Origin of the sequence: Streptomyces sp. NBC_01537 (genome assembly GCF_045040445.1) — a bacterium.
Taxonomy (GTDB): Bacteria; Actinomycetota; Actinomycetes; order Streptomycetales; family Streptomycetaceae; genus Actinacidiphila.
Genome location: NZ_CP109392.1, coordinates 2211886 through 2442571, shown reverse-complemented (window position 1 = coordinate 2442571; position 230686 = coordinate 2211886). Strand labels below are relative to the sequence as shown.

The following is a 230686-nucleotide window of genomic DNA, read 5'->3' as shown; positions in this document are numbered from 1 at the left end:
AGGGCCGGGGCGAGGAGTTCGGGGGTGAGCTGCGGGGTGTCCATGCCGACCAGCAGCGCGGGCCCGTCGTCGTAGCGGGCGAAGGCCGCCGCGAGCCGTTCGTCGAGGCCGCCCGGCGCCTGCGGTACGACCTCGAAGCCGGGCGGCAGCCACGGCCCTCGCACGCCGTCGAGCACCAGCACCCGGCGGCGGGCCGGGGCACGCAGCACCGCGTCGAGGGTGTCGGCCAGCGCGGCTTCGGCGAGGGCGGCGGCCTGCCAGGGGGCGTACGGGGGCGTGAGTCGGGTCTTGACCCGGCCGGGCACCGGCTCCTTGGCGATGACCAGCAGGGTGACGGTGCCGTTCACCGGACGGCCCCTGCCGCGTCTGCGGGCCGGTGCGGCTGCGGGGGTCGCGCCGCCGGTTCCGCGAGTACCGCCCGCATGTCGCGCACCGCGTGCCAGGTGCCGCGCCAGGTGCCGGTGACCTTGGAGCGGCCGACGCGAGGCGTGTACGGGACGTCGAGCTCGCGGACCCGCCAGCCCGCGTCGGCGGCCCGGACCAGCATCTGCAGCGGGTAGCCGGAGCGCCGGTCGGTGAGGTCCAGGCCGAGCAGCGCCTCACGGCGGGCGGCGCGCATGGGGCCGAGGTCGTGCAGCCGCAGGCCGGTGCGACGGCGGATGAGACGGGCCAGCTCCAGGTTGGCCAGCCGCGCGTGCGGCGGCCAGGCACGGCGTACGGTTGGCCGCCGCCGTCCCAGTACGAGATCGGCGTCGCCGTCCAGCACCGGTCGGGCGACGGAGGGCAGCAGGCCCGGGTCGAGGGAGGCGTCGCAGTCGCAGAAGCACACCACGTCCGCCGTCGCGGCTAGCAGCCCCGCGTGGCAGGCCGCGCCGAAGCCCCGGCGCGGCTCGCGGACGACATAGGCACCGAGCGAGGCGGCCAGCTCCGCCGAGCCGTCGGTGGAACCGTTGTCGACCACGATCGCCCGCCAGCCGGGCGGGATGCGTTCCAGCACCCAGGGCAGGGCCGCGGCCTCGTCAAGGCACGGCAGCACGACATCGACGGGAGGTTTGACGGGAGCGTCGCCAGGAGGCGGAGAAGTCTCTGTCACCCCTCACACCCTACGAACACGAATGGGACATTTCGGGAATCCGATCCTTACGAAACGCGGACGTCCCCAGCGGCGTGCCGCCCCGGCGCATCCCCCGGTGCGAGACTCGACAACGTGAGCGCACCGATCGCAGCACCCGCGGGACCCACCGGACCCGCAGTCCCCAGGGCCCGCGTCCTGGTGGTGGACGACGACCCGACCGTCTCGGAGGTCGTCGCCACCTACCTGGACCGCGCCGGTTTCACCGTGGACCGGGCCGCCGACGGCCCCTCCGCCGTGGCCCGGGCCGCTGCCGTACGCCCCGACCTGGTCGTACTGGACCTGATGCTGCCCGGCATGGACGGCCTGGAGGTGTGCCGCCGCATCCGCCATGACCAGGGCCCGGTCCCCGTGGTCATGCTCACCGCCCGCGCCGACGAGGAGGACCGCATCCTCGGGCTGGAGGTGGGCGCCGACGACTACGTCACCAAGCCGTTCAGCCCGCGCGAACTCGTGCTGCGGGTGACCTCCGTGCTGCGCCGGGCCGGCGGCTCCGCCGAACCGGGGCCCGCCGCCGGGGCCTGGCTGCGCGCGGGCCCGCTCGCCGTGGACCGGGCGGCCCGCCGCGCCACCCTCGACGGCACCGAGCTCGCCCTGACCACACGCGAGTTCGATCTGCTCGCCTTCTTCCTCCGGCATCCCGGCCGGGTCATGGGCCGCGAGGAACTGATGAAGCGTGTGTGGTGCTGGGAGTTCGGTGATCTGTCGACCGTCACCGTCCATGTGCGGCGGCTGCGCGAGAAGGTCGAGGAGGACCCGGCCCGGCCCCGGCTGATCAGCACCGTCTGGGGCGCCGGCTACCGCTTCGACCCGCCCGGGGAATCCGCTGAAGCTGAAGGGCCGGAGGGCACCGACCATGCGTGACCTGCTGCTGATCCTCGCGTATGCCGCGCTCGGAGCCGTGGCCGCCGGGCTGCTCGGCGCGGGAGCCCTGTGGCTGCTGCGCAAACGCTCCGTCGCGGCCTCGCTCGCCGTCGTAGCGGCGGTCACCGTCGGGGCGATGCTCGCCGGGACGCTCTCGGTCGCCCGCGCGATGTTCCTGTCCAGCCACGACCTGGGCGTGGTGACGGCCGTGTGCGCCATAGCGGCGGTCATCTCCCTGGTCATGGCGTTGCTGCTCGGCCGCCGGGTGGTCGCGGGCAGCCGCGCCCTGACCGCCGCGACCCGGGCGTTCGGCGACAGCGACTCCTTTGCCGCCCCGCGCCACGCGCCCACCGCCGAACTCGCCGAGCTGGGCCGCGAACTCGCCGCCACCAGCGCCAAACTGACCGAGTCCCGGGAACGCGAACGGGCCCTGGAGACATCCCGCCGCGAACTGGTCGCCTGGATCTCCCACGACCTGCGCACCCCGCTGGCCGGACTGCGGGCCATGACCGAAGCGCTGGAGGACGGCGTCGCGGCCGACCCGGCGCGCTACTACACCCAGATCCGCGCCGAGGTGGAACGCCTGACCTCCATGGTCGGCGACCTCTTCGAACTCTCCCGCATCCAGGCCGGCGTCCTCGCCCTCACGCCCGCCCGCATGTCGGTGTACGACCTCGTGGGCGACGCCATCGCCGGCGCCGACGCACTCGCCCGGCAGCACGGCGTCTGCCTGATCGGCCAGGGCGTCGAACCGGTACCAGTGGAGGTGGACGGCCGGGAGATGACCCGCGTCCTGGCCAACCTCCTGGTCAACGCCATCCACCGCACACCCGCCGACGGCACCGTCGCGGTTGCCGCGCACCGCGAGGCCGACTCCGTCGTACTGTCCGTCACCGACGGCTGCGGCGGCATCCCGCCCGAGGAACTTCCCCGGGTCTTCGACACCGGCTGGCGCGGCACCGCCGCCCGCACACCCCCGGCAGGCGCCGGGCTCGGGCTGGCCATCGTCCGCGGCATCGTCGAGGCCCACCACGGCCACGCCGCCGTCCGCAACGTGCCGGGCGGCTGCCGCTTCGAAGTCCGCCTCCCCGTCGCCGTGTGACAGTCCCACGCCTCCGGTCGGTGCAAGCCTCACCATCAAGACCGTCAGCCGCCCCGAGGACTGCTCTGGATTCGTCGTGCTGCCCCACCGACCGACCGAGGCCCGGTCCCAGCCGGCCTCGACGGTGCCGCAGATGAAGCCGAACGCCGCTTGATCGTTCTCTGGGGTCGACCAGCCGGGAGCCTTCGGAACTGTTACCGCTGGAGTTCTTCTGCCACACGGCGGTACGCATCCTTGCGGTGTTGTTCTCGTGCCGCGCGCTCGGCGGGGTCGGGCGACCTCAACGCGCCGTTGGCAGGGTGGTAGGTGCTCACAACCTGGAAGCGTTCTTGATCGGCAATCTCGGGGTGCTTCCTCTCCAGTCGGCGCCAGGTGTCCTGCGCATCGACACCCTGAAGCAGTACGACTCGCAGATCCGGCAACAGTCCGAGAAGGCGCACCAGGGGATCGACACCAGCCTGCTGCTCGGAGGCGTTCGGCTTGCGGTTGATGTACCAGGGGTAGGCGTTCCACGGTGTGGTGTCCAGGGCGTCGATGCCGGCCTCGGCAAAGGCATGGCACTGGCGCTCAGCGGTCGGGTCGTCGTTCTCCACGCACAGGAAGCCCGAGCCGACGCCGTCTTGCGTCTTGGGGCCCGGATCGCGCAGCACGGACAGCACTCGCGCGTCGACGCCGCCGTGCCAGGGCGCGACATGCGGCATCCAGCCCCGGCCGTCCTGGTCTCGCAGGCCGTCGACCATCTCGTTGATCGCGCGGACGTGCGGTGCGTACCGGTTCTGCTCTTGTTCGACACGAAACTTCTCGTCCGCCATGCGCCGCACCATGGAATCCTCCATTGCCATCTCCACCCGAGTCAGGTCGACGCGTGGCGGCCAGTTCCTCACGGTAGAGGCCCTCACGATGCGGCATCGCTCCCAATATGGGCTGAAGTGCAGCCCGAGATGGCCACCACCGCAACGCCCTCGCGACACGGCGACTTCAGTTGCACGAGCACCATGCCGGGCATGACCTGCGGCGACGAGGTCGAAAAACAGACGCCTCAGCCCCGCAGCGGTGCGGTCGCGAACTCCGCCACCCCGTCGGTGAACCGGACCTCCGGCTTCCATCCCAGTTCGTCGCGCAGCCGCAGCGACGAGGCTGTGATGTGTCGGACGTCTCCGAGCCGGTATTCCCCCGTCGTCACCGGCGCCGGCCCGCCGCACGCGCGAGCCAGTTCGGCGGCCAGCTCGCCGACCGTGTGCGGCTCGCCGCTGCCCACGTTGTACGCCCGCAGAGTGCCTTCGGGGATGTCCTGCGCCCCGGACAGCGCCAGCGCGTTCGCCGCCGCGACATCCCGTACGTGCACGAAGTCCCGCCGCTGACCGCCGTCCTCGAACACCCGCGGCGCCTCCCCCCGTGCCAGCGCCGACCGGAACAGCGACGCCACCCCCGCGTACGGGGTGTCCCTGGGCATCCCGGGACCGTAGACATTGTGGTAGCGCAACGCCACCGCGCGCCCGCCCGTCGCCCGCGCCCAGGCTGCCGCCAGATGCTCCTGGGCCAGCTTGGTCGCCGCGTACACGTTGCGCGGATCGGCGGGCGCCTCCTCGTCGACCAGCCCCGGCGCCAGCGGCTCGCCGCACGCCGGGCACGGCGGCTCGAACCGCCCGGCGTCCAGCTCGGCCACCCGGCGCGGCCCCGGCCGCACGACCCCGTGCCGCGCGCACTCGTAGCGCCCCTCGCCGTACACCACCATCGACCCGGCGAGCACCAGCCGCCGCACCCCCGCCCGCGCCATCCCGGCCAGCAGCACCGCCGTACCGAGGTCGTTGCAGGCGACGTAGTCGGGCGCGTCGGCGAAGTCCTTCCCGAGCCCGACCATGGCGGCCTGATGACAGACCGCGTCCACGCCGCGCAGCGCCTCCTCCACTGCCGCCTGGTCCCGCACGTCGGCCTGCCGCCAGTCGGCGCCCTCCGGAACCGGCGGCGGCGTGCGGTGTGCGGCGGGCAGCAGGGCGTCCAGGACGCGTACGTCATGTCCCGCGCCTGTGAGAGCGGTGACGATCTGCGAGCCGATGAAGCCCGCTCCTCCAGTGACAAGTACCAGCATGAAGCCGACGTTACGGACCCGACCGGGCCCACGGGACCTCCCGCGCCCGGCCGTCAGCGGTCCGTAAGAAATCAGCCGGAAGCCGCATCCGTATCCGCCGCCCAGGCCAGCAGCCCGAACGCCACCGCGAAGCCCAGCATGGTGAACACACCCCGGGGCCAGAAGATATGGCTGTCGACGAACGACCAGCAGGCCGCGAACAGAATCACAGCCCCCGGAAGCACCCGCATGCCGTGGCGCGGGAACAGCACGGTGCAGGTGGCGAGGGCGGCGACGGCAAGGGCGTACACCCCGGCATGTCCCAGGGCATCGCCCCTCGCGAACAGCGGGTGCACCGCCGCGGTCGCCCCGTGCTCGGCAGCCGTACCTGCGGATATGCCCGCCACCGCATCGAGACCGGTGTAGTAGGCCGCGAAGACGAAGCACCCCACCCAGGCGACGACCGTCGCCGCGCCGGCGAGGTCGCGACGGGGCCGGCCCCACAGCGGCACCAGCAGACCCACCGTCAGCAAAGGGAAGACCGGCAGCAGCAGGATGTGGAGACCCGCCCAGTGAGCGGCCGTGGATCCATTGAGTGACTGGGGATGGACCAGACCGACCGCGGCAAGCAGCAGCGGCGGAACCATCACCAACGCGGTCGTACGTGAGGTGGACACCCGGCGATCGTATGAACGCGACCGCACCGGGAATGGGCCCGGACCGGCCACGTAAGCGGATCGTAAGGCGCCGCCCCGCGCGCCATCACACCGATCTGTCCCTATATGCGGGTAGACCGGTACCAGAGCATCACCGGAACCGGATTCCAGGAGCCCTCCATGGCCTCACCCGACCGCGACAACGACAACGGCTACCGCTACGACGACCTGAGCGCGCTCTACATCAACTGCACGCTCAAGCGCTCCCCCGAGGCCAGCAACACGGAGGGCCTGATCGACAAGAGCCGCGCCACGCTGGAGACCCAGGGCGTCACCACCGAGTTGGTTCGCGCCGTTGACCACGACATCGCGACCGGCGTGTGGCCGGACATGACCGAGCACGGCTGGTCGTCCGACGCTTGGCCGCAGCTGTACGAGAAGGTGATGGCCGCCGACATCCTCGTCCTGTGCGGGCCGATCTGGCTGGGCGACAACAGCTCGGTGATGAAGCAGGTCATCGAGCGGCTCTACGCCTGCTCCAGCCTGCTCAACGACCGGGGCCAGTACGCCTACTACGGCCGCGTCGGTGGTTGCCTGATCACCGGCAACGAGGACGGGGTCAAGCACTGCGCCATGAACGTCCTCTACAGCCTCCAGCACCTCGGCTACACCATCCCGCCCCAGGCCGACGCCGGCTGGATCGGCGAGGCCGGCCCCGGCCCCTCCTACCTCGACCCCGGATCAGGCGGCCCCGACAACGACTTCACCAACCGCAACACCGCCTTCATGACCTGGAACCTCATGCACCTGGCCGCCCTGATCAAGCAGGCCGGCGGCATCCCCGCCCACGGCAACCAGCGCTCCGCATGGGACGCCGGCTGCCGCGCCGACCTCCCCAACCCCGAACACCGCTGAACCCGTAACCCCGGCCCGGAGAGGGCCGTGCGGCCATCGCGCCGGGGGCGCGCCCGCTCGCATCGTGATCATCCGGTGGGCCCGGTGTCCTCCAGGTCCAGGGCCCGCTGGATGCGGCGCCGGGTCGTGTCGCTGACCGCGTTGGTCTCGTACAGCCGCTGCAGCCCGTGGGTCTGTACGCCGATGAGTGTGCGGCGCAGACCAGGACCGCGTCGGGCGGATTGCGGGAGGCCGCTGCGGCGAGGCGAACACCGTCCTGGCGCTCAGCCGTCCTCGTCCACCGGGCGCGTCCTTGATGGGGCCTTGATACCGACCAGCCGTACGCGCCTCGTCTGCGAAGACGTCCCGTGCCCAGCGTCTCGGGCGGTCGCCGCCCGGAAGCGCAAGCGACCGGTGATCACGTTGGTGTCGCGTCCCGCTTCCAGGCGACGCCGCGTCCCTGTCCACCCTGCGCACCCATGCAGCCGCGATCTACGACCACGGCGCGGGCCAGCTGGCGGAGACCTGCGCGCTTGCCGGGGTCGGTGACGTCGCAGGCCGCCCATGAAGGCGACCGCGCGCCTTCGAAGGCAGCGGGGTTGTGGCTGGGGCCGGGGCCTGGTGGTGGCTGCAGTCGGCGCGTGGGAAACCATGCAGCCCCATCTCGCGGGCTCATCCCGACAGTGGGTGGGCTGTGATCAGTCCGGTGAGGAACTCAGCGATCGTCGGCAGCCCTGGGCCAAGGGGCTTCGCAAGCAGGTCCGCTCACGCAACCCGCCGACAAGGCGGCGCAGTTTAGACCTTCGCCGCAGCACATTCAGGCCGATCACCAAAGTGCAAACTTTGCCCTGTGCAAAGGCTAGGGTTCCCGTGGCTCAGGAGCCCGCGACGCCGACGTATCAGGCGGCCCGAGTCCATGACTGACAGCCGGCAGACCCGCCCAACCGAAGGCAGCGGACATGGGAACCACGAAGCATACGGGCGACAGCCAGCCCCAACCCCACGCCTGCGTCGCCTGTGTCATTCACGGGCCGCCGCTGACCCGCCCGCAGTGGGACACGACCTCAGTACGGCCCCGCCGCCCCTCCACACCAGAGGAGTTCAACGATGCAAACCAGCCGCTACGCCGCCGGAACCGCGCTTGTGATCGGGGCGAGCGTTGTGACCGCAGCCGCGCTGCTCTATCCCGCGATGGTGGGACTGAAGACCGTGTCGGCAAGCTCCAGCACCCAGGCGGTGTCCACCCAGTTCGGCCCGCTGACCGCAGATGACCGGTCGTTCGTGGTCAAGGTCCGGCTCGCAGGCCTGTGGGAATTCCCCGCAGGACAGATGGGCGAGCAGAAGGGAACCACAGAAGCGGTCAAGACGGCGGGCGCGCACCTGATCAAGGGACACACCGACCTCGACACCACGGTTCGGGCGATCGCCCCGCAACTCGGGATCACCCTCCCCAACCAGCCGACGCCCCAGCAGCAGGGATTCCTGACCACGCTCTCGGCCACCAGCGGAACAGACTTCGACACCAAGTTCGCCAACATCCTGCGCCTGACCCATGGTCAGATCTTCACGGCCATCGCGAAGATACGGACCACCACCAAGAACACCCTCGTCCGGCAACTGGCCGACCAGGCCAACGACACCGTGCTCGACCACATCACGGTCATGGAGAAGACCGGCCTGGTCAATTTCGACCAGATCGTCATCGACGAGACCGCCAGCCCCACCATCAACCCCAACGACACCATCGCCCCGTCCCCGAACCCGGGCGACCCGACTCTCATCGTCACCCCGACCGCCACCGCCTCGCTGCCCCCGGCGACTTCGTACCCGTCGTCCTGAGACACAGTCAACGGATTCGAACCCAGACGCCCTTGGACGGGGTGCGGTGCTTGTCGGTGACGTAGAGCAGGTACCAGCCGGACGGGACGAGAGAGGAGTTCTCGGGGACGGTGACCGTGATGCTGTCCTTGCCGGGCTTGATGTCCAGGGCGACGGACCGCTGGTCCACGTCGGTGACGTGGGTGGCGGATCCGGGGTGGATCAGCCGGGCGGTGCGGATGCGCGAGGCGGATGCGGTCGTGAAGGTGGCGCTGCCGCCCCGGGCAACCTTGCTGGGCCCGCCGTGGATTTCGGGGCGGGTGGCGCCGTAGAGGTAGGGCGGGGTGTAGACCTCGACGCGCTGTTCGAAGACGCCCGGGGTGGTGTTGTCCTTGTCGCCGAAGAGCGAGTCGGAGCCGAAGACGGCGACCCGGCCGTCGGGCAGGAGCAGTGCCTCGGTGTGGTAGTTGCGTCCCACGGTGGGGGCGGCGGCGGGGGTGAAGGTGTTGGTCGCGGGGTTGTAGAACTGGGCCTTGAGGATGTTGCTGGCGCTGCGGCCGCGGTAGTCCCTGGAGCCGCCGGTGGTGAACACGGTGTCGTCCGGCATGATCACGCTGTTGAGGTAGCGGGTCGGCTCGGGCAGTTCGGGGCCGCTCGCGTAGTGCGGCTTGGCGTCCTTGAGGTTGGCGATGGCGGTGCGCGCGGTGGATTTCTTCGACTCACCGACGCCGCCTCCTCCGAGCACCATGACCTTCTGGTTCTGGGCCGGCGGCAGCAGGACCGATGAGGACGTCTCCAGGATGTCCGGGTCTCTCAGGCCGGGCACCTGGGTGAACCTGTTGGTCTTCAGGTCCCATACGCCGGGGACCCGACCGTCGTCGGCGGGTCCGTAGCCGGCGTTGGAGCCTGAGTAGAAGACCCGGTCGCCGCCCTGGAGGAGGAAGAGGGAGGGGTAGGTCGGGAAGTAGCGAGTCGGCGCCTTGGACCACTTCTTGGTCTCCGGGTCGAAGAGTTCGTTCTTGCCGGGGACGACCTGCCCGATGTCGTCCAGGCCGGAGACGGCGAGCACTTTGCCGTCGGCGAGGCTGACCAGTGTCGGATACCAGCGGGCCTCGCTCATCGGGTCGACCTTGACGTACTTCTCGGTCCACGGGTCGAACTCGTAGGCCTCGCGGATTCCCTGGAAGTCCTTCTTGTCCATGCCGAGCTTGTTGGCCAGCCCGTAGAAGTTGTCCCGGTCCTTGCCCTTCAGGCCCTTGATCTCGTACTGGGCGGAGGTGTTGGTGATCCCCTGCGTGCCGTCCTCGGGTGCCTCGACGTACACGCGGGCCTGGTTGGCGGTGACCGTGACCTTGCGGGTTTTCTTGTCCGCCCGCTTCTTCGCGGCCGGTACGCGGACGGGGAACTGGGCGACGTACTTCTTGCCGCCGGGCGAGACGAACACCGTGCCCTTGGGGAAGCTGCGGGCGTGGTCGGGGTCCTCGTTCTTGACCAGCATCGCGCCGCCCGCGCGTTTGACGTCGCCATTGAGGACCTCGTAGCGGGCGGTGCCGCCTGCGATCAGGAGCTTGCCGTCGGGCAGTTGGGTGTGGCCGGCGCAGAACATGTCCTTGGGGGTGGCGATCTTCCTGAAGGTGTTCTTGACCGGGTCCCATACGGTGCTCTTGAAGCTGCCGCCCTTGAAGAGCTTGATGTTGTTGCCGGACCCGGCGATCAGCAGCACTTTACCGGTGGGCAGCAGCGTGGCGTGGATCGAGTTGAGCTGGTACTCCGCCGGCAGGTCGACCACGTCCCAGTGGCCGTAGGCGGCTTTGTACCCAGGCCTGTTGATCTCGTAGGCGTGATACTTAGCCTCGGCGAAGCCGATCACCGCCGGCGCGTTGAGGCCTGCGAGCACCATGAACGCCACGGCGGCCTGCGCGGTGGTCCGCGACCTGCGGCTCGGGCGGTATCTCATCCTCCAGTCCCTTCCCCCGGATTGGATGGGCGGTCGGCCTGGCAGTGAGTAGCACTATCCTGACCCTGTGCAATATTTGCATAGTCGAATATCAATTTCACCCAGAATCGCCGTAATGCATCCGTCTTACGCAAACTGGGCGTCGCGGCGAACGGATGATCGAACGAAGGGAGGCTTCCCGCCATGCCCCGCAGGCTCAGGACCGTACCGGCACCCACCGGATTACGCCGCCGCTTGCTTCGCGCCCCCATCCAGCTCTTCCGCTGGCATCTGGGCTGGCTGTTCGGCGGCCGGATGCTGCTGCTCACCCACACCGCACGCGCCAGCGGGCAGCCTCGCCAGGTAGTGCTGGAGGTGACCGGGCGCGACCCGGGCACCGACGCGTACCACCTGGCCTCCGGCTTCGGCCCGGCGTCGCAGTGGTACCGCAACATCCAGCACACGCCGCAGGTCACCGTCCAGGTCGGGCGGCGCCGGATGAGCGCGGTCGCCCACACCCTCGCACCGGAGGAGTCGGGGCGACTCATGGCCGCGTACGCGCTGCGGCACCCCCAGGCCGCCCGGAAGCTGATGCGCCTGTGCGGGCTGGAGACCGACGGAAGCGCCGCTGACTACTACCTGATCGGCCGTGACCACATCCCGTTCATCGCGGTCATTCCGCAGTGGGTGTAGCTCTGGATACAGGAACTTGTTGATCAAGCTTCGAGTCTGAAGTTGTCCTGGTAGCGGGCTTGGTGGACGCGCCGGTGTTCCTGCTCGGCGTGGTAGGCGAAGTAGTCGTCGAGGTCGCCGTTGCTGTGCAGGGCGCAGAGTTTGAGCACGGCCTCGCCGCCGGCCAGGCCCCACCTTGATCCAGCGATATTGGGACGATCACCGACGAGATGTCTGCACGCACCCTCAAATGATCCCCGTCACGATCGGCCAGCCCTTGGCCGGTGCGGTGTCGTAGGCGAGGAACTCGCGCTTCGTGGTGAGGTGGTTGACGCGGGCCTCGGCTCCCTTGCGTTGTTCGGGGGTGAGCTCGGCCTCGTCGGCCTGGGTGATCTCGGCAGCGGTGTCCTGACTCCGGCCCTGGAGGATCAAGATGTGGATCCTCGTCTTGCGGCGTTTGGCCTCGGCGCGGATGACGTCGATCTGGTGCGGAGCCCCGTCGACCCTGGTAGAGGCCAGAGCACCGCGCCATATCCCTGCGCGGTGTCCTGTCGACTCCGAGCAGAGATAGGGGTGATGGGTGCTCGCGACCTGCGCCCCGGTACCCGACCTGACATGGGCCGGGACACCGGGCGCTGTGGAACTGTCGTCAGCGGACGTCGACGTAGTCACCGATGGAGGTTGTATTGAGGTACGAACTGGTTGCTGCGTAGGTCGCGCTCCAGGTGCCGTCCTGCTTGGCTGTGAACCTGGCGGTGAACTTGCCGTCCTTGCCGGTCGTCACGGTGTCCATGCTGGTGCCTTTCTTGGCGCCGGGGGCGCGGAAGTAGATGGTCACCTTCTGCCCGGACAGGCTCGTCCAGCTGGAGCCGTTCTGGCGCTGCAGCGTTCCCTTTACGGTCAGGGTGCCGTCCTTACGCACGGGCTCCGGCGAGGCATTGAAGCCCGTGAGCCGCACGGCCCACCGAACCGCCCGAGCCCATGCACAGCGCCGAGGCCAGCGCCTTGACCACGGCGACCTGCGGTGCGATACGGCCGCCGCGCAGCGCCACCGCGTACATCACCTCGGGTACCCCGTGGCCGCGCGCCTCCCTGGCGAAACGCTGCACCAGCGGGCCGTACAGCAGACCGCCCAGCGCGGGCGCGAGCAGCACGAACCAGGGCCCCAGCCACGGCACATGCGGGTTGCTCGCATGGCCGGCGGCGGAGTAGTCGGCGTGGCCGGAGAACAACCGGGTGAACGTCTGGATCAGCCACCTGAAGGCTATGGCACCCGCTCCGGCCCCGGCACCCACCACCAGCGCCAGGGCGATCACACCCCACTGCGTCCGGCCTGCGTGACGCATTCGCCCCGCGCTCACCACTTCACCCATCTTTGCATGGTGCAAAAATATCAAGCCGGGAGCCAATGTTCGACTGTGCAAAGATTGCATAAGGTTAAGGATGACGGAAGTGCCCCGGCGTCGGCGATGTCGGGGCCCGCTTGCCTTCGCTCGTAGAGCCCTGGATGACGACCTTGGGGGCAATGGGACCGTGTCCGGTCAGGCCGTGACGTGACAGGGACCGCACAGGTTGTTCATGACATGGAAGAGAGGGTGTACCAGACGCGTCTTGAACGGATCCTTGGAGTTCCGCTGGCCGAGAGTGCGGTGCGGCAGTGGCCGCAGAGTGGCGAACTCATCCGCGGCAGAGCCCACATCGCGGAGGTGGAGTCCCATTTCGTCGGTCTGAGGCTCGGTGTGGGCAGGCGGCACGTCTGCGGCGACACCCTCGTCGTGGAGTGGAGCACCGATTACGGCGACGGCCGGGTGTATCGGAACGTCTCCGTTGCTGAGCTGGTGGCAGGGCAGGCCGTCCGGGTGACCGACTACTGGGGCGAGCCGTTCACGCCGCCGCAGTGGCGGCAGCCACTGTCCGAGCAGCTGGAGATGCCGGGCAACGGTATCTGGCCGACCGCCGACACCCTCACTCAGGACTGACGGGGCGGGCGCCTTCTGAGACCCTTGACGGCAATCGCGGATTGAGCCGATCCACCTGGGCTCGGCCGTGTCCTCAATACCAACCGCACACAACGGCCGGGGCTTGGGCAACGGCATCGGGGCGAAGCCTCAGCAGGCTCCTGGATCACCAGCCCAGGTTCAGCGGCGCGCCATCGGCGACCGAGGGCTCTTCCCCCGCCTCGGTGAAAGTCTGCAACGCCTCGATGAGGTGGCGCCGCTGGCCCACCGGCATCGCCTCGACGATGCGGGCGATCTCGGATCTGCGCCGGTCGGTGACCTCGCGCACCGCGCGTCGGCCGGGCTCGGTAAGCGAGATCACACTGGTTCGCCGGTCGGTGGGAGACGCGCCACGGGCCACCATGTTCACCGCCACCAGGCGGTCGATCATCCGCATGGCCGTGGAAGGCTGCACACTCAGCTCCGCGGCCAGCTGCGACAGGTTCATCGCCCCCCGCGTGTCGAGCACCACCAGCATCCGGAACTGCGGCAGCGTCAGCGCCTCCTCCACCGCGCCCAGGGACCGGGCGGACACCGCCACCAGCAGTCGGGATGCGGTCAGCAGGGCATTGACCATCGCCTCGGCATCGGACTCAAAGGCTGGCGAAGGGATCGGCATACGCCCTTTCTAACAGTCCGAGCCCCCTCGTCGGCGAACAGTGCCCCAAACCGTCCGCTGAAGCAGTTCGTTGTCTCACCCGTTGGGTGCGGTCCGGGTACAGGCGGCCTTGACGTCCTCCCAGCGGGCTGCCTGCGCGGGGGTGAGGGTGCCGCGCAGCTCCGCGAGTTTGAGGAGGTTGGCCTCGGCGGCCGAGGTGAGGGTCTGGGCCTCGGTGCGGTAGTGGTCGTCGATGAGGGCGTCGAGTTCGGCGTCGTTCATGACGGGGACGATGCGTTCGGTCAGCTTGTTCATGTCGCGGTAGGAGCCCTGGAGCCGGAAGCGCGGTTCGGTGCGGGAGGCGTCGGCCTGGGCGGCGGAGGCGATGTAGGCGCGGTTGACGGCCAAGAGGGTGTGCCGGACGTGCAGGAGCTTGGTAAGGACGGCGATGATCCGGTCGAACTCGGCCGGCGGGCAGGGACGGCTGAGTTGGTCGGCGCGTACCGAGTCGTCGCCTTGGGCGCGGCGCAGCAGGAGTTCGACGTCGGTGCGGTCGCGGACGGCGAGGGGGGCCAGGACGGGGTTGGAGGTGAGGGCGTTCTCGATGAAGCTGAGGGCGAAGAGGTCCTCGCGTCCGGTGAGGACGTCGCCGAGGTTCCAGACGTCGGCGCGGTTGGCGAGCATGTCGGGGATGCGGAAGAGGGCGCCGGACTCGGTGTAGGGGTTGCCGGACATGGCGACGGCGAAGCGCTTGCCGCGCAGGTCGTAGGGGCCGAGGCGGCGCGTGGCGTCGCAGAGTGGGATGAAGCGCTGCAGTAGTTCGGGGGAGACGTGCTGGATGTCGTCGAGGTAGAGCAGGACGTTGTTGGCGGCGGCGAGAGCGAAGTGGATCTTCTTGATCTCGGGGTGGTCGTCGTCGAGTGAGGTGACGGAGCTGCCGAGGGCGGGGCCGCTGACCTTGACCAGGAGCAGGCCGAGGCGGTCGGCGACGTATTCGACCAGGGTGGTCTTGCCGTAGCCGGGCGGGGAGATCAGCAGCAGGAGTCCGGAGTTGTCGGTGCGCTTGGCGTCGCCTGCCGCGCCAAGTTGCTTGGCGAGGTTGTCGCCGATGAGGGGTAGGTAGACCTCGTCGAGGAGACGGTTGCGTACGAAGGCGGTCAGGGGCGCGGGGCGGAGGTCCTCCAGGCGCAGGCGTGTGCGTTCCCGGGCCAGCAGGCCGGTGCGCAGGCGCTGGTAGGCGCGGTAGCCCGGGATGCGGTCGGTGCGGAAGACAGCGGTGCGGGCGAGGAGTTCGTCAAGGCGGAGGTGGAGGGTGCGGCCGTGCAGGCGGGGGTGGTCGCCCAGCAGTCCTTCGACGGTGGCGGTGAGGTCGGCCGGGCAGTGGCGGCGGGGGAGGCGGTCGCACAGCTGGAGGGCGACCGCCTCGGCCAGGTCACCCTCGGTCGCCTGCTCACCGGAGGCGGTGAGGAAGGAGCCGAGCCAGGCTTCGGCGAGCTGATGGCGGGCGGGGAGGGCGGCGAGGTCGTCGGGGAGGGCGGCCAGGCCCGCGTCGAGGCCGTCCCCGTCTACGGCGGTACGGAACTTCTCCAGCAGGGTGCGGGCGGTGGAACTGGTGATGAAGGCGACCGGCTGCCGGGCGAGTTCTTCGAAGAGGTACTCGCCCGCAAGGCCGGTGCCCGTCGAGGGAAGGCCCACGGCATCCAGGAACGTGGCGACGGCCAGGGCGAGTTCGCGTTGCAGGACGGCCACCGCCGGGGCGAGACCGAAGGCGGCGCGGGCCCGGCCCAGCGAGACGGCCCGCGCGGACCACGACATACGGGTCGCCCCGTCGCAGCCGTACGTCCACAGCAGTTGGGCGGCGGCGCGAGCAGGGGCCGGGTAGCGCAGCAAACCCGCTTCGGCGCGCAGCCGCAGCAGCGCGGTGAGGATCGCGGTGGCGTCGCGGTCGTGGATGCCGCGCTCGTAGCCCTCGTCGTAGCGGGACTCGGCGGCCACGCGGACGATGTCGAGCAGGCGGTCCTCGGCAGCGGCCTCGTACAGGCCGTCCAGCGGTTCGGTCCCGGCCAGCAGCGAGGCGGCCAGGTATTCGGCGCGGTAGACCTCGGGCGTCTCGGAGACAAGGCGCTGGTCCCAGTACGTGCGGGTGGCCTCGAACTGCGGGTCGCGGACGGGAGAGCGGTAGTCGGTGCCGGTCAGGGCGAAGGCCATCGTCCCCTGGTACGGGATGAGGGTGAGCTCGGCCCGCTGAGTGGTGACGGCGAAACGGTGACGGCCCAGGCGGATGGTGGTGCCGCCGTCACTGCCGTCGTACAGGTCGGCACGGTCGCGCAGGGCGCGGGCTGCGCGCTGACGGGCGGCCTTGAGCCGGCCGGCCAGTTCCTCGGCCCGGACCGGGTCACCGAGGTCACGCAGCTCGTCGGCGACCTGGCGGACCTTGGTGACCATGGGGTCGGAGGCGAAGTAGGTGTTGATCTCGTCCAGGGAGGCGAGGGAGGCCAGTCGGCGATGGACGCTGTCCAGGATGCGGGCGGCGGAGTCCGCGAGGCGGTCGGCGCGGCGGGCGCGCTCGTCGAGCAGGGTCTGCTTGCGGGCGGAGAAGGCGTCGTGGATCCCGGCACGCCGGTTGTCGAGCTCGGTGGTGAAGTCCTGGTGCTCGCCGAAGCGGGTCTGAAGGTTCTCGATCCTCAGGAGGAGCCGGCCGAGCTGGTCCTCACAGTCGTCCGGGGTGGCGAGGGCGGCCAGCGCGGCGGTGAGCGCCTGGCCCAGCAGCGCGGACTCGGCGGCGAACTCGGCGCGCCCTTCCCGGCCGAGCAGTTCCTTCCGGCTGGCGGCGAGGGTGGCGCGGGCCCGGTTGACGTCGGCGAGGACCGCGCCGATCCGCTCCAGGACGGAGGTGCGGACGACGGGGTCGGCGATGTCGAGTGCGGTCACGACCTCGGTGACCGTGCGCAGGCCCTCGGTCAGCTCGCCCAGTCGCTCGGCGACGGGGGCGGCCTCGGCGGTGGTGGCGATGGCCTCGGCCTGGTCGGCGAGCCGTGCCACGTCCTGGTGGTGGCTGGTGAAGGCGTCGTCGCGGGCCAGGAAGGCCACTGCGCGGTGGGCGGCTGCGGCCAGGTCGTCGGCGAGGCCGGTGGCCAGAGCGTCGATGCGGTCGGTGTCGGCGTGGCGCATTTCGCGCAGCGACTCCACCTGGCCTTGCGCCTGGCGGAGTTCGGTCAGGTGCCGCACCCAGGCGTCGGCGCTCGCCAGGGTCTCGCCCCGGCCGAGGCGTACCAGTGAGGTGATCCGTGCGGCGGCTTCGTCCAGCGCCTGGGCGGCCTGCGCGGTGAGCGCGGTGACCGTCTCGAACTCCTCCAGCACCTGCCCGGCCGTGGCGCGGACCTGGGCGAGTGGCTCGTGCAGGCCGCCGAGTCCGGGCTCGGGCAGCCAGTGGTGGCGGTCGGTGATCCGCTCGCAGGCGGCGGTGATCGCCTCGTACACCGCGGCCGTCGGGGTCATGTCCCGGGCTGCGCGGGCGGCCGACAGGCAGTCGGCGATGCCGCGCACCAGGTCGGCGTTGCCGACCCGCTCCAGCGGGCCGGTGCCGGCTGGCTGCGCGGCGGCGTAGGTGTCGGAGGCGTACGGGGTGTGCCAGACCTGGACCGGGTGGACGCGGGCCGGCTCGTCGCCCGAGGCTCGGAAGAGCACCAGGGTGCCGTCGTCGAAGAGCGCGTGGCCGTGGCAGGTCAGGGGGGTCGCGACCGCCTCACGGATGACGTTGTAGGACAGCAGCAGGGTGCGGCCCTCGGCGCGGGCGTGGAAGACGTAGAGCACGTCCTCGCCGTTCGGCGAGCGGACGACGCGCTCGAACTCCAGCCCGTCGGTGCCGGTGTCGAAGATCTTCACGGTGCCGGTGGCCAGGCAGTATCCGCCCGGGAAGATCACCCCCTGGTCGTCGGGCAGGCGCAGGCAGGCCTGCCCGATGCCGTCCAGGCGGACCACGGAACCCGTGCGGGTGTTGAAGACCAGGTGCCGCCAAGCCGTCTCGTTGTACGGGCGGATCCGCAGCAGGATCAGCGCCCCGGCGCGGGCGTACGAGACCTCGGCGTCGGCCAGCGACTGAAGGGGCTCGTCGACGGGCTCGCAGTGGATTCCCTCGCCGGTCTCGGTGGTGTCCTCGACCTTGACGGTGAGCGTGCCTGCGACCGTCGAGACGAAGACCTCGCCGCCGATCGAGATGTGCGGGTGCCGGCCCAGGACGTGGTCGTCGCGGGTGGTGTCCGTCCAGGTGACGTCGTACGCGGGCGGAAGGACATGCTCGCGCTCGCCGCGTGCGTCGAGATAGCCGGGGGTGCCGTCGGCGGCGATCCTCCAGCGCAGCACCCGGATGTCGGCCAGGTCCGGGCCGGTCTGGAACACCGCCAGCAGCATGCCATTCAGGAGCCTCAGCTGCAGCAGGCGGGCGTCGCGGTAGTAGCGGTACAGCTCGGCGAAGTCCTGCTGGAAGCGCGGGTCGTCCAGCAGCCCGGGGACGGCGTCGGCGGGCAGGGCCTCGAAGCGGAAGGTGTCGCCGTCGCTGACGAAGCCGAGCACGGAGAGGACGTCGTCGACGCCGATCTGCGCGCGCGTCCCGGCATGGCCGAGGTTGTAGCCGAGGAGGAGCCGCCCGCCGATGGCGACGACGTCGCGCGGTACGCAGTCGCTGGTGGTGCGGAGGCGGTCGCTGCCGGCCAGCCGCAGCTCGTTGCCGCCGAAGACCTCCAGCCTGCGGGCGTTCAGGGACTGTGCCCGCTCGGCGAGTTCGCTCGCGGCTACGGCGAGCCGGGTGCGCAGCACATCGTACGTTCCGGCTTCCAGCCGCACGGGCTGCGGCTGCGGCTGCTCGGTGGCCATCGCGTTCTTGCTCCTCTGCTCCACGGTGGTGTTCTCCCGCGCCGTCAGGCGCGTACGGCTCCGTTGAGTGCGGCCAGCGGCGCGTCGGCGACGCCCAGTTGCCGGGCGGCGTCGAGCAGCTGCTGGAACTGGCCCGCCCGCTCCCCGCCGGAGGAGATGAGCTTCAGCAGTGCCGCCGACACCGTGAGGTCCCGCACGTCGGCGGCCTTCACCGAGCCCAGCAGCCCGGTCAGATCGTCCGTGAAGCTCGACTCGCCGCTCAGCCACGACCGGCCCAGCGCCTGGGCGGTGTCGGAGTTGGCGACGAAGGCGTCGGCGCTCTTGCCGTACGAGATCGCGCTCACGAGCCGGTCGAAGAAGACACTGTCGCCGCCGACGATGTCGATGGTGGCCTTCTCCAGCCCTGCGCCGACCAGCGCGGCCTGTGCCTCGGCGATCTGCCGCTGCATGTCGAGACCGGCGAGTCGGATGTCCTTCTCCGCCGCGAGCCGGAGCCGGTACTCCTCGTGGCCACGCGAGGCGTCGTCGAGCGCTGCCATCGCCGCGGCCTTCTCGGTCAGGCCCGCGGCCTCGGCCTTGAGCTTCTCGCCGATCTCGGTGGCGGCGGCGTGCGCCTTCTCCACCGCGACGACGGCCTCGGCCCGTCCGGTCTTCTCGATCGCCGCCGCTTCCTTCTCCCGTACCTGCACCGCCGCCAGCCCCTCGGCCGCGGCCTCGGCCTGCACACCCTCGGCGAGCCTGATCTTGGCCTGGGCGTCCAGTTCGGCGGCCTCCTTACGTGCCCCGGCCAGGGTGAGCGCCTCGCGGGCCTTGTGCTGGGCCGCGGCCTCCGCCGCCTCGGCAGCCTTGATGTCCTTGACCAGCTTCTCCTGGGCCTCGGCCTCGGCGTGGATGACGACCGCCTGGCGGTTCCGCTCGGCCTCCTCCACCACCCGCAGCCGCTTGATGCTCTCCTCCTGCTCCGCGACGGTGCGGTCCACCGCGATCCGCTCGCGGATGACGTCGGCGATCTCCCGCTTGCCGGCCTCCACCTCCTTGCCCGCGGCGATCCGCGACAGTTCGGTCTCCCGCTCCCGGCCGATGACCTCCAGCAGCCGGTCCTTCTCGATCCGCTCGTTCTCCACCGCGATCACCCGCTCGCGGTTCTTCTGCGCCACGGCGATCTCACGGGCCTGGTTCTCCCGCTGAATGCCCAGCTGCTCCTCGGTGCGCAGGAACGCGGACTGCGCGCCGAGCCGTTCCTCCTCCTGGACCTTGGCGGTGACGGCCTCCTCCTTCGCCCGCAGGGTCTCCACCTCACGCCGCTGCCTGATCTCGGCCTCCGCCTGCCGGCGCTCCAGCTCCAGGATGGTCTCGCGGGCGTCGACGTCCTGCCGCGTGATCTCCTTCTGCTCGGTGCGCTGGAACTCGTTGGTCCGAACGTGCTCGATCGCGGTCAGCTCGGTGATCTTCCGGATGCCCTGGGCGTCCAGGATGTTGGCCGCGTCCAGCTGCGACATCGGGGTCTGCTCAAGGAAGTCGATCGCGGCGTCGTCGAGGTGGTAGCCGTTGAGGTCCGTGCCGATGACGGAGATGATCCGGTCCCGGAACTCCTCGCGCTTGGTGTAGAGATCGACGAAGTCAAGCTGCTTGCCGACGGTCTTCAGCGCCTCGGAGAACTTCGCCGCGAAGAAGTCCTGGATCTCCTCCTGGCTGCTGGCCCGCTCGGTACCGATGGACTGGGCGACCTTGATGACGTCCTCGACGGTCTTGTTGACCCGTACGAAGAAGTTGATGTGGATGTCGGCCCGGATGTTGTCCCGGCAGATCAAACCCTCGCGGCCGGTGCGGCGGATCTCGATGGTCTTGACCGAGATGTCCATGTACTCGGCCTTGTGCAGCACGGGCAGGACGACCGCGCCGGTGAAGGTCACATCGACCCTCTTGGTCTTGGAGATGATCAGCGCCCTGCCCTGCTCCACCTTGCGGAACAGCCGGCTGACGATCAGGAGCAGACCGAACAGGATGAGCAGGACGACGGCGATGAGCACGCCGATTCCTATGGTGATGGCATCCATCAGCATTCCTTGAGGCGAAGGAGGCCGTGAACGGCCCCGGACAAGACGGTGGGTTGAGAGGGTTCAGCCAGCAGGGCGGTGCGGGTCGAGCGCCGCGTCGTAGGGCGTGACCCGGAAGAACTCACCGTCGGCGTCATAGTCGAAGATCAGAGCGCTGCTGCCGCTGGTGAGCTGCTCGTCGCGATAGGTGGCGCGCACCTGGACCACGGCTGTCGAGCCGTCGTCGGCGGTGACCTCGGCCTGGCCGAAGTCCGGGCCGACCCGGCCGGTGCGGATGACGCACACACGGCCGACGAAGTCCGTGCGCGAGGGCGGCCGTTCTCGTGCAATCAGGCGGCGCAGCGGCCTCAGCACGAGCCCGGTGGCGGCCCAGGCGCTCAGCAGCGCGCAGATCAGGACCGCTGTGCCGAGCAGTGCGCCGTCGGTCAGCACGGCACCGACGAGGCTGACGAACCAGGCGACGGCGATCAGCAGCGACAGCGTGACGGTTGCCGGGATCCCGCCCAGCCCCAGGCCGGACAGGAAGCCGGCGAACCCGCCGTCGTGCGCACTGGTACCGGCGTCGACGCCCTCTCCCCCGTGCCCCCCATGTCCCCCGTGGAGGGCGTCGACGTCCAGGCCACCGAGCAGTACTGTCCCCCAGTACCCGATGACCACCAGCAGCGCGAAGCTGAACAGGGCGGTCGGATAACCGAGCGCGGCATCCCCGAACGCGCGCATCTCCCCGCCCTCCCCCCGTGCTTCGCACCGTGGCGCCGTTGCCGGTGCCAGGAAGATGGTGGCAGCACGGGGCACCCGCGCACATTGCCGGATCCCGGCAATCTTTATGCCCTGTTGACGGCCTACTGACGGTGCAACCCTGCGCGCTACAGCGGCTGTTCGGGCCAGCCGAGCAGCCGGGCGCCCATCGCGGCGGTCTCCAGGGTGTAGCGGTGCAGGGCATCTGCGGGGTCGTAGCCGGTCAACGCCTTGATCCGGTCGAGTCGATAGGTGAGAGTCCGGACCCCCAGCCCGAGGCGCCGGGCCGCCTCGGCGTTGACGTATCCGGCCTCGGCGTGCACGGCGATGGTCTCCAGGAGCGGGCCGGCGCCGCCCCGTGACGCGCTGAGCGGGCCCAGCACGCTGCGTACGAGATCCGCCATGGCAGCCCGGTCACGCATCAGCACCGGAAAGACCAGCAGCTCCGCCGCGCGCAATACAGGGGGCTGCAGCCGCAGCCGGTCGGCGAAGTCCAGCGCGCTCAACGCCTCCTCGTACGACCGCACCACCCCGCCAGCGCCGGGATGCTCACGCCCCACCGCCACCCGACGGGCCACCGCATGGCCCGGCCCCGGCCGCAGAGCCAGCTCCGCGAAGGCGTCCAGAACCACGGCCTCGGTGCCCGGGGCGATGCACACCAGCCGGCCGTCCTTAGTGGCCAGCAGCACATCCCGCTCGCCGAACCGTCCGATCAACTCCCGCTCGATCCTGCGCACCACCGGGTGCAGATCGTCGTACGCCTCCATCCCACGGGCCACCGCCACCGCATGGTCCCGGGCCAGCCGCAACCCGAACCGCTCGGCCCGCTCGGACAGCAGCCCCAGGTCGCTGCGCCCGTACAGCAGGTCGTCGATGAACTCCCGCCGGGCCGCCTCCTCCTGCCGCGCCAGCAACCGCTGCGCCCGCCCATGCCCCTCGCCCAGCGCCGACACCGCCGCGGCCACCGCCGCCAGCACCGCATCCCCGACCCGGCCCGCGTCCCTGGCCCCGGTCACGCCAGTGACCCCGGGAAGCCCGCTCCAGCCGTCGCGGGCCGCCCCCAGATACAGCCCCACCAGCTCCGGCAGCCCGTACCCCGCCTCGGCTGCGCGCTCGCCCAGCACCCGCAGGGCGTCCAACTCCGCACGCCGCAACCGTCGCCCGGTCGCCGACACCTCGGCCAGCATCGCCGGATAGCCGTCCAGGAACCCCGGTGGTACGCCCCCCGCTGCCACGTTCATCCTCCACAGCACCTTGCCGCATCCCGGCTACGAAAACCTAAACAACGCTTCCAAAATCATCCCTGGCGGCAGAGCACCGTAGGGCGACCAGGATGGCGGAGCATGGAAGCATGTGCGCCCCCCTTGGGACGGAAGGTGTCAGCCGATGAGCAGTTCGGTGCGGATCGGGACGGTGCACGGGGTGGTGCTGCACGTCCACTGGAGCCTGCCGGTACTGCTGATGCTTGTCGTCTACGGGCTGGCCGGCGAGACATGGGCAGCAGCTGCGGCTCGGGGCGGGGCACCTGGGGCGTTCACAGTCTGGGCAACGGGGGCTGTTGTGCTGCTGCTCCTGGCGAGCCTGGTGATTCATGGGGCGGCGAACGTCCTTGCCGCCCGCAGCCGGGGTACCCGTGCGGTCCCTGACCTTGTGGGCGTTGGGCGGGGTGACCGGGGAGAACCGGCCCGCGAGCCCTCGTGCCGCGTTCGCGACGGCCGTCGGCGGCCCGCTGGCCGGGCTGCTGCTCGGCGGCACCGCGCTGGGCACCGCCGCCGCCACGGACCTGACGATCGCTGCGGAGGCCGCGGAATCGCCGTTGGCCCTGCTCGCCTGGCCGGGCGCGACGAACGTACTACTGGCAGTGTCCAACCTGCTGCCCGCCGCGCCCCTGGACGGCGGAAGGCTGCTGCAGGCCACGGTGTGGTGGAGGACGGGTGACCGGGAGCGCGCCCATGGGGCGGCAGGCCGCAGCGGGCAGGCGGTGGGCGTGCTGCTGGTCACGGGGAGCCTGGTGGTGGTCCTGGCCCAAGGAACCGCCGGTGTTCTGTGGCTGGGGCTGCTCGGCGTGTTCCTCTGGGCCACCGCCTTGGTCGAGAGGCGCCTTGCAGCGCTGCGGGGCGCTCTGCGTGGCGTTGTGGTGGCCGACATCATCACCGGCCCCGTGGTGACCTGCCCGGACTGGCTGACAGTCGGCCGCTTCCTGCACGAGTCGCCCGGGGCCGCGCACTCGGTGGTGCCCCTGCTGGACTTCGAGGGGCGGCCCAGCGGTGTGCTGCCGGTGCGGCGGGCGGCTCTGGTCGCGCCTGCCCTCAGGGGCACCATGCGTGTGCGTGAACTGGCGCTTCCGGCATCACGGTGCCTGCGGGCAAGACCCGACGAAGCGCTCGACGAGGTCATCGCCCGCGCCACGCCCACGACTGGGCTTCCGATCCTGGTCATGGACGGCGGCCGGGTCACCGGGGTGGTCACCGCAGCCGACCTCGGCGGCCTCCTTGACCAGCACGCGGCCCCGGCCGGGGCCGCACCGCCCGTTGACGGGAGGGGCTGATGCGCGGGCAGCACAGACTGGAAGAACGGCCCACACACATCGCCCGGCTTCCCGACGGGCCGGTCGAATACCGGCTGGAACAGCGAGGAGATGCCGCGGTGGTGGTATTTCACGGCGGCCACATGCGGGCCGGTCTGGCACTGGGCGAGGACGCCCTCGCCGAAGCAGGTTGCACCATCCTGGCCCCCGCGCCCCGGTTACGGCCGCACGCCGCTGCTCACCGGCACCTCAGCGGCCGGGTTCGCCGATGCCACGCGCGAACTGTGCGAGCACCTGGGCATCACCAAGCTGGCCGCCGTCGTGGGCACCTCGGGCGGCGGGCCCACCGCGGTGACGATGGCGGCACGACACCCCGACCTCGTCGACCGACTGATCCTGCAAAGTGCCGTGGGGTGGCTACCCTGGCCCGATCCGCGGACCCGTCGTGGCGCTCACGCGGTGTTCGCCGCGCCTGTCGAGCCCCTGACCTGGGCTGCCGTGAGGGCCCTTGTTCGTGCCGCCCCCGACAGGGGGCTGCGGCTGTTACTGGCTGCCCTGTCGACGCAGCCGGGGCGGGACGTCGTCGCGGCGCTCGGCCCCGAGGATCGCGCGAGGGTCATCGCCCTGTACCGCGTCATGAGGTCGGGGCGTGGGTTCCTCAACGACCTGCGCCCGGTCGCCGACCCCACCGCCGAGGTCACCCAGCCCACCCTCGTGGTCGCCACCAGAAAGGACGGCGCCGTATCGTTCGCCCACGCCCAGTCCCTGGTGGCCGCCATCGCGCACGCCCGGCTGGTCGAAAGCCGGGCCGACAGCCACTTGATCTGGTTCGGACCCGACTGGCCGGCCATTGCCGAGACGATCCGCGCGTTCCTCACTGCCGATGGGCCCCCGACGGCGTACCGGCGTCCGCCGATGCCTCTGCACTGACGGCCATGCCGGCCTGACGGGCAGGGACTCAGGCCAGGGCGAAGTAGCGCAGCCACAGGTACAGCGCTGCCAGGGCCACCGTGATCGCCGTGACGACGAGTCCGTATTTGGTGAACTCCCAGAAGGAGATGCGCTGGCGGTTGCGTTCGGCGATGCCCAGGACGACGACGTTGGCGGAGGCGCCGATGGCGGTGGCGTTGCCGCCGAGGTCGGCGCCCAGGGCCAGGGCCCACCACAGGACGTGGTGACCACCTGCCGCGCCTCCCATGTCCTTGACCAGGTCGGCGGTGATGGGCGCCATGGTGGCGACGTAGGGGATGTTGTCCACGATGCCGGACAGGGCGGCGGAGCCGAACAGCAGACCCATGGTGGCGCCGAGTTCATTGCCGCCCATGGCATCGGCGAGAGTCTTGGACAGGTCGCCGATGACACCGGTCTCGATCAGGGAGCCGACCATGATGAACAGCCCGGCGAAGAAGGCCAGGGTGGGCCACTCGACCTCCCTGAGCACCTCCGTCGTCTCCACCTTGGAGACGGCGATGAGCAGACCGGCACCGAGCAGGGCGACCACGCTGGGTTCGTAGTGCAGCACCGGGTGCAGCACGAAACCGGCTATCACCAGGGCCAGGACGGCCAGCCCCTGGTACAGCAGCCGGTGGTCGCGAATGGCCTCGCGCTCCTCCAACTCCATGATCTCGTCCGCGCGCTCCTCGTCGTAGACGAAGTCCCTGCGGAACATGATCCGGCAGATCACCACCAGCACGCCGGTCAGAACAACGGCGATCGGGGCGAGGTGCACCAGGAAGTCGTTGAAGGTCAGCCCGGCACGACTGGCGATGATGATGTTCGGGGGATCGCCGACGAGGGTGGCGGTACCGCCGATGTTGGAGGCGAAGACCTCGGCGATCAGGAACGGGGCCGCGCGCAGCCCGAGACGCTCACAGACCAGCAGGGTCACCGGGGCGACCAGCAGCACCGTGGTCACGTTGTCCAGCAACGCGGAGGCGACCGCGGTGATCACGATCAGCATGGCCATCACCCGGAACGGCTTGCCACGGGCCCGTTTCACCGACCAGATCGCCAGGTACTCGAAGACGCCGGTCTGCCGCAGCACACCGACGATCGCCATCATCCCCAGCAGCAGGAAGATGACGTTCCAGTCAACGCCGGCGTGCTCACTGTAGAAAGCTGCCTTGTCGTCGATGGCTCCGATCAGCAGCATCAGCCCGGCACCGCCCAGGGCGGCGGCGGTGCGGTGGATGCGTTCGGTGATGATCAGGACGTACGCGCCGGTGAAGACCGCGATCGCCGCCCAGCTGTGCCAGTCGCTCATGCCACTCCGAGAAGTTGTTCCAGCAGATGCGCGGCGGTGATCACCCCGAGCAGCTGGCCACCCGCCTTGTCCTTCTCCACCACCGCCACCAGCGGGCTGCGCTCCCGCGCCATCAGCGCGGCCACCTCCAGCGCGGTGTCGTCCGGGTCGGAGACCGGCGGGACCTGCCGCTCCCTGGGCAGGCAGTCGCGGACCGGGCGCCCGTCCAGGGCCCGGCACAGCCGGTCGGCGTGCTTCTCGTCGACCACCGCCGCCAGGGCCGGGTCTTCGAGTACGTAGTCGGGCACGAGCAGCTTCACCAGCCGGGAGGCGGGCAGGATCGCGTACGGCTTGCCGTCGTCGTCGATCACCATCACCCCGGGCAGCCGCCGCTCGGCCAGCAGCCGGGCGGCGTCCAGGGCATCGCTGTCCAGGGTCACCGACGGGTACTCCACTGCCAGGTCACGTGCGCGCATGGCCGGTCTCCTTCTCCGGGGCCGCCGCCGCAAGCGGGGCCCGCTCGTCGTCCTCGGCCTCATCATCGTCCGGAATGCCGACCAGGTCTTCGACGTCGAACATCCGGGCAATCGGCACATCGGTGCTGCTGTGCGCCACGATCGAGAAAGCGATGCACACCGCGATCAGCGTGTAGGCCTGCTCGCCGTGCGGGATCCCGGACTGCAGCACCAGCAACCCGTACACCACCGACGCGAAGCCCTTCGGCCCGAACCAGGCCGCCGTCAGCTTCTCCCGCCGGTCCAGGGTGCGGGCGCCGGCCAGCGAGAGCAGCAGCGACGCCGGCCGGATCAGCACGATCGCGAGCACCACCGCCACGTACCCGCCCACCGACAGGTCACCGAACAGACTCGGGGTCAGCAGCGCCCCGAACACCAGCAGCGCGGCGAACTTGGCCAGCTCCGCCAGCGCCTCGCCCAGCGGCTCGAAGGCCGCCTTCGACTCCGGCGACACCGAGGCCAGCACCGCACCCGCCGAGAACGCCGCCAGGTAGGGGTTGGCATGCGTGAGGTGGCAGGTCGCGTAAAGGATCACACCGACTGCCAGCGGCAGCAGCGGCTGCAGCTTCGGCTCCGCGCCCAGCAGCCGGAAGCGCACCAGCCCGGCGACGGCCAGCGGCAACACGACACCCAGCGCCAGCCCGCCGATCAGCTCCAGCGCGATCGCGCCGAGGTCCGACTCGGCAGTACCGGAGGTCGGGCCGGCCGCGGCGATCAGGATGAGGACGACCGGCAACGCGAGCCCGTCATTGATGCCACTTTCGACATTGAGCAATTGCCGCAGGCGGGCCGGCACTTCCTTGCGGCCCACGATCGCCGAGGCGAACACCGGGTCGGTCGGTGCCAGCACCGCGCCCACCAGGAACGACGTCGTCCAGTCCAGGCCGACCAGGAAGTGCGTGAGCAGTGCCATGCCGACGAACGCCAGCGGCATCCCCAGGCCCAGCGCCCGCGCCGGGTTGCGCCAAGCGCCACGCAGCGCGGAGAACGAGACATGCATGCCGTCGGTGAACAGGACCGCGAACAGTGCCAGATCAGCCGTGACCGCGACGATCTCGCTGTCCGGAGTGATGTGGACCAGGCCCAGGAAGCCGTCGCTGACCAGCGCGCCGCCGAGTAGGAAGAGAAGCGAGGTGGAAAGCACCGAGCGGGCCGCCAGCCCCGACAGCAGCACCGCGACCAGCAGCGCGGCACCGAAGACCGCAACGAGCACCATGGGAAACGCCCCCGATCGACGAAGAGATTGATCCCTTGTTCGCCGACCAGGCTTCCCGGCACTCCGCAAGGAACATTACCCGATCCATACGTGTCACATACAAGACTTTGACGCGGCCGTCGGGCGCTGATGGCCCGCTGGGTCACGAAACCGCTGCCGGTCTACTGGAGGCTGGGCGGCCGGGCCTCGTGCGGTGGCGCGGTGCTCTGCAGGAGGCGGGCGAGTCCGTGCCGGGTGGCGGCCAGTACGACGCGGTCCTCCGGCTGGAGCAGGTATCCGGGGTGGAGTTCCCAGGCCAGTTCGGGCTCACGGGGCAGGCCGCCGTGGTCGGGGTTGGCGGCCAGGTCCGGGCGACGGTGGTCGGGGTCGGCGAGGTCGAGGGCGAGGACCCGCCATTCGCCCGGGCAGAAGGCCTGCCCGATGGTGCGGCCTTCGAGTTCCGCGTGGCCGCGTACTTCCACGGCGGCGAAGAGCAACACCTGCCGCTCCACGGGTATAGCCCCCAGGATCTGGCGCCCCATCATCGCCCCCGCGAAGGCGGGGGCGACCAGGCTGGACACGCTGCGACTGCGAGTGGTGGCCTGGGGGTGGGAATCGCGCAACGCACGGTAGACGGTGACGGCGAAATCGTCGTCGAACAGCCGCATCACCACCCGCAGTTCGGGCCTGATCTCGCGAGCGTAGAGCGCGGCCTCCAGGTTGGTGCTGTCACTGCTGGTCAGTGCGAGCAGCGCCTGCGCCCGGCCGACTTTGGCGGCTTCGAGCACCCCTTCCTGGGTCACGTCGCCGATCACCACCGGCACCCGCCTGGCCCGCGCCTGCGCCACCCCCCGGGCCTGCGGGTCCTGCTCCACACACACCACGTCGACGCCCAGCTCGCACAGCCGGTCCAGCACCCGGCTGCCCACCTTGCCCAGCCCCAGCAGCACCACATGCCCCGACAACCTGCGCGGCGGCACCCGCAGCGCCGACGCCGTACGGAACGCCCCCAGCGTCTCCAGGACGACCGCGAACAGCACCGGCAGCAGCGCCATTCCGGTCACCCCGGACAGCAGCTGCAAGATCTGCCGACCCGGCGGATCGTCCACCGCCGGGTCGTTGATGTTCAGGACGTCCAGCACGGACAGATACCCGGCATGCACCAGCGGACCCCCGGTGACCTGCCAGGTCAGCACCGCCAGCAGCAACTGCACGGCGACCAGCCCCGCGATCGCGTACCGCAGATGCGGCGAGATCAGCTCCCGCAGCGGCAGCCCGCCGCGCATCCGGCGCAGCCGCCGCGCCGGCGGCCCCGGGCGGCGGGTGATCGCCTCCAGCACCACCCGGCCGTGCACCCCAGCCGCCTCCTGTACCGCGTCGTCGTCCGGCAGCAGCCGCGCACCGGCATCCTCACCGCGCGGCTCAGCCGCGGAATCCGACAGCAGCGCGAGCGTGCACAGCGCGGCCCGACCGGTCTCGTCGGCCTTGCTGCCCAGCGGCCGTTCGGCGGCCCGCAGTAGCAGCCCGTCGGCCTGCACCACCTTGCCGCTGCCCACCACGGCCGCGGCCACCAGCGCCGGAGCGGCCGTGTCCGCGTCGGACAACACGGTGGCCGACGCGTCGAGTTCGTACGGCCGAAGCCCCGGCGAACGCGTGGCAGCGGCACGCTCAAGCAACTCCTCCAGGTGTCTGCCGAGCTTGCGGTTGTACATCCGTACCACCAGCCGGACATCCGGATTCAGACGGCGGGCACGCAACGCCGCGTGGATATTGCTCTGGTCATCGCCGTACGCCAGCGCCAGCGCATGAGCGCCGACCACCCCCGCCTCCCGCAGCGCCACCTCGTCCGGCACCGGCGCCTGCATGACCACCACACCTTGTGGCCGCGTCAGCTCGGCGAACTCCGTCCCGCGCTCACCACGCGCCGCCGGCACCACCAGCGTGACCCGCTCGCCGTAGACCTGGGCCAGTTCGTACGCGAGGCGGTAGGCGAGGGCGTCATCGCCACAGACCACCATGTGCCCGGCAGGCACTGGACGGGGCTCTTGGTTCGGAAGGATCGACACCCCCGTACCATGCCCGATCCGCGGCGAGCGGCCTCCCGGATCGGTACGAAAAACAGCACCGCCCAGGCCGGGCAGACGTCCGTGAGGCCGCACGGGGGGGATGTCCGGCCTCACGGACTGCGGGCATAGTACATGCCGCAAATGCGAAGGATGCGGGCACATTCGCGAGTTCGGAGCCTCGTCGGCATCCCCGAGCCGAGTTCGCCGCCTGCGGCACTCCGGCGCGGCGGCCCCGGCCCGCGGCCTGCCCCAGCACCGGACAGGTAAGGTCACCAGAGGTGAGCCGGGAAGTCTGGTCGGCGCAGAGTTCGCCATGCCCAGGAGCCGCCCGATGCCACCACCTCCCCTTCACCACCGCCACCAGCCAGCCGGGCCCACGCGCCTGCCCCCGGCCCGTGTGATCGGTAACGCGTGACCGCCCCGCGCCGGAGCCTGCTGCCCATCGCCGCATGGCTCCTGCTGGCCGGCGCAGCGGCCCTGGCCGGAGTCCGGATCAGCCCGGCCTGGGGCAAACTGCTTTCCCTGATCGTCTGCGCGGGAGCGCTGCGGATAGCCTTTCGCGCCGCCTGGCTGATGGCCCGGCCCGTACACGCCGCCCGGGACCCGCAGCGGGCAGTGGTACGTCTACGCGGCGAGATCAACACCGAGAACGCCGAACGAATCACCCAGCGACTGCTGGCGGCGCTCAGCGACAGCCCCACCGTCCTTGAGATCGATCTGGCCGCAGTCAGCAGGATCACTCACCGGGGCACCCAGGCCTTCTTCGATGTAGTGCGCGCAGCCAAACCCATCGGGGTGCCCGTGGTGATCAGCAACGCCAACCCCCAGGTGCGAGCCGCGTTGCACGGCATAGGGCTGGACCACGTATTGCGGTACACCAACAGCGACTGAGCCCGAGCCATCGTGCATGCCGAACCCGGCCCTTGGCGTTCTTCACGAGATTCGGCAGTGCCTCTCGTGCCGCGCGGCCGGTGAACGAGAAGCCGATGGAGTCCAGGGACGCTTTCACTGTCCGTGTGGTTGGGCATCATCTGCCCGGCATCGAGTGCGCCGGGTACTGGGGTGTCCACGTAGCGCTGCAGGTGGGAAGGGACCCGGCCGATCCGGAGCCCGGTGACGCCGAGCGGGCGGTGTTCACGGCGCGGATACGGCTGCGCCGTGCGGAGGGCGAGCCGCCGGACTTCGCGGGACCGGCCGTCCATGGCCGTAAGGGTGCGCGGTTCCTGTATCTGACGTGGGGTGAGGTCGCAGATGACGGCGGTTTCACCATGTTCCGCCGCGCCAAGCTTCTTCTCGCCGATATCCCGGTGGCCGATCTGCTGAAGGCCGTGGCCTCCGGTGCGGCCGTGGAGACCGAGGTGTCACTGACGGGTACGGATGGGACTGCGGTGTGCGGCTCCGTCCGCCCGCCGCACGTGGGTTGGCGGCTGTCCACCGTCCCGCCCTACGGTGGCGTGCCGGGCAGCCAGCGCGTCAGGTAGGCGGTCAGGCCGGTCAGGTCGGTTCCGGCGCAGCCGTAGCCGATGTGGCCGTCCGGGCGGACCAGGTAGTGCGCTGCCTCGGGTCCGCGCAGGCCCAGCCGGCGCAGCGCCAGGCCGTCGGCATCGTGCAGATCCCCGGGCCCGCGGTCCCGCCTGAGCCGGTGCACGGTGACCCACCCAGGATGGCGGTCCGCCAACTCGGTGGGCGGACCGGTGGGCCAGGCGGGGGCGGGCCCGCACAAGAGCAGGTGGTAACCCGGAGCCGCGAGCGCGTCGTGCAGGGTGGCGGCGTCGCCGTCGATGCTCACCGGGGCGTCCGGAAGCCGGTCACCCGGCCTGGGCCCGTGCCGCGGCGGGCGGGAGCCTTCCGCTGATGCTGCGCTGCCCCGGTAGCGGACGCCCAGCTGCGAGACGGTACGGAATCCGTAGGCGCGGCCTGCCTTGGCCCGTAGTGCGAGTGGTACGAGGAAGGGGGCGAGCCGGGTACGGGCAAAGCGTACGAGGGGGTTGGTGGAGGTGCCGATGGTGAATGCCCGGTCGGTGAAGCGCAGTACCGCCCGTCCCACGGGCAGCCGCTCGGTCTCGTACGTGTCCAGCAGCTCTTCGCTGCCGGGGCCTGTCGTGACGAGAGCGAGTTTCCACCCGAGGTTGACCGCGTCCTGGATGCCGGTGTTCATGCCCTGGCCACCGGCCGGGCTGTGGATGTGGGCGGCGTCCCCGGCCAGGAACACCCGCCCGGCGCGGTAGTGGCGGGCTCCGCGGTTGTGCAGCCGGAAGTCGGTCATCCACACGGGATCACGCAGCCGCACGCGCCCAGCGGTGTAGACGTCGGCCAGCTGTTGCACCTCCGGAAGGGTGACCGGCCGCTCCACCGGCACCCGGTCGGAGGCGGGCCGCATGGCAAGCAGCCGCCAGGTCGCTGGGGCGCCGAGCGGGAAGAAGAGCAGCATGCCGCGCGGGGACAGGTAGGTGTGCACCCAGCCGGGCTCGATGCCGTCGGCCTCCAGATCTGCCAGCACGAACGTCTGCGGATAGGCCGCGCCCTCGAACGGGATCCCGACGGCCTTGCGCACCGTGCTGTGGGCGCCGTCGCAGCCGACCACATACCGGGCCCTGACGCGCTCCTCACGGCCGTCCCGGTCGCGCACCGTGCAGGTGACCGCGTCCTCGCCGTCGGCGAGGCCGACGAGTTCCGTGCCGCGCTCGACCCGCACGCCGCCTCGCGCGAGGTGGCCGTTGAGGATGCGTTCGGTCTCGGCCTGGGACAGGAACAGCAAGAACGGATACGCGGTGTCCTCGATACCGATGTCGAACAACCGCACCGGCACCGACCGGTCGCCCCGCCCGCCGAAGTGCATCCGCAGCCGCACCGCCCGGTTGCCGCACTCGACCATCTCATCCGCCACGCCGACAGCGGCAAGGACCTCAAGCGTGCGCGGCTGCACGGCCAGCGCCCGCGACTCACGCGCCCGGTCCAACCGGCGGTCCACCACCCGGAACCGCACCCCGTAACGCCTCAGCTGCGCCGCCAGCGCCAGCCCCGTAGGTCCGGCACCGACCACCAGCACATCCAGCACCGGGTCTCCATCGACAGCCACACCGGCAACGTACCCGCCGACGGCGGCACGCGGCCCTAAGCCGGACCGCAGCCACGCACGTCGTCAACCCAGCAGCGGCCCGAACCTCTCCCGGCCGAGCGCCTCCGCCTGGCCCTGCCCCAGCACCCTGCCCCGCGCTTCCGGGCACCGGCGGGCCCACTTCCAACGCAGAAGGCACTTTCCCGTTCCCCGGCCATGATCGGCCTACTGCCATACCAACACAAATAGAGCGATGGTGCCGCCGTAAAGTGCGGCAAGAGCGCCGAAGATTGACCCTATTTCCCATTTGATCCCGTTTATGAATTTGACCTGCATTGATGGTCTTCGTGGACCGCCGCTCATCCCCTTCCGTGAACCGGTGAAGCGGAGGCCCTCGGTTCGCACCTCGACTGGGTCCGGCTACGCGCGCACCCCCAACGCTCCACGAAGGGCTTCTGACCTGGGCGAATAGGCTTGCGGAAGAGACTTGTGCCAGTGCGCGGGGCGCCCAGCGGCTCGAAACGAGTCACGACCCACGACGCCGTGTGCGTTTTCACCCCGCCGCCGACGCATCGGCGCAGGTCACCGGTGATTCTCAGAAGGGAAGCGCTGTGAAGGCGGCTGATCCGCGTCACAGGTGCGTCATGATGACGAACGCCGTCGAAAAGCGCGTCACGTCGGGGCGCTGACCAGCCCAAAACTATCGAACAACTCGCTGGTCACGGACCATAAGGGTGCTGCTCGGCCCGAAAAGAGACACGGTCAAAGGACCGTGTGCGTTTTGGCATGCACAAAAAAACGCCGACCCGCATTTCTGCAGGTCAGCGCATTGTTCCGGAGTGCCCCCGGCAGGATTCGAACCTGCGCACACGGCTCCGGAGGAACCTCATCGAGGCGGACATGGAGACGATGCTGGGAGTGCGGTTCCTGGCCAGCGAGTACAGCACCGTTCCCGTCCAGGTCGGGCCTATCGACTCGCTCGGCATCGACGAAAACGGCGCGCTCCCTTCGGCACCGAGCACGTCGGCCTTGGGACCGCGGTCCGTCCCGAGCCAGTCCGCTCCCAAGCGCCCCTTCGTCCCGCGGCCGAGGAGCCCCACGGTCGCATCGACCGGGCGATGACGGAGTTGGCTGCAGCGGTCGACGAGGTCCTGCTCGGAGTCGGCGACGACATCACCGAGGTGCGGGTGCAAGCAGTACCGCGCCTACCTGCGGTTGCGGAACTTTGCCTGCGTAAGCCCGCCGCCGCAGAGGGCAAGCTCTTGTGTACCGCAAGGACGACACGAAGGAGGTCGTCCTCGTCTCTGGATTCACTCGAGACGTGACAGGGCTCGGCCGCCAGGGCACTGGCGGACTGGAAGTGATGAATGCAGACCGCTGTCGTGTGAAGTTATGGGTTGGCTTTGGGAGGGCTCCTTTCGACGTGGCGGTCAGGGCGTGGCGGTGGATCTCCAATGGTGCGGGCGATCCCCGGTTTCGCTAACCGGGGACCGTGTGCTAGATCGGCGGAGCCGTGACGGGAGGATGCCTCAGAGCGGGCGCCTTCTGCGGATGGGCAGGATGCTCAGGGCCATGACGGTGCCGTCGGCGTGGAATGAGATCGGGCCGTTCCATTTCCCGGCGGCATGGGCGTTGTGTCTTTTCGAGCGGAGTTCGTAGGCCGCTTGCCGGTACTCTTCCACGCGGCCGTTCTTGACGAGTTCGTACAGTTCCGGGGCTACGCCGGAGAATGCCTCGATGCGTGAGGTCCCCATGCGGAAGACGTTGTCCGTGCCGACGGCTTTCGTATCGCCGATCTCGATGTCCGCGTCGTCGACGCTCGATGTCGCGGCGAACGCGGGCACGTCGTAGTACTGTCGCCCTTGGCGTGCGGTGAGATACCGGGCTGTATATTTTCCTCCGCCCGAGAAGGCGGTCAGGCCGGCGGCTGCGGTACGGGCCAGGAGCTGACCGAACCAGGCGAGGTCGTCCTCGCCCACCTGGAAGCCGTCGACCGTCCGCGCCCGTCTCCCCTCGCGGGCCGGTATACGAATGGCGTTGGGGTAGGGGATTCCGGAATTGTCTTTGATCTCCTCATCGGCGTTTCCCGGGGCGCCAGGTGTACGGAGGGGGAGCAGAGCCACGCCGGGGGACTGCAGCACATTGACCACCACCCCGCCCTGGCCCATGAGTTCGGTGGACAGCATCAAACACGGCGTGGTGCTCCACGGTCCGATCTGCATGCCCTCGGTCAGTTCGGCTCCCTTGACCAGTTGCTGGATCGTGGTGCTGCGGGTTCGGCCGGTCCGCTTGCTCGGCTTCTGGTGGTTTCCCCGGCAGGCCACGAACGTGACGTTCGACGGCTCGCCGGGCTTCCATGCCTCGATGAGGTAGTCGGGCCGGGGCCGTGAGCCCTTGTTCCGTTGTGAGACGCTCAGGGGCCAGCCGGCTCGCAGTACCGTGTTCGTGTCCACGACCGACACGATGTGGTCGGGGTAGCGCTGCTGAACGAGGTGTTCTGCCACGGCGAGCCCGAAGCCGACGGCCAGCTCCCGGGCCTGCATGCCCTTGTACCAGCTCTCGGAGGAGCGGCCCTTGTCGGTGAGATCCATGGCGCCGACGCGATTGCCGTCCAGGGCCTCGCAGAACTTCAGGCTCAGCCAGTGTTCCGCCAGCCCGCGTCCCATTCCCTGGCCGGCCAGCACGTAGCCGCGCGCCACGGCGTGCAGCACCTGCCACGGCGTCAGATCGATGGACCGGCCGTGCTCGGCCAGCGCGACCGGCCGCAGGCCGGGCTTTCTGCGCACTGCTTCCTGGCCCTTCTCGCGGCGCCTCTTGTCGATGGCCGCCGCCGCGGAGTCCACGTGCGTGGCCAGTTCTGTCGTCGACCGGATGTGAACGATCGTCGAGCGGCTGAGTGCGTTCATGATCTGTCGCGCGGTTCTCGCCATGCATCCCCCCACGGTGTCCGCGTGCCCTGGCTGGCGAGAACGGTAGTTCGGAGTATCAGGGCGCATACAAGTGCGCATGGCCAGGCATGGACCACAACCGGCCACATCGGGACCGAATACGAGCAGGAGCCACGGAAGCCGTGCCGAACGTACGATGATCCGCACTCGTCAATACGGCGCCGCCCGAGTGCCCTCTTTTCGGGGGATGTTCGAGTGGATGTGCCGGGCAGTCATGTCCTCGCCGATCAGAAGGAGGCGGGCATGAACCCGAACGAGCATCACGACGGTGCCACACCGGACCCCGAACAGCCGGCGGACCAATCCCCGACACAGCCGCACAGCGGTGGACACCAGGGACGCGACAACACGGTCGCGGAGGGCCGGTGAGTTCGGCGCGGAGCTCGTGCGGGCCCTTCGCGCGGGCCTGGCCCAGGGGAACGGCGCTGCCCACGGGGCCCGGGGCCTGTCTCAGCTGAGCTGGTATGCCTTCGCGACCGAGTATGCGCGGGCGCACTGGCCGGGGCGGGCGGCGAAGACGCGGGACGAGGTCAGCGACGCGCTGACCTCGATCACCGTGGCGATGCTCTGCGAGCTTCCCGGCCGGCCGAAGGGACAGGTGCTGCGCCGTGCTCTGCGCCACTGGGCCTTTGCCGTTCCCGGGCCGGGCCAGGTGGAGATGCCGGCGGAGGACCGGCTGGTGCTGCAGTGGGTGGCGAAGGCGTCCCGGCCCCTGGTCGACCTGCACGATCCGGTCCTGGCGCGCGAGGTGCTGGAGTCGCTGCGCCGCAAGCTCGACGGGGGCGAGGCGGCGGTGGAGACGATGCGCCGCAAGCGCAAGGTGCTGGTGCACGCCCTCCACTACGCCGTCGAGCGGGGTGAACTGGGCAGTCATCCGCTGCACCGGGTCCGCTGGCGCGTGCCCAAGCCGGCGGTCGCGGTGGACCCGCGGGTGGTGGCCAACCCGCACCAGGCACGGGATCTGCTGAGCGCCGTCTCCTACGTGGGTGGATACCGCCGGGCTCGTGGCCGTCGGCTGGTCGGGTTCTTTGCCGGGATGTATTACGCGGGTCTGCGTCCGGAGGAGGCGGTCGCGGTGGCGCTGCCGGACTGCCGCCTGCCCCGAACCGGTTGGGGGCGGTTGATCCTGCACCGCACTCTGCCGCAGGCAGGAAGGAGATGGACCGACACCGGCCGGTACCACGACGAGCGCGGGCTGAAGAACCGCCCGCCGGGAGAAACGCGGGTGGTGCCACTGCCGCCGCATCTGGTGGCATTGTGGAGGGAGCACGTCGCCACGTTCGGTACGGCCGACGACGGGCGGATGTTCTTCACGGAACAGGGTCGGATCATCAGCTACACCACCTACCACCGGGTCTGGCACGAGACCCGCGATCTTGCCCTGCCACCCGCACTCACCAGCACCCCGCTCGCGAAGCGCCCGTATGACCTGCGGCACTCGGCCTTGTCCACGTGGCTGTGCGCGGGTGCTGACCCGGCGGAGGTCGCCCAGCGCGCCGGCAACAGCGTCGAGGTTCTGCTGAGCCGGTACGCGAAGTGTCTCTATGACCGGCAGTCCATCAACAACCAGCGCATCGAAGGGCTCCTCAGCGTCTACGACCGGCCGCCTGAGCCCGACCCGCAGGACGAGGCGTAGCTCATCCGGACATACGGTTCAGGATGTCAGCGTGCCCCCGACGGTCTGAAGGAAGTCGTTCTTCGGCTGGCGGCTGCGGTAGGTCGTGTCCCGTGGTGGGCAGACCCTCCTGCTCGGAGAGGCTGGACGGTTCCGTTGGGCGGGCGAGTTGCTCCGGCTAGGTCATGCAGGTGCGAGATGGGGCAGTCCGAGTGCTGTGGCAGCGTGCACCAGTTCCTTGTCGTAGGTGACGAAACCGTCCAGCTCTCGGTGCAGAGGGGCGGCTGTTGCCAGGTGAATGGCGTCGAGAGTGCCGAGTCTTTGCACCTCGAAGCCGGCGGCGCGGGCCAGGATGTCGTCACTGAGGACGATCTGGTCTGTCCCGGTGAGCGTATTTCCGACCAGGAATGGCACGCGCTGCCGGTCGACACCGGCTCGCCGGAAGGTGCGTGCGATCTCCACCCCGGCCAGCTGGGAGGTCACGAGGCGACCGTCGACGCCCAGCCCTGCCCGCCAACTGCGAAGCGCCTGCGTCTCTGCCTCCTGCTGTACGAACTTCAGCAGAGCGCAGGTGTCCAAGTAGTAGAGGCTCAACGGGTGCGCTCCCGGTCGCGCTCGGCGATCAGCGCATCCGACAGCGAGGGCAGCTCGGCCAGATCGGTGATCAACTCGGGCAGCGCACCCGGATTCACTGCACGACGCACCTGGCCGGTCGCCATCAGCTGGTCCAGGGCCGATGTGGGCTGTTCGGCGGGGGACATGCGGATGACAGGCTTGCCGTGCTCAGTGACGACGAGCGTCTCACCTGCGCGAACCCGCGCTGTGACTCTCGACGGATGGTGGTTCAGCTCTCCAAGCGGGATGGTCTCCATGCGATAAATGTACACAAAAAATGTCCACAACGGCCAGTGGGACGGAGACAGCTCTTCTGTGGCGGGATAGGACTGTGATGACGGTGGCCTGCCCGCGGCACGGCACCGTGAGGTTCTCCGGATCGGAAGTCAGGATCGTTGCCGGCCTGGGTGTCACGAGGGCGGTAGTGCTGAGCATGGCGTACTTGCGGTCCTGCAGCCCAGCGCCGGCGAGGAGAGCGGTCGCGTGGCGGGCGATCGGCTCGGTGACCGGTGCGACGACCAGGCGGGACAGCGGCCACTCCAGGGTGGCCACAGACGTGATCACTCGGAGATCGTCGGCGCGGGCCGGCGCGAGCCATTCCGTGACGGATCGGTCACGCGGCACGGCCTTGGCCAACACCTCACTGTCCAGGATCAGTGTGCCGCCGGGAACGGCGGGGGAGCGGTCACCCGGCGTCTGCCCCGTCTGTCTGCTGCTGTCGGGCCTGGTGGAGGTGGTCGCGCAGCGCCTGGATCTCCTCGTCCGTGACGGGACCGTGCTCGGCCTCGGCGACCTGGATGAACTCGTTTAGGTTGTCGCGTTCGATCTGACGTGCGACGGTGACGGCGTAGGCGGACAGGCCGGAGGGGCCGCTGCGGGCCTTGGCGGCTTCGGCGATGTCGCGCGGCATGGTGATCGAGTACATGCCGGTGGGCTCGCTCGCGCTACTCCTCCTGTTCGTCCTTCCACTGGGTGTCTTGCCGAGACTTGAGTTCCCCCGGCATCCAAGGCTACGAGCTGGGCTGACCACAATGGTTGTCCTGGAGGGCGCTCTCCCGCGGCCTGTTGGGCTGCTGTACGAACCGCCATAGCAGCACGTGCTCGCGCTGCTTGTAGTCCGGAGGCACCAGATTTTTGAACAGCCCCGGAGTCGGCTCGTGCCGTAGCGCCGTGACCCGATCACGCTGCGTGGCCAAAGGTGCGCGTCCTCCCGAGTTCCGTGGGGTCGCAGTCAGGTCGTGTTCAGGTGTGGCGTGGCAGCGTCGCGTGCCATGGCAACCAATATCGATGAACTCGGGGCCGTGCCCCGGAGCCGTCAGATGCTGAGCAAGGTTCCCGAAGTCACGCTGTACTTCTGGATCATCAAGATTCTGTGCACGACAGTGGGTGAGACCGCGGCGGATCTGCTGAACGAGAATCTCGGGCTCGGCCTGACCACCACCTCTCTGATCATGTCGGTGCTGCTGGTCGTCACTCTCGTCCTCCAGTTCCGGGCGAGGGCTTACGTGCCCGGGGTGTACTGGCTGGCGGTGGTTCTGATCAGCGTGGTCGGCACGCTGGTGAGCGACAACCTGACGGACAACCTCGGGGTTTCTCTGACGGTGACCACGCCCGTGTTCGCGGTGCTGCTCGCGGTGGCCTTCGCGGCCTGGTACGCGAGCGAGAGGACGCTGTCCATCCACAGCATCCGCACGGCCCGCCGCGAGGCCTTCTACTGGCTGGCCATCCTCTTCACGTTCGCCCTGGGCACCTCGGCCGGCGACCTCACGGCCGAGCGGCTCAATCTTGGCTACTGGGTGTCGGCGCTGCTGTTCGGCGCCCTGATCGCGGCGGTAACAGCGGCGCACTACTGGTTCCGGCTGGGTGCCGTCCTGGCGTTCTGGATCGCGTACGTCCTGACCCGCCCGTTCGGTGCCTCGATCGGCGACTACCTGTCCCAGGCGAAAGCGGACGGCGGACTGGGCCTGGGCACTGTCGGGACCAGCCTGCTGTTCCTGGTCACGATCCTCGCTCTGGTCACCTATCTGACCGTGACGCGCCGGGACGTGGCCGTCGTCGGGGAAGAGGACTGAGCCGCAGGCGCCTGTCTTGTGCCCCGGGCCGTCATCCGGCCGGGAGAGTCACCGTGAACGCGGCGCCGGCCTCGGCGCTTGCCAGTTCGATGTCGCCGCCGGCCGCCCGGGCCAGGCGGCGGGCCAGGGCGAGGCCGAGGCCGGCGCCGTCGTGCCCGTCCATGGGGTCGGCGCGGCGGCCGGGCTCGAAGAGGGCCACGCGGAAATCTTCGGGCACGCCGGGGCCGTCGTCGCGGACGGTCACCCGGACCAGGCCCGGCAGCTGGGTGGTCTCGACGGTGACCGTACGCGTGGCGTAGCGGCGGGCGTTGTCCAGCAGTGGCGTCAGGATGCGTTCGGCGACCGTGGCGGAGACCCCGGCGGTGGCGGAGTCGCCGCCTACGGTGAGGGTCGGCCCGTCGCGGCGGTGCTCGGCTGCTCGCCGGGCCAGGTCACGGGCCACCTCCCGCAGATCGCAGCGGCCGGGGGTGTGGCCGTTGCGGGTGCGGGCCTCGGACAGCAGGCTCTCGCAGATCCGCTGCATCCCGGCGGCCGATGCGGCGATGGCCTCGTGGGAGGCGCGCTGCTGGGCCGGGGTGCGGGGACGGGCGGTCAGCCAGTCGGTCTCGGCGGTGATGCGGGCCAGCGGGGTGCGCAGCTCGTGGGAGAGCTCGGCGGACTGCTGCTGTTCGTGCCGCAGGACGGCGGCCAGCCGGTCGAGGAGTTCGTCGAGGCTCGCGGCGAGTGAGGCCAGCTCGGCGGGCCGGGCCGCTGGCCCGAATCTTTCGGCGGCGCCTCGTTCGCTCCAGCGGGAGGCCTGGGCGCTCATTGCGGCGACCGGCCGCAGGGCCCGGCCGACGAGCGTACGGGTCACGAGATATATCCCGCCGAGGAGCAGCAGGCCGAGGCCGATCGACCCGGCCAGGGCGGTGTCGGCGGTGCTGCGGTAGGCGTCGAGGCCGACCGAGGCGACGACGGTGCCGATCTGCCTGCCGTGGTAGATGACCGGCAGAGCGTACAGCCGCGAGGCGTAAGGCTCGCCGGTCTGGGCGAAGGCGCGGCCGCGGCCCACGAGCCGGTCGGCCACCGTGTGGGGCTCCCCGGCGCTGGTGCCCTCAACCAGCTTGTGGCCCTGGTAGATCCAGACCCCCACGTCGAGGGCGCGGTCGTCGCTCGGCTCGTGCACCACCAGCACGCCGTCCGGCCGGGCCTCCACGGTGGCCGCCACCGCCGCGGCCCGGGTGCGCAGCAGATCGTCAGCCTGCTGGCGCAGCCTCGCCGCGAGCGCGATGTTGAACCCTGCAGTCAGGATCACCACCCACAAGGTGGTGGTGACCAGCGCGAGCAGCGCCAGACGGCCGCGCAGGGTGGCGGCTCGGGGAAAGCGAAGGAGGCGCCGTGTCATGCGAAGCGGTAACCCACGCCTCGTACGGTGTCGATACCGCGCGGGCTGTCCGCGTCACGCAGCTTGCGGCGCAGCCGGGCCAGGTACTGGTCGAGGGTGTTGTCGCTGACCTGGGCGCCATCCGGCCAGCCCGCCCGCAGCAGCTCACGCCTGCGCACCACCGCGCCGGGGGCGGCCATCAGGCAGGCCAGCAGCCGGAACTCGGTGGGCGTCAGCGCGACGGGCACGCCGCGGACCTCCAAGTGGTGCCGGACGGGGTCCAGCCGCAGCTCCTCGATCTCGACGGACGGCTCCCGCCCGGCACGGCGCAGGGCCGCACGCACCCGGGCCGCGAGTTCGGCCAGGTGGAAGGGCTTGGCCAGATAGTCGTCGCCGCCGGCGGAGAACCCGGAGAGCCGGTCGGTGATGTTGTCGCGGGCGGTGAGGAAGACCACCGGGGCGTCGATGCCGCAGGCGCGCATCGCCTGGCACACGTCCCGCCCGTCGGAGTCGGGCAGTCCGACATCCAGGACCACCGCGTCCACCCGGTCGCGCACCGCGCGCAGGGCGCCCGCGCCGTCGGCGGCGGTGAGCACCTCGAAGTGCTCCTCGCGCAGGCCACGGGCGAGGACGTCGCGGAGTCCGTGGTCGTCCTCGACGACCAGGACACGGTGGTTGGTCATCTGGCCAGTATCACCGGGTCTCCGGGTGGTCCCCCACCGCCCGGCCCGGGCGTTCAGGTTGCGTACAGGTTCCGCCGCCGACTCTGCTGCCCTCGCGCGGGGCGGGTTCTTGCCGCCTGCGTCAAAGGAACGGCAAAGCTGTGGTGAGAGAGGTCAACATGGGGCAAAGAGGCATGGGACGCACGAAGGATCCCGTGCCAGGGTTGCCACCCATGGCGACAGATCAGCTCCTCAACGACGGCCCCTCGGGCAGTGTCCGGCACGCGATGAGCAAGGTGCCGGAGGTCACGGTCTACTTCTGGATCATCAAGGTGCTCACCACGGGCATGGGCGAGACCGCCTCCGACTGGCTGGCCCATCTGCTCGGCCCGGTCCCGGCCGTCGGCCTCGGCGGGCTCGCTCTAGCGGCCTCGCTGGCCGTCCAGCTGTCCGCCCGCCGGTACGTGGCCTGGATCTACTGGACCGCCGTCGTCATGGTCAGCGTCTTCGGCACCATGGCCGCCGACATCCTGCACGTCGGGCTGGGCGTTCCGTACCTGATCTCCACCCCGTTCTTCCTGCTGGCCCTCGGCGTGGTCTTCGCCCTCTGGTACGGATGCGAGAAGACCCTGTCCATCCACAGCATCCACACCACTCGCCGCGAGGTCTTCTACTGGGCCACCGTGCTCGCGACCTTCGCCCTGGGCACCGCGGCCGGGGACCTGACCGCCACCACACTGGGCCTGGGCTACCTCGGCTCGGGCCTCATGTTCGCCGTCGTCATCGCCGTACCGGCCGTCGCCCATCGGCAGTTCGGGCTGGGCCCCATCGCGGCTTTCTGGTCCGCCTACATCGTGACCCGGCCGCTGGGCGCGTCGTTCGCCGACTGGATGGCGGTCTCCTCCGACCGCAGGGGCCTGGCATGGGGGCTCGGGCCGGTCACCCTGTACTGGACGATCGCGATCCTGGCCTTCGTCGGCTACCTCGCGGCGACCCGCAAGGACATCGCGTAGCGGCTTGGAGGCGCTGGCCTCCAGTTCGTGCCGTCCAGTGCGACGCGTCCCATCGTGACCATGCTGAGCTTGGTCACGAGGTGCAGGGACTGGGTGAACAGGCCGGCGAGCGCATCGAGGTGGCGGCGGCGGAACCGGGCGATCGAGCGGAAGTCGGAGGCCTGGCCGGCGGCAAGGAAGCGGAACGCTACGTCGTCGGCCAGGCGGCGCTCGTCGCGCGGGAGGAGCGGACGCCGGTGGTGTAGCCGTAGATCAGCAGCCGCACCATGAGCCGTGGGTCGGCTGGGCGCTGTCCCAGATGCTGGTCAAGGTCCTCGCCGGGGTCTTCGATCCACCGCCCTCCGTCATGGCGGTGCACTGGTCCTACTGGCCCTGACCGTCGCGGCGGCCGTCGTCGCCATCACCGCCGCCGCCCTGAACGCCGCCCGGCGTTCGTCCCGCCCGGCCTTCGAAGAACTCCGCGAGCTGTGAGGGCCCCGTGGACGGCCCCGGCCGGCGGACGGCCGACCTCCGGGGCCCGGCGTGACGCCCGGACCGAGCCCCGGTCGCTCTACGCTGCGGAACATGCGTAACGCGTCAGCCCAGGACCGGACCCGGATCCTCGTCATCGAGGACGACGCCATCGGACGCCACCTCGACACCGGCCTGCGCGGCAACGGCTACCGGTCCACCTGGTGCCGCACCGGGACCGGAGGGCTGGCCGAGGCCCGCGCCACCGAGCAGGACGCCGTGCTGCTCGACCTCGGACTGCCCGACACGGACGGGATCGACGTCGCCCGTACGCTGCGCGGCGAATTCCCCGATCTGCTGATCGTCATCCTCACCGCGCGCAGCCAGGAGATCGACATCGTCGCAGGCCTGGACGCCGGTGCGGACGACTATCTGGTCAAGCCCTTCAGCCTGACCGTGCTGCTGGCCCGGCTGCGCGCGCATCTGCGGCGCCGCCCGCAGGGGCCCGGCCACCACACGGAGGCGCCGATCCGGCTGGGCGACCTGACGGTGGACGCCAGTGCACGGCGCTGCCAGGTCGCCGGGACCGAGATCGCGCTGCGGCCCAAGGAGTACGCGCTGCTCGCCGTGCTCGCCCGCAACGCCGGTGCCGCCGTCTCCCGCGAGACGCTGATGGCCCAGGTCTGGGACGAGAACTGGTTCGGACCCACCAAGACCCTGGACGTCACGCTGGCCTCGCTGCGCCGCCGCCTGCACCAGGCCGTCGCCGACGCGCCGGGCACCCCGGTCGTGCCGGAGATCACGACCCTGCGCGGCCACGGCTACCGACTGGAACCGCTGCCGTCCGAGCCCCGCTGAGTCCGGCCGCCGAGCCCGGTCGCGGCCGTCGTCAGTCGTGCGGGTGCTCGCCCTGGGCGATCTCGATGGTGCTGTGCAGGGAGTCCGCGGCGCCGATGGCCGACGCGCCGGACAGCGCCAGGCAGGCCAGTAGCGCGGCGGCGACGAACCGGCAGGTCCCGGTCGTGCGCGGGGCGCTGTCCGGCGTACGGCCCAGCAGCGCCGCCACCCGGCGCGGCACCGGGCCCGCGGCGGCGGCGAGCGCGGCGAGGGGGCGCCGGGTGGCGGTGGCGGTACGTCCGGCCAGGGCGGCCCGGCCGATCGCCCGGCCCACGAGCCGACGGTCACCGACGGCCTCCACGGCAGCCTCGTCGGCGGCACGCTCCAGGGCGTAGCCCAGGGGCTCGCGCAGCGCGATGAGGGCCGGGTGGCACAGGGCGGCCAGCTCCGCGGCGCCGAGCAGGAGGTGGTGGCGGCCGCTCAGGTGGGCGCGTTCATGGGCGAACAGCGCCTCGCGCTCGTCCGGGTCCAGGGCGCCGAGCATGCCTGTGGTCACCACGATCCGGCCGGGCCGGCCAGGCCTGCCGGGCAGCGCGTACGCGTCGGGACGGCCGTCCTGGAGCACCACCAGCTCCGAGTCGCCGCCGTCCACCAGCAGCCTGGCCCGGCGCAGATCGGCGCGCAGGCGGTGCAGAGCGGCCACGACGGCGACGGCGCGCCAGGCGAGCAGCCCGGCGGCGGCCACCGAGATCGCGACGGCCACGGACGGCGGGCCCACCGTGAGCGGCTTGGTGAGTTCGCCGAGTGCGGCCACCACGGGCAGGTACGAGGCGCCGGGGACGACGAGCAGCAGCAGCGCGGCCACGCTGCCGGCGGCCAGGCCCACTGCCGTCGTGGTGAGCAGCCGTACAGCTCGGCCGGGTTCGAGCGCGGCGGCGACGCGGCGGGCGGCGGGGACGGCGAGGAAGGGGATGAGCAGCGGCAGCCACACGATGGGGGTCATCCGGTGCCCCCTTCCAGCAGGGTCCGGAGCAGTTGCTCGTCCTCGTCGGTGAGCTGGGAGACGAAGCGGGCCAGCACCGTGCTGCGGTCCTCGTCCTTCTCCAGCTCGGAGTGCATCCGGCGGGCCCTCAGTCCGGCGGCGTCCTCGGTGGGGGTGTAGGCGTAGCCGCGTCCGGCGCGGGTGCGGATGACCATGCCCTTGTCGTACAGGCGGGACAGGATCGTGGTCACGGTCGTCCGGGCGAGCAAGGCGGGGAGGGCCTTCTGGACCTGGGCGGGCGTCAGCGGTTCCCCGGCGGTCCACAAGGCCGCCAGGACGCTCGACTCCAGCTCTCCGGCCGGCCGCCGCTCAGCGCCTGCGTCGCTCAAGGAACGCTCCTTCCCCACCCTTCGTCTACAGTGATGTAGACCGTCTACTTCACTGTAGTCAGTCCAGCCGTCGCGCAGGACAGCCCTGCCAGACTAAACGGGAGCAGCACACATGGCCGTATCCGCGCTCGCGGTGATGCCGCAGGCCGTGAACATCCTGGACGCGGGATCCCTGCTGTCCGCGTTCGGCGCCCTGGGCATCGCGGTGGTGCTCTTCGCCGAGACCGGCCTGCTGATCGGATTCTTCCTGCCCGGCGACTCGCTGCTGTTCACTGCAGGACTGCTGTGCGTCTCCGGCAGCCATGGCGCGGTCCACCTCTCGTTGCCCCAGGTCCTCGTCGCCTCGGTGGTCGGTGCCCTGCTCGGGGCGCAGACCGGGTACTGGATCGGTCGGCGCGGCGGACGGGCCCTGCTGGCCCGCAGCCGCAGTCGCAAGCTCGGCGAGGGAGCCGCCCGCGCGGAGGAACTGCTCGACCGCTACGGCCACGCCAAGGCGATCGTGCTGGCGCGCTTCGTCCCGGTCGTACGCACCGTCCTCAACCCCCTGGCGGGCGCGCTGAACGTGCCCGCTCGCGTCTTCACCCTCTGGCAGGCGCTCGGCGGCACGGTCTGGACCGTCGGCCTGGTGCTGGGCGGCTATGCGCTGGGCTCGTCCATCCCCAACGTCGACCGCTACCTGCTGCCCCTCATCGCCCTGATCGTGATCATCTCGCTGATCCCGCTCGTCCTCGAAGTACGCCGGTCGCGCTCGCGCCGTGCTGCGTCCGAGGCGTCCGGGGCCGGTTCGCGCTGATGCTCCTCGCGTACGGCGGCAGCTCCGTCGACGGCGGTCTGTACCGGGCGGTCAATGGCCTGGCCGAGCGTTCACCCGCCTGGCTGGACTCCGCCGTCGCCTTCTTCTCCACGTACGGTCTCGCGCTCTTCGCGGCGCTCATGGTGGCCGCATGGTGGCGCGCCCGGGCCGCCGGTGCGCGCTCGCGCACCGCCATGGCGCTGGTCGCGCCGGTGGTGGTGGTCGTGGCCTTCCTCACCGACGACGCCCTCAAATCAGTGATCAGGGAACACCGGCCCTGCCAGACCCTGCACACGGTGACCCTGGAGGCCTGCCCGGCGCCGGGCGACTGGTCGTTCCCCAGCAATCACGCCGCCATCGCCGCCGCTGCAGCCGTGGCCGTCCTGTTCATCGACCGGAAGCTGGCCGCGATCGCGGTGCCCGCCGCGATCCTGATGGCCGTCTCCCGGGTGTGGGTCGGCGCCCACTACCCGCACGACGCCGCCATGGGCCTTTTGGTGGGCGGGGCCGTCGCCTGGCTGTTGATGACGGAGGCCCGGCGCGCCGTCCCGCTGGTGGAGCGGCTCAGTCAGACCCGGCTGCGCCCACTGGTGGCCCCGCGTTGAAGCGCCTCAAGCTGACCGTCCTGTCCGTGTGCGTTGTGCTCTTCACGCTTTTGGCCCTGACCCTGGTCCACCGTCACGGAGCGCCCTTCGCCCTCGACCGGACCACGCACGCCTGGTCGCTGCACCACCGCCCGGACCCGCTCAGGCACCTGGCCAGAGCTGTCACCGCCACCGGCACCGGGCCTGTTCCCTACCTGTGCGCCCTTGCGGCGGGATTCATCGCCGGCCACAGCCAGGGCATGCGCGGTCGCCTGTTGGGGGCCGCCGCCGCCTTGGGCTTCCTGGCAGCAGGCCAGGCGCTCCGCTACGGCGTCCTGCACGTCATCGCCCGCCCCCGCCCGCCCGTCGCGGACTGGGCCGCCCCTGCCTCCGGCTACGCCTTCCCCTCCGGTCACACCACCACCTCGGCACTCGCCGCAGGCTTGCTGGCCTGGGCCCTCCTGCGCACGCTGCGCCCCGCCCGGGCTCGCGTCGCCGTCGTCCTGCTGACCTGCTGGGCGCTCGCCGTCGGGGCGAGCCGCGTCTACCTCGGGGTGCACTGGGCAACCGACGTCCTCGGCGGCTGGCTGTTCGCCCTCACCCTCCTCGCCCTGGCCACCCTGCTGGCCCACCGCAAGGAGAACGCCCCGTATCCCGTGGCCCCCGTCGCCTGATTCGCGCACCCACGCCACCCCGTCGCGCCGGCAACACCGGCGTCACGGTCTGCGAGTCCCGACGAACAGGCGGTCCAGCGGATCCTCGCCGAAGAACTCGTGACCGGGGCGGATGCATGACCGGTGCGCTGACGACCGGGCCGCCGTCCCGTGCCTGCTGGAGCGGGAAATGGCGCCCTGGCTCAGTGGATGATCCGGTAGAGGTGTTCGGGGCGGCCGGTGGCCCCGTAGCGGAGTTCGAGCCGGACCATGCCCTCCCGTACGAGGTAGGAGAGGTACCGCTGGGCCGTGGCGCGGGAGACGCCGGTGAGTTCGGCGGCCTCGGCCGCCGACAGGGCGTCGGGGGCTGTGCGGAGGGTCTGGTGCAGCAGTGCGAGGGTTGGTGCGGAGTGACCCTTGGCCGGGATTCGGGGGACGGCGGGCGGCCGGGCGGCGCTGAAGAGGGCGTCCACGTCGGTCTGATCGGTCTGGGCCGCCCGGCCGAGAACGGCCATACGCTGCTGGAGCTTGCGGTAGGCCGTGAGTCGCTCGGCCAGGTCGGAGGAGCGGAATGGCTTGACCACGTATCCCACGGCGCCGAGCTTCATTGCGGTCCGTACCGACGTGATGTCGCGGTCAGCGGTGATCATGATGGCGTCGGGGCGGGCGCCACCCTCGTCCCCGCTGAGCTGTCGCAGCACCTCCAGGCCGCTGCCGTCCGGCAGGAAGATGTCGAGCAGCAGCAGATCCGGGTTGAGGGTGTGCACCGACTCCATCGCCTGCGCCACGGTGGCCGCCCGGCCGACCACCTCGTAGCCCTCGACCCGGGAGACGTAGTCGCAGTGGATGTGGCTGACGCGGAAGTCGTCGTCAACCACCAGGGTCCGGATCATCTGAGGTCACCTCCTGCCGGCGAGGCCGTCGTGAACTGTGCGTCTCGTGGTGCGGAAGTGGTGACCGGCCGTGGCAGTACGACGGTGAAGACCGCCCCTGGTCCGTCGCTGACCGTGACCGTACCGCCGTCACGCTGCACCAGCCGGTGGACGAGGGCCAGCCCCAGGCCGCGCCGGGCGGTGCCCCGGTCGGGCCGGGTCGACCAGCCGTCCTCGAAGATCGACTCGGCGGCGCCGGGCGGGATGCCGGGGCCGCTGTCTGCGACCCGCACCATCACCTGGTCGACGGCCTCGACCAGCGAGAGCCGCACCTCCCGGCCGCCCGAGGGGGTCGATCCGCCGACCGCCGCGTCGATCGCGTTGTCCAGCAGGTTGCCGATGACGGTCAGCAGCCGGGGCAGATGCGGCGGGTCCTCGCCGAGTGCGGAATCGTCGCTGAGCTCGATCCGTACCCCGCGCTCGGCGGCGACCGTGGTCTTGGCCACGATGAGCCCGACGAGCAGTGGGTTGCCGATCCGCTCGCGTACGGACTCGGTCAGCGCCTGGTCGGCGCCGGCCGATTCCACGGCGTACTCGTAGGCGGCGTCGTGGTCGCCGATGTCCAGCAGCCCGGCCACGGTGTGCATGCGGTTGGTGAACTCGTGCTGCTGGGCGCGCAGAGCGTCGGTCAGTCCGCGTACGGAGTCCAGTTCGCGCAGCAGCCCGATGAGCTCGGTGCGGTCCCGTACGGTGACCACCGCGCCCAGTTCACGGCCGTGCAGCGCCACCGGCATCCGGTTGACCACCAGGCAGTGGTCGTCGGTCAGCACGCTGAGGTCGGCGCCGGTAAGGGTGCCGTCCAGGGCGCGGCGCAGTCGCCCGTCGGGCAGCACCTCATCGAGCGTGCTGCCGAGCGCCGTGCCGAGGCCGAGCAGGTGGCGGGCCTCGTCGTTGACCACGCTGATCCTGCCGTCGGGGTCGAAGGCGATCACTCCCTCGCGGATGCCGTGAAGCATGGCCTCGCGGTCCTGGAGAAGTCCGGCGATCTCCTCCAGTTCCAGTCCGAAGGTCGACCGTTTCAGCCGCCTGGCCAGAAGGAACGCGGCCGCCGAGCCGAGCGTGGTGGCGATCGCGGCGTACAGGCCGAAGGTGGGCAGTTCGCGCAACAGTTCGCCGAGCACGTCGTGTTCCGGGATGCCCGCCGACACCTCGCCGACCAGCTTGCCCGTGGGCCCGTACAGCGGAGCCTTGCCGTTGGCGGACCGCCCGGTCGCGCCCTGGTCGGAGCCCACGTGCGGATGACCGTCCAGTACCACGATCGGATCGCCCACCGGCTCGCCGATCAGCTCCGGGTCAGGGTGCGAGTGGCGGATGCCGTGCAGGTCGATCACGACCACGTACGACGCCCCCGACGCCTTGCGGATCCGTTCGGCGACCGTCTGCACGATGTCGCCGCCACCGCCGTACTCCATGGCCTGCTGGATCTGCGGCTCGGCGGCGGTGGTCTGCGCGATGTCGAGTGCCCGCTGCTCGTAGGCACGGTCGATCTCGGCCCGCTGGGCGAACGCGAACAGCACGAAGCCGATGGCTCCGGTGAGGGCCAGGATGGCCAGCTGGCTGGCCAGGATCCGCGCGGAGAGCCTCCCCTTCCCGCCGCGGCCGATCCGGATACGCATGGGCATCACAGGTGCCTTCGCCCTTGTCGTGCTGCCGGGCCGGCCCCTTCGCCGTACCCGTGGTGGCGTGATTGTGCCCCACCAAGGACACTCTGCCCACCCCCCTGCCTGCTGAGCAGAACGAGCAGAACCCCTGCTAACCCGGCTAACGCGGGATACGTAGGAAACAGCGACGTAATACGGAGCGGCCTCTAGCGTCTGCCTTCCTCGAACTCCGAGGTCAGGAAGGAGACGGCCAGATGGCTTCGCGCAACGATGCCGCGATGAGCCCGGTCGCCGAGAAGGTCGGCCAGGACAGCGCACGAGTCGAGATTTCCGGGCTCACCAAACGTTTTCTGACTCCCGCGGGTGAGGTGTTCACGGCGCTGCGGGACGTTTCGTTCACCGTGGAGCCTGGCCAGTTCTGTGCGGTGGTGGGCCCGACCGGCTGCGGCAAGTCGACGACGCTGAGCATGGTGTCCGGTCTCGACCGGCCCAGCGAGGGCTCGGTCAAGGTCGGCGGCCGCGAGGTGGACGGCGTCGCCGACGGCGTCAGCTTCATGTTTCAGACCGACGCCCTGCTGCCCTGGAAAACCGTCCTGGGCAACGTGCTGATGGGCCCGGTCTTCCGCGGCGTCCCCAAGCAGAAAGCCCAGGCCTCGGCGCGCGACTGGCTGCGCCGGGTGGGCCTGACCGGTTTCGAGGACCGCTATCCGCACCAGCTCTCCGGCGGTATGCGCAAGCGCGTCGCGATGGCCGCGGCGCTGATCAACGAACCCAAGATCCTGATCATGGACGAGCCGTTCGGCGCCCTGGACGTGCAGACCAAGGCGATCATGTCGACCGAGTTGCTCGGCCTGTGGGAGCAGATCCGTCCCTCGGTCATCTTCATCACCCACGACCTCGACGAGGCTGTGGCGCTCGCCGACCGGGTCGTCGTCATGACGTCCGGCCCCGGGTCGGTCAAGGCGGTCTTCGACATCGACCTGCCGCGCCCGCGGGGCTCGGTCCAGGAGATCCGCTTCCAGCCCCGCTTCATCGAACTTCAGCACCAGATCTGGGACTCGCTGCGCGAGGAGGTGGAGCGCGCCTACGCCCGCACCGCAGGAGGTAAGGAATGAGCACGACGTCCACCGTTTCCGCCGCTCCGGTCGAGGACAGGGCGCCTGCCTCGACCGCGGCCGCCGCCAAGCGCGCCGCACGGCGCCACATCGCGTTGGTGTGGGCGGGGCGTATCGGCCTCGCTGTCTTCGTCATCGGCGGCTGGCAGGCGTTCACCACCTGGGGGATCGTCGACCCGTTCTTCTTCGGGCAGCCGTCCGGCATCGCCAAGCGGCTGGTCGACCTCTTCCAGCAGGGCACCGAGTTCGGGTCCTTCTACTCAAATATCTGGACCACGATCCAGGAGGCCCTCGTCGGCTTTGCCCTCGGGGCCGTCACCGGAGTGATCTTCGGCGTCGCGCTGGGCCAGAGCCGCCTGCTCGCCGAGGTGCTCGGCCCCTACATCAAGATGGTGAACGCGATCCCGCGTATCGTCCTCGGTTCGATCTTCATCGTCGCGTTCGGCGTCGGCGTGCTGCCGAAGATCCTGCTCGCCGCGGTGCTGGTGTTCTTCATCGTCTTCTTCAACGCCTTCCAGGGCGTCCGGGAAGTCGATGCCAACATTCTCGCCAACGCCACGGTGCTGGGCGCCTCGCAGATGCAGATCATCCGGCACGTCATCGTGCCGTCCGCGCTCACTTGGATCATCGCCAGCCTGCACAGCGCCTTCGGCTTCGCCATCGTCGGCGCGCTGGTGGGCGAGGTGCTCGGCGCGCAGAGCGGCCTCGGCCTGGTCATCAAGACCGCGCAGAACAACTTCGACCCCAACGGCGTGTTCGCCACGATGCTCGTCATCTCGGTCATCGTGCTCGGCGCCGAGTGGCTCATCAGCAAGCTCGAGCACCGGCTGCTCTCCTGGCGCCCGCCGTCCCCGTCCGAGGCGAACACCCTCTGACCCCGCCCTCCCCGTCTCATCTCTTCCACCCCTGTTCCGCCCCAGCAAAGGAATGTGGCCAGCCATGTCCAGACGAACCGCCGCCGTCGCCGCGTCCGTCCTCACCGTTCTCGCCCTCGGAGCAGCCAGCGCCTGCTCCAGCGACTCCAGCAGTTCCGCCCAGACCAGCGGCTCGGGCGGCACCCCGACCGTCAAGCTCATGGTCGGCGGCCTCGACAAGCAGATCTACCTGCCGTACCAGCTCGCCCAGAACCTCGGCTACTACAAGAAGTACGGCGTCAACGTCCAGTTGAGCACCGAGCAGGACGGCGGTGTCGGCGCAGAGGAGGCCATGGCCTCGGGGCAGGTGGACATGGCCGGCGCCTGGTACAACCACACGATCGAGTTCCAGGTGAAGGGCAAGGCGGTCGAGGACGTCGTCCAGCTGTCCGGCGCGCCGGGCGAGCGGGAGATGTGTACCGCGAAGAGCGGCGTCCACTCGGCCGCCGACTTCAAGGGCAAGACGCTCGGCGTCACCGACCTGGGTTCGGGCACGGACATCCTCACCCAGTTCCTGGCCGCGCAGAAGAACGTCAAGAACAAGGACTTCAGCCGGATCGCGGTCGGCGCGGGCTCCACCGCCGTAGCCGCGCTGCAGAACGGCAAGACCGCCTGTGTCATGACGACGCAGCCGACGGTCGCCGCGATCCAGAAGAAGGGCGTCGGTTCCTCGGCGATCGACCTGGCCACCACGGCGGGCGCCAAGGCCGCGATGGGCGGCGCCTGGCCGGCCGCGAGTGTCATCGCCCGTACCGACTGGGTGAACTCGCACAAGGAGGCGGTGCAGAAGGTCGTCGACGCGCTTGTCGCCACCATGCACTGGATCGACAGCCACAGCGCGGCCGACATCGCGAACAAGCTGCCAGCGTCGTTCGTGTCGAACCAGCTGGTGACCAAGGCCGACTACATCAACGCCCTGACCCAGGACAAGGGCCAGTTCCTCCCGGACGGCATCATGCCGGCCGGCGGCCCGAAGACCGTTCTGGCAACGTTGGAACTGGTCGGCCACGCGACCTCGTCGGTGAACCTCGGCACGACGTTCACCAATGACTTCGCCATCGAAGCCAACAAGACCGAGGGCTTCAAGACCACCACGACCCCGGCCGGGGCGAACGGCTGAGCCTGCCCCACGCACGGCGCCGCCCAGGTGACTTCCACCTGGGCGGCCCTGCATCGTGACCACCAGTCGAAGCGGCCTCCGAGACTTTGCCGCAGCGACTTGAGCAGCCCGGTTTCGCCCAGGCCGACGTCGTCGCCAGAAGGGCGTCGGCCTGACGGTCATTCCAGCAGGTGCCGCGTCATCGATCCTGGTTCGCGGCCGGCGGCGAGCCACGCGGTGGCTGCCGCGGCCACGGGGAGACCGAGGAGGGTGAGCGCGAGCGGGATGTACGGGACGCGGGTGAGGGGGCTGCGGTCATCGGCGTACGCCACGAGCAGGATCGCGTACGCCCCGGCGGTGCCCAGCAGGACTCCGGCCAGGGCCAGGAATCCGGCGGTGGCGGCCGTGAGGCTGCGGCGGATCGTGGTGGTCGCGCCTGTCGCGGTGAGGGTGCGCAGCTCGTCCGCGGCCTCGCCGCGGATCGTGCCGACCGTCATCGCCAGGACGCCGAGGGCGAGCACGGCGCCTCCTGCCACGGACGCCCAGCGCAGCGTGGCGAGGCCGTCCTGCCGGTCGCGGGCCTGGGTGACGAGGCCGTTGGCGGCTGCCAGGTCGCGGGCGGCGGTGAGCTGCGCTGCGGTGAGGTCGTGCGGGGCCTGTACGAACCAGCCGACGGTAATGGTGTGCCAGCCGAGCCGGTGCAGTGCGGCGGGGGTCAGGAACGCGTCGGGCACGGAGGTGTAGGCCGAGCCCTGGATGTGGCGGGTGCGGGCGACGAGGTCGCGCCGCGTGGTGCCCAGGAGTTCCAGCCGGGTCCGGAGCGGGGTGAGGACATCGGTGTCCGGGGCCGCCGTCGCCAGGTCGAAGCCGAAGTGGCGCGCGGTCTCGGGGGTGGCGACATACAGCGCGGAGCTGCGCCAGGTGTGCGGGCCGGTCTTGCGGCCGACCTCGACGACGGGCTGGCCTGCGCCGGTATCCACATCGCCGCGCCTGGACTGCGGTGCATCGGTGGCGTAGGCCATCGCGAGCGGCGTCGCGGTGGTGCCCAGGGCGTCGGCGTACTCGTCGACGGCGCCGCGCACCCGTACCAGTTCGGCGGCGCTGAGCCGCGGGATGACGGGCTCCTGCGAGCCGATGCGGATGAGCAGCTGGCTCGCCGCCAGGTTTCCCCGCTCGGCCGACACCTCGCTGGCCGCGGCCAGCACCGATACCGCTACAGGGATGCCGATCGCGAGGGTTATCGCCGCTAGCGCGGCGCCGGAGCGGGCCTGATAGCGGCCCAGGCCCCGCATCGCGAGCCGGGCGGTGAAGGGCATCCGGACGGCCGTCGCGGCCATAACCCGTACGAACAGCGGGCTGAGCAGCAGCAGACCGAGGACAAAGGCGACGATGCCCAGGGAGATCAGCAGCCCGTTGCTGCGGTGCGCCGCCGCCAGGCAGCCCAAGCCCGCGGTGAGCAGGACGAGCGCCGCCCATACGGACTGCCGGGCCGGCACCGGGCGGGGCGGCCGCGCCGACAGCGCCCGGGCGGCGGGAATACGGGCCACCGCACGGGCGGGCCACCACGCGGCTGCCGTGGGTGCCAGCACGGCGACGAGCGCGACGAGGACGAGCAGGGCCCAGGGCAGGGCCAGCCGGTCGATGCGGTGACCGGCGGCGTCTTCCATGTGCGGAGCCAGCGGCAGCCACGCCAGTACGCCGGCGAGCATGCCGGCCGCCACGGCGCACACGCCGGTCAGGGCACCGTGCGCGAGCAGAACGAGCCGCAGATGCCGGGTGGTCGCGCCGATCGAGGCCAGGATCCCGAGCTGCCGCAGTCGGCGCTGCGCGAGGACGGCGAAGCCGGCCGCGGCCACCAGCGAGACGAGCAGCAGCACCACGGTGGCCAGCGCGAACACGAAGGTGGTGATCGGCGCCTGGTCGAAGTCCTTGCGCTCCTGGACGAACTTGGGGCCGTCATCAGCCTGCCGGTAGGCGGAGAAGGCCTCGGGCGAGACGTCCGCGAGGACCACGGCCGAGGTCGCCGGACGGGCCGCGACCTGCGAACCGGGGGCGGCCAGCGCGAAGAGGTCGTCCAGCTTCTGCGGATTCTCCACCAGGCCGACGACGCTCAGCAGCCGGCCGCCGAGGGTGACCTGCGCACCCGGCCGGATGCGGAAGAGGTCCGCGGCGGACCGGGTCAGCGCGATCTCCGTACCGGCGGCGGGATAGCGCCCGCTGACCAGGCGCAGCATCGGCGATCCGTAACGGCCGTGCGGGTCCTGAGCGCGGACGTCCAGCGACCGCACCGAGCCGGGGATGGGTACGGCCCGGTGGCCGATGACCTCGGCCCGGCCCAACTTGGTCCGTGCGGCCGCCACCTGGGCCCGTATCTGCTGCGGGTCGGCGCCGTCGAGGCGCACGCGCTGCTGCGCGGAGCCGAAGGTACCGGCCGCGGAGGCAGGATAGGCGTGGGCAGCCGCGAGACCGCACACGGCTGCGGCCACCGTGAAGGCGACCAGGCAGACCAGCAGAAGCTGCTGGCGCCATTCGCGCAGCAGCAGCCGCCACGCCCAGCGCACCACGGCGCTGCGTGCGGGCAGACCGCCGTCCGGCCGCCGGTCCTGGGCCGGGGTGAGGGTCGTGGCGCTCACCGCCCCGTCTCCCTGGTGGAGGACAGGAGGCTGTCCGGGCCGTCGGAGGCGGGGCTGGTGTCGACGACCAGACCGTCCCGTACGAACACCACCCGGTCGGCCCAGGAGGCGAGTTGGGACTCATGGGTGACCAGCACCGCGGCCGCGCCCTCGCGGCAGGCGGACCGGATGAGGCGCATGACGCCCTCGCCGGTGTCGGAGTCAAGGGCGCCGGTGGGCTCATCGGCCAGCAGCAGCCGCCGCTCACCGACCAGAGCACGGGCGATGGCGACGCGTTGGCGCATGCCGCCGGAGAGTTCGTCGGGGAAGCTGCCCGCACGGTCGGCGAGCCCGAGCTCCTGGAGCGCGCGCATGCCCTCCTTGCGGGCCTGTTTCGCTTTCACGCCGTCGAGCTCGAGCGGCATGGTGATGTTCTCGACCGCGGTGAGCCCGGCCAGCAGGTTGAAGTCCTGGAAGACGTAGCCGATATGGCGGCGGCGCAGCCGGGCCCGGTCGTTGGGACTCAGGCCGGACAGCGGTGTGCCTTCGAAGAGCACCTCGCCGGCGGTGGGTTCCTCCAGGCTCCCGGCGATGGTGAGCAGGGTCGACTTGCCGGAGCCACTGGGGCCCATGACGGCCACCAGTTCACCCGCGTCAACGCGTAGATCGACGCCGTCCAGGGCGCGCACGGCAGCGGTCCCCGAGCCGTAGGTCATCGACACGTTGCGGAGCTCGAGCAGTGCGGTCATCGCGGGACTCCCGGGAGTTGGGCCGAGGGAACGGGGGCGTCGTCGTTGCCGTGTCCGGCGCGCAGCGCGTCGACGCCGTGGCGCTTCAGCCGCCCGTCCGCGGAGTCGAGCCAGCGGACCAGGGACTCCAGCCGAAAAAGCTGGGCATCAGCGACCAGGAGGAGCGACAGGTCGTCCGGCGCATCCTCTTTCAGCCGGGTGTACTGCCGCATCTGCGTGACCGTGTGCCGACGGTGCGCCTGGAGGATGTCCCGTACGTCGACGCCGGGCAGCCGGAGCGCCACCAACACCTTGATCACCAGCTCGTCACGAGGTGGCGCGTCAACGCCCGGAGGTGTGCGTAGCCACACGGCCAGTTCGTCCTTGCCGGACGCGGTGATCTGGTATCTCTTCTGGGGCCCGTCCGAGGTGTCACCGGGGTCCGACTCCACGAGCCCGTCGCGCTCGAGCCGCTGCATCGTCGTATACACCTGACCGGTGTTGAGCGGCCAGACGTCCCCGGTCCGGTCCTCGAACTCCTGCCGCAACTGCAACCCGTACTTGGGGCCTTCGCTGAGTAGTGCCAGCAGGGCGTGACGCACGCTCATAAAACCTCCAGCCTCACTATCTACTCAGTAGACTACTCGGTATACAGTCAGGAGGCCATGGTCGCGGAGGCATTCGATGACGGAACGACAGCAGGAAGCTGTTGCCGTTGATGACCGCATCCGCCGCAGTGGCTGCGGATCAGGTCGGCGGCGCCAACCCGCCGGGGGTTCCTTGTGTAGCGGTCGCCTGATGGATGATCACAGCAGATGATCACGGCCCGCAGCCTGCTGACTCACTCCGGCCGCAGCCAGGCCAGGGCCTCCCACCTGCGAATGCAGGATGGAAAGTACTCACTGGGATGAGCGGCTTCATGGAAGCTTCACGCGGCGAGCGGTACCCGCCTTATCGGGCCGGCGTTGTCTGGTGGGCATGCAGAGTTCCCTTCCGCCGCCGGCCGCCGCCGGTCACCGTGATCTGCGGCAGCTGATGATGGCTGCTCGCACCGCCTTCGCAATGGCCGACCCACGACACGACGGCCAGAGCCGGCCGTGACGGCACTCGCGATCGTTCTGGCCGTGGTGGACGCGTGCTGTTACGCGGCGGGCGCGCGGCTCCAGCACCAGGCTCTGCACCAGCCGACGCGCGGTGCCACCGCCGGACTGCGGCCGGCCGTCGTCCGGCAGCCGCGCTGGCTTGCCGGTCTGGCCCTGATGGCGTCCGGTGCAGCCTTGCACGTGACCGCTTTGCGGCTGGCTCCGGTGACGGTGGTGCAACCGCTGGGCGTCAGCGGCGTCGTGGTGGGCGTGCTGTGGGGGCTGCGGGCACGCCGTGCCCGGCTCGGCGCGGCCACGGGGCTCTCGCTGCTGGCGGTCGTCGCCGGGACGGGGGCTTTCGCGACGCTGGCCGCGCGGATCACCGTTGCCACCTCCGTCACGGCGACCGCCCAGCTGTGGGCCGGACTGCTGGTCCTGGCGATGGTGGCCGGCTGCGCGGGGCTGGCAGGGGCGCTGAGTGGCCGGCGGCGGTGTCTGGCGGCGGCCATCGGCGCGGGGAGCGCGTACGGCTGTATGTCGGTGCTGATCCGGGCGGCGGGCGAGGAGTTCACGACGTCCGGCGTGAGCCTGCTGTTGTGCGGCACGCTCGCCGCTCTGGCCCTCACGGTTCTCGCCGGCTTCTGGCTTGTCCAGAAGGCCCAGGCGTCCGGACCGCCGGAGGTCACGGTCGGCTGCCTGACCCTGGTCGACCCGTTCGTCGCCGTCGCGATCGGGATCGGTCTGCTCGGCGAGGCCCCCGGGCTCACCCCGGTCGCCGTGGTCGCCGGACTGGGCTGCTGGGCGCTGGCCCTGGTGGGCGTACTCCAGATCAGCCGTTCCACGCCTGCCCCACACCCACGAGCACCCGCACCACCGCGGGAGCAGGCCGTGCCGGACCCGCTCACCCGACGGCGGCACGACGTCGGTCGTACGCTGGACGCCTTCGACGACCTCTGCCTCCGGACCGCCGGACGCCCCGCAGCCGACCGGACCCCGACCCCGCACCTGAGACCGTAAGCGAGAGCGAGCACGATGAGTACGCAACGGGTTCTGGTCGTCGATGACGAGCCCAAGATCCGCATGACCGTGCGCGGCTATCTGGAGGCGGACGGGTTCGAGGTCCTGGAAGCCCCGGACGGACCCTCAGGCCTGCAGGCGGTCACCCGTGACCGGCCTGATCTGGTGGTGCTGGACGTGATGCTGCCCGGGCTGGACGGCTTTCAGGTACTGCGCCGGATCCGGCAGTCCAGCCAGGTTCCCGTGATCATGCTCACCGCCAGGGACGAGGAAGTGGACCGGCTCATCGGCTTCACCACCGGCAGCGACGACTACGTCACCAAGCCGTTCAGTCCGCGCGAGCTGGCACTGCGCGTCCGGGCCATCCTGCGGCGCGCCGAGAGCGGGCTCGGTACGGAGGAGAACGCGGCCGACGGCACTCTCCGCTTCTACGGCCTGGCCATCGATCCGGGCACCCGGACCGTCCTGGTCGACGGCGACCGGACGGCAGAACTATCCGCTCTCGACTTCGACCTGCTGATCGCCATGGCCCGCGCCCCCGGGCGGGTGTTCACCCGGCGCGGTCTGCTGGCCCAGGTGTGGGGCGAGGACTTCTTCGGTGACGAACGGGTGGTGGACGTGCACATCCGCACCCTGCGCCGCGCGCTGTGCGACGATGCCAACGCACCCCGGTTCGTGGGCACCGTGCGCAACGTCGGCTACCGGTTCGTCGGCCGTGACCAACCGCGCGACCCAAGGACGTGAGGCCCATGTGGCGGGCCAGGCTGCGCCGGCTCCACGCCCGCCTGTCGCTGCGCACCCGGCTGGTCCTTTCCCATGTCATGGTCGTAGTCGTGGCGGTCGGGGCGATGTCGGGCACCAGGGAACTGATGGACGGCCCCGCCCACGACTACCTGGACCCCGACGCGATGGGCCTGTGGACTGGGGCCGCTGCGGCGGTCGTCGCGGCCGTCGTCATGTCCCGGTTCCTGGTGCGCCCGCTGGACACCGTGCGAGCCGCCACCCACCGGCTCGCCGAAGGCCGCTACGACCAGGTCCTCGACCTGCCCAGCGAACCGGGCCTTGCCGCGCTGGTCGGGGACGTCAACACACTGGCCGCCGCGCTCGCGGACACCGAGCGCCGCCGCGCCCGGCTGGTCTCCGAGATCGCCCACGAGATGAAGACCCCCATCACCATCCTGCGCGGTCAGATCGAGGGCATGGCCGACGGCATCTTCGTGCCGGACGACGCCATGTTCGCCTCCCTCACCGACGATCTGGACCGGCTGCGACGGCTGGCCGTCGACCTCTCCAGCCTGTCCCGGGTGGAGGAGGGCGCCTTCACCCTCCACCGCAAACCCTCGGACATCGCCGAACTGGCCCGGGCCACCGCCGAGCGGCTGCGTCCCCAGTACGACGATGAGCGGGTGACCCTCACCATCGCGGCGGACACCCCGGCCGTCGTCTCCTGCGACCCCGACCGCATCGCCCAGGTGCTGGTGAACCTGCTGGGCAACGCCCTGGCCGCGTGCAATCCCGGCGGCCACGTGTCGATCTCCGTCCGCGGCGACGCGGGCACAGACCCCGATGTGACACCTCACGTCCTCGTCCTGGTCACGGACGACGGCGTCGGCATCGCCCGCAATGACCTGAACCGAATCTTCAGCCGATTCGAACGCCTTGAGCGACCGGGCAGGCCCGCTCCGGCCGGTGGCAGCGGCATCGGCCTGACCATCGCCCGGGGTATCGCCCGCGCCCACGGAGGAGACGTCACCGCGTCATCGCCCGGACCGGGTCACGGCGCCACATTCACCCTGCGAATACCGACAGCCCCGAGGTGAGCGACGCGTGTCCCCGCCTCCGGTCACCCGGATGGCGGTGGCGGTACAGCGGGCTGACAGGGCTGCTTCACGCAAGCTTCACCCCGCGAGTGGCACCTGACTTATCCCACACCGATTGTCTGGCGTGCGACAACCCGTGAGCCGTGGCAAAGGTGGCTCCAGGCACCATGAGCCCGCGCCATGACCGACAAGGAATCCGACGTTGAACGAAACCGAAGTGCTCACCGAGCTGGATGTCGCCGACGCCGGCAGGTCCGTGATGAAGAAACTGCCGGAGGTGACCCTGGCTTTCTGGATCATGAAGACCGCCGCCACGACCCTCGGCGAGACAGCTGGTGACCTGTTCGCGCAGACCCTCAGGCTCGGCTACTTCATCACCACGATCCTGCTCTTCCTCATCTTCGTGGTCACCCTGGTCGTCCAGCTCAGGTCCCGGCGCTACAACCCCTTCTTCTACTGGACGGTCATCCTGTCCACCAGCATGGCCGGCACCACCATGTCCGACTTCATGAACCGCGACTCCAGCTATCTCTCCGACGGAGCCACGTCACTCGGATGGGGGCCACAAGGCCTGGGACTGGGATACCCCGTCGGTGCCGCGATCCTGATCTCGATCCTGATCGGCATTTTCGCCGTCTGGAAATACACGGGGATGACGTTCGTCATCCGCGACATCGTCACCTTCCGTGGGGAGGCGCTGTTCTGGTCGGCGATCCTCGTCTCCAACACGCTCGGCACCTCGATGGGCGACTTTCTGTCCGACAGTTCCGGACTCGGATACGCGGGCGGCGCCCTCCTGATCTCCGGACTGCTCGCCGTCCTGCTGGTCCTGATGCGGGTGCCCGCGGTGCCCAACGTCGTGCTGTTCTGGATCGGTTTCGTCCTCACCCGTCCGCTCGGGGCCACGGCCGGCGACTTCCTCACCAAGCCCGTCGCCAAGGGAGGCCTCGATCTCGGAACGGCCGGTTCCTCGGCCGTGCTCCTGCTGATCCTGGTCGGCCTGATGGGATACGCCCATCTGGCCGAGCGGAAGAAGACCCACTCGCGCCGGGCCTGAACACCTGACAGGACCCGGAGCCGTCCGGTGCGCCCCGGCCTGACGCGGCCGGGGCGCGGCGAAGCGGTCAGCGGACCGGCAGCGCGGTGGTGTGTTCCTCGCGCACGGCCTGCAGGGAGCGGGGGTTGAGGCCGAGCAGGCTCAGGATGGTCGGTGCGATCTGCTTGGTCTGGACGCTCGCGGAGTCGCGTACGCCGTCGGGGACGGAGGCGCCGGAGATGACGAGGGGGACGTCGAGGTCGTCGGAGTGGCCGCCGCCGTGCTCGGCGATCTTCTTGGTACCGCCGGTGTAGACGACGCCGTACTGCGCGACACCGAGAAGGTCCGGGACCCGGGCGTCGTCGGCCTTGACGTGGAAGTAGTCGGCGGCGGCCTTGCCGGCGTAGACCGTGCTGAGCCCGCTGCGGGTGTAGGCCTTGGGCGCGGCGTTGATGTCGGTGCCGGTGCCGTTCTGCGCGAGCAGGTACTTCTTGGCGAAGGCGGTGGCGGCCGCGGAGCGGTCGGAGAGCCAGAGCAGCATGGCGTCGTCGTCCACCGCGTGCGTCACCAGGTCGGCGGCGGCCGGGTGGAGCTTCTTCCAGGCGGCGTTGAGGCCGTCCAGCAGCGGGCCGTCGTCGACGCGGGTGAGCGCGGCGGGGTCGGTGGGCGACTGGCCGTGCTTGGCGGACAGGATGATCGTGGTGCTGCCGGACAGGTGCCGCTTGGCGATCTCGGCGGTCAGGGCGCCGATCTCGGTGTTGACGAAGTCCAGGTTCTTCACCAGCAGCGGGCCCGGGACGTTCTTGGCAGTGTAGCCACCGGTGAGGCCGTCGGAGGCGGGCAGCTTCTGCGCGGTGGAGACCAACTGGAAGTTGAGGCCGAAGATCGCCGGGGTGCCGACCTTGTGGGTGCGGCTGTGGTCGTAGCCGTCGATCTCGTTGAGGACGGCCTTCACCTTGTAGCCGTCGTACTGCTCGGTGGCCTGGTTGTCCTTGGTCCAGTCGTTGCCGGCGGCGTAGCCGAGGGCGTCGCTGTTGATCTCCGGGGTGAACAGGTCCTGGACGCCGGTGCCCGAGGGGCCGTTGAGGATCTCGTAGGCGGCGTGCTTGTCCGACCACGCGGTACGCAGACCCGCCTGGCGGGCCACCTCGAAGATCGTGTTCACCTTGAGGTAGGAGTGCGGGTACACCGGCTCGCAGGTCTTCGGGTCGACGGGCAGTTTGGACGCGTTGATCAGGCTCGCCGGGTGGCCCGTCATCGACAGGATGCTGTCCGGCAGGCCCGCGAGGCCCTGACCGGCGTCGATGGAGGCCTGGTTCTTGTCCAGGTCCTCCGTGAGGTCCACCTCGACACCGGGCTTGACGCCCTTGCAGTTGGTGGTTCCCGCCGGGAGCAGTGCGGCGTTGTAGGTGTCGTCGTAGTAGATGCCCGTGGTGCCGGGGCTGCCGCCGGTCGCCTGGGCGACCATGCCGGGGAAGGAGTCGGACGGCGTGGTGGTCCTGGCGTGGGTGTACTCCACACCGCTACCGGTCAGACGGGCCATCGCCGACTTCGGGTGCCGGACGATATACCAGGCCAGATCCGACTGGTGCAGCCCGTCGACAGAGATCAGCAGGACATGCCTGGCCGGAGCCCGGTGGTGGGAGGCGGCGAACGCGGAGGGCTGGGCGGCGGTCACGCCGGTCAGGACTCCGGCGGCGGCGAGGATGGCGGCGGGCCTGACGTAACGTCTGGACATCTGGTCTCTCCCGGGTGTTCGGGGCGGGTTGCGGGTGCCGGGCCCATCACAGTCGCGCCTTGTGTACCGGAAACGGCACATGTGTGAACGCACCCGGAATGACCGGTCGGGTCTTCACCAAGCAGGTCTGGTTTTCCCCAAGCAGGAGGGACGTCCGCAGCCCCCGGGCGAGCCGCAAAACTGCCGCCGGCGACCGCCCCGGCCGGACGAGGAGATGAGGGACGGCCCGTCCTGGCCCGGGACATCCGGTCGGAGGCGGGCGCACAGTTCACCTCGGCCCGGCCGAGGGGCGCGGAGGGTTGGGGTGCGGTGATGCTCGGCTGAGTATCGGCGGCAGACGCTGCCGAGGCCCCGAGCGCATCACCGCGGTGAACCCCCGGGGCTTCCCGCTACGCCCTGCCAGCGCGGCCCAGGCTTCTTGGTGGGCGAGGACCCCGTAGAACGGGTACCCGGCGACGCCGAGCGGGCGGTGTTCACTGCACGCATACGCATACGCATACGCCGGGCCGAGGGCGAGCCGTCGGACCTCGCTGGGCCGGCTGTCCACGGACGCAGCAGGTAGTGCTGGTGTTCCTGGCTGGGACGGTAGCGGAAGAGCCGTTCGCAGGCGGGGTCGCGGACGATGTCGGCGCGGCCGGCTTCGGAGAGCGCGGTGAGGGTGCGGTAGACGGTGCTGAGGCCGACGAGCTCGCCGGTGGAGAGCAGCCGGGCGTGGAGGGCCTGGGCGCCGCTCTGCACGACGTCGCTATGGCCGGGCGCGTCCGCCGCTCCCGCTACGAACACGCGGAACACCTGAGCCTGCAACAGGCTCAGCGCGATCTGGTGACCTCGTGTCACCGCTCAGAAAGCTGCGGGAGCTGTGACCGGGATGCGGGCAGTGGTGATGGTCATGGGCGTGCCGGTGACCGCGATCAGGAAGATGCGGGGGTGTTTGCCGCCGGGCAGTGTTCGGAAGCCGCCCGCTGGGCGCACGACGTAGGTGGCGGAGGCGTGTGGGGCAAGGAGGGCGGGCCCGGACGCGATGGTCCACCAGCCGGAGGCGCCCTGGCCGGTACGGCTGGCGAAGTGCGGGGTGAGCGCGGTGCCGGTGGTGTTGACGGCGCGGATCCTGATGGACGTGACACCACGGCGGGGCTGATCGGTGAACTTCGGTGTGAGGCTCATGTGCAGCGGTGGCGGGCTGGCGGCGGCGACGCCCGCGCACAGCACGGCCGGGGCGAGCAGTCCCATGGCGATGGCGGCTTTGGCGCGGCGGCCGGTCAGCGGGCGGGGCAGCCGGGGCTGCCAGGCGGTGGCGAGTGCGGTCGCGGGGACGGTGGCGGCGGCCGCGAGCCACAGCGGGGTCATCATCACGAAGTAGCCGTCCTGGGATCGGACGGCGACGTAGAAGGCCAGCCAGGGCAGGACTGTCAGGGCCGGGCCGAGCCGCCGGGCGAACAGCACGGTGGCGGCGAGCAGGCCGAGGAGCAGCAGGACGCTGCCGTAGGAGTAGTAGTCCAGGCGGCTGCTGCCGTCGGTGAAGTAGTACGAGATGCCCATCACGCCCTGGCCGTGCAGGATGCCCTTCTGTGTGATGGGCAGGAGTAGCCCGGTCAGCCAGTCGTGGGGGTTCTGGGCGGCGAAGTAGGCGTTGACGGCGGCCCAGGTCAGGGTGGCGGCGCCGGTGTAGCGGGCGAGTACGGCCAGGGCGGCCCGGGGTCCGAGTTCGCCGCGCCGGACGGCGTACAGGCCGATGAGCAGGAACGGGGTGAGGAACCAGGCGAGCTGCTGGGCGGCGCAAGCGGCGCCGAGGCACACCGCGCGCAGCACTCCGTCCCGCCCGAGCCGTCCCCTGGCTCCGGTCGCAGGCCACCGGACCACGACCGGAATCAGAAGAGCGAGGGCGACGACAGCCGGGTAGCCGTCGCGGGCGTAACCGGGCAGCACGCCGAAGCCCAGGCAGACAGCGGTGGCCGCCGACCGCCACGGCTGCGGGAGCAGGACCCACAGCGCGACCGAACCGGCGATCAGCGCGCCGGTGGTCACCATGGTGGCGGCTGCCGTCGAGTGCACGACGGCATGGACGGGGGCGGCGAGCAGGGCGTTCAGGGGCGGGTAGCCGTAGGTGTAGTCGGCGCCCCCCGACATGGTCTTGGTGATGCCGACTCTCGGCGTGCCGAACAGCCATGGCCAAGGCTGCCCGTAGATCGGGCGGCCGTGCAGGATCTCGTGCGCGGCCTGTGCGGTCAGTACACCCTCGTCGGTGCCGGCATGGTCCAGCCAGAAGCCGCAGACCACCAGCACGATCGCCAGCACCAGCACACCCGCGTCCACCCGGACCAGCGCACGCCGCCCCCGCACCGCGAGTGCCAGTACACCGCAGACCAGGATCCCGGCGTAACAGAGGGAGATGATCCCGGCGACCGCCGGCTGGGAGGCCATGGCATGGGTCCAGGCGGACCGGGTGCCGATGAACAGGCTGACCGTCGCGAGGACCGTCATCCCCCGGTGCAACTGCTGCGGGGCGGCCCCGGACATGCGGGCGCCGGGCAGTGCGACGGTGGGGGGCGCCGGACGTTGCAATATTCCTCCGCCGACGCCGGCGCGAGGGCCATCACCCATGGCGACCTGCTCCTTTCCGCACTCATTGCCCGGCAGACGCGCGGGGCAGGCAACCCGCAACTCAACTACTACATCTTGTAGAGGGAGATTGCGTCTGCGAGGTTCCACCGGCGGAAGGCCACATGCTCATGAGAAACGACACCGGCGCCGACCGCATCCTGGTCGTCGTCCCGACGTACAACGAAGCCGACGACATCACCGCCGTGACCAGCAGACTGCGGACCGCGGTGCCACAGGCCGACCTGCTGATCTGCGACGACAACAGCCCGGACGGCACCGGCAAGATCGCCGACGAACTCGCCGAGGCCGACGAGCGGGTCCATGTCCTGCACCGTCCCGGCAAGCAGGGCCTCGGGGCCGCCTACCTCGCGGGATTCCGCTGGGGCATCGACCGCGGGTACAACGTCCTGGTGGAGATGGACGCAGACGGCTCCCACCGCCCCGAGGAACTGCCCCGGCTGCTCACCGCCCTCGGCAAGGGCACCGACCTGGTCCTGGGTTCCCGATGGGTGACCGGCGGCCGGGTGGTGAACTGGCCGAAGTCCCGGGAATGGCTGTCACGGGGTGGCAGCCATTACTCCCGCCTGCTGCTGCGGTTGCCGGTGCGGGACGTGACCGGCGGCTTTCGCGCCTTCCGGGCGCGGACGCTGCAGAGCATCGGCCTGGACTGCGTCCGGTCGCAGGGCTACTGCTTCCAGGTGGACCTGCTGCGCCGGACGGTGGAGCAGGGTTTCACGGTCATGGAGGTGCCGATCACGTTCGTCGAGCGGGAGCACGGGGTCAGCAAGATGAGCCGTGCCATCGTGATCGAGGCGCTGTGGCGGGTCACGCTGTGGGGCCTGGGCTCGCGGCTGCGACGGCGACAAGCCAGGTGAAGCGGGGGTGCGGCGCGCGGCGGGAGACGAACAGCAGCCCGCCTTCGGTCTCCACCAACGAGCGGGCCCGCGCCAGGCCGATTCCGTGGGCCCCAGCCTCGGGCCGCCGGGTGAAAACATCCAGGTCCTCGGGTAGGCCGGAGCCCTCGTTCTCGATGTCCACGGCGAGCCCGGCGGCCGCATCCCTGGCCCGCACGGCCACGGTGCCCCGGCCGTGGGCGACCGCGTTGGCAAGCAGGACCTCCAGCACCTGCCGGGCCGCCCGCGACGAGCCGACCGCCGGGGGCAGGTCGTCATCGATGGCCAGCCGCAGCGGCCGGCCGGCGGCGGCGAACGTCCCCTGCCAGCGCCGCTCGGCATCGGCAAGCAGGGCGGTCAGGTCCAGCGGAGCCTGTTCCGGGACGTCGCGGGCGAGTGCCAGCAGGTCGTTCAGGGAGGTCTCCATGTCGTTCAGCGACTCCAGCGCCGAGCGCAGAGCGGTCTGCGGGCCGGTCGAGACGTCGGCGGCGAGCATGCTTTCCAACTCCAGACGGGTTCTGGTCACAGCCGTGCGCAACCGATGGAAGGCGTCCTGAAGGCCTGCTCCCGACGCAGCAGCCGGTCGAGGCGTGCGTCCGCGCGGTTGAGCGGGGATGGTCGACGGGTGCGGGCACCATCGGTGACATGATGGTCACTCAGTGGGCCGATCGGGTCTCGCCGCCAGCCGGATAGTTCGAGCTGTGGCGGGCACTGGCTCCGGTTCGGCGCAGGGGAAGCGAGTGGGGTTGGGGAGTTGGTGGGGTGCGGCAGGCAGGTGTGCTGGATGTCGGGTGTCATAGCGCGTTGCTCACGGTGGTGCGGTGGCGGCGGGCGGGTCTTTGGAGCCTGTGTTCTCCCACAAGGTGCGGCTGAGGCTGCACGAGGCACTCGACCGGAAGGGGCGTCTGGGCAGGTTCGGGGTGGAGAGCGTGCAGCGGGCGGTGGCCGAGGCGGTCGCCGCGATTCCGCAGCTGCGCCGATCCGAGTTCTTCCCGTTCGCGACGTCCGTCATCCGGGACGCTCCCAATCGCGATGACGTCATCGCGCGGGTGGCTCGGGCCACGGGCACCCGGCTGCGGGTGCTGACCGGTGAGGAGGAGGCCCGGCTGGCCTATGTGGCCGCCCGGCGGTGGGCGGGTCCGGTGCCCGGCCCGCTGCTGGTCCTGGACATCGGCGGCGGCACCGTGGAGATCGCCTCGGGCACCGGCGATCAGCCGCGCGTCGTGCGCTCCCTGCCGCTCGGCGCCCGCAGGATCACCCGGGACTGGCTGCCCGGCGGTACCGGCTCGTCCAAGCGGCGCCTGGCCGAGGTCCGGCGGCATCTGCGTCAGTCCCTGAGCGTGGGGCCCGGCGTGCCCCAGGCCGAGCCGGGTGGACGCGTGCTCGCCTGCTCCAAGACCTTCGAGCAGCTCGCACAGCTCGCCGGCGCTTCCGGGCGCAGGACACCGAGACTTCGGGGACAGCTGAGTCTGACCCGGCTGCGGGCCTCCATCGACCTGCTCGCCGACGCGCGCCCGCGCCGCGGTGCCGGGCTGCCGGGTATCTCCCGGCACCGCGCCGAGCAGTCCCTGGCCGGGGCCCTGATCGCCGAGAGCCTCATGACGGCGTGCGGGGTGGAGGTCGTCGAGATCTGCCCGTGGTCCACCCGGGAAGGACTGCTCCTCGAACGCCTCGGCGTCATCAGCCCCGCCCCGCACCGCCGCGCCGGCTGAGACCTGCGTGCGCAGGCCGGGTGGATCACGAGGGGCTGCCGGTAACGGCGATGTCGCCGGTGGCGGTCGTGGTCACGGTGTGGCCGGCCTGGCTCAGGATGGTCAGGAGGGCGGTGTGTATGGCGCTGCAGATGGCGTGGCGTTGGGCGAGGTCAGCGGAGTCCTGGTGTCCTTCATGCCGGGCCCGTTGGGCGCGGATCGTCAGCTCGGCTGCGGTGATCCAGGAGAGGGCGGTGCCCTCATCGAGGTCGTAGGTGATGAGCGGGCCACCGTGAGAGGCCACAGAGGCGTCGTCGACCGTGAATCCGGCGCGCGTCAGGGTCGCACGGACCTGTTCGGTCAGGTCCACGGGGTGTTCGACGGTGCCCATACGCCCGAGGCTAGCCTTCGCGCACCGTCACGCAGATCATGCCGGCCATGCTGGTGCGGTTGGCGCTGGCGCAGGAGTCCTGCAGGTCGGGTTCGAGCATGGATCCCCGCTGTTGACCGCAGGCCGGAGACGGTTCTCGGTCCGGACAGGGACCCCCCTACGGAGGTTGTCGGGCGTGGCCACGTTGCCTCCATGGGGCGGATGTTGTGCGGCTCAACGGCCTTCCTCGTCACGTGTGCCTCCACGTCGGCGTCGCGGCTGCGGTGACTTTCCGTAGGTCTTGTTCCACTGTGCCCGGTGCCGCTGGTCGCCCTGCCCGGCGCCGTTGACCGCGATCAGCGACGCCAGCGAGGCTCCGTTGTTCCATAGGCCGAGGTGGTCGCGGTGGATGGCGAGGATGTCGTTGTGTACGCAGAGATCCTCGGACTGGCGGCTGAAGCGGGTGGTGGTGACGAAGACGGCCAGGTCTGCTCCGAAGTGGGTTTTCGAGCCCAGGAGGTCGCGAACCTCGCGGGGAGCGATGGTGCTGCGTGGTGTGTAGCGCTTGCACTGGATGATCATCGTGCGGCCGTCCGGGAGGCGTCCGGTGACATCGGCCCCGTTGTCCCCGGCTCCGCCCGCCCGCTGGATGTCGGTGCAGCCGTCGCGTCGGCACAGGGCCGCGACCAGCTCTTCGAATTCGGTGCCGGACATTTGGTCCACCTCGGCGAGGCGCCGGTGGCCGGCCTGGATCGCGTCCTGCCGTCGCCATTGCCGGTCCCGGCCGCGCACCCGCCTGTCGGTACGCCACAGCCACCAGCTTCCGGTACCGAGGCCGCCGAGCACGCCGGCCCCGAGCAGGTACGGCCAGATGGCCGACCAGAACCCCACGAGCACGAGCAACAGCAGCGCGCCCCCACCAAGGAACACGCTCCAGCGCTTGCGGGCAGCTGATCGGCGTCCTCGCTTCTTGACCACGGCTTCCCCCTCCGTCGGCCCCCTGCCGAGGAGTGTGGACAGCGAAGTGGCCGCCGGGTAGACCGTCTCTTGGCCAAGGGCCTGAATCCAGCCGTTGACCTGGGCGAACGGAGCGGGTCTTGTCTCAGCGGTGGGAACCGCGAGGCCGACAGCTACATACGCGTCGAACTCCTTGCCGAGGTCCGAAAACAGCATCACCGCGTGGTCATCGCCACCGCCCCCAGCGGACGTGACCGTCGAGGGCCGCGCCAACAAGAGGGCTGCAGTTGGGTTGCCTTCAGTGGGGGCTGTCACGGCAGGGTCATCCTTGGTGCAGCCAGGTGCGGAACGTGGTTCAGTGCTCTCCGGAGAGAATTTCCTTCGCCTCGCGCAGGGCGTAGTAGACGAGGACGTAACCGGCGGCGGGGTCTGCCCACCACCAGCCGAGGGCGGTGTTGAGGACCAGGCCGAGAAGGACGGCTGCGGCGAGCAGTCCGTCGATGAGGGTGACTCGGCCTTCGGTGGTGAGGACCGGGTTGTTCAGCGCGGCGCCGGTGCGTGCTTTACCGGTGGCCAGGACGAACATCACGGCTGCGGTCACTGCGGTCCAGAGGATGCCCAGCGGCGAGTGCTCCGGGTGGAAGCCGGCGGCAAGGACAATCGTGGACTGCATCAGGAGGTAGAGGGCGAGCAGAGCGAAGCCGATGCCGATCAGCCGCAGTGCCCGGCGCTGACGACCCTCCCCGGAGCCGGACAGCTCCCAGATCACCACGGTGGAGGCGCCGATCTCGATCAGGGAGTCCAGGCCGAAGCCGGCCAGGGCCACCGAGCGGGCGGAGACGGCGGCGACGGCCAGCACCACGATGCCGATCACGTTCCAGCCGAGCGTGGCGTATTCGAGGGCGAAGCCACGGCGGAGCAGGGCTTTGGTGGCGGTGTCGTCGGAGGTCGTCACCAGGGGAGTTTCCCAGGCGCAGGTGCGGCCTCGGCTGTTGCCCCCGCTGCGGCGTACTGGGCACCGAAGCCATCCCCTTCGTGGTGCCAAGTGCTGTTGCCAAGTCCGGTTCTGGGATGCGGAATACCTCGCCGCGGCATGCGTCAGCGGCTGTGCGGTGCGTACATGATGACCGCGACTCCGGACAGGCAGATGAGGGCTCCGATGATGTCGAAGCGGTCGGGCCGGTAGCTGTCCATGACCATGCCCCAGGCGAGGGAGCCGGCGACGAAGACTCCTCCGTACGCGGCGAGGATGCGGCCGAATTCGGCGTCTGGCTGGAAGGTGGCGACGAAGCCGTAGATCCCGAGTGCGATCACTCCGGTGCCGATCCAGGCGATGCCTTTGTGTTCGCGGACGCCCTGCCAGACGAGCCAGGCGCCGCCGATCTCGAAGAGCGCGGCGAGCACGAACAGGGCGATGGAGCGGGTGACCGTCATGGCCGGGACGATATCGACACCGGCTCCTGGTCCTGGTCGGCGGGCTGGCTGTTGGTGCAGGTGCACGAAGAGGCGCTGGTGCCGCCTGCCGAGCAGGTGCAGTGGGCGGTCCGGCGGCGCAGCCACCACCAGCTGGCCACGGCGGCTGTCGCGAGTACGACGGCGAGGGCGGGCAGGCCCTTGGCGGTGGCGGTGGCGGTGCTGCCGAGGAGGCCAGCGGCGACGAGGACGGGAAGGAGGCAGCAGCCGATGCAGGCCAGGCCTGCCAGCCAGGCGAGGGCCTTCGGGGTGTGCCGGTGGGCGCGGTCAGCAGCAGGGTTGGGCATGGCGATTCTCCTGGGCGAGGTCGGTGAAGGGCAGCGGACAGGTCTGGCTGACGGCGCAGGCCGTGAGGTCGTCGCAGCCTGCGTCCATCGCGTCGACCAGCGCGGAGCGGATGGTGGTCAGGTCGGCGATGCGGGCGTCGATCTCGGCGAGCTTGTGAGCGGCGCGCAGCTGCAGTCCGGCCATCGGGCGCCCGTGCCGGTGGCGGCCGGTCTCCAGCAGCTCGGCGACCTCGTCCAGGGTGAAGCCGAGCCGCTGCGCGGCCTTGATCACGCGGATCACGGTGACCGCTTCTTCGGGGTAGAGGCGGTGGCCGCCGCTGGTGCGTTCCGGTTCGGCGAGCAGGCCGCGCCGCTCGTAGTAGCGCAGGGTCTGCAGGTTCACGCCGGCGGCGTCGGCGACCTGACCGCTGCGGAGCCCGGTGGTCACGGCTGGTTCTGCTGGGCTGCTTCGGCGCGGTCGGCCAGGGCTTCGAGGACCGCGGTCTGGGTGTCGGGTACGGAGATGTCCATCAACAGCTGGTCACGGGAGTCGCGAGTGAAGTCGAAGGTGAAGAACGAACAGCAGGCGGTCTCGCGTGCGGCGAGGTCGCGGGCACGCTCCTCGACCTCGGGGGCCGAGTCCAGGGTGAACTGGAGGCGGGTGGGTGCGAGCGGGTTCACGCTGCGGAGCGCGTCGGTGAACAGTGCGTCGAATTCAGCGGCTCGCAGCGGCTGCTCCGGGGCGGGCAGGGTGCAGGTGGTCGGTACCCAGGTCATGGCTGTGGTCCTGTTCGTCGGGCAGCGGTTTGGTGCCGGTGCCTGCCTCGACGGTAAACCTGTACCTGAGTACCGGATGCAAGCCCGGTCACGAGCCCGTGCACCACAAGCAGCTTGGTCAGGGTCAGTGGCGGGAGCTGACACCGAGCCCGAGCAGGGCCAGAAGCATCCAGGCGGTGAGGTAGGTGAAGGCGGCCGTCGGGGAGATGACGGTCCACAGGATGCCGGCGATGGCGCTGGCTGCGAGGTTGCCGAGGGACTGGACGGTGGCGAGCATGCCGAAGGCGGAGCCGCGCAGGTCCTTCGGGGCGAGAGCCGCGACGGCGGAGTGCTGGGCGGTCTCGACGGCGCCGATCCCGATGCCCGCCAGGAGGAAGGGGAGGGCCAGGAACGCGATGGCGGCGCTGTTGATTGTGAACAGGCCGTAGGCCAGGGCGAAGGCGGCGACGCCGGCGGCGAGGACCTGGATGGGGCCGCGGGTGCCGAGCCGGTCGGCGAGGCGTCCGGCGGGGACCGAGGCGAGGGTGGCGGCCAGGTTGTAGGCGGTGTAGAGGCCGAGGGCGATGGTGGTGGCGGTCTTTGTGCCGTGCCCGGGTGCGAGCAGGTCGGTGGCGCGCAGGATCAGCAGGGTGGCGGCGATGTTGCCGATCTCGAAGGCGGCGACGGCGGCCATGAGTTTGCCGAGGTCGCCCTGCAGGACGGGGCGGATGCGGATCTTGAGGGGGATCTTGTCGCGGCTGGTGGGCTTCGGGGTGTGTCGGATCGCGTAGATGATCGCGATGGCGGCCAGGAGGCCGGGGATGACCGACAGGCCGATCGCCCACTGGACGCCGAGCGCGGCGACCAGTCCCAGGGCGAGGAGTGGGCCGAAGATCGCGCCGAGGTTGTCCATCATCCGCTCGAAGCCGTAGGCCCGTCCGTAGGCCGCGGCAGGGACGATGTCCGCGAGCAGGGCGTTGCGGGCGGGAACGCGCAGGCCCCGGGCGGTCCAGGCGGTGGCCCGCAGGACGCCGACCTGCCAGACCGCGGTCGCTCCGGCGGTCGCGGCGCCGAGTACGGCGGTGGTCGCGTAGCCGCCGACGGCGACCTTGCGGCGGCGGGCCGGGTCGTCGGCCAGGACGCCGCCACCGAACCGGGCGGCACCGGCCAGCGCGTCGGAGACGCCCTCGATCACGCCCAGGGCGGCGGCAGGGGCGCCGAGGGTGGAGGTCAGCAGCGAGGGCAGCAGGGCGGTGGGGATCTCGTGGCCCACGTCGGCGAGGAAGCTGGCCGTGCCGATGCCCCGGACGCCCGGTGTGAGCCATCGCTCCTGTTCAGGGGTAGTCGGGTCGGCGAGGGGCGGGGGATTGGTCATGGCGGGCAGTCTGCCTGGTCGTCGGCCGGGCTGGCGAGTGTGCGATGCCATGACCGCCGGGCCCTGTGGTCGCGGGATCCGCGCGCGGATCCTGGACGGCGAGGCATGCTGGTGGCTATGCGAGCGGGTCGGTCGGGAGGTGTTCGGATGCCGCGCTGGGCCGGGTTGTTGGTGGTCGCCGGGGTGGTTGTGCTGACGGCGTGCAGCGGCTCGGTGGGCGGAGGGTCGTCAGTCGGCAGCGCGGGAGCGCCGTCGAAGGACCGCTCGTCGGGGCCTTCGGCCAGTGAGTCGGCGAGCGCGTCCGCAGGCCCGTCCACGAGTGCGCCCGCGAATCCGACCGGGGGGACCCCGTCCGGGTCGGTCACCGGGTCCTCGGCCCCGGCAAAGGGCTGCGCCGCCGGGCGCGCGGAGGTCACCGTCGCCCCCGGCGACGCGGTCGAACAGTGGTTGTGCGTACGGCCCGGGACAGTGGTGACGCTGACGCTGCGGCCGCGTACGGACGACCGGCGTTGGACGGCGGTGCACAGTTCCGCGCCTGTCCTGGTGCTGGCGTCCGGGTGGCGGGTCGACATGGACGGCACCGGGCACGCGTCGCTGCGGTGCGCGGCCGTCCGGGCCGGGGCAGCCGAGGTCACCGTGCTGGCGAAGGCTCCGGATGTGGCGGGCGCGGCCCGGGCTGCCTTCACGCTCCAGGTCAGTGTGGTTCCGTACGCGAAGGAGGGGTGACCCCGGAGCAGTGTCCGGGACCACCCCTCCTGATGGCGCGCGGCCTACTTGAGGCGGCTTACGCGGATCGTGTAGATGCCACGGCCGTGGGTGGCCGCGTAGAGGGTCTTGCCGTTGGGGCTGAGTTTCAGCTGGAGCACGGCGACCGCCGGGAGCGAGCCGACGCGCTGCCATTTCGTACGGCCCGGGGCCCGGTAGACGACGCCGAGGTCGGTGGCGACGGCGAGGCCGCCGTTCGCCGTGACGACCGCGGAGTTGGTGGGCACGTCGGGGAGGTTGGCCGAGATGTCGGTCCAGGTGGTGCCGCCGTCGGTGGATTCGAAGACGTGGCCGACGCCTGCGCCGGGGCCTTCGGTCCAGTGCCGGGAGAAGCCGTTGACGGTGAGGTAGACGTGGTCGGCGTTGTGGGGGTCGATGGCGAAGCCGCTGAGGTAGCGGTTGGGGACGGTGCCGGCCGCGCCGGTGGTGGGGAGGGTGATGTCGTGCCAGCCGGTGCCGTCCGTGTTGCCGACGGAGATGCCGCGGGTGAAGCCCTGGTTGTTGCAGGGGCCGCACCAGGCCGCGTAGACCTTGCCGCCGGAGGAGGCGACGGCGGTCGCGGTGTGGCCTTCGCCGAGGTCGTACGCGCTGGTCCACTCGTCGCCGCTGCGGATGGCGTAGCCGTGGGTCTGCACCCACACGTGACGGCCGCCGGCGATCCAGGTCGAGCTGCTCTTCATGTCCGCCGCGAGCGGGGCGATGAAGCGGGCCTCGCCGGTGGCGTTGTCGGCGGGGGCGACGGAGTAGGAGGTGATCGGTCCGGTGCCGTCGATCCAGGAGCCGTCGTTGACGGCGCAGTTCTGGGTGACCTGGACGGCGAGGTAGACGTACTCCTCGGCGATGTTGCAGCCGTTGGCCGGGTCGGTGAGGGTGTCGCCGCCGTCGCCGCCGAAGTTGGAGCCCATGATCTTGTCGTTGCTGCGCAGCTCGGACTGGCCGTTGTCCTGGAGGCCGCCGGTGATGGAGACACCGCCGTAGTCGAGATCCTTGCCGACGCCCACCGAGTAGTACTGGAGAGTGTCGATCGTGCCGTCGTTGAGCGAGGTCCAGTCGGTGGCGTGCCCCTCGGAGTCCTGTGAGCCGTTGACCGGACGCTTGTAGGCACCGCCGTCGTTGCCCACGTAGACGTAAGCCTTGCCGTGGTAGCTGCCGATGGCGACGCCGTGCTGGTCGGGGTGGCTGGTCTGGTTGCAGTCACCGGTCTGCTTGGTGGGGTCGATGCTCCAGCAGGAGAAGCCGAAGTTCCAGTACGGGCCCACGGCGGACCAGGTGCTGCCGCCGTCCTTGGTCTCGTAGACCTCCTCCAGGCCCGCGTACACATGCTCGGCGTCGGCCGGGTCGACGGTCAGGAACTGGTTGTACCAGGCCTGCACGCCGGGCATGTAGCCGCTGGAGGTCAGCGCCGATCCGTCGGCGGCCAGGCCCTGGTAGTCGGCGATCTGCGTCCACGGGCCGGTGGGGGAACCGGACTTGGAGACGTAGATGCCCTCCAGACCGCTGTCCGGGTTGGCCGCCATCTGCGCGGGCGACTGGTCGATGGCGTAGTAGCGCGAGCCGTCGGCGGAGCGGGCGAAGGTCACGTTGCCGACGTTGTCCGCGTCGGCCGGCAGATCGCCCAGGCCGCTGGTGATCCGCGTCCAGGTGCCGTTCACCTTGGTGTAGAAGCCGTTGTAGTCGTCACCGCTGCGCCAGCCGACCGCCAGGACCACCTTCGAGGGGTCCTTCGGGTCGATCGCGATGTCGTTGGCGATGTTCTTGTACGCGGCCGAGGCGTCGCTCGCCAGCGAACCGCCCGGCAGATAGTCCGGGTTGGGCGCGAACTCCAGCTTCCAGGCACCGCTGAGCTTCTTGCTGGAGTGGCTCCACACGCCCCTGCTGGTCGCCGCCCACACCTTGCCGCCGCCGAAGCGCAACTCGTGGATCGTGGTGCTCTCCAGCTCGTCACCGCCGACCCGGCTGCGGGAGGAGAACGTGCCGTGATGCGGGTCGGTCAGGATGTAGACCCCGCTGCCGAGGTACGCGTCCGCGTTGGTCGTGGCTTCGCCGGTGCCCAGCCACAGCCGCCCGCCGCCGTCGAGCGCGAGCGCTCCAGTGGACTGCGAGGGCAGCCCGTCGCTGATCGGTTTCCAGTGGCCGCCGCCGGTCCGGGACCGCCACACCCCGCCGCCCGCGCTGCCCGCGTAGACATAGCCGTCGTCGTCCGCGGCTATCGCCGCCAGGCGACCGGTGACATTGCCCATCCCGGCACTGGAGTTGGAGTCGTAGTCGCGGTAGCGCGAGTCGTCGGAGTTGTACGGCAGATCGGTGACGTTCCTCCAACTGCCACCGGTGCTCGGCAGACTGCCCAGGCTGCTCCAGGCGGCGCCATACGCACCCGGTGCCACGATGCCCGGCGAGGTGCGCGCCTCCGCGTACTGGTCGGCGCCCTCGGCTATCTCGTCGGCCTCGTTGCCGTCGTCGCCACCACTGTCCTGCGTCGTCGCCTTGGCGGTGACGCCGCCCACCGACTGCGCGCGCTGGTCCGCGAGTTGGGCGAGCGTTCGCGCCCCGAACGGGCTGCGGTCCGGGCCGGACGCGGCGCCTGCGGGTATCGCGACGAGCGCGGCGGATGTCGTGATGGCGCAGATCGTGAACCATCGTCTTCTACGGGTTGGTGCTGACACCAGGTCTCCAAAGCAGGTCGGTTGCTGCGGCGGGCCGGCCGATGCGGCCACCGAGCGGATCGGACAGCGCCTGGCCCGGATCGCCCTCGGTCGATCGCGGTCATCACGGTGCGCCCTCCGGGCCGCCCGGACTGGGCGATGCGAGCACGCGCCGCTGTGGGGGTAAGGGGCTGCTGGAGGCGTTACGCACGTTGCACATGTGTTCACGCGGATGCTGGCACGGACATGACGGGCCAACAAGGACCATCAGCAATCCCTAGGGAGGCGTAACCGAGAATTTATGATTCACGGCCAACCCACAGCGAAAACATAGGGATTGCCCTCTACTACCGAGACCAGAGCCGTCCATCCTCTTGCGCCGCCCTCCGGATGGCGGGCCGGCGCGGACAGCAGCGGCCACGCATCGCTGCGTGCGGTGCGTCAGAGTCGGCCCTGTCCGGGCGATCATGAACGGCCCCTTCGCCGCCTGGTACGGCACCTCGCCGCGTTGCCGAGAAGTCCACAGGAACCACCCTGCGGACGCCGCTCTCCCGACGCTGTTCGATGTGCGTGCCACACGCTGACGGAGCGGGGTTCGACGTCGCAGTCACCGACGCCGAGATGACCAGAAAAACACCAATTCATGATTGACATGGTCATGTCCGACTCGGGATAGTGGCGGTCGTCCTCACGCACGTCCTGCTCGATGTTCGGTTCGGCCGGTCCTCCCCGCCCCAACCCCGCGGACGTGTACGCGGCTTGCCCGGCCTCCACCGCACGGCACACCGATGCCGGACGTGTCCCGTCTCGGAAAGGGAACGGACCATGTCCCTGGCATCCATACTCCTGCGCCTGGCCAGACCCAGCCTGGTGACCGCGGCCCTGGCCGCCACCACGCTGGCCGTATCAGCCGGCACCGCCACCGCCGCACCCGCACTCACCCAGATCAGCGCCGATCCGTACACCAACTCCAGCAGCCAGCACGCCACCGAGGTCGAGCCCGACACCTTCTCCTACGGCTCCACCATCGTCTCCGCCTTCCAGGTCGGCCGGTTCACCGACGGCGGCTCCTCCAACATCGGCTTCACCACGTCCACCGACGGCGGCGCCACCTGGACCAAGGGATTCCTGCCAGGGATCACCACCTACGCGGGGGGCACCTACGCGCGGGTCAGCGACCCGTCGGTGGCCTACGACGCCAAGCACAACGTCTGGCTGATCTCCACCATCCCGATCACCTCGGCCATCGGTGTGCCCGCCGTCTTCACCAGCCGCTCCACCGACGGCGGCCTCACCTGGAGCAACCCCGTGACCACGGCGACCGGCTCCAGCCTGGACAAGAACTGGATCGCCTGCGACAACACCTCGACCAGCGCGTACTACGGCAACTGCTACACCGAGTACGACAACAACGGCGACGGCGACCGCCTGAAGATGACAACCTCCAGCGACGGCGGAGCCACCTGGGGCACGTCGAAGAACACCGGCAACAACGCCACCGGCCTCGGCGGCCAGCCCGTCATACAGCCCAACGGCACGGTGATCGTGCCCGCCTCCAATGCCTCGGAGACGTCGATCCTCGCCTTCAGGTCCACCAACGGCGGCAGTACCTGGACCTCGACCACCACCATCGCCACCGTCAGCTCATACACCGTGCACGGCTCCCTGCGCAGCGGCCCGCTGCCCTCGGCCGAGATCGACGCGGCGGGCAAGGTCTACGTGGTCTGGCAGGACTGCCGCTTTAGGGCCAGCGGGAGCTCCTGCACGTCCAACGACATCGTGATGTCCACGACCACCAACGGAACCACCTGGACGTCGGTGGTCCGCATCCCGATCGACGCCACGACCAGCACCGTCGACCACTTCATCCCCGGCCTCGCGGTCGATGCGGCGACCTCGGGCAGCACCGCACACCTGGCCCTGGCGTACTACTACCACCCGGTCGCCAACTGCACCGCGGCCACCTGCCAACTGGATGTCGGGTATGTCTCGTCCACCGACGGCGGCACCACCTGGACGGCCCCGACCCAGCTGGCAGGGCCGATGTCCCACTCCTGGCTGGCCGGCACCACGCAGGGGACCATGGTCGGCGACTACATCTCGACCTCCTTCTCCGGCGGAACCGCCCACCCCGTCTTCGCCGTGGCTTCCGCCCCCAGCGGATCGGTCTTCAACGAGGCTATGTACACACCCGCATCGGGCCTGGCCGTTGCGGCTGGCACCGCGGCCGTCACGACCGCCACCGCGCGGCAGAACACCTTCTCGGCCTACCTGGCCGCGATCAGCTACGCGCAGTGGCTGGCGGAAGGCGGCGGCGAGGACAGCCCCTGACAGCAGCCGTCGGGGCCTGTCCGGCACCGAACCGCCGGACAGGCCCCAACGGCCGCAGCCCCACGAAACGTGTGCACGCTCCTCGGTACACCCGCAACTCAACTGATCACTGAAGGACGTGCCGGCAGTGGTGATGGGCCGGCGCATGAACATCCTGGCCTGGAACCCGGCAGCGTGTGCCCTCTTCGGCGACTACGCCGCCCTGGACCCGGCCGAGCGCAACATCGCCCGGATCACTTTCCTCGACCCGGCGTCCCGGGAGCTGTACGCGGACTGGCCCTCCTGCGCCCGCGAGAACGTGGCCTACCTCCACCTGGAGGCAGGCCGGAACCACCCCGGCGACCCACGACTGGCACAGCTGATCGGGGAGCTGTCGATGAAGAGCGAGGACTTCCGCCGCTGGTGGGCAGAACACCCGGTCCAGGACAAGACCTCGGGCAGCAAGAGGTTCCACCACCCGGTAGTCGGCGACCTGGAACTAACCTACGAGACCCTGCGCGCCGCCGACGACCCCGACCAGGCACTGATCACCTACGCGGCCCAGCCGGACACCTCGTCCCACGACGCCCTCCACATACTGCTTGCGTGGACCGCCCCCACAGCCGCCGGCGCTCATCAATCGACCGATTTATAAGCAAGATCGGCTACTGTCGATTCGCAGCCGGATCATGCCCATAAGACCGTGTCAAAAAGTTGGCGTGCTCAAGAACTTCGGTATGCCCCCTTTTCTGTACGATCTGGCGGGCCAAGCTGTATTTCGCCGATATCCCGGGGACCGATTTGCTGAAGGCCGCGACCAGCAGCGGCGCCGTGGTGGCGGATCTGTCACGGACCGGTGCGGACGGGACTCCGCTGTGCGCCTCCGTCCACCCGCCGCGCGTGCTCTGGCAACTCGCTGAGTCCTAGCTGTATTGCCCTGTGAGGCTCCGGGCCTGCGCATACGCACCTGGGCGCCTACGACCAGCCACCCTCACCGGACCAGCAGCGCCAGGACCGAAACCCACGACGCCGTGTGCGTTTCACCCCTCCGTCGACGCATCGGCGCAGGTCGCAGGCGGTACCCACACGGACGGGATGTAAGGGCGGCCCATCCGCGTCACTGGTGCGTCACGACGACGAACACCGTCGTAAAACGCGTCACGTCGGGGCGTTGACCTGCGCAAAACCGTCGGACAACTCGCTGGTCACAGCCCAACAAGGCCCTGTTCGGCCCGAAAAGAGCAACGGTCAAAAGACCGTGTGCGTTTTGGCAGGTACAAGAAAGGCCCTGACCGGCATTCCTGCTGGTCAGAGCCTTGTTCCGGAGTGCCCCCGGCAGGATTCGAACCTGCGCACACGGCTCCGGAGGCCGTTGCTCTTTGCATCCTTCGGATGCCTGCAAAAAGAATCTGACTCCATGTCTACCAGAAGACGATGCAAGCTTAGCTGAAATTTCCTCGGAAGCCACCCCTATTTTGGTTCTGGCGGCAACCGATACGCGCTCTCCTGGAGGCAGTTCGCCGACGGCAGAGCAATTCGGGGCGGAGTGGACTGGAACCATCCGCCAGAGGCATGCCAACCTTGATCATGCCGGCGCGAGGGGCTGTTGGAGGTGTTGCAGGAGACACGGCCCGATACCTGCAGCACGACCGTCCGTCAAGGCATCGAAATACCGTCCTCCCATGCCTCTTGAAGTGTCTGATGGCGGCTTCGTGACTGCCCTTGAAGGCGATTCGGGCTTCGCCTCCGGCTTTTAGCACGCAATCCCCGGTTAGCGAAACCGGGGATTGTCCGGAGCATTGTGGGTGTTCGTTGGCTGCGATGCCGAGAACGCCTTGCCCTGCTGCAAGTGCATCCCCCAGTACGAGGAGTTTCCCCTATGTGTGCTGCCGTTGTTGATGAAAGGTTCCTGCTGTCGGACCAGCAGCGCGATGCCCTGCTGGACTGGATCGGTCAACGTCCCCAGAACGGACGCCCGATGCGCGCCTTCCTGTCATCCATCGCCTTCGCGGCGCTGAGGCCTCAGGAGGCACTCGCGCTGCGGGTTCGTGACGCGTATCTGCCCGACGAAGGCCCTGGCCACCTGGTGATTCACCCCCGCCGTCTCAGGGACGGGGACGATGAAGCGGAGGGCGCAGGTGGCCCGCGGGTTGTACCGGCATGCCCGGAGCTCGTCGAGGTCCTGAAGGCGGAGGTTGCCCGGCGTGGCCTTGGCCCTGATGATGCGATGTTCACCCGCGATGACGCGCAGCCGTTGTCCGGCGGGGTCTACAGGAGGGTATGGCATCAGGCGCGGGAGGTGGTCCTGGAGGCGCATGAGATCGACTCGCCACTCGGCAGTCGTGTCTCCAACCTCCGAGACGCCTGCATCACAAAGTGGTTGAGCGGGTACCGCACCATCTTCGAGGTCTTCGCTGTGGCTGAACGTGTTGACGTCAGCGCCCCCTCGCTCGCGCGGCGCTTCCCACACTGTTTCCAGCCGCCGGGTGAAGTTTGCAACGACCTCCTGGAAGCTGCCTTGGACGGCCAAGTTCACTGGGACCACCTGACCGAGGTCATGGCCCTTCCCGACTCGCTCAAGTCGTGATTCTCGCCCGCGCTCTGGCTGACGCCCAGAGCGCGGGCGCAGCCAGCTTGCCTTCCTTAGCCTCGGTCGGTCCCCACCACAACGACGTTGTCACGTGATGAACCTTGCGGGGAATCTCCCTGACACGGTCCCACTGCCCTGACATGGCTGGTCGACCTTCGTCCTGGACCGGCCGATGGCCCGGCTGCCGACTCGCCGGATGCCCATCTCACCCTCACCCTCACCCTCACCGTCATCGTGGAGGACCCGCCCATGCCTGCGCGCTTGCTGTCCATTCCCACGGTCGCCGCCGCTCTGGACGTAGACCGCCGAACCGTCTACCGCTTCATCGCTGCGGGGGAGCTGCCGGTCGTCGACCTGCGCACCGGATCGGGCCGCTCCCGTGTCCGTGTCCCTGCTGCTGGGCTCGAGGAGTTCATCAGCAGCAGGGCTGTGGCCCCGCCGACCCTCCGCCGCTGACCCCGCACCATCGGCCGTGCCCATACTCGAACAAGGAGCGATTCCACGTACCTGCGCAAACTACGGTCCGGCAAGTGGCAGGCGACCGTACGCAACCGGTCCGGAGACCGGTTCAGCGAGTCGTTCCCCCTCAAGGCACAGGCGCGTACCTGGGGCACCGAGATGGAGACCCAGTTCGCCCGCAGGGGCATGTGCGATCCGCGAGCCGGCGAAATGTCGTTTCGCGAGTGGCACGATCGGTGGTGGAACGCCCGCGTCGTCGAGCCCCACACTCTGCGGGGCGACGCCTCCAGCATCAAGAACCATGTCCTGCCCTACTGGGCTGACTGGGAGATGCGGGCTATCACCCGCATGGACGTGCAGAGCTGGGTCCGTTCCTTGATCGAGAAGGGCGCGGGGGCCGCCGCGATCAAGCGGGCCTACAACCTGACGTCCTCCGTGATGCGCGCGGCCGTCGACGACGACGTGATCGCGGTGACCCCATGCCGCAGCATCGACCTGCCCCAGATCGCGGTCAAACCACCGCAGTGGTTCACGCTCGATCAGGCGCAGAGCATCCTCGACGAACTCCCAGCCGCGTGGCGAGCCATGTGTCTGCTCGGCTTCTACACCGGGCTGCGGTGGGGCGAACTCGCCGGCCTCCACCGGCACCGCATAGACCAGCGCCGCTCTCGCTTGTTCGTCGTGGAGGTCAACACCAAGAGCGGCATCAAGGAGTACCCCAAGAGTTCCAAGAGCCGCCGCGAGGTCCCACTCCCACCCCACGTCCTGGAGGTCCTCGAGCGCCACGTCCACCGGCTCGAACGCGACGCAGTCGTCTTCACCACCATCACCAAGGGCCGAGCCGGACGTCGCCTCGATGACGGCAACTGGCGACGGCAGACCTGGTGGCCCGCCGTCGCGAGCGCCTACTGCTTCGACAGCGACGGCGAACAACACCTCGTCCCGCGCTATCCGCCCCACTCAATGCGCCACACCTGCGCCTCGTGGCTCGTCCAGAAGGGAGTCTCGCTCTACGAGGTCCAGCACCTCCTGGGCCACGAGAGCTTCCAGACCACCCAGCGATACGCGCACCTGCAACCGGACGCACACAAGGCCGTCCTCGGCGCCTGGGAACGTCTGGACGCTCCGCTGACCATCGCCGCGTAAACCATCCTTTGCCCTGTCCATCATGGACAGGGCAGAGGCGTTTACCCGATCACGCTTGCTGTGCGACCCCATGCTCCTTGGGCGGTGTCCAACGCCCCCCGCTGTCGAACTAATGGGGGTTCGTTGAAGAATCCCTCCAGGCAGCAGTGACGCACCCTTCCTCCCAGTGCCACCATTCCTTGGCCGCACCGTGTTCCAAGAGCTTCCGAATTCTCGGCAGATCCGCGTCCGGCGGAACATCCAACGCGATCATCCGGTACCGCTCGATCCCCTCACCCGTCGTGCCAAGCCGGTGAAAGACCTCCAGTACGCTCTGCCGGGCAGCAGCCGAGCCCCCGTCTTTCAGCACGATCAGCCGGATCGTGCAGTTCCCCGAAGCCCGGACCGTTTCCCCGCCCCAGCACACGCCCGCCTCGTCGACCTCCACCCGGATGACGTCCTCGCAGGCGACACCGCGCACGAACCAAGGGGTGTTGTCCAGCTGCACCGTCCCATCACCGAGATCCACCGCCCACAGGCTCTCGACACTCGCCGGCGGCCAGCCGTCCTCGTCCACGTCCATCCGGAAATGGACCTTCACATGGTCGAGGCTGATGTTCGTCACCACGCCATCATCCACGCCGCCCCGGCACTGCCCAAGACCATTACTCACTTGGGAAGCGATCACCCCGGCCCCACACGTCCCGGCCCGGCCCGGTCGGTCCTGGGACAGAGCCGGGCAGGATGAAGCGAGTTGCCCCTGTCCGGCGGGTCGTGACTCCTGCTGGGGTCCAGAGTCCCTGGCCTGGGGCTTCTCCCTCATTGGCGTGCTTGGCCAGCTTGTGACGTAAGTTCGGAGTTCCTGAAGCTTTCTCGTTTCGTCCGACCATTCTGTGACCTGGGCGAAGTCGAGGAGGCTCACGCTGACGGCGCTGACGGCGGGGGAGGACCTCAGCAGGGTTCTGGAGAACTCATGGGATGTCGCGCTGGGCGGCGAAACCGGTCCGCCAGGTCGGCCACTCGGGCTGCCAACCCCTGCTGCGAGCAAACCCATTGAGAGCGCCGCGTTCCCACTCCCGCCGACCCGTCACCGGGCCGGGTGCAGGCACGTCGAGGGCTTTGGCCAGGGCCGGAAGCCATTCGTGGGCGGGGGCTGGCTCGTCGTCCACGATGTTGACCGGTCCTCCTGGCCAGTCGAGCGCGGCTAGCGCCGCGCCGGCCGCGTCGGCGACGTGGACGAAGGAGCTCACCGTGTCGTTCACCACGGTGGTCCCCAGGAACCGTGCCGACCGGTCGCCGGCCAGGGCCGCCGCGAAAGCGCCGTCCGGTGCGTACCAGGTGCCGGTCCCGTACAGCAGGCCGTAGCGCAGCAGGACCGCTGTCTCCAACTCGGCCTACGTCTCCTCCAAGGCCCTGACGGCGGCCACCATCCGGGCCCGGGGCTGAGCGGCCGTGCTGTCGAGCGGTACCACCTCCTCGGCCGGGCCTTCGCCCGGCGCGTACGCCCAGGAAATCGACTGTGCGACGATCCGGCCGACCCCAGCCGCCTTCGCGGCCTCCACCAGGTTCCGGGTACCTTCTCGGCGCATTCGGCCGTTGGCGGCCCCGTCCGCGCCGGAGAGGTCGGTGAGCTGGTGGATCACTGCCTCCGGCGCTGCCGCGCAGACCGCGTGCCGCAGTCTCTCCCCATCGAGCGCGTCCGCCTGGACTCCCGTCGCTCCGAGGCTTCTGATCCGCTCGATCCCGGCCAGGGACCGTGAGGTCCCGGTGACCTCGTGCCCAGCCGAAACCAGCATCGGGACGAGCACACTGCCGACAGCGCCGGTGGCGCCAGCGACGAAGACACGCATGAAGGAACTCCAGTTCCAGAGTGGGCGGCGGTGTGAGCTCAGCCTAGATCGGAAGCGACCCAAGCCTCGTTGGCCGGCTGGCCTGCGGACGCTGCTTGGATCCTGCGGAGCAAGTCAGCCTGCCCCTCCGTTGACGTGTAGTTCACGCCCTCGGGCCTCACCTCGACGAGCTGCGGGCAGACCGCCAAGATAGGCCGGGCACGTCAGCCCGCTGCCCGTCGCGCTGCCCGAACTTGGTCACGGCGAGGTCGGCCTCGGTATAACCAGCCGCCCTGTCCTGCGTGGCCCGTCGAGGCTGGCGTGCATCTCGGCCGTGACGCTCGTTTGACGCTCCGGACGGTTGGCAGCCTGTCTACGCAGCGGAGAAACCCTGCCTGAGCTGCAGGTTCTCCCTATGCTGCCTCCTGTGACGTGATTTCGATGACCCACCACGTGGAGTGCGTGGCGGTCCTGGAGCCGGTGGCAAAGGGTGCCTGACCTGCAGGTTTAGGAGGTGTGCATTATATGCGTCGTGGGCGTTACTCCGGCATCGTGCGGATGCTCGACCTCACGCTCAGCGGCGACACGGCCGCCGCCCACGGCATGTTCCTCGTCGCGCCGGATGCAGTTCGGCCGTGGTCTGCACCCGATCGAGGCGCTGGCCTGAGCTGACGCGCCTCCCCGCGCGATCAGTGGTGGTGTCCACCGTGGTCGTGGGAGTCGTCACTGCTGTGCTCCTCATGATCACGGGCGTGCTCGTGGCTGCCGTGGCCGGTCTCGGGTGAGTCGTTCATCATGCGGAGCATGGCGGGGCCGCCGGTGCGGGCGAAGCGGATCAGCAGGGCGGCGGCCAGGAGGAGGAAGGCGATGTTGAGGAAGGTGGTGTAGTTCCAGGACACGCCTTCCATGGGGATTTTCGCGTCGGCCTGGTCGGGGATCAGCCCCAGGCCACCGAAGGTGAACTCCACGACGTAACCGGCGACCACCATGGCGGCGTAGAAGGTGCCCAGGAGGTAGAGGGCCATCCTGGTGCCGTAGTACTTCCGGTAGATGTTGAGGATCGGGAGGATCAGCAGGTCGGCGAAGATGAAGGCGACCACGCCGCCGAAGCTGATGCCGCCCTTCCACAGCACCACCGCCAGTGGCACGTTGCCGATCGAGCACACGAACGAGATGACCGCCACCAGCGGCCCGATCAGCGGCCCCCAGATCTTGGCCGCCAGCGGGTGGCCCGCGAAGAAGAACGTCTGCCAGAAGGACTCCGGGACCCAGGCCGCGATGGCCCCGGCGATCAGCAGGCCGAGAACGATGTCCCGCAGGATCGCGGCCCACTCCATGACGAAGACGTGCGCGACGGAAGTGAAGCCCTCTCCCGACAGCAGCCGCCGGGCGAAGGACCCCTGCCGCTGGACCGCCATGTCCATCGCCGCGTGCCCCTCCATGGATCCCGCTACGCCGCGCTCGGCCTGTGCCCGGGCCTCGTCCAGCAGCCGGCTGCGCAGAGTGAGACGGAACAGCAGCGCCAGCACCACGATCATGATCGGACCGCCGACGAATTCCGCGGCGGTGAACTGCCAGCCCATCAGCAGCGCCAGGATCACGCCGAGTTCGACGACCAGGTTGGTCGAGGCGATCTCGAAGGCCATGGCGGCGGTGAAGTTCGCGCCCTTGCGGAACAGCGAGCGGGCCAGCGCGACAGCGGCGTAGGAGCAGGACGAGGACGCAGCTCCCAGAGCGGAGGCGATCGCGAGCGTCCGGGACCGGTCGTCGCCCAGCAGCCGTACGATCGTCGACTTGCGCACCACGGCCTGGACCACGGCCGACAGCGCGAAGCCCAGGATCAGCGCCCAGGTGATCTCCCAGGTCATCGACCCGGCAATGGACAGTGCGTGCAATAAGGCGTGCATTTGGTTCGCCTTCCCCTATACGGCGGCGGGTTATACCGGCCGTACCGCTGTACGGCCGAACTGGGGGTCAGGCGCGCAGCATGCGGGCGATGGCCTGAGATGCCTCGGCGACCTTGTCCCCGGCCTCGTCTCCGTCGGCGGCAATCGCCTCGTGCACGAAGTGGCCCAGGTGATCGTCGAGCAGTTCGATCGCCCCACAGACTGCAGTGCCTTGGACGTGGCGGAGACCTGCGTGAGTACGTCGATGCAGTACCGGTCCGACTCCACCATGCGCTGCATGCCGCGGACCTGGCCTTCGACGCGGCGCAGCCTCTTGAGCACGTCGTCCTTGGTGTCGCTGTATCCGGGCTTCGCCTGCTCCATACCCCCTGAGGGTATCCCGTGCCTCAGGGCGCACAGCAGCAGGCCGCCTGGTGCGGTGACCGCCGGTGCCCGTGGGGGCTCGATGGTCAAATGCCCGGGAATGAGGCTGAGCAGCGCGCCCCCTGCGTACGTATGACTCCGTAGGGGCCCCGTCACCGCGGCAATCCGGAGGGAGTCCCCGGGTGCGCGGCTCCGCGTGGTCCCGAAAGGGATGAGACAGATGGAGACTGTCAAGATCCGGTGGGCCGCCGCACGGCTTGCGGCGCTCGCGGGCGGCGCCGTGATAGTACTCGCGGCGTGCTCCAGCGGAGGGAGCGGGAGCGCTCCGGCCACCACCTCCGGCATGAGCGGGCAGCCCAGGAGCACGGCGGTGACGGTCACCGAGACCGAGTACGCCCTGCAGCTGTCCCGGAGCTCCTTCACTCCGGGCAGGTACACCTTCACGGCCGACAACGCCGGGCATGTCGCCCACGCCCTGGCCGTCTCCGGCCCTGGTGTGGCGACGGCTCAGACCAAGGTCCTCTCGGGCGGCGGCAAGGCGGAGCTGACGGTCACGCTTCGGACGGGCAGCTACGAGCTGTGGTGCCCGGTGGATGGTCACAAGGGGCTCGGTATGGACGCCCACATCAAGGTCGGCGGGGCGGCGAGCCCCGCGCCGACGGGCAGCGACAGCGGTGGCGGTTCCGGCGGCGGCTACTGACCGGCGCCCGCGGCTGGGGGAAGCGCGGTGCCTGCGAAGGCGCAGTCCCAGGCCATGACCTCGGCGACAGCGGCCGGTCGAGTTGGCTCCGCGAAGAGCCGCGTCGATCGTAGGTGGCAACGGTGTGGTGCGCCGCTGCGGGTCTCGTAGTGGTGCCGGGCGCCGGGAACTTCGAGGATGCTCATGCGGGCGCTGCAGTCCGTTGCCAGATCACCGTCAGGTGGTCGCACCTGCCGATCCTTTCGAGGCGTCCGGCGACGAGATCCTGGATCCGCTGCAGGCTTTCCGCGTCGGTGGCTTCGGCGCGGAGCGTCAGCATGTCCGGGGCGGTCTGCACCTCGGTACCGCCGTGTTCCATGTGGCGGACGGGAATCTGGGAGACCTGGACCTGTCCGGCGTGGACTTCGCGTTCTACAACCAGTTCCCTTCCACTCTGACCTCCGGTAACCGGAAGGTCGGCCTGGTCGTGGACACGTCTGCCAGCGGCGCGCAGGCAGACGCCCTCAAGCGCATCCTGGCCGGCCAGTGGGTGGACCGTTTCGAGCAGCTCTCCCGGTTCTACGGCGAGTTCCACGACCACCGGGCATTCCGATGCCTTCGGACTGCGCTAGAACCCGTGTGTGGAGCCGTAGCAGGTTACGCACCTTCAACCCGACTCACATTCCACCCATGGACGGGACCGAGGCGCTGAGACCGGGGAGCAGCCAGTCCTGGAACAGGGCGAGCACGGCCAGGACGAGGAAGGCGACGCCGACCACTCGGCTGAGGAGCGGGCCCCGGGGCCACAGTTTCTCTACGAAGATCACCACGGCCAGGCCGGCCATTGCGGCGATGTTCATCACGCCGAGCGGGATCAGGACGACCATCAGCCCGGTGCAGCAGCCCACGCAGTACGCGCCGTGGTGGGCGCCCACCCGCAGGTCGCGGGCCGGCGGGCGGAAGCCCGCGTAGCGCATCAACTGGCCCATGGGGCTGCGGCAGTGGCGCAGGCAGACGTTCTTGAGTGGACCGAGCTGATAGAGGCCTGCGAGCAGGAAGGCGGTGAAGCCGATCCAGCGCCCCGCGGTGGGATGGTCGTCGACCAGACCGCCGGTGACGGCGAGGGCTGCGTAGGCGAGGAGCCCGAAGGCCGTCCAGGCGAGGAGATAGCCGCCCGCGAATCCCGTGGTGCGGGCCGCCCGGGTCCAGCCGGAGGACTGCCGGCCGATTCCCCGCGCCCAGGTGATGGCCACCGGGGCCATGGAGGGCAGCATCATGGCCGCCATCATGGTCACCCACAGCACCAGGAACAGCGGCAGCGCCATCCCCATCGTGCCGGGTTCCACACCCATCTCCCGGGCCTGCCCGATCGTGAGCACCCACGCCAGAGCCGCGATCACCACGACGAGGGACCAGGCAACCGCCAGATCACGCCTCGGCAGCAGGGCCCCGGCCTCTCCGGTCGGAGGGGCCGGCCGGGAAGGCGCGAGGCCGGAGATCCGGGTGTGCCGCATCAGCGTTCTCCTGGGGACACTTCCATGGGACCACTCCAACGCCCTTGACGCGACCCCGGCCGCGCCTCGCCGGGCGGCCTGGCCCGCGGGCGGTGGCGGGTGCACGATGGAGAGGGAGAACAGTGCGCCCGAGCGCTTCCCGGCGATATCCGCAGGCCTTGCCTCCGCACGAACGGCTTGCCACCTACCGCACGAGACCCGCCCGGCGCGGGGCTCGTGAGGAGGTTTGACGATGACCGGGACAACCGAGGCATCAACGACCATTCCGAGGTGGCACGTCGCCGGGGACTGGTTCGACACCTGCAAGTGCAACGTCCCCTGCCCGTGCTCCTTCGCGCAGCCGCCCACCTACGGGGACTGCGACGGTGTCCTGGCCTGGCACATCCGTGAGGGCGGCTACGGCGACGTTCCGCTGGACGGTCTCAATGTGCTGATGCTGGGCTCCTTCGTCGGCAATGTGTGGGCCGAGCACTCCGACGCGTACGGCGCCGTCTTCATCGACGAGCGCGCCGACGACGCGCAGCGCGCAGCCCTGCAGATGATCTTCGGCGGTCAGGCGGGCAGCTGGCCCGCCGAGATGGTCTCGATGTTCGGCCCCGAGATGCGGGGCATGGATTTCGCCCCCATCGAGATCAAGGTCGACGAGGACCTCGCCTCCTGGAGTGCAACCATCCCCGGCCGCGTCGAGGCACGCGCCGAGGCCCTCACCGGCCCGACAACGCCGGACGGCGCGCGCGTCCAGACAACCAACCTGCCCGGCTGCGAGACGGGCCCTGGCCAGCTCGCGACCTGGGGCCGGGCGACTGCCGACCGGGCCGACGCGTTCGGATTCCAGTGGAGCCGGGAGGGGCAGTCCAGCAAACACATCACCTTCGACTGGGCCGGACCGGAATAGACCCTGGCCGGCCTGAGCCAGGCCCTGCGGGCCTTCGCCCTCAACAGGACCGGTTCGATGCCGGTGCCGTACCACCTCGCATAAGGGTGGAGACCCCCTGATGCTGTCCGCGCACGAGAGGAAGCAGCTGGAGACGATCGAGGCCGCCCTGCAGGCCGACGATCCGGTCTGGAGCGATCAATTCGTCACCGGTCGTCCCAGGCGCCCGCGGGCGCTGCGCGCGGCACTGTGGAGTCCGGTCTTGGCCGTGTGGCCCGCACTGCTGGTTACGGGCATCGTGCTCGGCGTCACACCGCTGGTCATCGTCGCCGCGACGGTGCTCGCACTGAGCCCCGCGGCGGCAGTGCTGCTGATCCTGCACCAGCTGTGCCGGAAGGACTGACCGGGCACTTCCGCACCCACCTGGCGGCGCCAGCCGCACAGCGGACCCGCGCAAGGCCCGGCAGTGCCGCGGCGCCCGACGCGCGTACGGGGCCGACGCCGATCCGACGGGGCACAGGTCAGGCGCAGGCCCGTTGGCCGGGCCAGATTCCTGCGGCGGTGCGTACGGCGGGTGCGGCGGCCTCGGGATCGGGGTCGGTGACGGCCAGGCGGGCGTAGGGCGAGGGGCTGCGCAGCTCGACGCATATGACAGGCCCGCGGGCGCGGACGGCCGCGAAGTCCATTCCGCGGGGGTGCCGCCGGGTGCCGAGGGCGAACACGCCGGGGACCCAGGTGCCCCGGCCGCGTACGCCGCGCAGGGCACGCCACCAGTCGGGTTCGATGGTCACCTGCTCGACTGCGGACAGGGCCACGTGCACGTCGCGGCGCCGGGCCGCCGCCTTCTCCCACCACGGCAGGCGGACGATGAGGTCCCCGCCCTTGACCACCAGCCGCGCCATCGCTCCTCCACACCGTGCTCCGCCGCTCTCGCCGCGTTGTTCCGCCTCGCGGATGCCGCACCGGGACGCGGGATGTTGCCGTGGCCCGTCGGCGTGCGTTCTCGGCCGAGCGTCAGAGTTCCACCACCGGACAGGTCAGGGTGCGGTAGATGCCTTCGACCTGCTGGATCCGTGCCACCACCAGGCGGCCCAGGTCGTCTATCGCCGGGCTCTCGGCCTGCGCGATCACGTCGTACGGTCCGGTCACGGCCTCGGCCCGCAGCACACCCGGGATTGCGGATATCGCCTCAGCCACGTGGGCCGCTGTGCCCGCGTGGGTCTGGATCAGGACGTAGGCCTCGATCATGACGGACCTTCCAGCCTCCCGGCGTAGCCAGCGGGAGGCAACGCGATACTGCTGTGACCCCATCGTTGAGGCTCACGGCCTCGCAGGGTCTGGAGCTGGTGCGCCCACCGGTTCGCCGCCTCCGGCTGCCGCTGGAGCTGGATCGGGCTCACCGTTGCTGTTCCGTCAGTTCCTTGAAGTGCTCCAGGTCATCGCGTACGAGCCTTTCGATAGCGGTCGCCTGGGCGAAGCCCTTCGGACCGCCGAATGTCTCCTTGACGGTGTCCGGGTCGTACTCGATCCGAGCCTGGACCCGGGTGTGCCCCCGGTCGATGGGCAGTAGCGAGAAGGTGCCGGCCAGGTCGGGACCGCTCGTGGTCTGCCATGCCATGACGTTTTCCTTGGCGCGGTCGGTGATCTCGGCTTCGAACTGCCGGAGGCGGCCGCCCGTCTCGACGTCCAGGCTCGTCCGGATCCCGTCTTCCGACCGGGCGCCGCGCACGCCGTCGACGAAGCGGGGATAGGTCTCCATGCGATGAAGGCTGTCCCAGGCCACGTCCATCGGAACATCGATGTCGATCTGTTCTTCGAGAGTGCTCATCGGCCACCTCACAGCTCGGTTCGACGGCTCACGAGGTTCATGGCTTCAGCGTGCCCATGACTTCCCGCCGGGGACGGCGAGCTCGCGGCCACGATAGAAGCCTTCCCATTCCTCGACGATGTACGGGGCCGTGGCCTCACGCTGCCGGGCCTCCGGCCCGGAGGGCCCGCCAGGAGTCGCATGGCCCTCTCGAACTCCGCAACGCCCTCTTGGATCACCGTAGGTCTGTGGCTTCGTCTCCGGTTCTTCGGCGGTTTCCGGTCGTGGGGGCCGGTGACGGACCATGGAAGGAGGGCGGATGGCGGTCGGCTGCCCGTCGGCGGGTGAAGGCGATGAACGGTTCGGTACGGATCGGGAGTGTGCGCGGCGTGGCGTTGCGTACGCATTGGAGCGTGCCGCTGCTGATGCTGCTGTTCGCGTACGGCCTGGGCAGCCGGACGCTGCCCGCGTACGCGCCGGGCCGGGCGGCGGCGGTGTATGCGGTCGCGGGGGTGGTGGGCGGTCTGCTGTTGCTGGTGAGCCTGGTGGTGCATGAGGCGGCGCACGCTCTGACGGCCCGCAGAGCAGGGATCGCGGTGCGGGACATGACGCTGTGGGCGCTGGGCGGGATGACCCGGATGGACCGGCCGGCGACGGCTCGGGCGGCGTTCGCGGTTGCCGCCAGCGGGCCGCTGGCCAGTCTGGTGCTCGGCGGGGCCGGGCTGGGGGCGGCGGCGGGGGTGGAAGCGGCGGTGGGCTGGCGGATACCGGTCGCCGTGCTGGGGTGGCTGGGCGGGATGAACGTGCTGCTGGGCGTCTTCAATCTGCTGCCGGCCGCGCCGCTGGACGGTGGGCGGGTGCTGGAGGCTGCGATGTGGTGGCGTACCGGTGACCGGGACCGGGCCCAGCGGGCGGCCGGGCGCAGCGGACAGGTCATCGGCATGCTGCTGGTCGCGGTCGGGTGGCTGGCGCTCCTTCGCGGGGTGGGAGGCGGGCTGTGGCTGGCGGTCATCGGCCTGTTCGTCGCGGTCACCGCCGCTGCTGAACGGCGGCGTGCCGAGCTCGGCGCGGCCCTGCGGGGCGTACGGGTGGTCGAGGCGATGACGGCTCCGGTGGTCACCGGTCCGGACTGGCTGACGGTGGACCGTTTCCTGTCCGACGTGGCGGTGCACGCACGCCATTCGGTGCTGCCGCTGGTGGACTTCGAGGGCCGTCCCAGCGGCGTCGTACAACTGCGCCGGCTGGCCGCCGTATCGTCCGGGCGGCGGGAGACGCTGCGCGTACGGGACCTGGCGGCCCCCTTGTCGCGGTGCACCCTTGCCGCACCGGACGAACTGCTGGACGGCGTCCTGGACCGCCTCGGCTCCGGGGGCGGACTGCCCGTCCTGGTCATGGACGGCAGCCGGCTCGACGGGATCATCACCGCGCACGACATCGGCCGGCTCGCCCAGCAGCACAGCATGGCGGAACACTGACGCTCGCCCGGGGCCGCGGTAGCAGGGCACGGCGGCCTCACGGGCTGGACGCATCGTAAGACCCAAGACCGTGGCGCAGTCTCCACGTCCCATCGGCCGAAGGGATCGTCATCGTCCGTACGGGAGTTGACGATGGCCGGGAACGGGGAACTTGCGGATGCCCAGCGCCGGCACTGGCAGGAGACCTACCGTGCTCATCCGGGCATGTACGGGGACCAGCCCTCCGAGCCCGCGCTGCACGCGGCCACGGTCGATCCGGTGCCCGGCGACGCCGAGCAGGCGGCGCTGGCATCCGGTCCTGGGGAACGGCGGAACAGCCATCGGCACCCAGGAGTGATCGCGTAGGGCTGAGGGCCCTCAGCTGGTCTCGAAGGCCCGCCGCCGCACGCGTACGGTGGACGTAGGGCCGGACGGTTGCGCCGGTGCAGGTACTGCCGGCAGTCGCTGCGCCGACCGTCCGCCGCGATGCGGTGTTCCGCTCCCACAGAGGAGGGAAAGGCGATGCCCGAGCACAGGGTCGGCACACAGAAGGAATTCGAGGCAGCCCGTGAGGAGCTGCTCGCGGAGGAGAAGGAACTCACCCGACGCGGCGACGAGCTCGCGCGGAAGCGGAGGGAGCTCCCCTGGGTGCCGGTCGAGAAGGATTACAGCTTCGAGACCGCGGAGGGGACCAAGTCGCTCGCGGATCTCTTCGACGAGCGCGCGCAGCTGCTCATCTACCACTTCATGTTCGGCCCGCCGTACGAGGCCGGATGCCCGGTCTGCTCCTCGATCGCGGACAACCTCGACCCCAACGTGGTCCACCTCAAAGCCCGTGACGTGACGTTGGTCTGCTCCTCGCGGGCGCCGCTCGACAAGCTCCTTGCCTACAGGGAACGGATGGGCTGGAGCTTCGACTGGGTCTCCACCGTCGGCAGCGACTTCCACCGCGACCTCGGCTTCCTGCACACCGAGCAGGAACTGAGGCCGTTCCTGGAGGGCGGGATTCCGCCTACCGTGCGTCAGATGGCGGAGGCGTCCGGCACGGACGTGCCCGGGTATGTCACCGAGGGGCCCGGGCTGAGCTCGTACGTACTCTCGGACGGCACCGTCCACCGGACGTACGTCACCAGCGCGCGAGGCCTTGAGCCCGCCATGGCCTACTACGGTCTCCTCGACCGGACGCCGATGGGCCGCCACGAGGAAGGCGAGGAGACCCACTGGCTGCGCCGCCACGACGAGTACGGGAAGACCTGAGCGGGCGTCTTCTCGCGGTGTTCATCCTGCCGCGGTGAGGGTCATTCCTCGTCGAAGACCAGGTCCTCCGCCGGGTGGGTCATCCGCACCGTCTGGCCGTTGGTGACCTCGACCACCGCGTCGAGGCCGGTGGTGGAGTGGCCGGTGGACAGGATGAAGAAGCGGTCCTGGGCCTGGGCCAGGAATGCGGGGAACCCGGACAGCGAGGGATCGCCCAGGTGCAGGTAGTCCACCAGCCGCCGGAACAGCTTGGGCAGGATCACCACGTCGTCGGTGAGCGAGGACAGCCCGAAGATCTTCGCCCCGGTCGTGGTCACGTCGCTCGGCCACAGCCCCTTGGCAGGCTCTGCCGCCCGCGCCTCGTGGACGGCGGCGGTCAGCGCCGTACGCAGGTCGGCGAAGAGATTGCGGTAGTACGTGGGGTAGGCCAGTCCGGCGGCGAGCAGGTGGTGGTTGGCGGTGGTCTCCAGCAGGGGCACGTCGACGTGGATGCCGGTGCCGCCGGCGCCGGGCGGGCTGCCTCGGCCGGCCAGGGCGACGCAGCGGCCGTGGAGGTCGGCGCCGCGGGTGAGAACGAAGCCGGGCACGGTGTCCGGGATGGAGGTGGTGACGGTTTCGTTCGAGCTGCGCTGGATGCCGGAGAAGCCGAGCCAGTGGAGCAGTTCCTCGGCTGCGGCGTGGGCAAAGGGCAGTGGTTGGTGCTGCCGGGGGCCGGTGCGCGCGTAGTGCGTCTCCAGTGCGTCGATGGCGTCCAGCCGAAGTTGGGCGGTGCCGGCCGCGTTGCGTTTGACGGGGTGGGCTCCGCCGACGAGGTCCCATTGGGCCGGGTCGTCGGGGGTGAAGTGGATGGAGTCGCCGTCGGGTTGGGATCCCTTCACCCGGTACGAGCCCTTGATCAGCAGCATCGGCATGGTGACTCCCAGGGGAGGTGGAGACCCGTCGTTATGACGGTACGACCGTATGCGCACGCCTGCTATCGGGGGAACTGTCCGGCGGGCGGGTGTGGTGCGTGGCCAGTCGTAAATCCCCTACGTCAGAGCCGGCCGTTGCAGCAGGCGCAGGCCGTTGAGTCCGACGATGACGGTGGATCCCTCGTGGCCAAGGACGCCCAGTGGCAGCGGTAGGTGGCGGGCCAGGCCCCAGGTCACCAGGCCGGAGATGAACAGACCAGCCGTTTTGCGTCGATCAGGCTTCTGACCTGAAGGTTCGTGCGGGTCACGAGGGGCCGCTGGCGAAGGCGGTACCGCCGCTGAAGCCGAGGAGCAGCACGGGACGGCCGGGCGGTGTCCGGGTGTCGAGCCTCCGCGATGGGCGTGCGTACGTGCGGCGACGAGGCGGGCGACGGCCTGTTCCTGGGGTGTGAGGCGGGACAGATCCGGTGCGCCGCGGCTGGCGTTGAGTCCGCGCGGCGGCGCAGGGTCTGGCCGTAGGCCGGCAGACGCAGGCCGTCTACCTCTGACTCGTGGACGGTTCGACCTGTCGGGCCAGGTCGTGCAGGTGAACCGCGAGCTGGAGTCTCAGGGCGTTGTCCGGCTGCTGCCAGTCGTGCCCGAGCAGGCTGCCGATGCGCTCGATCCGTTTGAGGAGCGTGTTGGTGTGGATGTGCAGGGCGCGGGCGGTTCCGGCGAGGTTGCGGGAGTTGGCGAAGTACGCGGTGAGGGTGCGCAGGAGGTCGGTTCCGCGTTCGGTGTCGTGGGCGACGAGCTTGCCGAGGGAGTGGCCGAGGAACGCTTCGAGATCCTGGTCCCGGTCGGGATCGAAGAGGATCGTGTACATCGCGAGGCGCTCCGTGGTGGTGCCGCCGTCCTGCACTCCGATCCCGCGCAGCAGCCGGCAGCAGCGGCTCGCCAGGGTGACGCTGCTGCCGAATGGTTCCGCGCCGGGCGGGACGGGTGCGGCACAGACGAGGGCGGGGGCGTCGAGCACTCGTCCGAGGCGCTGGTGGACGCTTCTCGCGGCCTCTGCCGCGTCCTGGGTGTGGATCAGTGCGACGGGTACGCCGAGGTGCTCGCCGGCCAGGCCGTCGTACTCCTCCGCGAGGCCGTTCAGCAGGCGGGTGGTGTCGCCGAGCCGGTCGTCCGCCACGTCCGCCACCAGGACGGTGTCGAGCTGTGAGGGTTCGATGTGTCTGGCACGTGCGCGCAGAGCGAGCTCGGTGGAGAACGGGCGTGGGGCGGTGAGGAGTTGGGTGAGGAGCTCACCCCGTACGCGTTCTTCGGCCCGTACGACGGCGTCCTGGGTCAGGGTCAGCAGGGCCGTGGTCTGTGCGGCGCGTTCGAGGGTGCGAGCCTGGACGGGGTCCGGATCGCTGTGGCGGGACAGGACCAGGGCCCCCATGTGGGTCGCGCCGACGACGACCGCTGCCACGGTGTGGCGCAGCGTGTCGCCGCGGTCGACGGTGACGCAGCGTCCCGACTTCCGGCTCTCCTCGATGCCGTGGACGACCGCGGCGGCCATGCGTGGGGAGGCGGTGAGGGTGGCGCGCTCGCGGACCTTCGCCTCGTCCTCGTCGGCGGGCTGCCCGCGTGAGACGAGCACGCGCTGGGCGTGATCGAGGACGAGCACACCGCCGCCCAGGGTGTCCGCGACGAGGTCCGCGACGGCGCCGACGTCACCGCCGGCCAGCACCAGCCGGGTGAGCGCTTCATGGACGGCTCCGGCATCCTCGATCGTGGCGTACGCCGTTTCCAGGGCGCGCAGCGCACGCCGGCTCTCGTCGTACAGCCGGGCGTTCTCCACCGCCACCGCGGCGTGGTCCCCGAAGACGGTCAGCAGGGCGACGTCGTCCCGGACGAACGGGCGCTCCTCCCGGTTCGCCGCGATCAGCGTGCCGAGGAACCGGCCGCCGGCGATCAGCGGAACCCCGAGCATCGACACGATGCCCTCCGCCTCGATGGCGCTGTCGACGCCCGGATCGTGGACGATCTCGGCCGAGGCCAGGTAGTCGCTCTCCCAGTACGGGGCCCGCGTGGTGGCCACGCGCCCCGCGATGCCGATGTGGGCCGGCGCGTGCACCCGCTCGCCGAACCCGGGGGTCAGCGTGCCGGCCGTGGCGCGCACCCGCAGGTACGTCCCGTTCTCCTCCAGCACCGCCAGATACGCGATGTCGGTACCGATCAGGTCGTGGGCGTGCTCGACGACACTGGCCAGCGCCTCGTCCAGCCCCCGCAGGACGGTCAGGGAACGTGCCGTGGCATACAGGCTGGACAGCTCCCGCTCCCGGCGACGCTGGCGTTCGACCAGCTCCCGGACCCGAGCCGCGGGATAGGAGTCCTCCTGTTCCGACACCACCTCGGCGATGCCCGGCACAGGGCGGAAATCCTCGGCGTGATCATCTTCGGAGCGATCCATGAGACGTCCCAGGTCACGGTCCAGCAGTCCACAGGGTGTGTGAATCATACTCCCGGCAGGCGATCAGAGCGGAGGTTTCACACCTCTGCCCGGCCCTGATATCGCCGTACTGTTCCCGGTAACGAGCGGTTGGTCTCCCCGCTCGCGACCCCCGGCCGTCTCCCGGCCCTTCGGCTGCTCGGGAAGGATCGCCCAATGATCACAACAACCCACCCGACCGGCCCCGCCTGGGACAGCATCGCCCTTCCCGACCCCACGCTGCGGGAGCGGGTCGGCGAGGAGGAATGGGCGGTCCGGGTGGACCTGGCCGCCTGCTACCGGCTGATCGCCCGGTTCGGCTGGACGGACATGATCTACAACCACATCTCCGCCCGGGTACCCGGCAGCCACGACCGGTTCCTGATCAACGCGTTCGGCCTGCTCTACGAGGAGGTCTGCGCCTCGAATCTGGTCACGGTCGACCTGGCGGGCAACGTCCTGGACGGTCCCGGGACGGGCGCCAATCCGGCCGGCTTCATCATCCACTCCGCCGTCCACCAGGCCCGCCCCGAGGTGGCGTGCGTACTGCACACCCACAGCAAGGCCGGCTCCGCCGTGGCGGCACAGCCGCGCGGACTGCTCGACATCAGCCAGCACGCCATGCGGTTCCACGGCCGGCTGGCCTACCACGACTTCGGCGGCATCGTGCTGGACGCGAGCATGCGGGACAAGCTGGTCGGCGACCTCGGCGACAAGCGGGCGCTGATCCTGCGCAACCACGGGCTCCTCACCACCGGCGAGGACGTCCGCTCGGCGTTCGAGGACCTGTACTACCTCGAACTGGCCTGCCAGATCCAGATCGCCGCACAGGCCGGCGGCGCGGTCGTCGAATGCGACGAGCAGATCGCCGAGCACACCGCCCAGCAGTTCGACACCTCCAACGAGGCCTTCATCCACGGCCGCGACTGGGCCGCGCTGCGCCGGATGCTCGACCGCACCGATCCGTCGTACGCGCAGTGATCGAGGTGATCCGTCCGATGGGCGGCGAGCAGCTCACCGTGCGGTCGGTCCGGGCCCGCGCGGTCGACGTCCCCCTGGCCCGGCCGGTGCGGACGGCGGTCGGCGACGTTCCCACGGCGCCGCTCGTCCTGATCGACGTCGACACCCACGAGGGACCCCGGGGCCGGTCGTACATCTTCGGCTACACGGACCGGACGCTGGGCGCCCTGGTCAGGCTCATCACCGACATCGGGCCGGAACTCGCGGGCAAGCCCGTGGCCCCGGCGGAGCGCATGCGCGAGTTCGACCGGCGGTTCAGGCTCCTGGGGTGGCAGGGACTGGTGGGGATGGTTGTGGGCGGCCTCGACATGGCCCTGTGGGACGCCCTCGGCCAGGCGGCCGGGCTCCCCGTCGTCACCCTGCTGGGCGGCGAGCCGAGGCCCTTGCCCACCTACGACAGCTACGGCGTCGTCGACCCGGCCGAGGACGGTCCGGTCCTGGAGAAGGCGGTCGCCCGAGGATTCCGCGGCATCAAGATCAAGCTCGCCGGCCGGACAGCCGAGGACGACGTGACGGTCGTACGGGAGGTACGGAAGATCATCGGCCCCGACATCGCGCTGATGGCCGACTACAACCAGTCGCTCACCCCGACCGAGGCCCTGAGACGGATCAACCGGCTCGCCCCGTACGACCTGGCCTGGGTGGAGGAGCCGGTGCCCGCCGACGACCTCCACGGCCACGCCCGGATCCGCCGCGCCTCCCCGGTCCCCGTACAGACGGGTGAGAACTGGTGGTTCCCGCGCGGCATGGCGAACGCTGTCGCCGCCGGGGCCAGTGATCTCTGCATGCTGGACATCATGAAGATCGGCGGGGTGACCGGCTGGATCCAGGCCATGGGCCAGGCCGACGCGGCGTCCCTCCCGCTGTCCAGCCACCTCTTCCCGGAGGCGAGCGCCCACACCCTGGCCGTGACGCCGACGGCCCACTGGCTGGAGCACCTCGACTTCGCCGGACCCCTGCTGGCCGAGCCCGTACAACCGGTCGACGGCACGATCTCCGCGCGAGGGCCCGGGCTCGGCATCGCCTGGGACGAGGAGGCGGTGGCGCGCTTCAGCCTCTGACGGGCCCGCAGTTCCCGCAGTTCCCGCAGTTCCCGCAGTTCCCGCAGTTCCCGCAGTTCCCGCAGTTCCCGCAGTTCCCGCAGTTCCCGCAGTTCCTGCTGTTCCTGAGCCGGATCCTCACCCACCCGCACTGGAGGGACACCGCTCGCACATGCACACCTCATCGAATGGAGTACGAGACGTGTCTTCCGTAGTGCGCGTAGCGGCCGTACAAGCCGAGCCCAAGTGGCTGGACCTCGACGCCGGAGTGGCTCAGGCCGTGGACCTCATCGCCCAGGCCGCCGCCGGCGGGGCCGAACTGGTCGCCTTCCCCGAGGTGTTCCTGCCCGGCTACCCGTGGTGGATCTGGCTGGACTCCCCCCTCTCGGGAATGCAGTTCGTCCCCCGGTACGCGGAGAACTCCATGACCCGCGACGGAGAACACCTGGCCCGCATCGCCGCGGCCGCCGCCGAGCACCACATCTTCGTCGTCCTCGGCTTCGCCGAACGCACCATCACCGGCAGCCTCTACATGGCCCAGGCCCTCATCGACGACACCGGCCGCATCCTGTCCGTACGCCGCAAGCTCAAGCCGACCCACGCCGAGCGCACCGTCTACGGCGAGGGCGACGGCAGCGACATCCAGGTCCACGAGACCAGACTCGGCCGGCTGGGCGCGCTGAACTGCGCCGAGCACATGCAGCCGCTGACCAAGTACACGATGTTCAGCAAGGGCGAGCAGATCCACGTCGCCTCCTGGCCCAGCTTCTCCGTCTACCGGGGCATGGCGACGGCGCTCGGCCCCGAGGTCAACACCGCCGTAAGTCTGGTGTACGCCGTCGAGGGACAGACCTTCGTCCTCGCGCCATGCGCCACGGTCGGCCAGGCCGCGCAGGACCTGTTCTGCGACACCGACGCGAAGAAGGAACTGCTGCTGCAGGGCGGCGGATTCACCCGCATCTACGGCCCCGAGGGCACCGAACTGGCCAAGCCCCTGCCCGAGACCGAGGAGGGCATCCTCTATGCCGACCTCGACTTCGCCCTCCTCGCCATCGCCAAGAACGCCTACGATCCGGTCGGCCACTACTCCCGGCCGGACGTCTTCAGCCTCACGTTCAACCCGAACCCGACACATGCGGTCCAGCACGTGGGCCCGACCGGCGACGCCACTGCCTCGGGGCCCGGCACCGCCGCCGGCGAGCAGAAGGAATCCGGCGCGGACACGACCGTGCCGGACTGAGCACGGGAGGGCGGGACCCGGTGACCATCCCGCCTCCATCCCCTCTCACCCCCTGACGTGCGGTGGCTTCCCCAGCCGGGAGGGCCACCGCACCCGGGGCAGGCCACCGGCCTGCACCAGCGCATCCGCGATATCTGTTCTGTCTCCCAGAAAGGCATGACCCCATGAGCGCCAACGACCCCTTCGCCCGCCTCCCCGAGGCGGCGACGTTCACCGTCACGAGCACCACGCTGACCGACGGCGCCCCCCTGCCCGGCGAGCAGATGTCCGGCCTCTTCGGTGTCCCGGGCGGCAAGGACGTCTCCCCGCAGCTGTCGTGGAGCGGCGCCCCCGAGGGCACCAGGAGCTACGCCGTGACGATGTACGACCCGGACGCCCCGACCGGCTCCGGGTTCTGGCACTGGGCTGTGGCCGACATCCCCGCCGACATCACCGAACTGCCCGAGGACGCCGGCGACGACACCGGATCAGGCCTTCCCAAGGGCGCCTTCCAGGTGCCCAACGACGCCCGCACCGGGCGCTTCATCGGCGCGGCCCCGCCGGCAGGGCACGGCCCGCACCGCTACGTCTTCGTGGTGCACGCCCTTGACGTCGAGACCATCGGCATCCCGGCCGACGCCACCCCTGCGTTCCTCGGCTTCACCATGGCCCGCCACATCCTCGGCCGCGCGGTCCTGACCGCCACCGCCGAAACCCTCGCCTGACCACCGAGCCGGCTTGTCCAGAGGGAAGCCCGCACGACTGAGCCCTTGCGCGCCGTGTGGTGTCGAGGCCGGCCGCGGCAGGGCGGCGGATCCGGGGGTGGCCCTTCAGGCTGCCGAACCCGCTCGGGCCCACGTAGGAGTTGCCGGGGATGTCCTGGGTGGCGGCGAACAACGATGGCAGGGCACCGTGTTCGGCATCGTTGAACAGGAACCGCAGTGCGGCTGTCACCTTGCCGGCGGCGGAGTGCCCGGCCAGGTTCGTGGAGGCGATGCCGGGGTGGGCGATGACCGACCTGACCGGACTGCCCGACGCGGCGAGGCGCCGCTGCAGTTCGGTGGAGAACAGGACGAGGTTCAGCTTCGAGTCGTTGTACGCGTCCATGGCCTTGTAGGGCCGGTTCTGCCCGCCGAGGTCGTCCAGGTGCGGGCTGCCCAGCCGGTGCAGCTGCGAGGACACGGACACGACCCGGTCCGTGATGTGGGGCAGAAGCAGGTTCGTCAGAGCGAACGGCCCGAGGTAGTTGGTCGCCATCTGCGATTCGAACCCGTCGGCTGTGCGTGTCAGCGGCACGTCCATGACTCCCGCGTTGTTGATCAGGACGTCGATCCCGCCCGTCCACTCGGCCGCGAACCGCCGGACCGAGGCGAGGTCGGACACGTCCAGCTCGCGGACCTCGGTGCGTCCCGGGATCCGGTCGGCGGCTGTCCGGCCCTTGCTCACCGCCCGGACGGCCAGGACGACCTTCGCCCCCACGCGGGCCAGTTCCCGTGCGGTGATCAGGCCGATGCCGCCAGTCGATCCGGCCCGGCGGAGGGGAACAAGGCCCCGCTTGTCCACTGATCGACAGGGCATGGACAAAAACACGAGTGGCGATCACGCGGGTACGCGGCGGAGTGGGCGGTGGCCTGCGCCGCTGCCCCCGCGCGGGGCTTCGGTTCGGCGGTATGCGGGGTCTGCTTGGCGGACGGGATGAAGTGCGCCGCGATCAGCGCGGCAATGGCCAGCGCGGCGACCCGGCTCAGGTGGCCGTTCGTCGGCCTGCCGGGGGCGCGCCCGCCCGGTGCGCTCGATACGGCCGACTCCTTGTTCCGTCCTGGGCGGAACCATGCGCAGAGGACGAGCGGATAGACGAGATAGCCGAACCGGGTGGCAGGCATCAGGCACATGGCGAGGCCGAGTCCCAGGGCAAGCCGGTTCGCCGCCGCGGAAGCGGTGCGCGGCGGACGGACGAGCAGGGACACCGCCACGGCCGCGGCACCCGCCACCAGGGCGCCGAGGGCGAGGGCGAACCCTCCGGGGACGTAGGTGGCCAGCAGGTAGCCGGGCAGTGGGCTGGTCGCGGGGGAGTGGATGCCGCCCTCGCCGAGCGGGAAGAGGACCACGTGCCGGACGAAGGAGTGCGGGTCGGCCAGGGCCACGGGCACGACGGCGAGGGCGGCGGCCAGCAGGGAGGTGACGGCGGCACGCCCGGCGGCCCGGCGGCCGGCGGTGACCGCCTGCAGGGCCAGTCCGACCGGCAGCAGCGGCCAGGCGGTCCACTTCAGTGCCGCGGCGGCGCCCATGGCGAGGCCGGCCGCCGTCCCCGATCCGCCCCGCGCCGCCAGGGCAAGTCCCAGGCACATCAGGCCGATCACCGGCAGGTCGACACCGCCGACGGCGAGCGGCAGGGCGACGGCGGGGAAGCCTGCCAGCAGCAGTACGGCGTCCGCGGGCGGGGTCGGCCGCGTGCTCCCGCGAGCGCCTGCCGCGTGCCGGGCACGCGCGGCGTACCCGGCATGCCAGGCGGCGAACACCATGCTGATCAGAAAGGCCGCGCCGAACCAGAGCCGGGCATCCGCGAGCGGGGTGTCCCCGAACAGGGCACGCGGTATGCCGAACACCGCCATCCCGGGCAGGTACGGGTTGATGTCCTGCACGCCGACGGGGTGCGGGACATAAGGGCTGCCGGAGTCCAGCAGCAGCCTGCCGGAGCGCTCGACGACGCCGACCTCCGCCTGAGCGGCGCCCGCCGCGATCAGCAGCACCAACGGGACCAGCACCGCTCCGACAGCCGAGGCCGTCAGAGCCGCCCGGCTCCAGGCACGGCCCGACCGGCGGGCCTGCACCGCCGCCAAGGCATAGCCGAGGGCGGCGCACACGCCCCATACGCGGTGCGGGGTGAGCGACGTGGTCACGGCCAGCAGGAGTGCGAACACCGCACACGCCGGCCAGTAGCACCACTGGTAGCGGCCCCATCCCGCTTCCGCACCGGGGACCGGAATGGGCGCCGGCACCCGGACGGCAGGCCGGGCGATGACGGTTGCGCTGGATTGCATGAACGTACTCCTGCTGCCGGGGGAGATCCGGTTTCAATCTCCCGCCGGCGCAGGTGCCGCCACTTCGGCCGAACGGCCACCGTTCGCGGACCACGATCGCCGTTCCTCGGCCGGATGGCCGATCGGGGCCGCCCTTCACACCCCGGCGAGCTCCGCGAGCTTGGTGACGGTGTTCCAGTTGCGCGCGGTGGCCGTCAGCCCGAGCCGCTTCTCCCACAGGGCGTGCGAGAGCTTGGTCTTCTGGATGCCGTCCGGGCAGTGCACGTAGATCTCCCGCTCACCCGGCCGGAAGCTGTCCGGCGCGTATGCCGCCGGGTCCAGGTCCTTGAGCCTGCCGGGGTCCACCGGCCCCGAGAGGAAGGCCACCAGGAAACGCGCGGGGTCGATGCCCGCCATGTCGTACGGATTCCGGTCGATGACCCCGCGCAGCTCCGCGGCCTCGCACACGATGCAGGGCACGGTGAGCCCGAGCTCGCTCGTGATGCGGTCCCGCAGCTGCGTCGCGAGGCGCTCGGGCTCGGCCGGGGCGTGGTCGAAGAGCGCGTTGCCGCTCTGCAGATGCGTACGCACGGCGGCCGAGCCCATGCCGCCGAGGAGCTCGCGCAGCGCTTGCATGGGCAGCCTGTTGCTGACCCCGACATTGATGCCCCGCAGCAGTGCCACGTACGTCGTCGTCGCCATACGGGCACCGTAGCCCACCCCTGTCTCACCCCTCGTCGCGCAGCGCCCGGCCCAGAACGCCGGCCGGGTGCGGGACCTCGGCCTCGACGACGAACGCGGTGAGCCCGGTGCGGCCGGTCCAGGTCTCGTGCTCCTCCTTGGGGCTCCAGCAGGCGGCCTGGCCCGCGTGGATGCGGACGTGGCGGACGCCGGTGCTGCCGAAGGCGGTGAGTTCGATGCCGGATCCGGGTCCGGCGTCAACGATCTTCATGGGGTGATCCTGCCGGAGGTCGTCCATTCGGAGGATGGAGAACCGGTGAAACGGTTCGGCCGTCGAGGACGTCGATACGTTCACGGGCATGAGTGCGAAGAGTGAGCGTCCGATTGTCACCGAGCTGCGGCTGTCCGCCTTCAAGTCGCATCGCGGCGCGAGCTTCGCGCTGGGGCCGCTCACGCTGCTGGCGGGGCCGAGCGGGACCGGTAAGTCGAGTGTGCTGGAGGCCCTCGCGGCGCTGGGCCGCCTGGCGGGCGGTGAGGAGCTGGGCGAGGTGTTCACGGCGGAGCCCGGGGCCGGGATCGTACGGGGCGGGGTCGGAGCGTGCGTGCCGCACGGGGCGCATCCGGACGGGGAGGGACGGCGGGGGTTCCGGATCGGGTGCACGGCGGACGGGCCGGTGGGGCCGGTGCGGCTGGATGTCGCCGTACAGACGGAGCCGGAACTGCGCATCGTGGGGGAGCGGTTGACGGGCGCGGGGGAGACGCTGCTCACGACGGCGCTGCGCGACCCGGAGCGGCGTCAGGTGCAGGCCGCCTGGCATACGGCGGGGCTGGTGCCGGTGACCAGGGCGCCGCTGCCGGACGACCGGCTGGCCACGGCGCTGCTGCCGTTGCGCGTCGCGGGGACGACGGACGGTCAGCGGCTGGTGCTCGCGGCGGCCGAGCAGATCGTGGTGGCGCTGCGCGGGGTGTTCGGGGTGGAGCCGCGGCCGCACGGCATGCGCGTGCCGGTTCCGGTGAAGGACGGCATGCTGCGCAAGGGGTGCGACAACCTGTCGGCGGTGCTGCACCGCACCGAGGGCGAGTGCCGGACGCGGCACGCCGCCCTGGTGCGGGCGATGCGCGCGGTGTGCGCAGGGCCCGTCGAAGGGCTGACCACGGTGCGGTACGACACGGGCGTCCTGGCCGTGGTCGACCGGGGGCCGCTGGGGCTCGTCCCGGTGGACCGGCTGGGCGACGGCGAGCTGCGCTTCCTGGCGCTGGCGCTGGTGCTGCTCACCGGCCCCGGCGTGCTGGAGGTGGACACCAGCGGCGAGCTGCTGCCGGCCTTCCAGGCGCTGACCGTGCTCGCCGACGGTATCGACCTGGGCCTGGACCGGGCGCAGACCCGCGAACTGCTGGACCTGGCCGGACAGGCGGCGCGGCGCGGGCACATCCGGCTGCTGGGCACGGTGCATGACAGCACCGTCGCCGAGGGCATGGACGGGGTGTCGGTGGTCGAGTTCGGCCGCCCGGCGCGGGTGCCCGTTCAGGGTTCCGCGCAGGGCGCTGCGCAGGGTTCCGCGCAGGACGCCGTACAGGGCGAGGCGCGCGCTGTCGCAGCGATGCGGTAGACCTGGGCAGCGTGAGCGATGATCTGCAGGCCCTGCAGCGCAGGCTGGCCGCCTTCGCGGCGGCCCGCCGCTGGCAGCCGTACCACACGCCCAAGAACCTGGCCGCGGCGCTGAGCGTCGAGGCGTCCGAGCTGTTGGAGATCTTCCAGTGGCTGACGCCGGAGGAGGCGGCCGGGGTGATGGACGACGCCGGGACGGCGCACCGGGTCAAGGACGAGGTGGCGGATGTGCTGGCGTATCTGCTGCAGTTCTGCGAGGTGCTCGGGATCGATCCGCTGACGGCGCTCGCCGCCAAGATCGACCGCAATGAGCTGCGCTTTCCCGTGCCGGGGGACGGTGGCTGAGCAGCCCCGGCGCAGGTTATCCACAGGCTGGAAGAGACCCCTTCCTCTCGCGTACATGATCCGTCACCCTGAGTGATGACGGAGTTGTGAGGCGATGCGAGGGGGAAGTGGACCATGGACGCGGTACGGCTTGTCGAGAGCATGCGGCATGCGCTCAAAGGGGCCCGTGGGGAGCAGGAACTGCTCGCGGAGGCCTGGGAGGCGCAGGCTCTGGCGGAGGCGGTCGTCGGCCGGCTCCTGCCCGATGAGATGCGGCCCACCGGGCCACCGGGCCCGGGCCGGGCCGCGCCCCGACGCGCGGCGATGCTGACCGGGGTACGGGAGCCGGCGACGGCGCTGCGCGATCTGCGCGACCTGCTGTCGGAGCTGGGTGTGGTGCTGGTGTCCGCCGCCTGCTCGGTCGAGGACGAGTCGTTGTACTGGCAGTGCATCGAGGCCCTGGACGCGGCCGCGGACTCCAGAGACCACGTGTGCGCGCTCCTCCGCGACGCGGCGGCGGGCGGGGACCGGCAGCGGAGCGGCACATGAGCGCCCCGAGGGAGGGCCCCCGGGGCTGCCCGGGGGCTGCCGGGCGCGCCTTAGGGCCTGTCTTGTGGCTGCGGTCCATCTGCCGCTGGCGCGGCGTGGCCGTGGCGTCGCGTGCCCTGGCACCAGCGCTCGCGGCGTTGTCGTCGGTCGACAACGTCCCCCAGCTAGACGCTGGGAGGTGCCCCCACCGCGTTGCCTCCCTCCTCCGCCTTGCGATCACAGGCGCCGCAGAGACATCAGCCGCTGGCGCGGCGGGCCGCTCCTTCTCCCACGGAGATCCACAAGACAGGCCCTAAGCCCTGTCGTCCCAGGCCGCGGGGGCGGGGCCGGCGCCGCGGGCGGAGGACTGGAGATCGGCGTCGAGGCCGGCCAGGTCGGCGTTGAGGGCGGACATCAGCTCCTCCATCTGCTGCAGCAGACCCTTGGGCGCCGTGGCGGGCGGGTACGCCTCGCCTCCCTGCCCGGGCACGGTTTCCTGGGACATGTTGGCCTCCTCGGGCCCTGGCCCTCCCGGGGCGGAAGGGCGGTGACGCGTCATCGCCGCCGGCAGCGGACGCCGGCATGCGGGCCGGGCGGTCCGGCTCCGCCCGAGCCAACGACCACGCGCCTCACCGGTCACTGTGGATACATCCCGCTGAGGGGCGAGTTGGCAGATTTTCACCCCGCGGGGGCACCCCGTCGTGGCCACCGGGGTGCCAGGTTGACGATCACATTCCGCTCACTCCGGTGCAGGATGGGGGCATGGATCTTCGTATTTTCACCGAACCCCAGCAGGGGGCCACCTATGACGCGCTCCTCACGGTCGCCAAGGCCACCGAGGACCTCGGTTTCGATGCTTTCTTCCGTTCCGACCACTATCTGAGCATGGGCGGCGCGGACGGCCTGCCCGGGCCGACCGACGCCTGGATCACCCTTGCCGGGCTCGCCCGCGAGACCCGGCGGATCCGCCTCGGCACGCTGATGACCGCCGGCACCTTCCGGCTGCCGGGCGTGCTCGCCATCCAGGTCGCCCAGGTGGACCAGATGAGCGGCGGACGGGTCGAGCTGGGCCTCGGCGCGGGCTGGTACGAGGAGGAGCACACCGCGTACGGCATCCCCTTCCCGAAGGAGAAGTTCGCGCGGCTGGAGGAGCAGCTGGCAATCGTCACCGGACTGTGGTCGACGCCGGCCGGCCGGCGTTTCGACTTCGACGGCACGTACTACCAGCTCAAGGACTCGCCCGCGCTGCCCAAGCCGGTCCAGCCGAAGATCCCGGTGCTGATCGGCGGACACGGCGCCAAGCGGACCCCCGCGCTCGCCGCCCGCTACGCCGACGAGTTCAACATCCCGTTCGGCTCCGTCGAGGACTGCGCCCGGCAGTTCGGACGGGTCCGGGAGGCCGCCGACGCGTACGGCCGCAAGGCCGGCGACATCGTCTACTCCAACGCGCTCGTGGCCTGCGTCGGCAAGGACGACGCGGCGGTGGAGCGCCGGGCGGCGGCGATCGGCCGGGATGCCGACGAGCTCAAGGCCAACGGGCTCGCCGGCTCCCCGGCCCAGGTCGTGGACAAGATCGGCCGTTACGCGGAGCTGGGCGCCACCCGCTTCTATCTCCAGATTCTGGACCTGGACGACATCGAACACCTGGAACTGATTTCCTCGGAGGTTCAGTCGCAGCTCAACTGACCACGACGCGACTGAGCACGAACAGCAGCAAGGAGCACCCGCGATGCCCGCCCCCAAGACGCCGCTCGCCGAGGCCCTCGCCGAGGGCCCCGTCGTCCTCGACGGCGGTCTGTCCAACCAGCTCAACGACCAGGGCTGCGACCTGACCGACGAGCTCTGGTCCGCCAGACTGCTCGCCGACGCCCCCGAGCAGATCGAGGCCGCCCACGCGGCCTACGTCCGGGCGGGCGCGCGGGTGCTCATCACCTCCAGCTACCAGGCCACGTACGAGGGCTTCGGCAAGCGCGGCATCAGCCGCGAGGAGACCTCGGCGCTGCTCCGGCGCAGCGTCGAACTGGCCCGGCAGGCCGCCGGTGGGCGCACCGACGTCTGGGTCGCCGCGTCCGTCGGCCCGTACGGGGCGATGCTCGCGGACGGCAGTGAGTACCGCGGCCGGTACGGGCTGAGCGTCAAGGAGCTGGAGGCCTTCCACCGGCCCCGGATCGAGGCGCTGGCCGAGGCCGGACCCGATGTGCTGGCCCTGGAGACCGTCCCGGACACCGACGAGGCCGAGGCCCTGATGCGCGCGGTCGAGGGCATCGGCGTCCCGGTGTGGCTCACCTACACCATCGACGGCGACACCACCCGGGCCGGACAGCCGCTGGAGGAGGCCTTCGGGCTGGCCGCCGGCGCGGACAACGTCATCGCGGTCGGCGTCAACTGCTGCATACCGCAGGACGCCGACCGGGCCGTCGCCGTGGCCGCCGAGGCCTCCGGCAAGCCGGTCGCGGTCTACCCCAACAGCGGCGAGAACTGGGACGCCACGGCCCGGCACTGGCGCGGCGGCGCCACCTTCGACCCGGCGCGCGTGGGCCTGTGGGAGAAGGACGGCGCCCGGCTCATCGGCGGCTGCTGCCGCGTCGGGCCCCGGGAGATCGCCGAGCTGGCGGCCGTCCTGGGCCGCTGACCGGCTCGCTGATCAGCGGAAAAACCATGGGCACGAGCCGCGTCCGGGCACGATACTCGTACTCGTGTTCCTGACGATCTCCACCACCGGCACTGCGGAAGCCCCGGCCACCGACCTCGGCTTCCTCCTGCACAAGCACCCGGACAAGGCCCAGGCCTTCTCCACCTCCTACGGCGACGCGCACGTCTTCTACCCCGAGGCGTCCGCCGACCGTTGCACGGCCGCGCTGCTGCTGGAGGTCGATCCGGTCGCGCTGGTCCGCCGCGGCAAGGGCAAGGGCCGCGGTGGCGCCCCGGACGCGTCGCTCGCCCAGTATGTGAACGACCGGCCCTACGCCGCGTCCTCGCTGCTGGCCGTCGCGCTGCGGACGGTGTTCGCCAGCGCCCTGCGGGGCGTGTGCGACAAGCTGCCCGAGCGGGCCGCGAACCCCTTGCCGCTGCGGATCGAGGTGCCGGTGCTGCCCGCCCGGGGCGGCGAGCCGCTCGTGCGCCGGCTGTTCGAGCCGCTGGGCTGGACAGTGGTGGCCGAGCCGGTCGCGCTGGACGAGCGGTTCCCGGAATGGGGGGACTCGCGCTACGTACGGCTGGTGCTGGAGGGCGAGCTGCGGCTCGCGGACGCGCTGCGGCATCTCTACGTGCTGCTGCCGGTGCTGGATGACGCCAAGCACTACTGGGTGTCGCCCGACGAGGTCGACAAGCTGCTGAGAGCGGGCGACGGCTGGCTCGCCGGCCACCCCGAGCAGAAGCTGATCACCAGCCGCTACCTGGCCCGGCGCTGGTCGCTCACCCGGGAGGCGCTGGAGCGGCTGGAGCTGACCCGGCTCGCCGAGGCCGACGACACCGAGGCCGAGGAGATCGACAACGCGATCGACGAGCAGACCGACACCGACGAGAAGCCGGTGCCGCTGGCCGCGCGGCGGCGCGAGGCGATCCTGGAGGCGCTGCGCGCAGCCGGGGCGAGCCGGGTGCTCGACCTGGGTTGCGGGCAGGGGCAGTTGGTCGGCGCACTGCTGAAGGACGTGCGCTTCACCGAGATCGTCGGCGTCGACGTGTCGGTGCGGGCACTCAACGAGGCCGCGCGGCGGCTGCGCCTGGAGCGGTTGGGGGAGCGGCAGAGCACCCGCGTCACCCTGCTCCAGGGCTCTCTCGCCTACACCGACGCCCGCCTCAAGGGCTACGACGCCGCCGTGCTGAGCGAGGTCATCGAGCACCTCGACCTGCCCCGGCTGCCCGCCCTGGAGTACGCGGTCTTCGGCGCCGCCCGCCCGGCGACGGTGATCGTGACCACGCCGAACGTCGAGTACAACGTCCGCTGGGAGACGCTGCCCGCCGGGCATGTGCGGCACGCCGACCACCGCTTCGAGTGGACCCGCGAGGAGTTCCGCGCGTGGGCCCATGAGGTGGCGGGGCGGCACGGCTACGGCGTGGAGTTCGCGCCCGTCGGACCCGAGGACCCCGAGGTCGGGCCGCCGACCCAGATGGCTGTGTTCACCCTGCTCACCTCGAAGACCACTACCCCGAAGACCACTACCGCGAAGGAGGCGGCAGCAGCATGACACTGACAAAGCGCACGCTTCCCGTGACCGACCTGTCCCTCGTGGTCCTGGTCGGCAGCACCGGCTCGGGCAAGTCCACCTTCGCCCGCAGGCACTTCAAGCCCACCGAGGTGATCTCCTCCGACTTCTGCCGGGGCCTGGTCGCCGACGACGAGAACGACCAGAGCGCCAGCGGGGACGCCTTCGACGTCCTGCACTACATCGCGGGCAAGCGGCTCGCCGCCGGCCGGCTCACCGTCGTCGACGCCACCAGCGTCCAGCCGGAGAGCCGCAAGCAGCTGGTCCAGCTCGCCCGCGAGCACGACGTGCTGCCCATCGCCATCGTCCTGGACGTGCCCGAGCAGGTGTGCGCCGAGCGCAACGCCGGCCGCGCCGACCGGGCGGACCTCCCGCGCCATGTCATCCAGCGGCAGCAGCGCGAGCTTCGCCGCTCCCTCAAGCACCTGGAGCGCGAGGGCTTCCGCAAGGTGCACCACCTGCGCGGCGTCGAGGAGATCGAGGCCGCCGAGGTCGTCCTGGAGCGCCGCTACAACGACCTGCGGCACCTCACCGGCCCGTTCGACATCATCGGCGACATCCACGGCTGCGCGTCCGAACTGGAGACCCTGCTCGGCAGGCTCGGCTACGCCGACGGTGTCCACCCGCAGGGCCGCACGGCCGTCTTCGTCGGCGACCTCGTCGACCGCGGCCCGGACAGCCCCGGCGTGCTGCGCCGCGTCATGGGCATGGTCGCCGCCGGCACCGCGCTGTGCGTACCGGGCAACCACGAGAACAAGCTGGGCCGCTGGCTCAGGGGCAAGCAGGTCCAGCACCGCCACGGGCTGGCCGAGACCATCGAGCAGTTCGAGAAGGAGGACGCCAAGGACCCGGCCTTCAAGGAGCAGGTACGGGAGTTCATCGAGGGACTGGTCAGCCACTACGTCCTCGACGCAGGCAAGCTGGTGGTCTGCCACGCCGGCCTGCCCGAGAAGTACCACGGCCGCACCTCCGGCCGGGTGCGCAGCTTCGCGCTCTACGGGGACACCACCGGCGAGACCGACGAGTACGGCCTGCCGGTGCGCTACCCGTGGGCCGAGGACTACCGGGGCCGCGCCGCCGTGGTCTACGGCCACACCCCGATCCCGTCCGCGACCTGGCTCAACAACACCATCTGCCTGGACACCGGCTGCGTGTTCGGCGGCAGGATGACCGCACTGCGCTGGCCCGAGCGCGAGCTCGTCGACGTACCGGCCGAGCAGGTCTGGTACGAGCCCGCCAAGCCGCTGACCACCGAGGCACCCGGCGGTCAGGACGGGCGGCCGCTCGACCTCGCCGACGTCACCGGCCGCCGGGTCGTGGAGACCACGCACCACGGCCGGGTCGCCGTCCGCGAGGAGAACGCGGCGGCCGCGCTGGAGGTCATGAGCCGCTTCGCCGTGGACCCGCGGCTGCTCGCGTACCTCCCGCCGACCATGTCGCCCTGCGCGACCTCGCAGCTCGACGGCTACCTGGAGCACCCGCGCGAGGCCTTCGCCGCCTACCGGGAGGACGGCATCCGCCAGGTCATCTGCGAGGAGAAGCACATGGGCTCCCGAGCGGTGGCCCTGGTCTGCCGTGACGAAGGGGCCGCCCGCGACCGCTTCGGCATCACCGCCGACGGCGTCACCGGCGCGCTCCACACCCGCACCGGCAGGCCGTTCTTCGACGCTCCGGCCGTCACCGAACAGGTCCTGGCCCGGCTGCGCGAGGCGATATCCGCCGCCGGTCTGTGGGACGAGTTGGAGACCGACTGGCTGCTGCTCGACGCCGAGCTGCTGCCCTGGTCGCTCAAGGCCTCGGGCCTGCTGCGCAAGCAGTACGCGGCCGTGGGCGCCGCGTCGGGCGCGGTCTTCCCCGGAGCGCTCGCCGCGCTCGAAGCCGCCGCCGCCCGTGGCACCGACGTGGACGGACTGCTCTCCCGCCAGCGCGAGCGGTCCGCCGACGCCGCCGCGTTCACGGACGCGTACCGCCGCTACTGCTGGACGACCGAAGGCCTGGACGGGGTGCGCCTCGCGCCCTTCCAGATCCTCGCCGCCCAGGGCCGCAGCCTCGCCGCGCTCCCGCACGACGAGCAGCTCGCGATCATCGACCGCCTCGTTGCGGCCGACCCCACCGGCCTGCTCCGGGAGACCGGTCGCCTGGTCGTCGACACCGCCGACGAGGCCTCGGTCGCCGCCGGCACCGACTGGTGGCTGGAGCTGACGAAGGCCGGCGGCGAGGGCATGGTGGTCAAGCCGCTCCAGGCGCTCGTGCGCAGCGAGTCCGGGCACCGGCTGGTCCAGCCGGGCATCAAGTGCCGCGGCCGGGAGTACCTGCGGATCATCTACGGTCCCGAGTACACCCGCCCCGACCACCTCGCCCGGCTGCGCTCCCGCGCTCTGGGGCACAAGCGCTCGCTCGCGCTCCGCGAGTACGCGCTCGGCCTGGAGGCGCTGGACCGGCTGGCGGCGGGCGAGCCGCTGTGGCGGGTGCACGAGGCGGTGTTCGCGGTGCTCGCCCTGGAGTCCGAGCCGGTGGACCCGAGGCTGTGATCCGTGTGTGATCAGGGTGTGATCCGCGGCATGTGATCAGCGGCGCTAGAACCGCCCCGGTCTGGGAAGGAGTCCTCCATGGGCTTCCATGTTGACTCCGAGGCCGGGCGGCTGCGCCGCGTCATCCTGCACCGGCCCGACCTCGAGCTGAAACGGCTCACGCCGTCGAACAAGGACGCGTTGCTCTTCGACGACGTGCTGTGGGTGCGGCGGGCGCGCGCGGAGCACGACGGCTTCGCCGACGTCCTGCGCGACCGCGGCGTGGAGGTGCACCTCTTCGGCGACCTGCTGCGCGAGACGCTGGCGCTGCCCAAGGCGCGGGCGATGGTCCTGGACCGGGTCTTCGACGAGAAGGAATACGGGCCGGTCGTCACCGACCACCTCCGCGAGGCCTTCGACGAGCTGTCCACCCCCGACCTGGTCGAGGCGCTGGTCGGCGGCATGACCAAGCGGGAGTTCCTGGAGCGGTTCGCCGAGCCGACCTCGGTCCGCTTCCACGTCATGGAGCCCGACGACTTCCTGCTCAACCCGCTGCCCAACCACCTCTTCACCCGGGACACCTCCGCCTGGGTCTACGACGGCGTCAGCATCAACGCGATGCGCTGGCCCGCCCGCTGGCACGAGACGATCCACTACGAGGCGGTCTACCAGCACCACCCGCTCTTCGAGCCGGGAGGCTTCCACGTCTGGTCGGAGGGCCAGGCCGCCTACCCGTCGACCATCGAGGGCGGCGACGTCCTCGTCATCGGCAACGGCGCCGTCCTGATCGGCATGAGCGAACGGACCACCCCGCAGGCCGTGGAGATGCTCGCCCAGCGGCTGTTCACGGCCGGCTCGGCCCGCAGCATCGTCGCGCTCGACATGCCCAAGCGGCGGGCCTTCATGCACCTGGACACCGTCATGACGATGATCGACGGCGACACCTTCACCCAGTACGCCGGCCTCGGCATGCTCCGCTCGTACACCATCGAACCCGGCGCCGGAGAGCGGGACCTGAAGGTCACCGACCATCCGCCGGAGCACATGCACCGGGCCATCGCGGCCGCGCTGGGGCTCGACGACATCCGTGTCCTGACCGCGACCCAGGACGTGCACGCGGCGGAGCGCGAACAGTGGGACGACGGCTGCAATGTGCTCGCCCTGGAGCCCGGGGTCGTGCTCGCCTACGAGCGCAATGTCACCACGAACACCTTCCTGCGCAAGCGCGGCATCGAGGTCATAGAGATCCCCGGGAGCGAGCTCGGGCGGGGGCGCGGCGGGCCGCGCTGCATGAGCTGCCCGATCGAAAGGGATGCCGTGACGGGGTGAACGCCGGCCGCCGGGGCGTCAGGGGCGTCCGCAAAGGCATCCGCATAAGGATGCGACCTGTCGTATAGACTTCCAGGGTAATGTCATACGACCGCGACCTAGGAGCCCCCATGGCCAGCGACCTCAAGGGCCGCCACTTCCTCAAGGAGCTGGACTTCACTCCCGAGGAGTTCCGCCACCTCCTGGAGCTGGCCGCCGAGCTCAAGGCCGCCAAGCGCGCGGGCGCCGAGGTGCAGCGGCTGCGCGGCCGGAACATCGCGCTGATCTTCGAGAAGACCTCCACCCGGACCCGCTGCTCCTTCGAGGTCGCGGCAGCGGACCAGGGCGCCTCCACCACGTACCTCGACCCCTCCGGCTCGCAGATCGGGCACAAGGAGTCGGTCAAGGACACCGCCCGCGTCCTCGGCCGCATGTACGACGGCATCGAGTACCGGGGCACCGGGCAGCACGTCGTCGAGGAACTGGCGGCATACGCGGGCGTGCCCGTCTGGAACGGCCTCACCGACGAATGGCACCCCACCCAGATGCTGGCCGATGTGCTCACCATGGCCGAGCACAGCGCCAAGCCGCTGCCCGAGATCGCCTACGCCTACCTCGGTGACGCCCGCTACAACATGGGCAACTCGCTGCTGGTCACCGGCGCGCTGCTCGGCATGGACGTACGGATCGTCGCCCCGAAGCAGCTCTGGCCGGACGACACCGTCGTCGCGCAGGCGCGACACCTCGCCGAGAAAACCGGCGCGCGCGTGACGCTTACCGAGGACGTCGCGGACGGCGTGCGCGGCGCGGATTTCGTCCACACCGACGTCTGGGTCTCGATGGGCGAGCCCAAGGAGGTCTGGGACGAGCGGATCGCGCTGCTCGGCCCGTACGCCGTCACGACCGACGTGCTGGACGCCACCGGCAACCCGGACGTCAAGTTCATGCACTGCCTGCCCGCCTACCACGACCTGGGCACGAAGGTCGGCCAGGAGATCTACGAACGCCACGGCCTGACCTCCCTGGAGGTCACCGACGAGGTCTTCGAGTCACCGCGCTCCGTGGTCTTCGACCAGGCCGAGAACCGCATGCACACGATCAAGGCGATCCTGGTCGCGACGCTGGGCTGACGCCACGGCCCGGGACCCCAGGGCGCGGGCCTACGCGCAACTCTGAGTACTCCTACGGATGTGCGCCGCTGCTCGCCGGGTGACGATGCTGGTCGGACAAACACCGGGCGGAGCCCGGCAGATCAAGGAGCAAGCAGCGCGTGCTGACCGCCTTCGCCCGCACGGTCGTTCCGATCCTCGGCCGGCTGACCGTCACCACCGGCCCGGTCCGCACCATCGCGCCCGGCAGCATCGTCGCGCCCAACCACGCCGCCCTGGCGGATCCCGGGCTCGTCCTTGCCGCGCTGCGCAGCCTGGGTACCGAACCTGTCGTCCTCGCCGCCGCAGGCCTGTGGAGGATCCCCGTTCTCGGCCGCTGCCTCACCCGCGAGGGCCACATCCCGGTCCACCGGGGCAGCCGGCACGCGGCGGCGGCGCTGGACCTCGCGGCCGAGGCCATAGCCGCCGGCCGGGTCGTGGTGATCTACGCCGAGGGCCGCCTCCCCTTCCGCCGGGACTCCGGCGAAAGCGAACCCGGAACATTCCGCACCGGCCTGGCCCGGCTCGCGCTCGCCACCGGCGCCCCCGTCGTTCCTCTGGGCCATGCAGGCGCCCGCCGGATCATCTCCGGCGGACGGACCAAACAGATCGCAGGCGTCCTGACCGCTCCGCTGCGCCGCCCGGCCCTCCACGTCCACCTGGGCGAACCCATCCACCTCCACGGAGACATCACCACTGCCACCGCGTGCGCCCGCTCCGCAGTGCACCACGCCTGGCAGTACGCGGTCGGTCAACTGCGAACCGTCAAGGTGACGCCAGGAGATGTGCCCAGCCCCTGACCAAGAGCGCGGCGGGGCCCGCCGGTCAGCGCCGGTCAGATGTCGCGGAAGAGACCGGGTAACCCTGTGAGCTGCTGTGATGGGTGATGCCGGGGCGTTGACCTGTGTGAATGGCTTTCACGTGTTTCACGCTCGTGCCTGTTGATCCAGCCGGAAGTCCCAGAGGACTCTCACGCTCACCGCCCCCTTCCAGTCTGCCGGTGCGGGAAGCCGCGAACGGTCGTGCGCAGCAGGTTGTCGGGCTGAGTTCGTTTTGGATCTCGGCGTATGCCGAACGAACAACGATCGCCACCCGTCAAGTCGGCGCGGCCCTGGTTCGCCCGTGTCGGGGGATGTCTGGGCCGTGCGTGCGGGCAGTCATGCCTCTGTCGATCAAGAGGAGGCGGGCTGGTCACGGTTGCGCCGGCTTGGAGCAATGCGGCGTGGAGCCGTATGAGCGGTGCCTACGGGGGGCGACGGACAGGTGCACTGCCCCTTTGGGGCTGGCCAGGGGCAGCCTCGCCGCCACTGACCCCGGCACCGACCCCGGCGTCGGCGAGGCGGAGAGCGCCGACGGGGCCTGACCGAGCCGACAGGTATCACCTTTCGGGTAGGAGGAATCGGTCACGCTCTTCACCCGTGAGGTCCCGGGAGACACGGTCGCGCGCAAGGGCGAGGAGCGCGGTGGAGTCGGCGACCGGGTCCCACACCCGGGCCGTGCCGTCACCCGATGCCGTCACCAACGAGGTCCCGTCGGTGGACCAGGCGACTCCCTCGACCCAGGCGTCATGCCCGCGCAGCACGGCCAGTTCGATCCCCTGGCCCACTTCCCACACCCGTGCGGTGTGATCGTCGTAGGCGACGGCGAGCCGAGTGCCGCTGGGAGACCAGGCAAGATCCCGCACCACGTCCTCCTGCTCCTCCAAACGGCGCGACTCCCTCGCGTCGGGGAAGCTCCAGATCCGGACGGTACGGTCCCGTGACCCGGTCGCCAGCTGATCCCCGGCCGGCGACCAGCCGACCCCGGTGACGGCTTCGCTGTGTCCGCTGAGTATCGTGACCGCATGCCCGGCGGCGGCATCCCACACCCTTGCGGTCCCGTCATTGGACCCGCTGAGCAGGCAACGTCCGTCCGGCGACCACGTCAGCGCGCGCACCATGGCCGAGTGCCCGGAGAACACCGTCAGTTGCTCGCCGGAAAGGGCATCCCACACACGCACCATGTCGTCACGCCCGCAACTGGCGATCCTGGTGCCGTCCGGGCTGAACACGGCGCGCCGCACACCCCCCGGATGTCCGGACAGACGCAGGTTCTCGGTACCGCTGCGGGCGTCCCAGACCCGGACCGTACAGTCGTAGGACGCGGTCACCATGAGCGTCCCGTCGGGCGACCAACCGCATCCCCTCACCTCCCCCTCGTGCGGCAGCACCATGCTCTGGGCGCCGGTACGGGCGTCCCAGACCCGGGCGGTCGCGTCGCGCGAGCCGGTGACCAGGACGGCGCCGTTCGGCGACCACGAGGCGGTTCGCACCCAGCTCGTGTGACCGCGCAGCAGGAGACGTTCCGGGCTTGGCCGCGCGTCCCACAGCCGTATGCTCGCGTCCCTGGACGCGGTGGCCACCAACTGGTTGCCGGGGGACCAGGCGGCAGCCATCACCCAGTCCTTGTGCCCACGCAGGACAGGCCCGGCCTCACCGTCGTCGGCGTTCCACAACCGGACCGTCGTGTCCCGCGACGCGCTGGCGATGCGCTCTCCGTCCGGCGACCATGCCACCGAGGTGACAACGGACCGATGGCCGTGCAGCACCAGCCGCTGTTCCTGCCTCGCGCCATCCCACAGCCGGGCGGTCCGGTCCCTGGAGCCGGTCACCAGCCGGGTCCCGTCCGGTGACCAGTCCACGGAATCGACCCAGTCCCGATGCCCTGCGATCTCGGCCGGTTCACCGTCCAAGGCCTCTGCGGAAAGGTCCCACAGGCGTACCTTGCGGTCGCCGGAGGCGCTGGCCAGGCGAGCCGAGTCGGGGGAGAACCGGACGGACATCACCCAGTCCTGATGTCCGGTCAGCCGTGCCGTCGACTCTCCCGTCCGTGGATTCCATACCCGGATGGAACCGTCCCTCGAGCCGGTCGCCACCTTCCTCCCGTCCGGTGACCAGGCGACCGAGGTGAGCATGTGTTCATGGCCGTGCAGCACGGTCAGTTCCTCGCCCGTGGCGGCACGCCAGATGCGCGCGGTACCGTCCTGGGCGGCTGTGACGACCCGTTCACCGTCCGGAGACCATGCCGCCGCCTCCACGCGGTTGGTGTGTCCTCGGAGCACCTGCGTCTGCCCGCACCGCTCTGTGTCCCAGATCCGCGCGGTGTGATCATGGGAAGCCGACAGCAGCCGCTGCCCGTCCGGCGCCCATGCCACATCCCACACCCATCCGGTGTGACCGGTCAGCACGGCGCGTTGCCGCGACGCATCGAGCGTGGCATGCAGGGCGCGGAACGCGGCGGGGCGCGGGGCACAGTCCTCCACGGCGGCGATGGCGAGCAACAGAGCAAGTTCCGGGTCGACGTCGACGGTGAGGCGTGCCTGCTGCGCGACCGCGTCGGACAGCCGGTCCAGCCAGGCATTGTCGCTGCCTCGCGAGGTCTCCAGGAACTCGTGCGACAAGGGGCTGTCCGACCACAGATCAGGCTGTTCGTCCACCCAGCGCATCACGGCTCGCAGCCGCTCGTCACGCAGCAGGTAACTCCGTTCCCGGCCATTGCGGTCCCAGTCCAGCGCCCAGCGCTCCACCTGCGAACGCCGCCGCAGGTGATCAGCCCGTGCGCCCACGTCCTGGCGCAGCGGCGCCCAGTGCCGGAAAAGCGCCTCATGCGCCACATCCACCACCACCCCGCCGTCCTCGGGCCTGGTGGTGAGCAGCCGGGCCTCCACAAAGGCGTCCAGCACGTATTGGTCCGCCGGGTCGAATGCCTCACGTCGCACCCGTCGCCGGGTCGGCTCCGAACCGTCGAGGGTGACGAAGCGGGAGATCACATGTAGCACATCCGGCTCGGTGATCCCCCTGACCGCCAGTTCCGTGCAGACCTTCTCCGCCTGCCGGACAAGCGCGCCACCGACCCCGCCCAGCCGCTCGTAGTCCTCGTCCCGCACCACTCCTGAGTCCCGGACCCGCAGGAAGAGCTGCTGCAGGGTAAAGGCGAGCAGAGGCAGGGCGTCACCGTGACCGGTATCGTCCACGATCCGGGCCACCACCCCAGGGAGGAACCGCAGTCCGGCGAGTGCGGCCGGCTCCTCGATCACCTGGCTGAGCGCGTTCCTGCCAAGGACCCCCACGACGACCGGACGTTGCACGAGGGTGGCGAAGCGGGACGCGAGCAGTCCGGTGAGGAATTCCGAACGTAATGTCGCGACGACCCACAGCGCGGGATCGCTGTCGAGAGCGTCCTGGAGCAACGTCAGGAACTCCTCACGCGCCTGGGCGCCCGACTGGCTGAACACCTCCTCCAACTGATCCACCACCACCAGCACCGAGGCCGAAGTCCGCCGGCCATGGCGGGCACGCAGGTCCTGCACCAGCTGCGCCAGATGCGACGCACCCTCGACGCGCAGCCGTTGTTCCACCTGACGCGCCGCACGTATGCCGGTCATCCCGGACACGGTGGCGAGCGCCTGGGCGAGGCCCGCCACCGGATCCTCCCCAGGAGTGAAGGGCGGTACGACCAGCCACGGTGCGCGACGCCGGGACAGCGACGGGATCAGTCCACCTTGGACAAGCGAGGACTTGCCGCTGCCCGAAGGGCCGACGACAGTGACGAACGGCTGCCGGGACGCGCGCACAGCGGGGTGCAGCCGCTCGATCAGTTCACCCGTCTCGGCGCTCCGCCCGAAGAACACGGCAGCGTCCTCGTCGGTGAACGCCTCGAGACCGGGGTAAGGCGGCCGGTCGGCCGTCCATACCGGCCGCGCCGCCCCCTTTCCCTTGTCCTCCACAAGCGCCTGGGCGATCAACCCCGCGACAGACAGTACGAGTCCGGGCGCCACAGCGATCCACAATGAACTCGTTCCCGTGGCCAGAGCAGAGACCGCTGTGGCACCCGTCAGCACGATCACCGCTGCTGTCCAGCGCTTGAGGGAACTCCAGACACCACGCAGCCATCTCATCAACACGCCCCCCTTGGAATGAACTCGGGAAGAGTGTCCCCGCCGGACACGCGGACCGACACATGGAGCGCCCCCCGTATGCGCGCGGTCCTCAGCGGAAGTCAGTGATCCCTAGTGGTGCCGCCCGCCTGCTACCAAGACTGCGGAACTTCCTACTCGTCCTAGCGCTAGGAGGCGCATGTCTGCCGGTACGGAAGGGCGTGGACGTAGCGGGACCAGGCCGTGTGGTCGAGGCCGGATCCGGTGATCGCACAGGCATGTTCGGCCGCGTGGTTCTGCAGATCGATACCGGCGGTGAGGTCCCACAGAGCGGCACGCCTCTCGAAACTGACGGTGGCGAGGCTCGTCCCGTCCGGGGAGAACACGAGCCCGAACACTTGCTGGCCGGGCATCGACAGCGGAGCGGCGAGTCGGTGCGGGTTGGAGAGGTCGGTCACGTCCCAGAGGATGAGTGCGTTCGTCAGGTTCGTGGTTGCCAGGGTGCGGCTGTCGCTGGAGAAGGTCATGCCGAGCACCGCGACCGTCACGCTCAGGGCAGCCGTGTTGCCGTTGGGGTCGCTCGGACCGACCAACGGCTGACCGATCCGTACGGGCCTGGCCGGCCGGGAGACGTCCCACAGGGCGATCGTGCCGTCGGAACGACCGACGGCCAGCGTGCGGCCGTCCGGCGAGAACGCCGCTGACGTGACGTCGGCGGAGTCACCGGCCGGAAGCAGTCGCGGCCGCGCGGCGGGGTGCGTGGGGTCGGAGACGTCCCAGAGCGTCACCTCGGCGTCGGGGTCGTAGATGTTGCTGGTCGCGAGAGTGCGGCTGTCCGGGCTGAATTCCGCGACGAGGACGATGACGGCGGGCAGGTTCTTGGTCCGCAGCACCGGATGCGCTGGGTTGGACACATCCCAGAGCATCGATTTGTCGTTGTCGCCAGTGATCAGCATCCGGCCGTCTGGGGAGAACAGGGCAGGGCTACCGCTGCCCGGCAGAGCCGGTCCGCGCCGCACAGGATGCCTGATGTTCGAGATGTCCCACACGGTGGTCACGCCACGATCGAAGACGGCGAGGGTCCTACCATCCGACGAGAGTTCCCTGCCCTCCCCTGGCACACCTGTGTTCTCCTCGACCGGACGGGCCGGATCGGACATGTCCCACAGGACGACGGAGCCGTCCTTGGCACCACTGGCCAGCGCTCGTGCCCCGGCGCGGAACGCCAGCGATTGCGCCCCTGCGACGGACTTGCCGCGCGGGACGGGCTGGCCCGGGTCGGTGAGGTTCCAGAGCATGGCGGTACGGTCCCGGCTGCCCGTTGCCAGAGTGCGCCCGTCGGGGGAGAACGCCACCGACACCACGTAGTCGGTGTGACCGGTCAGCGGGGATCCTGATGTGACGGGACGGGCAGGGTGGGACAGGTCCCACAACACCGTGGTGCCGTCGTACCTGGCGGTGGCCGCGACATCCCCCTTGGGGGAGAACGCCAGTGAGGTGTTGTTTCCGGTCATCCGTCCCCCGAACCGCTTGGGCGCGGCCGGGCGGCTGACGTCCCAGAGCACGAAGGCGTTCTGGTTCTTGGACTTGGGGTCCTTGTCGCGTGTCGCCAGGAGATGGCGGCCGGGGGAGAACACGACGGGTGATCTCCCGGCGAGGGGAGATCCCAGACGGCGCGGCCGGGTCGGGGCGGCGACGTCCCAGAGCACCACGGAGTCGCCACTGCCCACGGCGAGCACCCGGCTGTCCGAGGAGAAAGCCACCGAGTCCACCCGGTGGGTCCCCGCGCTGAACGGCGCGCCGAGCGGGCTGATCCGGTCCGGACGGGAGACGTCCCACAGGGCGAACCGGTCGTTGTAGTTGGAACCGACGGCCAGGACCTTGCCGTCCGGTGAGTAGGCCACCGAACCGACATCCTCGTCCTTGATCGCCTCCCACGACGTGCGCAGTACAGGCTTCGCCGGATCGGACAGGTCCCATACGTCGACCTTCGAACCGTCGTCGTCGGCCGTGAGCAGCGAACGCCCGTCCGGAGAGAACGCCATCAGATCGGAGTCGGTGTCGTCCACGCGCACGCGCGAGCTCAGCCGACGCGGCGGAGCCGTCTCGGACAGGGACCACAAAGTGATCACAGTCGCCGGTGTGACGGACGTCGTGGCGGAAGGGGTGGGGGAAGGTCCACTGCCCGTTGCCTCAGAGATCGCGTTCGACGATTCGACGGGCAGTGGCTTGCTCGTCCGCACCGTACTGGCCGTGGCCAGGACCCTGCCGCGCGGAGAGAACGCCACCGCGTCGACCGAGTCGCTGAATGCCGAGGCGGTTCCCGCGTACCGGGTTCCGGTGAGGGTCTCGACCAGGCTGGCCCGTGTCTGGGAATCGGAGTGAATCCGCTCGGCGGCGATGCCGAGTTGCAGCGCGAGCCGCGGATCGGTGGCGCGTGCCGCCTCGGCCTGCGACACGAGCAGGCGGGCCGTCGCGACCTGCTGCTGCGTCTGCGCCGAGCGCCGCTGGACGAACGCGAAGCCGGTCAGGACGAGCGCCACCACCAGCAGCCCGGCCAGGACGGCGTTCAGGCGCCGGGTTCGGCGGACGGCGGCCTGCTGACTGCGGCGGCTCGCGGCGAGGAAGTCCGCCGTGGCGCTTGGCAGACGGCGCTGCCGGGTCCAGTCCAGGCCCTCGGCCAGATCGGTCCCGTGGAGCAGGTCGTCGGAGTGCCGGCGGACCGTCCAGCGGGCCCGCTGCTCGTCGGCGCGGTGCAGCCAGGTCTGGAAGCGTCTGTCCTGTTCCACCCAGTCGCGCAATTCCCCCCAGTCGCGCGCGAGCGTGTCATGGACGAGCTCGGCAACCACACCGGTGGGCGGCGGGCCGGGGTCGCGGGCCGCGGTGGTGATGATGCGGTGGCGGGTGAGTGACGCCAGGACCGCGTCGGTGACCTCCTCGGCGGGCTGCCGGTCGGAGGCCGCGTCTGAGGCGTCCGCCGCGAGCTCCCGGAGCACGTCGAGGGGCATCTGCTGGCGGGTGGCGGGGATGTGGCGGGCAGGGTCGGCAGGGCGTACCAGCGCGGTCAGTATGCGCCGGGCGGTTGGGCGGTGGCTCTCGGGCAGCTGGGTGATCGCGGCATTGCACCAGGTGGCCAGGGATCCGGTGATCTGCCCGATCCGCTCGTAGGCGGTGTGGGTGAGGCGGCCGTCCACGCGGCGCTCCCACAGCCGGTCCAGGGCGAGTTCCAGGGGCGCGAGCAGCGTGACCGGGGCTCTTCGGGCGGCGGCGCCCTGCGGGTCGGCGGCCAGGACGTCGGCGACGATGCGCTCCGCCAGGCCCTCCTCGAAACTCGCCCCGGCCTCGTGGGCGGGGCGGGCGACGATGGCCTGCAGCTCCTGCGGGCTCAGCGTGGCGGGGATGTTGACCAGGCCGGGAGTGACGGCCTCCAGCAACTCGGGAGCCTGGGCGGCCAGCTGAGGGTAGAAGTCGTCCCGCATCACCAGGGTCACGCTGACGGCCGTGTCGGAATCGATCACTGCCCTGACCGACTCCAGCGCCGAGGACGAGGGCTGAGTCAACGCCTCCTCGAACTGGTCGATCACCAGCACGATCCGCTCGCAGCCCTCAGCCGTGCCCGCCGCGGACCGACGTCGCACCGCGGCCACGAGTCCCTCGGTCGCGGCCCCGGGCAGACCGTGCCGCTCCAGCTCCACGCTCAGGTCCCGCCCCGGGCGCGGTACGAGCACGGTCGTCCATCGGTCGCTGCCAGGCAGCCGACCGTCACCGAGGGCCGGCAGCACACCCGCCTGGATCAGGGAGGACTTGCCCGACCCGGAGGGGCCGAGCAGCAACAAGCCTCGCTCGTGTCCGGCCAGAGCCGACAGCACGGCCTCCACCGCCCCGTCCCGCCCGTGGAACTCCGGGGCATGCTCAGCGGTAAAGGGCTCCAGACCCCGATACGGACTCGTCTCGTGTTCGATCAGCGCCGGCCACGCCTCGCGCAGGACCTGTGCGGGCGTGGCGTAGGCGATGCCCTGGCCCCGCAGATGGCCGTCCGGGGCCGTGATGGCGGTGATCATGCCGACCACCAGCCCCGTGACCTCGTCGACGACCGGACCGCCGCTGAACCCCTGGGTCAGATCGTTGGCCTCGGTCAGCTGCAACAGCCCGCCGCCACCGCCCTCCGTTCCGCTGCCCGGCAGCAGATCGCCGGCCGTCCCGTAGCCGAAGTGACCGCCCTGCGGGGCCTGGGCCGGAAAGCCGAAGGAGCGCACCCGATGCCCCCGACAGTCGGCCGCCGACCCCAGCGGCAGTGGCGACACCCCCACGGGGGCGCTCAGGCGGATGACGGCCACGTCGTTCGCGTCCGGGGCCCGCCACGGCTCGACCAGCACCTGCCCATCGGTGTGCGGCGCCCCCTCGGCGCGCGGAAAGGTCAGCCGCACACCGTCTCCGGGGCCGTTCCCGGCGGCCCGTACCACGTGCGCACAGGTGACCACCACGTCAGCGCCGATCAGGAAGCCCGCCCCGGCCACCTCGCCCTCGGCCGTCAGAATCTGCGCGGCAGCCGCCTGGACCCGATACGCCGGCCCGCGGTCGGCACGAGCGCCACCCTCGTTCGCCGGCATCACGCGCGCCCCGCGGGAGCGCCGACGAGCGGCTTCACCGTTCCCGGGCCCACGTCACGGTGACCCGCAGATGGCAGCCCGCCTCGGTCCGCGTGATCACTGCGCCGGCCTGGGCGGCGAGATCGACCCCGAACTCGATCTCGACCTCGTCCGGGCCCGCACGCCGCACCTGCTCCAGCGCCTCCCGGGCCATGTCAGTGACCGGGCCGAGTGCCTCCCGCAGACTCGACGGCAGCTCACGGACGGCCTCGCCGATCCGCCCGGCCTTCACCGGCCCGTCGGAGACCTCCGGTGCCTCGAAGAGGATCGAGCCCCCGCCCTCCATAGGAAGACGCGCAAAACTACGCATCCATCCCCCCTAGCCTGAAGCAGGCCTCATCGGGCCATTGACGATATCTGCCGATAAATTAGCGGACCGGACATGTCGGTGTCCCGGACTCAGAGGAGTGGAGCCGCTGCTTCTGGAACTGAGTCGAGTGCCGTTCACTCCCAGGCGCCTTCGCCGACGTCTTCTGGGTGGCCGCTTGCACTGGGCACGCTCCACTGATCAGTACTGCGCTCCTCAGCCTCGAGGCGAAGGCTGACGCAACCGATCCCAGCGCCTGCCCTGACGGAAGGCTGTCATTCGGGGTGTGCTGCCGTGGCGCAGCCGCTTTTCTCGCTGTCCGGAGCCTTTGTCGCCGATCCACCGTTCTGGCGTGCTGGGGCCCCGCACGGGTGTGGCGACTTCCGGGCCCCGGGCCGGGCATCCGGGCCGGGGCCCGGATGCCGAAGATCTTCTTCGCCACCTTCGAGCGGCACGATCACCCCGTACAGGTGACCTGTGACGACCAGGTCGCCTTCCGCAAAGCCAGGAACAGACGGTCGTCGCGGGGCCGCCCGAGTTGCTCGTGCACGACGCGCCGGCCTGGTCCTGGCAAATGGCACCGGCCTCCAAGGCTGCCTCGCCAGGTCGTGTCATGCCGTGGAACCCGCCGTTGGAGCATGACTGCCGTAATTTCCCGTGAACATCCAGAGGGCCGACGATCACCAAACGCCGCCGGAACCCATGAACAAACGCTGTCGGTTGAAAATGAACGAAGCCACCCCGCCGCCAACGTCCCCCGGGGCGGCGCGTCGTACGATGCGGATCACCACCAGCAGCGCGGGGACCACGGGAGTACACGTGACGGAGTGGACCGGCCGTACGGCGGTCGAGATCGCCGAGGCCGTACGACGCCGGGAGGTCACGCCGCGCCAGGTGGTCGAGGAGCACCTGGCGCGGATTCGGCGGCTCGACGGCCGGGTCGGGGCGTTCCGGACGGTGCTCGCCGAGGAGGCGCTGGCCGCGGCGGACGTCCTCGCCGGCCGGACTGATCTGGCGGATCTGCCGCTGGCCGGTGTCCCGGTCGCGGTCAAGGACAATGTGCCGGTGGCCGGGCAGGCGCTGCGCAACGGCAGCGCGGCCTCACCAGCCGCACCCGCCGCCGCCGATCACGAGACCGTACGGCGGCTGCAGGCCGCCGGGGCGGTGGTTCTCGGCATCACGCATGTCCCCGAGCTGTGCGTGTTCGGGACGACCGACGGCGAGCACGGGGCTACCCGCAACCCCTGGGATCTCTCGCGCAGTTCCGGAGGCTCGTCGGGCGGCAGTGCCGCCGCCGTCGCCGGCGCTCTGGCCCCGATCGCACTGGGGGCGGACGGCATGGGCTCCATCCGCATTCCGAGCGCGGCATGCGGGCTCGTCGGCCTCAAGCCCGGTGCGGGCGTGGTCCCGGCGCAGTTGGGTGAGACCGACTGGTACGGCATGGCCGAGAACGGCCCGATCGCCACGACCGTCGCCGACGCGCGGCTGATGTTCCAGGTACTCGCCGGTTCCGGGAAGCCCTCCCCCGACGCGCCGCCGTCCGCCCCGCTGCGCATCGCCCTGTCCACCCGCAGCCCCGTCCCGGGCTCCCCGGTGAGCCGAGCCTGGGCAGCAGCCGCCCGCGATGCCGCCCGGCTGCTGGAACAGGCCGGCCATCAAGTCACCACCGCCGATCCGTCCTACCCGCTGTGGCTGAGCGCCGCCGTCACCGCCCGCTGGACCGCCGGTACGGCCGCCGACGCCGCAGGTCTCGACGCCCGCCTGTTCGCCCCCCGCACCCGCCGCCACGCCGCGCTCGGCCGCTTCCTGGCCCGCACGTCACTGCTGCGCACCGACTACCGGGCCCGCCTGCGCGAGCGTCTCGCCCCGTTCTTCGAGCAGTACGACGTGCTGCTCACCCCTGCCCTGGCCCGTGACGTACCGGCCGCCAAGGCCTGGAGCCGGCGCGGCTGGGCGGTCAACGTGCTCACCAACAGCCGCTTCAGCCCCTTCACCCCGCCTTGGAACCTCGCCGCCTGGCCGGCTGCCGCCGTCCCCTTCGGTGCCCACCCGGGCAGCGGCCTGCCCCGTGCCGTACAGCTCGTGGCGCTGCCCGGCGGCGAGGAGCGCCTGCTGTCCGTGGCCGCCGACCTGGAGCGCCTGCATCCCTGGCCCCGGACCGCGCCGCTGGACTAGGGACTCAGGGCTGGTCGCCTGCCACTGTGGGGCCCGGCCCGCAGGTGGAGATAACGCCGAGCAGTGCACTGTCGGCCAAAGCAATGCCACAGTCAGCTGTTGGGCGCCAGGTGAACCCCACGCGGATCGTCGGAGCATCCGTCTCGGGGATGCCCGACCGAAGGCGGTGCTCCAGGAGGCCTAGTATCCAGCGCGTCCGGCCGGCTCATGGCCCTTGTGCTGCCGCTATGCCCACCTTCGGCATCTTGACGTGAAGCGGGCTGTTTCGACCCGTCGTCTTACGGGGTCCGGGATGCGATGCTGCATGCCAGATCGAACGGTTGGGGGGACTGTCGATGAGTGCGCAAGACGTCGTGGCCGTTTCCGTAGCGGTGCTGGTCCCCGTTGTGACCGCGGCTGCTGGAGTAGTGAGCCTGATGGTGCAGGACCGGCGGACGCGCCGGTCACTGGTGGGGCGCCGCCAACTGGCCTTCGAGGACGCGACTCGGCAGGTGGCCTTCGCCGCCGAATGGTGGAAGGCGAGGCAACTGATCGCCTCCACTCCGGAAACGCTCCAAGACGCGACCGCCATGGCGCAACGCTGGCTGGATCAGGCATCCGAGCAGGTGAACACAGCAGAGCGAGCCCGTGATCCGGTAGATCACGAAGGCGTTGAAGGAGTGCTTGGCGACGAATTTCAGCAGCCAGGCGATCGACGCGTAGGCGACCACGAAGGACACCAGCGTTCCCACGGCCAGCCAGCGGCGCCCGCGCCGGTGCCGAGGGCGTCCTTGAGTTCGTACAGGTCTGCGGCGGTGAGGGCGGGGATGCGGCCTGTGCCTGGACGATATCGACTTCGCCGGCGAAGTCGTCCATGTCCGGCGTCAGGTCAATGGTCAGGACGAAGCTCTGCTTCGCGCTTCCCAAGGGGCGCAAGGTGCGCGACGCGCCCCTGCCCACAAGTGTGGCCCGGGCCCTGCGGCAGCACTTGGAGCACGTGATCGTCCCTGGCCCGGTGGCTCGGGCACTCGGACCCCGGGTTCGCACTGCGGAAGTACGCGCACTTCCTGCCCCGTGCGGGCGCACGCGGCAGCGCCGCGATCGACGCGGTCTTCGAGTAGCCCGCGCTGGGCCGGGCGCAGCTCGGTGCTGACGCAAAGTCCAAAGTCCCAGAGAAGTCCCACGGGTGCCGTCGCACCCTCTCCAGACCCGTCTTCGTGCAGGTCAGAAAGGGTGCGGCGGCATTCGCCGGTCAGATGTCGCGGAAGGTCTCGATGCGCGCGCCGACCGAATTCAGCCGGTCCGCCAGGTCCTCGTAACCCCGGTTGATGACATAGACGTTGCGCAGCACGCTCGTCCCCTCCGCCGCCAGCATCGCCAGCAGCACGACCACCGCGGGCCGCAGCGCGGGCGGGCACATCATCTCGGCGGAGCGCCAGCGGGTCGGGCCCTCGACCAGGACGCGGTGCGGGTCGAGGAGCTTGACGTCGGCGCCGAGCCGGGTGAGCTCGGTGAGGTAGATGGCCCGGTTGTCGTAGACCCAGTCGTGGATGAGGGTCGAGCCCTGGGCGGTGGCGGCGATGGCCGCGAAGAAGGGCACGTTGTCGATGTTGAGGCCCGGGAAGGGCATCGGGTGGATCTTGTCGATGGGGGAGCGCAGCTTGGAGGGGCGCACGGTCAGATCGATCAGCCGGGTGCGGCCGTTGTCGGCCGGGTACTCGGGGGAGCGCTCGTGGTCCAGGCCCATCTCCTCCAGCACCGCGAGCTCGATCTCCAGGAACTCGACGGGGACGCGGCGGATGGTCAGCTCGGACTCGGTCACCACGGCGGCCGCGAGCAGGCTCATCGCCTCCACCGGGTCCTCCGACGGCGCGTAGTCCACATCGCGGTCGATGTACGGGACGCCGTGCACGGTCAGCGTCGTGGTGCCGATGCCCTCGACCTTCACCCCGAGCTGCTCCAGGTAGAAGCACAGGTCCTGGACCATGTAATTGGAGCTGGCGTTGCGGATGACGCTGACCCCGTCGTGCCGGGCGGCGGCCAGCAGCGCGTTCTCGGTGACCGTGTCCCCGCGCTCGGTCAGCACGATCGGCCGGGTCGGCGACACCTCGCCGCGCACCTGGGCGTGGTAGACGCCGGTGGTGGCGGTGACCTCGAGGCCGAAGTGGCGCAGGGCTGTCATGTGCGGCTGCACGGTGCGCGTGCCGAGGTCGCAGCCGCCCGCGTACGGCAGCCGGAAGCTGCTGGTGCGGTGCATCAGCGGGCCGAGGAACATGATGACGCTGCGCGTGCGGCGGGCCGCCTCGGTGTCCATGGAGTCCAGGTCCAGGGTGGCCGGCGGCACGATCTCCAGGTCGTTGCCGTCGTTGATCCAGCGCGCCCGGACCCCGATGCTGGCCAGCACCTCCAGGATCCGGTAGACCTCCTCGATCCGGGCGACCCTGCGCAGCGTCGTACGTCCCGCGTTGAGCAGCGATGCGCAGAGCAGGGCGACGCAGGCGTTCTTGCTGGTCTTGACATCGATGCTGCCGGACAGCCTGCGCCCGCCGACCACGCGCAGGTGCATGGGGCCCGCATAGCCCAGGGAGACGATCTCGCTGTCGAGCGCTTCACCGATTCGGGCGATCATCTCAAGGCTGATGTTCTGATTACCGCGTTCAATGCGGTTCACCGCGCTCTGGCTCGTGCCGAGCGCGTCCGCGAGCTGCGACTGGGTCCAGCCGCGGTGCTGGCGGGCGTCACGGATGAGTTTGCCGATACGGGCGAGGTAGTCGTCTCCCATGGGGCGAGACTATCTCACATATGAGATGTCAGCCCGCGCGGCTCGCGCAGCCCCCGCTCGAAGTCCAGGAGGTGACGCTTGCGGGCCAGCCCGCCGCCGTACCCGGTCAGGCTGCCGGTCGAGCCGACGACGCGATGGCACGGCACGATGATCCCCACCGGATTACGGCCGTTGGCCAGGCCGACCGCGCGGGAGGCGCCCGACTGCCCGAGGCGCTCGGCGAGTTGTCCGTAGGAGATCAGGCAGCCGTACGGGATCGCCTGGAGCTGCGCCCAGACGCGCCGCTGGAAGGGCGTGCCGTGCAGGGTGAGCGGAAGGGCGAATTCCGTCAACTCACCTGTGAAATAAGCCCCCAGCTGTTCGACGACCCGGCCGAAGACCGGCTGTGAGGGATCGCGCTCCCCGAAGGTCTCCTCGGGCGGGCGGTGGCGCTGCCCGGTCATGTACAGCCCGGCCAGGGCCCCGTCCTCGGCGACCAGGGTCAGCGGTCCGAGCGGGCTGTCGGTGACGGTGTGCGTGCGCATGTCTCAGTTTCCGTTCGTGGGAAGAAGGTTGATCGGGTGGTCGCCGGTCGCCCAGAGGTACTGGACGGCGTACGCGCGCCACGGCCGCCAGAGCGCGGCATGCGCGGTGAGCGCGGCCGGGGTCGCGGGCAGGCCCAACGTGCGGGCGGCGAGGCGGACGCCCAGATCGGAGGGGAGGAAGGCGTCCGGGTCACCCAGCGCGCGCATGGCGATCGACTCGACCGACCAGGGCCCGATGCCCGGCAGCGCGGCGAGCTGCTCCCGCGCCCGGTCCCAGTCGGCGCCCACGCCGAGGTCGATGCCGCCGTGCGCAAGGGCGGCCACCAGTCCGGTCAGCGTCGCGCGCCGGCTGCGCGGCATCGCGAGCGCCTCCGGATCGAGGGCGGCCAGCGCCTCCGGGGAGGGGAACAGGTGTGTCAGCCCGCCGTCCGGGTGCGTGTCCGGGTCCGTGATCGCCTCACCGTGGGCCTCGACCAGCCGCCCGGCCAGCGTGCGCGCCGCCGCCGTCGACACCTGCTGCCCCAGCACCACCCGTACGGCGAACTCCGCCCCGTCCACCGTGCGCGGCACCCGCCGCCCCGGGGCCTTGTCCACGTACGGCGCCAGCAGCGGGTCCGTACGCAGCTGGTCGTCCACCGCCACCGGGTCCGCGTCCAGGTCCAGCAGCCACCTGCAGCGGCTGATGGCCAGCGACAGGTCCCGCCAGTCCGTCAGCGACAGCCGGCACGCGATGTGGTCGGCCTCCGGCCGCAGGCTCACCACCCCGTGCCCGCGCGGCAGCCGCAGCGTCCGCCGGTACGCCCCGTCCCGCCACTCCTCAACCCCCGGGACGCCGGTCGCCGCCAGGTGCCCGAACAGGTTGTCCGGGCACAGCGGCGCCCGGTACGGCAGCCGCAGCGACAGCGACCCGGCCACCGGCGTCCGCGCCGCATGCGCATGCGGCGCGGGGCGGGCCCGTACGCGCAGCTCGCTCGGCGTCAGCGCGAAGACCTCCCGCACCGTGTCGTTGAACGTACGGATGCTGGCGAACCCCGCCGCGAAGGCCACATCCGACATCGCCAGGCCGCTCGTCTCGATCAGCAGCCGCGCCGTCTGCGCGCGCTGTGCCCGCGCCAGCGCCAGCGGCCCCGCCCCCAGCTCCGCCAGCAGCTGCCGCTCGATCTGCCGCGTGCTGTAGCCCAGCCGCGCCGCCAGCCCCGGCACCCCCTCCCGGTCCACCACCCCGTCGGCGATCAGCCGCATGGCCCGCGCCACCAGGTCCGCCCGCACATTCCACTCCGGCGACCCGGGGCTCGCGTCCGGACGGCAGCGCTTGCAGGCCCGGAAACCGGCCTGCTGGGCGGCGGCCGCGCTCGGGTAGAACGTCATGTTCTCCGGCTTCGGCGGCATCGCCGGGCAGCCGGGGCGGCAGTAGATCCGGGTGGTCAGCACGGCGGTGAAGAACCACCCGTCGAAGCGGGAGTCCTTGGCCTGCACGGCTCGTACGCAGCGCTCGAAGTCCTCATGCATGACATCCAGCATTCGCCCTGCGGGAGGCTGAGGCTAGCGAGAATCCGACATCGCCGTGCGCCGGCCTACGTGCCGGGTTCAGAACTCCGACGTGTCCAGCTCCAGGTCGAAGGGCGCCGGGAGCCGGACCGGCGTCCCGAAGGGGTGCGGGCCGTTCACCTTGGTGTAGCCGAGCTCGCCCGGATCTGCGTAGAGGGTGCAGGTCCGCTGCTGGCGGTCGACCACGAGATACAGCGGTGCGCCGTACTCGGCATAGCGGCGGCGCTTCACGATCCGGTCGGTGTCCCCGTTGGACTGGGACGTGACCTCCACGACCAGTAGGGTCTGATCCGGCAGCAGAGCGCCGTCGTCGTCCGCCAGCGCTTCAGGGACGACTGCGATATCCGGCAGATACCAGTTGGGACTCCCGGGGAGATCGAGATTGCCCGAGCCCGACAGGCAACCGAGCTTCTCCACCACCGGTTCGATCTGCTTACGGATCTTGGCGGCGGCTTTCTCGTGACCCCACGTAGGCGACACGTTTTCGATGACCCCCTCGACGATCTGCGCTCGATCGCCTTCGATGTGCTGGATCGCGTACTTCAGCGCGGTTTCGGGGTCGTCGACCGTGTACGAGCGGGCTCGCGCGCCCGAGTGGGGCTGTGTGCTCATCGGTCCTCCAACGGACATCGTGACAGCAGCATGACGACTGCCCTCTGTCTAACGCAATGACTGCCGAGCCGCCCCGGAACCTGCCCCCCATTCACCCGGACCGGTGATCACTCACGCGCGCCCCGCTGTCACACCTGCCCCCGCCCAAACGTCATTGCTGTGACGCAGTGACGCGACGGAGGATGCGACCCATGGACGACACCGAATTCCTGGCGGCCCGCTTCGAGGAGAAGCGGGCCCACCTGCGGGCAGTGGCCTACCGGATGCTCGGCTCGCTGAGCGAGGCGGACGATGCCGTGCAGGAGGCGTGGATCCGGCTCAGCCGTTCCGATACGAGCGAGGTCGAGAACCTGGGCGGGTGGCTGACGACGGTGACGGGGCGGGTGTGCCTGGACATGCTGCGGTCACGGCGGTCGCGGCGCGAGGAATTCGTGGGGACGCATGTGCCCGACCCGATCGTGGCGCGGATGGACGGGGAGGCGGCCGACCCGGAGCACGAGGTGCTGCTGGCGGACTCGGTGGGCCTGGCGCTGCTGGTCGTACTGGAGACGCTGCCGCCCGCCGAGCGGCTCGCCTTCGTGCTGCACGACATGTTCGCGGTGCCGTTCGACGAGATCGCCCCCATCGTGGGCCGCACCCCGACCGCGGCCCGCCAGCTCGCGAGCCGGGCGCGTCGGCGGGTACAGGGCGCGGCCACGGTGCCGGACGCGGATCTGGGCCGCCAGCGCGAGGTGGTCGACGCGTTCCTGGCCGCGTCGCGCGGCGGGGACTTCGAGGCGCTGGTCGCGGTACTGGACCCGGATGTCGTGCTGCGCGCGGACGCCGGGGCAGGGCTCGGGGCGGCGGTGTCGAAGGTGGTCCACGGCGCGGCGGCGGTGGCGGGGAACGCGCTGATGTTCCACCGGACGGCCCGGCTGGCGCGGCCGGCGCTGGTCAACGGGGCCGCGGGCCTCGTCACGGTCGAGAACGGCGTGCCGGTGGGGGTGATGGGCTTCACGATCCGCGACGGAAAGGTGGTCGCCATCGACATCCTCGCCGATCCGGTACGCCTCGCCCGGCTGGACCTGGCCGTCCTGGACGACTGACGTACGGCCCGTGCGGCCGGATCCGGAGGTGGCACGCTCGAACGGTGATCACGACGCGAGCGGCTGAGGCCGAGACACTTGCCGTGCAGGGCCTGGACTGGATGCTCGGACTGGCCCGCGACACCGGGGCCGGGGCCGGGACGTGGCCTGGGCGAGCACCCCTACCGATGAGGAGGCCGACCCACCCTCTACTCCGGCACCGCCGGCGTCGTGGTGGCGCTGCTCGAAGCGCAGCGGCACTTCGGCGACGACCGTTACGGCGACGCCGCCCTGCGCGGCGCCCGGTCCATAGCGGACGCCGTCGGGGAGTGGGAGCACGACTCGCTCTATCCCGGCCTGGCCGGGATGGCCTTCGCCCTGCGGGCGGTCCACCGCCACCTCGGCGACCCGGCCGCCGGTGCGGCCGCGGACCGAGCGCTGGAGTGGGTGCGCTCGCGCTTCGACGGCACGCGCTGGAACGACCACTTCGAGGTGATCGCCGGCAACGCCGGTATCGCGCTCGGCGCGCTGGCCTGCGGCGATGTCGACCTGGCCGTGCTCGCCGTGACGCCCTACCTGCGGACCGCGGGAGCGACCGTGGGCGGCGTCCACTGGGAGTTCCGGGTCGGAGCGCCCGCCCGTTTCCATCACGTCTCGCACGGCACGCTGGGCATCGCCTACGCGCTGGCCGCCGTCCGCCGGGCGGCGGACCGGTCAACTCCGGCCTGCCGCAACGGCTGCGGCCCGGCTTCTGGGACAACAGCGGCCGCTGCTGCGGCACCGCCGGGGTGCTGGCCATGGCCTGCGACCGCCACCAGGAGGGCGGCGACGGCCTGGACTTCGCGGAGGTGCTCGTCGAGGACCTGGCCGCCCGGGCGACCAGGGACGCCGACGGCGCCCGCTGGTCGAACACCGAGCACCGGGCGACCCCCAGCGAACCCGAACCCCGGACCGGCTGGGCCATGGGCAACGCGGGCATCGTCCGGGAACTGCTCCGGTTCGCCCGGGCGGGCACCGGACGCGACGCGGCCTACGCCGTCGCCTGGCCCGACCACGCCGATGCGGGGCATCCCGATGCAGGACGCAGCGCGCCCGGGGCATGACCGTTCGACGGTCATGTACTAGAGTTATCTCGACATCGAGATATCTGCCGGGGCGTACCGCTGCCGCAGTCCAGTAAGGCTAGCCTAACTTAGCCCTACCTTAGCGGATCGGCCAACAGGGCCGAGCGGCAGCATTGCGGTGGTACGCGGAATTCATGCAATGAAGGAGACTGTCGTGTCGGCGAACAGCTTCGACGCCCGCAGCACGCTGCAGGTGGGCGACGAGTCGTACGAGATCTTCAAGCTGGACAAGGTCGAGGGCTCCGAGCGCCTCCCTTACAGCCTGAAGGTGCTGCTGGAGAACCTGCTCCGTACCGAGGACGGCGCGAACATCACCGCCGACCACATCCGGGCGATCGGCGGCTGGGACTCCCAGGCGCAGCCGAGCCAGGAGATCCAGTTCACGCCGGCCCGCGTGATCATGCAGGACTTCACCGGTGTGCCCTGTGTCGTGGACCTCGCCACCATGCGTGAGGCCGTGAAGGAGCTGGGCGGCGACCCGGCGAAGATCAACCCCCTGGCACCGGCCGAGCTGGTCATCGACCACTCCGTCATCGCGGACAAGTTCGGCACGAACGACGCCTTCGCGCAGAACGTCGAGCTGGAGTACGGCCGCAACCGCGAGCGCTACCAGTTCCTGCGCTGGGGCCAGACCGCGTTCGACGAGTTCAAGGTCGTCCCGCCGGGCACCGGCATCGTCCACCAGGTCAACATCGAGCACCTGGCCCGCACCGTCATGGTCCGCAACGGCCAGGCGTACCCCGACACCCTGGTCGGCACCGACTCGCACACCACGATGGTCAACGGCCTGGGCGTGCTGGGCTGGGGCGTCGGCGGCATCGAGGCGGAGTCCGCGCTGCTCGGCCAGCCGGTGTCGATGCTGATCCCGCGCGTGGTCGGCTTCAAGCTGACCGGCGAGCTGCCGACCGGCACCACCGCCACCGACCTGGTCCTCACGATCACCGAGATGCTGCGCAAGCACGGCGTCGTCGGCAAGTTCGTCGAGTTCTACGGTGAGGGCGTCTCGGCGACCTCGCTCGCCAACCGCGCGACCATCGGCAACATGTCGCCGGAGTTCGGCTCGACCGCCGCGATCTTCCCGATCGACGCCGAGACGATCAGCTACCTCAAGCTCACCGGCCGCAGCGAGCAGCAGCTCGCGCTCGTCGAGGCGTACGCCAAGGCTCAGGGCCTGTGGCTGGACCCGGCCGCCGAGCCGGACTTCTCCGAGAAGCTGGAGCTGGACCTCTCCACGGTCGTCCCCTCCATCGCCGGCCCGAAGCGCCCGCAGGACCGCATCGTCCTGGCCAACGCCGCGCAGCAGTTCGCGCAGGACGTGCGCAACTACGTCGAGGACGACGACGAGGCGGGCAAGGAGTCCTTCCCGGCCTCCGACGCCCCCGCCGCGACCAACGGCGTGCCGACCCGCCCGACCACGGTCACGGCGCCCGACGGCTCGACGTACGTGATCGACCACGGCGCCGTCACGGTCGCCGCGATCACCTCCTGCACCAACACCTCGAACCCCTACGTCATGGTGGCCGCGGCCCTCGTGGCCAAGAAGGCCGTCGAGAAGGGCCTGACCCGCAAGCCGTGGGTCAAGACCACCCTGGCCCCGGGCTCGAAGGTCGTCACCGACTACTTCGACCGCGCCGGCCTCACCCCGTACCTCGACAAGCTCGGCTTCAACCTGGTCGGCTACGGCTGCACCACCTGCATCGGCAACTCCGGCCCGCTGCCGGAGGAGGTCTCCAAGGCGGTCAACGAGCACGACCTGGCCGTCACCTCGGTCCTGTCGGGCAACCGCAACTTCGAGGGCCGGATCAACCCCGACGTCAAGATGAACTACCTCGCCTCGCCGCCGCTGGTCGTCGCGTACGCCATCGCGGGCTCGATGAAGGTGGACATCACCAAGGACGCCCTCGGCACCGACCAGGACGGCAAGCCGGTCTACCTGGACGACCTCTGGCCGTCCGAGCAGGAGGTCAACGAGGTCGTCGCCTCCGCGATCGGCCAGGACATGTTCGGCGAGTCCTACAAGGACGTCTTCGCGGGTGACGCGCAGTGGCAGTCGCTGCCGATCCCGACCGGCGACACCTTCGAGTGGGACGCGCAGTCCACCTACGTCCGCAAGCCCCCGTACTTCGACGGCATGCAGGCCGACCCGAGCCCGGTCACCGACATCTCCGGCGCCCGTGTGCTCGCCAAGCTGGGCGACTCGGTCACCACCGACCACATCTCCCCGGCCGGCGCGATCAAGGCCGACACCCCGGCCGGCAAGTACCTCACCGAGCACGGCGTCGAGCGCCGTGACTTCAACAGCTACGGCTCCCGCCGCGGCAACCACGAGGTCATGATCCGCGGCACCTTCGCCAACATCCGGCTGCGCAACCAGGTCGCGCCCGGCACCGAGGGCGGCTTCACCCGCGACTTCACCAAGGACGGCGGCCCGGTCGCCTTCATCTACGACGCCTCGCAGAACTACCAGGCCGCCGGCATCCCGCTGGTCATCCTGGCCGGCAAGGAGTACGGCTCCGGCTCGTCGCGCGACTGGGCGGCCAAGGGCACCTCGCTGCTCGGCGTCAAGGCCGTCATCGCCGAGTCCTACGAGCGCATCCACCGCTCGAACCTCATCGGCATGGGCGTCCTGCCCCTGCAGTTCCCCGAGGGCACCTCGGCGGAGTCCCTGGGCCTGACCGGCGAGGAGACCTTCTCCTTCACCGGCGTCACCGTCCTCAACGACGGCACCACCCCCGCCACCGTCACCGTCACCACCGACACCGGTGTGGACTTCGACGCGGTCGTCCGCATCGACACCCCCGGCGAGGCGGACTACTACCGCAACGGCGGCATCCTGCAGTACGTGCTGCGCTCGCTCATCCGCAAGTAAATGGGATGATTCGGCCGGTCACGGGCCCGTACCCCTTTTCCGGGGTACGGGCCCGGTCCGGTTACGCGGGGGTCTCAACCAGGAAAAGGTGTCCGCCAAACGCGCGTATGACCTTGCTCACCTCACAGGAACTGGACTATACCTTTCTGGGTCCAGGCTAGGCCGAGCAAGGGATCCGAAATGAACTCCGCGAACCCTGTGAACCCTGATGTGAACCGGCGTGCTCTCATCAAGAGTGTGACGGCAGCGAGTCTGCTGGCGGTCCCGGCCGCGGGCCTGCTGAGCGCCTGCGCCTCCAGTGGCGGCGGCACCAGCACGGAGAAGACGGGGACGAAGACCAAGACCAATCCGTTCGGCGTCAACGATTCGGCCGGCCTGGACATCGTGATCTTCAAGGGCGGCTACGGCGATGCCTACGCCAAGTCGTTCGCGAAGCTCTACGAGTCCAAGCACAAGGGGTCGACGGCGGCCGTCTCCTCGACGCAGGACATCACCGGCAAACTCCAGCCGCGCTTCAACGCCGGCAACCCGCCCGATGTCATCGACGACTCGGGAGCCCAGCAGATCAAGCTGGACGTCCTGTACAAGAACGGCCAGCTGGCGGACCTCACCCCGCTGCTCGACGCCCCGTACATCGACGACCCCACCAAGAAGATCCGGGACGTGCTCCAGCCCGGCACCATCGAGACCGGCTCGTTCGCCGACGGCAAGATGCGCCAGCTGAGCTACATTTTCACCGTCTGGGGCTTCTGGTATTCCGGGAAGCTCTTCAAGGACAAGGGCTGGACCGAGCCCAAGACCTGGGCGGACTTCATGTCCCTGTCCGCGGAGATCAAGAAAGCGGGCATCGCCCCCTTCTGCCACCAGGGCAAATACCCCTATTACATCAATGTCGTCCTGATGGACCTGATCGCCAAGAACGGCGGCCTGGAATACGTCAAGCGGATCGACGCGCTCGACACCGCCGTCTGGGACGAGGCCCCCGCAAAGACGGCGGTCGACGCGCTCTACGAGATCGTCACCAAGGGCTATCTGCTGCCGGGCACCAACGGTCTGACGCACATCGAGTCGCAGACCGCCTGGAACGAGTACAAGGCCGCGTTCATCCCGTGCGGTGCCTGGCTGGAGAACGAGCAGCTGAAAGCCACTCCGTCGGACTTCGACATGAAGTTCATGCCGCTGCCGTCGCTGCCCGGCGACAAGCTGCCCTTCGAGGCCATCCGGGCCGGCGCGGGGGAGCCCTTCATCGTCCCGGAGAAGGCCAAGAACAAGGCCGGCGGCCTGGAATTCCTGCGGCTGATGCTGACCAAGGACGGCTCCAGCAGATTCGCGGCGGCGGCCAACTCCCTCACCGTCCTCAAGGACGGCGTCGGCTCGGACGTCAAACTGCGTCCGGGAACGGCCTCCACGGTGGTTGCGCTGAAGGCGGCGGGCAGCAACACCTTCAACTACAACTACCCCAACACCCACAGCCAGTTCGACACCGACATCGCCGACGCGAGCGCGGAGCTGATGGCCAAGCGCATCACCCCGGCGCAGTGGCTCCAGCGGGCCAAGACCGCCGCCGAGAAGGCCAAGAAGGCCTAGGGCTGTCCGGAGTCCGAGAGCCTGACCGAAGGAGAATGTCCGGCGCGGCGGGAGCGGCACTCCGCGCCGGGCGGTCGACCAGGAGGAAGCCATGCAGCACCGCAAGTACCCGTTCATCGCGGGATTCCTCGTCCTCCCGGTGGCTCTCTATCTGATCTTCGTGATCTGGCCGTACCTCCAGACCATCGGTTATTCGCTGACCGACTGGCAGGGCCAGTCCCAGACGATGAACTTCGTCGGGATCGACAACTACAAGGCGCTCTTGTCGGACGACGTCTTCATGACGGCGCTGACGCACAACCTCCTGCTGCTGCTCTTCCTGCCGGTGATCACCATCCTGCTCGCGCTGTTCTTCGCCTTCATGCTCAATGTGGGCGGGCGCGGAGCGGTCGGCGGCGTCCAGGGGGTACGCGGCTCCGCCCTGTACAAGGTGATCTTCTTCTTCCCCCAGGTGCTCTCGGTGGCGATCCTCATCGTGCTGTTCGGGGCGGTCTACCGCAGCGACGGGGCGGGTCTGCTCAACGGGGTCCTGATCAAGCTGCACCTGGTGAGCGCGGCCGACCCGGTCGAGTGGCTGAACGACCCGGACCTGGTGCTCTGGGCGCTGCTGGCGATCCAGATCTGGGCGGGCGTCGGCTTCTACCTGGTGCTCTTCTCAGCGGCGATGCAGTCCATCCCCAAGGACATCTACGAGGCCGCGCTGCTGGACGGCGCCGCCCGCGGGCAGACCTTCTTCAAGATCACCCTCCCGCTGCTGTGGGACAGCGTGCAGACCGCCTGGGTGTACATCTCGATCTTCGCGATGGACTTCTTCGCGCTGGTCGCCGGCCTGACCCAGGGGACCGCTTACGGAGGCGGGCCCGATCACCACAGCGAGGTCATGTCGACCTATCTGATGCGGAACTTCCAGGCCTTCGGCAAGAGCGGATACGCCTGTGCGATGGGCGTGGTGATCCTGCTGCTGACATTGATCCTCTCCGCGATCACGCTGCGGGTCTCCCGCCGTGACCGCATCGAGTTCTGAGCGGGGACGCGTGATGAGCACACCCATCAAGGAGGCCGGGGCAGACGCCGCGGCCAGGGTTCCGGTGCAGGGCGTCGCGGCGACACGGCGCGGCTCGGCGGACGGCGCACGGGGCGGTGGCGACGGCGTCCTCAATGTCTTCTCGCACGGTTTCCTCGCGCTGTGGGCGGTGATGATCGTGCTGCCGCTGGTCTGGATCGTCCTCGGCTCGTTCAAGACCGACGCCCAGATCGGCGGCAGTGCCTGGACGTGGCCCGCGCACTGGGGTTTCGACGCCTTCACCAGGGCCTGGGAGAAGGGGATCGGCGGCTTCTTCGTCAACACCCTGATCGTGATGGCCTTCTCGGTGCCGCTGACCATGCTGTTCGGCTCGATGGCCGCGTACGTGCTGGCCCGCTACGACTTCCCCGGGAACAGGTTCATCTACTTCCTGTTCGTCGGCGGCGCGATGTTCCCGGTGTACCTGGCGCTGGTGCCGCTGTTCTTCATGGTGCGCAACCTCGGGATGCTCAACACCTACCAGGGCCTGATCCTGGTCTACGTCGCGTACTCGCTGCCGTTCACCGTCTTCTTCATGCACTCCTTCTTCCGGACGCTGCCGACCGCCATCCACGAGGCCGCGGTGATCGACGGCGCCTCGCACAGCCGGGTGTTCTTCCAGGTGATGCTGCCGATGGCCAAGCCCGGTCTGCTGAGCGTCGGGATCTTCAACGTGCTGGGCCAGTGGAACCAGTACATCCTCCCGGTCACCCTGATGCAGCCGCAGAGCAGCACCGACCCGGACCGCTCGATGCTCGCCCAGGGGCTGGTGAACCTGGCGCTGACGCAGGGGTACGCGGGCGACAAGCCGGCGCTCTTCGCGGGCATGACGATCGCGATGCTCCCGGTGCTCGCGGTCTATCTCTCCTTCCAGCGCCAGGTGCAGTCGGGCCTCACGGCGGGCACCCTCAAGTAGTCACACATTCAACTTCTCACCGGAAGCACACCCTCCCGGCGGCCCCGCGGTACAGCGGGGCCGTCCTGTTGTTTTTGGCCGATTCCGATAACGGTGTGGCTCTCCCCCTTGACGGGATGCAAGCCCAAACGCTCAGCTTAGAGTTCACATGTTGTAGACGACGGGGTCTCACTGATGCGGTTCCGCCGTTACGTACCGGCAGGAGTGGGTCGTTGTGGAGACTCCGGGATCGCAGTCATCGCTGCACCGGGCCAATCTGGAACGGGTGGTCCGGGCCGTACGGCTGGCGGGATCGCTCACCCAGGCGGAGATCGCCCGGAGCACCGGGCTGTCGGCGGCCACCGTCTCCAATATCGTCCGGGAGTTGAAGGACAACGGCACGGTGGAGGTCACCCCGACCTCCTCGGGCGGCCGCCGGGCCCGCAGTGTGACGCTGTCCGGGGACGCCGGGATCGTGGTGGGGGTCGATTTCGGCCACTCCCATCTGCGGGTCGCGGTGGGCAATCTGGCCCACCAGGTGCTGGCCGAGCAGTCCGAGCCGATTGATGTCGACGCCTCCGCCTCGGAGGGCTTCGACCGGGCGGAACACCTGGTCGGAAGGCTGATCGAGTCCACCGGCGTGGACCCGGCGAAGGTGCTCGGGGTGGGCCTGGGCGTCCCCGGCCCGATCGACCTGGAGACCGGCACCCTGGGCTCGTCCGCGATCCTGCCGGGCTGGGCGGGCATCAACCCGCGCCAGGAGCTCGCGGAGCGGCTGCGGATGCCCGTCCAGGCGGACAACGACGCCAACCTGGGAGCGCTGGGGGAGCTGGTCTGGGGCGCGGGCCGGGGGGTCAAGGACCTCGCGTACATCAAGGTCGCCAGCGGTGTCGGCGCCGGCCTGGTGATCGACGGCCGGATCTACCGGGGCCCCGGCGGCACGGCCGGCGAGATCGGCCACATCACGCTCGACGAGGCCGGCCCGGTCTGCCGCTGCGGAAACCGGGGCTGCCTGGAGACCTTCACCGCCGCCCGCTATGTGCTGGGGCTGCTGCGCGCCAGCCACGGCTCCGACCTGACCATGCCGAGGATGGTTCAGCTGGCCCGCGAGGGCGATCCGGGCTGCCGCCGGGTGGTCGCCGACATCGGCCGGCACGTGGGCATGGGCGTCGCCAGCCTGTGCAATCTGCTCAATCCGAGCCGCGTCGTCCTCGGCGGCGACCTCGCTGAGGCCGGTGAGCTGGTGCTCGGCCCGATCAGGGAGTCCGTGGCCCGTTACGCCATCCCCAGCGCCGCCCGCCGGCTCGCGGTCGTCCCGGGCGCCCTCGGGGCCCGCGCGGAGGTTCTGGGCGCGCTGGCACTGGCCTTGAGCGAGGTGGGCGATTCACACCTTTTGGATGGTACTGTCCCCTCAGTCGCACCGGCCTTCACAGGGTGACGCTGCGTTCACCTAGATAACGAAACGCACCGTTGCCATCTCGTTAAGGATTTACTTCTTGACGACAAAGCTGCGGCCGAGTTGACTCACGTTCACCTCGGCCGCAGCGTTGCGGCCCTGTCAGGGAGGCAACCCCAAATGAACGCAATGATGCGTAGAGTCGTTATCGGCACCGCCGCGGTCTCGATGGCCCTTTCTGTGGCCGCCTGTGGCAAGGCCGGCGACGACTCCGGCAGCAGCAGCTCCGACAAGACCATCGGCCTGCTGCTCCCCGACAGCGTTACCGCCCGGTACGAGAAGTTCGACAAGCCCCTGTTCGAGGCCAAGGTCAAGGCGCTGTGCTCCGACTGTTCCGTCCAGTACGCGAACGCGGCGGGCGATGCGGCCAAGCAGGCGCAGCAGGTCAGCAACATGATCACCAAGGGCGTCAAGGTCATCGTGATCAGCGCCCAGGACTCCGCCGCGATCAAGTCCTCCATTCAGAAGGCAGTGGACAAGGGCATCAAGGTCGTCGCCTACGACCGTCTCGCCCAGGGCCCGGTCTCCGCGTACGTCTCCTTCGACAACGAGAAGGTCGGCCAGCTCCAGGGTGAGGCGCTGCTCACCGCGCTCGGCTCCAAGGCGACCACCGCCTCCAAGGTCGTCATGATCAACGGTGACGACGCCGACCCGAACGCCGCGCAGTTCAAGGCCGGCGCGCACAAGGCCCTCGACGGCAAGGTCACCATCGCCTACGAGCAGTCCGGTCTCTGGAAGGACACCGTCGCGGCCCAGAAGATGTCCGCCGCGATCACCCAGCTCGGCGCCAAGAACATCGCGGGCGTCTACGCCGCCAACGACGGCATGGCCGGCGGCATCGCCACGGTCCTCAAGGGCGCCGGCATCAGCGGCATCCCGCTGACCGGCCAGGACGCGGAGCTCGCGGGCATCCAGCGGATCGTCGCCGGTACCCAGTCCAGCACCGTCTACAAGGCCTACAAGCCGGAGGCCGACACGGCCGCCGAGCTCGCGGTGAACCTGCTCAACGGCAAGAGCATCGACTCGCTGACCACCACCACGCTGACCAGCGGCTCCGGTGACAAGGTCCCCTCGACGCTGCTGACCCCGGTGTCGGTCACCAAGGCCAACATCGCGGACACGGTCGTGAAGGACAAGCTGTGGAGCGTGGCTGACATCTGCACCACCGAGTTCGCCGCGGCCTGCAAGACCGCCGGTCTCCAGTAAGACCGGTAACCGGACCGCCCAGCGGTCCCGCGAAGCCTGTCCGACGCCCGCCCCACTTCACACCCCGCTGCCGGGGCGGGCGTCGGACGGAACCGTTGCCAAAGGCAGCGGATTCGCGCATGTTCATCTTGTAAACCTGTGCTTCTTGCACATCCCTCCGCGCCTGTCCCCAAGCGCGGCATCCCCGCCGGTCAGGCGGCGAAGGAGATGGTTCACGTGTCCGCTACGCCCGTGCTGGCGTTGCGCGGAGTCTCCAAGCGATTCGGTGCGGTACAGGCACTCACCGATGTCGAGCTGGAGGTCCATGCCGGAGAAGTAGTCGCCCTGGTCGGCGACAACGGGGCGGGAAAGTCCACCCTGGTCAAGACGATCGCGGGTGTGCACCCCATCGATGAGGGCGTCATCGAGTGGGAGGGCAACCCGGTCAGCATCAACAAGCCGCACGACGCCCAGGGACTCGGCGTCGCCACCGTCTACCAGGACCTCGCCCTGTGCGACAACCTCGACGTTGTCGGCAACCTCTACCTCGGACGCGAGCTGCTGCACCGCGGCGTCATCGACGAGGTGACGATGGAGAAGAACTCCCGGGAGCTGCTGAGCACGCTCTCCATCCGCATCCCGAGCGTACGCATCCCGATCGCGAGCCTGTCCGGCGGCCAGCGCCAGGTCGTCGCCATCGCCCGCGCCCTCATCGGCGAGCCGAAGGTCGTCATCCTCGACGAGCCCACCGCCGCCCTCGGCGTCGAGCAGACCGCGCAGGTCCTCGACCTGGTCGAGCGGCTGCGCGAGCGCAACCTGGGCGTCATCCTCATCAGCCACAACATGGCCGACGTCAAGGCGGTCGCGGACACCGTCGCCGTCCTGCGCCTGGGCAAGAACAACGGGTCCTTCCCGGTGAAGGACACCAGCCACGAAGAGATCATCGCCGCGATCACCGGTGCCACGGACAACGCCGTGACCCGTCGCGCGGGGCGCACCACGGAGGCGGCAAAGTGAGCGACATTTCCAAGACCGTGAAGCCCGACCCGGACCAGGGGCACCAGGACACCGTGGCGCCCGCCGACGACCCCACGGCCGCGGCGGTATCCGTCGTCGACCCGCGGCTGCTCGTCCGTGAGGAGGGGCTGAAGGGCTATATCACCGAGTTCAAGCGCAAGGTGAAGGGCGGTGAGCTGGGCTCGCTGCCGGTCTTCCTCGGCCTGATCGTCATCTGGACCATCTTCCAGCTCCAGAACGACCGTTTCCTCAGCGCGGACAACCTGTCCAACATCAGCTACTACCTCTCGGCCACCGGCATGCTCGCCATCGGCCTGGTGTTCGTGCTGCTGCTCGGGGAGATCGACCTGTCCGTCGGCTCGGTCAGCGGACTGGCGTCCACGGTGTTCGCCGTCTTCGTGGTCACCCACGGCATGAACGCCTGGCTGGCCCTGGTCCTGACCGTCATCACCGGCATCGGCATCGGCGCCCTGCAGGGCTGGTTCTTCGCCAGGATCGGGGTGCCCGCCTTCGTCGTGACCCTGGCCGGCTTCCTCGGCTGGAACGGCCTGATGCTGTGGTTGCTCGGTTCGAGCGGCACCATCAACATCCCGTCCGACAGCGGCCCGGTGTACCTCCTCGGCCAGAGCTCCTTCTTCATGGACCAGGCCGTCATCGGCGCCTACCTGCTGGCCGGTCTCGGCGTGGCCTCCCTGCTCGTCGGCTCGCTCATGGACCAGCGCCGCCGCAAGGCCGCCGGGGTGCCCTTCCGGCCCAGCAGCGAGATCGCGCTGCGGGTCGGCGCGCTCGCCGTGGCGTCCTTCGTGGCCGCGGCGGTGCTGAACAACTCCTCCGGCGTGTCCAACGCCCTGGTGATCTTCCTCGCGTCGCTGGTGATCGTGGACTTCGTGCTGCGGCGCACCACGTACGGCCGAAAGGTCTTCGCGGTCGGCGGCGGCATCGAGGCCGCCCGCCGCGCCGGCATCAGCGTGCCCATGGTCCGGATCACCGTGTTCGCCATCTCCGGCGGTTTCGCGGCGGTCGGCGGCATGTTCTTCGCCGGGCAGACCTCGAGCGCGTCGCTGACCTCCGGCGGCGGCAACATCCTGATGCTGGCCATCGCGGCCACGGTCATCGGCGGCACCAGCCTCTTCGGTGGCCGGGGCAGCGTCTGGTCGGCCCTGCTGGGCATGCTGGTCATCCAGTCCATCCAGACCGGCCTGGACCTGCTCAACATGAACACGTCCATCCAGTACATGATCACCGGCGCGGTCCTCCTCGGCGCCGTGGTCATCGACTCCGTCTCCCGCAAGAGCCAGAAGGCCGCCGGCCGGGCGTAACCCTGGCCGGACGGGCGGAAGCCGTCTCCTCGGGCGCCGGGCAGGAACGTATCTGCCCGGCGCCCGCGTTATTGGTCTTGTTCCGTTGGCGGACGCCGGACCGTGGCGGGCGAGGACCACAGACGGCCCGCAGCCGGAAGATCCGCGGCCCGGTACCGGGAATGATCGTTCCCGCTACCGGGCACGGGTGTGTGCGGGGGCCGGAACCCCAGCACTTAGACTCGGAAACTCGGGAAACCGGGAAAGCGACAGCAAGGAGGCACGGGTGGCGCTGCTGACCCGTATCAAGGCACCGCGCGACCTCGACCGGCTCAGCCCGGACCAGCTGGTGGAGCTGGCCGGGGAGATCCGTACCTTCCTTGTCGAGGAGGTCTCCAAGACCGGCGGCCATCTGGGCCCCAACCTCGGCGTGGTCGAGCTGACCATCGCCATGCACCGGGTCTTCGACTCGCCCCGGGACAAGGTGCTCTTCGACACCGGACACCAGTCCTACGTGCACAAGCTGCTCACCGGCCGTCAGGACTTCAGCAGGCTCAAGGGCAAGGGCGGCCTGTCCGGCTACCCCTCCCGGGCCGAGTCCGAGCACGACGTCATCGAGAACAGCCACGCCTCCACGGTCCTGGGCTGGGCCGACGGCCTCGCCAAGGCCAATGAGCTGCTCGGCAGACAGGACCACGTCGTCGCCGTCATCGGCGACGGGGCGCTGACCGGTGGCATGGCCTGGGAGGCGCTCAACAACATCGCCGCCGCAAAGGACCGCCCGCTCGTCATCGTCGTCAATGACAACGAGCGTTCCTACGCGCCCACGATCGGCGGCCTCGCCGACCACCTCGCGACGCTGCGCACCACCGACGGCTACGAGCAGTTCCTCACCCGTACGAAGGACCTGCTGGAGCGCACCCCGCTCATCGGCAAGCCGCTGTACGAGACGCTGCACGGCGCCAAGAAGGGCCTGAAGGACTTCATCGCCCCCCAGGGCATGTTCGAGGACCTCGGCCTGAAGTACGTCGGCCCGATCGACGGCCACGACATCGAGGCCCTGGAGTCCGCGCTCACCCGGGCGAAGCGATTCGGCGGCCCGGTGATCGTGCACTGCATCACCGAGAAGGGCCGCGGCTACATCCCGGCCGAGCAGGACGAGGCCGACCGCTTCCACGGCATCGGCCCGATCCACCCCGACACCGGCCTGCCGATCTCGGCCGGCGGCGCCGACTGGACCTCGGTCTTCGGCGAGGAGATGGTCAAGCTCGGCAAGGAGCGCAAGGACATCGTGGCGATCACCGCCGCCATGCTCCAGCCGGTCGGGCTCGACAAGTTCGCCAGGGCCTTCCCCGACCGGGTCTACGACGTCGGCATCGCCGAGCAGCACGCCGCCACCTCGGCGGCCGGGCTGGCCACCGGCGGGCTGCACCCGGTCTTCGCGGTCTACGCGACCTTCCTCAACCGGGCCTTCGACCAGGTCCTGATGGATGTCGCCCTGCACAAGTGCGGCGTCACCTTCGTCCTGGACCGGGCCGGCGTCACCGGCACCGACGGGGCCTCGCACAACGGCATGTGGGACATGTCCATCCTCCAGGTCGTCCCGGGCCTGCGGATCGCCGCCCCGCGCGACGCCGACCAGGTACGCGCCCAACTGCGCGAGGCCGTACAGGTCGAGGACGCGCCCACCGTCGTGCGCTACTCCAAGGGCGCGGTCGGCCCGGCCGTCAAGGCGGTCGGCACCGTCGGCGGCATGGACGTGCTGCGCGAGGCGGGCTCCGGGAGCCCTGACGTACTGCTGGTCTCGGTCGGCGCGCTGGCGCCGATGTGCCTGGAGATCGCCGGGCTGCTCGACGCCCAGGGCATCACCACCACCGTCGTCGACCCCCGCTGGGTCAAGCCGGTCGACGAGGCCCTGCCCGGCCTCGCCGCCCGCCACCGGGTCGTCGTCACCGTCGAGGACAACGGCCGCGTCGGCGGCGTCGGCTCCGCGATCTCGCAGGCCCTGCGCGACGCGGGCGTTGACGTGCCGCTGCGCGACTTCGGCATCCCGCAGCAGTTCCTCGACCACGCCTCCCGCAAGGAGATCATGGCCGAGATCGGGCTGACGGCCCCGGACATCGCACGCCAGGTCACAGGCCTGGTCTCGAAGCTGGACGGCCGGTACGAGGACGAGCCGGCCCGGGTCGCCGGAGAGTAGCCACGCTGCGGGGGATCACCTTTACGGGTGATCCCCCGCGCGCCGACCCTGTTCACCGGCACCGGCAAGTGCTGTGATGCGCCGGTGAACGTCAGAAGGAACAGCTTCTTCCGGACCAAATCCGTCGAACAGTCCATCGCGGACACCGAGGAGCCGGAGCACGCGCTCAAGAGATCGCTGTCCGCCCTCGACCTCACGGTCTTCGGTGTCGGTGTCATCATCGGCACCGGCATCTTCGTCCTCACCGGACAGGTCGCCAAGAACAACGCCGGCCCGGCGGTGGCTCTGGCCTTCGTTCTCTCCGGCATCGTGTGCGGCCTCGCGGCGCTGTGCTACGCCGAGTTCGCCTCCACCGTGCCGGTCGCCGGATCCGCGTACACCTTCTCGTTCGCGACGCTCGGCGAACTGCCCGCCTGGATCATCGGCTGGGACCTCATCCTCGAACTCGCCCTCGGCTGCGCGGTGGTGTCCGTCGGCTGGTCCGGCTACATCCGCTCTCTCATGGACAACGTCGGCTGGCACCTGCCCACCGCGCTGGCCGGCAGCACCGACACCGATACCCACTTCGACCTGCTGGCCTTCCTGCTGGTCCTGGTGCTCACCGCGATCCTGGTCGGAGGGGCGAAGCTGTCCGCCCGGGTCACCTCGGTCGTCGTGGCCATCAAGGTCACGGTGGTGCTCATCGTCATCGTCGTGGGCACCTTCTTCATCGTCGGCGACAACTACACGCCCTTCATCCCGGACGCCGTCCCGACCCCGGCCGCCGAATCGAACCTCAAGGCACCCCTGATCCAGTTGATCTTCGGCTACACCCCGACCGATTTCGGCGTGATGGGCATCTTCACCGCCGCCGCCGTGGTCTTCTTCGCGTACATCGGCTTCGACATCGTCGCGACCGCCGCCGAGGAGACCAAGAACCCCCAACGGGACGTCCCGCGCGGCATCCTCGGCTCGCTCGCCATCTGCACGGTGCTGTACGTGGCTGTGTCCGTGGTCGTCACGGGCATGGAGAAGTACAGCAAACTGTCCGTCGACGCCCCGCTCGCCGACGCCTTCAAGGACACCGGACACCCTTTCTGGGCAGGCCTGATCAGCTTCGGCGCGGCCATCGGGCTCACGGCCGTCTGCATGATCCTGCTGCTCGGCCAGACCCGGGTGTTCTTCGCCATGAGCCGGGACGGGCTGCTGCCGCGCTTCTTCTCCCGCGTGCATCCGCACTTCAGGACCCCCTACCGCTCAACGATGCTGCTCGGCGGCATCATCGCGCTCGTCGCGGGCTTCACCAGCATCTCCGAACTGGCCGAACTGGTGAATATCGGGACGCTCTTCGCGTTCATCGTCGTCGCGATCGGCGTGGTGATGCTCCGCCGCAGCCGCCCCGACCTGCCGCGTTCCTTCCGTACGCCCTTCGTTCCCTGGGTGCCGGCGCTGTCCGTGATGGCCACGCTGTGGCTGATGCTCAACCTGCCGGCCGAGACCTGGCTGCGGTTCCTGTTGTGGATGGTGCTCGGCTTCGTCATCTACTTCGCGTACGGGCACGGGCACAGCCGGATGCGTCAGCAAGACGTCGGGTAGGTTGACCCGTGTGCCGAGCCGCCGCCTTCCGCGTGTCACGCGCCTGACGATCCCCGCGTTCGCGGTGTGCGCGGCCCTGCTCCATCTGCCGTCCTTCGTACGGCCGGTCTGGAATCCGGACGAGGGCTTCCTCGCCACGCAGGCTCGGATACTCGCGGCCGGTGGCTCGCTCTACGGCGATGTCGTCGACCGCAAGCCGCCGTTGCTGCCCTGGCTCTACGAGGGCGCCTTCGCGCTCTTCGGCGACGGTTCCCTGTGGCCGCTGCGGGTGCTGGCGGTGCTCGCCCACGTCCTCACCGCCGCTCTGCTCGCCTCGATGGCCCGGCGCCGCTGGGGCGGACCATGGGGCGCCGTCGCGGGCTTCGGCTACCTGCTGCTCTCGATCGGGCTCGCCCCCGAGGACACCCAGGCCGCCAACTTCGAGGTCTTCACCCTGCCATGGACGGTCGCCGCCATGTGGTGCGCCGACCGTGCCCGCTGGGGCTGGGCCGGGCTGGCGGTGGCCGGCGCGGCGCTCACCAAGCAGACCGGGGCGGTGGTGCTGCTCCCGGTGGCCTGGATGCTGTGGCGCGCGTGGCGCGACGCGGGAGCGGAACGGGCGGTGCTCGTACGGCCCCGCGAGCCCCGCGAGCCACTGGCCGACTCCGACGCCGACGGAGGCGGCGGCTCCGCGGTCGCCGTACGGGTCGTCGCGGCGCCGCCGGCCGTGGTGGTGGGGACGCGGGACCGGTGGGCCTGGGCGTGGCTCGCCGGGGGAGCGGTGGTTCCGGTCGCCGCCGTGGCCCTGTCGGTCGGCGCGCGGCGGTTCGTGTTCTGGACGGTGACGGGCTCCGCGGCGTACATCTCCCCGCAGGGCGCCTGGCCGGCCGTGCTGGGCCGCGCGCTCGGCAACGTGGGCATCCTGGCGGCGGCGGGCGCAGGCCTCGTACTCCCGCTGCTCTACCTGGCCGCGCGCCGCCGCCGGTTCGCCGGGACCGAGCTGTGGGTGTGGCTCGCCGCCTCCGGGCTCGCCGTCGTCACCGGCTTCCAGTTCTACGGCCACTACTACCTGCAGCTCCTCCCGCCGCTGGTCCTTCTCGGCATCGCCGCGCTGCGCGGCCTCCCCCGCCTGTGGAAGCCCGCCGCCGCCTGGACGGCCCTGGCCTGCGGCGCCTTCCTCGCCTGGGGCTTCACCGTCCCCCGGACCGAGCTCGACCACTCCAAGGCCGTCGCCTCCGCCATCCGCGCCCACACCACGTCCTCCGACACCCTCCTCGTCTGGGGCATGCACCCCGAGCACTACTGGCTCTCCCGCCGCGCCCCTGCCTCCCGCTTCCTCACCGCCGGCTTCCTCACCAACTTCTCCGGCGGCCGCGGCGGCTCCTCCGCCCGCGTCGGCGAGGCCTACGCCGTCCCCGGCGCCTGGCGCACCTTCCGGCGCGAGATGGCCCGCCGCCCCGCCGACCTCATCGTCGACGACTCGCGCGGCGCGGCGTACGGGCCCGCGCACGTGCCGACGCTGCGCGCGATGCTGGCCAAGGACTACAAGCGGGTCGCGGCCGTCGACGGCGCGGTGCTCTACGCCCGCCGGACGCGCTGAGCTCGCCGCCCCCGGTCAACCGGCCGCGGGCCGCACCACCCTCGGGCCCGCGACGAGTGCGCCGTGCGCCGTCACCCGGGCCCGCAGCTCACGGTCGGCCGTGATGACCAGGCACCGCCGGCCGCCCGCGGCCCCGGCGTCCGCCGCCAGCTCGGCGATGAGGTCGTCCCCGCTGCCGGGGGCCGCCTCGACCCGTACGCCCGGGACCGGCGGCACGCCCCGCGCGGCGCCCTCGACGACCAGGACGAGGTCGAGCGGCGGCACGGCGGCCCAGCCGGGGACGCCCGGGGCGGTGGCGGGAAGGCCGAGCCCGGCAAGGGGGGCGAGGGCGTCGCGGAGCCGGACGGTGGCGCCGTGCCGGTCGCGCCACCAGCCGTCGGGGACGGATCCCACGGTGTTGGCGGCGTCGATGATCACCAGGGGGCGCGGATCGCTGTCGTTGTCCACGGCTGACACCCTGCCATGAACGGCCCTCGCCGACGGTGGTACAAAGACGCCGTAGGTCGAGGCACAGGCGTTGAACAAGGTGGCGGCACATGAGGAAGTCCAAGGCGAAGGCCCCCAAGGCACCGAAGGCACCGAAGGCGGGGCGCGGGAGCCGGTGGCGGCCGTACGCGGGGACGGTGGTGGCGCTGGTGGTCGTGTTCGGCGGGTCGGCGCTGATCGGGGCGCATGTGCGCGGCCAGAAGGCGACCGAGGTGAAGGTGCCGACGGGTGCGGTCGCGACCGACGGTTTCGGGCTGCCGGTGAAGCCGACGGTGCCCGTGGCGCTGACGGTGTACGAGGACCTGCGCAGCCCGCAGTCCAAGGCCTTCGCGCAGGAGTACGCGGCCGTCTTCACCGGCCTGCTGGCCACCGGGCAGGTGGAGATCGACTACCGGCTGGTGACGCAGTCGGACACCGACAACGGCGGACGCGGCGCGCTGACCGCGGCCAACGCGGCCGCGTGCGCGCAGGACCAGGGCAAGTTCGCCGAGTACGTCGACAAGCTGTGGGCGGTGCAGCCGGCGGACGTCACGGACGACGGGCTGAACAGCGAGACGCTGCTCAAGAAGGTCGGCACGGAAGTGAAGAAGCTCGACGCGGCGAAGTTCGTGCCCTGCGTACAGGGCGGCGACCACGACGGCTGGGTGCGCAAGTCGCAGCAGGCGTTCACGGCGGCCGGCTTCACGGCCGTCCCCGTGGTGCAGGTCAACGGCGAGACGCTGGCCGACCCCACCCCGGCGAAGCTCCGCACCCTCGTGAAGAGCGCTGTCGCGAAGGCCGAGTCGGACACCGCCACGGCGACCGCCACCGCGTCCGCCACGGCCAGTTCGTGACAGCGCGTCAATAGTGCCCGCACCGGGGCCATTCCGGGGGAAACCGGTATGATGTGGCCCGGCCCGCACCACTGTGTCCGCCAGGCGGCGGGACAGGGCGGAGGTGCGCTATGCGGTTGCGTAACAGGCTTGTCGCGGTGGTGGCCGGCGCGGCCCTCGCACTGACTGCGTGCAGCAGCGGCGGCGGTGGCGGTGGCGGGAACGACGACCGGTCGGCCGCCACCGACACCACCTGTGACGGCAAGCTCGCCAAGACGACCTACATAACGGCCTGGTTCCACGAGTCGGGCGCCGAGCGCGACACCCTCAGCAAGCAGGTCAAGGCGTTCAACGCGGCGCAGAGCGCGGTGCGGGTCAAGTTGATCCCGCTCCCGGAGGGCGACTACGCGCGGCAGATCAAGTCGGCCGCGGCGACGGGGAACCTGCCCGACGTCCTGGACTTCGACGGCCCGAACCTCTACAACTACGCCTGGTCCGGCAAGCTCAAGCCGATCGGCTCCTGCATCCCGAAGTCCCTCACCGCCGACCTGCTGCCCACCATCGCCCAACAGGGCACCTATGCCCGGCGGATGTGGGGCGTCGGCACCTACGACTCGGGCCTGGGCCTGTACGTACGCCGCTCCGCGCTCCGGAAGATCGGCGCCCGCATCCCCACCGGCCCCGCCGACGCCTGGACGGCCGCCGAGCTGACCGGCATCCTCGGCAAGCTCCGTACGGCGGGCTGGCAGCGGCCGCTGGACCTGCAGACGGCCTGGGCCAAGCCCGGCGACGAGTGGTTCACCTACGGATTCGCCCCCGCCATCCAGTCGGCGGGCGCCGACCTCATCGACCGCACCGACTACCGCACCGTGGACGGGGTCATGAACAGCCCGCAGGCCGTCGGGGCGCTGACCACGATGCAGGGCTGGGCCAAGGCCGGGCTGCTGGCCGCGAACGACGACAAGAACGCGTTCACCGAGGGCCACAGCCCGATCTCCTGGGTCGGCCACTGGGTCTACGACGAGTTCAGCAAGGCCTTCCCCGGCGACGTCACGATCGTGCCGCTGCCCGACTTCGGCCGGGGCACCGTCACCGGCATGGGCTCCTGGCAGTGGGGCATCACCGCCGACGCGACTGACGGGGACGCGGCCTGGCGCTTTCTGGCCTTCCTTCTCAAGCCCGCCGAGATCCACCGCATGACCCAGGCCAACGGCGCGATCCCGGCCACCAGGAGCGCGGTCGCGCTGTCCGGCAGGTACGCCGTGGGCGGCCCCGAGCACCTGTACATCGAGCAGCTGGAGGACGGCGCCGCCGTGCCACGCCCGCAGACCCCCGCCTACCCGGCGATCAGCAAGGCCTACTCCATCGCCTTCGCCTCGGTCATCCTCGACGGCCGCCCGGTCAAGTCGGCCCTGGACGCGGCCGTCCGCAGCGTGGAGCAGGACCTGGACGATCACCAGGACTATCCGACGGCTGCCGCCACCGGTCCGTCGGCGTCCTCGCCATGAAAAGCGGCAGACGCGGCGGCGGTCGTCCTGCGCCCAGCCGTCCCGCGCCGCTCGCCCGGCTGCGCGTGGGCCGGAAGCTGGCCCTCCTGGTCATGCTGCCGCTGGGCGCGCTGCTTCTCTTCACCGTCCTGTCGTCCCTGGACCAGTTACGGACCGCGGACCAGCTGCGCGACTTCCGCGCCGCGAGCCGGATGTCCTTCGTGACGGCCGCGGTCGCCGACGCCCTCGCCCGCGAGCGCACCGCGGCCGTGCTGGAGAGGGTGAGCCCCGGCACGCGGCAGTGGCAGCGCGAGAGCGCCGCGCGGGCCCGGGCCACCGACCGGGCGCTGGACGCCGCCATGACGCGGGCGGCGGGCCGTACCGGAAGCGACGAGGACATCCACGGCCGGCTCCTCGCGCAGCGCAACCAGCTGCTGGCCCTGCGGGTCCAGACCGCGGCCGGCGCCATCGGCGCGCAGGAGGCCGACGACCGGTACAGCTCGCTGGTGCGCGAATTCCTCGAAATCGTCGGCGTCCTCGACTCGGGGCGGCCCGCGAGGGCATCGGGCCAGGCGGCCGACGCCTACCTGGCGATCCTGGCCGCGATCGAGGCCGCCGAGCACGAACGCACAGACCTGGCAGTGGTGTTCGCCGAGCCGACGGGCGAGCGCCGGGCCACCGCCAGCCAGTGGGAGAACCTGGAGGCCGCCGAGTTCGCCGCCTTCAACCTCACCGCGAGCCAGCGGCTGCGGGCCGAGCTGAAAGCCGTGCTCTACGGACCGGCCGGCCGTCCCGTCCAGGGCCTGCGCGACGACCTGGCGACCGCGCCCGGCCCGGTCGCCCGCCGTGCAACCCTGGCGGGCTGGCTGGACATGTCGGGGGACCGTATCGCGAGCCTGCGCGCCCTGGAACGCGAGGCGGCCGGGGACCTGGAGACCGCCGCGTCCCAGGACCTCGCCGCCACGCAGGGGCAGCGCAGGCGCGACCTCGACGTGTCGCTGGCGGTGCTGGTCGCGGTCGTCGCCCTCGCGGTCGTGCTGTCCCGCTCGATCACCCGCCCCCTGGCCGAGGTCTCCGCCGGCGCCCGTACGCTCTCCGGCGGCGACCTCGACTCCGGCGTCCGCTACACCGGCCGCGACGAGATCGGCGAAGTGGCCGAGGCGTTCCGCGGCCTGCGGGTGACGGCCGGACGCCTGGCCGGCGAGATCCGGGACATGAACACCGCCATCACCGGCGGGCAACTCGGCCACCGCGCCGACGTCGCCGCCTTCGAAGGCACCTGGTCCCAGCTGCTCCAGGGCATGAACGGCACCATGGCGGCCTTCGCCGGGGTGCACGGGCGGCGCCGCAAGGCGGAGCTCGAACTGGAGGGCATCTTCAACCTCTCCCTCGACCTGCTCTGCATCGGCGGCAGCGACGGCTACTTCAAGCGGGTCAACCCCGCCTTCGAACGGACCCTCGGCTATACGGGCCAGGAGCTGCTGGCCCGTCCCTTCATCGACTTCGTCCACCCCGACGACCGGGCCCGTACCCTCGCCTCCCTCGACGAGCTGGCCCGGGGCGAGGCACAGGTCGGGTTCGAGAACCGCTACCTCCACCGGGACAGGACCCCGCGCTGGCTGGAGTGGAACGCGCTGCGCGATCCGGACGGGGGGCTCATCTACGCCGCCGCCCGCGACATCACCGAACGCCGCCGGGCCGAGCGCGAACTGGCCCGCTCCCGCGCCCGCGTGGTGGCCGCCGCCGACGAGGCCCGGCGCCGCATCGAACGGGATCTGCACGACGGCGTACAGCAGCGCCTGGTCTCGCTCGGCCTCGAACTGCGGGTCGCCGAGACCATGGTGACGGAAGATCAGACCGAACTCAGGGACCGGCTGTCGGACACCCTCAAGGGCCTGACGGGCGCCCTGGACGACCTCCTGGAGATATCCCGGGGCATCCACCCGGCCATCCTCTCCCGCGGCGGCCTGGGACCCGCGCTGCGCACTCTCGCCCGCCGCTCCGCCGTCCCGGCCGAAGTCGACCTGCGCATGCCGTCGGTGCGGCTGCCGGACAGCGTGGAGGTGGCCGCCTACTACGTGGTGTCGGAGGCGCTCACCAACGCCGCCAAGCATGCGCATGCGTCCTTGGTGCGCGTGCGGCTAGAACCGGGCGACCGCGACGGCACGGTCGAGCTGGAGATCCGCGACGACGGGATCGGCGGCGCCCGGACCGGCCGCGGCTCCGGGCTGATCGGGCTCACCGACCGCGTCGAGGCGCTGGGCGGCAGGATCAGGGTCGAGAGCCCGCCGGGGAGCGGGACCGCGCTGTTCGTGACGCTGCCCGTCGCCGAGGCCGGAAACGACTGACCGCCCGGGGCGTCCGCGCGGTCTCACAGGAGGGGGAGTCCTGGATCCCGCGTACGGGCGGAAGCCTCGGGCGGTCATTGCCGGACGGCGGGTGGGTGGTGGTGACGTGCCGTCCGATCTGGGGGTGTCGGCCCGGTTGGATCCGGAGGGACCGGCGTTGCCGTGCTTCCCGCACTCGCCGAATCCCGCAGCCTCCGGATCCACCGGCCGCTGGCTGCTGCCCGGTGTTGCCGTTTGCCGTGCTGACGCTTCAAGCATCCAGCTCCCGCAGCCCGTTGTCGTCCCGGCCAGCCGCCATCCCGGCTTCCTGCTAGCCGGTATGCTGGCGCCGCAATGGACGAGAAGCAGCAGGCCGGCCGGGGGCGGCTCGTCCTGGCCGACGACGACATACTGCTGCGCGAGGGCATAGCGAGTCTGTGCCAGCGCGCCGGCTTCGAGGTGGCCGGACAGGCCGGTGACGCCGGCCGGTTGCTCACCCTCGTCCGCGAACAGCGCCCCGATCTCGCGATCATCGACATCCGTATGCCGCCGACCCACACCAGCGAGGGCCTCGACGCGGCCCGCACCATCCGCGAACGCCACCCGCAGCTCGGCATCCTCGTCCTGTCGGCCTTCGTCGAGGTCGAGGACGCCCTTGAACTCCTGGCCGGCGGACGCCGCGTCGGCTACCTCCTCAAGAGCCGCGTCACCGACGTCGAGGAGTTCATCGAGACCCTGGACCGGATCCTCAAGGGCGGTTCCGTCGTCGACCCCAGCCTCGTCCACGAACTCGTCGCCTCCCACCGCCGCGGCGACCCCCTCGCCGACCTCAGCGCCCGTGAGCGCGAGGTCCTGGCACTCATGGCCGAGGGGCGCTCCAACGCCGGCATAGCCCGCCGGCTCTGGGTCACCGAGGGCACCGTCGAGAAGCACGTACGCAGCATCATGGGCAAGCTCAAGCTCCCCGAGGACACCGACGACCACCGCCGCGTCCTCGCCGTCGTCACTTTTCTCGAGGCCCGCTGACCAGCGCCCGGATCGCATCCGCCGACAGCCTGCCCTTGGCCAGGAACCCCAGCGCCGGACTCGCCTCGATCAGCTCCCGGAAGTCGTCCTCCACATGCGTCGAGATCAGAATGATCCGCCCCCGCGCCGGCCCCTCCGCCAACTGCCGCACCACATCGAAGCCGCTCTCGTCGCCCAGCCCGATATCGACCAGCGTCACATCCGGCCGCAGCTCCTCCGCCTGCAGCAGCGCCTCGGCCCTCGTCGTGGCGACGCCGACGACATCCATCCCCTCACGCTCCAGCAGTCCCCGTGCCGCATGCAGGAAAGCGGCGCTGTCGTCGACGATGAGGCAGCGCATGGCCATGCCCCAAGGATCCCGAGCACGGCCCGCCTTGCGCATTCCGGCTAGCTGTAAAGCTGTGGATTCCCTGAGCGCGCATGGCGCTGCCCCGGCACCGCTTGAAGCGGTGCCGGGGCAGCGTCGGTCCAGCCGGGGGAACTACGCCGGGACGCTCGCGACGCCCGGGGCCAGGAACGGCTTGCCGTTCACCCGCTCGCTGACGCCTTCGCGGTCCAGGTACGGCGTGATGCCGCCGAGGTGGAAGGGCCAGCCGGCGCCGGTGATGAGGCAGAGGTCGATGTCCTGGGCCTCGGCGACGACACCCTCCTCCAGCATCAGGCCGATCTCCTGGGCGACGGCGTCGAGGACGCGGGCGCGGACCTGGTCCTCGGTGAGGACGGAGTCGCCCTGGACGAGCAGAGCGGCGACCTCGGGGTCGAGCTCGGGCTTGCCGGAGTCGTAGACGTAGAAGCCACGCTTGCCGGCCTTGACGACGGCGGCGAGGTTCGGGGAGACGGTGAAGCGGTCCGGGAAGGACCGGTTGAGGGTCTCCGAGACGTGCAGGCCGATCGCGGGGCCGACGAGCTCCAGCAGGACGAGGGGGGACATCGGGAGGCCGAGGGGCTCTACGGCCTTCTCGGCCACCGCGACGGGGGTGCCCTCGTCGATGACGTTCTGGATCTCGCCCATGAAGCGGGTGAGGATGCGGTTGACGACGAACGCGGGGGCGTCCTTCACCAGCACGGCGGTCTTCTTGAGCTTCTTGGCGACACCGAAGGCCGTGGCCAGCGAGGCGTCGTCGGTCTGCTCGCCGCGGACGATCTCCAGCAGCGGGAGGATCGCGACGGGGTTGAAGAAGTGGAAGCCGACGACCCGCTCGGGGTGCTCCAGCTTCGACGCCATCTCGCTCACCGACAGCGAGGAGGTGTTGGTGGCCAGGATGGCCGTCGGGGACACGACCGCCTCGACCTCGGCGAAGACCTGCTGCTTGACGCCGATCTCCTCGAAGACCGCCTCGATGACGAAGTCCGCGTCACCGAAGGCCGCGGCCTTGTCGAGGGAGCCGGAAACCAGGGCCTTGAGGCGGTTGGCCTTGTCCTGGTTGACGCGGCCCTTGAGCAGCAGCTTGTCGATCTCGCCGTGGACATAGCCCACGCCCTTGTCGACGCGCTCCTGGTCGATGTCGGTGAGGACCACCGGCACTTCGAGGCGGCGCGCGAAGAGCAGCGCGAGCTGCGAGGCCATCAGGCCGGCGCCGACCACGCCCACCTTGCCGACCGGGCGGGCCAGGCTCTTGTCGGGGGCCCCGGCCGGGCGCTTGCCGCGCTTCTGGACCAGGTTGAAGGCGTAGATGCCGCTGCGCAGCTCGCCGCCCATGATGAGGTCGGCCAGCGCCACGTCCTCGGCGTCGAAGCCCTGCTGGAGGTCGCCGTTCTTGGCGGCCTCGATGATGTCCAGGGCGCGGTACGCGGCCGGGGCGGCGCCGTGCACCTTGGAGTCGGCGATGAAGCGGCCGCGGGCGACGGCCTTGTCCCAGCCCTCGCCGCGGTCGATGCCGGGGCGTACGACCTCGATCTCGCCCTTGAGGACGGCGGCGGTCCACAGCAGGGACTGCTCCAGGAAGTCGGCGCCCTCGAACAGCGCGTCGGCGATGCCGAGTTCGTAGACCTGGGCGCCCTTGAGCTGCTTGTTCTGGTTGAGCGAGTTCTCGATGATGACCGAGACCGCGCGGTCCGCGCCGATCAGGTTCGGCAGGATCGTGCAGCCGCCCCAGCCCGGTACGAGGCCCAGGAAGACCTCGGGGAGGGAGAAGGCGGGCAGCGCGGCGGAGACGGTGCGGTAGGCGCAGTGCAGGCCGACCTCGACACCGCCGCCCATGGCCGCGCCGTTGTAGTAGGCGAAGGTCGGGACGCCGACGGCCGACAGGCGCTTGAAGACCTCGTGGCCGCCCTTGCCGATGGCGAGCGCGTCGTCGTGGTTCTTCAGCAGCTCGACGCCCTTGAGGTCGGCGCCGACCGCGAAGATGAACGGCTTGCCGGTGACGCCGACGCCGGTGATGGAACCGGCGGCGGCCTCGGCCTCGACCTGGTCGATCGCCTTGTCGAGATTGGCGAGGGACTGCGGCCCGAAGGTGGTCGGCTTGGTGTGGTCCAGGCCGTTGTCCAGCGTGATGAGCGCGAAGTGCCCCGCACCGGGGAGGTCGATGTGGCGCACGTGCGCCTGCGTGACGACCTCGTCGGGGAACAGCTCGGCTGCGCCCTTCAACAGCTCAGCGGTGGTGGTCACTTGTTCCCCTCGAAGTGCGGGTTCTCCCAGATGATGGTCCCGCCCATGCCGAAGCCGACGCACATCGTCGTCAGGCCGTAGCGCACGTGGGGGGCGTCCTCGAACTGCCGGGCCAGCTGCGTGATCAGCCGTACGCCGGAGGAGGCCAGCGGGTGGCCGAACGCGATCGCGCCGCCGTACTGGTTGACGCGCGGGTCGTCGTCGGCGATCCCGTAGTGGTCCAGGAGCGAGAGCACCTGGACGGCGAACGCCTCGTTGACCTCGAACAGGCCGATGTCGTCGATCGTCAGGCCAGCCTTGGCGAGGGCCTTCTCGGTCGCCGGGATCGGGCCGACGCCCATCACCTCCGGCTCGACGCCTGCGAAGGCGTACGAGACCAGGCGGGCGCGGATCGGCAGACCCAGCTCCTGGGCCACGTCCTCGGCGGCGAGCAGGGAGGCGGTGGCGCCGTCGTTCAGGCCCGCCGCGTTGCCGGCCGTGACGCGGCCGTGGGCGCGGAAGGGGGTCTTCAGGCTCGCCAGGCTCTCCAGGGTGGTCCCCGGGCGCATCGGCTCGTCCTGCGTGGCCAGGCCCCAGCCGGTCTCGCCGGCCTCGGGGTTGCTGCGGCGTACCGAGATCGGCACCAGGTCCTGCTGGATCTTGCCGTTGGCGTACGCCTTCGCGGCCTTCTCCTGGGAGCGGACCGCGTACTCGTCAGCGCGCTGCTTGGTGATGTGCGGGAAGCGGTCGTGCAGGTTCTCCGCCGTCATACCCATGAACAGGGCGGAGTCGTCGACCAGCTTCTCCGACACGAAGCGCGGGTTCGGGTCCACGCCCTCGCCCATCGGGTGGCGGCCCATGTGCTCCACGCCGCCGGCCACGACCACGTCGTACGCGCCGAAGGCGATGCCGCCGGCCGTCGTCGTCACGGCGGTCAGGGCGCCGGCGCACATCCGGTCGATCGAGAAGCCCGGCACCGACTTGGGCAGCCCGGCCAGGATCGCGGCGGTGCGGCCCAGGGTCAGGCCCTGGTCGCCGATCTGCGTGGTCGCGGCGACCGCGACCTCGTCGATACGCTCCGGGGGCAGGCTCGGGTTGCGCCGCAGCAGCTCCCGGATGGACTTGATCACCAGATCGTCGGCGCGGGTCTCGTGATAGATGCCCTTCGGGCCCGCCTTGCCGAACGGGGTGCGGACGCCGTCGACGAAGACGACATCCCTAGCGGTACGAGGCACGTTGGCTCTCCTCCATATGCGGGGGCACTGCGGGCGCGCCCGCCGACTGTCCGGCAGCGTCGCCGGGGTCCATGCTACTCGCGGGTAATGAGCGTGCCCAGTCCGGTACGGGTGTGCGCGGTCACACTCCCGGGGGCGGCTCCTACGGGGTCGCGAAGTTGCCGGTCGCCCGCAGGGTGACACGGCCCAGCCCGCCCGTGCGGGCGTCCGCGTTGATGACGGCGACCGCCACCTCGTTGCGGCCGTCCGTGCGCAGCAGCCCCGACGGCACCGGGAAGGCCTGCTGGGGGCCGAGGTCGCTGACGTACTGGCCGATCATCCAGCCGTTTACGTAGATGAGAGCCCGGTAATGACGCGACCGCTCGCGGGCGACGACGAGGCTGAGCGGGACGTCCTGGCGGGCGGGGAGGGCGAGGGTGAGCGAGGTGCGGTACCAGGAGACGCCCGGGGTGCGGTCGGGGTGGGGGAGTGCGACGGAGGGCCACCGGGAGGCGTCGTACGCGGGGAGGTGGAAGCCCTGCCGCTCACCGTGGAGGCCGCCCGCGTTGAGGGGGCCGCGCACGGGGTCGGGGCGGCCGCCCTGGACGCGCCAGGTGAGGGCGCGGGCGGAGCCCTGGAGGGCGGCCGAGGTCAGGCCGCGGGGCTCCTTGTGGGAGTCGTTGGAGCGGAAGTCCATGTTGTGGCCCATGTTGACGGTCAGGACGGAGAGCACGTTGTCCGCGCCGCGCCGGACCGCGCCCGCCGGGAAGCTGAAGGTCCTGGACTTGTCGCGCGTGTCGCCCAGGAAGCGGCCGTTGAGCCACACCAGCCACTCACCCGCCTTGCCGGTGGTCGCCGCCAGCTTCACGCCCGTCGCGTCGCCCGTGAAGTGGCCCCGGTACCAGACCGAGCCCGCGTGGAAGCCGTTGTTGTCGGCGGCCGGCGCGCCGGCCGCGGCCGTGCGCCAGCCCGAGTCGTCGTACGCGGGCCGGGCCTCCGGGGTGTCCCGGCTGAACCGCCAGCCCGTGAGCGCCGGCAGGACCACGGGGGCCGGCCCCGGGAGCCGCCCGCCGTTCGCCCCGCCGTTCACCGCGCGGCCGTTCCAGGTCACGGACGTCGCCCGGCCGCCGTCGAAGACCTCGATCGCCGTCGCGCGGTCGGTGTCCCCGGTCAGCCGCAGTTCGCCGCCCTCGTACCCGGCCGTCCGCACCAGCTCGGGCCCCCGCACCAGCACTGGGCCCCGGGCGGTGTTCTGCCGCCAGAAGGTGTCGGCGGCCGCGTCGTCCGCGAGCAGGAGCAGCAGCGGAGTGCCGCCGCCGGGCGGCTCGACCAGGACCTTCGCCAGCCCCCGGTGGGTGTAGTCGAGCCGCAGCGTCCCGTCCGCCCACCGCTGCTGTACGTCGCCCGCCAGCACGGTGACCCTGGGCCGGGCCGCGTACCGCAGGACGGTCCGGCCGGCCTGCCCACGGCGGCCGTACAGCAGAGCGATGTCCTGACGGCCGCCGTCACCGAAGACCCCGTGCGTCATGATCTCCGACGTCGAGTACTCCAGCCGCTGGTGGTCCATCGCGTAGTCCGACACCAGCAGCTTGGAGTCCCGCCCCGCGATCACCACCGGCACGTCCCGGTGCGCGCCCAGGGCGATCCGCACGCTGTCGGTCGACTTGTCGTTCACGTCCTTGTGCCGGACGACCGTGAACACCGTCCCGGTCGCCGGATTGCGGCGTACGCGCTCCAGCACCGCGCCCGTCGTCCGGTCGCCCACCGCGTCCGTTTCCGTCAGTGGCGCCACCGCCTGCACCATGTAGCCGAGCCGCTTGTCGACCAGGTATTTCTCGGTCAGCCGCCGGTCCTCGCTGATCGGCGCCCCGTAGTCGTACGAGCTGTAGACCTGGCCCGGGGCCGCCAGATAGCCCCAGGACGTACCGCCGTGGACCATGTAGAAGTTCTGCATGGTCGAGCCCGACGCGATGTTGTTCTCGTACGCCGCCTTCTCGAAGTCGCCGTTCGTCAGCTGCCGGCACTTGTCATAGCCCACCCCGCCCCACGGGTCGAACGCCCCGCCCTGGAATTCCGGGAGATAGAGCGGCTCGCCCTTGTTGTGCGCGAACGCCATGTCCGGCAGCGGGCTCCACACGTCCGGATGCGAGCAGTCGAATTCCTGCGGATAGCGGTCGTACCCGTCGATGTCCAGCTCGCGGGTGAAGACCCCCTTGTGGTTGCCGAGCAGCGGAACCGTGATCCCGTCCGCCTTCGCCTTCGCCGCGAGGTGCCGGATGTACGCGTGGCCGTCCGGGGTGTCCGTGTAGAGCTCGTTCTCCACCTGGTACGCGATGACCGTGCCCCGGCCGTCCGTCAGCTGGTGCCGCGCGATGAGCGGGTCGATGCGCGACAGCCACTCGTCGGCCGCGGCGAGATAGTCCGGCGCCGTGCTGCGGGCGTGGCCCTTCTGGGTGCTCAGCCAGCCCGGGAAGCCCCCGCCGTCCGTCTCGGCGTTGATGTACGGGCCGGGGCGGGCGATGACGTAGATCCCGACCTCGGCGGCCATGTCGAGCAGCCGGTCCACGTCCCGGATCCCCGTGAAGTCGTACTGGCCCCTTGCGGGCGAGTGGAAGCCCCAGTCGAAGTAGATCGAGGTGGCGTTGAAGCCGCCCGCCTTCATCTTCTGCAGCACGTCCCGCCAGGCGGCGGGGCTGGGCAGCCGCCAGTAGTGGAACTCCCCGGACCAGACGTAGAGCCGCTTCCCGTCGATCGAGTACGAGTGGTCGTCGTACGCAATCGTGTGCACGGCCTTAGCCTTCGGCGCCGCACAGGGCGCCGCTGCGGCCAGCATGGCCGCCCCCAGCAAGGCCGCTGCCATCGCTCTGGGAACCCGTCGCCGCGTGGCCATGGCCGCCCTGCCCTTCTTGCCGGGAATGCCCGGTGAGCGTAGGCATGTCCCCGGCTGTCCTTCAAGCGACACGCTTGCGGCGAGCGAGTGGCCGAGGGCGTTTCCCCCACCCCGCCCCTTCCCGAAACCATGGGGCTGCGCCCCCTGGACCCCGAACGCCCTCCGGGCGTGTCCTCAAACGCCGGACGGGCTGAAAATCAGCCCCTCCGGCGTTTGAGGAGCGGGGTCCGGGGCGGAGCCCCGAGGCTCGCCGCAGGCGCTACGTCGCCGGCGCCTGGACGGCCAGCGCGGCCGTCAGAAGCGGCGTGACCTGTTCGACCTGCCAAGCGCGGGCGCCGAGGCCGGACAGGATCTGGGCGACCGATGCGGCGGAGGCCTCGGACGGCGGGTCCCAGCAGAGGCGGCGGACGGTGTCGGGGGTGATGAGGTTCTCCTGGGGGAGGTTGAGCTCCTCCGCGAGAGCCGAGACCGCGGCGCGGGCGGCCGAGAGGCGGGCGGCGGCGGCCGGGTCCTTGTCGGCCCAGGCGCGCGGGGGCGGGGGGCCGGTGTAGGCGGGACCGGGCTGGGGGAGCTCGCGTTCGGGGAGCGCGCGGACATGGTCGATCGCGGCCTGCCACTGGTCGAGCTGGCGGCGGCCCATGCGGTGGCCGAAGCCGGGAAGCGCGGCGAGGGCATGGGAGTTGGGCGGCAGCTCCAGCGCGGCGGCCACGATCGCGGCGTCGGTGAGGACGCGGCCGGGCGAGACGTCCCGCTCGCGGGCGATGCGGTCCCGCAGCAGCCACAGGTCCCGTACGACGCCGATCTGGCGCCGCCGCCGGACCTTGTGCATCCCGGACGTACGCCGCCACGGGTCGACGCGCGGCGGGGGCGCCGGGGCGGCGGCGATCGCGGCGAACTCCTGGAGGGCCCAGTCCAGCTTGCCCTGGGCGGCCAGCTCCTCCTCCAGCGCGTCACGCAGGTCGACGAGCAGTTCGACGTCGAGGGTGGCGTAGCGCAGCCAGGGCTCGGGGAGCGGCCGGGTGGACCAGTCGACCGCCGAGTGGCCCTTCTCCAGGGTGTAGCCGAGGACGCTCTCGACCATGGCGCCGAGCCCGACTCGGGCGAATCCGGCCAGCCGGCCGGCGAGCTCGGTGTCGAACAGGCGGGCCGGCCGCATGCCGGTCTCCTCCAGGCAGGGCAGGTCCTGGGTGGCGGCGTGGAGCACCCATTCCGTCCCGTTCAGGGCAGCGCCCAGGGAGGAAAGGTCGGGGCACCCCACGGGGTCGATCAGCGCGGTCCCTGCTCCGGCGCGGCGCAGCTGGACCAGGTAGGCCCGCTGTCCGTAGCGGTAACCGGAAGCGCGCTCGGCGTCGACGGCGACAGGTCCGGTGCCCGTGGCGAAGGCCGCGACGATGTCGGCGAGCGCCTCCGGGCTGGCGGTCACCGGCGGGATTCCCTCGCGCGGGTCCAGCAGCGGGACCGGCGCCGGGGCTGCTTCAGTTGCGGTCTCTCGGGCGTCGGTCACGTGTAAAGGGTATCTGTGTACAGCAAGCGCCCGCCGACGGAACGTTCCGTCGGCGGGCGGCTCGGGGTGTTGTTACATTCCGTGAACGGTTGGCGAGCGATAAGTGAACGCTCAGTGGATGATTCCGGTACGCAGGGCCACCGCGACCATCCCGGCCCGGTCACCCGTGCCGAGCTTGCGGGCGATCCGCGCCAGGTGGCTCTTCACCGTGAGGGCGGACAGCCCCATGGAGACGCCGATGGCCTTGTTGGACTGGCCCTCCGCGACCAGCCGCAGCACCTCGACCTCGCGGCCCGACAGCTCGCGGTAGCCGCCGCCGTGGCCCGGGGCGCCGGGTGGGCGGCGCTGGATGCGCTGCCCGGCCGCGCCGATCGGGGAGGTGCCGGGACGGCCGGGGAGGCCGAGGTTGTTGCGGGTGCCGGTGACTACGTAGCCCTTCACGCCGCCCGCGAGGGCGTTGCGTACGGCTCCGATGTCGTCGGCGGCGGAGAGGGCGAGGCCGTTGGGCCAGCCGGCCGCCCTGGTTTCGGCCAGCAGGGTGAGGCCGGAGCCGTCGGGGAGGTGGACGTCGGCCACGCAGATGTCGCGGGGGGTGCCGACCCGGGGCCGAGCCTCCGCGATGGACGACGCCTCGATCACGTCGCGTACACCGAGCGCCCAGAGGTGGCGGGTCACGGTGGAGCGGACGCGGGGATCGGCGACGACCACCATGGCGGTCGGCTTGTTCGGGCGGTAGGCGACCAGGCTTGTGGGGTGTTCGAGAAGAACCGACACCGGGCCTCCTGGGGGGAGTGGCTGGGACTGAAGGGTCACAGTTCCCTTCGGCAGCTCCAGCGCCCGGCTTTAGAGGAAGATCACGATTTGTTTAGTAACAATTCCGGCAATTCGGACAGCTTATCGATCGTTGCCGATCGAACCTGCGACAGCCGTGATCACACTCGGCTCAGGGCTCGGCTCAGGGCTCGGCTCAGCGATCGGCTCAGCGTGACTGCTGCGGGCCGCGCCGGTTCGGCAGCGGCACGACCGCCCTGGGCCCGCCGCCGTCCGTCACCGGCGGCAGCCCGGCGCTGGTGCACAACAGGTCGCACCAGCCCGCCAGATGCGCCGCGACATCCGGCACCCCGCCGGTGCCCTCGCGCGGGGTCCAGGAGGCCCGGATCTCGATCTGGGTCGAGTCCTCACGCCCCGCCAGCCCGCCGAAGTAGTGCGACGAACTGCGCGACACCGTGCCACTGGGCTCGGCGAAGCCCGCGCCGTGCGTGTCCAGCGCGCCCGTCAGCCAGGACCAGCTCACCTCGGGGAGCAGTGGATCCGCCGCCATCTCAGGCTCCAGCTCGGCGCGCACCAGGGTGACGAGCCGGAAGGTGCCGTGCCAGGCCTCCGGCCCGGCCGGGTCGTAGAGCAGGACGAGCCGGCCGTCGGCCAGTTCGTCGCCGTCCACGACGACGGTCGCTTCGAGCGCGTACGCGTGCGGGGCGAGCCGCTTCGGCGGCGGGGTCGGATCCAGCTCGACCTCGTGCCGTACGCGAGCGCGCAGCAGTGCGTCGACCGCGTGCTGGAAGGGGAGAGGGGCGCTGTCCCCGTCCGAGAGGTGCCCATGAGCCGCTGCCATGCCCGGAAGACTAGGCGGAACGGGGCCCCGCGTAGTGCACGACACCCGGGTGGGCGGGTCGCCCGGTTGGCGCATGCCATGATTTGGGCGTGAGTGCGCACCAGCAGACCGCTGCTTCCCCGTTCATCCGCGCGTGCCGTCGCGAGTCCGTGCCCCACACCCCGGTGTGGTTCATGCGCCAGGCCGGACGCTCGCTGCCCGAGTACCTCAAGGTGCGCGAGGGCATCCCCATGCTCGAATCCTGCATGCGGCCCGAACTCGTCACCGAGATCACGCTCCAGCCGGTGCGCCGCCACAAGGTCGACGCGGCCATCTACTACAGCGACATCGTGGTGCCGCTCAAGGCCATCGGCCTCGACCTCGACATCAAGCCGGGCGTCGGCCCGGTCGTCGCCCAGCCGATCCGCACCCGGGCCGACCTCGGGCGGCTGCGCGACCTGGAGCCGGACGACGTCGGTTACGTGACCGAGGCGATCGGCATGCTCACGGGCGAGCTGGGCGCGACCCCGCTGATCGGCTTCGCCGGTGCGCCTTTCACCCTGGCGAGTTACCTGATCGAGGGCGGTCCCTCGCGGTCGTACGAGCGCACCAAGGCCATGATGTACGGCGACCCCGAGTTGTGGGCGGACCTCGTCGACCGTCTCGCCGCCATCACGGGGGCGTTCCTGAAGGTCCAGATCGAGGCGGGCGCGAGCGCCGTCCAGCTCTTCGACTCCTGGGCGGGGGCGCTGGCTCCGCAGGAGTACCGGCGGTATGTGATGCCCGCCTCGGCGAAGGTTTTCGACGCGGTCGCCGGGTACGGGGTGCCCCGGATCCACTTCGGCGTCGGGACGGGCGAACTGCTCGGCCTGATGGGCGAGGCCGGCGCGGATGTCGTCGGCGTCGACTGGCGGGTGCCGCTGGACGAGGCCGCGCGCCGGGTCGGCCCCGGCAAGGCCCTCCAGGGCAACCTCGACTCGGCCGTGCTGTTCGCCCCGACGGCCGCCGTCGAGGCCAAGGCCCGCGAAGTGCTGGCCTCGGCCTCGTCGCCTCAGGTGCCCGGGCACATCTTCAACCTCGGGCATGGCGTGCTGCCCTCGACCGACCCGGACGCGCTGACCCGGCTGGTGGACTTCGTCCACACCGAGACGGCGGTCTGAGCTCAGTCCTCCTCGGTCCCGGTGCCGGTCCCGACCGCCGCCGGGACGGCGACCGGTGCCGGCGCGGGCGGCGCCGGGGTGCGGCGGCGCAGCGTACGCCACACCAGCCAGCCGGCCACCGCGAGTGCGGCGAACGGCAGAACGGCGGCCAGGGCGATCAGGATCGCCCGGAAGGTCGCGTAGAACGCGTGCCAGCCGGAGCCCAGCGCGTCGCCGACAGACGCCCACACGCCGTCGTCCTTCTTCGGCGCCGCGACCGCTGCCGGCTCGGTCAGCACGAGCGTGATCGTCGCCATGCTCGTCCGCTCCTTGAGCGAGGCCTGCTGTGCCTCCAGCGCCTCCAGGTCGGACTCGCGGCTGGTGAGTTCACTCTCCACCGTCACGACATCGCCCACCTTGGTCGCCTTGCCCATCAGCACCCGCAACCGCGCGATGCTCGCCTGCTGCGACTTGATCCGGCTCTGGACGTCCACCACCTGGCTCGTGACGTCCTGCGCGTTGACCTTCCGGTCCGTCAGCTTCCCGAGCTCCGCCAGGTCCCCCAGTACCTGCTCGTATCCGTCCCCCGGCACCTTGAGCTGGACCCGCGAGTGTTCGAGGCCGTCCTCGTCCAGTGACGTGCTCTCGTCGCCCACGTAGCCCCCGGCCCCGGTGACGAGTGTGCGCGCCTTGGCGAGAGCGTCCGAGACGTTCTTCGCCTCGACGGTGAGCGTCGCGGTGCGCACGATGTACGAGGTGGCGAGGTCCGTCGTCTTGCTGCTGTTGCTACTGCTGCTGTCACTGCCGCTGCCGCTGGCCGCTCCCGGGGCCTTGGCGTCGGCCGCGGCAGCGCCGTTCCCGGCGGAGCTGGTGGTGCCGCTGTCACTGCTGGAGCCGCTGCCGCAGCCCGCGAGCGCGAGCGACGCGGCGAGCAGGGTGACGGCGAGTCCCGCGAGTGATCTGCGGCCGGCCGTGCTGATCGGGTTGTTCATCGAGTGTCCCCCCAAGGACAGATGGCCTGATGTCGCCTTGTGCCGATTCGACGTGACAGCCCCCTGACGGGTTTCGGATCTGCGGTCCCGAAGCGATTACGGTCCGGACACGTCCGCGCCACGCCCTCGTTTTGAACATGTTCAACTTTCGGCTAGGCTCCTTCCCGGAATGAGGGGGACCCCATGAAGATCGTGATACCCGGAGGAACCGGGCAGGTAGGAACCGTCCTTGACCGCGCGCTGACCGCCGCCGGTCATGACGTCGTGATCCTGACCAGACGGCCGGCGGGCGACCGCGAAGTCCACTGGGACGGCGAGAGCCTCGGCCCCTGGGCCGGCGCCGTCGACGGCAGCGACCTCGTCATCAACCTCGCCGGCCGCAGTGTCAGCTGCCGCTACACCCCGGCCAACCTCCGGGCCATGATGGATTCGCGGGTCCGCTCCACCCAGGTCGTCGGCCAGGCCATCGCCGCCGCGGCCCGGCCGCCCCGCCTCTGGTTGCAGATGAGCACCGCCACCATCTACGCCCACCGCTTCGACGCCCCCAACGACGAGGCCACCGGCCTCCTCGGTGGCACCGAACCGGACGTGCCCGGCTACTGGGCCTACAGCATCGACATCGCAAGGTCCTGGGAGCAGGCCCAGGACCTTGCCGCAACCCCCGGCACCCGCAAGGTCGCCCTGCGCTCCGCGATGGTGATGAGCCCCGACCGAGGAGGCGTCTTCGACATGCTGCTGCGGCTGGTCCGCCTCGGCCTCGGCGGCCCCCTCGCGGGCGGGGCGCAGTACGTCTCCTGGATCCACGACCGCGACTTCGTCCGTGCCGTGGAGTTCCTGGCCGGACGCGAGGACCTCACCGGCCCGGTGAACCTCGCCGCTCCCGGCCCGCTGCCGCAGCGTGCCTTCATGCGCGCGCTGCGGGCGGCGTGGGGCGTCCCCGTCGGGCTGCCCGCGACGAAGTGGATGGCGGAGCTCGGTGCGTTCGCGATGCGCTCGGACACCGAACTGCTGCTGAAGAGCCGCCGGGTCGTGCCCGGCCGCCTGCTGGAAGCCGGCTTCGCCTTCGACCACGAGGAGTGGCCCGAGGCCGCCGCCGACCTTGTGCGGCGTGTGCGCGGCGCCGTCTGAGACAGTGGGGGGCATGAACGGAACGCAACCCCCGCGTGGGCACGTGATCGTCATCGGCGGCGGGATCTCCGGACTCGCGGCGGCGTACTTCCTGGGGGAGGGGGGTGCGGCGCGGGTGACGGTGCTGGAGGCCTCCAGCCGGCTCGGGGGCAAGCTGTACGCGGACGAGATCGCGGGGGTGCCGGTCGATCTGGGGGCCGAGTCGATGCTGGCCCGGCGGCCTGAAGCGGTGGCGCTGGCGCGGGCGGTGGGGCTCGGCGACGACATCGTGGCGCCGGAGACGGCGAAGGCCTCGCTGTGGACGCGGGGGCGGCTGCGGGCGATGCCGGGCGGCAGCCTGATGGGTGTGCCGGGGGACATGAGCACGCTGGCGGCATCGGGGGTGCTGTCGGCGGCGGGGCTGGCGCGGCTGCCGCTGGACCATGTGCTGCCCAGGACGAAGGTGGGGGAGGACGTCGCCGTCGGCGGCTACGTGGCGGCCCGGATGGGGCGCGAGGTGGTGGACCGGCTGGTGGGCCCGCTGCTGGGCGGGGTGTACGCCGGGAACGCGTACGAGATCTCCATGCGGGCGGCCGTGCCGCAGCTGTACGAGATCGCCCGGTCCGGGCGCTCGCTGATCGAGGGCGTACGGGACCTGCAGCGCAGGACCGCCGCCAAGCCGGCGCAGGCCGGCGGGGCGGTGTTCGCCGGGATCCGGGGCGGGGTCGGGCGGCTGCCGGTCGCGGTCGCGGAGGCATGCCGCAAGGCGGGCACGACCATCGAGACGGACGCGGCGGTGCGGGAGCTGCGGCGTACGGAAGCCGGCTGGCAGGTCGTCGTCGACGGCCCCGACGGCGCGGGGCGGCTGCTCGCGGCGGACGCGGTGGTGCTGGCGGTGCCGGCCCCCGTGGCGGCGCGGCTGCTGGCCGGGGAGTCCCCGGTGGCGGCGGGGGAGCTGGCCGCAGTGGAGTACGCGAGCCTGGCACTGGTGACGATGGCTTACCGCAGCCGTGACCTGGCGAAAGTGCCGCCGGGCAGCGGGTTCCTGGTGCCGCCGGTTGACGGGCGGACGATCAAGGCCTCCACCTTCTCCAGCGGCAAGTGGGGATGGGTCGGCGAGGCCGACCCGGACACCTTCGTGCTGCGCACCTCCATCGGGCGCCACGGCGACGAGGCCGACCTGGCCTGGGAGGACACCGACCTCGTGCGCCTGTCCCGGGAGGACCTCATCGAGGCCGTCGGGCTGACCGCCGCCCCCGTCGCCGCCCGCGTGACCCGCTGGGAGAACGGGCTGCCGCAGTATCCCGTCGGCCATCTCGCCCGGGTCGCCCGGGTGCGCGAGCAGATCGGCAAGCTGCCGGGGCTGGCGGTGTGCGGGGCGGTCTACGAGGGCGTCGGCATCCCCGCGTGCGTCGCCAGCGCCCGGAAGGCGGCTGATCGGCTGCTCGGGGCCCTGCGAGAATAGCCCCATGAGTGACGACGCCAAGATCCCGAACGCCGGCAAGAAGGCCAAGGACCTCAACGAGGTCATCCGCTACACCCTCTGGTCGGTCTTCCGGCTGCGCGACCTCCTCCCCGAGGACCGCTCCGGCTACGCCGAAGAGGTCGAGGAGCTCTTCGAGCAGCTCGCCGCCAAGGACGTCACCGTCCGCGGCACCTACGACGTCTCCGGGCTCCGCGCCGACGCCGACCTCATGATCTGGTGGCACGCCGAGACCGCCGACCAGCTCCAGGACGCGTACAACCTCTTCCGCCGCACGGCGCTCGGGCGCGCGCTGGAGCCGGTGTGGTCCAACATGGCCCTCCACCGCCCCGCCGAGTTCAACAAGAGCCACGTCCCCGCCTTCCTCGCCGACGAGACCCCGCGCAACTACGTCTCCGTCTACCCCTTCGTCCGCTCCTACGACTGGTACCTCCTCCCCGACGAGGACCGCCGCCGCATGCTCGCCGACCACGGCAAGATGGCCCGCGGCTACCCGGACGTCCGGGCCAACACGGTCGCCTCGTTCTCCCTCGGCGACTACGAGTGGATCCTGGCCTTCGAGGCGGACGAGCTCTACCGGATCGTCGACCTCATGCGGCACCTGCGGGCGTCGGAGGCTCGGATGCACGTACGCGAGGAGGTGCCGTTCTACACGGGGCGCCGCAAGGCGGTGGCGGAGCTCGTGGCTGGGCTGGCCTGACTTTCGGCGGCGCGGGGGCCCGCTTGGGGCAGCCCGCGCCGGTCGGGGGCCAGCCGGCCGAAGCCTGTGGGTCCTGGGGCCGAGCGGCCCGAGACGGCGGTGGGAGGTTCGGCTCGGCTGCTGGGGGTGAGCCCGGCACGGCGGCCGGAGGCCGGCGCTGGCGGTCGAAGCCCGCGAAGCGGTGCGAGAGCGCCAGGAAAGAGGGGCCGGGGCGCCGCAAGGCGGTCGCGGAACTGGTGGCGGGGCTGGCGTAGTGGCCTCGACTTGCACATGAGAGGGCGCCCCGCACGTTGCCTGTGCGGGGCGCCCTCTCATGGGGGGGGGTGGGGTCAACCCGTCAGGGTCAGCCGCACTTCTTGTTGCTGTTGACGCAGGCGACGACCTGGTTCATGAGGGACGTCGGCATGAAGTTGGCGAAGTCCGCGTGGTCGGTGACCGGCTTGTGGTTCTGGTCCGGGAAGCTGTCGACGGCGAAGTTCGGGCCGGAGGGCACCGAGTAGGTGAGCCGGTACTTCAGCGTCGGGACGGCCTTGGTGTTGGCGGGGCAGGCACCGGCGGCGTCGGGGAAGACTATGTGGGTGCGGTGGTTGGCGCTGTCGGTGTTGACGCCGTCCCAGCAGCTGGGGAAGACCAGGGTGCGGACGACCTGGCTGCCGTTGGGGCAGAGCGGGTACTTGTCGGCGAGCTGGCGGTTCTCGAAGCCGGTGCAGGACCAGGAGGCCTTGGCGTTGGCGGTGCCGTTGGTGACGGCCTTGGCGTCGCCCATGATGATCTTCAGTGTCGAGGGCATCGCGACGACCTGCGAGGTCGCGCTGCCGTTGAAGGTCAGCTGGACCGAGGCCGGCGTGAGGATGGTGCCGGTGTTGCCGTCCGCGTCGGCCGCGTCGTTGGCGGAGCGGCTGCGCAGGACGGGCCAGAAGTACGTGGACTTGTCGCCCTGGGCGCAGGTGGTGCCGGCGGCGGCGAGGGTCTCGTTGGTCGAGAAGCCGTCGGTGCTCAGGTTGCCGACGTAGTCGTGCACGTGGTGGGCGCCGTTGGCGACACCGGGGGCGACGATGAAGTTGTCCGGGTTGAAGTGCCCGTTCTCGTTCTTGCCGCAGCGGGCCGTGAAGACGCCGGTGGTGCCGCCCTGCTGGGTCTGCACGTTCTGGACGTTCGGCTGCACGGACTTGATGTCGACGAAGTCGTCGGCGACCGGGCCGTTGGTGACGACCCCGCCACCGCCCGCCGTGGCGGAGGCCGTCGCAGCGGCCGAAGCGGTGGCCGAGGCGGACGCGTTGGCGTTGCCGCCGGCGTTGTTGTTACCGCCGTTGTTGCCGGTGCCGTTGCGGCCCTTGTTCCTGCCGCCGTTGCGCCGGCCGGCCAGCACGTCCGCCGAGGACGACGCGGCGGCGGTGGGGCTGGAGTCCGACCGCCAGTGGGCGGACGCCGTACCGGAGACGAGGGCGAAGGTGCCGCCGGAGCCGACCAGGGCCAGCACCGCGATCACGACGAGGTGCTTGGTACTCAACCGGCGGCGGCGACTGAACTGTTGTCGGGGCATTAAGGAGCTCATTTCGTCACTGCGACGTCTCGGGGGAGGAAGCCGCGGGAGGTAGGGAGAACGTGGGGGAGGGGGTGACGATGACAGTCGGCGAGCCGGGGCTCGGCGTCGGCGCCACCTGCGCGGCCGTGTTCGTCGGGCTCGCTGTCGTGTCGATCGCTATCTGGTTGAAGTTGACCAGGCCGGTCTCCTCCAGAACCGTCATGTGATCGAGAACAGTCGTGTTGGCCTGATCGGCCAACTGCCGTACCAGCGTGTTCTGCGTCGTCGCTCTCACCTGCGAGACCAGCGAGAACACCTTCCCGTGCTGCAGCCGCAGGATGTTCGCGAAGTCCTGGTCGAAGGTCGCTCCGCTGTCGGCCGAGAACGTGGCCAGGAAGCCCTGCTGCTGCGGGGTCGGCTCGTTGGGCAGGGTGATCCCCAGCAGCGGCGCGATCTTCCGTGCGGTGGTGTCCAGGTTGGTGTGGCCGTCGATCAGGTGCTGTCCCGCAGTCTTGACCGCTTGGGTGGTGCCCTTCTGCTGCGCCATCTGGCCGGCCGGGAACTCCCACAGGCCGGCCAGCCGCACCTTCACCACGAAGGATCGGTCCAGATCGGTCAACGGGCCGTACTGGGTGGCCGTGGTCTGGGCACTCACGCTGCTCGCCCCGAGCACACCACCGTTGACGGCGGACATCACCGGGTACATCAAAGCAACGACGGTCACGGCCAGCGCCCCCACGACGAGGCTGGTTCCGGTGACGTAACGGGTGGTTCGCATCATGCCTCCTGGTGCGAGGCGGCCCTTGGTCGGGGGCGGCCAGGCACTCGGCCTTTCCTGATGCGACCGCACGTTAGTGCGTTTGCTGCGTTCCAAGCGAGGAATCGTCACGTATTCGCGATTCCCGGGATTCCGGGAGCCGTTGGTTGGTACGTTGTTCGGTTTCCCCGGTTGTGGCGTTAAAACCGCAGGTCAGCGTACGTTCGTAAAGAATTGTGGCGCAATTGAACGCAGCCCGCCACCCATACGTATGAATGCGCGTGAGGTGTGTTTCTTCACATGCGGGCCATGCGCCGGGACCGGGCCGGAACGCTCCTCCCACCAGGTCTTCAGACGGGTGAGGGCGGGGGCCGAGACGATCCCCGTGGAGATCACATGCTCCGCGAACGACAGCGCGTCGCGGCGGTAGCCGGAGACGGGCATCGGATTGCGGGCGGCGTAGGCGAGAAAGGCCGGCCGGTAGCCGCTGCCGAGGATGTCCGGCAGCTCCGGGGCGACCTTCGCCACGACGTCGGCACGCTTGGCGGCCAGGGCGCGGCTCTGTACGGCGATCCGGGCGCGGTCGAAGCCCTCCGGCACCGGGGTTCCGGCGACCAGGGCCGACAGCAGCGAGGTCTGGGCCAGCGCGAGGCGCTGGCGGGCGTCATCGGGCATGGTGTGCCTCCGTGGCTGCGGCAGGGGCCGCTGTCAGTACGCCGCGTATCGCCGCCAGCTCGGCGGCGAGTTCGGCCGGTGCCGGGAAGTCATCGTCCCGCTCCAGCAGTACGCCGGGCGGGCTCACGCGCGCGCAGAGCTCGGCCAGGACGTCCAGCACCGGCTGTGGGACCGGGTGCGCGTGGCTGTCGTGCCATACCCCGTCGCGCTCGACGCCGCCCGCGACATGGACGTACGCGACGGCCTCCAGGGGCAGTTCGTCCAGGGCCGTGACCGGGTCCTCGCCGCGGTTGACGTGGTTGGTGTGCAGATTGGCCACATCGATGAGCAGGCGCACGCCGGTGCGCTCCACGAGTTCGGCGAGGAAGGCGCCCTCGCTCAACTCCTCGTAGCCGGGCGGCCAGGCGAGCAGCGCCGCGATGTTCTCCAGCGCGAGCGGCACGGGCAGGGCGTCCTGGGCGATCCGCACGTTCTCGCAGAGCACGTCCAGCGCGTCGCGCGTGCGGGGGACGGGGAGCAGATGGCCCGCTTCGAGGCGCGGCGAGCCGGTCAGCGGGCCGCCGGCGCGTACGAAGGCGATGTGCTCGGTGACCAGAGGCGCGGCGAGCGCGGTCGCGCGTTCCGCGAGCGCGGCGAGCCGGGCCGGGTCCGGGCGGTCGGCGCCGCCGAGGCCGAGGGAGACGCCGTGCGGGACGACGGTGGTGCCGCGGCCGAGGAGGCGGGTCAGGCCCTCCGGGAGGTGGCCGGGGCAGATGTTCTCGGCGACGACCTCCACCCAGTCGATGCCGGGCATCGACTCGATGGCCTCGGCGATCTCGGGCCGCCAGCCGATTCCTGTGCCGAGCGAGTTGTCCATGCGGGGGTGATGGCCCCGGCGGGGGCGGTTGAACCCTGGGCGGGCGGGGTTCAGAGGTTCATTTGAGCTTCGGGTGGTCGGCGACGACCGTGCAGGAGCCCGGGGCGATCTCAGTGAAGCCGGCGTCGCGGACGACGGGCAGGCCGGAAGCGGTGAGTTCGGCCCAGCGGGAAGGGGCGGGGGTGCGGACGGCGAGGGCGAAGCCGGTGGCGGCCCAGGCGGCGCGGTCGGCGGGGGTCAGGGCCCACCAGGCGAGCTGGGCGCCGTGGCCGGCCTGGGCCATGGCCTTGCCGGCGGACATGTCGAGGTCGGGGCTGAGCCAGAGGACGGGGAGGCCGGGGGCGGGGGCGGGCGGCGGCCCGGGGTCGTCGAGGTCGGTGCCGGAGACCTGGAGTTTGGCGAGCTCCTTGGGCCAGCCGTCCAGCGGGACGGGCGGGAAGACCCGTACCTCGGCGGCGGCGCCGGTGACCGTGATGCCCGGCAGTTCCGTGGCGCGCAGCCATTCCGAGCCGCGGGCGCGGCGGACGACCTTGCGGATACGGGCGTCCTGCCAGTCGCGTACGGGCTGGGCCCACTCGCCGTCCTCCGCTGTCGCGCGCTCGTCGTGGAGCAGGGTGAGGACGGCCCGGGCCGCCGTCTCCAGGGCGTCGGTGCGGGCCGGGGGTGTGGCGCGCTCGATGCGGACGACGAGGGGGAGGACGAACTGCGGGGCGGCGTCGCGGTCGGTCGCCTCGTGCTGGAAGGGGCTGGTACTGGTCACGCGGCCAAGTCTGCCAGGCCGCCGGACAGGCCCTGAGGAGAGGCTGTCCGTCCCAATTGCCCCATGGGTGGCGCATCTGCCGTAGGCTGGACGACAAGGGGTGGGGACTTCCGGCAGGGGGGCCGGCATATGCGCGTAGCCTCAACACGCTTGGTCGTGTTGGTGGGGGGTCTGGTACTGGCGATGGTGGTGGCGGTGGTCGCCGTGGTGGTGATCACACGCGATGACGGCCAGGGCGACGGCGGCGATACGAGCGGCGGCCCGAGCAGTGCCGCGACACCTGATTCCAAGGGCTGGACGCAGGTGTTCCGGGACGACTTCGACGGCACCGCCGGCAGCCTTCCGGCCAAGGACCGCTGGGTGATCGACACCGGCACCGGCTATCCCGGCGGGGCCGAGCACTGGGGCACCGGCGAGATCGAGACGTACACCGACAGCCCGAAGAACGTGAGCCTGGACGGCAAGGGGAAGCTGCGCATCACGCCGCTGCGGGACGCCGCGGGCGCCTGGACCTCGGCCCGTATCGAATCCGTACGCGAGGACTTCCAGCCGCCCGAGCACGGCACGCTGCGCGTGCAGTCCCGGATCCAGCTGCCGGACGTGACCGGGGCGGAGGCGAAGGGCTACTGGTCGGCCTTCTGGCTCCTGGGGGCAGGGGTGCGCGGGAACCCCAACTCATGGCCGGGGATCGGCGAGTTCGACGTGATGGAGCATGTCAACGGGATCAACGAGATCCGGGGCACGCTGCACTGCGGCACCGAGCCGGGCGGCCCGTGCGACGAGCACAACGGGCGGGGCGCGGGGACGAGCTGCCCGGGGTCGAGCTGCGCGGGCAACTTCCACACGTACGCGTTCGAATGGGACCGCAGCACCTCACCGGAGGAGCTGCGCTGGTATGTCGACGGCAAGAAGTTCTGGTCCGTGAAGGCCACCGACGTGGACGCGCAGACCTGGACCCAGGCCGTGCACAACAGCAGCTTCCTGCTCTTCAACCTGGCCATCGGCGGCGACTTCCCCAACGGCCAGGCCCAGGGCCAGACCCCGGACGCGGGCACCAAGCCCGGTGTCCCGATGGTGGTCGACTGGGTCTCCGTACAGAGCCGGGGCGGCACCCCGCAGGCCACCACCGGGCCGCGCAGCGGCTTCACGGCGGACGAGCCGATCCGGGCGGAGTACGCGACGAAGGCGACGGGGACCGCCGTGCAGCCCAGCACCGACAAGGCGGACAAGGGCGGCGGGCACACGGTGGGCTGGCTCGGGAACGGCGATGTGCTGCGCTTCGACGACGTGAAGTTCACCGGCGAGGACCACTTCGCCGCGCGCGTCGCCTCGGGCGGCGGCGAGGCCACCCTGGGCGGCAAGATCGAGGTGCGCCTCGACAGCCCGACCGCGGCGCCGATCGGCGCGCTGGAGCCGGGGAACACCGGTGGCTGGCAGACCTGGAAGACGCTGAACGCGGAGATCCCGTCGACGACGGGATCCCACGACGTCTATCTGACCTTCGCCGCCCCCCAGGTCGACGACTTCGTCAACCTGAACTGGGTCAGCTTCAGCTGACGCTTCAGGCCTCTTACTTGACGTGGACCCAGCGGGCCACGGACGGCACGCCCTGCTTGTCGGTCACGAAGAGCATGTACCAGCCGGAGGGCACCAGGGCCGGGTTCTTCGGGATGACGGTCTTGATGCCGGTCGCCGTCTTGGTGAAGTTCAGCGCGATCGAGCGCTGCTGGACATCCGTCACATGCGTGACCGAGCTGGGGCGCATCAGCCGTACGGTGGCGATCTTCGACGCGTCCGGCGTGGTGAACTGCGCCGACGCACCCCGTGCCGCCTCCGCCGTACCGCCCGTCACCTCGGGCCGCTTGCCGCCCTGGTAGAGGTAGGCCGGGGTGTAGATCTCGATGCGCTTCTCGAAGGTCGGCGGCAGGGTGTCGTTCTTGTCGCCGAACAGCGGGTTGGAGCCGAAGGTGACCACCCGGCCGTCGGGCAGCAGCAGTGCCTCGGAGTGGTAGTCCCGGCCCACCGTCGGGTCGGCGGCGCTGGTGAAGGTGTTGGTGCCGGGGTGGTACGTCTGGGCCTTGAGGATGTCGCTGCCGTGCTTGCCCCGGTAGTCGGCGGAGCCGCCGGTGGTGAAGACGGTGTCGTCCGGCATGATCACGGCGCTGAGGTAGCGGGTGCCGCCGGTCGGCAGGTCGGGGCCGGCGGTGAACTTCGGGTCCTCCGCCGACAGGTCGACGATGTCGGTGTGGGCGGTGGAGACCTTGGACTCGCCGGGCTTGCCGCCGCCGAGGACCATCACCTTCTGGTCCTGGGCGGGCGGCAGCAGCACGGAGGGGCTGGTCTCCCGCGTGTTCGCGTCGCGCAGCCCGGGGACCACGGTGAAGGTGTTCTTCTTGTAGTCCCAGATGCCGGGGACGCGGCCCTTGGTCGGCGGGCCGTAGCCGCCGTTGGAGCCGGAGTAGAAGAGCTTCTGGTCCGCTGTGAGGAACAGCGCCGGGTAGGTCGGGAAGTAGTGGGTGGCGGCGGGCGACCAGGTCTTGGTCTTCGGGTCGTAGGTCTCGTTCTGCCCGTTGAGGATGTAGCCGGTGTCGTCCAGCCCGGAGACGGTCATGATCTTGTTGTCCGCGAGCTGGACCAGGGTCGGGTACCAGCGGGCGTACTGCATCGACTCGACCTTGACGTACATCTCGGTGTTGGGGTCGAACTCGTAGGCGGCCTTGATCCCCTGGTAGTCCTGCTTGTTGAAGTTGATCGCCTTGGCCATGCCGTAGAGCGTCTCGCCGCTGTTGCCGGTCAGGCCCTTGACCCGGAACTGGGTCATCTTCTTGATGACCTTGTCCTTGCCCTTGGCTTTCGCCTCGACGAAGACGGCCTGCTGGGCGGTGACGACGACGGTCTTGGGAGCCTTCACGCCCAGCTTGTTCTTCACCATCTTGGTGACCTTGGTGGCGGCGGGCACGGTCAGATCGTCGTTGGTGATGTACTCGTCGCCGGACGGGGAGACGAAGACCGTGCCCTTGGCCACCTTGCGCGAGCGGTTCGGGTCCTCGTTCCTGACCTGCATGGTGCCGCCGGCCTTTGTCACGTCCCCCTTGAGCACCTCGTAGCGCAGGGTGCCGCCGGCCACCAGGACCCGCCCGTCGGCGAGCGAGACATGGCCGGAGCAGAACATGTCGGCCGGGGTCTTGATGAGCTTGTAGGTGTTGGCGACCGGGTCCCAGAGCAGGGTCTTGAAGGTGCCGGCCTTGAAGTTGTCCTTCTCGTTGCCGGAACCGGCGATGATCAGCACCTTGCCGTCGTTCAGCAGGGTCGCGTGGATGGCGTTGACCTGGAATTCCTCCGGGATGTTGAGAGTCGTCCAGGAGCCGTACTGGCGCTTGTACTCGGGCTGCGAGATGACGTACTGGTGGTACTTCTCCTGGGCGAAGCCGACGGCGGCGGGCGCGTTCATGCCGGTGAAGGCCAGGAAGACAGTGCTGCCGATGGCGAGGCGCTTGGTTCTGAGCGTCGGTTGGAAGAACGACTCTGACATGGTGCGATTCCCCCCTGGAATCTCGTTACGTGTTACGTGAGTTACGCGACTGCCTCGCGGGCGGCCTCCCCGGCGGTTTCGCGCGCCGCTGCGCGCGCGGCGGCCTTGCGCCTGCGGCGGCTGCGCGAGACCTGGACCCGCCAGATGATCAGCGGCAGCAGCGAGAACACCAGGGCGAGGACAGCCCAGATCCGCATCGCCAGATACGTGTAGCCGGTCCAGAAGGAGGCCACGAAGGCACCGCCGAAGACCACCGCCCAGAGCAGGTGCATCCGGAAGGTGAGGATCCGGTCCGGGCTGGAGGAGTCGCCCTTCGGGGTGACCTTGAAGGTCGCCGGGAGCCGGAGGAAGGCCGCCACCAGGGAGGTGGCGTAGATCGGGGTGGCCATGGCGCCCATCGCCATGCCGCCGACGCCGGTGGAGCCCTCGGGTTCGTGGGGGCTGACGTTGTGGCGGCGGTTGACGGAGTACAGGCCGATCTGGAGCAGGGCGGCGTCGCAGTACAGCATCATCCAGCTGGCCGTGGAGACGCTGACGCCCGAGGCGCCGAAGACCAGGTAGAGGACGGAGCTGAGGCCGCCGAGGATGCAGGAGATGCCCGACATCGGGTAGAAGGCCACCATCAGCAGGTAGTTGAACAGCCGTCCGGGGGACAGCCGCCAGCCGACCCGCCAGAAGTGCTTGAACAGCGTCTCGTACGTGCCCCGGCTCCAGCGCAGTTGCTGGCCGAAGAAGTCCGTCCATGAGCTGGGGCCCTCGCCGACCGCGAGGACGTCCGGGGTGTAGACGGATCTCCACTTGCGCCTGGTGACGGGATTGCGGCGGCAGTGGAACTCCAGGCCGGTCGCCATGTCCTCGGTGATCGAGTCGTACAGGCCGCCGATCTGCTTGAGCGCGCTGATCCGCACCGCGTTGTTCGTCCCGACGAACATGGGGGAGCCGTAGCGGTTGCCGGCTCGCTGGACCACGGCGTGGAAGAGGAACTGCTGGCTCTCGGCGGCCTTGGTGACCAGCGAGTCGTAGTTGCCGTAGACCTGCGGGCCGACGACGAAGGCGACATCCGGGTCGCGGAAGTAACCGAGCATCCGCTCAAGGAAGTTGGCGTGCGGGACGTGATCGGTGTCCACGCAGGCCAGGAAGTCGTAGTCGTCGCCGTGGGCGTCCAGCCAGCCGTTGTAGTTACCGTGCTTGGTCTTCGCGCGGTAGGGCCCCTTGCGCATGTTGTACTTCCCCACGCCCTTGCGCGAGAAGTGATGCACACCCAGCTCTGCGCAGAGCGCCTTCATCTCCGGGTCGTCGCCCTCGTCGAGCAGCCAGACATGCACGGTGCCCTGGTGCCGGATGCGCGTCGCGGCCGTCAGCGTCTTGCGCACCATGTCCAGCGGTTCCTTGCCGGGCACGCAGGTCGTGATGAAGGCGACGCGGGTGCCGGACTCGGCCCGCACCGGTATCGGATCGCGGGCGAAGAGCGTGCCGTGCGCGTTGGACACGATCTGCAGCAGCCGGAAGAACTCGATCACGATGATCGTGCCGAGGACCACCTTGTCCAGCCGCAGCAGCCACTCGCGCGGCTCGAAGGGCCGCTGCGACCAGTGCTCGGGCATCAGCAGCCAGCCCAGCAGCGCCGCTTCGACCAGCGGAGCCAGCACCATCAGCAGGACGACCCTTAACCGCCGGGTCTCCTTGCCCAGCAGCTTGCGGTAGCGCACCCGGTACGGGGTGCCGTCCGGCGGCGGCTCGGTGATCGGGCCGGTGAGCCGGCTGAAGCGGTCGTAGTCGTAGGCGAGCGCGGGAATGTGCCGGTACCGCGAACCCGAGGCCGAGTCCGGCTTCGACCCCCTCGGCGACCCCGTCGGCGATCCTGCCTGCGGTCTCGGCTCAGTGGATACGTCTGTCATGACGCCTGCCCCCTCCAAGGCATGGCGCCAGCGGCGATCGTGTGGCAGCAAGAGAAAAGCCCGGGCCCTCTCCAAGGCCGGAAGTCCCCCACATGTGCCGGAACCCCCCGGTTCCGACCCACTTGGCCGCTGCGCCCCCCAAGGCGTGAAAAACGATCAATTGGTTCTTCTGTGCAGTCACATGGTAGCCGGTTGTATTTTGCCGTGTTTGCGTTACGGAGTTATGGCGGAAGGCTTTCCTCTTCGAAAACCTCGCCCTGAAGGTCGCGGAGTGTGAGGATGTGGCAGTGCGTAGCGACCTCTTCGCGACCGAGAACACGGCGCAACCGGCCGAACGGCCCGGCATGACCCTGCAGAACGCCAAGTCGATCAAGTACGCCGTCAGCGGCGAGTGCTACGCCCGGCAGGGCGCGATGATCGCCTACCGCGGCAGCCTTCAGTTCGAGGTGAAGGGGCAGGGGGTCGGCAAGTTCCTCAAGCGTGCCCTCACCGGCGAGGGCCTGCCCCTGATGTCGGTGCGCGGCCAGGGCGAGGCCTGGTTCGCCCACGAGGCCGCCAACTGCTTCGTCATCGACCTCGACCAGGGCGACGCCCTCACCATAAACGGCCGCAACGTCCTGGTCTTCGACCCGAGCCTCAGCTACGAGATCAGGACCATCAAGGGCGCGGGCATGGTCGGCGGCGGCCTCTTCAACAGCGTCTTCACCGGCCAGGGCCGGCTCGGCATCATCTGCGAGGGCAATCCCATCATCATCCCGGTCACCCCGCAGGCCCCCGTCTACGTCGACACGGACGCGGTCGTCGGCTGGACCGCGGCCCTCCAGACCTCCCTGCACCGCTCCCAGAGCTTCGGCTCCATGCTGCGCGGCGGCTCCGGCGAGGCCGTGCAACTCGCGCTGCAGGGCGAGGGCTTCGTCATCGTCCGGCCCAGCGAGGCCACGCCCCAGCAGTCCGGCGCCCACTGACGTGCGGCTGGGGGAGTTTGGCCTGAACATGGCATAACTTTCACAGGGTTTCCACAGGTGCGCTTCCTAGCGTCGCGTACATGACAAAACTTCCCGTGAGACCTGAGACAGAAGTGACGTCGGTTTCCCGCCGCAGGGCCATTCAGGTCGCCGGTGCCGGTGCCGTCGCGGTGGGCGCCGGCGTCACTGTCGCAGCCGCCGCCTCGTCGGCCGATGCGGCCGACCGCGGCCGGGGCCATCGGCCGAAGCCCCCGCCGGAGCCGTGCCTGGCGCTGACGGCGGAGCAGGTCGAGGGCCCGTACTACCTCGACTACAACCTGGTGCGCCGGGACATCACCGAGGACTACCCGGGGGTGCCGCTGCGGCTGCGGCTGAAGGTCATCGACGAGACCACCTGCCGGCCGCTGCGCGGCGCGGCCGTCGACATCTGGCACTGCAGTGCGGTCGGCGAGTACTCCGGCTACGACCCCATGGGCGGTGGCGGCCCGACCGGACCTCCCCCGAGCGGTACGCCGACCGGCACGCCCACCGGGCCCCCGCCCGGCGGCGGAGGGGGCGGGCACGCCGAGCCGACCAACGACCTGACGTTCCTGCGCGGCACGCAACTGACGGACCGGCACGGGGTCGTCGAGTTCGACACGCTCTTCCCCGGCTGGTACCAGGGCCGGGCCATCCACATCCACACCAAGGTCAAGGTGGACGGCGAGCTCACGGACGACGGTTACGAGGGCGGCCACCAGTGCCACACCGGGCAGTTCTACTTCGAGGAGGAGGCGGTGCTGCAGATCGAAGGGCTCGACCCGTACGTCAGCAACACGGCCACGCGGGTCCTGCTCGACGAGGACGGCATCTACCCCGGGGGCGGCGTCACCGGCGGCCTGCTCAAGCTGCGTTACCGCAAGGGGCACATCGAGCGCGGCGTCCTCGGCACCATCACCATGAGCGTCGACCCGGCGGCCGTCAACACCGGATCCGGTGCCCAGCCGTCCGCCTCGGCCTCGACCTCGGCTTCCGCTTCGTGACCTGACCTCAATCGCCGGACGGGCCGAACCCGGCCCGTCCGGCGCCCTCGAACAGGAGGGCGAAAATCCGTTTGTGAAGGGCAGTCGGGAAACTTTCGCTTGGCGCATGCCATCTGACTACTATCAGCTCCCCAGCCGTCGCTCTTTGCGCGTTTCGGAGCGAAGACGCGGTTGCACGGCGATAGGGGTGTCCTGCGCGTGAGTGTGTCCAAACACAGTGGAAGAGCGCGTACGCGAAGGCTTCCGCTGCGCACGGTACTGATCGTCCTGGCCCTCGTCCCGAGCGTCGCGCTCACCGGGCTGCTGACCCTGGGCATGTACCAGCTTGGCCAGGAGTGGCGGGACGAGGACGCCCAGCGGAACCTGGCGTCGAACGTCGGCGGCCCGGCGCAGCAGCTGCTGTCCGCCCTGCAGAAGGAACGACGGCTCACCGCCCAGGCGCTGGCGGACGCTTCGGCGCCCCACGACGAACTGACCGCGCAGCGCGCCGAGACCGACCGGTGGGCGGCGCAGTTCCGCCCGCTGGCCCGGCTGGACACCAGCCACGGCCACGCCGGCATCAAGGAAGCGCTCACGGCCGTGGTGCGGCAGCTCGACGGGCTCGACGCCGAGCGCCGGGCGGTGGACGCCGGAGCGTCCGGCCAGGACAAGGCGTACACGTACTACACCGGGGCGGTCGTGGCCGACCTGTCGGTGTTCACCGCGCTGGGCAACAGCTCCAGCGGAGAGGTCACGGTCGCGGCGCAGACGCTGGTGGACCTCTTCGGTGCGACGGAGATGATCTCCCGCGAGGACGCGCTGCTGGCCCGGGGCTGGAAGTCCGGGCGGCTGGAGTTCGACGCGTACGACCTGTTCGTCGACTCCATCGGTACGCAGGAGTACCTGCTGGAGTACCGGGTGGAGCCCACGCTCAGCGGCAAGGAGCGCGCGCTGTACCGGACGCTGGCGGGCAGCCGGCTCTGGACGGACAAACGCGATCTGGAGGAGCGGCTGATCGGGGCGGTGACCGACGGCACCCCCGGCGGGCAGGTCATCGTCCCCATCGGCCAGGCGCAGTGGCGCGGCACGGTGGACCGGGCCACCCCGGAGCTGGGCCGGGTGCTGCAGGCCCGGGTGGACACCGTCAGGTCGCTGGCGGACAGCAGCGCCCACCGGCTCTGGCTCATCCTGGTGACCGTGAGCGTGCTGGGCGCCGCCACCGTGGCCCTGGTGATCGGGACCAGCTGGCGGCTGGCCACCCTGCTGCGCCGGCGCATCCTGAGCCTGCGCGACGAGGCCAAGGAGCTGCAGGCCAGGCTGCCCGAGGTGGTCGCGCGGCTGGAGCGCGGCGAGGATGTCGACGTGGAGGCGGAGGTCCCCGCGGTCGACCCAGATGCGGGCCCCGACGCCCGCCCCGATGCCAACGGTGTCTTCCACGCGGACGAACTGGGCGAGCTGGCCCAGGCCCTCGACCTGGCCCGGCGCAGCGCGGTGACCACCGCCGTACGCCAGGCCGAGCAGCACCGCGGCTTCGAGCGGCTGCTGCAGCGCATCGCGCGCCGCACCCAGCTGCTGATCGGCCTGCAGCTGAGGAAGCTCGACGAGATGGAGCGCAAGCACGAGGACCCCGAGGTCCTGGAAGGCCTGTTCGACCTGGACCACCTCACCGCCCGGCTGCGCCGCTACGAGGAGAACCTGGTGATCCTCGGCGGCGGCCAGCCGCAGCGCCGCTGGCGCAAGCCGGTGCCGCTGCTGGACGTGCTGCGGGCCGCCCAGGGCGAGGTACAGGACTACCGCCGGATCTCCGTGGAGGTCGAGGGCCGGCCGTGGGTCTCCGAGTGGGCCGTCGGCTCCCTCACCCACATCCTCGCGGAACTGATGGAGAACGCCGCCGCCTTCTCCAAGCCGCCCACCCCCGTCGAGGTCCGCGCCGGGCGGGTCGGCCGCGGCATCGTCGTGGAGATCGAGGACCGCGGCCTGGGCATGACGCCCGCTCAGTACGCCGCCGCCAACGCCCTCATGCAGGACCCGCCGCAGCTCGACGTCATGACCCGGGCCGACGATGTCCGCCTCGGGCTGTACGTGGTGGCCCGGCTGTCGGCCGGCCTCGGCGTGCAGGTGGAGCTGCGCCCGTCGGCGTTCGGCGGTTCCCGGGTCATCGTCCTGGTGCCCGAGCGGTACGTCGCCGTACGCCCGCAGCCCGGCGCGGTGCCGACCGGCGGCGGGCCGGAGGACGTGCCGCCGCAGCACTCCGGGCCGCGCCGGCACGCCGCCGCCGACCCCGCGGCGGTGGCCCTGGCCCAGCAGGAGGGGCGGCTGCCGACCAGGTCGCGCGCACACGCGGCCCCGGACGCCGGGGCGCCGGCCGACTTCCCGCTGCCCCAGCGGGTGCGTCAGGCCAGCCTCGCCGACGGGCTGCGGCAGCCGGCCGCCGAGGACTTCACACCGCCGCCCGAGCCCCGCCGTTCCGGGGCCACCATCGGGGCCTTCCAGCGTCAGTCGCGCAAGGCCAGAACCACCCGCTCACCCATGACGACGACGGAAGACTGACTGACGATGACGCAGCGAACCACCGCTACCAACATGGACCTCGACTGGCTCCTCGACGGTCTGGTCGACCAGGTGGCCGGCTCCCGGCACGCGGTCGTTCTGTCGGACGACGGTCTGGTGATCGGCATGTCCAGCACCCTCATCCGCTCCGACGCCGAGCGGCTCGCCGCGGTCGCCACCAGCCAGCAGAGCCTCGCCCGCGGAGTCGGCACGCTCTTCGACGGCGGCCCGGTCCAGCAGGTGATCGTGGAACTGGCCGAGCTCTGGCTGTTCGTCACCGCCGCCGGCCGGGGCACCCACCTCGCCGTGATCGCCTCCCAGGAGGTGGACGCCGAGGTCATGGCCGTCGCGATGCACACCCTCGTACTGCAGGTGGGCCAGAAACTGGGCACCCCGGTCCGTACTCCGCTGGCCGGCGCCGGACCCGGGGGAGAGGAGTGACCCATTGGGCCTATGAGGACGCCGCCGGCGACGCCGACGACGAACCCCTGGTCCGGCCCTACACGATCACCCGCGGCCGGACCTCCGCGGGCCGTGACGACCTGACCCTGATCACCGTCATCACCGCGGTCGGCGACGGCGCCCTGCCGGAACCGGCCGCCTCGCGCGGGCTGCAGCCCGAGCACCGGACGGTCCTCGGCCTGTGCCGAGAGCCCGCAGCAGTCGCCGAGATCGCCGCCGGGCTGGATCTGCCGGTATCTGTGACGAAGATACTGCTCGGCGATCTCATCGGCGCCGGCCTCGCCCGCGCCCGTCCCCCAGCCACCTTCATGACCGAAGACGGAGCTCCCGACATGGCACTTCTGCAGGCGGTGAGAGATGGGCTACGCAACCTCTGAGGCCTTTGCCGCCCCTCAGGCGATGAAGATCCTCATCGCCGGCGGCTTCGGCGTCGGCAAGACCACCATGGTCGGCGCGATCAGCGAGGTGGCCCCGCTGCGCACCGAGGAGTATCTGACCCGCGCCAGCATCGGGGTCGACGACCTGGACGGCATCAACGACAAGTCCACCACCACCGTGGCCCTGGACTTCGGCCGGATCACCGTCAGCCCCGATCTCGTCGTCTATCTCTTCGGGACCCCCGGCCAGGAGCGCTTCTGGTTCATGTGGAACGACCTCGTCCACGGCGCCCTGGGCGCCGTCGTTCTGGTCGACACCCGCCGGCTCGCCGTCAGCTTCGCCTCGATCGACTTCTTCGAGAGCCGCGACATCCCCTTCGTGGTCGCCGTCAACCGCTTCGACGGCGTCGAGGACCGCACCTACGACGAGGTCCGCACCGCCCTCGACCTCGACCCCCAGGTGCCGTTGGTGATGTCCGACGTACGCGACCGCACCGCGTGCCGCGACCTGCTGCTGACCCTCGTCGACCACGTCATGGAGCCCGAGTTCATCGCGTAACGCGAAGGAAGTCCGACAGCCCCTCCAGCAGCCGGTCGACGTCCCCGGTGTCGTTGTACGGCGCCAGGCCGACCCGCAGGCCACCCGTGTCGCCCAGCCCGAGCCGCCTGGACGCCTCCAGGGCGTAGAAGGAGCCGGACGGCGCGTCGACGCCACGGGCGGCGAGATGACGGTAGGCGTCGACCGTGCTGCGGCCCTCGATCGTCAGCAGCAGGGTGGGGGTGCGCTCGGCGGCCCGCGAGTGCACGGTGATCTCCTCGAACCCGGCCAGGCCCTGCTCGATGCGCGCCCGGAGGGTGTCCTCGTACGCCTCCAGCGCCGCCAGCGAGGACAGCAGCCGTTCCCGGCGGGTGCCGTCGCGGCGCGGGCCCAGTCCGGCGAGGAAGTCGACGGCGGCGCGGGCCCCGGCGAGGAACTCGTAGGGCAGGGTGCCCAGTTCGAAGCGCTCGGGGACGGCGTCCGTCGAGGGCAGCAGCTTGTCCGGCCGCAGCGTCTCCAGCAGGGCGGGGCCGGCGGCGAGGACACCGAAGTGGGGGCCGAGGAACTTGTAGGGGGAGCAGGTGAAGAAGTCCGCGCCGAGTTGGGCGATGCCGACGGGGGAGTGCGCCGTGAAGTGGACGCCGTCGACGTAGAGCAGCGCGCCGGCCTCATGGACCACGTGGGCGATCCCGGCGATGTCGGGCCGGGTCCCGATCAGGTTGGAGGCGGCGGTCACGGCGACCAGGCGGGTGCGTTCGCCGGTCACCGCCGCGATGTCGTCGGGGGTCAGCTCGCCGGTGGCCGGGTCGAAGTCCGCCCACCGCACCGTCGCGCCGGCCGCCGCGGCCGCCTGCACCCAGGGGCGGATGTTGGAGTCGTGGTCCAGCCGGGTCACCACCACTTCGTCGCCCGGCCCCCAGCCCTTCGCCAGCGTCCGCGAGAAGTCGTACGCCAACTGCGTCGCGCTGCGCCCGAAGACCACGCCGGACGGCTGTGCGCCCAGAAGGTCCGCCAGCGCCTGCCGGGCCGCGGTGACGATCGCCTCCGCGTTGCGCTCGCCCGCCGTGCCGGATCCCCGGTTGGACAGCGGATTCGCCAGCGCCTCCGCGATGGCCTCGATCACCGGCAGCGGCGTCTGGGTGCCGCCCGGCCCGTCAAAGGGGGAGTTCCCCGCTTTCAGGGCGGGGAACTGCGCTCGGACAGCGGCGATGTCGTAACTCACCAGGAACTCCTCGGGCGGGCGGGCGTGCGGGTGTGCGTGTGTCGAGGGTACGAAAGCGTGTGCAGGTGACCCGCTGGTAGTACGTATGTCAGCACGTGGTTCTACTGATGCGCGCTGCCGGCCCAGCCGCTTGACTCGCCGCACGCCGGGGTGACCGGGTCCGGTTGTCGGTGGCTGCCCATAGTGTTCGTCGCATCGTCGCACTGGCGCCGGGATTCCCCGGCTGAACTGTGCTGATTTCACATGGCCTTCGACAAGGCTTTCGATGCGGGAGGGCGGACCCTGTGGGTTGGCTGTCGGCGGGTGACGGGTACGAGGTCGCCCTGGTGGAGGGCCGGGTGGCCGCGAGGTCCACCTCGGGGCGGGCGGCGGGGCGGCAGTTGAAGTCCCTTCCGAAGGCATTGCGGGACCATCCGGAGGTGGACCGGCTGCGGCGGTTCGCCGAGTGGCTGGACCGGCACGCGGTGGCGTGCGTGGCGCAGGTGGACGCCTGGATGGTGTCGTCGCTGCCGGTGCCGACGGGCCTGCTGGCCCGTGTGTGGCCGGACGAGGCGTGGCAGTCGGCGCTGCGTGACCTGGCGGTTGTGGGGGACGACCCGGACGAGGTGGGCTTCCTGCGGGACGCCACCGGCTTCGGTGAGCTGCGGGTGGTGAACCTGGACGGCGAGACGGTCCGGCTGTCGCCGCGTACGGTGACGCTGCCGCACCCGGTGCTGCTCCCGGACCTGGACGACCTGCGGGAGTTCGCGGCGGAGCTGGGGATCGTGCAGCGCGTCGAGCAGATCCACCGGGCCACCTGGCGCAAGCCGGACGTCCTGGCGGACAAGGCCACCGCGATACAGGAGTTCGCGGGCGGCAAGTACGCCTCGCGGTTCGGGCTGGCCGCGCGGGCCACCGCCCTGGGGTACCGGGTGTCGGGGGGCTACGCGACCTGCCGGGTGCGCGACGGCGCGCGGACCGTCGAGGCGGCGGTGTGGATCGGTGAGCCGTACTGGGACGGGGACACCGAGACCGGCGCCCTGACCTGGAGCGACGGGGACGGCCGTTCGATCGGGCTGGCGGAGGTCGGCCCGGTGGCGTGGTCGGAGGGAATGCGGATGGCCGCGGCACTGTACGCCGGCCGTGTGGTGGAGGAGGGGAAGAGCGCATGAACGCGGTCACCACGCAGGAGAGTTACGAGGATCTGCTCAAGGCCGGTGCGGTGCTGCCCCCGGACACGCAGGGAGCCGGCGAGCGGGCGGTGCCGCTGACCGCGCGCACCTACCGGCATCCCGGGCTGGACGACCGGGTCGTCGTACGGCTGGTCGCCGGGGAACTGGGCGCGGCGGAGGACCTGGCCGCCGGCTTCCTCGGCCTGCAGACCGACGCGGAACCGGCCGAGGTCGGGCTGGGGCTGCGGCAGTCCCTCGGCTTCCCCGAGTGGGTGCTGGTGCACCACCCGAAGGACGGGCACCACGCGCTCGGCGTCGTACCCGACCTGGAGCGGGCGGCCCGGCAGGCGAAGTCCAAGCCGAAGGCGGCGCTGGACGCCTACCTGGCGCTGGCCGGTCAACTGGCCGCCGCCGTACCGCACTTCCTGCCCACCTTCTACGAGCAGGCCGGGCGGGTGTTCGTGGGGGTGGAGAACGCCACGTACGCGGCGCAGATGTTCACCCGGGCGCGCACGGCGGAGGCCGAGCACGGGCTGACGGTCGACGAGGACCGGCTGGACGCGGTGTTCCTGGAGTTCGCACTGGCCGGGGCACTGCCGGTGAAGGTCCTGACGGCATACGCGAAGGAACTGGCCGCACGGGTGCCCGCGGACGAGGCGCTGCGCAGGTTCCGGCGGCTGTGCGTGCGCCGTACGGCGGGCGGGCTGCCGCCGTCGGCGCAGACGGCCGTCGAGCTGCGCAAGCTCGCGAAGGCCGCGGGCACGGACGCCGACGCGCAGGAGCGGGCGTATCTGGCCGAGCTGCTCGGCCTGCCGGCCACCCTGCGCGCGGCCCTGGGCTGGTGGAAGGCCCACCGTACGGCCCTGGTGGCGCTGGCCAAGGACAAGCCGGAGGTGCGGGCGGCACTGCTGGACGTCATGCCCGTCGGCGGTGACAACGAACTGCCCGCGCTGTGGCTGGAGGTGCTGGAGGAGTCCGGGGCCACCGCCGGGCTCTGCGCGGCGGAAGCCGGGGCAGTCTCCGGGGACGGCGCAGCCGGCTGGCTGCGGCGGTTCCTGGACTTCCGTGGCGGTGGATGGCGCCAGCCCCGCCTTCCGGCGCTGTACGCGCTGGTCGAGCGCATGGTGGACGGGCTGCGCGCCGAACTGGCCGGATCGGGACAGGCCGTGGGGGTCCACTACGACGTGGATCTGCTGGACCTGCTGCTGGCGACCCAGGTTCCGGTGGCCGACCCGCCCGAGGGCCACACCCTCCTCCTGGAGCAGTGGGCGCAGGGCGAGGGGCAGCGCGATCTGGTCGCGCTGGAGGCGGACGCCCGCTTCCGGCCCGCGTTCCGGCAGGGGGCGAACAGGTTCAGCGACGACCAGGACGGCCGGCGGGCCGTCCGGCTGCTGGCCGCGTCCCCCGGCGGGCGCCCGATGCTCACCGAGTGGATGCGCGAGGTCGCCCGTGGCTTCGCCGCCACCGGTCTGCCCGGACTCCCGGACAGCATGAGCCGGCTGACCCGGATCCCTGGCGAGGCCCTGGCCCTGGCCGAGGAGGAGGTGCGCGCCGCCGCCGCGACCGACCTCGCCCCGGTCCTGGCCCGTACGCTGCGCGCCGGGCTCTTCGACGAACTGGGCTGGCCTGCCTGGGAGGAGGCGGCCGCCGCCCTCGTGGCCGCCAGGGATGTCGACGACCTCGTCATCGCGGACGCCTGGCCGCACCTGATCGTCGCCGGACCCGCCCAGGCCCGGGTGATCGGCGCCGAAGGCACCGCCCTCACCCACGACCTGCGCATCCCGGACCGGGACAGCTACGGCGACCCCGGCTTCCACTACGTGGACGGCGAGCTGCTGGTCCACTGGCGCTCCCGGACCCTGGACCAGGGGCTGCGCGGCTACTGGCACACCGCCGCCGACCGCCCCCAGCCGATGGAGGGCGGCGCCCACGGGACCCGGGGCCAGCGCATGAACTGGTACAACGGCGCCGGCAACAGCACCTTGCCGCTGCCCGGCGGCGGGCGCGCCACCGGCGCCGGAGTGCTGCACCGAGGGGACACCGCCCTGCCGGACGAACGGCCGTTGATCAGCGACGGGACCTCGTACTGGGTGTGGATCCGGGACGCGGACGACACCGACGCCTCCGGGTGGCACGAGTACGACCCGGCCAGCGGTGAGCTCGGCCGCAAGAGCCTGCCCGGGTTCTTCGCCGACGCGGGCAGCGCCTTCAAGGGCGGCTGGCTGCTGCCCGCACCGGACGGCGGGCTGCTCGGCTGGCGCGTGCTCGAACTGCCCGACGGTTCGATGCGCGTCGAGGATCCCGCCGGAACGGCCGTCACGGTCGCGTCCGGTGCCGAGCGGCCGACCCGCGCCGTGCTGTTCCCCGGGGACTCCGGGGACCCGGGGGACGTGGTGGCCCGGGCGGTGGACAGGCGTGGCTTCTACAGCGTCAACCTCGTCGACGGGGACGGTGTCGTCACCTCGACCGCCAGGACCGACAACGCCCCGGGGGTGTTCGCGGAGGGCACCCTCATCCTGCCGCCGCAGCGCTACTGGCACCTGCTCCGGCCCCGCGACCCGCAGGGCTCCGCCGCCCTGCGCCGGATCGACCGCGACACGGCGGCGGCGCTGCTGAAGGCCGCGGCGACGGTGGAGAAGAAGGACCAACTGCCCGCCCTGGTCCGTACGCTGCTGCCCCAGGTCGGCCATGAGGCGCTGGTCGCCGGCATCGCCGGGGTGCTGCGGTTCGCCGCCGAGCAGCAGGCCGTGCTGGACAGGGTGGCCGACCGCCTGGAGCAGACGCTCTCGGGCGGGCAGTCGCAGAACGGGCCCAGCGGGCCGAACGACCGACTGCTCAGCGACGCGCTCAACGGCCTCAGCAGCGCCCACGCCTGGTACGGCTCCGACGAGAACGCCCACATCGTGAGCCAAGTGCGGTTCATGGGCGAGGCATTGCGCGCTTCCGCCGATCCCGCCGTTCCCGCCGCGCCCAGGGCGAGCCTGCACCACGACGGGCCGGCTCTGCCGACGGCGGTGCTGTTCTGGAGGGCTCTGCCCGACCTCGCGGCGACGGCGGCGCTGCGTGCCGCGTCCGCGACCACCGACGGGACGCACCGGGACGCGCTGGGCGAGCTGCTCCGCGAGCTCGATACGGCGGGCCTGTCGGCCATGACGCCCGCCCACTGGCGCCTCTTCCAACTGCACCTGGACAGCGGTCTGTTGACCCAGGCCGACGGCACTGAGCGCGAAGCGGCCCGGCGTGGTCTGCTCCGGCTGGACGGCGGCGCCTTCCTGGCCTTCGTCGACGTGGACGGCCAGAACGGCCACGGCGTGACGTACTCGGCGTTCTTCCATGACCCGGCCGGCCGCTTCGAGGTCCCCGCCCCCTACACCGTGCAGTCCTCGTCGCCGGTCGGCACGGCCCGGGACGCGGACTGGCTGGCCGTCTTCCGTACCGAGCTGGCCGGGCGCGGCCCGGCGCCCTGGTTCCCCGAGGCGGCCGAGGAGTTCGCCCGGCTGACCGGCGTCACGCCGACCATGGCCCGGCTCGTCGTCGCGGGGCTGCCGCAGATCGACGTTTACGAAAGGAACTTCCTGACGGCCGAGGTCCGTACCGCCCTCGGGGTGAAGGCGGCCGACGCGGCCCTGGCCAAGGACGAGCTGCGCGGGATGTCCGCGAACATCCGGCAGGCGGTCGTCGCGGCGCTGCTGCCCGCCGAGCCCGTTCGGCTGTGGACGCACGGACCGGACGCGGCCGCAGCGGCGGAGGTCTGGAACCGCCTGGCCGGGCGGCGGGTCGCGGTGCCCGAGGCGCTGCTCACGGAGGCCATCCGCGCGGTTCGGACGAGCTGGGAGGCGGGCAGGTCCCTGCCCGCCCTGCTGGACCCGGCGGCGGAGCCGCGGCTGAGCCAGGACCTGGCCTGGACGGTCCGCGGCGACCGCGTCGCCCCCGTCGAGGAGAAGGCCACCGGTTTCACCGCCGACACCCTCGTCGGCGCCGTCGCGATGGCCGCCTGGCTCGCCCACCGGCTCCCGGCGGGCGACCCGATCCGGGCCGCCCTCCCGGCCGCGCTGACCGCCGTACGGGACCGGCTGGCCAACCCCGAACTGATGCTCAACCTGGGCCACTACGCCGACCTGCCCCGCTTCCGCAAGGTCGCCGGCGCCCCCACGGAGACCGGCGAGGGCTACGAACGCTACGGCGCCGTCATCATGGCCACCGCCGACGACCAGCCCTGCCCGGCCATCCGGACGGCGCTGCTGGACGAGGCCGGGGGCGACCCCTACCTGGCCGTCCTGCGCGCCGACTCCCCGGAGGTGTCCGAGACCGAGACGGCGCTGCGCACCGCCCGCGATCCGCGCTTCGAGGCGCTGCTCGCCGACCCGGGCGACCCCGCCCTGGGGGAGCGGGACAAGGACGGCACCTGGTGGCCGCAGGACCCGTCGCGCTCGGTGCCGGAGCTGGTCACCGAGGCGGCCAAGGAGTACGGCATCAGCGAGGACGCCGCCACGCTCTATCTGGCGCTGCTCGCCATGCCCGACCCCACCGACCGCAACACGGCCCGGTGGACCGGCTGGCGGCCCGCCCGGCTCAAGGCCGCCCGCGCCGAACTGGCCGCCACCGACCTGGTGGTCGAGGCCACCCGCGCCAGGGCCGGGCGTTCGCTCTTCCTGCCCGGCGGCTGGGCGACCCTGGGTTCTCCGTACGTCCCGCTGGAGCAGTGGAAGCTCACCCTGCTCGACCTGGCGGTCGGCCAGGACGCCCCGCTCGGGGTGCTGGTGCCCGCCGAACCCGCCGCCGAGCTCTACCGCCGGGCCTGGCAGCGGGTCAGGGAGGGCGACGGCCCGCGCTTCGAGCAGCTCAAGGCCCGGCGCGCCGCCCGGCGCCGCTGAGCGCCGCCGTACTCCGTCTCCGTCTTTCAGCCGTAAACCCCGTAAGAACCAAGGAACTTCATGACCCTGATGGAACAGGCGACCGCCATCCCGGCCCGGCAGACGATGCCCGCCGAGGAGCGCTACGCCACCGAACTCGCCTTTCTCGCCGCCCACGACGACGGCCCCCGCCCGCCCGGCTGGGCGCTGACCCCGCGCGCCGCCGTCACCTTCGTCTGCGGCAGCGGCGGCGAGACCCTGAAGCTGGCGAAGCCGCACGAGACGCTGCCCGACCGGCTGCTGATCGCCCCCAAGTTCGTCGGCGAACGCGCCCTGGTGGAACGCTGCGTGGTCACCCTCGCCGGTGAGCGCGGCCTGTTGCTGGTCGGCGAGCCCGGCACCGCCAAGTCGATGCTCTCCGAGCTGCTGGCCGCCGCCGTCAGCGGCACAAGCGCCCTGACCGTGCAGGGCACCGCCGGCACCACCGAGGACGCCTTCCGCTACGGCTGGAACTACGCGCTGCTGCTCGCCCAGGGCCCGACCCCGCAGGCGCTGGTCGACTCACCCGTGCTCACCGCGATGCGCGGCGGCCGGGTCGCCCGGATCGAGGAGATCACCCGCTGCCTGCCCGAGGTGCAGGACGCGCTGGTGTCGATCCTGTCCGACCGGCGCGTCAGCGTCCCCGAGCTGGCGGGCACGGCCGACGCCCAGGTGCCGGCCGCCCCCGGCTTCACCGTCATCGCCACCGCCAACCTCCGCGACCGGGGCGTGTCGGAGATGTCGGCCGCCCTCAAGCGCCGCTTCAACTTCGAGACGGTCGAGCCCATCGCCGACGCCGAGGCGGAGTCCGCTCTCGTACGCGGCCAGGCCACCGCCGCCGTACAGCGCGCGGGCGCGGCCTTCGGCGTGGACGAGGCCGTGCTCGACGCCCTGGTGACCGTCTTCCGCGACCTGCGCACCGGCCGCTCCGCCGAGGGCTGGGACGTGGAGCGGCCCGGCACGGTGATGTCCACCGCCGAGGCCGTCCAGGTCGCCGCCTCCCTCGGGGTGGCCGCGGCCTACCTCCCCGGCGGGGACGTCCTGGACCTGGTCCCCGGCCATCTCCTCGGCGTCGTGCGCAAGGACGACCCGGCCGACCACGCCCGGCTGCTCGGCTACTGGGACGGCCCCGTCCGCCGCCGCGCCGAGGACGGTTCGGCGATGTGGCGCCGTCTGTGGGACCTGCGGGGGAACCTGCGTTGATCCTCGCCGACCCCCGGGAGGCCGTGGCCGGGCTCGCGGCCTCCGTGGACCCGTTCCTGCTCGGCGTACGCCACCACAGCCCCGCACTGGCCGCCGTCGTCCCCGCACTGCTGGACGCCTGCGGGGCGGAGGTCGTCTGCGTGGAGCTGCCGGCCGACTTCCAGCCCTGGCTCGAGCACCTGGCCGACCCCGGCACCGTCGCACCCGTCGCCCTCGCCGGGGCCGGGGAGGACGGACGGCTCGGCTTCTACCCGTTCGCCGACTTCTCGCCCGAACTCGCCGCCATCCGCTGGGCCCGCGAGCGCGGGGCCGAAGTGCGGTGCTGCGACCTCCCGCTGGCCGACCCGGGCTGGGCGGCCGACGGCTCCACACCGGCGCAGGCAGGTACGGGGACCGCGTTCGCCGACGCCCTCACCGCCGCCGGAACCGGCCGCGACGGGGACGACCTGTGGGACCGCGCCGTCGAGGTCCTCGCCCCCGGCTGCGCCCCCGAGGCCGTCCGCCGGGCCGCCCTCGGCGTCGGCTGGGCGCTGCGCCGCGACGCCGAGACCGGCGGCGGCGTACCGGCCGTGGACCTGGCGCGCGAGGCGTACATGCGAAGCGTCATCGGTAAGGCCGCCGCGGACGGCCGCCGGGTGGCGGCGCTGATCGGCGCCTTCCATGCCCCGGCCCTGGCGGGCGGCCCGCATGACCTGCCGACCGGCAGTTCCGAACGGGAACCGGAATCTCACCCCGCGCCGGTCACCTCGCTCGTTCCGTACGCCTTCGACCTGCTGGACTCCCGTTCCGGGTATCCGGCGGGCATCCGCGACCCCCGCTGGCAGCAGGCCGTGCTCACCGCCGCCGGTGACCCCGGCCGGGTCCGCGACGCCGCCGCCCGCGCGATCACCGACCTCTGCCGTGAGCTGCGCGCGGCCGGGCACACCGCGGGCACCGGCGAGGCCGCCGAGACCCTTCGGCTGGCCTGCGACCTGGCCCGGCTGCGCGGCCTGCCCGCCCCGGGCCGGGGCGAGTTGCTGGAAGCGGTGACGACCGTGCTCGGCCAGGGCGAACCGCTCGGGCGCGGCCGCGCCCTCGCCCGGTCCCTGGAAGTGGTCCTGGTCGGCACGGCCCGCGGCAGGGTCGCCCCCGGCACGCCGCGCTCCGGGCTCGGCCCCTTCGTGGAGGCCGAACTCGCTGCGCTGCGCCTGCCCGGCCCGGAGAACCCCGAGTCGCGTGAGGTACGGCTCGACCCGCTCCGCTCCGACCTCGACGGCCGCCGCGAGATCCTGCTCCAGCGCCTCGCGGTGTGTGGCGTCGGCTACGGCGAGCCCGTCGAGGTGACCGGTACGGGCGACGGGACCGCCCTCACCACCCGGTGGCGGCTGTCCTGGACCCCCGCCGTCCCCGCCCGGCTCGACCTGGCCGGCGTACGGGGCGTCACCAGCGCCCTGGCCGCCGCCGGGACCCTGCGCGAGACCTTCCGCCGCCAGGCCGCCGACGGCGGAGCCACCTGCGCGCAGATCCTCGGCGGCCTGCGCGCCGCCGCACGGTGCGATCTGCCGGCCCTGGTCGCCGACCGCCTCGCCGATGCGGCCGCCGTCCTCCCCTCCGCCGCGACCCTCCCCGAACTCCTCGAAGCGCTGGACCTGTTGGAGGCTCTGCGCCGGGGCCACCTGCCCGGCACCGCCCCCGACGGCCGACGGCAGGCCGCCGAACTGGCGGCGACCCTCCTCGAGGCCGCCGTACGCGCCCTGCCCGGCCTGGCGGGCAGCGACCAGCCGGACGATGCCGCCGCCCTGATCGCCCTGTCGGCCCGCGCCGGTGAGCACCGCCTCGGCCTGCGGCTGGACGACGCGCTCGGCACCCTGGCCCGCACCGGCTCCCCGCTCGTCCAGGGCGCCGCCCTGGCGGCCAGGGTCCTGCTGGACCTCGACGGGCCGGCGGCCCTCGGAGCCCGCGCCGCCGGATGGATCGACACCGCCACCGACCCCGACGGACGCCACCGCCTGGCCCGGCTGCTCACCGGCCTGCTCACCGCCGCGGCTCCGCTGCTCCAGTCGGCACCGGACGCCCTCGACCCGCTGCTCGACCGGATCGACAACCTCACCGACCAGGGCTTCCTGGACCGGCTGCCCGCCCTGCGCGGCGGCTTCGACACCCTCGCACCGGCCGGCCGCGACCGGCTGCTGCACACCGTCACCGAACGCCTCGGCGACCGCCCCGACCTGACCCTGACCGCCCCGCCCGAACTCCTCGCCCTGTGGTCCGCCGCCGATGCCGCCGGCCTCGCCGCGCTCAACGCCCTGCGCCTGCCGACCGCCGCCGAGCTGCCCGGCCCACAGCCGGAGACCGTGAACGAACCCTCGGCCACCAGGCGAACGGCCCCCGGGAAACAGGCCCTCACCCCCGCCGACCGCTGGCGGCTGCTCCTCGGCCGGGAGACGGAACGACTGCCCTCGGGCGCCCGCCGGTACGCCCACGCCCTCGACGAGCTGTACGGGGCCGGGCGCGGCGAGGGCGCCGGCGGCTTCGCACCGGGACCCGGCGGCATCGGCCCGGGCGCCGGCCAGGAGGCGTCCTTCCCCACCGCCCGCGAATGGGCCGAGGAACTCGACGCCCTGTTCGGTGCGGAGGTCCGCGAGGAGGTCCTGGCCCGCGCCGTCGACAGCGGCCGCACCGATGTCCTCGCCGAGCTCGACCCCGCCGCCGTACGCCCCTCCGTCGAGCTGCTGACCTCCGTGCTCTCCCTCGCCGGAGGCATGCCCGAGCAGCAACTGGCCCGGCTGCGCCCGCTGGTGCGCCGCCTGGTCGACGAGCTGGCCAAGGAACTCGCCACGCGCATGCGTCCCGCGCTGACCGGACTGGCGACACCGCGCCCGACCAGGCGTCCCGGCGGCCGGCTCGACCTGCCCCGCACCCTGCGGGCCAACCTCGCCCACACCCGCCGCCTCGACGACGGCCGCACCGTCGTCGTCCCGGAACGGCCGGTGTTCAGCACCCGGTCCCGCCAGGAGGCGGACTGGCGGCTGATCCTCGTGGTCGACGTCTCCGGCTCCATGGAGGCGTCCGTCATCTGGTCGGCGCTCACCGCCGCCGTGCTGGGCGGCGTACCCACCCTCTCCACCCACTTCCTCGCCTTCTCGACCAGCGTGATCGACCTGACGGACCGGGTGGAGGACCCGCTCTCCCTGCTGCTGGAGGTACGGGTCGGCGGCGGCACCCACATCGCGGCCGGGCTCGCCCACGCCCGTTCCCTGGTGACGGTCCCCAGCCGGACCCTCGTCGTGGTCGTCAGCGACTTCGAGGAGGGCTACCCGCTGGGCGGGCTCCTCGGGGAAGTACGGGCCCTCGCCGGCTCCGGCGTGCACCTGATGGGCTGCGCCGCCCTGGACGACACCGGCAGCCCCCGCTACTCGGTCCCCGTCGCCCAGCAACTCGTAGCGGCCGGCATGCCTGTCGCCGCCCTCAGCCCCCTCGCCCTCGCCCGCTGGGTCGGCGACCGCCTCCGCGGAGAACCCCGATGAACGCCGTACTGCCACCGGTGGCACCCGACCTGGTCGCCGCCGCCGTCGAAAGCCTCACCTCCCGGCTGCGCAAGAAGCTGGACGCGGCGATCGAGCTCTACGCCACGACACCCGTCACCGCCGACGGCCCGACGCTGCGCATCAGCTGCGGCGAGGACGCCGAAGTCACCCTCACCCCGGGGCCCTCGGGCGCCGTCACCGACGCCGGCCAGGCCGTGTGCAGCTGCCTGCTGGCACCGCGCTGCCTGCACCGGGCGGCCGTCCTCAGCGCCTGCCCCGTCGCGGACCAGGACAGCGCACCCGAGCCGGTCGGGGAACCGGCCGCCGAGGAAGTGGCCCCCGGGGAAGTGGCCCCCGCTGTCGAAGCCGTACCCCCCACCAGTGCCCAGGTGACCGCTGCCACCGGCCTGTGGGCGGCAGCCGCCGCCGTGCTCGCCACCGGGGTGCCCGGCGCGGGCGCGGTGCCTCAGGCAGAGCTGCTCCGTGCCGCCCACACGGCCCGGCTCGCCGGCCTGCACCGGGCCGAGGCCGCCGCGCTCCGCGTCGTACGCGGCCTGCGCGGTGCCCGTGCCCGCCACGACAGCCACCGGCTGGCCGACCTGGTCGCCGCCCTGCGTGACCTGCTGCTCACCGTGGGCCTGCTGGCGGCGGCGGAGCCCGACCCGGCTCTGATCGGCACCGCCCGCCGCAGTTACGAGCCGGGCGGCAGCCTGCGCGTCCAGGGCGTCTGCCGGGAGCCGGTGATCAGCGCCACCGGTTACGGCGGCGTGGTCACCCATCTCGTCACCGACGACGGCCGTTGGTTCTCCGTCGCCGACGTCAAGCCCGGCGGCCCGGCCCGCGCCCGGGGAGCCGCCACTGCCACCGTCGCCCTCGGCGCGGCTGTGCTGGACCACGGTCAACTCGCCCGTGGCGGCCTCCTGATCAACGGGGCAACGGTGTCCCCGGACGGCCGCCTCGGCGCCGGAAAGGGGGTCCGGGCCACGCCGGTCGCCGGCCTGTCCTGGTCGTCCGGACCGCTGGCCGCCCTGTTCGGCCGGCCGCTGAGCGAAGCCGTCGCCGAGCGGCTCTCCGCCGATCCCGGCGCCGACCCGGAGCGGGCCGGCCGGTCAGTCGGCGAACTGGTCGGCTGCGACCTGGTCGTCGTCGGCGCCGCGGGCGACCACCTGCTCGCCCGCGAACTGACCGAAGGCCTGCCGATCCGGCTGGTACCCGCCAACGGCCATCCCGATCTCGCCCACACCGCCAACTTCCGCCGGCTCGCCTCCCAGCCGGGCACCCACCTCCGGGTCATCGGCCGCCTCGACCCCGACCGGGCCGCCACCCTGCGCCCGCTCGCGGTCGCCCCGGTGCCCGGCGTCGAGCAGACCCCGCGCCTGCCCGCCGAGTGGCTGGGCCACGCCGACCTGGGCTACGACCGCCTCCAGGGCGCGCACTTCCCGCCGCCCGCCGCCGCCGATCCCGCCGACGGCCTCGCCGACACCCCGCCCGTCACCGCGCCCGACACGGCCCCCGACCCCCTGGCCGAATCGCCGCTCTGGCGGGTGCGCCGCATGGTCGAGCTGGCCGTCACCGGAGGACGCCGAGCCGTCGCCGAACCCGCCCGCAACGGCGACCTGCGCGGCGACGGAGCCGCCCTGCGCCGCACCGGTTTCCCGGCCGCCGCGGACCTCTCCGCCGCCCTCGCGGCCGAGGCCGACCGCCGCACCCGCGATGTCTTCGGCCGGATCAGTGAGGCCGACCCGGACCGGTACGCGAAGGCATGGCTCGCGACGGCCGTCTACCTCACCAGCACTGAACGGGCCCTGGTCCGGTCCACCTGGGTCAGCCCTCGTCGTCAGGAACTCTCGACGAAGCGGACCGACCATGCGTAGCCGCTCAGGTTGTCCTGCGGGACCCGCAGGACTTCCTTGACCTGGCAGCCGTCGTGCGCGTACTTGCCGGCGAACCGGTCGAGGCGCTGGGCCTCGGTGAGATCTTCCATGGACAGCGGCGCACCGACGACGAGGTCCTCGTGGAGGACCCCTTCCGGTGCGGAGGCGTCCGAGCAGGCCGAGCAATGATGCGTTCTGGGTAGGGCCATGTGGCCAGTGTCCTCCCAACCCGGACGCTTCGGCGACCACGCCACGACGGCGCGACGGCCGGATAGCCCATCGTCACAGGTCAGCGCCCTGCGAAGCCGCCGCAGAGGCGGTCCGGACGGAGGAGGTCAAGGTGAGGACTTCGGCCGGACGGCGGCTCCTACGACAAGGGCCGCGAGCGCTGCTCGTGAGGAGACCCCGAGCTTGCGGTAGGCGTTGCCCAGATGCGATTCCACCGTGCGGTAGCTGAGGAACAGCTGGGTGGCCACCGCCTGGCTGGTCAGCCCTCGGGCGACCAGGTGAACGATCTCGCGTTCGCGCGGGGTCAGGGCGGCAAGCTCGTCAGGGACTGCCGGTTCCGGTGCGTCGACGGCCGGGCGGACCAGCTCGGCGAGAGCGAGGAGCAACTGCGCGCCCGTGCCGGCGATGAGGCCGTGCCCCCGCTGCCACATGTCGGTGCCCTGGCGGATCCTGCCTGCGGACGCCATGAGTGAGGCGCCGAGGAGGAGGGAGTGCGCCTGCCTGAGCGTGGCCCCGGCCTTCGCGCACTCCTCGGCCGCCTCGGCATATTTCACGGCTGCGGCCGCCGGTTCCCCGGCCGATGCCAGGATCAGGGCCTGAGCCTGAAGGGCTGCTGCACGCTGCGTCGGCAGGTCGAGATGCACGGCTTCACAGTCCGCTCGTTCGGCCCACTGCGCGGCGGCACCGACCTCGCCTCTGGCCATGGCGGCTGCGGTGAGCAGCTCGAGGAATGTGGGCCGCATACTGGGCTGCAGCCGCCGCAGGTCCGGGCCTCCCGCGCGGAGCAGCGCCTGGATGCTGCGGTCCGGTCTGACGAAGTTCGTCACGGAGCCGAGCATGCACCACGCCAGCGACGCGAACCAGCTGTCACTGGCGGCGGCCGTGGCCACGGCCTCCTCGGCCACGGCCACCGACGCCGGATCTCCGGGCGCAGTTGCCTGCATCACGATCAGTGACTTGAGCCCCAGGACAAACGCCAGGAGTTCATCGCTGGCGAAACCGCGCGCGATGGATTCCGCTTCGTCGGCGAACCGCACCGAACTGGATATCCGGCACGTCATGAGGCATACGTACGCCTTGCAGATGAGCAGGTGGGGCGTGACGTACAGCTGCCTCCCGCGTCGAGCGATCGTCAGGCCGCGATCCGCGTGGCGCTCCGCGTCGGCGTAGCGCTCCAGCAGCATCTCCGCGGAGGCGAGTTGCGCCAGGAGTTCGCAGGAGCCGGCGAGATCGCTGTCGGTCAACGCGTCCGCCGCCGCGGACGCGGCGTCGGCGAGCGCCCGGGCACTGCGCGTCTCGCCCTCGTATGTCTCGCCCTGTGCGGCGACCGCCAGCGCCCATGCCTCGCCCACCCTGTCGCCCAGTGCTCGGGCGGTCGTCAGGGCGTCGGCGACGACGCCTCGCGCTTCGGAGTACGAGCCGGCCACCAGCGCCGTCGTGCCCATCTCCACGCCGAGCAGCACGGTTTCCGCTGTAGGGGCCCGCCGGAGTTCGCCGAGCTGGCGACGGAGCAGAGCTGTCGCCTCCTGGTAGTGCCCCAGATGGCGTTCCACGAGGGCGCAGAGCGCCACGGCCGAGGCGTGCAGCCGTTCGTCCTCCGCGCCCGAGTCGGCGATCAGTTCGTGCAGCAGGTCTCGGCTCTTGTGCAGTTCACCCGCGACGCTGAGGACCCTGGCGCGCCGCAGGGTGAGCTCGTTCCGGGCGTCGGCGTGTACCGGGCTGCTGGGCATCAGCCCGAGGACCACCTCCAACCAGTACGCGGATGCGGCGGGGGCGGTCAGGGCGACCAGTTCCGCGGCCTCGACCAGGACGGCGGCCGCCTCTTCGTCCCACCCGCCGGGCAGTGAGCGCGCCACGTGGTTGGCGCGCTCCGCCACCGGTGCGCCGACGCTCGCGAGCGCTGCCGCGGCCCGGTGGTGCGACTGGGCGCGTTCGGAGGGGTTGATGCTCTCGTAGACCAGCGCCCGTACGACCGGATGACGCAGTACAACGCCTCGCCCCTTGCCCTCCGGGCGGACCAGGTCACGGCGCAGCAGCTCTTGCAGGCCATCGGCCACGTCCTGAGCGCTCTGCTCCGAGACCGCCTGGAGCATGCCCGGGGTGGCGTGTTCGCCTAAGACCGCGCAGGTCGCCAGCAGGCGTCGCTCGACGGGACCCAGCGGGTCGAGTTCGGCGAGCAGCAGTGCCAGGAGGCCTGGCGGAAGACCGGACGGATCCGTCAGCACATCCGTGCGGTACGCGGACGAAGACCGTACGCCGGAGCGGTGCGCGTGAACCATGGCCAGGAAATACAGGGGGTTGCCCTCGCTCGCCGAGTGGAACTCCTCGGCGTGGCGGCGGTCGAGGCCGGGGGCGAGCTTCTCAACGCAATCCTTCCGGCTCAGTGGGCCAAGGCCGACGTGCAGCACACTGCCGCTGTCCGCCCCCCGGGTCAGCGCGGCGGTGAGTGCCCTGGGCGTCTGCCTGCCACGATGCGAGACGATCAACACGACGGAACTGCGCACCGGGTGCCGGATGAGGTAGTCGACCAGCTCCAACGAGGCGGGATCCGCCCAGTGAAGGTCATCGAGTATCAGCACAACCAGGCCTGTCTCGCCCAGTTGCCGGAGCAGGGACGCCGTCGCCTGATAGAGCGCGAAGCGGTCCACGGCATTGCCATTTCCATCGCGAGGGTCCGGCCCCGACCAGCCGTTGACGATGGGCGCCACGGCCCTGGCGAGTTCGGCATCCGCACGCAGTGCCCGCGGGTCGAGATCGGCGAACGCGTCACAGAAAGGCCGGAACGGAATGTGCTGCTCATACTCGGAGGCCCGGCCCGACAGCACGGTGATTCCGTGATCTCTGATGATTCTCGCCCGAAACTCGCTCAGCAGCCGGGACTTCCCGATTCCGGCTTCACCGCTGACGTCGACGATCGTGGGGCCGCCCTCCCCGAGCCCGTTGAGCACCGAGTCCAGCGCCTCCAGCTCGCGCGTGCGGCTGACCAGCAGTGGTACGTCGTACCGTCCGGCGCTCTCGGGTGCTTCAAGGGCGGTCACGGTCAAGATCGTACTACTCGAAAGGAAAGCAGATGGTAATGGAAGCTTAAGTTTTTGAAGCGTAACCCTGACCTAACCTCTGATTCATTGCTCACTCACTCCGGCACGTCCCAGTTGAAGCGATGGACATGGATGCCGAAGTAGGGGAATGACTCCACCTCGCGGACGCCGGGAATCGTCCGGATGCCGTCGTTGATCACCGCGAACAACTCGTCCATCGAGCGGCACACGACTTCGGCGAACAGGTCGAAGGAGCCCGCCGTGGCCACGAGATAGATCACGTTGTCGATGCCGCCGAGGGCGTCGACGATCTCCCGGGGGCTGCGGTCGGCCTTGATGCCGATCAGGGCCATGACGGGCAGGCCCAGGGCGAGCGGATCGGTCACCGCGGCGATCTGCAGCACCCCGCTCTCCGTCAGCCGTTGCACCCGGGCCCGGACGGCGGGAGCCGACAGGCCCGCCTCCTTGCCCAGGTCGGTGTACGAGGTCCTGCCGTCTTCCTGCAGCCGCCGGATCAGGGTCCGGTCGACCGCGTCCAACTCGATACGGGCCGTCACGCGACCGCCTTTCACTTCACGGGATTCCACGGGATCCGAAGTGTGCCACCGGGCCGGCCCGGCGACTGGCGAAGGCCCCGTCGCGGTGAATCTACGTATCCGGCCTGCGTAGTTCTACGGAGGTCCGCGGGGACAGGGCCCGGGAGACTCGGTCTCAGCCCACAACGCCCGCCCCACTGTCCGATGTGGAGAAACATGAGACTCAGGAACGTGCTGTTCGCCGCCGCACTCGGTGCCAGCGTGATCACCGCAGTTCCCGCGGCGGTCGCCCCGCACGCCGCCTACGCCTGCGACGACAGCCAGTCGGACTGCAGCGACGACGACTTGGGCGGCGGCAGCGGGGACACCGGCAGCGGGGACACCGATACCGGGGACTCCGGCGGCGGGGACTCCGGCGATGTCGACGTCAGCACTGGAGACGTCGGTGACACGGTGGTCATCGATCTCGACACGGTCACCATCGTCGCGAAGGCCGATCCGCTGCCCACGACGCCCGCCGACCCGCTGATCGCCGGCTCTGGTGGCGGCGGAGGCGACAACGCGCTGGTCTACAACCGGGGGCAGATCTGGGAGGAGCGGCAGAACTGCTATCGCAATGACTCCAACGTCACGGAGAAGGTGACCCAGACCATCAGCTACGCCGTGAGCACCCAGGTCAGCACGAACATCTCGGCGAGCGCGCTCGACGTGCTCACCGCCACCATCGGAACCCAGCTCAACACGACGGACACGAGGACCTACTCCATGGAGGCCACCCTCAATCCGGGGGACACCTGGGGGCTGTTCGTGCAGTACCAAACCTCCGTCTACGCGATCACGACGCACGACATATTCGGCAACTACAGCACCCAGTACGTGAACGTCACCGCGCCGACCGGCGTCCTCACCGGACGCTCCTGCTGATGTCCTCCGGCTCCCCGGCGGCGGCCGCGACGGCGGTGCGGCGGGTCGTGCCCGTCGTGCCGCCGCTCGACGCCGAGGCGATCCCCGCCGGGGCCCGCCGCGAGGCCCTCGAAGCGCTGGCCGACCTGACCGAGGCCGCCGCGTACCTCGGCGACCCCGACATGTTCCACCGCCCCCGCTTCCGCACGATGGTGCACCGACGCCACATCGGTTCGGCGGACCCCCTTCAGCTCACCGAGCGGATCGCCACGGCCGCCGAGGACCGGGCCTCGGCGGGCCTGCTCGCCGTCCACTCCGTACGGGCGGAAATCCGCGAACGGCCCGACCGCCGTCCGTGCTTCGCCCCGGAGTCGCTCGCCGAGTTGCACCGGCTGATCGCCGCCGCCGACCCCAACATCCCCGGCCGGGGCGGCTTCCGGCGCTCCGCCGCCACCGTCACCTGGACCGACGGCCGCCGCTTCGCCATCGACGTCCCGCCGGGCAGGGCGCTGCGCGGCCACGTGGAGCGCTGGTTCCGCTGGGGCACCCGGACCACCTCCCCGCCCCTGGACGCGGCGGCGTTCAGCATGGTGCGGCTGGTGACCATCCACCCGTTCCCCGACGCGAACGGCCGTATCGCGCGGCTGCTCGCGCAGTGCGACCTGGTGGCCGCCGGCCTCATGCCGGGACTGCTGCTCGATCTGGAGGGCTGGGTCCACGGTCACCGCTACGAGCATGACGAGGCCGTGGTCGCCGCGTCGGAAGGCCGCTGGACGCAGTGGGGCGCGCTGTTCGCGCGGGCGGTCACCGAGACCGCGCACCACCGGATCGCGGCCATCGGGACGCATCGACGGCTCCTCGACTCGGCGATCGAGCGCGTCGAGGACGACCCGGTCGCGGTGGCGGTGCTGACGCACTTCCGCTCCAGCTCGGCGGTGTCGGCCCAGTGGCTGCGCGACCGGATGTCCCACGACCCGGAGCCCACACTGGCACGGCTCCTGGAAGCCGGGATCCTGACCGCCCACCCGCGCCTGCCGGGGGCGCTGGTTCACCCGGAACTGCTGGCCGTGCTGGACGCACCCTTCGGATGAGGCCGGGATCTGACTCCGTCAGCGAACCCCGGCGTCGATCGGCTCAGCCCGGCGTGGCGTCGGCTGAAACCGTCATAACCGGGGCAATCCGGGAATGTGTGCAACCTCCGGCGGGGATGATGTGTCCATACCAGTAGGAACTGTCACACACGGGGAGCAAATACGATGAAGCGAACCCGCACCCGAGCAGCCGCAGCCCTGGCCTCGGCCGCCGTCATCGGTGTCACCGCCACAAGCGCGGCCGGAGCGGCCGACGCGTCCGGGGCCGCCGCTCCGGCGGCCGCCCGGCAGACCCGGCAGATCGCCTCCTCCCAGCTCGGCCAGGACTACCGGATCACGCTCACCGCCCTGCGCTCCACGAGCGACCAGTACGCGGCCTCCGTACGGCTCCAGGTCTTCGAGCCGAACCGGGCCGGGAAGTGGAAGGAGACCAGCCGCGTCAGGGTCGGGGCCGTGGACGGCTGGTTCTGGTTCCCGCTGACCGGCAAGGGCGCGATCTGCCGGTTCTCCACCGCGAGCACCGAGCCCGCGCCGGTCGCCGTCAGCCTGCTGATCACCCCGTCCATCGGCTGCTCCGCCGCCGCGCACTACGAGATCCGGGACGGCCGGATCCACGCCTCCGCTCCCTGATCCAGCGCCCGGCTCGGCGGGTGTCAGTGGGCGTGGGGATCGTTCCGTTGCCGCCAGGTCCCGGGCGGCTCGCCGTGGTGGCGCCGGAAAGCGGCCGCGAACGCGTACGGCGAGCTGTAGCCGACGGCGCGGGCGATATGGGTCATGCCGAGTTCGCCGGTGAGCAGGTGGTCGCGGGCGAGAGCCATCCGCCAGTCGGTCAGGTACTGCATGGGAGTCTGGCCGAGGGCGTCGCGGAAGGTCCGTGCGAAGGCCGCCCGGGACAGGCCGCTGATCGCGGCGAGTTCGGGGACCGACCAGGGATGGCCGGCGTTCTCGTGCATGGCCTGCAGCGCGGCGTTCAGCCGGGGATCCGCGGACGCCCGGTACCAGCGGGGTGCGGTCGGGCTGCGGCGGAAGTCGTTGCGGATGGCGAGCACCAGGAGTACGTCGAGGAGCCGGTCCAGCACGGTGGGCCGGCCGGGCTCGGGGGTGGCCATCTCGTGCGACAGCAGCGCGATCACGTCCCGCAGCGGATCGCCGACGCCCGCCGACAGGGTCAGCACCTGCGGCAGTGCCTCCAGCAGCCCGCTGCCGATGTCACCCGAGAACCGGTAGGCGCCGCAGAGGAAGACCGTCGCCCGTGGGTCCTCGGAGCTCCCGTCGCAGGCGTGCCGGGCCCGGAAGTCATCCGGTTCCAGGCAGTCCGCGCCCGGCTCGTGCCCGATGTGGTGATCGGGGCCGCCGCGGACGAGCGTCACCTCCCCCGGCACGAGCTCCACCGCGCTGCCGGGGTCGTCGAGCCAGAGCCATCCCCTGCCCCGTACGACGGTGTGCACGGCCAGCTGGATCGATCCGGCCAGCCGCAGCCCCCACGGCGGCTCGGCCACCGTCCGGGCGAAGACGGCGCCGGAGGCGCGTGCCCGCGCAAGGCGATCGTGCAGTATGTCCACGCGATCAGTATCAGCGAGACAACCCCACTGGGCACAGGGCCGGAGCGTTTGACGTAAAAGAATGAGCCATACGCGCATTGATTCGCTCGTAGCGCGCTCTCACGATTGATCCATGACTGGATCACCGCAGACCGCACTCGTCCTCGGCGGCACCGGGCGGACCGGCTCGCTCGTGGCGAGGAAGCTCGCCGAGCGGGGCCTGGGCGCCCGCTCCGCGGCGCGCCACGGCGGCGACGTGCCGTTCGACTGGGACGACCCGACCACCCACCCCGGTGCCCTCGACGGCGTCGACCGGCTCTACCTCGTCACACCCGTCCTGCGGGTCACCTACGCCGACCAGGTGGCCGCCTTCCTCGACCTCGCCGAGGCCGCAGGGGTGCGCCACGTCACGTACCTCAGCACCTACGGCGCCGACCAGGCGCCGCCGGAGGTCGACATCAGGGTCGTCGAGGCCGACCTCGCCGCCCGAGCCGCCCTCACGCACTGCATCCTGCGCCCCGCATGGGTGATGCAGAACTTCACCGACTCACACCTGCCGGTCGTCGACGGAGTGATCACGGTACCGACCGGCGGCGGCGCGGAAGCCTTCGTCGACGCGGCAGACATCGCCGCGGTCGCGGTGGAGACGCTGCTCGCCCCCGAGGCCCACGCCGGCGCGCGGTACGCCCCCACCGGCCCGCAGGCCCTCACCGTCGGCGAAGTCGCCGACACCATCGCCGCCGTGACCGGCCGGCCCGTCAGGCACCACGACATCGACCCCGGCGCGTGGATCGGCGGCGCACTCGCGGCCGGCCTCGTCCCCGCCCCGTACGCGGTGATGCTCCGCTGGCTGACCGGTACCATCGCCTCCGGCAACGGCTCCACGCCCAACGACGACGTCGAGAAGGTCACCGGCCGACCGGCTGCCACCTTCCGCGACTTCGCCCGGCGCAGCGTCCACGCCTGGACCTCTCCGGCAGCGCGGTGACCAGGTCCATCGACATGTCCATCGACGACATCTCCGACTTCGCGGCGCTGGACCCGTTCTTCCGGATCATCCGCGAGGGGCTGGCGGGCCTCGTCGACGGTGAGCACTTCTTCGACCTCCTGGCCGAGGACGTTGTCTTCGAGTACGTGATCTCAGTGCCCGGCTACCCGCGCCGGGTCCAGGGGCGCCGGGCGGTTGCCGACCTGTACCGCGGCTACGGCGATGTCATGGTCCTGCACAGCGCGGACGGGCTCGCTGTCCACCGGGATCCCGACACTTCCGTGGTCGTGCTGGAGTACGCCGTGCACGGGCGGGCAGTCCGCACCGGGCGGGCCTACGACAACCACTTCGTCTCCGTGATCACCGTGAAGGACCGCAGAGTGACGCACTGGCGGGACTACCTCGACCCCGTCGCCGTCTTCCGCGCCACCGGATGGCCGACGGAGGCCGGTCTGGCCTGTCCGCCGTGAGTGCCCATCGGAGAAAACCGGACCCCATCGAGGTTCACGCCGGAATTGCCTGGTCACCGTAGTCGCTGTCCTGCGCGCAGGCAGCAGCCAGTTCGTCCAAGGACACCTCCAGCGCCGCGGCCAGGGCCGCCACGGTGAAGAACGCCGGAGTCGGCGCCCGACCGGTCTCGATCTTGCGCAGCGTCTCCGCCGACACCCCCGCCGCTGCGGCGATCTCCACCATGCTGCGATCGCCCCGTGCCTGACGAAGCAGCGCACCGAACCGCTCGCCGCGCTGCCGTTCCCATGGAGTCAAAGGAGTTCTCACCATGCCCGTGATACTAATACCGGTATAAGAATTGGATGCCGATGGGTGAGACAGGGAGTCGCAGGACATGGTGGAGATCAAGACCGACGCGGCACTGGACGCGATGCGGGAAGCCGGGCGCGTCGTGGCCCACGCGCTCGCCGCCGTCCGGGAAGCCGCAGGCATCGGGGTGTCCCTGAAGGAGTTGGACGAAGCGGCCCGCACAGTCCTGGCCAAGGCCGGGGCACGCTCACCCTTCCTCGGCTACCGGCCCTCCTTCGCCCCCACCCCCTTCCCGGCGGTGATCTGCACCTCGGTCAACGACGCCATCGTCCACGGCATCCCCACCGAATACCGCCTGCGCGACGGCGACCTGGTCAGCATCGACTGCGGCGCGGAGCTCGACGGCTGGACCGGCGACGCCGCCATCAGCTTCACCGTCGGCACCCCTCGCCCCGCCGACCTGGAGCTGATCAACGCCACCCAGCGCGCTCTCGACGCCGGCATCGCCGCAGCCAACCCCGGCAACCGGATCGGCGACATCTCCCACGCCATCGGCACCGCCGCCCGATCAGCACGCTGCGGCATGCCCGCCGACTTCGGCGGCCACGGCATCGGCCGCCGTATGCACGAAGACCCCCACGTCCCCAACCGAGGACGTCCCCGCCGCGGCTTCCCCCTGCGCCACGGCCTGACCCTCGCCATCGAGCCCATGCTCATGGCCGGCGGACGCGACAACTACCGTACCGGCACCGACGGCTGGACCCTGCACACCATCGACGGCAGCCGAGCAGCCCACATCGAGCACACCGTCGCCATCACCGAAGAAGGCCCCCGCATCCTGACCCTGCCCTGATCCGAACAGCGTCGGAGGACCAGCTCACCGGCCGTGCCCCGGGCGGAGGCGTCGGCCGCGTCCGGGTGCTCGCCGGCAGCGGTGTCGGACGTCCGGCAGCGGCTGCGGGGAGCCCAGGGTGACCTGGGCGTCGTAGGTGTGCACCGCGACCTCCTGGAGCTGGTGCCGGGCGACGGCACCGCAGGTCTGCGCCGACTGCGACCCACCCCACCACGTCCAGCAACCGCGATCCGGGCCGGCCTCGCGCAGCGCGTCCAGTAGCTCCTGCGTCGATGCGGCCGACCAGGCCGGCAGGGCCTCGCGCTCCCGAGGCGCGGCCGGGGCGCCCTCCGATGCGGACTTGGCCCGGGCGGCAGGCCCTGCGGTGATGGTGGCGGCCCAGGAGCGGCGCCCCTGGCCCAGGTGCTGCACCAGATCGAACAGCGTTCACTCGGGGCAGGTCGGCACCTGCACGTCGAGGCTGGGCGCGGAGGCGACCACGGCTCGGAAGGCGGTCGATCGTTCCCCGATCAGCCGCAGCAGATCGGGGAACTCCAGAGTCTTTCCACTCCGGCTGTCTATCACCGTGCTCCGACAACCGGACAGCGATTTTCACGACGCAGTCAGACAGCGCCGAGGTCGATCTCCACAGGGAAGGGAGCCGAGACCTTGACCGTGCCGGTGAAGACCTCTCCGTCCCGGTAGGCGCTGGTCGCGGGGTCGAGGACGTACGTGTACACCAACGGGACGCCGGTGGCGGCCTGTTCGATCCGCCAGTAGAAGGCGATCCCGGCCTTGGCGTACTGGTCCACCTTCACGATCCGGTCGGTGGTCTCCGAGCCGGGTGAGACGACCTCGACGACCAGCAGTACGTGCTCCGGGCGGGTCGGCGTGATGTCGATCGTGTCCGTGCGATAGACGACGACGTCCGGACGGCGGTTGGTGAGCGGCACGTCCTGCAGCCGGACGTCGAAGTCCGTGTCGGCGTTCCAGTCGGGGCCGGCGGCGGAGTCCAGCGCGTTGGCCAGGATTCGGTCCAGGCGGTTGTGCCGCTTGGACGCACTGGGGCTCACGACGACCATCCCGTCCACGATCTCGATGCCCGTGCACTGCTCTTCGGACCAGGATTCGTACTGCTCGGCCGTGATCTGCTCGTGCATCCACGCGGGGGCGACCATCTCGGCGGCCATGGCGTACCTCCCCTGAGTCCGCTCGACGGGTTTGGTCCTGCTGACGGCAGCGTACTGCTTCAGGCTCTCCCGGCCCTGGCCTCGCTCAGGCCTCGTCGGGGGAGAGCCGGAGCGAGATGCTGTTGATGCAGTAGCGCTGGTCGGTGGGTGTGGCGTAGCCCTCGCCCTCGAAGACATGGCCGAGGTGGGAGCCGCAGCGGGCGCAGCGGACCTCGGTGCGGAGCATGCCCATCGTGCGGTCCTCGATCAGTTCGACGGCGTCGGTGTCGGCCGGGTCGTAGAAGCTGGGCCAGCCGCAGTGGGACTCGAATTTGGTGTCGGAGCGGAAGAGCTCGGCGCCGCAGGCCCGGCAGGAGTAGACGCCGGTGGTCTTGGTGTCGGTGTATTCGCCGACGAAGGCGCGCTCGGTACCGGCCTCGCGCAGGACGGCGTACTCCTGCGGGGTCAGCTCGGCACGCCATTCGCGCTCGGTCTTCTCGACCTCGTACGACACGGGGGTCCTCCTCAGTTCTCCAGGTGGGCGAGGATCTCAGGACCGAGGTCGGTCACGTCTCCGGCGCCCATGGTGAGAACAAGGTCACCGGGCTTGGCCATTCCTGCGACGACGCCGGGGACGGCTTTCTTGTCGTGCTCGGCGGTTACGTCGGCGCCCTTCGCGGTCGCGGCGTCGATGATCAGCGCGCTGGTGACACCGGGGACGGGGTCCTCGCGGGCGGGGTAGATGTCCAGGACCACGGAGGCGTCGGCGAGGGTGAGCGCCTGGCCCATTTCGAGGCCGAGTTCCTGGGTGCGGCTGAACAGATGCGGCTGGAAGACCACGAGGATCCGGCTGCCGGGGGCGACGGCCTCGCGGAGGGCTTCGAGGTCGGCGCTCATCTCGGTGGGGTGGTGGGCGTACGAGTCGATGACCTGGACGCCGTTCGCGGTGCCCTTGAGCTGGAGGCGGCGCTTGACGCCGGTGTACGAGCCGAGGGCCTTCGCCAGTTCGGCGGGGTCGACGCCGAGGGCGGTCCCGGCGGCGAGGGCGGCGACGGCGTTGTGGGCGTAGTGCCGGCCGGGGACGGAAACGGTGAAGGTGAGCTCGGTGTCATCGAGGAGGACGGTCACCTCGCTGGTCATGCCGCGCGGGGTGATGTCCAGGATGCGTACGTCCGCCTCGTCGTCCGCGCCGACCCGGACGATGTTCAGCCCGTCGCGGGCGGCCACCCGGGCGGCCAGTTCGCGGGCGCCGGAGTGCTCGCCCACGACCAGGGTGCCGCCGGGGCGGATCTTGCCCGTGAAGATCTCGAAGGACTCGTAGATCTGGTCCATCGAGGCGTAGTTGGCGTGGTGGTCCAGCTCCACATTGAGGACGATGGCGACCTCGGGGTCGTACTTCTGGAAGCTCCGGTCGCTTTCGTCCGCCTCGGCGACGAAGATCGCCCCCGTGCCGTGATGGGCGTTCGAACCCGGTGCGTCCAGGTCCCCGCCGATCGCGTACGACGGGTCGAGGCCCAGCGCGCCGAGGCTGACGGCCAGCATCGACGTGGTGGTCGTCTTTCCGTGCGTCCCGGCCACCGCGATCGGCCGGAAGCCGGTCATCAGCGCCGCCAGCGCGTCCGAGCGGTGCACCACCGGGACACCGCGCTCGTGCGCGGCGGCGAGCTCCGGGTTGTCCGCGCGAATGGCGCTCGACACGACGACGCTGGAGGCGTCCGCCGCGAGGTGCGCGGCGGCGTGCCCGATGTGCACGGTCACGCCCAGCGCGCGCAGCGCGGCGGCCGTCTCCGAGTCCTTGGCGTCGCTTCCGGCCACGTGCGCGCCCCGCTGGGCCAGGATCTTCGCGATGCCCGACATTCCGGCGCCGCCGATGCCGATGAAGTGCGGTCGGTTGAGGGCGGGGGGAATGCTCGGTGCCATGTGCGCGTCTCCCGGGGTTGTGCGGGCCTGCTGGGTTTGCGGGTTTGCAGCCCCGATTCTTCCACGCGGGTGGGGTGGGCCCCGGTCAGTCGTCCACGTTGTGGGCGAAGAGCTTGAGCACGGGCACACCGACCTTGTGGCGCGCGCGGGACGTCCAGTCGCGGTGGAAGAACTCCTCGACGAGGTGGGGGGCGGTGAGGACGATGACCTCGTCGGCGCCGGTCTGCTCGACGACCGATTTGAGGAGTTCGATGGGGTGGCTTTCGACGACCTCGCCGATCGCCTCGCTGCCCGCGTCGCGAAGCGCCGTCAGCGAGTGGCTGAGGGCGCGCTCGGCGGGGAGGAGCGCGTTGCCGCCCTCTGGCTGTCTGCCCTCGCGCACGGCCTTGTCGAGCTCGCCGAGGGCCACGTCGTCGATCGCCCTGAGCAGGCGGTCCTGGTCGCCGCGGGGCTGCATGAGTACGACGAAGGAGACGGGCTCGTCGCCGTGGAGCGTGGTGACGAGTTCCACGTCGGCCGGGACCAGCGGCTTCTCGATCATGAGTACGGTCGTGAACACGAACGCGTCCTTCTTTCTGACGTCTGACGTTTCTCACGGGCACGCGGTGTAAGTGTTCCCTCACACCGGCAAACGGAACGGTGTATTCCGGCGGATGTCAGCCGCCCGTGTGGCGGGCGTAGCGCGTGAACAGGAAGCCGTCCTCCTCCAGGATCGCGACGGGGGTGAATCGTTCCGGCTCGGTGAGACCGGGGCCGGGACCGTGCATGATCCGCATGGCGTCGCCGGCGGTGACCAGCGGGGCGAGGGTCAGGCACAGCTCGTCGAGAGCGCCGGCCGCCGCGAACTGGGCGAGCAGCCTCGGGCCGCCCTCGGCCAGCAGCCGGGTCAGGCCCCGCGCGGCCAGCTCGCGCACCGCGCGGGCCGGGTCCACGCGGGTGCCGTCGCCGGCGACGACGACAAGGGCGCCGGCCTTCTCGGCGGCGGTCACGCGGTCGGCGGGGGCGTCGGCGCCGGTGAGGACGAGGGTCGGGGTGAGGGGCTCGGTGAACAGCGGCAGGGAGAAGTCCAGGTCCAGGGCGGAGCTCACCACCGCGATGGCCGGGGCCGGGGCCTGTCCGGCGGCGGCGCGGCGGGCCCGGAAGTCGTCACGGGCCCGGGCGGGCCGGTAGCCCTCCTGGCGTACCGTTTCCGCGCCCACGACGACCGCGTCCGCGAGAGCCCGCAGTACGCCGAAGACCCGCATGTCGCCGTCCGACGACAGCGGCTGCGACCGGCCGTCGTGCCGGGCCGCGCCGTCCAGCGAGGACACCATGTTCGCCCGCAGCCACGGCGTGCCGGGCCGCAGCTCCGGGTAGGCGTACGCGTCCGCGAGGCCGTCCAACGTGGTCAGGTCGGCCGGTGCGGGGGCCGATGCGGGGGCCGGTGCCGGGAAGAGGCGCTGCATGGCATGCAGTCTGGCACGACGTGGGGTGCGCCACACGGGGCCGGACGGGGTACGTAATGGCACTAGGCTGAATGGTTGTGTCGTCCACCGTGTCCTCCGGGTCTCCCGCCGCCGCTCCCTCCGCCGGAGCCGCGCTCATAGCCCTGTCCGAGCGCGAGCCGCACGTCCCCGCGGACCGGCTGGTCGCCGAGATGGTGCCGCCGCCGCGCTTCGACTCCGTGCGCTTCGACAACTACCTCCCGGACCCCGATCAGCCCAGCCAGGCCGAGGCCGTCCGGGTCCTGGGCGGATTCGCGGCGACCCTGGGCGGCCCGCCGGCCGACGCGCGCAAGCGCTGGTTCCGGCGCGAGGCCCCCGCGCCCGCCGGCCCCGCCGGGGTGTACCTCGACGGCGGCTACGGTGTCGGCAAGACCCACCTGCTGGCCTCTCTCTGGCACGCCACGCCCGCCCCGCGCGAGCAGAAGGCCTTCGGCACCTTCGTGGAGCTGACCAACCTCGTCGGCGCCCTCGGCTTCCAGCACGCCGTACGGGCGCTCAGCGGCCACCGGCTGGTCTGCATCGACGAGTTCGAGCTCGACGACCCCGGCGACACGGTCCTGGTCTCCAGCCTGCTCGCCAAGCTCTCCGACGCAGGCGTCAGGCTCGCCGCCACGTCCAACACCCTCCCCGGCAAGCTCGGCGAGGGCCGCTTCGCCGCCGCCGACTTCATGCGCGAGATCCAGGGCCTGTCCGCCCGCTTCCGCTCCCTGCGCATCGACGGCCAGGACTACCGCCACCGGGGCCTCCCCGAGGCCCCCTCCCCGTACGCCGACGAGCAGGTGGCCGCCGCCGCCTCGCGTACGCCCGGGGCCTCCCTGGACGACTTCGGCGCCCTCCTGGCGCACCTCGCCCGCGTCCACCCCAGCCGCTACGGCGCGCTCTGCGACGGCGTCGACGCGGTCTTCCTCCAGGGCGTCAAGCCGGTCGCCGACCAGGCCACCGCCCTGCGGCTGGTCGTCCTCGCCGACCGGCTCTACGACCGCGAGGTGCCCGTCATGGCCTCCGGCGAGCCCTTCGACCGCATCTTCAGCGAGGAGATGCTGGCCGGCGGCTACCGCAAGAAGTACTTCCGGGCCATCTCCCGGCTGACCGCCCTCGCGCGCGACGCGAAGGGCCTGGCCGGGTAGCCAGCCCTGGCGGGCGCGGCCGATCCGGCGGACGATCGGACCGTGCCGAAGAAGAGCAAGAAGCACCCGGACGCCCCTGCCGCCGCCACCGACCTGCGCCCGCTCCTGCGTGTGGCGCCCGGCGGCCCGGTCGACCTGTCCGCGTACGACACCTCCGCCCGCCCCGGCGGCCCGCCACGCAAGGTGCACGCCCGCGCCGGTATGGCCGGTACCGGATCACGGCTGGGCGACCTGCAGGACCGGCTCTTCGCGCAGAGCTCGACCGGCGACCGGCGCCGCCTGCTCCTCGTACTGCAGGGCATGGACACCTCGGGCAAGGGCGGCACCGTCAAGCACGTCCTCAGCGGCCTCAACCCGGCGGGCTGCCGCCACCGGGCCTTCAAGCCGCCCACCGAGGAGGAGCGGGCCCACCCCTTCCTCTGGCGGGTCGAGCGCTCGCTGCCGCACCCCGGCGAGATCGGCGTCTTCGACCGCTCGCACTACGAGGACGTGCTCGTCGCCCGCGTACGCGGCCTCGTGCCGCCCGCCGTCTGGCTGGACCGCTACGACGAGATCAACGACTTCGAGCGCAAGCTCACCGACGACGGGATCACCCTCGTCAAGGTCTTCCTCCACATCAGCTACGAGGAGCAGCGGGCCCGGCTCCTCGCCCGCCTGGACACCCCGCGCAAGCACTGGAAGTTCTCGCCGTCCGACATCGACGACCGTGCGCTGTGGCCCGCCTACCAGGAGGCGTACGAAGACGCCCTCAGCCGCTGCTCCACCGAGGCCGCGCCCTGGTACATCGTCCCCGCCGACCGCAAGTGGTACCGCAACTGGGCGGTGGGCCGGCTGCTCCTGGAGCACCTCCAGGAGCTCGGTCCGCGCTATCCGCCCGCCGCGTTCGACGTCGACGAATGCCGCGGCCTGCTCCTGGCGACGTAGCGCGGCTGAATTCAGCCCGTCCGGCGCTTGAGGACAAAGCGCTAGCCCGAGCAGGCCGTGCGCTGGGCCTCCTGCCACTCGCACACCGGGCACAGGGTGATGCCGCGCTGCGATTCCGGGTATTCGGTGGGCTCGCGGCACAGCACGCATTCGGCGCGGGGCTCGTCGGTCTGCGCGTCGGCGGTCATGCGTTCAGCCTAGGCGCAGTACGGCCGCCGAGTGCCCCGGCAGCCGCAGCATCCCGTACGCGTCCGGAGGCTCGCAGGGCGTCCAGGCGGCGACGAACTCGGCGGGGCCGGGCAGCCCGAGGTCCACTTCCGCGTCCTCGGCGGAGAAGTTCACGGCGATGCGGAAGCGCCCCCGCTCGACGCACAGGGTGCTCTCGCCGGGGATCACCCGTACCGCCTCCAGATCGGGGTCGGTGAGGTCGGGCTCGGCGTGCCGCAGGGCGATGAGGCGGCGGTACCAGTCGAGCAACGCCGCATGCGCATGGGTATCGCGCTCGGACCAGTCGAGGCAGGAGCGGCGCCGGGTGGCGGGGTCCTGGGGGTCGGGGATGTCGTCGGCGGCCCAGCCGTGGGCGGCGAACTCGCGGCGGCGGCCACGCGTGATGGCGGCCGCCAGCTCGGGGTCGGCGTGGTCGGTGAAGAACTGCCAGGGGGTGAGCGCGCCCCACTCCTCGCCCATGAAGAGCATCGGCGTGTACGGCGAGGTCAGCACCAGGGCGGCCGCGGCGGCCAGCAGCCCGGGCGTCACCGTGGCCGAGAGGCGGTCGCCGGTGGCGCGGTTGCCGATCTGGTCGTGGGTCTGGGTGTACGCGAGGAAGCGGTGGGCCGGGGTGCTCGTACGGTCCACCGGGCGGCCGTGGACGCGGTGCCGGAAGCCGGAGTAGGTGCCGTTGTGGAAGAAGACCTCCCGCAGCACCTTGGCCAGGCCGCCGGTGCCCGCCCGCGCGAAGTCCTCGTAGTAGCCGTGGGATTCACCCGTCACGGTGGCGTGCAGGGCGTGGTGGAAGTCGTCGTTCCACTGCGCGTGCAGCCCGAGGCCGCCCGCCTCGCGCGGGGACGTGCTGCGCGGGTCGTTCAGATCCGACTCCGCGATCAGGAACAGCGGCCGCCCGAGCGCGGCGGACAGGGCGTCAACTTCCGTCGACAGCTCCTCCAGGAAGTGCAGCGCGCGCGTGTCGACCAGCGCGTGCACCGCGTCCAGCCGCAGCCCGTCGAGCCGGTAGTCGCGCAGCCAGGCCAGCGCGCTGCCGATCAGATAGGCCCGCACCTCGTCCGACCCCGGCGCGTCCAGATTGACCGCGTCCCCCCAGGGCGTGTGGTGCCGGTCGGTGAAGTACGGCCCGAAGGCGGGGAGGTAGTTGCCGGAGGGCCCGAGGTGGTTGTGCACGACATCCAGCACCACCCCCAGGCCCAGCGCATGGGCGGCGTCCACGAAGCGCTTCAGGCCCTCCGGCCCGCCGTAGGGCTCGTGCACCGCCCACAGCGACACCCCCTCGTACCCCCAGCCGTGCGTCCCGGGGAACGGGCACACCGGCATCAGCTCGATGTGCGTGATCCCCAGCCCGGCCAGATACGGCAGCCGTTCCACCGCCGCGTCGAAGGTGCCCTGGGGGGTGAACGTGCCGACGTGCAGCTCGTACAGCACCGCCCCCGGCAACGGCCGCCCCGGCCACTGCCCGCTCGCGCTCCCGCTCCCGCTCCCGCTCCCGCTCCCGCTCCAAGCGAAGGCGTCGTGGTCGACGACCGCGCTCGCTCCGTCCGGCCCGTCCGGCTGCCGCCGCGAGCGCGGATCGGGCAGTGGTCGATCGCTCCCGTCCAGCACGAACGCGTATCGCGAGCCCGCGGCGGCGGGCGCCTCGGCGACCCACCAGCCGTCGCGTCCCGGGTCGCGCTGCATGTCGTGCGCGCGACCGTCGACCCGAACCTCCACCTCAGCGGCGCCCGGCGCCCACACCTCGAAGAGCATGGTCACCATGCTGCGGTACGCCGGGCCCGCCGTCAGGGAATCACACGAGGTTGATCACACGAGGTTGATCCGTTCCTGCGTCAGCGGATAGCCCGCCTTCGCGAAATGCGCCGCCATCGGAACATTGGCCTGGTCGGTCGCGGCCGCGATCAGGTCCGCCCCCTGCCGGGCCAGGTCGTGCGTGCACTCGGCCAGCAGGTCGTACGCGTAGCCGTGGCCGCGCTGCTCCGGCAGCACGCCGATGAACCCGACGACGTGCACGCCCGCCCCGTTACGGCTCGGCACCTGGATCCCCACCGGCTCCCCGCCGGGCGTGTACGCCAGCCGCCACCACTCGCGGGGCGAGGGGAACCAGAGCAGGATGTCCAGCTCCTCCCGCGCCGCCGCGTCGGCGCCCGCGGTCTCCGTCGTGTGCCGGGTATGGGCGTCCAGGCTGCCCTGCCCGATCCGCCTGAGCACGTCCAGGATCACGTCGTCGTCCGGCTCCGGCCGGAACTCCAGCCGCCCCGGCCGCTCCGGCAGCCCGCAATCCGGCGTCCACTCGTAGCGGTACCGCTCGACCAGCGGTTCCATCCCCGCCACGATCGCGGTGTCGATCCGCGCTTGCGCCACGTCCCGCACGGCGGGCCTGTCGCGCCAGCCGGGCGGCAGCAGCAGGTCGTACTCGGCCTTCAGCGGCGCGGCGCGCAGCAACCGCACGGCGGCATCGGCATCGCTGAAGTCGAACCAGTCCAGCGCTTTCGGCTCGGCATCCTTCGGCGCGGCCCACCAAGCGGCGCGGGCGACGACCGTGCCTTCGCGCAACGCGATCCAGGACCACTCGGGCCGGTACTCGCCGCCCTCGTCGGTCAGCGCGAAGGCGTGGCCGAGCAGGGAGCGGCCGACGAGGCCGAGACCGGGGGCGGTCAGTGAGTTGAACAGGTGTGTCTCGCCCGCTTCGAGCGGGCGGATGACCAGATCGGACATGGGTGTTCTGAGTCCTTACGGGAGAGTGACGCGCTCCCGGATCAGACGCGGGACGCCCTTCGGCGGGGGCGGGAGCGCACAGGTGACTTCACGTACATCGCTCTCGCCTCCTTTCCGGTCATGGGCGTTGGGCCGACCCTAGCCCCGGTCTCCGGGGCCGTCCACGTATTTACGGTGACGGGCCACAGCCATCGGATGCCGTCCTGCAACAGAACGTAACAGGACGCGCTGACAACGCCCTTCCTGCCCGTCCTGCCTGCCACAATCACGGCGTGACGTCGTACGAGTTCGAGACCTCCCCGGCGCGGCTGTCGGATGCCGAGCGCGAGCGCGTCATCGTCATGCTCCGCGAGGGCGCGGTCGAGGGACGGCTGTCGCATGACACGTTCGTCCGCCGGATGGGCCTGGCGCTGGCCGCCCGCGAGCGCGGTGAGCTGCGCGTGCTCACCGCCGATCTGCCGCCTGCGCGGGGCCGGTTGTCCCGCCTGCTGCTGCGGGCGGTGGGCAAGGCGTCGGCCTTCAACGTGACGCTGCGCGCGGCGTGGCGGGCGGAGCGGCTGCCGCCGCTGGTGCTGCCGGAACCGGGGTCGCGGTCGTATCCGCTCCGGATAGGGCGGGATGTGGCCAACGGCCTCCGCCTGAGCGACAGTTCGTCCTCCCGTATGCACGCGGAGCTGCGCTATGAGGCGCACGGCTGGGTGCTGCGCGACCTCGGCTCGATGAACGGCACGTTCGTCAACGGGCGGCGGGTGATCGGGGCGGTGGCCGTCCGGGCGGGGGACGAGGTCACGTTCGGGCGGATGAGCTTCCGGCTGGCCGCCGACGCGGGCCCCGGCCGGCGGGAGTGAGCAAGGGCTCTCAGCGGTGCGGCAGGGGCGTTCGCCGCTCCGCCGCGTCGATCAGATCCCGGCCGTCCTCGACCCGCATGATGTGGCCGCTCGCCCGGGGCGTGTGCTCGGTCATCGTGTAGAAGCGGATCTCGTGCCCGTCCGGGTCGTGCAGCAGCGGCAGAATCCACCCCACCTTCGTCCGGATCACGCCGCCGTGCTTCTCGCCCAGCCGGTCCAGGTGCGCCGCGAGCGCCTGGATGGCCTTCTCGTCCGCCACCCCGATCGCGAACCAGACGGATCCGGCGGCCGCCTCGGACATGGCGGGGTCCCGCCGCAGCCCGAAGCGCGGGCCCCCGGCGGGGTGGTCAAGGAAGATCCCCATGAGGGTGCCCTTCTCGACGAACTCGGCGGCGCGGTGGTAGCCGAGGACCCGGGCGTACCAGGCCTCCGAGCGGGCGAGGTCGCGCACGGGCAGCTTCAGGTGGTGAACCCCGGCAAGTCGGGGCATTTCGTCGTCCATGGGTACACGGTAGCCAGCTGGGACGGGTCAGGCCCGTCCGGCACGACGGGCGTCCGGCACGTCGTCGAAGGTCGCCCCGTCCAGGGTGGCACCGAGCAGCAGGAGCGTACGGCTGAGCTCGCCGTGGTCGCCGATGGCGTCGAGCAGGCGGGCCTGGTCGGTGTGGACGCGGTGGGCGGCCCGTTCGTGCAGGATGCGGCCACGGGCGGAGAGGTGGAGCAGGACGCGGCGGCGGTCGGCGGGGTCGGGACGCCGGTAGACGAGGTTGTCGGCGATCATGCGGTCGACGAGTTTGGTCAGGCTGGGCGCCGGCAGCAGCGCGTACCCGGCGATCTCGGTCATCGGGTGCCCCTGCCCGTCGGCGGCGATCGAGAGAACGCGCCATTGCTCCACCGAGCAGCCCTCTTCGGCCAGTACGGCGGCGAGCCGTTGCGCCAGGCGTCGCTCGGTGTGGCTGAGGAGGCGGGCGAGCTCCCCTGACGGTTCGGCGGGCATTGCCGGTGTCCTTCCGGTAGGTCTACTGTCGGACAGATTAAGAGCCTCTGCGAGGGTGCCGGGGCCGGGATATCAGGATCCGCGTCCCCCTATGCCCCTCACGGAGGTGTTCTCGTGTACCTGGGGCCGCCGCAGAACAACGGCAACGGCCGACCGGACGAGACACTGACTGTCGCCCTTGTCGTGCCCCTGCAGGGCTCGGCGGGGATCTTCGGCCCGTCCTGCGAGCTGTCGGCGCGCCTGGCGGAGGAGGAGATCAACGCCGCGGGCGGGGTGCTGGACCGTGAGGTCCGGCTGATCGTGGTGGACGGCGGGGCGCCGCCCGCGCAGGTGGCGTCCGAGGTCGAGGCGCTGGTGTCGCTGGGCGCGGTGGACGCGGTGGTCGGCTGGCACATCTCCGCGGTGCGGCAGACGCTGGCCCCGCGCATCGCGGGCCGGGTGCCGTATGTGTACACCGCCCAGTACGAGGGGGGCGAGCGCACCCCGGGGGTGTTCCTCACCGGGGAGACCGACGCGGCCCAACTGCTCCCGGCGATGCGGCTGCTGGCCGAGGCCACCGGCGTACGGCGCTGGTGCACGGTCGGCAACGACTACGTCTGGCCACGGGTGACCGCCCGTGCCGCGCGGCGGTACGCCCGCGCGTGCGGGGGCCGGGTGCGGGACGAGGTCTTCGTGCCGCTGGGCACCGAGGACTTCGGGGCGGTGTTGCGCCGGGTCGAGAGCTGCGAGGCGGACGCGGTGCTGATGCTGCTGGTCGGGGACGATGCGGTGCGCTTCAGCCGGGCCTTCGCGGCGTACGGACTGCACCAGCGGTGCCTGCGGCTGAGCACGCACATGGACGAGAACATGCTGCTGGCGACCGGGGCGGAGGCCACCGACGGGCTGTGGGCCGCGTCCGGGTTCTTCGAGACGCTGGCCACCGCCGAGAGCCTGGACTTCGGCCGCCGCTACGCCGACCGCTTCGGCGTGGACGCGCCGGTCGTGGGCAGCCTCGGCGAGTCCTGCTTCGAGGGCCTGCGGCTGCTCGCCGCGCTGGCCGAACAGGCCCGGTCGCTGGACGTACGGGCGATGCGCCAGGCCGGCGACACGGTCGCGTACGAAGGGCCGCGCGGTGCGCTGAGGCTCGACGGCAACCACCTCGACCAGCGGCTCTACCTCGCGCGGGCGGACGGCTTCGGCTTCGACGTCGTCGCTCAACTCTGACCCCCTGTCAGGTGCCTGACCCGTGTGCCGCCACTGCCCATTGACATTACCTTCCCCTGGAAATACTTTCTAGGGGAAGTATTGATCCGGGCAACCTCCGTCGCGCCCCCTCGGTGGCGGGAGCGGGCGCCGGGTGCGCCGTCCGGTGTGCCGCCCGGGGTCCCGAGGAGAATTCTGATTCACCATTTCGGATTTCCCTTGAGGTAATTCTACGCGCGTCAATAAAAAGGCAGCCGAAGCGCCTTTATTTAAAGGACGCGAAACGGACCGGAAACACGCCGACGCCACTCTTCCGTCGATGCCCCGGGGCTTCCAGGGCATCTGACCTTGTGTGTGGAAGAGGGAATAGCCGTGACGGACACTCAGGCCGCGATCGACAATGAGGTGCCGCCCGGCACCGCCGAAGCGGCGACAACGAGGAAGTACAACGGCTGGACGAACAACACCACCCTGGAGGACTACTCGCTGCGCTACGCGCCGAAGTCCTTCCGCCGCTGGACGCCGTACGTCGTGGCCACCACGGCGCTCGGCGGCATCGCCTATCTCGCGGACTTCGCGATCGGCGGTTCCATCGCCATTTCCAATGGCTTCAGCAGCGCACTGGTCGCAATCCTGGCCGCCGCCATCACCATTTTCCTGACCGGTATCCCGATCTCGTACTACTCGGCGAAGTACTCGATCGACATGGATCTCCTGACCCGAGGCGCCGGATTCGGCTATCTGGGCTCGACGCTCACCTCGGTCATCTACGCCAGCTTCACCTTCATCTTCTTCGCCCTCGAAGGCTCGATCATGGCGCAGGCCCTGGAGCTGGGCCTGCACATCCCGCTCGCCGTGGGCTATCTGATCTGCTCGCTGATCATCCTGCCGCTGGTGTTCTACGGGATGACCGCGCTGTCGAAGATGCAGGTGTGGACCCAGCCCGTCTGGCTGGTGCTGATGGTGGCCCCCTTCGTCTCCATCGCCATCCAGGACCCGGACAAGTTCTCGCAGTTCACCCACTTCGCGGGCAACTCGCCCACCGGCTCCTCCCTCAGCCTGCTCGGCGTCGGCGCGGGCGCCGGTGTCGCCCTCTCGCTCATCGCCCAGATCGGTGAGCAGGTCGACTACCTGCGCTTCATGCCCGACAAGACCCCCGCCAACGCCAAGAAGTGGTGGGGCGCGGTCCTGTCCGCCGGTCCCGGCTGGGTGATCCTCGGCGCGGCCAAGCAGATCGGCGGCGCCTTCCTGGCCTTCTACATCGCCGGCAGCGTCGGCCTGGCCAAGGCCAACGAGCCGATCCAGCAGTACGTGTCGGGCTTCAAGACCTTCGCGGCGCCTGTCGCGCTCGGCCTGGCGACCTTCTTCGTCATCCTGTCCCAGATCAAGATCAACACGACGAACGCCTACTCCGGCTCCCTGTCGTGGTCCAACTTCTTCTCCCGCCTCACCCACCGCCACCCCGGCCGCGTCGTCTACATCTTCCTCAACGTCGGCATCGCGCTGGCCCTGATGGAAGGCGGCGTCTTCGGCTTCCTCAACACGGTGCTGGGCTTCTACTCCAACGTCGCCATCGCCTGGATCGGCGCGGTCGTCGCCGACCTGGTCATCAACAAGCCGCTGAAGCTCAGCCCCTCGTACATCGAGTTCAAGCGCGCCCACCTGTACAACTTCAACCCGGTCGGCTTCGGCTCCATGCTCGTCGCCTCGGCGGTGTCCATCGCCGCGTACTTCAACGCCTTCGGCGACTACGGCAAGGCGTTCTCGCCCTTCATCGCCCTGTTCATCGCCATGGCGCTGTCCCCGCTGCTGGCCTACCTCACCAAGGGCAAGTACTACATCGCCCGCACCGACGACCAGGACGAGCCGCTCTTCCTGGAGGACGGCCTGCTCTCCGCCGTCACCCTCACCTGCGCCGTCTGCGCCGAGGAGTTCGAGCGTCCCGACATGGCCGGCTGCCCCTTCCACTCCGGTGCCATCTGCTCGCTGTGCTGCAGCCTGGAGAAGGACTGCCACGACTCCTGCAAGAGCGGCCCCGGCGCCACCGGCCCGGTCGACCTCGCCATGCCCACCGTGCCGTCGGCCGGCTGACCGGCGCCCGGACACATGCGGCTGCCCCGGCTTGCGTCCTGTGACGCGCGCCGGGGCAGCCGCTCGCCGCAGGGAAATCAGGTCGGCATGCAGGTGAAGGTGGTCGTGGAATCCGGTGGACTGCCGGTGCCGTTGACCACGAAGCCGAAGGATGTGGACGCACCGACCGCCAGGGAGCCGTTCCAGTCGGCGTTCTCGGCCATCATGGCGGTGCCGACGGCGGTGAGGCGGCCGTTCCAGAGGCTGGCGACGGACTGGCCGGAGGCCAGGGACCAGTGGACCATCCAGCCGAGCATGGGGACGGTGCCGGTGTTGGCGACGGCGACCTCGGACTGGTAGCCGCCGGGCCAGGTGCTGACGGTGCGGTAGGTGGCGGTGCAGGCGCTGCCGCTGGGCGGCGGGTCGGTGGAGCCGGTGCCGTCGCCCACGCCGGTGACCTCGCCGGTGCCGCCGTCGAAGACGACGTCGGAGCAGCTGTAGAAGGTCTCGGCGCTGTCGGAGCGCTGCCAGACGGTGTAGATGATGTGGCGCCCGGACTTGCCGGAGGGCAGGTTGCCGGTCCACTTGTAGGCGCCGTCGAGCGTCCCGACGGTGCCGGTCACGGGCGGGTGGTCGACCGAGAGGAAGGGCGTGTCCTCTACGTCGGCCCAAGTCAGCGGCTTGGTCGGGTCGAAGCCGTCCTTGGTGACGTACTGGTAGAACCAGCCGGGGTGGGCCGCCCAGGCGTTGTAGGAGAAGTCGAAGGAGGCGCCGGAGGTGAGGTGGGTGAGCGGCCAGTCGTTCCGGGCGAGGTCGAAGCCGGAGAAGGTCGTGTTGCCGCCGCTGCAGAGCTGGCCGTCGGGGACGAAGCCGCGGGTGCGGCCGGCGCCGTCGGAGCGGAGCACGGAGAACCAGTTGTAGAAGGGCGTGGTGCCGCTCTGCGCGGCCGCCGCCGCGCAGGCCGCGTTCTTGGGCTTGATCTCGCCGGTGGAGGTGAGGCCG

General features: G+C 70.9%; 200 protein-coding genes, 1 tRNA gene and 8 pseudogenes (2 of these 209 running past the window's edge). 100 read left to right on the top strand and 109 right to left on the bottom strand.

Annotated elements, in window-relative coordinates:
* Both OG607_RS11290 and OG607_RS11285 read right to left on the bottom strand, forming a co-directional pair.
* A protein-coding gene (locus tag OG607_RS11290) for a DUF2064 domain-containing protein (RefSeq protein WP_405722085.1) crosses the window boundary here: on the bottom strand, positions 1–347 show its 5' portion. 328 nt of this gene lie to the left of the window's left edge; only the first 347 of its 675 coding nucleotides appear in the window; the start codon lies at positions 345–347; the stop codon falls past the left edge of the window.
* A complete protein-coding gene (locus tag OG607_RS11285) occupies positions 344–1093 on the bottom strand; it encodes a glycosyltransferase family 2 protein (RefSeq protein WP_405722082.1) in 750 nt (249 codons plus the stop codon). The genes OG607_RS11290 and OG607_RS11285 overlap by 4 nt, the downstream gene beginning before the upstream one ends.
* Positions 1094–1207: 114 nt before the next feature.
* On the opposite strand from OG607_RS11285, the gene OG607_RS11280 reads away from it, so the two are divergent.
* Together OG607_RS11280 and OG607_RS11275 are read left to right on the top strand one after the other, a co-directional pair.
* Positions 1208–1996, top strand: a complete 789-nt coding sequence (locus OG607_RS11280; protein ID WP_405722079.1) for a response regulator transcription factor — start codon at positions 1208–1210, stop codon at positions 1994–1996.
* Complete coding sequence (locus OG607_RS11275) at positions 1989–3098, top strand: sensor histidine kinase (protein ID WP_405722076.1); 1110 nt, start codon at positions 1989–1991, stop codon at positions 3096–3098. Before OG607_RS11280 ends, OG607_RS11275 begins: the two co-directional genes overlap by 8 nt.
* Positions 3099–3292: 194 nt before the next feature.
* Here OG607_RS11275 and OG607_RS11270 read toward each other — a convergent pair whose 3' ends face one another.
* The 3 genes from OG607_RS11270 to OG607_RS11260 form a co-directional block, all read right to left on the bottom strand.
* Positions 3293–3934: a uracil-DNA glycosylase gene (locus tag OG607_RS11270; RefSeq protein ID WP_405722073.1), complete on the bottom strand. Its 642-nt coding sequence runs from the start codon at positions 3932–3934 to the stop codon at positions 3293–3295.
* A gap of 203 nt (positions 3935–4137) precedes the next feature.
* Positions 4138–5187 carry an NAD-dependent epimerase/dehydratase family protein gene (locus tag OG607_RS11265; RefSeq protein WP_405722070.1) on the bottom strand — a complete coding sequence of 350 codons (1050 nt, stop codon included), beginning with the start codon at positions 5185–5187 and terminating at the stop codon, positions 4138–4140.
* A gap of 71 nt (positions 5188–5258) precedes the next feature.
* Positions 5259–5843, bottom strand: coding sequence for a hypothetical protein (locus OG607_RS11260; protein ID WP_405722067.1), 585 nt, complete (start codon positions 5841–5843; stop codon positions 5259–5261).
* Positions 5844–6002: 159 nt separating this feature from the next.
* Here OG607_RS11260 and OG607_RS11255 point away from each other — a divergent pair, with 159 nt between their 5' ends.
* Positions 6003–6737 (top strand): flavodoxin family protein, encoded by a 735-nt coding sequence (locus tag OG607_RS11255; RefSeq protein ID WP_405722065.1) that lies wholly within the window; start codon positions 6003–6005, stop codon positions 6735–6737.
* A 1086-nt stretch (positions 6738–7823) separates the two neighbouring features.
* A complete protein-coding gene (locus OG607_RS11250; protein WP_405722062.1) occupies positions 7824–8555 on the top strand; it encodes a DUF4142 domain-containing protein in 732 nt (243 codons plus the stop codon).
* A gap of 7 nt (positions 8556–8562) precedes the next feature.
* On the opposite strand, the gene OG607_RS11245 is transcribed toward OG607_RS11250, so the two are convergent.
* Entirely contained in the window at positions 8563–10491 is a 1929-nt protein-coding gene (locus OG607_RS11245; protein ID WP_405722059.1) for a galactose oxidase-like domain-containing protein, read from the bottom strand.
* 183 nt (positions 10492–10674) lie between these two features.
* Here OG607_RS11245 and OG607_RS11240 point away from each other — a divergent pair, with 183 nt between their 5' ends.
* Complete coding sequence (locus tag OG607_RS11240; RefSeq protein WP_405722057.1) at positions 10675–11163, top strand: nitroreductase family deazaflavin-dependent oxidoreductase; 489 nt, start codon at positions 10675–10677, stop codon at positions 11161–11163.
* Between the two features lie 23 nt (positions 11164–11186).
* Here the strand turns inward: OG607_RS11240 and OG607_RS11235 are convergent, their stop codons facing one another.
* The 4 genes and pseudogenes from OG607_RS11235 to OG607_RS11220 all read right to left on the bottom strand — a co-directional run.
* A complete protein-coding gene (locus tag OG607_RS11235) occupies positions 11187–11312 on the bottom strand; it encodes a hypothetical protein (protein ID WP_405722054.1) in 126 nt (41 codons plus the stop codon).
* Positions 11313–11388: 76 nt separating this feature from the next.
* Positions 11389–11814 (bottom strand): hypothetical protein, encoded by a 426-nt coding sequence (locus OG607_RS11230; RefSeq protein ID WP_405722051.1) that lies wholly within the window; start codon positions 11812–11814, stop codon positions 11389–11391.
* Positions 11792–12064: a hypothetical protein gene (locus OG607_RS11225; protein WP_405722048.1), complete on the bottom strand. Its 273-nt coding sequence runs from the start codon at positions 12062–12064 to the stop codon at positions 11792–11794. The genes OG607_RS11230 and OG607_RS11225 overlap by 23 nt, the downstream gene beginning before the upstream one ends.
* 34 nt (positions 12065–12098) lie before the next feature.
* A pseudogene (locus OG607_RS11220) lies at positions 12099–12488 on the bottom strand (chloride channel protein); the annotation flags it as partial.
* A 237-nt stretch (positions 12489–12725) separates the two neighbouring features.
* Here OG607_RS11220 and OG607_RS11215 point away from each other — a divergent pair.
* The gene (locus OG607_RS11215; RefSeq protein WP_405722045.1) at positions 12726–13121 is read left to right on the top strand and encodes a hypothetical protein; all 396 of its coding nucleotides are present in this window, start codon (positions 12726–12728) and stop codon (positions 13119–13121) included.
* A gap of 145 nt (positions 13122–13266) precedes the next feature.
* On the opposite strand, the gene OG607_RS11210 is transcribed toward OG607_RS11215, so the two are convergent.
* The 5 genes from OG607_RS11210 to OG607_RS11190 form a co-directional block, all read right to left on the bottom strand.
* Positions 13267–13758: a MarR family winged helix-turn-helix transcriptional regulator gene (locus tag OG607_RS11210; protein ID WP_405722042.1), complete on the bottom strand. Its 492-nt coding sequence runs from the start codon at positions 13756–13758 to the stop codon at positions 13267–13269.
* Positions 13759–13833: 75 nt separating this feature from the next.
* On the bottom strand, positions 13834–18609 hold the full coding sequence (locus OG607_RS11205; RefSeq protein ID WP_405736684.1) for a DNA repair ATPase: 4776 nt from the start codon (positions 18607–18609) through the stop codon (positions 13834–13836).
* A 44-nt stretch (positions 18610–18653) separates the two neighbouring features.
* Entirely contained in the window at positions 18654–20666 is a 2013-nt protein-coding gene (locus tag OG607_RS11200; protein WP_405722039.1) for a flotillin family protein, read from the bottom strand.
* A 63-nt stretch (positions 20667–20729) separates the two neighbouring features.
* Positions 20730–21386: a hypothetical protein gene (locus tag OG607_RS11195; protein WP_405722036.1), complete on the bottom strand. Its 657-nt coding sequence runs from the start codon at positions 21384–21386 to the stop codon at positions 20730–20732.
* A 146-nt stretch (positions 21387–21532) separates the two neighbouring features.
* Positions 21533–22645 carry a PucR family transcriptional regulator gene (locus tag OG607_RS11190; RefSeq protein ID WP_405722034.1) on the bottom strand — a complete coding sequence of 371 codons (1113 nt, stop codon included), beginning with the start codon at positions 22643–22645 and terminating at the stop codon, positions 21533–21535.
* Positions 22646–23037: 392 nt separating this feature from the next.
* Between OG607_RS11190 and OG607_RS11185 the strand changes: the two genes are divergently transcribed.
* A complete protein-coding gene (locus tag OG607_RS11185) occupies positions 23038–23952 on the top strand; it encodes a site-2 protease family protein (protein WP_405722031.1) in 915 nt (304 codons plus the stop codon).
* Between the two features lie 90 nt (positions 23953–24042).
* Positions 24043–24861 carry an alpha/beta fold hydrolase gene (locus tag OG607_RS11180; RefSeq protein ID WP_405722028.1) on the top strand — a complete coding sequence of 273 codons (819 nt, stop codon included), beginning with the start codon at positions 24043–24045 and terminating at the stop codon, positions 24859–24861.
* Positions 24862–24889: 28 nt separating this feature from the next.
* Here OG607_RS11180 and OG607_RS11175 read toward each other — a convergent pair whose 3' ends face one another.
* From OG607_RS11175 to OG607_RS11160, 4 genes are all read right to left on the bottom strand, one after another.
* Positions 24890–26194 (bottom strand): SLC13 family permease, encoded by a 1305-nt coding sequence (locus OG607_RS11175; protein WP_405722025.1) that lies wholly within the window; start codon positions 26192–26194, stop codon positions 24890–24892.
* Positions 26191–26649 carry a CBS domain-containing protein gene (locus tag OG607_RS11170; RefSeq protein WP_405722022.1) on the bottom strand — a complete coding sequence of 153 codons (459 nt, stop codon included), beginning with the start codon at positions 26647–26649 and terminating at the stop codon, positions 26191–26193. Before OG607_RS11170 ends, OG607_RS11175 begins: the two co-directional genes overlap by 4 nt.
* Positions 26636–27904, bottom strand: a complete 1269-nt coding sequence (locus OG607_RS11165) for a cation:proton antiporter (protein WP_405722019.1) — start codon at positions 27902–27904, stop codon at positions 26636–26638. The genes OG607_RS11170 and OG607_RS11165 overlap by 14 nt, the downstream gene beginning before the upstream one ends.
* A 161-nt stretch (positions 27905–28065) precedes the next feature.
* Positions 28066–29901, bottom strand: coding sequence for an NAD-binding protein (locus OG607_RS11160; RefSeq protein ID WP_405736682.1), 1836 nt, complete (start codon positions 29899–29901; stop codon positions 28066–28068).
* Positions 29902–30360: 459 nt separating this feature from the next.
* On the opposite strand from OG607_RS11160, the gene OG607_RS11155 reads away from it, so the two are divergent.
* Together OG607_RS11155 and OG607_RS11150 are read left to right on the top strand one after the other, a co-directional pair.
* A complete protein-coding gene (locus tag OG607_RS11155) occupies positions 30361–30840 on the top strand; it encodes an STAS domain-containing protein (protein ID WP_405722017.1) in 480 nt (159 codons plus the stop codon).
* A gap of 125 nt (positions 30841–30965) precedes the next feature.
* Complete coding sequence (locus tag OG607_RS11150) at positions 30966–31430, top strand: DUF5990 family protein (RefSeq protein WP_405722014.1); 465 nt, start codon at positions 30966–30968, stop codon at positions 31428–31430.
* On the opposite strand, the gene OG607_RS11145 is transcribed toward OG607_RS11150, so the two are convergent.
* The 3 genes from OG607_RS11145 to OG607_RS11135 all read right to left on the bottom strand — a co-directional run bounded on the left by OG607_RS11145 (position 31394) and on the right by OG607_RS11135 (position 35913).
* Positions 31394–33028, bottom strand: coding sequence for an FAD-dependent monooxygenase (locus OG607_RS11145; protein ID WP_405722012.1), 1635 nt, complete (start codon positions 33026–33028; stop codon positions 31394–31396). The two genes, OG607_RS11150 and OG607_RS11145, sit on opposite strands and share 37 nt — an antisense overlap.
* A gap of 800 nt (positions 33029–33828) precedes the next feature.
* Positions 33829–34200, bottom strand: a complete 372-nt coding sequence (locus OG607_RS11140; RefSeq protein WP_405722009.1) for a hypothetical protein — start codon at positions 34198–34200, stop codon at positions 33829–33831.
* A gap of 336 nt (positions 34201–34536) precedes the next feature.
* Positions 34537–35913 carry a hypothetical protein gene (locus tag OG607_RS11135; protein WP_405722006.1) on the bottom strand — a complete coding sequence of 459 codons (1377 nt, stop codon included), beginning with the start codon at positions 35911–35913 and terminating at the stop codon, positions 34537–34539.
* A 427-nt stretch (positions 35914–36340) separates the two neighbouring features.
* On the opposite strand from OG607_RS11135, the gene OG607_RS11130 reads away from it, so the two are divergent.
* The gene (locus OG607_RS11130) at positions 36341–37591 is read left to right on the top strand and encodes a tyrosine-type recombinase/integrase (protein ID WP_405722004.1); all 1251 of its coding nucleotides are present in this window, start codon (positions 36341–36343) and stop codon (positions 37589–37591) included.
* A 162-nt stretch (positions 37592–37753) separates the two neighbouring features.
* Here the strand turns inward: OG607_RS11130 and OG607_RS11125 are convergent, their stop codons facing one another.
* The 4 genes and pseudogenes from OG607_RS11125 to OG607_RS11110 all read right to left on the bottom strand — a co-directional run bounded on the left by OG607_RS11125 (position 37754) and on the right by OG607_RS11110 (position 39110).
* Positions 37754–38164, bottom strand: coding sequence for a type II toxin-antitoxin system VapC family toxin (locus OG607_RS11125; RefSeq protein ID WP_405722001.1), 411 nt, complete (start codon positions 38162–38164; stop codon positions 37754–37756).
* Entirely contained in the window at positions 38161–38442 is a 282-nt protein-coding gene (locus OG607_RS11120) for a type II toxin-antitoxin system Phd/YefM family antitoxin (RefSeq protein WP_405721998.1), read from the bottom strand. The genes OG607_RS11125 and OG607_RS11120 overlap by 4 nt, the downstream gene beginning before the upstream one ends.
* A gap of 70 nt (positions 38443–38512) precedes the next feature.
* Positions 38513–38842, bottom strand: a pseudogene (locus OG607_RS11115) (DNA-binding protein); the annotation flags it as partial.
* A 28-nt stretch (positions 38843–38870) separates the two neighbouring features.
* Positions 38871–39110 carry a CopG family transcriptional regulator gene (locus OG607_RS11110; RefSeq protein ID WP_405721995.1) on the bottom strand — a complete coding sequence of 80 codons (240 nt, stop codon included), beginning with the start codon at positions 39108–39110 and terminating at the stop codon, positions 38871–38873.
* A gap of 394 nt (positions 39111–39504) precedes the next feature.
* On the opposite strand from OG607_RS11110, the gene OG607_RS11105 reads away from it, so the two are divergent.
* On the top strand, positions 39505–40257 hold the full coding sequence (locus tag OG607_RS11105; RefSeq protein WP_405721992.1) for a hypothetical protein: 753 nt from the start codon (positions 39505–39507) through the stop codon (positions 40255–40257).
* Positions 40258–40288: 31 nt separating this feature from the next.
* Here OG607_RS11105 and OG607_RS11100 read toward each other — a convergent pair whose 3' ends face one another.
* On the bottom strand, positions 40289–41641 hold the full coding sequence (locus OG607_RS11100; RefSeq protein ID WP_405721990.1) for an ATP-binding protein: 1353 nt from the start codon (positions 41639–41641) through the stop codon (positions 40289–40291).
* Positions 41638–42303 carry a response regulator transcription factor gene (locus OG607_RS11095; RefSeq protein ID WP_405721988.1) on the bottom strand — a complete coding sequence of 222 codons (666 nt, stop codon included), beginning with the start codon at positions 42301–42303 and terminating at the stop codon, positions 41638–41640. The genes OG607_RS11100 and OG607_RS11095 overlap by 4 nt, the downstream gene beginning before the upstream one ends.
* A 212-nt stretch (positions 42304–42515) precedes the next feature.
* On the opposite strand from OG607_RS11095, the gene OG607_RS11090 reads away from it, so the two are divergent.
* Positions 42516–43295 (top strand): hypothetical protein, encoded by a 780-nt coding sequence (locus OG607_RS11090; RefSeq protein WP_405721985.1) that lies wholly within the window; start codon positions 42516–42518, stop codon positions 43293–43295.
* Between the two features lie 3 nt (positions 43296–43298).
* Here the strand turns inward: OG607_RS11090 and OG607_RS11085 are convergent.
* A pseudogene (locus tag OG607_RS11085) lies at positions 43299–43581 on the bottom strand (transposase); the annotation flags it as partial.
* A 278-nt stretch (positions 43582–43859) separates the two neighbouring features.
* Between OG607_RS11085 and OG607_RS11080 the strand changes: the two are divergent.
* Positions 43860–44603 (top strand): response regulator transcription factor, encoded by a 744-nt coding sequence (locus tag OG607_RS11080; RefSeq protein ID WP_405721982.1) that lies wholly within the window; start codon positions 43860–43862, stop codon positions 44601–44603.
* Positions 44604–44634: 31 nt separating this feature from the next.
* Here the strand turns inward: OG607_RS11080 and OG607_RS11075 are convergent, their stop codons facing one another.
* A complete protein-coding gene (locus OG607_RS11075; RefSeq protein WP_405721979.1) occupies positions 44635–45585 on the bottom strand; it encodes a M48 family metalloprotease in 951 nt (316 codons plus the stop codon).
* Positions 45582–45953 carry a BlaI/MecI/CopY family transcriptional regulator gene (locus tag OG607_RS11070; RefSeq protein WP_405721977.1) on the bottom strand — a complete coding sequence of 124 codons (372 nt, stop codon included), beginning with the start codon at positions 45951–45953 and terminating at the stop codon, positions 45582–45584. Before OG607_RS11070 ends, OG607_RS11075 begins: the two co-directional genes overlap by 4 nt.
* 112 nt (positions 45954–46065) lie before the next feature.
* Between OG607_RS11070 and OG607_RS11065 the strand changes: the two genes are divergently transcribed.
* From OG607_RS11065 to OG607_RS11055, 3 genes are read left to right on the top strand one after another with little or no spacing between them, the layout of a single operon-like run.
* Complete coding sequence (locus OG607_RS11065; protein WP_405721974.1) at positions 46066–46746, top strand: DedA family protein; 681 nt, start codon at positions 46066–46068, stop codon at positions 46744–46746.
* On the top strand, positions 46746–47351 hold the full coding sequence (locus OG607_RS11060) for a phosphatase PAP2 family protein (RefSeq protein ID WP_405721972.1): 606 nt from the start codon (positions 46746–46748) through the stop codon (positions 47349–47351). The genes OG607_RS11065 and OG607_RS11060 overlap by 1 nt, the downstream gene beginning before the upstream one ends.
* A complete protein-coding gene (locus OG607_RS11055) occupies positions 47348–48004 on the top strand; it encodes a phosphatase PAP2 family protein (RefSeq protein WP_405721969.1) in 657 nt (218 codons plus the stop codon). The genes OG607_RS11060 and OG607_RS11055 overlap by 4 nt, the downstream gene beginning before the upstream one ends.
* 182 nt (positions 48005–48186) lie before the next feature.
* On the opposite strand, the gene OG607_RS11050 is transcribed toward OG607_RS11055, so the two are convergent.
* The gene (locus OG607_RS11050) at positions 48187–48876 is read right to left on the bottom strand and encodes a response regulator (protein WP_405721966.1); all 690 of its coding nucleotides are present in this window, start codon (positions 48874–48876) and stop codon (positions 48187–48189) included.
* The gene (locus OG607_RS11045; protein WP_405721963.1) at positions 48873–50537 is read right to left on the bottom strand and encodes an ATP-binding protein; all 1665 of its coding nucleotides are present in this window, start codon (positions 50535–50537) and stop codon (positions 48873–48875) included. Before OG607_RS11045 ends, OG607_RS11050 begins: the two co-directional genes overlap by 4 nt.
* A 233-nt stretch (positions 50538–50770) precedes the next feature.
* Between OG607_RS11045 and OG607_RS11040 the strand changes: the two genes are divergently transcribed.
* From OG607_RS11040 to OG607_RS11030, 3 genes are all read left to right on the top strand, one after another.
* Positions 50771–51631 carry an ABC transporter ATP-binding protein gene (locus tag OG607_RS11040; RefSeq protein ID WP_405721960.1) on the top strand — a complete coding sequence of 287 codons (861 nt, stop codon included), beginning with the start codon at positions 50771–50773 and terminating at the stop codon, positions 51629–51631.
* Complete coding sequence (locus OG607_RS11035) at positions 51628–52506, top strand: ABC transporter permease (protein WP_405721957.1); 879 nt, start codon at positions 51628–51630, stop codon at positions 52504–52506. The genes OG607_RS11040 and OG607_RS11035 overlap by 4 nt, the downstream gene beginning before the upstream one ends.
* A 64-nt stretch (positions 52507–52570) precedes the next feature.
* Positions 52571–53665 carry an ABC transporter substrate-binding protein gene (locus OG607_RS11030; protein ID WP_405721954.1) on the top strand — a complete coding sequence of 365 codons (1095 nt, stop codon included), beginning with the start codon at positions 52571–52573 and terminating at the stop codon, positions 53663–53665.
* Between the two features lie 158 nt (positions 53666–53823).
* On the opposite strand, the gene OG607_RS11025 is transcribed toward OG607_RS11030, so the two are convergent.
* From OG607_RS11025 to OG607_RS11015, 3 genes are read right to left on the bottom strand one after another with little or no spacing between them, the layout of a single operon-like run.
* Positions 53824–56277, bottom strand: coding sequence for an FtsX-like permease family protein (locus tag OG607_RS11025; protein WP_405721952.1), 2454 nt, complete (start codon positions 56275–56277; stop codon positions 53824–53826).
* Positions 56274–57005, bottom strand: coding sequence for an ABC transporter ATP-binding protein (locus OG607_RS11020; RefSeq protein ID WP_405721950.1), 732 nt, complete (start codon positions 57003–57005; stop codon positions 56274–56276). Before OG607_RS11020 ends, OG607_RS11025 begins: the two co-directional genes overlap by 4 nt.
* A complete protein-coding gene (locus OG607_RS11015) occupies positions 57002–57592 on the bottom strand; it encodes a PadR family transcriptional regulator (protein WP_405721949.1) in 591 nt (196 codons plus the stop codon). The genes OG607_RS11020 and OG607_RS11015 overlap by 4 nt, the downstream gene beginning before the upstream one ends.
* Before the next feature lie 489 nt (positions 57593–58081).
* Between OG607_RS11015 and OG607_RS11010 the strand changes: the two genes are divergently transcribed.
* The 4 genes from OG607_RS11010 to OG607_RS10995 all read left to right on the top strand — a co-directional run bounded on the left by OG607_RS11010 (position 58082) and on the right by OG607_RS10995 (position 61960).
* Positions 58082–59083 (top strand): hypothetical protein, encoded by a 1002-nt coding sequence (locus tag OG607_RS11010; RefSeq protein WP_405721946.1) that lies wholly within the window; start codon positions 58082–58084, stop codon positions 59081–59083.
* Between the two features lie 15 nt (positions 59084–59098).
* Positions 59099–59827 (top strand): response regulator transcription factor, encoded by a 729-nt coding sequence (locus OG607_RS11005; protein ID WP_405721943.1) that lies wholly within the window; start codon positions 59099–59101, stop codon positions 59825–59827.
* A 5-nt stretch (positions 59828–59832) separates the two neighbouring features.
* A complete protein-coding gene (locus OG607_RS11000) occupies positions 59833–60903 on the top strand; it encodes a sensor histidine kinase (protein WP_405721940.1) in 1071 nt (356 codons plus the stop codon).
* Between the two features lie 202 nt (positions 60904–61105).
* Positions 61106–61960, top strand: coding sequence for a hypothetical protein (locus OG607_RS10995; RefSeq protein WP_405721937.1), 855 nt, complete (start codon positions 61106–61108; stop codon positions 61958–61960).
* A gap of 67 nt (positions 61961–62027) precedes the next feature.
* Here the strand turns inward: OG607_RS10995 and OG607_RS10990 are convergent, their stop codons facing one another.
* The 3 genes from OG607_RS10990 to OG607_RS10980 all read right to left on the bottom strand — a co-directional run bounded on the left by OG607_RS10990 (position 62028) and on the right by OG607_RS10980 (position 66278).
* Positions 62028–63677 carry an alkaline phosphatase family protein gene (locus tag OG607_RS10990; protein ID WP_405721935.1) on the bottom strand — a complete coding sequence of 550 codons (1650 nt, stop codon included), beginning with the start codon at positions 63675–63677 and terminating at the stop codon, positions 62028–62030.
* Between the two features lie 360 nt (positions 63678–64037).
* Positions 64038–64460 (bottom strand): transcriptional repressor, encoded by a 423-nt coding sequence (locus tag OG607_RS10985; protein WP_405721932.1) that lies wholly within the window; start codon positions 64458–64460, stop codon positions 64038–64040.
* 57 nt (positions 64461–64517) lie between these two features.
* Positions 64518–66278, bottom strand: a complete 1761-nt coding sequence (locus OG607_RS10980) for a hypothetical protein (protein WP_405721930.1) — start codon at positions 66276–66278, stop codon at positions 64518–64520.
* 122 nt (positions 66279–66400) lie between these two features.
* Here OG607_RS10980 and OG607_RS10975 point away from each other — a divergent pair, with 122 nt between their 5' ends.
* Positions 66401–67153, top strand: coding sequence for a polyprenol monophosphomannose synthase (locus tag OG607_RS10975; protein WP_405721927.1), 753 nt, complete (start codon positions 66401–66403; stop codon positions 67151–67153).
* Here OG607_RS10975 and OG607_RS10970 read toward each other — a convergent pair.
* Positions 67104–67697 carry a sensor histidine kinase gene (locus OG607_RS10970; protein WP_405721924.1) on the bottom strand — a complete coding sequence of 198 codons (594 nt, stop codon included), beginning with the start codon at positions 67695–67697 and terminating at the stop codon, positions 67104–67106. The genes OG607_RS10975 and OG607_RS10970 overlap by 50 nt on opposite strands.
* A gap of 322 nt (positions 67698–68019) precedes the next feature.
* Between OG607_RS10970 and OG607_RS10965 the strand changes: the two genes are divergently transcribed.
* Positions 68020–68883, top strand: coding sequence for a Ppx/GppA phosphatase family protein (locus OG607_RS10965; protein WP_405721921.1), 864 nt, complete (start codon positions 68020–68022; stop codon positions 68881–68883).
* Positions 68884–68908: 25 nt separating this feature from the next.
* On the opposite strand, the gene OG607_RS10960 is transcribed toward OG607_RS10965, so the two are convergent.
* From OG607_RS10960 to OG607_RS10920, 9 genes are all read right to left on the bottom strand, one after another.
* Positions 68909–69253 carry a hypothetical protein gene (locus OG607_RS10960; RefSeq protein WP_405721919.1) on the bottom strand — a complete coding sequence of 115 codons (345 nt, stop codon included), beginning with the start codon at positions 69251–69253 and terminating at the stop codon, positions 68909–68911.
* 213 nt (positions 69254–69466) lie between these two features.
* Positions 69467–70405, bottom strand: a complete 939-nt coding sequence (locus OG607_RS10955; protein ID WP_405721917.1) for a restriction endonuclease — start codon at positions 70403–70405, stop codon at positions 69467–69469.
* A gap of 139 nt (positions 70406–70544) precedes the next feature.
* On the bottom strand, positions 70545–71144 hold the full coding sequence (locus OG607_RS10950; protein ID WP_405721914.1) for a cation transporter: 600 nt from the start codon (positions 71142–71144) through the stop codon (positions 70545–70547).
* Between the two features lie 143 nt (positions 71145–71287).
* Positions 71288–71623: a YnfA family protein gene (locus OG607_RS10945; RefSeq protein WP_405721911.1), complete on the bottom strand. Its 336-nt coding sequence runs from the start codon at positions 71621–71623 to the stop codon at positions 71288–71290.
* Positions 71620–71949, bottom strand: coding sequence for a hypothetical protein (locus tag OG607_RS10940; protein WP_405721908.1), 330 nt, complete (start codon positions 71947–71949; stop codon positions 71620–71622). The genes OG607_RS10945 and OG607_RS10940 overlap by 4 nt, the downstream gene beginning before the upstream one ends.
* Positions 71930–72376 (bottom strand): MerR family transcriptional regulator, encoded by a 447-nt coding sequence (locus OG607_RS10935; RefSeq protein ID WP_405721905.1) that lies wholly within the window; start codon positions 72374–72376, stop codon positions 71930–71932. The genes OG607_RS10940 and OG607_RS10935 overlap by 20 nt, the downstream gene beginning before the upstream one ends.
* Positions 72373–72705 carry a hypothetical protein gene (locus tag OG607_RS10930; protein ID WP_405721902.1) on the bottom strand — a complete coding sequence of 111 codons (333 nt, stop codon included), beginning with the start codon at positions 72703–72705 and terminating at the stop codon, positions 72373–72375. Before OG607_RS10930 ends, OG607_RS10935 begins: the two co-directional genes overlap by 4 nt.
* A gap of 124 nt (positions 72706–72829) precedes the next feature.
* Positions 72830–74059 (bottom strand): MFS transporter, encoded by a 1230-nt coding sequence (locus tag OG607_RS10925; protein ID WP_405721899.1) that lies wholly within the window; start codon positions 74057–74059, stop codon positions 72830–72832.
* Positions 74056–74631, bottom strand: coding sequence for a hypothetical protein (locus OG607_RS10920; RefSeq protein ID WP_405721896.1), 576 nt, complete (start codon positions 74629–74631; stop codon positions 74056–74058). Before OG607_RS10920 ends, OG607_RS10925 begins: the two co-directional genes overlap by 4 nt.
* Between OG607_RS10920 and OG607_RS10915 the strand changes: the two genes are divergently transcribed.
* A complete protein-coding gene (locus tag OG607_RS10915; RefSeq protein ID WP_405721893.1) occupies positions 74630–74785 on the top strand; it encodes a hypothetical protein in 156 nt (51 codons plus the stop codon). The genes OG607_RS10920 and OG607_RS10915 overlap by 2 nt on opposite strands.
* Positions 74786–74829: 44 nt before the next feature.
* Here the strand turns inward: OG607_RS10915 and OG607_RS10910 are convergent, their stop codons facing one another.
* Complete coding sequence (locus tag OG607_RS10910; RefSeq protein WP_405721890.1) at positions 74830–77487, bottom strand: glycosyl hydrolase; 2658 nt, start codon at positions 77485–77487, stop codon at positions 74830–74832.
* 804 nt (positions 77488–78291) lie between these two features.
* On the opposite strand from OG607_RS10910, the gene OG607_RS10905 reads away from it, so the two are divergent.
* From OG607_RS10905 to OG607_RS10895, 3 genes are all read left to right on the top strand, one after another.
* Positions 78292–79797 (top strand): sialidase family protein, encoded by a 1506-nt coding sequence (locus OG607_RS10905; RefSeq protein ID WP_405721888.1) that lies wholly within the window; start codon positions 78292–78294, stop codon positions 79795–79797.
* Between the two features lie 118 nt (positions 79798–79915).
* Entirely contained in the window at positions 79916–80431 is a 516-nt protein-coding gene (locus OG607_RS10900; RefSeq protein WP_405721885.1) for a hypothetical protein, read from the top strand.
* Positions 80432–80490: 59 nt separating this feature from the next.
* Entirely contained in the window at positions 80491–80703 is a 213-nt protein-coding gene (locus OG607_RS10895; RefSeq protein WP_405721882.1) for a DUF5990 family protein, read from the top strand.
* A gap of 400 nt (positions 80704–81103) precedes the next feature.
* Here OG607_RS10895 and OG607_RS10890 read toward each other — a convergent pair.
* Positions 81104–81172 (bottom strand) — tRNA-Ser (locus OG607_RS10890).
* A gap of 483 nt (positions 81173–81655) precedes the next feature.
* On the opposite strand from OG607_RS10890, the gene OG607_RS10885 reads away from it, so the two are divergent.
* The 3 genes from OG607_RS10885 to OG607_RS10875 all read left to right on the top strand — a co-directional run bounded on the left by OG607_RS10885 (position 81656) and on the right by OG607_RS10875 (position 83971).
* The gene (locus tag OG607_RS10885) at positions 81656–82363 is read left to right on the top strand and encodes a hypothetical protein (RefSeq protein ID WP_405721879.1); all 708 of its coding nucleotides are present in this window, start codon (positions 81656–81658) and stop codon (positions 82361–82363) included.
* 252 nt (positions 82364–82615) lie between these two features.
* Positions 82616–82822, top strand: coding sequence for a helix-turn-helix domain-containing protein (locus OG607_RS10880; RefSeq protein WP_405721876.1), 207 nt, complete (start codon positions 82616–82618; stop codon positions 82820–82822).
* 213 nt (positions 82823–83035) lie between these two features.
* Positions 83036–83971 carry a tyrosine-type recombinase/integrase gene (locus OG607_RS10875; RefSeq protein ID WP_405721873.1) on the top strand — a complete coding sequence of 312 codons (936 nt, stop codon included), beginning with the start codon at positions 83036–83038 and terminating at the stop codon, positions 83969–83971.
* Positions 83972–84080: 109 nt separating this feature from the next.
* Here OG607_RS10875 and OG607_RS10870 read toward each other — a convergent pair whose 3' ends face one another.
* From OG607_RS10870 to OG607_RS10850, 5 genes and pseudogenes are all read right to left on the bottom strand, one after another.
* Complete coding sequence (locus OG607_RS10870; RefSeq protein WP_405721871.1) at positions 84081–84575, bottom strand: DUF4265 domain-containing protein; 495 nt, start codon at positions 84573–84575, stop codon at positions 84081–84083.
* 346 nt (positions 84576–84921) lie between these two features.
* Positions 84922–85338: a hypothetical protein gene (locus OG607_RS10865; protein ID WP_405721868.1), complete on the bottom strand. Its 417-nt coding sequence runs from the start codon at positions 85336–85338 to the stop codon at positions 84922–84924.
* Positions 85339–85344: 6 nt separating this feature from the next.
* Complete coding sequence (locus tag OG607_RS10860) at positions 85345–85800, bottom strand: NAD-dependent epimerase/dehydratase family protein (protein ID WP_405721866.1); 456 nt, start codon at positions 85798–85800, stop codon at positions 85345–85347.
* Between the two features lie 668 nt (positions 85801–86468).
* The gene (locus OG607_RS10855) at positions 86469–87686 is read right to left on the bottom strand and encodes a permease (protein ID WP_405721863.1); all 1218 of its coding nucleotides are present in this window, start codon (positions 87684–87686) and stop codon (positions 86469–86471) included.
* A gap of 67 nt (positions 87687–87753) precedes the next feature.
* Positions 87754–88049, bottom strand: a pseudogene (locus OG607_RS10850) (metal-sensitive transcriptional regulator).
* Positions 88050–88269: 220 nt separating this feature from the next.
* On the opposite strand from OG607_RS10850, the gene OG607_RS10845 reads away from it, so the two are divergent.
* Complete coding sequence (locus OG607_RS10845; protein WP_405721861.1) at positions 88270–88749, top strand: copper-binding protein; 480 nt, start codon at positions 88270–88272, stop codon at positions 88747–88749.
* Positions 88750–88930: 181 nt separating this feature from the next.
* On the opposite strand, the gene OG607_RS10840 is transcribed toward OG607_RS10845, so the two are convergent.
* Positions 88931–89107 (bottom strand): DUF2218 domain-containing protein, encoded by a 177-nt coding sequence (locus OG607_RS10840; protein WP_405721858.1) that lies wholly within the window; start codon positions 89105–89107, stop codon positions 88931–88933.
* Here OG607_RS10840 and OG607_RS10835 point away from each other — a divergent pair.
* On the top strand, positions 89099–89440 hold the full coding sequence (locus tag OG607_RS10835; RefSeq protein ID WP_405721855.1) for a DUF1326 domain-containing protein: 342 nt from the start codon (positions 89099–89101) through the stop codon (positions 89438–89440). The two genes, OG607_RS10840 and OG607_RS10835, sit on opposite strands and share 9 nt — an antisense overlap.
* Here OG607_RS10835 and OG607_RS10830 read toward each other — a convergent pair.
* Positions 89406–90242 (bottom strand): DUF2182 domain-containing protein, encoded by an 837-nt coding sequence (locus OG607_RS10830; protein ID WP_405721853.1) that lies wholly within the window; start codon positions 90240–90242, stop codon positions 89406–89408. The genes OG607_RS10835 and OG607_RS10830 overlap by 35 nt on opposite strands.
* A gap of 232 nt (positions 90243–90474) precedes the next feature.
* On the opposite strand from OG607_RS10830, the gene OG607_RS10825 reads away from it, so the two are divergent.
* On the top strand, positions 90475–91137 hold the full coding sequence (locus OG607_RS10825) for a DUF1326 domain-containing protein (RefSeq protein ID WP_405721851.1): 663 nt from the start codon (positions 90475–90477) through the stop codon (positions 91135–91137).
* Positions 91138–91237: 100 nt separating this feature from the next.
* Positions 91238–91519 (top strand): DUF3040 domain-containing protein, encoded by a 282-nt coding sequence (locus OG607_RS10820; protein ID WP_405721848.1) that lies wholly within the window; start codon positions 91238–91240, stop codon positions 91517–91519.
* Between the two features lie 118 nt (positions 91520–91637).
* Here the strand turns inward: OG607_RS10820 and OG607_RS10815 are convergent, their stop codons facing one another.
* From OG607_RS10815 to OG607_RS10805, 3 genes are all read right to left on the bottom strand, one after another.
* On the bottom strand, positions 91638–92018 hold the full coding sequence (locus tag OG607_RS10815; RefSeq protein ID WP_405721846.1) for a hypothetical protein: 381 nt from the start codon (positions 92016–92018) through the stop codon (positions 91638–91640).
* A 112-nt stretch (positions 92019–92130) separates the two neighbouring features.
* Positions 92131–92364 (bottom strand): Lrp/AsnC family transcriptional regulator, encoded by a 234-nt coding sequence (locus OG607_RS10810; protein WP_405721843.1) that lies wholly within the window; start codon positions 92362–92364, stop codon positions 92131–92133.
* Positions 92365–92512: 148 nt separating this feature from the next.
* On the bottom strand, positions 92513–92944 hold the full coding sequence (locus tag OG607_RS10805; RefSeq protein WP_405721841.1) for an SRPBCC family protein: 432 nt from the start codon (positions 92942–92944) through the stop codon (positions 92513–92515).
* 332 nt (positions 92945–93276) lie between these two features.
* On the opposite strand from OG607_RS10805, the gene OG607_RS10800 reads away from it, so the two are divergent.
* The 3 genes from OG607_RS10800 to OG607_RS10790 all read left to right on the top strand — a co-directional run bounded on the left by OG607_RS10800 (position 93277) and on the right by OG607_RS10790 (position 95634).
* Positions 93277–94398, top strand: a complete 1122-nt coding sequence (locus tag OG607_RS10800; RefSeq protein ID WP_405721839.1) for a site-2 protease family protein — start codon at positions 93277–93279, stop codon at positions 94396–94398.
* A 132-nt stretch (positions 94399–94530) separates the two neighbouring features.
* Positions 94531–94743: a hypothetical protein gene (locus OG607_RS10795; RefSeq protein WP_405721836.1), complete on the top strand. Its 213-nt coding sequence runs from the start codon at positions 94531–94533 to the stop codon at positions 94741–94743.
* A gap of 156 nt (positions 94744–94899) precedes the next feature.
* Positions 94900–95634 carry a DUF899 domain-containing protein gene (locus OG607_RS10790; protein ID WP_405721833.1) on the top strand — a complete coding sequence of 245 codons (735 nt, stop codon included), beginning with the start codon at positions 94900–94902 and terminating at the stop codon, positions 95632–95634.
* 41 nt (positions 95635–95675) lie between these two features.
* On the opposite strand, the gene OG607_RS10785 is transcribed toward OG607_RS10790, so the two are convergent.
* Complete coding sequence (locus tag OG607_RS10785; protein ID WP_405721831.1) at positions 95676–96545, bottom strand: nuclease; 870 nt, start codon at positions 96543–96545, stop codon at positions 95676–95678.
* Between the two features lie 538 nt (positions 96546–97083).
* Positions 97084–98985: a helix-turn-helix domain-containing protein gene (locus OG607_RS10780; RefSeq protein ID WP_405721828.1), complete on the bottom strand. Its 1902-nt coding sequence runs from the start codon at positions 98983–98985 to the stop codon at positions 97084–97086.
* A 195-nt stretch (positions 98986–99180) separates the two neighbouring features.
* Between OG607_RS10780 and OG607_RS10775 the strand changes: the two genes are divergently transcribed.
* The 4 genes from OG607_RS10775 to OG607_RS10760 all read left to right on the top strand — a co-directional run bounded on the left by OG607_RS10775 (position 99181) and on the right by OG607_RS10760 (position 103007).
* Positions 99181–99984: a class II aldolase/adducin family protein gene (locus OG607_RS10775; protein ID WP_405721825.1), complete on the top strand. Its 804-nt coding sequence runs from the start codon at positions 99181–99183 to the stop codon at positions 99982–99984.
* 17 nt (positions 99985–100001) lie between these two features.
* Positions 100002–101084, top strand: a complete 1083-nt coding sequence (locus OG607_RS10770; RefSeq protein WP_405721822.1) for an enolase C-terminal domain-like protein — start codon at positions 100002–100004, stop codon at positions 101082–101084.
* Positions 101085–101265: 181 nt separating this feature from the next.
* Positions 101266–102303 (top strand): carbon-nitrogen hydrolase family protein, encoded by a 1038-nt coding sequence (locus tag OG607_RS10765; RefSeq protein WP_405721819.1) that lies wholly within the window; start codon positions 101266–101268, stop codon positions 102301–102303.
* A 164-nt stretch (positions 102304–102467) separates the two neighbouring features.
* Positions 102468–103007 carry a YbhB/YbcL family Raf kinase inhibitor-like protein gene (locus OG607_RS10760; protein ID WP_405721816.1) on the top strand — a complete coding sequence of 180 codons (540 nt, stop codon included), beginning with the start codon at positions 102468–102470 and terminating at the stop codon, positions 103005–103007.
* On the opposite strand, the gene OG607_RS10755 is transcribed toward OG607_RS10760, so the two are convergent.
* From OG607_RS10755 to OG607_RS10740, 4 genes are all read right to left on the bottom strand, one after another.
* Positions 102943–103845 carry an SDR family NAD(P)-dependent oxidoreductase gene (locus tag OG607_RS10755; RefSeq protein WP_405721813.1) on the bottom strand — a complete coding sequence of 301 codons (903 nt, stop codon included), beginning with the start codon at positions 103843–103845 and terminating at the stop codon, positions 102943–102945. The genes OG607_RS10760 and OG607_RS10755 overlap by 65 nt on opposite strands.
* Complete coding sequence (locus OG607_RS10750; RefSeq protein ID WP_405721810.1) at positions 103785–105323, bottom strand: glycosyltransferase 87 family protein; 1539 nt, start codon at positions 105321–105323, stop codon at positions 103785–103787. Before OG607_RS10750 ends, OG607_RS10755 begins: the two co-directional genes overlap by 61 nt.
* A 135-nt stretch (positions 105324–105458) precedes the next feature.
* Positions 105459–106004, bottom strand: a complete 546-nt coding sequence (locus OG607_RS10745) for a DUF1697 domain-containing protein (protein WP_405721807.1) — start codon at positions 106002–106004, stop codon at positions 105459–105461.
* 25 nt (positions 106005–106029) lie between these two features.
* Entirely contained in the window at positions 106030–106254 is a 225-nt protein-coding gene (locus OG607_RS10740) for a hypothetical protein (RefSeq protein ID WP_405721804.1), read from the bottom strand.
* Positions 106255–106342: 88 nt separating this feature from the next.
* Here OG607_RS10740 and OG607_RS10735 point away from each other — a divergent pair, with 88 nt between their 5' ends.
* From OG607_RS10735 to OG607_RS10725, 3 genes are all read left to right on the top strand, one after another.
* On the top strand, positions 106343–107593 hold the full coding sequence (locus tag OG607_RS10735) for an AAA family ATPase (protein WP_405721802.1): 1251 nt from the start codon (positions 106343–106345) through the stop codon (positions 107591–107593).
* An 11-nt stretch (positions 107594–107604) separates the two neighbouring features.
* Positions 107605–107937: a nucleotide pyrophosphohydrolase gene (locus tag OG607_RS10730; protein ID WP_405721799.1), complete on the top strand. Its 333-nt coding sequence runs from the start codon at positions 107605–107607 to the stop codon at positions 107935–107937.
* 114 nt (positions 107938–108051) lie between these two features.
* On the top strand, positions 108052–108465 hold the full coding sequence (locus tag OG607_RS10725; protein WP_405721796.1) for a DUF6099 family protein: 414 nt from the start codon (positions 108052–108054) through the stop codon (positions 108463–108465).
* 292 nt (positions 108466–108757) lie between these two features.
* On the opposite strand, the gene OG607_RS10720 is transcribed toward OG607_RS10725, so the two are convergent.
* Positions 108758–108949: a hypothetical protein gene (locus OG607_RS10720; protein ID WP_405721794.1), complete on the bottom strand. Its 192-nt coding sequence runs from the start codon at positions 108947–108949 to the stop codon at positions 108758–108760.
* A 257-nt stretch (positions 108950–109206) separates the two neighbouring features.
* Here OG607_RS10720 and OG607_RS10715 point away from each other — a divergent pair, with 257 nt between their 5' ends.
* The 7 genes from OG607_RS10715 to OG607_RS10685 all read left to right on the top strand — a co-directional run bounded on the left by OG607_RS10715 (position 109207) and on the right by OG607_RS10685 (position 118415).
* Positions 109207–110130 carry an LLM class F420-dependent oxidoreductase gene (locus tag OG607_RS10715; protein WP_405721791.1) on the top strand — a complete coding sequence of 308 codons (924 nt, stop codon included), beginning with the start codon at positions 109207–109209 and terminating at the stop codon, positions 110128–110130.
* Positions 110131–110173: 43 nt separating this feature from the next.
* Entirely contained in the window at positions 110174–111076 is a 903-nt protein-coding gene (gene mmuM, locus OG607_RS10710; protein WP_405721788.1) for a homocysteine S-methyltransferase, read from the top strand.
* A 64-nt stretch (positions 111077–111140) separates the two neighbouring features.
* Positions 111141–112631, top strand: a complete 1491-nt coding sequence (locus tag OG607_RS10705; protein WP_405721785.1) for a 3' terminal RNA ribose 2'-O-methyltransferase Hen1 — start codon at positions 111141–111143, stop codon at positions 112629–112631.
* Positions 112628–115180: a polynucleotide kinase-phosphatase gene (locus OG607_RS10700; RefSeq protein ID WP_405721782.1), complete on the top strand. Its 2553-nt coding sequence runs from the start codon at positions 112628–112630 to the stop codon at positions 115178–115180. The genes OG607_RS10705 and OG607_RS10700 overlap by 4 nt, the downstream gene beginning before the upstream one ends.
* A 78-nt stretch (positions 115181–115258) precedes the next feature.
* Positions 115259–116488: an arginine deiminase gene (locus OG607_RS10695; protein WP_405721779.1), complete on the top strand. Its 1230-nt coding sequence runs from the start codon at positions 115259–115261 to the stop codon at positions 116486–116488.
* A 110-nt stretch (positions 116489–116598) separates the two neighbouring features.
* Positions 116599–117597 carry an ornithine carbamoyltransferase gene (gene argF / locus OG607_RS10690; RefSeq protein ID WP_405721776.1) on the top strand — a complete coding sequence of 333 codons (999 nt, stop codon included), beginning with the start codon at positions 116599–116601 and terminating at the stop codon, positions 117595–117597.
* Positions 117598–117737: 140 nt separating this feature from the next.
* On the top strand, positions 117738–118415 hold the full coding sequence (locus tag OG607_RS10685; protein ID WP_405721773.1) for a lysophospholipid acyltransferase family protein: 678 nt from the start codon (positions 117738–117740) through the stop codon (positions 118413–118415).
* Between the two features lie 578 nt (positions 118416–118993).
* Here the strand turns inward: OG607_RS10685 and OG607_RS10680 are convergent.
* The 3 genes from OG607_RS10680 to OG607_RS10670 form a co-directional block, all read right to left on the bottom strand.
* On the bottom strand, positions 118994–122551 hold the full coding sequence (locus OG607_RS10680; protein WP_405721770.1) for an eIF2A-related protein: 3558 nt from the start codon (positions 122549–122551) through the stop codon (positions 118994–118996).
* A 167-nt stretch (positions 122552–122718) separates the two neighbouring features.
* The gene (locus tag OG607_RS10675; RefSeq protein WP_405721767.1) at positions 122719–127140 is read right to left on the bottom strand and encodes a trypsin-like peptidase domain-containing protein; all 4422 of its coding nucleotides are present in this window, start codon (positions 127138–127140) and stop codon (positions 122719–122721) included.
* A 34-nt stretch (positions 127141–127174) separates the two neighbouring features.
* On the bottom strand, positions 127175–127465 hold the full coding sequence (locus OG607_RS10670) for a CU044_2847 family protein (RefSeq protein ID WP_405721764.1): 291 nt from the start codon (positions 127463–127465) through the stop codon (positions 127175–127177).
* Between the two features lie 840 nt (positions 127466–128305).
* Here OG607_RS10670 and OG607_RS10665 point away from each other — a divergent pair.
* Positions 128306–129661 (top strand): amidase, encoded by a 1356-nt coding sequence (locus OG607_RS10665; protein WP_405721761.1) that lies wholly within the window; start codon positions 128306–128308, stop codon positions 129659–129661.
* Positions 129662–130257: 596 nt separating this feature from the next.
* Here OG607_RS10665 and OG607_RS10660 read toward each other — a convergent pair.
* From OG607_RS10660 to OG607_RS10640, 5 genes and pseudogenes are all read right to left on the bottom strand, one after another.
* A pseudogene (locus OG607_RS10660) lies at positions 130258–130469 on the bottom strand (undecaprenyl-diphosphate phosphatase); the annotation flags it as partial.
* 423 nt (positions 130470–130892) lie between these two features.
* Complete coding sequence (locus tag OG607_RS10655; RefSeq protein WP_405721758.1) at positions 130893–132422, bottom strand: helix-turn-helix domain-containing protein; 1530 nt, start codon at positions 132420–132422, stop codon at positions 130893–130895.
* 14 nt (positions 132423–132436) lie between these two features.
* The gene (locus OG607_RS10650; RefSeq protein WP_405721755.1) at positions 132437–132946 is read right to left on the bottom strand and encodes a methylated-DNA--[protein]-cysteine S-methyltransferase; all 510 of its coding nucleotides are present in this window, start codon (positions 132944–132946) and stop codon (positions 132437–132439) included.
* A 3-nt stretch (positions 132947–132949) separates the two neighbouring features.
* Positions 132950–134455, bottom strand: coding sequence for an AlkA N-terminal domain-containing protein (locus OG607_RS10645; RefSeq protein ID WP_405721752.1), 1506 nt, complete (start codon positions 134453–134455; stop codon positions 132950–132952).
* A 78-nt stretch (positions 134456–134533) separates the two neighbouring features.
* On the bottom strand, positions 134534–135106 hold the full coding sequence (locus tag OG607_RS10640; RefSeq protein ID WP_405721750.1) for a Uma2 family endonuclease: 573 nt from the start codon (positions 135104–135106) through the stop codon (positions 134534–134536).
* 191 nt (positions 135107–135297) lie between these two features.
* Here OG607_RS10640 and sigJ point away from each other — a divergent pair, with 191 nt between their 5' ends.
* The 14 genes and pseudogenes from sigJ (at position 135298) to OG607_RS10570 (ending at position 154018) form a co-directional block, all read left to right on the top strand.
* Positions 135298–136191: an RNA polymerase sigma factor SigJ gene (sigJ, locus tag OG607_RS10635; RefSeq protein ID WP_405721747.1), complete on the top strand. Its 894-nt coding sequence runs from the start codon at positions 135298–135300 to the stop codon at positions 136189–136191.
* A gap of 210 nt (positions 136192–136401) precedes the next feature.
* A pseudogene (locus OG607_RS10630) lies at positions 136402–136821 on the top strand (lanthionine synthetase LanC family protein); the annotation flags it as partial.
* 146 nt (positions 136822–136967) lie between these two features.
* On the top strand, positions 136968–137273 hold the full coding sequence (locus OG607_RS10625; protein ID WP_405737501.1) for a hypothetical protein: 306 nt from the start codon (positions 136968–136970) through the stop codon (positions 137271–137273).
* Between the two features lie 175 nt (positions 137274–137448).
* On the top strand, positions 137449–140163 hold the full coding sequence (gene acnA / locus OG607_RS10620) for an aconitate hydratase AcnA (RefSeq protein WP_405721744.1): 2715 nt from the start codon (positions 137449–137451) through the stop codon (positions 140161–140163).
* Between the two features lie 180 nt (positions 140164–140343).
* On the top strand, positions 140344–141750 hold the full coding sequence (gene ngcE, locus OG607_RS10615; protein ID WP_405721742.1) for an N-acetylglucosamine/diacetylchitobiose ABC transporter substrate-binding protein: 1407 nt from the start codon (positions 140344–140346) through the stop codon (positions 141748–141750).
* A gap of 91 nt (positions 141751–141841) precedes the next feature.
* Positions 141842–142774, top strand: coding sequence for a carbohydrate ABC transporter permease (locus tag OG607_RS10610; RefSeq protein WP_405721739.1), 933 nt, complete (start codon positions 141842–141844; stop codon positions 142772–142774).
* 13 nt (positions 142775–142787) lie between these two features.
* Entirely contained in the window at positions 142788–143729 is a 942-nt protein-coding gene (locus OG607_RS10605; protein ID WP_405721737.1) for a carbohydrate ABC transporter permease, read from the top strand.
* A 214-nt stretch (positions 143730–143943) separates the two neighbouring features.
* Positions 143944–145146, top strand: a complete 1203-nt coding sequence (locus OG607_RS10600) for an ROK family protein (protein ID WP_405721735.1) — start codon at positions 143944–143946, stop codon at positions 145144–145146.
* A gap of 138 nt (positions 145147–145284) precedes the next feature.
* Entirely contained in the window at positions 145285–146370 is a 1086-nt protein-coding gene (locus tag OG607_RS10595; RefSeq protein ID WP_405721732.1) for a sugar ABC transporter substrate-binding protein, read from the top strand.
* A gap of 207 nt (positions 146371–146577) precedes the next feature.
* Complete coding sequence (locus OG607_RS10590; protein WP_329321869.1) at positions 146578–147366, top strand: ATP-binding cassette domain-containing protein; 789 nt, start codon at positions 146578–146580, stop codon at positions 147364–147366.
* Positions 147363–148685, top strand: a complete 1323-nt coding sequence (locus tag OG607_RS10585; protein ID WP_405721729.1) for a sugar ABC transporter permease — start codon at positions 147363–147365, stop codon at positions 148683–148685. The genes OG607_RS10590 and OG607_RS10585 overlap by 4 nt, the downstream gene beginning before the upstream one ends.
* 265 nt (positions 148686–148950) lie before the next feature.
* Positions 148951–150864, top strand: a complete 1914-nt coding sequence (gene dxs, locus OG607_RS10580) for a 1-deoxy-D-xylulose-5-phosphate synthase (protein WP_405721726.1) — start codon at positions 148951–148953, stop codon at positions 150862–150864.
* Positions 150865–150948: 84 nt separating this feature from the next.
* A complete protein-coding gene (locus OG607_RS10575; protein WP_405721723.1) occupies positions 150949–152439 on the top strand; it encodes an amino acid permease in 1491 nt (496 codons plus the stop codon).
* Between the two features lie 10 nt (positions 152440–152449).
* The gene (locus OG607_RS10570) at positions 152450–154018 is read left to right on the top strand and encodes an ArnT family glycosyltransferase (protein WP_405721720.1); all 1569 of its coding nucleotides are present in this window, start codon (positions 152450–152452) and stop codon (positions 154016–154018) included.
* A 15-nt stretch (positions 154019–154033) separates the two neighbouring features.
* On the opposite strand, the gene OG607_RS10565 is transcribed toward OG607_RS10570, so the two are convergent.
* Positions 154034–154465 carry an NTP pyrophosphohydrolase gene (locus OG607_RS10565; protein WP_405721717.1) on the bottom strand — a complete coding sequence of 144 codons (432 nt, stop codon included), beginning with the start codon at positions 154463–154465 and terminating at the stop codon, positions 154034–154036.
* Between the two features lie 89 nt (positions 154466–154554).
* On the opposite strand from OG607_RS10565, the gene OG607_RS10560 reads away from it, so the two are divergent.
* The 4 genes from OG607_RS10560 (at position 154555) to OG607_RS10545 (ending at position 160156) form a co-directional block, all read left to right on the top strand.
* Positions 154555–155337 carry a DsbA family protein gene (locus OG607_RS10560; protein WP_405721714.1) on the top strand — a complete coding sequence of 261 codons (783 nt, stop codon included), beginning with the start codon at positions 154555–154557 and terminating at the stop codon, positions 155335–155337.
* A 110-nt stretch (positions 155338–155447) separates the two neighbouring features.
* On the top strand, positions 155448–156824 hold the full coding sequence (locus tag OG607_RS10555; RefSeq protein WP_405721711.1) for an extracellular solute-binding protein: 1377 nt from the start codon (positions 155448–155450) through the stop codon (positions 156822–156824).
* Entirely contained in the window at positions 156821–159151 is a 2331-nt protein-coding gene (locus tag OG607_RS10550; protein ID WP_405721709.1) for a nitrate- and nitrite sensing domain-containing protein, read from the top strand. The genes OG607_RS10555 and OG607_RS10550 overlap by 4 nt, the downstream gene beginning before the upstream one ends.
* A 333-nt stretch (positions 159152–159484) precedes the next feature.
* Entirely contained in the window at positions 159485–160156 is a 672-nt protein-coding gene (locus tag OG607_RS10545; protein ID WP_405721706.1) for a response regulator, read from the top strand.
* Here the strand turns inward: OG607_RS10545 and OG607_RS10540 are convergent.
* From OG607_RS10540 to OG607_RS10510, 7 genes are all read right to left on the bottom strand, one after another.
* Complete coding sequence (locus OG607_RS10540) at positions 160134–160502, bottom strand: response regulator transcription factor (protein ID WP_405721703.1); 369 nt, start codon at positions 160500–160502, stop codon at positions 160134–160136. The genes OG607_RS10545 and OG607_RS10540 overlap by 23 nt on opposite strands.
* A gap of 135 nt (positions 160503–160637) precedes the next feature.
* Positions 160638–162764 carry a 3-hydroxyacyl-CoA dehydrogenase NAD-binding domain-containing protein gene (locus OG607_RS10535; protein WP_405721700.1) on the bottom strand — a complete coding sequence of 709 codons (2127 nt, stop codon included), beginning with the start codon at positions 162762–162764 and terminating at the stop codon, positions 160638–160640.
* A complete protein-coding gene (locus tag OG607_RS10530) occupies positions 162761–163978 on the bottom strand; it encodes a thiolase family protein (RefSeq protein WP_405721697.1) in 1218 nt (405 codons plus the stop codon). The genes OG607_RS10535 and OG607_RS10530 overlap by 4 nt, the downstream gene beginning before the upstream one ends.
* A 142-nt stretch (positions 163979–164120) precedes the next feature.
* A complete protein-coding gene (locus tag OG607_RS10525; protein WP_405721694.1) occupies positions 164121–166745 on the bottom strand; it encodes a beta-galactosidase in 2625 nt (874 codons plus the stop codon).
* Positions 166746–167106: 361 nt separating this feature from the next.
* Positions 167107–168351 (bottom strand): HRDC domain-containing protein, encoded by a 1245-nt coding sequence (locus OG607_RS10520; RefSeq protein ID WP_405721691.1) that lies wholly within the window; start codon positions 168349–168351, stop codon positions 167107–167109.
* 111 nt (positions 168352–168462) lie between these two features.
* On the bottom strand, positions 168463–169125 hold the full coding sequence (locus tag OG607_RS10515; RefSeq protein ID WP_405721688.1) for a LuxR C-terminal-related transcriptional regulator: 663 nt from the start codon (positions 169123–169125) through the stop codon (positions 168463–168465).
* Between the two features lie 205 nt (positions 169126–169330).
* Positions 169331–169963 carry a DUF3000 domain-containing protein gene (locus OG607_RS10510; protein WP_405721686.1) on the bottom strand — a complete coding sequence of 211 codons (633 nt, stop codon included), beginning with the start codon at positions 169961–169963 and terminating at the stop codon, positions 169331–169333.
* A gap of 89 nt (positions 169964–170052) precedes the next feature.
* Between OG607_RS10510 and hemE the strand changes: the two genes are divergently transcribed.
* Positions 170053–171102 carry a uroporphyrinogen decarboxylase gene (gene hemE / locus OG607_RS10505; protein ID WP_405721683.1) on the top strand — a complete coding sequence of 350 codons (1050 nt, stop codon included), beginning with the start codon at positions 170053–170055 and terminating at the stop codon, positions 171100–171102.
* 2 nt (positions 171103–171104) lie between these two features.
* On the opposite strand, the gene OG607_RS10500 is transcribed toward hemE, so the two are convergent.
* Positions 171105–172073, bottom strand: a complete 969-nt coding sequence (locus OG607_RS10500) for a DUF4349 domain-containing protein (protein ID WP_405721680.1) — start codon at positions 172071–172073, stop codon at positions 171105–171107.
* A 183-nt stretch (positions 172074–172256) separates the two neighbouring features.
* On the opposite strand from OG607_RS10500, the gene OG607_RS10495 reads away from it, so the two are divergent.
* Genes OG607_RS10495 through hemQ form a run of 3 tightly spaced genes read left to right on the top strand, consistent with a single transcriptional unit; the run spans position 172257 to position 175363 of the window.
* On the top strand, positions 172257–173201 hold the full coding sequence (locus OG607_RS10495; protein WP_405721677.1) for a TIGR01777 family oxidoreductase: 945 nt from the start codon (positions 172257–172259) through the stop codon (positions 173199–173201).
* A gap of 13 nt (positions 173202–173214) precedes the next feature.
* Complete coding sequence (gene hemG, locus OG607_RS10490) at positions 173215–174645, top strand: protoporphyrinogen oxidase (RefSeq protein WP_405721675.1); 1431 nt, start codon at positions 173215–173217, stop codon at positions 174643–174645.
* 4 nt (positions 174646–174649) lie between these two features.
* Positions 174650–175363: a hydrogen peroxide-dependent heme synthase gene (gene hemQ / locus OG607_RS10485; protein ID WP_405721672.1), complete on the top strand. Its 714-nt coding sequence runs from the start codon at positions 174650–174652 to the stop codon at positions 175361–175363.
* Positions 175364–175706: 343 nt separating this feature from the next.
* On the opposite strand, the gene OG607_RS10480 is transcribed toward hemQ, so the two are convergent.
* From OG607_RS10480 to OG607_RS10465, 4 genes and pseudogenes are all read right to left on the bottom strand, one after another.
* Positions 175707–176873 carry a DUF1996 domain-containing protein gene (locus OG607_RS10480; RefSeq protein WP_405721669.1) on the bottom strand — a complete coding sequence of 389 codons (1167 nt, stop codon included), beginning with the start codon at positions 176871–176873 and terminating at the stop codon, positions 175707–175709.
* 49 nt (positions 176874–176922) lie between these two features.
* Entirely contained in the window at positions 176923–177666 is a 744-nt protein-coding gene (locus tag OG607_RS10475; RefSeq protein ID WP_405736680.1) for a DUF4142 domain-containing protein, read from the bottom strand.
* A gap of 294 nt (positions 177667–177960) precedes the next feature.
* A pseudogene (locus OG607_RS10470) lies at positions 177961–179176 on the bottom strand (DUF692 domain-containing protein); the annotation flags it as partial.
* Between the two features lie 58 nt (positions 179177–179234).
* Complete coding sequence (locus tag OG607_RS10465) at positions 179235–179936, bottom strand: aminoacyl-tRNA hydrolase (protein ID WP_405721666.1); 702 nt, start codon at positions 179934–179936, stop codon at positions 179235–179237.
* A gap of 183 nt (positions 179937–180119) precedes the next feature.
* Here OG607_RS10465 and OG607_RS10460 point away from each other — a divergent pair, with 183 nt between their 5' ends.
* Positions 180120–181493, top strand: a complete 1374-nt coding sequence (locus tag OG607_RS10460; RefSeq protein ID WP_405736677.1) for a carbohydrate-binding protein — start codon at positions 180120–180122, stop codon at positions 181491–181493.
* Positions 181494–181506: 13 nt separating this feature from the next.
* Here the strand turns inward: OG607_RS10460 and OG607_RS10455 are convergent, their stop codons facing one another.
* Both OG607_RS10455 and OG607_RS10450 read right to left on the bottom strand, forming a co-directional pair.
* Positions 181507–183468 (bottom strand): galactose oxidase-like domain-containing protein, encoded by a 1962-nt coding sequence (locus OG607_RS10455; RefSeq protein ID WP_405721664.1) that lies wholly within the window; start codon positions 183466–183468, stop codon positions 181507–181509.
* Between the two features lie 41 nt (positions 183469–183509).
* Positions 183510–185366: a glycosyltransferase family 2 protein gene (locus tag OG607_RS10450; protein ID WP_405721661.1), complete on the bottom strand. Its 1857-nt coding sequence runs from the start codon at positions 185364–185366 to the stop codon at positions 183510–183512.
* 287 nt (positions 185367–185653) lie between these two features.
* Between OG607_RS10450 and OG607_RS10445 the strand changes: the two genes are divergently transcribed.
* The 6 genes from OG607_RS10445 (at position 185654) to OG607_RS10420 (ending at position 191280) form a co-directional block, all read left to right on the top strand.
* Positions 185654–186331 (top strand): AIM24 family protein, encoded by a 678-nt coding sequence (locus OG607_RS10445; protein ID WP_405721658.1) that lies wholly within the window; start codon positions 185654–185656, stop codon positions 186329–186331.
* 80 nt (positions 186332–186411) lie between these two features.
* Positions 186412–187353, top strand: a complete 942-nt coding sequence (locus tag OG607_RS10440; RefSeq protein WP_405721655.1) for an intradiol ring-cleavage dioxygenase — start codon at positions 186412–186414, stop codon at positions 187351–187353.
* Between the two features lie 198 nt (positions 187354–187551).
* A complete protein-coding gene (locus tag OG607_RS10435; RefSeq protein ID WP_405721652.1) occupies positions 187552–189882 on the top strand; it encodes a nitrate- and nitrite sensing domain-containing protein in 2331 nt (776 codons plus the stop codon).
* Positions 189883–189888: 6 nt separating this feature from the next.
* Entirely contained in the window at positions 189889–190323 is a 435-nt protein-coding gene (locus tag OG607_RS10430; protein ID WP_405721649.1) for a roadblock/LC7 domain-containing protein, read from the top strand.
* Positions 190320–190721: a DUF742 domain-containing protein gene (locus tag OG607_RS10425; RefSeq protein WP_405721647.1), complete on the top strand. Its 402-nt coding sequence runs from the start codon at positions 190320–190322 to the stop codon at positions 190719–190721. The genes OG607_RS10430 and OG607_RS10425 overlap by 4 nt, the downstream gene beginning before the upstream one ends.
* Before the next feature lie 22 nt (positions 190722–190743).
* Entirely contained in the window at positions 190744–191280 is a 537-nt protein-coding gene (locus OG607_RS10420) for a GTP-binding protein (RefSeq protein WP_405721644.1), read from the top strand.
* Here OG607_RS10420 and OG607_RS10415 read toward each other — a convergent pair.
* Positions 191270–192481, bottom strand: coding sequence for a cysteine desulfurase-like protein (locus OG607_RS10415; RefSeq protein WP_405721641.1), 1212 nt, complete (start codon positions 192479–192481; stop codon positions 191270–191272). The genes OG607_RS10420 and OG607_RS10415 overlap by 11 nt on opposite strands.
* 284 nt (positions 192482–192765) lie before the next feature.
* Between OG607_RS10415 and OG607_RS10410 the strand changes: the two genes are divergently transcribed.
* The 5 genes from OG607_RS10410 to OG607_RS10390 are packed head-to-tail and all read left to right on the top strand — an operon-like array spanning position 192766 to position 205107.
* Entirely contained in the window at positions 192766–193632 is an 867-nt protein-coding gene (locus tag OG607_RS10410) for a DUF4132 domain-containing protein (protein ID WP_405721639.1), read from the top strand.
* On the top strand, positions 193629–198506 hold the full coding sequence (locus tag OG607_RS10405; RefSeq protein ID WP_405721636.1) for a DNA-binding protein: 4878 nt from the start codon (positions 193629–193631) through the stop codon (positions 198504–198506). Before OG607_RS10410 ends, OG607_RS10405 begins: the two co-directional genes overlap by 4 nt.
* A 60-nt stretch (positions 198507–198566) precedes the next feature.
* Entirely contained in the window at positions 198567–199727 is a 1161-nt protein-coding gene (locus OG607_RS10400; protein WP_405721633.1) for an AAA family ATPase, read from the top strand.
* Complete coding sequence (locus OG607_RS10395; protein WP_405721631.1) at positions 199724–203233, top strand: vWA domain-containing protein; 3510 nt, start codon at positions 199724–199726, stop codon at positions 203231–203233. The genes OG607_RS10400 and OG607_RS10395 overlap by 4 nt, the downstream gene beginning before the upstream one ends.
* The gene (locus tag OG607_RS10390) at positions 203230–205107 is read left to right on the top strand and encodes a hypothetical protein (protein WP_405721628.1); all 1878 of its coding nucleotides are present in this window, start codon (positions 203230–203232) and stop codon (positions 205105–205107) included. Before OG607_RS10395 ends, OG607_RS10390 begins: the two co-directional genes overlap by 4 nt.
* On the opposite strand, the gene OG607_RS10385 is transcribed toward OG607_RS10390, so the two are convergent.
* The 3 genes from OG607_RS10385 to OG607_RS10375 form a co-directional block, all read right to left on the bottom strand.
* Positions 205071–205316, bottom strand: a complete 246-nt coding sequence (locus OG607_RS10385; RefSeq protein WP_405721625.1) for a hypothetical protein — start codon at positions 205314–205316, stop codon at positions 205071–205073. The two genes, OG607_RS10390 and OG607_RS10385, sit on opposite strands and share 37 nt — an antisense overlap.
* Before the next feature lie 126 nt (positions 205317–205442).
* Positions 205443–208373: an AAA family ATPase gene (locus OG607_RS10380; RefSeq protein ID WP_405721623.1), complete on the bottom strand. Its 2931-nt coding sequence runs from the start codon at positions 208371–208373 to the stop codon at positions 205443–205445.
* Between the two features lie 95 nt (positions 208374–208468).
* A complete protein-coding gene (locus tag OG607_RS10375; RefSeq protein WP_405721620.1) occupies positions 208469–208930 on the bottom strand; it encodes an Lrp/AsnC family transcriptional regulator in 462 nt (153 codons plus the stop codon).
* Between the two features lie 195 nt (positions 208931–209125).
* Here OG607_RS10375 and OG607_RS10370 point away from each other — a divergent pair, with 195 nt between their 5' ends.
* The 3 genes from OG607_RS10370 (at position 209126) to OG607_RS10360 (ending at position 211533) form a co-directional block, all read left to right on the top strand.
* Complete coding sequence (locus OG607_RS10370) at positions 209126–209833, top strand: DUF6426 family protein (protein ID WP_405721617.1); 708 nt, start codon at positions 209126–209128, stop codon at positions 209831–209833.
* Positions 209833–210903, top strand: a complete 1071-nt coding sequence (locus tag OG607_RS10365; RefSeq protein ID WP_405721614.1) for a Fic family protein — start codon at positions 209833–209835, stop codon at positions 210901–210903. The genes OG607_RS10370 and OG607_RS10365 overlap by 1 nt, the downstream gene beginning before the upstream one ends.
* Positions 210904–211068: 165 nt before the next feature.
* A complete protein-coding gene (locus OG607_RS10360; RefSeq protein ID WP_405721611.1) occupies positions 211069–211533 on the top strand; it encodes a hypothetical protein in 465 nt (154 codons plus the stop codon).
* Between the two features lie 23 nt (positions 211534–211556).
* On the opposite strand, the gene OG607_RS10355 is transcribed toward OG607_RS10360, so the two are convergent.
* The gene (locus OG607_RS10355; RefSeq protein ID WP_405721608.1) at positions 211557–212465 is read right to left on the bottom strand and encodes a cupin domain-containing protein; all 909 of its coding nucleotides are present in this window, start codon (positions 212463–212465) and stop codon (positions 211557–211559) included.
* 112 nt (positions 212466–212577) lie between these two features.
* On the opposite strand from OG607_RS10355, the gene OG607_RS10350 reads away from it, so the two are divergent.
* Both OG607_RS10350 and OG607_RS10345 read left to right on the top strand, forming a co-directional pair.
* A complete protein-coding gene (locus tag OG607_RS10350) occupies positions 212578–213432 on the top strand; it encodes an NmrA family NAD(P)-binding protein (protein ID WP_405721605.1) in 855 nt (284 codons plus the stop codon).
* A 14-nt stretch (positions 213433–213446) separates the two neighbouring features.
* Positions 213447–213902: a nuclear transport factor 2 family protein gene (locus OG607_RS10345; protein WP_405721603.1), complete on the top strand. Its 456-nt coding sequence runs from the start codon at positions 213447–213449 to the stop codon at positions 213900–213902.
* Positions 213903–213936: 34 nt separating this feature from the next.
* On the opposite strand, the gene OG607_RS10340 is transcribed toward OG607_RS10345, so the two are convergent.
* Positions 213937–214212, bottom strand: coding sequence for a helix-turn-helix domain-containing protein (locus tag OG607_RS10340; protein ID WP_405721600.1), 276 nt, complete (start codon positions 214210–214212; stop codon positions 213937–213939).
* Positions 214213–214276: 64 nt separating this feature from the next.
* On the opposite strand from OG607_RS10340, the gene map reads away from it, so the two are divergent.
* Entirely contained in the window at positions 214277–215044 is a 768-nt protein-coding gene (map, locus tag OG607_RS10335; RefSeq protein WP_405721597.1) for a type I methionyl aminopeptidase, read from the top strand.
* A gap of 90 nt (positions 215045–215134) precedes the next feature.
* Here map and OG607_RS10330 read toward each other — a convergent pair.
* The 6 genes and pseudogenes from OG607_RS10330 to OG607_RS10305 all read right to left on the bottom strand — a co-directional run.
* Positions 215135–215563, bottom strand: a pseudogene (locus OG607_RS10330) (maleylpyruvate isomerase N-terminal domain-containing protein); the annotation flags it as partial.
* Between the two features lie 83 nt (positions 215564–215646).
* Complete coding sequence (locus OG607_RS10325; protein ID WP_405721595.1) at positions 215647–216213, bottom strand: Uma2 family endonuclease; 567 nt, start codon at positions 216211–216213, stop codon at positions 215647–215649.
* Positions 216214–216298: 85 nt separating this feature from the next.
* The gene (msrB, locus tag OG607_RS10320) at positions 216299–216706 is read right to left on the bottom strand and encodes a peptide-methionine (R)-S-oxide reductase MsrB (protein ID WP_405721593.1); all 408 of its coding nucleotides are present in this window, start codon (positions 216704–216706) and stop codon (positions 216299–216301) included.
* Positions 216707–216717: 11 nt separating this feature from the next.
* Positions 216718–218112 (bottom strand): UDP-N-acetylmuramate--L-alanine ligase, encoded by a 1395-nt coding sequence (gene murC / locus OG607_RS10315; RefSeq protein WP_405721590.1) that lies wholly within the window; start codon positions 218110–218112, stop codon positions 216718–216720.
* 85 nt (positions 218113–218197) lie between these two features.
* Positions 218198–218671: an indole-3-glycerol phosphate synthase gene (locus OG607_RS10310; protein ID WP_405721587.1), complete on the bottom strand. Its 474-nt coding sequence runs from the start codon at positions 218669–218671 to the stop codon at positions 218198–218200.
* Between the two features lie 97 nt (positions 218672–218768).
* Complete coding sequence (locus tag OG607_RS10305; RefSeq protein ID WP_405721584.1) at positions 218769–219557, bottom strand: pyrimidine reductase family protein; 789 nt, start codon at positions 219555–219557, stop codon at positions 218769–218771.
* 71 nt (positions 219558–219628) lie between these two features.
* On the opposite strand from OG607_RS10305, the gene zapE reads away from it, so the two are divergent.
* On the top strand, positions 219629–220723 hold the full coding sequence (gene zapE / locus OG607_RS10300; protein WP_405721581.1) for a cell division protein ZapE: 1095 nt from the start codon (positions 219629–219631) through the stop codon (positions 220721–220723).
* Between the two features lie 42 nt (positions 220724–220765).
* The gene (locus OG607_RS10295; RefSeq protein ID WP_405721578.1) at positions 220766–221647 is read left to right on the top strand and encodes a polyphosphate kinase 2 family protein; all 882 of its coding nucleotides are present in this window, start codon (positions 220766–220768) and stop codon (positions 221645–221647) included.
* A 41-nt stretch (positions 221648–221688) separates the two neighbouring features.
* Here the strand turns inward: OG607_RS10295 and OG607_RS10290 are convergent, their stop codons facing one another.
* Genes OG607_RS10290 through OG607_RS10280 form a run of 3 tightly spaced genes read right to left on the bottom strand, consistent with a single transcriptional unit; the run spans position 221689 to position 224587 of the window.
* On the bottom strand, positions 221689–221835 hold the full coding sequence (locus OG607_RS10290) for a hypothetical protein (protein WP_405721575.1): 147 nt from the start codon (positions 221833–221835) through the stop codon (positions 221689–221691).
* 4 nt (positions 221836–221839) lie between these two features.
* A complete protein-coding gene (gene treZ / locus OG607_RS10285; protein WP_405721572.1) occupies positions 221840–223621 on the bottom strand; it encodes a malto-oligosyltrehalose trehalohydrolase in 1782 nt (593 codons plus the stop codon).
* A 54-nt stretch (positions 223622–223675) separates the two neighbouring features.
* Entirely contained in the window at positions 223676–224587 is a 912-nt protein-coding gene (locus OG607_RS10280) for a GNAT family N-acetyltransferase (RefSeq protein WP_405721569.1), read from the bottom strand.
* Between the two features lie 272 nt (positions 224588–224859).
* On the opposite strand from OG607_RS10280, the gene OG607_RS10275 reads away from it, so the two are divergent.
* A complete protein-coding gene (locus OG607_RS10275) occupies positions 224860–225435 on the top strand; it encodes a DUF1707 and FHA domain-containing protein (RefSeq protein ID WP_405721567.1) in 576 nt (191 codons plus the stop codon).
* A gap of 10 nt (positions 225436–225445) precedes the next feature.
* Here the strand turns inward: OG607_RS10275 and OG607_RS10270 are convergent, their stop codons facing one another.
* Positions 225446–225937: a VOC family protein gene (locus OG607_RS10270; RefSeq protein WP_405721564.1), complete on the bottom strand. Its 492-nt coding sequence runs from the start codon at positions 225935–225937 to the stop codon at positions 225446–225448.
* Between the two features lie 27 nt (positions 225938–225964).
* Entirely contained in the window at positions 225965–226432 is a 468-nt protein-coding gene (locus OG607_RS10265) for a MarR family winged helix-turn-helix transcriptional regulator (protein WP_405721561.1), read from the bottom strand.
* 120 nt (positions 226433–226552) lie between these two features.
* Between OG607_RS10265 and OG607_RS10260 the strand changes: the two genes are divergently transcribed.
* Positions 226553–227635: a substrate-binding domain-containing protein gene (locus OG607_RS10260; RefSeq protein WP_405736675.1), complete on the top strand. Its 1083-nt coding sequence runs from the start codon at positions 226553–226555 to the stop codon at positions 227633–227635.
* Positions 227636–227986: 351 nt separating this feature from the next.
* Positions 227987–229705 carry a purine-cytosine permease family protein gene (locus tag OG607_RS10255; RefSeq protein ID WP_405721559.1) on the top strand — a complete coding sequence of 573 codons (1719 nt, stop codon included), beginning with the start codon at positions 227987–227989 and terminating at the stop codon, positions 229703–229705.
* A gap of 77 nt (positions 229706–229782) precedes the next feature.
* On the opposite strand, the gene OG607_RS10250 is transcribed toward OG607_RS10255, so the two are convergent.
* A protein-coding gene (locus tag OG607_RS10250; RefSeq protein WP_405721557.1) for a lytic polysaccharide monooxygenase crosses the window boundary here: on the bottom strand, positions 229783–230686 show its 3' portion. Its footprint extends 161 nt past the window's final position; only the last 904 of its 1065 coding nucleotides appear in the window; its start codon lies beyond the right edge, outside the window — the gene reads right to left on this strand; the stop codon is at positions 229783–229785.

Excerpts from the sequence above, each read along its gene's own strand:
- OG607_RS10915 (WP_405721893.1), top strand. The coding sequence starts at position 74,630 with ATGGACGGCACCGGGCACGCGTCGCTGCGGTGCGCGGCCGTCCGGGCC.
- OG607_RS11110 (WP_405721995.1), bottom strand. The coding sequence starts at position 39,110 with ATGTACTCGATCACCATGCCGCGCGACATCGCCGAAGCCGCCAAGGCC.
- OG607_RS10930 (WP_405721902.1), bottom strand. The coding sequence starts at position 72,705 with ATGACCTGGGTACCGACCACCTGCACCCTGCCCGCCCCGGAGCAGCCG.
- OG607_RS11180 (WP_405722028.1), top strand. The coding sequence starts at position 24,043 with ATGCCGCGGTGGTGGTATTTCACGGCGGCCACATGCGGGCCGGTCTGG.
- OG607_RS11030 (WP_405721954.1), top strand. The coding sequence starts at position 52,571 with ATGTCCAGACGAACCGCCGCCGTCGCCGCGTCCGTCCTCACCGTTCTC.
- OG607_RS10790 (WP_405721833.1), top strand. The coding sequence starts at position 94,900 with ATGCCCGAGCACAGGGTCGGCACACAGAAGGAATTCGAGGCAGCCCGT.
- OG607_RS11190 (WP_405722034.1), bottom strand. The coding sequence starts at position 22,645 with ATGAACGTGGCAGCGGGGGGCGTACCACCGGGGTTCCTGGACGGCTAT.
- OG607_RS10360 (WP_405721611.1), top strand. The coding sequence starts at position 211,069 with ATGAAGCGAACCCGCACCCGAGCAGCCGCAGCCCTGGCCTCGGCCGCC.
- sigJ (WP_405721747.1), top strand. The coding sequence starts at position 135,298 with ATGGACGACACCGAATTCCTGGCGGCCCGCTTCGAGGAGAAGCGGGCC.
- OG607_RS10830 (WP_405721853.1), bottom strand. The coding sequence starts at position 90,242 with ATGCGGCACACCCGGATCTCCGGCCTCGCGCCTTCCCGGCCGGCCCCT.
- OG607_RS10770 (WP_405721822.1), top strand. The coding sequence starts at position 100,002 with ATGGGCGGCGAGCAGCTCACCGTGCGGTCGGTCCGGGCCCGCGCGGTC.
- OG607_RS10540 (WP_405721703.1), bottom strand. The coding sequence starts at position 160,502 with ATGGCCATGCGCTGCCTCATCGTCGACGACAGCGCCGCTTTCCTGCAT.
- OG607_RS10510 (WP_405721686.1), bottom strand. The coding sequence starts at position 169,963 with ATGGCAGCGGCTCATGGGCACCTCTCGGACGGGGACAGCGCCCCTCTC.
- OG607_RS10400 (WP_405721633.1), top strand. The coding sequence starts at position 198,567 with ATGACCCTGATGGAACAGGCGACCGCCATCCCGGCCCGGCAGACGATG.
- OG607_RS10405 (WP_405721636.1), top strand. The coding sequence starts at position 193,629 with ATGAACGCGGTCACCACGCAGGAGAGTTACGAGGATCTGCTCAAGGCC.
- OG607_RS11210 (WP_405722042.1), bottom strand. The coding sequence starts at position 13,758 with ATGCCGATCCCTTCGCCAGCCTTTGAGTCCGATGCCGAGGCGATGGTC.
- OG607_RS10780 (WP_405721828.1), bottom strand. The coding sequence starts at position 98,985 with ATGGATCGCTCCGAAGATGATCACGCCGAGGATTTCCGCCCTGTGCCG.
- OG607_RS11265 (WP_405722070.1), bottom strand. The coding sequence starts at position 5,187 with ATGCTGGTACTTGTCACTGGAGGAGCGGGCTTCATCGGCTCGCAGATC.
- OG607_RS11160 (WP_405736682.1), bottom strand. The coding sequence starts at position 29,901 with ATGGTGGTCTGTGGCGATGACGCCCTCGCCTACCGCCTCGCGTACGAA.
- OG607_RS10925 (WP_405721899.1), bottom strand. The coding sequence starts at position 74,059 with ATGACCAATCCCCCGCCCCTCGCCGACCCGACTACCCCTGAACAGGAG.
- OG607_RS11065 (WP_405721974.1), top strand. The coding sequence starts at position 46,066 with ATGGCCGTATCCGCGCTCGCGGTGATGCCGCAGGCCGTGAACATCCTG.
- OG607_RS10675 (WP_405721767.1), bottom strand. The coding sequence starts at position 127,140 with ATGCCGGCGAACGAGGGTGGCGCTCGTGCCGACCGCGGGCCGGCGTAT.
- OG607_RS10280 (WP_405721569.1), bottom strand. The coding sequence starts at position 224,587 with ATGTCCGATCTGGTCATCCGCCCGCTCGAAGCGGGCGAGACACACCTG.
- OG607_RS10430 (WP_405721649.1), top strand. The coding sequence starts at position 189,889 with ATGACGCAGCGAACCACCGCTACCAACATGGACCTCGACTGGCTCCTC.
- OG607_RS10955 (WP_405721917.1), bottom strand. The coding sequence starts at position 70,405 with ATGCTGTTTTCGGACCTCGGCAAGGAGTTCGACGCGTATGTAGCTGTC.
- OG607_RS10365 (WP_405721614.1), top strand. The coding sequence starts at position 209,833 with ATGTCCTCCGGCTCCCCGGCGGCGGCCGCGACGGCGGTGCGGCGGGTC.
- OG607_RS10810 (WP_405721843.1), bottom strand. The coding sequence starts at position 92,364 with ATGATCGAGGCCTACGTCCTGATCCAGACCCACGCGGGCACAGCGGCC.
- OG607_RS11020 (WP_405721950.1), bottom strand. The coding sequence starts at position 57,005 with ATGACCGCACTGCTCGAGCTCCGCAACGTGTCGATGACCTACGGCTCG.
- OG607_RS10305 (WP_405721584.1), bottom strand. The coding sequence starts at position 219,557 with ATGCAGCGCCTCTTCCCGGCACCGGCCCCCGCATCGGCCCCCGCACCG.
- OG607_RS10855 (WP_405721863.1), bottom strand. The coding sequence starts at position 87,686 with ATGCACGCCTTATTGCACGCACTGTCCATTGCCGGGTCGATGACCTGG.
- OG607_RS11120 (WP_405721998.1), bottom strand. The coding sequence starts at position 38,442 with ATGGAGACCATCCCGCTTGGAGAGCTGAACCACCATCCGTCGAGAGTC.
- OG607_RS10265 (WP_405721561.1), bottom strand. The coding sequence starts at position 226,432 with ATGCCCGCCGAACCGTCAGGGGAGCTCGCCCGCCTCCTCAGCCACACC.
- OG607_RS10760 (WP_405721816.1), top strand. The coding sequence starts at position 102,468 with ATGAGCGCCAACGACCCCTTCGCCCGCCTCCCCGAGGCGGCGACGTTC.
- OG607_RS10880 (WP_405721876.1), top strand. The coding sequence starts at position 82,616 with ATGCCTGCGCGCTTGCTGTCCATTCCCACGGTCGCCGCCGCTCTGGAC.
- hemQ (WP_405721672.1), top strand. The coding sequence starts at position 174,650 with ATGAGTGACGACGCCAAGATCCCGAACGCCGGCAAGAAGGCCAAGGAC.
- OG607_RS10640 (WP_405721750.1), bottom strand. The coding sequence starts at position 135,106 with ATGAGCACACAGCCCCACTCGGGCGCGCGAGCCCGCTCGTACACGGTC.
- OG607_RS10805 (WP_405721841.1), bottom strand. The coding sequence starts at position 92,944 with ATGAGCACTCTCGAAGAACAGATCGACATCGATGTTCCGATGGACGTG.
- OG607_RS10555 (WP_405721711.1), top strand. The coding sequence starts at position 155,448 with ATGCGGTTGCGTAACAGGCTTGTCGCGGTGGTGGCCGGCGCGGCCCTC.
- OG607_RS11165 (WP_405722019.1), bottom strand. The coding sequence starts at position 27,904 with ATGGTGCTCGTTGCGGTCTTCGGTGCCGCGCTGCTGGTCGCGGTGCTG.
- OG607_RS10345 (WP_405721603.1), top strand. The coding sequence starts at position 213,447 with ATGTCCATCGACGACATCTCCGACTTCGCGGCGCTGGACCCGTTCTTC.
- OG607_RS10325 (WP_405721595.1), bottom strand. The coding sequence starts at position 216,213 with ATGGCCGCCGAGATGGTCGCCCCCGCGTGGATGCACGAGCAGATCACG.
- OG607_RS10815 (WP_405721846.1), bottom strand. The coding sequence starts at position 92,018 with ATGGCGCGGCTGGTGGTCAAGGGCGGGGACCTCATCGTCCGCCTGCCG.
- OG607_RS11245 (WP_405722059.1), bottom strand. The coding sequence starts at position 10,491 with ATGAGATACCGCCCGAGCCGCAGGTCGCGGACCACCGCGCAGGCCGCC.
- OG607_RS10610 (WP_405721739.1), top strand. The coding sequence starts at position 141,842 with ATGCAGCACCGCAAGTACCCGTTCATCGCGGGATTCCTCGTCCTCCCG.
- OG607_RS11170 (WP_405722022.1), bottom strand. The coding sequence starts at position 26,649 with ATGCGCGCACGTGACCTGGCAGTGGAGTACCCGTCGGTGACCCTGGAC.
- OG607_RS10460 (WP_405736677.1), top strand. The coding sequence starts at position 180,120 with ATGGTGGTGGCGGTGGTCGCCGTGGTGGTGATCACACGCGATGACGGC.
- OG607_RS10270 (WP_405721564.1), bottom strand. The coding sequence starts at position 225,937 with ATGGACGACGAAATGCCCCGACTTGCCGGGGTTCACCACCTGAAGCTG.
- OG607_RS10680 (WP_405721770.1), bottom strand. The coding sequence starts at position 122,551 with ATGAGATGGCTGCGTGGTGTCTGGAGTTCCCTCAAGCGCTGGACAGCA.
- OG607_RS10595 (WP_405721732.1), top strand. The coding sequence starts at position 145,285 with ATGAACGCAATGATGCGTAGAGTCGTTATCGGCACCGCCGCGGTCTCG.
- OG607_RS11015 (WP_405721949.1), bottom strand. The coding sequence starts at position 57,592 with ATGAGCGTGCGTCACGCCCTGCTGGCACTACTCAGCGAAGGCCCCAAG.
- OG607_RS11045 (WP_405721963.1), bottom strand. The coding sequence starts at position 50,537 with ATGCCCATGCGTATCCGGATCGGCCGCGGCGGGAAGGGGAGGCTCTCC.
- OG607_RS10785 (WP_405721831.1), bottom strand. The coding sequence starts at position 96,545 with ATGCCGATGCTGCTGATCAAGGGCTCGTACCGGGTGAAGGGATCCCAA.
- hemG (WP_405721675.1), top strand. The coding sequence starts at position 173,215 with ATGAACGGAACGCAACCCCCGCGTGGGCACGTGATCGTCATCGGCGGC.
- OG607_RS10825 (WP_405721851.1), top strand. The coding sequence starts at position 90,475 with ATGACCGGGACAACCGAGGCATCAACGACCATTCCGAGGTGGCACGTC.
- OG607_RS10385 (WP_405721625.1), bottom strand. The coding sequence starts at position 205,316 with ATGGCCCTACCCAGAACGCATCATTGCTCGGCCTGCTCGGACGCCTCC.
- OG607_RS10725 (WP_405721796.1), top strand. The coding sequence starts at position 108,052 with ATGGACGCGGTACGGCTTGTCGAGAGCATGCGGCATGCGCTCAAAGGG.
- OG607_RS10650 (WP_405721755.1), bottom strand. The coding sequence starts at position 132,946 with ATGCGCACGCACACCGTCACCGACAGCCCGCTCGGACCGCTGACCCTG.
- OG607_RS10845 (WP_405721861.1), top strand. The coding sequence starts at position 88,270 with ATGGAGACTGTCAAGATCCGGTGGGCCGCCGCACGGCTTGCGGCGCTC.
- OG607_RS10625 (WP_405737501.1), top strand. The coding sequence starts at position 136,968 with ATGGCCTGCGACCGCCACCAGGAGGGCGGCGACGGCCTGGACTTCGCG.
- OG607_RS10750 (WP_405721810.1), bottom strand. The coding sequence starts at position 105,323 with ATGCAATCCAGCGCAACCGTCATCGCCCGGCCTGCCGTCCGGGTGCCG.
- OG607_RS10340 (WP_405721600.1), bottom strand. The coding sequence starts at position 214,212 with ATGGTGAGAACTCCTTTGACTCCATGGGAACGGCAGCGCGGCGAGCGG.
- OG607_RS10350 (WP_405721605.1), top strand. The coding sequence starts at position 212,578 with ATGACTGGATCACCGCAGACCGCACTCGTCCTCGGCGGCACCGGGCGG.
- OG607_RS11195 (WP_405722036.1), bottom strand. The coding sequence starts at position 21,386 with ATGCGCGCGTTCGGGGATGCCGCGCTCGGTTATCCGACCGCCCTGTTC.
- OG607_RS10840 (WP_405721858.1), bottom strand. The coding sequence starts at position 89,107 with ATGGAACACGGCGGTACCGAGGTGCAGACCGCCCCGGACATGCTGACG.
- OG607_RS11080 (WP_405721982.1), top strand. The coding sequence starts at position 43,860 with ATGCGTAACGCGTCAGCCCAGGACCGGACCCGGATCCTCGTCATCGAG.
- OG607_RS11060 (WP_405721972.1), top strand. The coding sequence starts at position 46,746 with ATGCTCCTCGCGTACGGCGGCAGCTCCGTCGACGGCGGTCTGTACCGG.
- OG607_RS10975 (WP_405721927.1), top strand. The coding sequence starts at position 66,401 with ATGCTCATGAGAAACGACACCGGCGCCGACCGCATCCTGGTCGTCGTC.
- treZ (WP_405721572.1), bottom strand. The coding sequence starts at position 223,621 with ATGCTCTTCGAGGTGTGGGCGCCGGGCGCCGCTGAGGTGGAGGTTCGG.
- OG607_RS10820 (WP_405721848.1), top strand. The coding sequence starts at position 91,238 with ATGCTGTCCGCGCACGAGAGGAAGCAGCTGGAGACGATCGAGGCCGCC.
- OG607_RS10560 (WP_405721714.1), top strand. The coding sequence starts at position 154,555 with ATGAGGAAGTCCAAGGCGAAGGCCCCCAAGGCACCGAAGGCACCGAAG.
- OG607_RS10590 (WP_329321869.1), top strand. The coding sequence starts at position 146,578 with ATGGTTCACGTGTCCGCTACGCCCGTGCTGGCGTTGCGCGGAGTCTCC.
- OG607_RS10605 (WP_405721737.1), top strand. The coding sequence starts at position 142,788 with ATGAGCACACCCATCAAGGAGGCCGGGGCAGACGCCGCGGCCAGGGTT.
- OG607_RS11090 (WP_405721985.1), top strand. The coding sequence starts at position 42,516 with ATGGCGACAGATCAGCTCCTCAACGACGGCCCCTCGGGCAGTGTCCGG.
- OG607_RS10545 (WP_405721706.1), top strand. The coding sequence starts at position 159,485 with ATGGACGAGAAGCAGCAGGCCGGCCGGGGGCGGCTCGTCCTGGCCGAC.
- OG607_RS10390 (WP_405721628.1), top strand. The coding sequence starts at position 203,230 with ATGAACGCCGTACTGCCACCGGTGGCACCCGACCTGGTCGCCGCCGCC.
- OG607_RS10455 (WP_405721664.1), bottom strand. The coding sequence starts at position 183,468 with ATGTCAGAGTCGTTCTTCCAACCGACGCTCAGAACCAAGCGCCTCGCC.
- ngcE (WP_405721742.1), top strand. The coding sequence starts at position 140,344 with ATGAACTCCGCGAACCCTGTGAACCCTGATGTGAACCGGCGTGCTCTC.
- OG607_RS10720 (WP_405721794.1), bottom strand. The coding sequence starts at position 108,949 with ATGTCCCAGGAAACCGTGCCCGGGCAGGGAGGCGAGGCGTACCCGCCC.
- OG607_RS10670 (WP_405721764.1), bottom strand. The coding sequence starts at position 127,465 with ATGGAGGGCGGGGGCTCGATCCTCTTCGAGGCACCGGAGGTCTCCGAC.
- OG607_RS10905 (WP_405721888.1), top strand. The coding sequence starts at position 78,292 with ATGTCCCTGGCATCCATACTCCTGCGCCTGGCCAGACCCAGCCTGGTG.
- OG607_RS10440 (WP_405721655.1), top strand. The coding sequence starts at position 186,412 with ATGACAAAACTTCCCGTGAGACCTGAGACAGAAGTGACGTCGGTTTCC.
- OG607_RS10715 (WP_405721791.1), top strand. The coding sequence starts at position 109,207 with ATGGATCTTCGTATTTTCACCGAACCCCAGCAGGGGGCCACCTATGAC.
- OG607_RS10475 (WP_405736680.1), bottom strand. The coding sequence starts at position 177,666 with ATGCGAACCACCCGTTACGTCACCGGAACCAGCCTCGTCGTGGGGGCG.
- zapE (WP_405721581.1), top strand. The coding sequence starts at position 219,629 with ATGGTTGTGTCGTCCACCGTGTCCTCCGGGTCTCCCGCCGCCGCTCCC.
- OG607_RS10450 (WP_405721661.1), bottom strand. The coding sequence starts at position 185,366 with ATGACAGACGTATCCACTGAGCCGAGACCGCAGGCAGGATCGCCGACG.
- OG607_RS11240 (WP_405722057.1), top strand. The coding sequence starts at position 10,675 with ATGCCCCGCAGGCTCAGGACCGTACCGGCACCCACCGGATTACGCCGC.
- OG607_RS10420 (WP_405721644.1), top strand. The coding sequence starts at position 190,744 with ATGAAGATCCTCATCGCCGGCGGCTTCGGCGTCGGCAAGACCACCATG.
- OG607_RS11040 (WP_405721960.1), top strand. The coding sequence starts at position 50,771 with ATGGCTTCGCGCAACGATGCCGCGATGAGCCCGGTCGCCGAGAAGGTC.
- OG607_RS11175 (WP_405722025.1), bottom strand. The coding sequence starts at position 26,194 with ATGAGCGACTGGCACAGCTGGGCGGCGATCGCGGTCTTCACCGGCGCG.
- OG607_RS10290 (WP_405721575.1), bottom strand. The coding sequence starts at position 221,835 with ATGACCGCCGACGCGCAGACCGACGAGCCCCGCGCCGAATGCGTGCTG.
- map (WP_405721597.1), top strand. The coding sequence starts at position 214,277 with ATGGTGGAGATCAAGACCGACGCGGCACTGGACGCGATGCGGGAAGCC.
- OG607_RS10775 (WP_405721825.1), top strand. The coding sequence starts at position 99,181 with ATGATCACAACAACCCACCCGACCGGCCCCGCCTGGGACAGCATCGCC.
- OG607_RS10735 (WP_405721802.1), top strand. The coding sequence starts at position 106,343 with ATGAGTGCGAAGAGTGAGCGTCCGATTGTCACCGAGCTGCGGCTGTCC.
- OG607_RS10920 (WP_405721896.1), bottom strand. The coding sequence starts at position 74,631 with ATGTCGACCCGCCACCCGGACGCCAGCACCAGGACAGGCGCGGAACTG.
- OG607_RS11105 (WP_405721992.1), top strand. The coding sequence starts at position 39,505 with ATGCTGAGCAAGGTTCCCGAAGTCACGCTGTACTTCTGGATCATCAAG.
- OG607_RS11255 (WP_405722065.1), top strand. The coding sequence starts at position 6,003 with ATGGCCTCACCCGACCGCGACAACGACAACGGCTACCGCTACGACGAC.
- murC (WP_405721590.1), bottom strand. The coding sequence starts at position 218,112 with ATGGCACCGAGCATTCCCCCCGCCCTCAACCGACCGCACTTCATCGGC.
- OG607_RS10655 (WP_405721758.1), bottom strand. The coding sequence starts at position 132,422 with ATGGGAGACGACTACCTCGCCCGTATCGGCAAACTCATCCGTGACGCC.
- OG607_RS11035 (WP_405721957.1), top strand. The coding sequence starts at position 51,628 with ATGAGCACGACGTCCACCGTTTCCGCCGCTCCGGTCGAGGACAGGGCG.
- OG607_RS11215 (WP_405722045.1), top strand. The coding sequence starts at position 12,726 with ATGGAAGAGAGGGTGTACCAGACGCGTCTTGAACGGATCCTTGGAGTT.
- OG607_RS10945 (WP_405721911.1), bottom strand. The coding sequence starts at position 71,623 with ATGACGGTCACCCGCTCCATCGCCCTGTTCGTGCTCGCCGCGCTCTTC.
- OG607_RS10885 (WP_405721879.1), top strand. The coding sequence starts at position 81,656 with ATGTGTGCTGCCGTTGTTGATGAAAGGTTCCTGCTGTCGGACCAGCAG.
- OG607_RS10960 (WP_405721919.1), bottom strand. The coding sequence starts at position 69,253 with ATGGGCACCGTCGAACACCCCGTGGACCTGACCGAACAGGTCCGTGCG.
- OG607_RS11270 (WP_405722073.1), bottom strand. The coding sequence starts at position 3,934 with ATGGAGGATTCCATGGTGCGGCGCATGGCGGACGAGAAGTTTCGTGTC.
- OG607_RS11205 (WP_405736684.1), bottom strand. The coding sequence starts at position 18,609 with ATGGCCACCGAGCAGCCGCAGCCGCAGCCCGTGCGGCTGGAAGCCGGA.
- OG607_RS10700 (WP_405721782.1), top strand. The coding sequence starts at position 112,628 with ATGACACTGACAAAGCGCACGCTTCCCGTGACCGACCTGTCCCTCGTG.
- OG607_RS11250 (WP_405722062.1), top strand. The coding sequence starts at position 7,824 with ATGCAAACCAGCCGCTACGCCGCCGGAACCGCGCTTGTGATCGGGGCG.
- OG607_RS10940 (WP_405721908.1), bottom strand. The coding sequence starts at position 71,949 with ATGCCCAACCCTGCTGCTGACCGCGCCCACCGGCACACCCCGAAGGCC.
- OG607_RS11135 (WP_405722006.1), bottom strand. The coding sequence starts at position 35,913 with ATGAACGCACTCAGCCGCTCGACGATCGTTCACATCCGGTCGACGACA.
- OG607_RS11100 (WP_405721990.1), bottom strand. The coding sequence starts at position 41,641 with ATGACACGGCGCCTCCTTCGCTTTCCCCGAGCCGCCACCCTGCGCGGC.
- OG607_RS10495 (WP_405721677.1), top strand. The coding sequence starts at position 172,257 with ATGAAGATCGTGATACCCGGAGGAACCGGGCAGGTAGGAACCGTCCTT.
- OG607_RS11005 (WP_405721943.1), top strand. The coding sequence starts at position 59,099 with ATGAGTACGCAACGGGTTCTGGTCGTCGATGACGAGCCCAAGATCCGC.
- OG607_RS11200 (WP_405722039.1), bottom strand. The coding sequence starts at position 20,666 with ATGGATGCCATCACCATAGGAATCGGCGTGCTCATCGCCGTCGTCCTG.
- OG607_RS11075 (WP_405721979.1), bottom strand. The coding sequence starts at position 45,585 with ATGACCCCCATCGTGTGGCTGCCGCTGCTCATCCCCTTCCTCGCCGTC.
- OG607_RS10745 (WP_405721807.1), bottom strand. The coding sequence starts at position 106,004 with ATGGCGACGACGACGTACGTGGCACTGCTGCGGGGCATCAATGTCGGG.
- OG607_RS10645 (WP_405721752.1), bottom strand. The coding sequence starts at position 134,455 with ATGCATGAGGACTTCGAGCGCTGCGTACGAGCCGTGCAGGCCAAGGAC.
- OG607_RS10500 (WP_405721680.1), bottom strand. The coding sequence starts at position 172,073 with ATGAACAACCCGATCAGCACGGCCGGCCGCAGATCACTCGCGGGACTC.
- OG607_RS11000 (WP_405721940.1), top strand. The coding sequence starts at position 59,833 with ATGTGGCGGGCCAGGCTGCGCCGGCTCCACGCCCGCCTGTCGCTGCGC.
- OG607_RS10800 (WP_405721839.1), top strand. The coding sequence starts at position 93,277 with ATGAACGGTTCGGTACGGATCGGGAGTGTGCGCGGCGTGGCGTTGCGT.
- OG607_RS11275 (WP_405722076.1), top strand. The coding sequence starts at position 1,989 with ATGCGTGACCTGCTGCTGATCCTCGCGTATGCCGCGCTCGGAGCCGTG.
- argF (WP_405721776.1), top strand. The coding sequence starts at position 116,599 with ATGGCCAGCGACCTCAAGGGCCGCCACTTCCTCAAGGAGCTGGACTTC.
- OG607_RS10550 (WP_405721709.1), top strand. The coding sequence starts at position 156,821 with ATGAAAAGCGGCAGACGCGGCGGCGGTCGTCCTGCGCCCAGCCGTCCC.
- mmuM (WP_405721788.1), top strand. The coding sequence starts at position 110,174 with ATGCCCGCCCCCAAGACGCCGCTCGCCGAGGCCCTCGCCGAGGGCCCC.
- OG607_RS11095 (WP_405721988.1), bottom strand. The coding sequence starts at position 42,303 with ATGACCAACCACCGTGTCCTGGTCGTCGAGGACGACCACGGACTCCGC.
- OG607_RS11050 (WP_405721966.1), bottom strand. The coding sequence starts at position 48,876 with ATGATCCGGACCCTGGTGGTTGACGACGACTTCCGCGTCAGCCACATC.
- OG607_RS10370 (WP_405721617.1), top strand. The coding sequence starts at position 209,126 with ATGAGACTCAGGAACGTGCTGTTCGCCGCCGCACTCGGTGCCAGCGTG.
- OG607_RS10695 (WP_405721779.1), top strand. The coding sequence starts at position 115,259 with ATGGGCTTCCATGTTGACTCCGAGGCCGGGCGGCTGCGCCGCGTCATC.
- OG607_RS10740 (WP_405721804.1), bottom strand. The coding sequence starts at position 106,254 with ATGAAGATCGTTGACGCCGGACCCGGATCCGGCATCGAACTCACCGCC.
- OG607_RS10875 (WP_405721873.1), top strand. The coding sequence starts at position 83,036 with ATGTCGTTTCGCGAGTGGCACGATCGGTGGTGGAACGCCCGCGTCGTC.
- OG607_RS10980 (WP_405721930.1), bottom strand. The coding sequence starts at position 66,278 with ATGGGTGATGGCCCTCGCGCCGGCGTCGGCGGAGGAATATTGCAACGT.
- OG607_RS10990 (WP_405721935.1), bottom strand. The coding sequence starts at position 63,677 with ATGTCCAGACGTTACGTCAGGCCCGCCGCCATCCTCGCCGCCGCCGGA.
- OG607_RS10860 (WP_405721866.1), bottom strand. The coding sequence starts at position 85,800 with ATGCGTGTCTTCGTCGCTGGCGCCACCGGCGCTGTCGGCAGTGTGCTC.
- OG607_RS10795 (WP_405721836.1), top strand. The coding sequence starts at position 94,531 with ATGGCCGGGAACGGGGAACTTGCGGATGCCCAGCGCCGGCACTGGCAG.